Source organism: Anaerobacillus sp. 63XJN7_5_ISO-PGPR-S23-430, assembly GCF_056173695.1.
Window position 1 is genome coordinate 3,857,052 of sequence record NZ_CM149686.1, and the last position, 230,686, is coordinate 4,087,737.

General features: G+C 40.8%; 217 protein-coding genes, 5 pseudogenes and 2 riboswitches (2 of these 224 only partly in view). Of the genes and pseudogenes, 42 read left to right on the forward strand and 180 right to left on the reverse strand.

Annotated features, from left to right (window positions below; translation table 11 throughout):
• The 11 genes in view from AC0VYJ_RS19895 to AC0VYJ_RS19945 are tightly spaced (at most 60 nt apart) and all read right to left on the reverse strand, a layout consistent with a single transcriptional unit that may run on beyond the window.
• Positions 1 to 425: the 5' portion of a CatB-related O-acetyltransferase gene (locus AC0VYJ_RS19895; RefSeq protein WP_475366026.1), read on the reverse strand. 292 nt of this gene lie to the left of the window's left edge; 425 of the gene's 717 nt are visible here — the first part of the coding sequence; the start codon lies at positions 423 to 425; its stop codon lies beyond the left edge, outside the window.
• Positions 426 to 463: 38 nt separating this feature from the next.
• Positions 464 to 1,378, reverse strand: a complete 915-nt coding sequence (locus AC0VYJ_RS19900; protein ID WP_475366027.1) for a glycosyltransferase family 2 protein — start codon at positions 1,376 to 1,378, stop codon at positions 464 to 466.
• A 57-nt stretch (positions 1,379 to 1,435) separates the two neighbouring features.
• Entirely contained in the window at positions 1,436 to 2,452 is a 1,017-nt protein-coding gene (rfbB, locus tag AC0VYJ_RS19905; RefSeq protein WP_475366028.1) for a dTDP-glucose 4,6-dehydratase, read from the reverse strand.
• Complete coding sequence (gene rfbC, locus AC0VYJ_RS19910; RefSeq protein WP_475366029.1) at positions 2,449 to 3,015, reverse strand: dTDP-4-dehydrorhamnose 3,5-epimerase; 567 nt, start codon at positions 3,013 to 3,015, stop codon at positions 2,449 to 2,451. Before rfbC ends, rfbB begins: the two co-directional genes overlap by 4 nt.
• A 24-nt stretch (positions 3,016 to 3,039) precedes the next feature.
• Complete coding sequence (locus AC0VYJ_RS19915) at positions 3,040 to 3,792, reverse strand: sugar phosphate nucleotidyltransferase (protein ID WP_475366030.1); 753 nt, start codon at positions 3,790 to 3,792, stop codon at positions 3,040 to 3,042.
• A 37-nt stretch (positions 3,793 to 3,829) separates the two neighbouring features.
• The gene (locus AC0VYJ_RS19920; RefSeq protein WP_475366031.1) at positions 3,830 to 5,302 is read right to left on the reverse strand and encodes an oligosaccharide flippase family protein; all 1,473 of its coding nucleotides are present in this window, start codon (positions 5,300 to 5,302) and stop codon (positions 3,830 to 3,832) included.
• Positions 5,303 to 5,313: 11 nt separating this feature from the next.
• The gene (locus tag AC0VYJ_RS19925; RefSeq protein WP_475367529.1) at positions 5,314 to 5,973 is read right to left on the reverse strand and encodes a sugar transferase; all 660 of its coding nucleotides are present in this window, start codon (positions 5,971 to 5,973) and stop codon (positions 5,314 to 5,316) included.
• Between the two features lie 28 nt (positions 5,974 to 6,001).
• Positions 6,002 to 6,883: a UTP--glucose-1-phosphate uridylyltransferase GalU gene (gene galU, locus AC0VYJ_RS19930; protein WP_475366032.1), complete on the reverse strand. Its 882-nt coding sequence runs from the start codon at positions 6,881 to 6,883 to the stop codon at positions 6,002 to 6,004.
• A gap of 17 nt (positions 6,884 to 6,900) precedes the next feature.
• Positions 6,901 to 8,277, reverse strand: coding sequence for a sugar phosphate nucleotidyltransferase (locus AC0VYJ_RS19935; protein ID WP_475366033.1), 1,377 nt, complete (start codon positions 8,275 to 8,277; stop codon positions 6,901 to 6,903).
• A 60-nt stretch (positions 8,278 to 8,337) separates the two neighbouring features.
• The gene (locus tag AC0VYJ_RS19940; protein ID WP_475366034.1) at positions 8,338 to 9,036 is read right to left on the reverse strand and encodes a CpsD/CapB family tyrosine-protein kinase; all 699 of its coding nucleotides are present in this window, start codon (positions 9,034 to 9,036) and stop codon (positions 8,338 to 8,340) included.
• Entirely contained in the window at positions 9,020 to 9,766 is a 747-nt protein-coding gene (locus AC0VYJ_RS19945) for a YveK family protein (RefSeq protein ID WP_475366035.1), read from the reverse strand. The genes AC0VYJ_RS19940 and AC0VYJ_RS19945 overlap by 17 nt, the downstream gene beginning before the upstream one ends.
• A 472-nt stretch (positions 9,767 to 10,238) precedes the next feature.
• On the opposite strand from AC0VYJ_RS19945, the gene AC0VYJ_RS19950 reads away from it, so the two are divergent.
• Genes AC0VYJ_RS19950 through AC0VYJ_RS19960 form a run of 3 tightly spaced genes read left to right on the forward strand, consistent with a single transcriptional unit; the run spans position 10,239 to position 14,360 of the window.
• On the forward strand, positions 10,239 to 12,200 hold the full coding sequence (locus AC0VYJ_RS19950) for a dehydrogenase E1 component subunit alpha/beta (protein ID WP_475366036.1): 1,962 nt from the start codon (positions 10,239 to 10,241) through the stop codon (positions 12,198 to 12,200).
• Positions 12,193 to 13,554: a 2-oxo acid dehydrogenase subunit E2 gene (locus AC0VYJ_RS19955; protein ID WP_475366037.1), complete on the forward strand. Its 1,362-nt coding sequence runs from the start codon at positions 12,193 to 12,195 to the stop codon at positions 13,552 to 13,554. Before AC0VYJ_RS19950 ends, AC0VYJ_RS19955 begins: the two co-directional genes overlap by 8 nt.
• Positions 13,551 to 14,360 carry a 4'-phosphopantetheinyl transferase superfamily protein gene (locus tag AC0VYJ_RS19960; RefSeq protein WP_475366038.1) on the forward strand — a complete coding sequence of 270 codons (810 nt, stop codon included), beginning with the start codon at positions 13,551 to 13,553 and terminating at the stop codon, positions 14,358 to 14,360. Before AC0VYJ_RS19955 ends, AC0VYJ_RS19960 begins: the two co-directional genes overlap by 4 nt.
• A 264-nt stretch (positions 14,361 to 14,624) precedes the next feature.
• Here the strand turns inward: AC0VYJ_RS19960 and AC0VYJ_RS19965 are convergent, their stop codons facing one another.
• The 5 genes and pseudogenes from AC0VYJ_RS19965 to AC0VYJ_RS19985 all read right to left on the reverse strand — a co-directional run bounded on the left by AC0VYJ_RS19965 (position 14,625) and on the right by AC0VYJ_RS19985 (position 20,659).
• Positions 14,625 to 15,356, reverse strand: a complete 732-nt coding sequence (locus AC0VYJ_RS19965) for an exonuclease domain-containing protein (protein ID WP_475366039.1) — start codon at positions 15,354 to 15,356, stop codon at positions 14,625 to 14,627.
• Positions 15,353 to 16,333 (reverse strand): DUF294 nucleotidyltransferase-like domain-containing protein, encoded by a 981-nt coding sequence (locus AC0VYJ_RS19970; protein ID WP_475366040.1) that lies wholly within the window; start codon positions 16,331 to 16,333, stop codon positions 15,353 to 15,355. The genes AC0VYJ_RS19965 and AC0VYJ_RS19970 overlap by 4 nt, the downstream gene beginning before the upstream one ends.
• Before the next feature lie 24 nt (positions 16,334 to 16,357).
• Positions 16,358 to 17,644 carry an ammonium transporter gene (locus AC0VYJ_RS19975; RefSeq protein WP_475366041.1) on the reverse strand — a complete coding sequence of 429 codons (1,287 nt, stop codon included), beginning with the start codon at positions 17,642 to 17,644 and terminating at the stop codon, positions 16,358 to 16,360.
• Positions 17,645 to 18,271: 627 nt separating this feature from the next.
• Positions 18,272 to 18,607, reverse strand: a pseudogene (locus AC0VYJ_RS19980) (DeoR/GlpR family DNA-binding transcription regulator); the annotation flags it as partial.
• Positions 18,608 to 18,778: 171 nt separating this feature from the next.
• Entirely contained in the window at positions 18,779 to 20,659 is a 1,881-nt protein-coding gene (locus tag AC0VYJ_RS19985; RefSeq protein WP_475366042.1) for a sigma 54-interacting transcriptional regulator, read from the reverse strand.
• A 372-nt stretch (positions 20,660 to 21,031) separates the two neighbouring features.
• On the opposite strand from AC0VYJ_RS19985, the gene AC0VYJ_RS19990 reads away from it, so the two are divergent.
• From AC0VYJ_RS19990 to AC0VYJ_RS20005, 4 genes and pseudogenes are all read left to right on the forward strand, one after another.
• Positions 21,032 to 21,826, forward strand: coding sequence for an HpcH/HpaI aldolase family protein (locus AC0VYJ_RS19990; RefSeq protein ID WP_475366043.1), 795 nt, complete (start codon positions 21,032 to 21,034; stop codon positions 21,824 to 21,826).
• 21 nt (positions 21,827 to 21,847) lie between these two features.
• Entirely contained in the window at positions 21,848 to 23,155 is a 1,308-nt protein-coding gene (locus tag AC0VYJ_RS19995; RefSeq protein WP_475366044.1) for an Nramp family divalent metal transporter, read from the forward strand.
• 35 nt (positions 23,156 to 23,190) lie between these two features.
• Positions 23,191 to 24,546: a four-carbon acid sugar kinase family protein gene (locus tag AC0VYJ_RS20000; RefSeq protein ID WP_475366045.1), complete on the forward strand. Its 1,356-nt coding sequence runs from the start codon at positions 23,191 to 23,193 to the stop codon at positions 24,544 to 24,546.
• A gap of 339 nt (positions 24,547 to 24,885) precedes the next feature.
• Positions 24,886 to 25,062: pseudogene (locus tag AC0VYJ_RS20005) on the forward strand (IS5/IS1182 family transposase); the annotation flags it as partial.
• Positions 25,063 to 25,150: 88 nt separating this feature from the next.
• On the opposite strand, the gene AC0VYJ_RS20010 reads toward AC0VYJ_RS20005, so the two are convergent.
• The 5 genes from AC0VYJ_RS20010 to AC0VYJ_RS20030 all read right to left on the reverse strand — a co-directional run bounded on the left by AC0VYJ_RS20010 (position 25,151) and on the right by AC0VYJ_RS20030 (position 28,706).
• The gene (locus AC0VYJ_RS20010; protein ID WP_475366046.1) at positions 25,151 to 25,306 is read right to left on the reverse strand and encodes a hypothetical protein; all 156 of its coding nucleotides are present in this window, start codon (positions 25,304 to 25,306) and stop codon (positions 25,151 to 25,153) included.
• A gap of 278 nt (positions 25,307 to 25,584) precedes the next feature.
• Entirely contained in the window at positions 25,585 to 26,067 is a 483-nt protein-coding gene (locus AC0VYJ_RS20015; RefSeq protein WP_475366047.1) for an immunity protein YezG family protein, read from the reverse strand.
• 4 nt (positions 26,068 to 26,071) lie between these two features.
• Positions 26,072 to 27,961: a T7SS effector LXG polymorphic toxin gene (locus tag AC0VYJ_RS20020; RefSeq protein WP_475366048.1), complete on the reverse strand. Its 1,890-nt coding sequence runs from the start codon at positions 27,959 to 27,961 to the stop codon at positions 26,072 to 26,074.
• Between the two features lie 20 nt (positions 27,962 to 27,981).
• Positions 27,982 to 28,278, reverse strand: a complete 297-nt coding sequence (locus AC0VYJ_RS20025; RefSeq protein WP_475366049.1) for a YwqI/YxiC family protein — start codon at positions 28,276 to 28,278, stop codon at positions 27,982 to 27,984.
• The gene (locus AC0VYJ_RS20030) at positions 28,278 to 28,706 is read right to left on the reverse strand and encodes a hypothetical protein (protein WP_475366050.1); all 429 of its coding nucleotides are present in this window, start codon (positions 28,704 to 28,706) and stop codon (positions 28,278 to 28,280) included. Before AC0VYJ_RS20030 ends, AC0VYJ_RS20025 begins: the two co-directional genes overlap by 1 nt.
• Positions 28,707 to 28,937: 231 nt before the next feature.
• On the opposite strand from AC0VYJ_RS20030, the gene AC0VYJ_RS20035 reads away from it, so the two are divergent.
• Both AC0VYJ_RS20035 and AC0VYJ_RS20040 read left to right on the forward strand, forming a co-directional pair.
• Positions 28,938 to 29,732 (forward strand): nucleotidyltransferase domain-containing protein, encoded by a 795-nt coding sequence (locus AC0VYJ_RS20035; protein WP_475366051.1) that lies wholly within the window; start codon positions 28,938 to 28,940, stop codon positions 29,730 to 29,732.
• Positions 29,733 to 29,965: 233 nt separating this feature from the next.
• Complete coding sequence (locus AC0VYJ_RS20040; protein ID WP_475366052.1) at positions 29,966 to 30,235, forward strand: hypothetical protein; 270 nt, start codon at positions 29,966 to 29,968, stop codon at positions 30,233 to 30,235.
• Between the two features lie 104 nt (positions 30,236 to 30,339).
• Here the strand turns inward: AC0VYJ_RS20040 and AC0VYJ_RS20045 are convergent, their stop codons facing one another.
• Positions 30,340 to 31,116: a transposase gene (locus AC0VYJ_RS20045; protein WP_475366053.1), complete on the reverse strand. Its 777-nt coding sequence runs from the start codon at positions 31,114 to 31,116 to the stop codon at positions 30,340 to 30,342.
• A gap of 702 nt (positions 31,117 to 31,818) precedes the next feature.
• Between AC0VYJ_RS20045 and AC0VYJ_RS20050 the strand changes: the two genes are divergently transcribed.
• Positions 31,819 to 32,994, forward strand: coding sequence for a hypothetical protein (locus AC0VYJ_RS20050; protein ID WP_475366054.1), 1,176 nt, complete (start codon positions 31,819 to 31,821; stop codon positions 32,992 to 32,994).
• A 183-nt stretch (positions 32,995 to 33,177) separates the two neighbouring features.
• Here AC0VYJ_RS20050 and nadD read toward each other — a convergent pair whose 3' ends face one another.
• From nadD to AC0VYJ_RS20105, 11 genes are all read right to left on the reverse strand, one after another.
• Positions 33,178 to 33,801: a nicotinate (nicotinamide) nucleotide adenylyltransferase gene (gene nadD / locus AC0VYJ_RS20055; protein WP_475366055.1), complete on the reverse strand. Its 624-nt coding sequence runs from the start codon at positions 33,799 to 33,801 to the stop codon at positions 33,178 to 33,180.
• Positions 33,802 to 33,928: 127 nt separating this feature from the next.
• The gene (locus tag AC0VYJ_RS20060) at positions 33,929 to 35,383 is read right to left on the reverse strand and encodes a nicotinate phosphoribosyltransferase (RefSeq protein WP_475366056.1); all 1,455 of its coding nucleotides are present in this window, start codon (positions 35,381 to 35,383) and stop codon (positions 33,929 to 33,931) included.
• A 114-nt stretch (positions 35,384 to 35,497) separates the two neighbouring features.
• The gene (locus tag AC0VYJ_RS20065) at positions 35,498 to 36,049 is read right to left on the reverse strand and encodes a cysteine hydrolase family protein (protein ID WP_475366057.1); all 552 of its coding nucleotides are present in this window, start codon (positions 36,047 to 36,049) and stop codon (positions 35,498 to 35,500) included.
• A 60-nt stretch (positions 36,050 to 36,109) separates the two neighbouring features.
• Positions 36,110 to 36,892, reverse strand: a complete 783-nt coding sequence (locus tag AC0VYJ_RS20070) for an NUDIX domain-containing protein (protein WP_475366058.1) — start codon at positions 36,890 to 36,892, stop codon at positions 36,110 to 36,112.
• A gap of 590 nt (positions 36,893 to 37,482) precedes the next feature.
• A complete protein-coding gene (locus tag AC0VYJ_RS20075; protein ID WP_475366059.1) occupies positions 37,483 to 38,433 on the reverse strand; it encodes a DUF1672 family protein in 951 nt (316 codons plus the stop codon).
• Between the two features lie 207 nt (positions 38,434 to 38,640).
• Entirely contained in the window at positions 38,641 to 39,594 is a 954-nt protein-coding gene (locus tag AC0VYJ_RS20080; protein WP_475366060.1) for a DUF1672 family protein, read from the reverse strand.
• Between the two features lie 365 nt (positions 39,595 to 39,959).
• On the reverse strand, positions 39,960 to 41,312 hold the full coding sequence (locus AC0VYJ_RS20085) for a GntP family permease (protein ID WP_226615631.1): 1,353 nt from the start codon (positions 41,310 to 41,312) through the stop codon (positions 39,960 to 39,962).
• A gap of 34 nt (positions 41,313 to 41,346) precedes the next feature.
• Positions 41,347 to 42,495, reverse strand: coding sequence for a galactonate dehydratase (gene dgoD / locus AC0VYJ_RS20090; RefSeq protein ID WP_226615632.1), 1,149 nt, complete (start codon positions 42,493 to 42,495; stop codon positions 41,347 to 41,349).
• Complete coding sequence (locus AC0VYJ_RS20095) at positions 42,492 to 43,142, reverse strand: bifunctional 4-hydroxy-2-oxoglutarate aldolase/2-dehydro-3-deoxy-phosphogluconate aldolase (protein WP_475366061.1); 651 nt, start codon at positions 43,140 to 43,142, stop codon at positions 42,492 to 42,494. The genes dgoD and AC0VYJ_RS20095 overlap by 4 nt, the downstream gene beginning before the upstream one ends.
• Before the next feature lie 22 nt (positions 43,143 to 43,164).
• The gene (locus AC0VYJ_RS20100; protein ID WP_475366062.1) at positions 43,165 to 44,121 is read right to left on the reverse strand and encodes a sugar kinase; all 957 of its coding nucleotides are present in this window, start codon (positions 44,119 to 44,121) and stop codon (positions 43,165 to 43,167) included.
• A gap of 17 nt (positions 44,122 to 44,138) precedes the next feature.
• Positions 44,139 to 44,888, reverse strand: a complete 750-nt coding sequence (locus AC0VYJ_RS20105; RefSeq protein WP_475366063.1) for an IclR family transcriptional regulator — start codon at positions 44,886 to 44,888, stop codon at positions 44,139 to 44,141.
• Between the two features lie 339 nt (positions 44,889 to 45,227).
• Here AC0VYJ_RS20105 and AC0VYJ_RS20110 point away from each other — a divergent pair, with 339 nt between their 5' ends.
• A complete protein-coding gene (locus AC0VYJ_RS20110; protein WP_475366064.1) occupies positions 45,228 to 45,473 on the forward strand; it encodes a hypothetical protein in 246 nt (81 codons plus the stop codon).
• A gap of 270 nt (positions 45,474 to 45,743) precedes the next feature.
• Here AC0VYJ_RS20110 and AC0VYJ_RS20115 read toward each other — a convergent pair whose 3' ends face one another.
• From AC0VYJ_RS20115 to AC0VYJ_RS20145, 7 genes and pseudogenes are all read right to left on the reverse strand, one after another.
• On the reverse strand, positions 45,744 to 46,229 hold the full coding sequence (locus AC0VYJ_RS20115; RefSeq protein WP_475366065.1) for a hypothetical protein: 486 nt from the start codon (positions 46,227 to 46,229) through the stop codon (positions 45,744 to 45,746).
• A gap of 80 nt (positions 46,230 to 46,309) precedes the next feature.
• Positions 46,310 to 47,269, reverse strand: coding sequence for a hypothetical protein (locus AC0VYJ_RS20120; protein ID WP_475366066.1), 960 nt, complete (start codon positions 47,267 to 47,269; stop codon positions 46,310 to 46,312).
• 102 nt (positions 47,270 to 47,371) lie between these two features.
• Entirely contained in the window at positions 47,372 to 48,907 is a 1,536-nt protein-coding gene (locus AC0VYJ_RS20125; protein WP_475366067.1) for a YifB family Mg chelatase-like AAA ATPase, read from the reverse strand.
• A 95-nt stretch (positions 48,908 to 49,002) separates the two neighbouring features.
• On the reverse strand, positions 49,003 to 49,269 hold the full coding sequence (locus tag AC0VYJ_RS20130; protein WP_475366068.1) for a hypothetical protein: 267 nt from the start codon (positions 49,267 to 49,269) through the stop codon (positions 49,003 to 49,005).
• A gap of 138 nt (positions 49,270 to 49,407) precedes the next feature.
• Positions 49,408 to 49,764: pseudogene (locus tag AC0VYJ_RS20135) on the reverse strand (transposase); the annotation flags it as partial.
• A gap of 333 nt (positions 49,765 to 50,097) precedes the next feature.
• Positions 50,098 to 50,658 (reverse strand): DUF7686 domain-containing protein, encoded by a 561-nt coding sequence (locus AC0VYJ_RS20140; RefSeq protein ID WP_475366069.1) that lies wholly within the window; start codon positions 50,656 to 50,658, stop codon positions 50,098 to 50,100.
• Positions 50,659 to 51,822: 1,164 nt separating this feature from the next.
• Positions 51,823 to 52,005 carry a hypothetical protein gene (locus AC0VYJ_RS20145; protein ID WP_475366070.1) on the reverse strand — a complete coding sequence of 61 codons (183 nt, stop codon included), beginning with the start codon at positions 52,003 to 52,005 and terminating at the stop codon, positions 51,823 to 51,825.
• A gap of 284 nt (positions 52,006 to 52,289) precedes the next feature.
• Here AC0VYJ_RS20145 and istA (AC0VYJ_RS20150) point away from each other — a divergent pair, with 284 nt between their 5' ends.
• Together istA (AC0VYJ_RS20150) and istB (AC0VYJ_RS20155) are read left to right on the forward strand one after the other, a co-directional pair.
• Positions 52,290 to 53,789 (forward strand): IS21 family transposase, encoded by a 1,500-nt coding sequence (gene istA, locus AC0VYJ_RS20150; RefSeq protein WP_475366071.1) that lies wholly within the window; start codon positions 52,290 to 52,292, stop codon positions 53,787 to 53,789.
• Positions 53,789 to 54,508 carry an IS21-like element helper ATPase IstB gene (istB, locus tag AC0VYJ_RS20155; RefSeq protein WP_475366072.1) on the forward strand — a complete coding sequence of 240 codons (720 nt, stop codon included), beginning with the start codon at positions 53,789 to 53,791 and terminating at the stop codon, positions 54,506 to 54,508. Before istA (AC0VYJ_RS20150) ends, istB (AC0VYJ_RS20155) begins: the two co-directional genes overlap by 1 nt.
• A 637-nt stretch (positions 54,509 to 55,145) precedes the next feature.
• Here the strand turns inward: istB (AC0VYJ_RS20155) and AC0VYJ_RS20160 are convergent.
• From AC0VYJ_RS20160 to AC0VYJ_RS20180, 5 genes are all read right to left on the reverse strand, one after another.
• Complete coding sequence (locus AC0VYJ_RS20160; RefSeq protein ID WP_475366073.1) at positions 55,146 to 55,706, reverse strand: DUF7686 domain-containing protein; 561 nt, start codon at positions 55,704 to 55,706, stop codon at positions 55,146 to 55,148.
• A 1,221-nt stretch (positions 55,707 to 56,927) separates the two neighbouring features.
• Entirely contained in the window at positions 56,928 to 57,173 is a 246-nt protein-coding gene (locus AC0VYJ_RS20165; protein ID WP_475366074.1) for a hypothetical protein, read from the reverse strand.
• A gap of 241 nt (positions 57,174 to 57,414) precedes the next feature.
• Positions 57,415 to 57,618, reverse strand: a complete 204-nt coding sequence (locus AC0VYJ_RS20170; protein WP_475366075.1) for a hypothetical protein — start codon at positions 57,616 to 57,618, stop codon at positions 57,415 to 57,417.
• Between the two features lie 143 nt (positions 57,619 to 57,761).
• The gene (locus AC0VYJ_RS20175) at positions 57,762 to 59,000 is read right to left on the reverse strand and encodes a Fic family protein (RefSeq protein WP_475366076.1); all 1,239 of its coding nucleotides are present in this window, start codon (positions 58,998 to 59,000) and stop codon (positions 57,762 to 57,764) included.
• A 704-nt stretch (positions 59,001 to 59,704) separates the two neighbouring features.
• Complete coding sequence (locus tag AC0VYJ_RS20180) at positions 59,705 to 60,256, reverse strand: DUF7686 domain-containing protein (protein WP_475366077.1); 552 nt, start codon at positions 60,254 to 60,256, stop codon at positions 59,705 to 59,707.
• A gap of 596 nt (positions 60,257 to 60,852) precedes the next feature.
• Here AC0VYJ_RS20180 and istA (AC0VYJ_RS20185) point away from each other — a divergent pair.
• Positions 60,853 to 62,391 (forward strand): IS21 family transposase, encoded by a 1,539-nt coding sequence (gene istA, locus AC0VYJ_RS20185; protein WP_475365777.1) that lies wholly within the window; start codon positions 60,853 to 60,855, stop codon positions 62,389 to 62,391.
• Positions 62,388 to 63,143: an ATP-binding protein gene (locus AC0VYJ_RS20190; RefSeq protein ID WP_475366078.1), complete on the forward strand. Its 756-nt coding sequence runs from the start codon at positions 62,388 to 62,390 to the stop codon at positions 63,141 to 63,143. The genes istA (AC0VYJ_RS20185) and AC0VYJ_RS20190 overlap by 4 nt, the downstream gene beginning before the upstream one ends.
• On the opposite strand, the pseudogene istB (AC0VYJ_RS20195) reads toward AC0VYJ_RS20190, so the two are convergent.
• Both istB (AC0VYJ_RS20195) and istA (AC0VYJ_RS20200) read right to left on the reverse strand, forming a co-directional pair.
• Positions 63,107 to 63,832 (reverse strand): annotated as a pseudogene (istB, locus tag AC0VYJ_RS20195) (IS21-like element helper ATPase IstB). The gene AC0VYJ_RS20190 and the pseudogene istB (AC0VYJ_RS20195) overlap by 37 nt on opposite strands.
• The gene (istA, locus tag AC0VYJ_RS20200; RefSeq protein WP_475366079.1) at positions 63,829 to 65,244 is read right to left on the reverse strand and encodes an IS21 family transposase; all 1,416 of its coding nucleotides are present in this window, start codon (positions 65,242 to 65,244) and stop codon (positions 63,829 to 63,831) included. Before istA (AC0VYJ_RS20200) ends, istB (AC0VYJ_RS20195) begins: the two are co-directional and overlap by 4 nt.
• A gap of 172 nt (positions 65,245 to 65,416) precedes the next feature.
• Here istA (AC0VYJ_RS20200) and AC0VYJ_RS20205 point away from each other — a divergent pair.
• Both AC0VYJ_RS20205 and AC0VYJ_RS20210 read left to right on the forward strand, forming a co-directional pair.
• Positions 65,417 to 65,521: pseudogene (locus AC0VYJ_RS20205) on the forward strand (AAA family ATPase); the annotation flags it as partial.
• Between the two features lie 166 nt (positions 65,522 to 65,687).
• Positions 65,688 to 66,167: a hypothetical protein gene (locus AC0VYJ_RS20210; RefSeq protein ID WP_475366080.1), complete on the forward strand. Its 480-nt coding sequence runs from the start codon at positions 65,688 to 65,690 to the stop codon at positions 66,165 to 66,167.
• Positions 66,168 to 66,763: 596 nt separating this feature from the next.
• Here AC0VYJ_RS20210 and AC0VYJ_RS20215 read toward each other — a convergent pair.
• From AC0VYJ_RS20215 to AC0VYJ_RS20295, 17 genes are all read right to left on the reverse strand, one after another.
• Complete coding sequence (locus AC0VYJ_RS20215; protein WP_475366081.1) at positions 66,764 to 67,930, reverse strand: nucleotide sugar dehydrogenase; 1,167 nt, start codon at positions 67,928 to 67,930, stop codon at positions 66,764 to 66,766.
• A 167-nt stretch (positions 67,931 to 68,097) separates the two neighbouring features.
• The gene (locus AC0VYJ_RS20220) at positions 68,098 to 69,186 is read right to left on the reverse strand and encodes a glycosyltransferase (protein ID WP_475366082.1); all 1,089 of its coding nucleotides are present in this window, start codon (positions 69,184 to 69,186) and stop codon (positions 68,098 to 68,100) included.
• A gap of 24 nt (positions 69,187 to 69,210) precedes the next feature.
• The gene (locus AC0VYJ_RS20225) at positions 69,211 to 70,503 is read right to left on the reverse strand and encodes a flippase (protein ID WP_475366083.1); all 1,293 of its coding nucleotides are present in this window, start codon (positions 70,501 to 70,503) and stop codon (positions 69,211 to 69,213) included.
• Between the two features lie 9 nt (positions 70,504 to 70,512).
• Positions 70,513 to 71,823 (reverse strand): O-antigen ligase family protein, encoded by a 1,311-nt coding sequence (locus tag AC0VYJ_RS20230; RefSeq protein ID WP_475366084.1) that lies wholly within the window; start codon positions 71,821 to 71,823, stop codon positions 70,513 to 70,515.
• A gap of 124 nt (positions 71,824 to 71,947) precedes the next feature.
• A complete protein-coding gene (locus tag AC0VYJ_RS20235) occupies positions 71,948 to 73,156 on the reverse strand; it encodes a glycosyltransferase family 4 protein (protein ID WP_475366085.1) in 1,209 nt (402 codons plus the stop codon).
• A 40-nt stretch (positions 73,157 to 73,196) separates the two neighbouring features.
• Positions 73,197 to 74,303: a non-hydrolyzing UDP-N-acetylglucosamine 2-epimerase gene (wecB, locus tag AC0VYJ_RS20240; protein ID WP_475366086.1), complete on the reverse strand. Its 1,107-nt coding sequence runs from the start codon at positions 74,301 to 74,303 to the stop codon at positions 73,197 to 73,199.
• Positions 74,304 to 74,318: 15 nt separating this feature from the next.
• Positions 74,319 to 75,539, reverse strand: coding sequence for a nucleotide sugar dehydrogenase (locus tag AC0VYJ_RS20245; protein WP_475366087.1), 1,221 nt, complete (start codon positions 75,537 to 75,539; stop codon positions 74,319 to 74,321).
• Between the two features lie 5 nt (positions 75,540 to 75,544).
• Positions 75,545 to 77,404, reverse strand: coding sequence for a heparinase II/III domain-containing protein (locus tag AC0VYJ_RS20250; protein ID WP_475366088.1), 1,860 nt, complete (start codon positions 77,402 to 77,404; stop codon positions 75,545 to 75,547).
• A gap of 23 nt (positions 77,405 to 77,427) precedes the next feature.
• The gene (locus tag AC0VYJ_RS20255) at positions 77,428 to 78,687 is read right to left on the reverse strand and encodes a glycosyltransferase family 4 protein (protein ID WP_475366089.1); all 1,260 of its coding nucleotides are present in this window, start codon (positions 78,685 to 78,687) and stop codon (positions 77,428 to 77,430) included.
• 29 nt (positions 78,688 to 78,716) lie between these two features.
• Positions 78,717 to 79,334, reverse strand: coding sequence for an acetyltransferase (locus AC0VYJ_RS20260; protein WP_475366090.1), 618 nt, complete (start codon positions 79,332 to 79,334; stop codon positions 78,717 to 78,719).
• Between the two features lies 1 nt (position 79,335).
• Positions 79,336 to 79,974: a sugar transferase gene (locus tag AC0VYJ_RS20265; RefSeq protein ID WP_475367530.1), complete on the reverse strand. Its 639-nt coding sequence runs from the start codon at positions 79,972 to 79,974 to the stop codon at positions 79,336 to 79,338.
• A gap of 5 nt (positions 79,975 to 79,979) precedes the next feature.
• On the reverse strand, positions 79,980 to 81,089 hold the full coding sequence (locus AC0VYJ_RS20270; RefSeq protein WP_475366091.1) for a DegT/DnrJ/EryC1/StrS family aminotransferase: 1,110 nt from the start codon (positions 81,087 to 81,089) through the stop codon (positions 79,980 to 79,982).
• Positions 81,090 to 81,277: 188 nt separating this feature from the next.
• Positions 81,278 to 83,101 (reverse strand): polysaccharide biosynthesis protein, encoded by a 1,824-nt coding sequence (locus tag AC0VYJ_RS20275; protein WP_475366092.1) that lies wholly within the window; start codon positions 83,099 to 83,101, stop codon positions 81,278 to 81,280.
• Positions 83,102 to 83,254: a hypothetical protein gene (locus AC0VYJ_RS20280; RefSeq protein ID WP_475366093.1), complete on the reverse strand. Its 153-nt coding sequence runs from the start codon at positions 83,252 to 83,254 to the stop codon at positions 83,102 to 83,104.
• Positions 83,255 to 83,359: 105 nt separating this feature from the next.
• Positions 83,360 to 84,061, reverse strand: coding sequence for a CpsD/CapB family tyrosine-protein kinase (locus tag AC0VYJ_RS20285; RefSeq protein ID WP_475366094.1), 702 nt, complete (start codon positions 84,059 to 84,061; stop codon positions 83,360 to 83,362).
• Positions 84,051 to 84,791, reverse strand: a complete 741-nt coding sequence (locus tag AC0VYJ_RS20290; protein ID WP_475366095.1) for a YveK family protein — start codon at positions 84,789 to 84,791, stop codon at positions 84,051 to 84,053. The genes AC0VYJ_RS20285 and AC0VYJ_RS20290 overlap by 11 nt, the downstream gene beginning before the upstream one ends.
• A 254-nt stretch (positions 84,792 to 85,045) precedes the next feature.
• Positions 85,046 to 85,810 carry a tyrosine-protein phosphatase gene (locus AC0VYJ_RS20295; RefSeq protein ID WP_475366096.1) on the reverse strand — a complete coding sequence of 255 codons (765 nt, stop codon included), beginning with the start codon at positions 85,808 to 85,810 and terminating at the stop codon, positions 85,046 to 85,048.
• Between the two features lie 234 nt (positions 85,811 to 86,044).
• On the opposite strand from AC0VYJ_RS20295, the gene AC0VYJ_RS20300 reads away from it, so the two are divergent.
• Positions 86,045 to 86,950 (forward strand): LCP family glycopolymer transferase, encoded by a 906-nt coding sequence (locus tag AC0VYJ_RS20300; RefSeq protein ID WP_475366097.1) that lies wholly within the window; start codon positions 86,045 to 86,047, stop codon positions 86,948 to 86,950.
• A 54-nt stretch (positions 86,951 to 87,004) separates the two neighbouring features.
• Here AC0VYJ_RS20300 and AC0VYJ_RS20305 read toward each other — a convergent pair whose 3' ends face one another.
• A complete protein-coding gene (locus tag AC0VYJ_RS20305) occupies positions 87,005 to 87,169 on the reverse strand; it encodes a hypothetical protein (RefSeq protein ID WP_194218498.1) in 165 nt (54 codons plus the stop codon).
• Positions 87,170 to 87,661: 492 nt separating this feature from the next.
• Complete coding sequence (locus tag AC0VYJ_RS20310) at positions 87,662 to 89,065, reverse strand: cell wall-binding repeat-containing protein (protein ID WP_475366098.1); 1,404 nt, start codon at positions 89,063 to 89,065, stop codon at positions 87,662 to 87,664.
• 515 nt (positions 89,066 to 89,580) lie between these two features.
• Between AC0VYJ_RS20310 and AC0VYJ_RS20315 the strand changes: the two genes are divergently transcribed.
• Both AC0VYJ_RS20315 and AC0VYJ_RS20320 read left to right on the forward strand, forming a co-directional pair.
• Positions 89,581 to 90,198, forward strand: a complete 618-nt coding sequence (locus AC0VYJ_RS20315) for a cell wall hydrolase (RefSeq protein ID WP_475366099.1) — start codon at positions 89,581 to 89,583, stop codon at positions 90,196 to 90,198.
• A 236-nt stretch (positions 90,199 to 90,434) separates the two neighbouring features.
• Positions 90,435 to 90,599 (forward strand): Fur-regulated basic protein FbpA, encoded by a 165-nt coding sequence (locus AC0VYJ_RS20320; RefSeq protein WP_194218472.1) that lies wholly within the window; start codon positions 90,435 to 90,437, stop codon positions 90,597 to 90,599.
• A gap of 77 nt (positions 90,600 to 90,676) precedes the next feature.
• On the opposite strand, the gene AC0VYJ_RS20325 is transcribed toward AC0VYJ_RS20320, so the two are convergent.
• The 17 genes from AC0VYJ_RS20325 to AC0VYJ_RS20405 all read right to left on the reverse strand — a co-directional run bounded on the left by AC0VYJ_RS20325 (position 90,677) and on the right by AC0VYJ_RS20405 (position 104,644).
• On the reverse strand, positions 90,677 to 91,408 hold the full coding sequence (locus AC0VYJ_RS20325) for an ATP-binding protein (RefSeq protein WP_475366100.1): 732 nt from the start codon (positions 91,406 to 91,408) through the stop codon (positions 90,677 to 90,679).
• Positions 91,405 to 91,890 carry an ECF transporter S component gene (locus AC0VYJ_RS20330; RefSeq protein WP_475366101.1) on the reverse strand — a complete coding sequence of 162 codons (486 nt, stop codon included), beginning with the start codon at positions 91,888 to 91,890 and terminating at the stop codon, positions 91,405 to 91,407. The genes AC0VYJ_RS20325 and AC0VYJ_RS20330 overlap by 4 nt, the downstream gene beginning before the upstream one ends.
• 2 nt (positions 91,891 to 91,892) lie before the next feature.
• Positions 91,893 to 92,483 carry a cob(I)yrinic acid a,c-diamide adenosyltransferase gene (locus AC0VYJ_RS20335; protein ID WP_283153395.1) on the reverse strand — a complete coding sequence of 197 codons (591 nt, stop codon included), beginning with the start codon at positions 92,481 to 92,483 and terminating at the stop codon, positions 91,893 to 91,895.
• A 16-nt stretch (positions 92,484 to 92,499) separates the two neighbouring features.
• Positions 92,500 to 92,934 (reverse strand): bifunctional adenosylcobinamide kinase/adenosylcobinamide-phosphate guanylyltransferase, encoded by a 435-nt coding sequence (locus tag AC0VYJ_RS20340; protein ID WP_194218468.1) that lies wholly within the window; start codon positions 92,932 to 92,934, stop codon positions 92,500 to 92,502.
• A complete protein-coding gene (locus AC0VYJ_RS20345; protein ID WP_475366102.1) occupies positions 92,886 to 93,500 on the reverse strand; it encodes a histidine phosphatase family protein in 615 nt (204 codons plus the stop codon). Before AC0VYJ_RS20345 ends, AC0VYJ_RS20340 begins: the two co-directional genes overlap by 49 nt.
• Positions 93,458 to 94,249, reverse strand: a complete 792-nt coding sequence (cobS, locus tag AC0VYJ_RS20350) for an adenosylcobinamide-GDP ribazoletransferase (RefSeq protein WP_475366103.1) — start codon at positions 94,247 to 94,249, stop codon at positions 93,458 to 93,460. The genes AC0VYJ_RS20345 and cobS overlap by 43 nt, the downstream gene beginning before the upstream one ends.
• A complete protein-coding gene (locus AC0VYJ_RS20355) occupies positions 94,246 to 95,733 on the reverse strand; it encodes a cobyric acid synthase (RefSeq protein WP_475366104.1) in 1,488 nt (495 codons plus the stop codon). Before AC0VYJ_RS20355 ends, cobS begins: the two co-directional genes overlap by 4 nt.
• Positions 95,730 to 96,293: a bifunctional adenosylcobinamide kinase/adenosylcobinamide-phosphate guanylyltransferase gene (locus AC0VYJ_RS20360; RefSeq protein ID WP_475366105.1), complete on the reverse strand. Its 564-nt coding sequence runs from the start codon at positions 96,291 to 96,293 to the stop codon at positions 95,730 to 95,732. Before AC0VYJ_RS20360 ends, AC0VYJ_RS20355 begins: the two co-directional genes overlap by 4 nt.
• Complete coding sequence (gene cobD, locus AC0VYJ_RS20365) at positions 96,281 to 97,345, reverse strand: threonine-phosphate decarboxylase CobD (protein ID WP_475366106.1); 1,065 nt, start codon at positions 97,343 to 97,345, stop codon at positions 96,281 to 96,283. Before cobD ends, AC0VYJ_RS20360 begins: the two co-directional genes overlap by 13 nt.
• Positions 97,323 to 98,285: an adenosylcobinamide-phosphate synthase CbiB gene (gene cbiB, locus AC0VYJ_RS20370; RefSeq protein WP_475366107.1), complete on the reverse strand. Its 963-nt coding sequence runs from the start codon at positions 98,283 to 98,285 to the stop codon at positions 97,323 to 97,325. Before cbiB ends, cobD begins: the two co-directional genes overlap by 23 nt.
• Positions 98,282 to 99,751: an adenosylcobinamide amidohydrolase gene (locus tag AC0VYJ_RS20375; RefSeq protein WP_475366108.1), complete on the reverse strand. Its 1,470-nt coding sequence runs from the start codon at positions 99,749 to 99,751 to the stop codon at positions 98,282 to 98,284. The genes cbiB and AC0VYJ_RS20375 overlap by 4 nt, the downstream gene beginning before the upstream one ends.
• A gap of 2 nt (positions 99,752 to 99,753) precedes the next feature.
• Positions 99,754 to 100,794 carry a FecCD family ABC transporter permease gene (locus tag AC0VYJ_RS20380; protein WP_475367531.1) on the reverse strand — a complete coding sequence of 347 codons (1,041 nt, stop codon included), beginning with the start codon at positions 100,792 to 100,794 and terminating at the stop codon, positions 99,754 to 99,756.
• Positions 100,778 to 101,761, reverse strand: coding sequence for an ABC transporter substrate-binding protein (locus AC0VYJ_RS20385; protein WP_475366109.1), 984 nt, complete (start codon positions 101,759 to 101,761; stop codon positions 100,778 to 100,780). Before AC0VYJ_RS20385 ends, AC0VYJ_RS20380 begins: the two co-directional genes overlap by 17 nt.
• Before the next feature lie 138 nt (positions 101,762 to 101,899).
• Positions 101,900 to 102,084: riboswitch (cobalamin riboswitch) on the reverse strand.
• 140 nt (positions 102,085 to 102,224) lie between these two features.
• Entirely contained in the window at positions 102,225 to 102,929 is a 705-nt protein-coding gene (locus AC0VYJ_RS20390; RefSeq protein ID WP_475366110.1) for a DsbA family protein, read from the reverse strand.
• An 11-nt stretch (positions 102,930 to 102,940) separates the two neighbouring features.
• Positions 102,941 to 103,330 (reverse strand): DoxX family protein, encoded by a 390-nt coding sequence (locus tag AC0VYJ_RS20395; RefSeq protein ID WP_475366111.1) that lies wholly within the window; start codon positions 103,328 to 103,330, stop codon positions 102,941 to 102,943.
• Between the two features lie 59 nt (positions 103,331 to 103,389).
• Positions 103,390 to 104,232 (reverse strand): M56 family metallopeptidase, encoded by an 843-nt coding sequence (locus AC0VYJ_RS20400; protein ID WP_475366112.1) that lies wholly within the window; start codon positions 104,230 to 104,232, stop codon positions 103,390 to 103,392.
• Between the two features lies 1 nt (position 104,233).
• Complete coding sequence (locus AC0VYJ_RS20405) at positions 104,234 to 104,644, reverse strand: BlaI/MecI/CopY family transcriptional regulator (RefSeq protein WP_475366113.1); 411 nt, start codon at positions 104,642 to 104,644, stop codon at positions 104,234 to 104,236.
• Between the two features lie 255 nt (positions 104,645 to 104,899).
• Between AC0VYJ_RS20405 and sat the strand changes: the two genes are divergently transcribed.
• The 5 genes from sat to AC0VYJ_RS20430 all read left to right on the forward strand — a co-directional run bounded on the left by sat (position 104,900) and on the right by AC0VYJ_RS20430 (position 110,240).
• The gene (gene sat, locus AC0VYJ_RS20410; RefSeq protein ID WP_475366114.1) at positions 104,900 to 106,057 is read left to right on the forward strand and encodes a sulfate adenylyltransferase; all 1,158 of its coding nucleotides are present in this window, start codon (positions 104,900 to 104,902) and stop codon (positions 106,055 to 106,057) included.
• Positions 106,058 to 106,072: 15 nt separating this feature from the next.
• Positions 106,073 to 107,827, forward strand: a complete 1,755-nt coding sequence (locus tag AC0VYJ_RS20415) for an SLC13 family permease (protein WP_475366115.1) — start codon at positions 106,073 to 106,075, stop codon at positions 107,825 to 107,827.
• Between the two features lie 18 nt (positions 107,828 to 107,845).
• Positions 107,846 to 108,448: an adenylyl-sulfate kinase gene (gene cysC / locus AC0VYJ_RS20420; protein ID WP_475366116.1), complete on the forward strand. Its 603-nt coding sequence runs from the start codon at positions 107,846 to 107,848 to the stop codon at positions 108,446 to 108,448.
• A gap of 95 nt (positions 108,449 to 108,543) precedes the next feature.
• Positions 108,544 to 109,302, forward strand: a complete 759-nt coding sequence (locus AC0VYJ_RS20425; protein WP_475366117.1) for a sulfotransferase domain-containing protein — start codon at positions 108,544 to 108,546, stop codon at positions 109,300 to 109,302.
• A 221-nt stretch (positions 109,303 to 109,523) separates the two neighbouring features.
• A complete protein-coding gene (locus AC0VYJ_RS20430) occupies positions 109,524 to 110,240 on the forward strand; it encodes a hypothetical protein (RefSeq protein ID WP_475366118.1) in 717 nt (238 codons plus the stop codon).
• A gap of 52 nt (positions 110,241 to 110,292) precedes the next feature.
• On the opposite strand, the gene AC0VYJ_RS20435 is transcribed toward AC0VYJ_RS20430, so the two are convergent.
• From AC0VYJ_RS20435 to AC0VYJ_RS20535, 21 genes are all read right to left on the reverse strand, one after another.
• Positions 110,293 to 110,685 carry a nucleoside 2-deoxyribosyltransferase gene (locus tag AC0VYJ_RS20435; RefSeq protein WP_475366119.1) on the reverse strand — a complete coding sequence of 131 codons (393 nt, stop codon included), beginning with the start codon at positions 110,683 to 110,685 and terminating at the stop codon, positions 110,293 to 110,295.
• Between the two features lie 57 nt (positions 110,686 to 110,742).
• Positions 110,743 to 111,030 (reverse strand): hypothetical protein, encoded by a 288-nt coding sequence (locus AC0VYJ_RS20440; RefSeq protein ID WP_475366120.1) that lies wholly within the window; start codon positions 111,028 to 111,030, stop codon positions 110,743 to 110,745.
• Positions 111,031 to 111,218: 188 nt separating this feature from the next.
• Complete coding sequence (locus tag AC0VYJ_RS20445) at positions 111,219 to 112,487, reverse strand: D-serine ammonia-lyase (RefSeq protein ID WP_475366121.1); 1,269 nt, start codon at positions 112,485 to 112,487, stop codon at positions 111,219 to 111,221.
• Positions 112,488 to 112,585: 98 nt separating this feature from the next.
• Positions 112,586 to 114,400, reverse strand: coding sequence for a cell wall-binding repeat-containing protein (locus AC0VYJ_RS20450; protein ID WP_475366122.1), 1,815 nt, complete (start codon positions 114,398 to 114,400; stop codon positions 112,586 to 112,588).
• A 92-nt stretch (positions 114,401 to 114,492) separates the two neighbouring features.
• Positions 114,493 to 115,164 carry a DUF2306 domain-containing protein gene (locus AC0VYJ_RS20455; protein ID WP_475366123.1) on the reverse strand — a complete coding sequence of 224 codons (672 nt, stop codon included), beginning with the start codon at positions 115,162 to 115,164 and terminating at the stop codon, positions 114,493 to 114,495.
• A 171-nt stretch (positions 115,165 to 115,335) separates the two neighbouring features.
• The gene (locus AC0VYJ_RS20460; RefSeq protein ID WP_475366124.1) at positions 115,336 to 117,213 is read right to left on the reverse strand and encodes a C40 family peptidase; all 1,878 of its coding nucleotides are present in this window, start codon (positions 117,211 to 117,213) and stop codon (positions 115,336 to 115,338) included.
• 172 nt (positions 117,214 to 117,385) lie between these two features.
• Positions 117,386 to 120,148 (reverse strand): cell wall-binding repeat-containing protein, encoded by a 2,763-nt coding sequence (locus tag AC0VYJ_RS20465; protein ID WP_475366125.1) that lies wholly within the window; start codon positions 120,146 to 120,148, stop codon positions 117,386 to 117,388.
• A 150-nt stretch (positions 120,149 to 120,298) separates the two neighbouring features.
• Positions 120,299 to 121,927, reverse strand: a complete 1,629-nt coding sequence (locus AC0VYJ_RS20470) for a cell wall-binding repeat-containing protein (protein ID WP_475366126.1) — start codon at positions 121,925 to 121,927, stop codon at positions 120,299 to 120,301.
• Positions 121,928 to 122,068: 141 nt separating this feature from the next.
• Positions 122,069 to 124,516 carry a cell wall-binding repeat-containing protein gene (locus AC0VYJ_RS20475; RefSeq protein ID WP_475366127.1) on the reverse strand — a complete coding sequence of 816 codons (2,448 nt, stop codon included), beginning with the start codon at positions 124,514 to 124,516 and terminating at the stop codon, positions 122,069 to 122,071.
• 183 nt (positions 124,517 to 124,699) lie between these two features.
• A complete protein-coding gene (locus tag AC0VYJ_RS20480) occupies positions 124,700 to 128,530 on the reverse strand; it encodes a cell wall-binding repeat-containing protein (RefSeq protein WP_475366128.1) in 3,831 nt (1,276 codons plus the stop codon).
• A 520-nt stretch (positions 128,531 to 129,050) separates the two neighbouring features.
• Positions 129,051 to 129,929, reverse strand: coding sequence for a DNA-processing protein DprA (locus AC0VYJ_RS20485; RefSeq protein WP_475366129.1), 879 nt, complete (start codon positions 129,927 to 129,929; stop codon positions 129,051 to 129,053).
• A gap of 52 nt (positions 129,930 to 129,981) precedes the next feature.
• Positions 129,982 to 130,599 (reverse strand): transposase, encoded by a 618-nt coding sequence (locus AC0VYJ_RS20490; RefSeq protein ID WP_475366130.1) that lies wholly within the window; start codon positions 130,597 to 130,599, stop codon positions 129,982 to 129,984.
• 351 nt (positions 130,600 to 130,950) lie between these two features.
• The gene (locus AC0VYJ_RS20495; protein ID WP_475366131.1) at positions 130,951 to 136,464 is read right to left on the reverse strand and encodes an alpha amylase N-terminal ig-like domain-containing protein; all 5,514 of its coding nucleotides are present in this window, start codon (positions 136,462 to 136,464) and stop codon (positions 130,951 to 130,953) included.
• A gap of 180 nt (positions 136,465 to 136,644) precedes the next feature.
• On the reverse strand, positions 136,645 to 137,031 hold the full coding sequence (gene gloA2 / locus AC0VYJ_RS20500) for an SMU1112c/YaeR family gloxylase I-like metalloprotein (protein WP_475366132.1): 387 nt from the start codon (positions 137,029 to 137,031) through the stop codon (positions 136,645 to 136,647).
• Between the two features lie 71 nt (positions 137,032 to 137,102).
• Positions 137,103 to 137,870: an SDR family oxidoreductase gene (locus AC0VYJ_RS20505; RefSeq protein WP_475366133.1), complete on the reverse strand. Its 768-nt coding sequence runs from the start codon at positions 137,868 to 137,870 to the stop codon at positions 137,103 to 137,105.
• A 147-nt stretch (positions 137,871 to 138,017) separates the two neighbouring features.
• Positions 138,018 to 138,779, reverse strand: coding sequence for an SDR family oxidoreductase (locus AC0VYJ_RS20510; protein ID WP_475366134.1), 762 nt, complete (start codon positions 138,777 to 138,779; stop codon positions 138,018 to 138,020).
• Between the two features lie 43 nt (positions 138,780 to 138,822).
• The gene (locus tag AC0VYJ_RS20515) at positions 138,823 to 140,103 is read right to left on the reverse strand and encodes a TRAP transporter large permease (protein ID WP_430247055.1); all 1,281 of its coding nucleotides are present in this window, start codon (positions 140,101 to 140,103) and stop codon (positions 138,823 to 138,825) included.
• Complete coding sequence (locus AC0VYJ_RS20520) at positions 140,100 to 140,570, reverse strand: TRAP transporter small permease (RefSeq protein ID WP_430247056.1); 471 nt, start codon at positions 140,568 to 140,570, stop codon at positions 140,100 to 140,102. The genes AC0VYJ_RS20515 and AC0VYJ_RS20520 overlap by 4 nt, the downstream gene beginning before the upstream one ends.
• Positions 140,571 to 140,637: 67 nt before the next feature.
• The gene (locus AC0VYJ_RS20525) at positions 140,638 to 141,660 is read right to left on the reverse strand and encodes a TRAP transporter substrate-binding protein (RefSeq protein ID WP_475366135.1); all 1,023 of its coding nucleotides are present in this window, start codon (positions 141,658 to 141,660) and stop codon (positions 140,638 to 140,640) included.
• 317 nt (positions 141,661 to 141,977) lie between these two features.
• Positions 141,978 to 142,616, reverse strand: a complete 639-nt coding sequence (locus tag AC0VYJ_RS20530) for a GntR family transcriptional regulator (RefSeq protein ID WP_430247164.1) — start codon at positions 142,614 to 142,616, stop codon at positions 141,978 to 141,980.
• 153 nt (positions 142,617 to 142,769) lie between these two features.
• Complete coding sequence (locus AC0VYJ_RS20535; protein WP_475366136.1) at positions 142,770 to 143,063, reverse strand: hypothetical protein; 294 nt, start codon at positions 143,061 to 143,063, stop codon at positions 142,770 to 142,772.
• A gap of 213 nt (positions 143,064 to 143,276) precedes the next feature.
• Positions 143,277 to 143,377: riboswitch (cyclic di-GMP riboswitch) on the forward strand.
• A gap of 22 nt (positions 143,378 to 143,399) precedes the next feature.
• Between AC0VYJ_RS20535 and AC0VYJ_RS20540 the strand changes: the two genes are divergently transcribed.
• Positions 143,400 to 143,519, forward strand: a complete 120-nt coding sequence (locus tag AC0VYJ_RS20540) for an anti-repressor SinI family protein (protein WP_194218417.1) — start codon at positions 143,400 to 143,402, stop codon at positions 143,517 to 143,519.
• A 113-nt stretch (positions 143,520 to 143,632) separates the two neighbouring features.
• Entirely contained in the window at positions 143,633 to 143,968 is a 336-nt protein-coding gene (locus tag AC0VYJ_RS20545; protein ID WP_194218416.1) for a helix-turn-helix domain-containing protein, read from the forward strand.
• A 190-nt stretch (positions 143,969 to 144,158) separates the two neighbouring features.
• Here AC0VYJ_RS20545 and AC0VYJ_RS20550 read toward each other — a convergent pair whose 3' ends face one another.
• From AC0VYJ_RS20550 to AC0VYJ_RS20560, 3 genes are read right to left on the reverse strand one after another with little or no spacing between them, the layout of a single operon-like run.
• Complete coding sequence (locus AC0VYJ_RS20550) at positions 144,159 to 144,296, reverse strand: DUF5658 family protein (protein WP_475367532.1); 138 nt, start codon at positions 144,294 to 144,296, stop codon at positions 144,159 to 144,161.
• A 28-nt stretch (positions 144,297 to 144,324) separates the two neighbouring features.
• Positions 144,325 to 144,588 (reverse strand): hypothetical protein, encoded by a 264-nt coding sequence (locus tag AC0VYJ_RS20555; RefSeq protein ID WP_475366137.1) that lies wholly within the window; start codon positions 144,586 to 144,588, stop codon positions 144,325 to 144,327.
• 12 nt (positions 144,589 to 144,600) lie between these two features.
• The gene (locus tag AC0VYJ_RS20560; RefSeq protein WP_226615716.1) at positions 144,601 to 144,723 is read right to left on the reverse strand and encodes an anti-repressor SinI family protein; all 123 of its coding nucleotides are present in this window, start codon (positions 144,721 to 144,723) and stop codon (positions 144,601 to 144,603) included.
• 312 nt (positions 144,724 to 145,035) lie between these two features.
• Here AC0VYJ_RS20560 and AC0VYJ_RS20565 point away from each other — a divergent pair, with 312 nt between their 5' ends.
• On the forward strand, positions 145,036 to 145,368 hold the full coding sequence (locus AC0VYJ_RS20565; RefSeq protein WP_430245758.1) for a helix-turn-helix domain-containing protein: 333 nt from the start codon (positions 145,036 to 145,038) through the stop codon (positions 145,366 to 145,368).
• A 71-nt stretch (positions 145,369 to 145,439) separates the two neighbouring features.
• Here the strand turns inward: AC0VYJ_RS20565 and AC0VYJ_RS20570 are convergent, their stop codons facing one another.
• The 6 genes from AC0VYJ_RS20570 to AC0VYJ_RS20595 form a co-directional block, all read right to left on the reverse strand.
• Positions 145,440 to 145,613 (reverse strand): hypothetical protein, encoded by a 174-nt coding sequence (locus tag AC0VYJ_RS20570; protein ID WP_475366138.1) that lies wholly within the window; start codon positions 145,611 to 145,613, stop codon positions 145,440 to 145,442.
• Between the two features lie 221 nt (positions 145,614 to 145,834).
• Positions 145,835 to 146,257, reverse strand: a complete 423-nt coding sequence (gene fabZ, locus AC0VYJ_RS20575) for a 3-hydroxyacyl-ACP dehydratase FabZ (RefSeq protein ID WP_194218411.1) — start codon at positions 146,255 to 146,257, stop codon at positions 145,835 to 145,837.
• A gap of 18 nt (positions 146,258 to 146,275) precedes the next feature.
• Positions 146,276 to 146,560 carry a DNA-directed RNA polymerase subunit beta gene (locus AC0VYJ_RS20580; RefSeq protein ID WP_475366139.1) on the reverse strand — a complete coding sequence of 95 codons (285 nt, stop codon included), beginning with the start codon at positions 146,558 to 146,560 and terminating at the stop codon, positions 146,276 to 146,278.
• Between the two features lie 36 nt (positions 146,561 to 146,596).
• A complete protein-coding gene (gene mreB / locus AC0VYJ_RS20585; protein WP_194218409.1) occupies positions 146,597 to 147,598 on the reverse strand; it encodes a rod shape-determining protein in 1,002 nt (333 codons plus the stop codon).
• Positions 147,599 to 147,737: 139 nt separating this feature from the next.
• Complete coding sequence (gene spoIIID / locus AC0VYJ_RS20590; RefSeq protein WP_048311390.1) at positions 147,738 to 148,010, reverse strand: sporulation transcriptional regulator SpoIIID; 273 nt, start codon at positions 148,008 to 148,010, stop codon at positions 147,738 to 147,740.
• Between the two features lie 502 nt (positions 148,011 to 148,512).
• Positions 148,513 to 149,424 (reverse strand): M23 family metallopeptidase, encoded by a 912-nt coding sequence (locus AC0VYJ_RS20595; RefSeq protein WP_194218408.1) that lies wholly within the window; start codon positions 149,422 to 149,424, stop codon positions 148,513 to 148,515.
• Positions 149,425 to 149,725: 301 nt separating this feature from the next.
• Between AC0VYJ_RS20595 and AC0VYJ_RS20600 the strand changes: the two genes are divergently transcribed.
• Positions 149,726 to 151,213 (forward strand): glycosyltransferase, encoded by a 1,488-nt coding sequence (locus AC0VYJ_RS20600; RefSeq protein ID WP_475366140.1) that lies wholly within the window; start codon positions 149,726 to 149,728, stop codon positions 151,211 to 151,213.
• A gap of 53 nt (positions 151,214 to 151,266) precedes the next feature.
• On the opposite strand, the gene spoIID is transcribed toward AC0VYJ_RS20600, so the two are convergent.
• The 15 genes from spoIID to AC0VYJ_RS20675 all read right to left on the reverse strand — a co-directional run bounded on the left by spoIID (position 151,267) and on the right by AC0VYJ_RS20675 (position 165,625).
• Positions 151,267 to 152,271 carry a stage II sporulation protein D gene (spoIID, locus tag AC0VYJ_RS20605; RefSeq protein WP_430245333.1) on the reverse strand — a complete coding sequence of 335 codons (1,005 nt, stop codon included), beginning with the start codon at positions 152,269 to 152,271 and terminating at the stop codon, positions 151,267 to 151,269.
• 184 nt (positions 152,272 to 152,455) lie between these two features.
• Positions 152,456 to 153,784 (reverse strand): UDP-N-acetylglucosamine 1-carboxyvinyltransferase, encoded by a 1,329-nt coding sequence (gene murA, locus AC0VYJ_RS20610; protein ID WP_430245331.1) that lies wholly within the window; start codon positions 153,782 to 153,784, stop codon positions 152,456 to 152,458.
• Positions 153,785 to 153,813: 29 nt separating this feature from the next.
• Positions 153,814 to 154,560, reverse strand: coding sequence for a YwmB family TATA-box binding protein (locus AC0VYJ_RS20615; RefSeq protein WP_475366141.1), 747 nt, complete (start codon positions 154,558 to 154,560; stop codon positions 153,814 to 153,816).
• A gap of 371 nt (positions 154,561 to 154,931) precedes the next feature.
• Positions 154,932 to 155,165 (reverse strand): DUF1146 family protein, encoded by a 234-nt coding sequence (locus tag AC0VYJ_RS20620; RefSeq protein ID WP_098445370.1) that lies wholly within the window; start codon positions 155,163 to 155,165, stop codon positions 154,932 to 154,934.
• A gap of 205 nt (positions 155,166 to 155,370) precedes the next feature.
• Entirely contained in the window at positions 155,371 to 156,897 is a 1,527-nt protein-coding gene (gene nuoN, locus AC0VYJ_RS20625; RefSeq protein WP_475366142.1) for an NADH-quinone oxidoreductase subunit NuoN, read from the reverse strand.
• A gap of 3 nt (positions 156,898 to 156,900) precedes the next feature.
• A complete protein-coding gene (locus AC0VYJ_RS20630) occupies positions 156,901 to 158,400 on the reverse strand; it encodes a complex I subunit 4 family protein (RefSeq protein WP_475366143.1) in 1,500 nt (499 codons plus the stop codon).
• Positions 158,400 to 160,241 (reverse strand): NADH-quinone oxidoreductase subunit L, encoded by a 1,842-nt coding sequence (nuoL, locus tag AC0VYJ_RS20635; RefSeq protein ID WP_475366144.1) that lies wholly within the window; start codon positions 160,239 to 160,241, stop codon positions 158,400 to 158,402. Before nuoL ends, AC0VYJ_RS20630 begins: the two co-directional genes overlap by 1 nt.
• Before the next feature lie 16 nt (positions 160,242 to 160,257).
• Positions 160,258 to 160,572 (reverse strand): NADH-quinone oxidoreductase subunit NuoK, encoded by a 315-nt coding sequence (gene nuoK, locus AC0VYJ_RS20640; protein WP_194218400.1) that lies wholly within the window; start codon positions 160,570 to 160,572, stop codon positions 160,258 to 160,260.
• Positions 160,569 to 161,087 carry an NADH-quinone oxidoreductase subunit J gene (locus tag AC0VYJ_RS20645; protein ID WP_194218399.1) on the reverse strand — a complete coding sequence of 173 codons (519 nt, stop codon included), beginning with the start codon at positions 161,085 to 161,087 and terminating at the stop codon, positions 160,569 to 160,571. Before AC0VYJ_RS20645 ends, nuoK begins: the two co-directional genes overlap by 4 nt.
• Complete coding sequence (gene nuoI, locus AC0VYJ_RS20650) at positions 161,084 to 161,503, reverse strand: NADH-quinone oxidoreductase subunit NuoI (protein WP_194218398.1); 420 nt, start codon at positions 161,501 to 161,503, stop codon at positions 161,084 to 161,086. Before nuoI ends, AC0VYJ_RS20645 begins: the two co-directional genes overlap by 4 nt.
• Positions 161,504 to 161,522: 19 nt before the next feature.
• Positions 161,523 to 162,530, reverse strand: coding sequence for an NADH-quinone oxidoreductase subunit NuoH (gene nuoH / locus AC0VYJ_RS20655; RefSeq protein ID WP_475366145.1), 1,008 nt, complete (start codon positions 162,528 to 162,530; stop codon positions 161,523 to 161,525).
• Positions 162,530 to 163,630, reverse strand: coding sequence for an NADH-quinone oxidoreductase subunit D (locus AC0VYJ_RS20660; protein ID WP_194218396.1), 1,101 nt, complete (start codon positions 163,628 to 163,630; stop codon positions 162,530 to 162,532). Before AC0VYJ_RS20660 ends, nuoH begins: the two co-directional genes overlap by 1 nt.
• A 2-nt stretch (positions 163,631 to 163,632) precedes the next feature.
• Positions 163,633 to 164,742, reverse strand: a complete 1,110-nt coding sequence (locus AC0VYJ_RS20665) for an NADH-quinone oxidoreductase subunit C (RefSeq protein ID WP_475366146.1) — start codon at positions 164,740 to 164,742, stop codon at positions 163,633 to 163,635.
• A complete protein-coding gene (locus tag AC0VYJ_RS20670; protein WP_194218394.1) occupies positions 164,739 to 165,257 on the reverse strand; it encodes a NuoB/complex I 20 kDa subunit family protein in 519 nt (172 codons plus the stop codon). The genes AC0VYJ_RS20665 and AC0VYJ_RS20670 overlap by 4 nt, the downstream gene beginning before the upstream one ends.
• The gene (locus AC0VYJ_RS20675) at positions 165,248 to 165,625 is read right to left on the reverse strand and encodes an NADH-quinone oxidoreductase subunit A (protein ID WP_226615730.1); all 378 of its coding nucleotides are present in this window, start codon (positions 165,623 to 165,625) and stop codon (positions 165,248 to 165,250) included. The genes AC0VYJ_RS20670 and AC0VYJ_RS20675 overlap by 10 nt, the downstream gene beginning before the upstream one ends.
• 120 nt (positions 165,626 to 165,745) lie before the next feature.
• Here AC0VYJ_RS20675 and AC0VYJ_RS20680 point away from each other — a divergent pair, with 120 nt between their 5' ends.
• A complete protein-coding gene (locus tag AC0VYJ_RS20680; protein ID WP_475366147.1) occupies positions 165,746 to 166,219 on the forward strand; it encodes a YbgA family protein in 474 nt (157 codons plus the stop codon).
• Positions 166,220 to 166,322: 103 nt separating this feature from the next.
• Positions 166,323 to 166,883 carry a DUF1697 domain-containing protein gene (locus AC0VYJ_RS20685; RefSeq protein ID WP_475366148.1) on the forward strand — a complete coding sequence of 187 codons (561 nt, stop codon included), beginning with the start codon at positions 166,323 to 166,325 and terminating at the stop codon, positions 166,881 to 166,883.
• 57 nt (positions 166,884 to 166,940) lie between these two features.
• Here the strand turns inward: AC0VYJ_RS20685 and AC0VYJ_RS20690 are convergent, their stop codons facing one another.
• From AC0VYJ_RS20690 to AC0VYJ_RS20760, 15 genes are all read right to left on the reverse strand, one after another.
• Positions 166,941 to 167,342 (reverse strand): F0F1 ATP synthase subunit epsilon, encoded by a 402-nt coding sequence (locus AC0VYJ_RS20690; protein WP_194218390.1) that lies wholly within the window; start codon positions 167,340 to 167,342, stop codon positions 166,941 to 166,943.
• A 102-nt stretch (positions 167,343 to 167,444) separates the two neighbouring features.
• A complete protein-coding gene (gene atpD / locus AC0VYJ_RS20695) occupies positions 167,445 to 168,854 on the reverse strand; it encodes a F0F1 ATP synthase subunit beta (protein ID WP_194218389.1) in 1,410 nt (469 codons plus the stop codon).
• 311 nt (positions 168,855 to 169,165) lie between these two features.
• A complete protein-coding gene (locus tag AC0VYJ_RS20700) occupies positions 169,166 to 170,029 on the reverse strand; it encodes a F0F1 ATP synthase subunit gamma (protein ID WP_194218388.1) in 864 nt (287 codons plus the stop codon).
• Between the two features lie 49 nt (positions 170,030 to 170,078).
• Positions 170,079 to 171,587: a F0F1 ATP synthase subunit alpha gene (gene atpA / locus AC0VYJ_RS20705; protein ID WP_194218387.1), complete on the reverse strand. Its 1,509-nt coding sequence runs from the start codon at positions 171,585 to 171,587 to the stop codon at positions 170,079 to 170,081.
• 19 nt (positions 171,588 to 171,606) lie between these two features.
• Complete coding sequence (locus tag AC0VYJ_RS20710; protein ID WP_194218386.1) at positions 171,607 to 172,161, reverse strand: F0F1 ATP synthase subunit delta; 555 nt, start codon at positions 172,159 to 172,161, stop codon at positions 171,607 to 171,609.
• Positions 172,158 to 172,667 carry a F0F1 ATP synthase subunit B gene (gene atpF / locus AC0VYJ_RS20715; RefSeq protein WP_194218385.1) on the reverse strand — a complete coding sequence of 170 codons (510 nt, stop codon included), beginning with the start codon at positions 172,665 to 172,667 and terminating at the stop codon, positions 172,158 to 172,160. Before atpF ends, AC0VYJ_RS20710 begins: the two co-directional genes overlap by 4 nt.
• A gap of 106 nt (positions 172,668 to 172,773) precedes the next feature.
• Positions 172,774 to 172,986, reverse strand: a complete 213-nt coding sequence (atpE, locus tag AC0VYJ_RS20720) for a F0F1 ATP synthase subunit C (protein ID WP_121681967.1) — start codon at positions 172,984 to 172,986, stop codon at positions 172,774 to 172,776.
• A gap of 67 nt (positions 172,987 to 173,053) precedes the next feature.
• On the reverse strand, positions 173,054 to 173,764 hold the full coding sequence (atpB, locus tag AC0VYJ_RS20725; RefSeq protein ID WP_194218384.1) for a F0F1 ATP synthase subunit A: 711 nt from the start codon (positions 173,762 to 173,764) through the stop codon (positions 173,054 to 173,056).
• Between the two features lie 19 nt (positions 173,765 to 173,783).
• Positions 173,784 to 174,152, reverse strand: a complete 369-nt coding sequence (locus AC0VYJ_RS20730; protein ID WP_194218383.1) for an ATP synthase subunit I — start codon at positions 174,150 to 174,152, stop codon at positions 173,784 to 173,786.
• Positions 174,153 to 174,383: an AtpZ/AtpI family protein gene (locus AC0VYJ_RS20735; protein WP_475366149.1), complete on the reverse strand. Its 231-nt coding sequence runs from the start codon at positions 174,381 to 174,383 to the stop codon at positions 174,153 to 174,155.
• Positions 174,384 to 174,761: 378 nt separating this feature from the next.
• Positions 174,762 to 175,391 carry a uracil phosphoribosyltransferase gene (upp, locus tag AC0VYJ_RS20740; RefSeq protein WP_159786319.1) on the reverse strand — a complete coding sequence of 210 codons (630 nt, stop codon included), beginning with the start codon at positions 175,389 to 175,391 and terminating at the stop codon, positions 174,762 to 174,764.
• Positions 175,392 to 175,600: 209 nt separating this feature from the next.
• Positions 175,601 to 176,848 carry a serine hydroxymethyltransferase gene (gene glyA / locus AC0VYJ_RS20745; protein WP_194218381.1) on the reverse strand — a complete coding sequence of 416 codons (1,248 nt, stop codon included), beginning with the start codon at positions 176,846 to 176,848 and terminating at the stop codon, positions 175,601 to 175,603.
• Between the two features lie 137 nt (positions 176,849 to 176,985).
• The gene (locus AC0VYJ_RS20750; RefSeq protein WP_276511787.1) at positions 176,986 to 177,558 is read right to left on the reverse strand and encodes a TIGR01440 family protein; all 573 of its coding nucleotides are present in this window, start codon (positions 177,556 to 177,558) and stop codon (positions 176,986 to 176,988) included.
• Between the two features lie 14 nt (positions 177,559 to 177,572).
• Complete coding sequence (gene rpiB / locus AC0VYJ_RS20755) at positions 177,573 to 178,016, reverse strand: ribose 5-phosphate isomerase B (RefSeq protein ID WP_283153341.1); 444 nt, start codon at positions 178,014 to 178,016, stop codon at positions 177,573 to 177,575.
• A gap of 2 nt (positions 178,017 to 178,018) precedes the next feature.
• The gene (locus tag AC0VYJ_RS20760; RefSeq protein WP_242057271.1) at positions 178,019 to 178,648 is read right to left on the reverse strand and encodes a low molecular weight protein arginine phosphatase; all 630 of its coding nucleotides are present in this window, start codon (positions 178,646 to 178,648) and stop codon (positions 178,019 to 178,021) included.
• 154 nt (positions 178,649 to 178,802) lie between these two features.
• On the opposite strand from AC0VYJ_RS20760, the gene hflK reads away from it, so the two are divergent.
• Positions 178,803 to 179,768, forward strand: a complete 966-nt coding sequence (hflK, locus tag AC0VYJ_RS20765; protein WP_194218378.1) for an FtsH protease activity modulator HflK — start codon at positions 178,803 to 178,805, stop codon at positions 179,766 to 179,768.
• Positions 179,761 to 180,690 carry a protease modulator HflC gene (gene hflC / locus AC0VYJ_RS20770; protein ID WP_194218377.1) on the forward strand — a complete coding sequence of 310 codons (930 nt, stop codon included), beginning with the start codon at positions 179,761 to 179,763 and terminating at the stop codon, positions 180,688 to 180,690. Before hflK ends, hflC begins: the two co-directional genes overlap by 8 nt.
• A 110-nt stretch (positions 180,691 to 180,800) precedes the next feature.
• Here the strand turns inward: hflC and AC0VYJ_RS20775 are convergent, their stop codons facing one another.
• Entirely contained in the window at positions 180,801 to 181,358 is a 558-nt protein-coding gene (locus tag AC0VYJ_RS20775) for a manganese efflux pump MntP (protein WP_475366150.1), read from the reverse strand.
• A 143-nt stretch (positions 181,359 to 181,501) separates the two neighbouring features.
• Between AC0VYJ_RS20775 and AC0VYJ_RS20780 the strand changes: the two genes are divergently transcribed.
• Both AC0VYJ_RS20780 and AC0VYJ_RS20785 read left to right on the forward strand, forming a co-directional pair.
• Positions 181,502 to 181,768, forward strand: a complete 267-nt coding sequence (locus tag AC0VYJ_RS20780; protein ID WP_194218375.1) for a DUF2533 family protein — start codon at positions 181,502 to 181,504, stop codon at positions 181,766 to 181,768.
• 214 nt (positions 181,769 to 181,982) lie between these two features.
• The gene (locus AC0VYJ_RS20785) at positions 181,983 to 183,641 is read left to right on the forward strand and encodes an IS1182 family transposase (RefSeq protein WP_475366151.1); all 1,659 of its coding nucleotides are present in this window, start codon (positions 181,983 to 181,985) and stop codon (positions 183,639 to 183,641) included.
• Between the two features lie 25 nt (positions 183,642 to 183,666).
• Here the strand turns inward: AC0VYJ_RS20785 and AC0VYJ_RS20790 are convergent, their stop codons facing one another.
• The 5 genes from AC0VYJ_RS20790 to prfA all read right to left on the reverse strand — a co-directional run bounded on the left by AC0VYJ_RS20790 (position 183,667) and on the right by prfA (position 188,034).
• Entirely contained in the window at positions 183,667 to 184,707 is a 1,041-nt protein-coding gene (locus tag AC0VYJ_RS20790) for an L-threonylcarbamoyladenylate synthase (RefSeq protein ID WP_475367533.1), read from the reverse strand.
• A gap of 188 nt (positions 184,708 to 184,895) precedes the next feature.
• Positions 184,896 to 185,327, reverse strand: a complete 432-nt coding sequence (locus AC0VYJ_RS20795) for a GNAT family N-acetyltransferase (protein WP_226615742.1) — start codon at positions 185,325 to 185,327, stop codon at positions 184,896 to 184,898.
• Positions 185,328 to 185,411: 84 nt separating this feature from the next.
• The gene (gene spoIIR, locus AC0VYJ_RS20800) at positions 185,412 to 186,017 is read right to left on the reverse strand and encodes a stage II sporulation protein R (RefSeq protein WP_194218373.1); all 606 of its coding nucleotides are present in this window, start codon (positions 186,015 to 186,017) and stop codon (positions 185,412 to 185,414) included.
• 93 nt (positions 186,018 to 186,110) lie between these two features.
• Entirely contained in the window at positions 186,111 to 186,959 is an 849-nt protein-coding gene (prmC, locus tag AC0VYJ_RS20805) for a peptide chain release factor N(5)-glutamine methyltransferase (protein ID WP_475366152.1), read from the reverse strand.
• 4 nt (positions 186,960 to 186,963) lie between these two features.
• Entirely contained in the window at positions 186,964 to 188,034 is a 1,071-nt protein-coding gene (gene prfA / locus AC0VYJ_RS20810) for a peptide chain release factor 1 (RefSeq protein WP_194218371.1), read from the reverse strand.
• Between the two features lie 148 nt (positions 188,035 to 188,182).
• Between prfA and AC0VYJ_RS20815 the strand changes: the two genes are divergently transcribed.
• Positions 188,183 to 189,517, forward strand: a complete 1,335-nt coding sequence (locus AC0VYJ_RS20815; RefSeq protein ID WP_475366153.1) for a CoA-disulfide reductase — start codon at positions 188,183 to 188,185, stop codon at positions 189,515 to 189,517.
• Between the two features lie 32 nt (positions 189,518 to 189,549).
• Here AC0VYJ_RS20815 and AC0VYJ_RS20820 read toward each other — a convergent pair whose 3' ends face one another.
• The 9 genes from AC0VYJ_RS20820 to AC0VYJ_RS20860 all read right to left on the reverse strand — a co-directional run bounded on the left by AC0VYJ_RS20820 (position 189,550) and on the right by AC0VYJ_RS20860 (position 197,927).
• Positions 189,550 to 189,924, reverse strand: coding sequence for a hypothetical protein (locus tag AC0VYJ_RS20820; protein ID WP_475366154.1), 375 nt, complete (start codon positions 189,922 to 189,924; stop codon positions 189,550 to 189,552).
• 120 nt (positions 189,925 to 190,044) lie between these two features.
• Positions 190,045 to 190,662, reverse strand: coding sequence for a thymidine kinase (locus AC0VYJ_RS20825; RefSeq protein ID WP_194218368.1), 618 nt, complete (start codon positions 190,660 to 190,662; stop codon positions 190,045 to 190,047).
• Between the two features lie 308 nt (positions 190,663 to 190,970).
• A complete protein-coding gene (rpmE, locus tag AC0VYJ_RS20830) occupies positions 190,971 to 191,177 on the reverse strand; it encodes a 50S ribosomal protein L31 (protein WP_303532428.1) in 207 nt (68 codons plus the stop codon).
• Between the two features lie 150 nt (positions 191,178 to 191,327).
• Positions 191,328 to 192,593, reverse strand: a complete 1,266-nt coding sequence (gene rho / locus AC0VYJ_RS20835; protein WP_194218366.1) for a transcription termination factor Rho — start codon at positions 192,591 to 192,593, stop codon at positions 191,328 to 191,330.
• A gap of 504 nt (positions 192,594 to 193,097) precedes the next feature.
• Positions 193,098 to 194,066, reverse strand: a complete 969-nt coding sequence (glpX, locus tag AC0VYJ_RS20840) for a class II fructose-bisphosphatase (protein ID WP_194218365.1) — start codon at positions 194,064 to 194,066, stop codon at positions 193,098 to 193,100.
• A gap of 93 nt (positions 194,067 to 194,159) precedes the next feature.
• The gene (locus tag AC0VYJ_RS20845; RefSeq protein ID WP_194218364.1) at positions 194,160 to 195,449 is read right to left on the reverse strand and encodes a UDP-N-acetylglucosamine 1-carboxyvinyltransferase; all 1,290 of its coding nucleotides are present in this window, start codon (positions 195,447 to 195,449) and stop codon (positions 194,160 to 194,162) included.
• Between the two features lie 113 nt (positions 195,450 to 195,562).
• The gene (gene fsa / locus AC0VYJ_RS20850; RefSeq protein WP_475366155.1) at positions 195,563 to 196,216 is read right to left on the reverse strand and encodes a fructose-6-phosphate aldolase; all 654 of its coding nucleotides are present in this window, start codon (positions 196,214 to 196,216) and stop codon (positions 195,563 to 195,565) included.
• Between the two features lie 188 nt (positions 196,217 to 196,404).
• On the reverse strand, positions 196,405 to 197,268 hold the full coding sequence (gene fba, locus AC0VYJ_RS20855; protein ID WP_159786369.1) for a class II fructose-1,6-bisphosphate aldolase: 864 nt from the start codon (positions 197,266 to 197,268) through the stop codon (positions 196,405 to 196,407).
• Positions 197,269 to 197,558: 290 nt separating this feature from the next.
• Positions 197,559 to 197,927: a response regulator gene (locus AC0VYJ_RS20860; RefSeq protein WP_194218362.1), complete on the reverse strand. Its 369-nt coding sequence runs from the start codon at positions 197,925 to 197,927 to the stop codon at positions 197,559 to 197,561.
• A gap of 251 nt (positions 197,928 to 198,178) precedes the next feature.
• Between AC0VYJ_RS20860 and AC0VYJ_RS20865 the strand changes: the two genes are divergently transcribed.
• Complete coding sequence (locus AC0VYJ_RS20865; RefSeq protein ID WP_475366156.1) at positions 198,179 to 198,709, forward strand: DUF2529 family protein; 531 nt, start codon at positions 198,179 to 198,181, stop codon at positions 198,707 to 198,709.
• A gap of 55 nt (positions 198,710 to 198,764) precedes the next feature.
• Here the strand turns inward: AC0VYJ_RS20865 and AC0VYJ_RS20870 are convergent, their stop codons facing one another.
• From AC0VYJ_RS20870 to AC0VYJ_RS20915, 10 genes are all read right to left on the reverse strand, one after another.
• Positions 198,765 to 200,378: a CTP synthase gene (locus AC0VYJ_RS20870; RefSeq protein WP_194218360.1), complete on the reverse strand. Its 1,614-nt coding sequence runs from the start codon at positions 200,376 to 200,378 to the stop codon at positions 198,765 to 198,767.
• 420 nt (positions 200,379 to 200,798) lie between these two features.
• Positions 200,799 to 201,290 carry a DNA-directed RNA polymerase subunit delta gene (rpoE, locus tag AC0VYJ_RS20875; protein WP_475366157.1) on the reverse strand — a complete coding sequence of 164 codons (492 nt, stop codon included), beginning with the start codon at positions 201,288 to 201,290 and terminating at the stop codon, positions 200,799 to 200,801.
• A 296-nt stretch (positions 201,291 to 201,586) separates the two neighbouring features.
• Entirely contained in the window at positions 201,587 to 204,850 is a 3,264-nt protein-coding gene (icmF, locus tag AC0VYJ_RS20880; RefSeq protein ID WP_475366158.1) for a fused isobutyryl-CoA mutase/GTPase IcmF, read from the reverse strand.
• A 13-nt stretch (positions 204,851 to 204,863) separates the two neighbouring features.
• Positions 204,864 to 205,478, reverse strand: a complete 615-nt coding sequence (locus AC0VYJ_RS20885) for a TetR/AcrR family transcriptional regulator (RefSeq protein ID WP_430245337.1) — start codon at positions 205,476 to 205,478, stop codon at positions 204,864 to 204,866.
• Positions 205,479 to 205,495: 17 nt separating this feature from the next.
• Positions 205,496 to 206,455, reverse strand: coding sequence for a methylmalonyl Co-A mutase-associated GTPase MeaB (gene meaB, locus AC0VYJ_RS20890; RefSeq protein ID WP_475366159.1), 960 nt, complete (start codon positions 206,453 to 206,455; stop codon positions 205,496 to 205,498).
• Positions 206,456 to 206,463: 8 nt separating this feature from the next.
• Positions 206,464 to 207,606 carry an acyl-CoA dehydrogenase gene (locus AC0VYJ_RS20895; RefSeq protein ID WP_475366160.1) on the reverse strand — a complete coding sequence of 381 codons (1,143 nt, stop codon included), beginning with the start codon at positions 207,604 to 207,606 and terminating at the stop codon, positions 206,464 to 206,466.
• 256 nt (positions 207,607 to 207,862) lie between these two features.
• Entirely contained in the window at positions 207,863 to 209,005 is a 1,143-nt protein-coding gene (locus AC0VYJ_RS20900; protein ID WP_194218355.1) for an acyl-CoA dehydrogenase, read from the reverse strand.
• A 20-nt stretch (positions 209,006 to 209,025) separates the two neighbouring features.
• Positions 209,026 to 209,880, reverse strand: a complete 855-nt coding sequence (locus AC0VYJ_RS20905) for a 3-hydroxybutyryl-CoA dehydrogenase (RefSeq protein ID WP_475366161.1) — start codon at positions 209,878 to 209,880, stop codon at positions 209,026 to 209,028.
• A gap of 14 nt (positions 209,881 to 209,894) precedes the next feature.
• Positions 209,895 to 211,073 (reverse strand): acetyl-CoA C-acetyltransferase, encoded by a 1,179-nt coding sequence (locus AC0VYJ_RS20910; RefSeq protein ID WP_475366162.1) that lies wholly within the window; start codon positions 211,071 to 211,073, stop codon positions 209,895 to 209,897.
• 146 nt (positions 211,074 to 211,219) lie between these two features.
• Positions 211,220 to 213,328, reverse strand: a complete 2,109-nt coding sequence (locus tag AC0VYJ_RS20915) for a (Fe-S)-binding protein (RefSeq protein WP_283153329.1) — start codon at positions 213,326 to 213,328, stop codon at positions 211,220 to 211,222.
• Positions 213,329 to 213,569: 241 nt separating this feature from the next.
• Between AC0VYJ_RS20915 and cls the strand changes: the two genes are divergently transcribed.
• Together cls and uvsE are read left to right on the forward strand one after the other, a co-directional pair.
• On the forward strand, positions 213,570 to 214,757 hold the full coding sequence (gene cls, locus AC0VYJ_RS20920) for a cardiolipin synthase (protein ID WP_475366163.1): 1,188 nt from the start codon (positions 213,570 to 213,572) through the stop codon (positions 214,755 to 214,757).
• An 86-nt stretch (positions 214,758 to 214,843) separates the two neighbouring features.
• Positions 214,844 to 215,800 (forward strand): UV DNA damage repair endonuclease UvsE, encoded by a 957-nt coding sequence (gene uvsE / locus AC0VYJ_RS20925; protein ID WP_475366164.1) that lies wholly within the window; start codon positions 214,844 to 214,846, stop codon positions 215,798 to 215,800.
• Between the two features lie 41 nt (positions 215,801 to 215,841).
• Here uvsE and AC0VYJ_RS20930 read toward each other — a convergent pair whose 3' ends face one another.
• The 6 genes from AC0VYJ_RS20930 to bacA form a co-directional block, all read right to left on the reverse strand.
• The gene (locus tag AC0VYJ_RS20930; protein WP_194218349.1) at positions 215,842 to 216,012 is read right to left on the reverse strand and encodes a XapX domain-containing protein; all 171 of its coding nucleotides are present in this window, start codon (positions 216,010 to 216,012) and stop codon (positions 215,842 to 215,844) included.
• 158 nt (positions 216,013 to 216,170) lie between these two features.
• Positions 216,171 to 217,832: an arginine--tRNA ligase gene (argS, locus tag AC0VYJ_RS20935; protein ID WP_475366165.1), complete on the reverse strand. Its 1,662-nt coding sequence runs from the start codon at positions 217,830 to 217,832 to the stop codon at positions 216,171 to 216,173.
• The gene (locus AC0VYJ_RS20940) at positions 217,829 to 218,257 is read right to left on the reverse strand and encodes a YwiB family protein (RefSeq protein WP_194218347.1); all 429 of its coding nucleotides are present in this window, start codon (positions 218,255 to 218,257) and stop codon (positions 217,829 to 217,831) included. The genes argS and AC0VYJ_RS20940 overlap by 4 nt, the downstream gene beginning before the upstream one ends.
• 332 nt (positions 218,258 to 218,589) lie before the next feature.
• Positions 218,590 to 219,468, reverse strand: a complete 879-nt coding sequence (speB, locus tag AC0VYJ_RS20945) for an agmatinase (RefSeq protein WP_475367534.1) — start codon at positions 219,466 to 219,468, stop codon at positions 218,590 to 218,592.
• A gap of 2 nt (positions 219,469 to 219,470) precedes the next feature.
• Complete coding sequence (speE, locus tag AC0VYJ_RS20950) at positions 219,471 to 220,298, reverse strand: polyamine aminopropyltransferase (RefSeq protein ID WP_194218346.1); 828 nt, start codon at positions 220,296 to 220,298, stop codon at positions 219,471 to 219,473.
• A gap of 205 nt (positions 220,299 to 220,503) precedes the next feature.
• Positions 220,504 to 221,286: an undecaprenyl-diphosphate phosphatase gene (gene bacA / locus AC0VYJ_RS20955; RefSeq protein ID WP_475366166.1), complete on the reverse strand. Its 783-nt coding sequence runs from the start codon at positions 221,284 to 221,286 to the stop codon at positions 220,504 to 220,506.
• 209 nt (positions 221,287 to 221,495) lie between these two features.
• On the opposite strand from bacA, the gene AC0VYJ_RS20960 reads away from it, so the two are divergent.
• Entirely contained in the window at positions 221,496 to 223,553 is a 2,058-nt protein-coding gene (locus AC0VYJ_RS20960) for a transglycosylase domain-containing protein (protein WP_475366167.1), read from the forward strand.
• A gap of 38 nt (positions 223,554 to 223,591) precedes the next feature.
• Here the strand turns inward: AC0VYJ_RS20960 and AC0VYJ_RS20965 are convergent, their stop codons facing one another.
• Together AC0VYJ_RS20965 and AC0VYJ_RS20970 are read right to left on the reverse strand one after the other, a co-directional pair.
• The gene (locus AC0VYJ_RS20965) at positions 223,592 to 223,837 is read right to left on the reverse strand and encodes a DUF2164 domain-containing protein (RefSeq protein WP_475366168.1); all 246 of its coding nucleotides are present in this window, start codon (positions 223,835 to 223,837) and stop codon (positions 223,592 to 223,594) included.
• A 196-nt stretch (positions 223,838 to 224,033) separates the two neighbouring features.
• On the reverse strand, positions 224,034 to 224,561 hold the full coding sequence (locus AC0VYJ_RS20970; RefSeq protein ID WP_303532471.1) for a YwhD family protein: 528 nt from the start codon (positions 224,559 to 224,561) through the stop codon (positions 224,034 to 224,036).
• Positions 224,562 to 224,747: 186 nt separating this feature from the next.
• Here AC0VYJ_RS20970 and AC0VYJ_RS20975 point away from each other — a divergent pair, with 186 nt between their 5' ends.
• Complete coding sequence (locus tag AC0VYJ_RS20975) at positions 224,748 to 226,064, forward strand: NCS2 family permease (RefSeq protein WP_303532473.1); 1,317 nt, start codon at positions 224,748 to 224,750, stop codon at positions 226,062 to 226,064.
• 34 nt (positions 226,065 to 226,098) lie between these two features.
• On the opposite strand, the gene AC0VYJ_RS20980 is transcribed toward AC0VYJ_RS20975, so the two are convergent.
• Complete coding sequence (locus tag AC0VYJ_RS20980; protein WP_475366169.1) at positions 226,099 to 227,130, reverse strand: oxidoreductase; 1,032 nt, start codon at positions 227,128 to 227,130, stop codon at positions 226,099 to 226,101.
• A 175-nt stretch (positions 227,131 to 227,305) separates the two neighbouring features.
• Here AC0VYJ_RS20980 and AC0VYJ_RS20985 point away from each other — a divergent pair, with 175 nt between their 5' ends.
• Complete coding sequence (locus AC0VYJ_RS20985) at positions 227,306 to 227,737, forward strand: hypothetical protein (protein ID WP_194218339.1); 432 nt, start codon at positions 227,306 to 227,308, stop codon at positions 227,735 to 227,737.
• Between the two features lie 81 nt (positions 227,738 to 227,818).
• Here the strand turns inward: AC0VYJ_RS20985 and AC0VYJ_RS20990 are convergent, their stop codons facing one another.
• The 3 genes from AC0VYJ_RS20990 to AC0VYJ_RS21000 all read right to left on the reverse strand — a co-directional run.
• Positions 227,819 to 228,313 carry a YwgA family protein gene (locus AC0VYJ_RS20990; RefSeq protein WP_194218338.1) on the reverse strand — a complete coding sequence of 165 codons (495 nt, stop codon included), beginning with the start codon at positions 228,311 to 228,313 and terminating at the stop codon, positions 227,819 to 227,821.
• Positions 228,314 to 228,501: 188 nt separating this feature from the next.
• Positions 228,502 to 229,785, reverse strand: coding sequence for an HD domain-containing protein (locus AC0VYJ_RS20995; RefSeq protein ID WP_194219552.1), 1,284 nt, complete (start codon positions 229,783 to 229,785; stop codon positions 228,502 to 228,504).
• Between the two features lie 215 nt (positions 229,786 to 230,000).
• Positions 230,001 to 230,686: the 3' portion of a dicarboxylate/amino acid:cation symporter gene (locus AC0VYJ_RS21000; RefSeq protein ID WP_194218337.1), read on the reverse strand. The gene runs 547 nt beyond the window's last position; the window shows 686 of its 1,233 coding nt (coding positions 548-1,233); the start codon falls outside the window, past its right edge; it ends in the stop codon at positions 230,001 to 230,003.

Genomic DNA, 230,686 nt, shown 5'->3' on the forward strand with positions numbered 1-230,686 from the left:
GTTACATTTGCCCCAAGCCAAACATTATCTTCTATCGTCACTTGTTGAAAATCTTCATAGTAATCCTTATCCACCCAAGTTTCATTATTTAGTTGACCAAATGTTGAATAAAAGATAGGGGAAGTACTCACAAAATGGGCAGGGTGTGAACCAAGCCCCATCTGACAGCCTGGACCAATAGAACAGAATGAACCTATGCGGCTGTTCATGATGTTACAATTCCTTGATGCGTATGTGTAGTTTCCTATCGTTGTATGCGATACCCTTGAATAATCGTTGATGCCACAATTTATTCCCATTTTACTAGTAGAGGGATCGATTTCGACTCCATGCCCAATATAGACAGACGAATGACGGGATCGAAATAAAAATTGTTTCACCCAGTTTTTAGCGAAATATGGAATGAATTTCTTAATATATTTCATACCTTTTCCCCATTTCATTCGATTATTATAGCTTTAAACTATCCCGTCCTCTGAACTCGTCTTCCAATATCTCTTCTAAAGAAGTCTTGAAATGCTTGGATAATAGCCTTTCTTATTCCTATGAATTCTCTACCTTTTATATAGTAAACTGTATATTTCACGATATTTTTCATTAAGAAATAGAGTAAGAAGCAAAAATACACATGTCTCTTTGCATACCTGGACATAAACAATAAGTTGTTACGTGTACCATAGTAATTTGATAATGGAGAACGATATCCGGTCGTTGCCTGTACTTTATGGTAAACTAGCGAACCAGGAACATAGCGAAGGCGATATCCTGCTTTTTTAAGTTCGAGACTATACGCTACATCCTCGAAATAAAGAAAATAATCTTCAGGTAAATAACCTACAGCTTGAATAATATGAATAGGAACTAACAAGACACACCCAGTTAGAAAATCCTCATCTCTTGCCTGAATCATTTTTCTCTTCTCTGTTCTATGAAAAGGAGTACCAATGATCCACCTAATTCCACCGCCGCTATACCAAGTATCATCTGGACGATCATAATAATTAATATGAGAACAGCATGCCCCTACTTCAGAATCCTTTTCACATTCATTAACTAGAGGTTGAAGGAAATCCGATTCTACAATCGTGTCGTTATTTAGTAGCAAGACATAGTCAAGTTCCTTAAACTTTTCCTGAGAGAACCGAATCCCAGCATTATTTCCTCCAGCAAAACCAATATTTTCGTTAAGCTGGAGTAGCTTGAATCGTTGGTTGGCCATATAATTAGTGAGCTCTTTTACCTCTGTAGAACAATTATCAACAACTACTACTTCATAGTTTGAATAGGTCATTTTTTTCAATGACTCTAGACAACTAATTGTATCTTTTGCATTGTTATAGTTGACGATGATAATGCTTACTGCAGGCGTTTCATTCATATGATCCCCTCACAATTTTCCTTCTAGCAATCGGTATCAATTGGTTTATCGCCTTCATTACCTCATCTCCATTTGATAATGATTTTGATAATACGTAGCGTAATCTCCTGACTTGATACGTTTCCACCACTCTTTGTTTGAGAGATACCAATCAATCGTTTCTTCTAATCCTACATCAAATGTATAGGTCGGTTTCCACCCTAGTTCTGTTGAGATTTTATGCGCATCAATCGCATAGCGACGATCATGACCTGGTCGATCTTCGATATACTCAATAAGGTCCGAAGATGCCTCTAAAGTGCATACAATCTTTTGGATTAATTCAAGGTTTTCTCGTTCATTATTACCTCCGATATTGTAAATTTCTCCAGCTACGCCTTGATGCATGACAAGATCAATAGCAGAGCAATGATCTTTTACATGCAACCAGTCTCTTATATTCTTGCCATCACCATAAACCGGAAGTTTTTTCTCTTCTAGTACATTAGTGATCATCAACGGAATTAGTTTTTCTGGAAATTGGTATGGACCGTAATTATTTGAGCATCTAGTAATATTCACATCCATCTCATACGTCTTATAATAAGAGTAGACAAGTAGATCAGACGCTGCTTTCGAAGCAGAATAAGGACTATTGGGGGCTAAGGGCGTTTCTTCTGTGAAAAAACCTGACTTTCCAAGAGAACCATACACTTCATCAGTGGATACTTGTATAAATTTCGGAACTTGATATTCTTTAGCAAGATCTAGAAGAGTTTGTGTTCCAACAACGTTTGCCTTTACAAAGCAATCAGGTTGACTAATGCTTCTATCAACGTGAGACTCAGCTGCAAAATTTATTACTCTATCAAATGTATGATTGGTGAAAACAGGTTTCATCGAATCGCAATCACTTATATCACCATGGATAAATGCATACCGGCTGCTATCTTCAACGGATTTTAAGTTTTCTAGATTACCAGCATAGGTTAAGAAATCTACGTTCACGATTTCATAAGTTGGATATTTATTATGAATATAATGTATGAAATTGCTTCCAATAAACCCCGCTCCACCAGTTATGAGTATTTTCACTTTAATGCCCCCCCCTGAAATATAGGTGCCTTAATCTCTTTTAATCGAGGTAAATCTGAATCCTTTGACGAAAGTATTGGAGTTAGAGATGGCCAATCAATAGACAGGTCTGGATCATTCCATAGTACTCCCTTGTCATGTTGTGGAGAATAAGCGTTATCTACTTTATAGAGCACCTGTGTATTTGGTACAAGTGTGCAGAATCCATGTGCGAAACCTTTTGGAATTAGAAACTGTCGATGATTTTCTTCACTCAATATTACACTCGTCCACTCTCCATAAGTTCTTGACCCTTCTCTCAGATCCATAGCAACGTCATAAATCACTCCAGATAACACTCTCACTAGTTTTGTTTGAGCATAAGGAGAATCTTGATAATGAAGCCCTCTCAACACTCCAATTTCTTTAGAAAGTGAATGATTATCCTGAATAAATGTATGATTAATTCCATGCTCCTTAAAGCGCTCTAAATTATAACTCTCCATAAAGTAGCCTCGATGATCTCCTATAACTTTTGGCTCAATTATTTTCACGCCATCTAATTTAGTATCAATTACTTTCATGCTCCCACCCCCAAGAAAATATCTTTATTTCATTAACATAGCTTCTTTTTCAAACAACCTACTAAAATCCACCTCTGCAGTTAGCTGATTAGCCAGTGCATATGATTTATGAGTACCTGCATCCGTCCATTCACCCGTCAAAATATCAAACGTTAAATTACCTTTATGAATATAAGCATTGTTAACATCTGTAATTTCTAGTTCTCCTCTTTCAGAAGGAGTAAGACCTTCGATAATATCAAAAACATAAGAGTCATACATGTAGATTCCAGTAACAGCATAATTTGATTTAGGCGTTACTGGCTTCTCTTCAATAGAAAGAATGTGGTTATTTAGAAGTTCTGGTACTCCAAAACGCTTAGGATCAGCCACTTCTTTAATGAGAATCTTCGCCCCTCCACCCTGATGATCATAGTTTTTTGCGAAGCCAGAAATATCTTCAGAAAAAATATTATCACCAAGAATTACAACCATTTTTTCATTTGCAACAAACGATTTTGCAAGTCCAAGAGCTTCTGCAATTCCACCAGCATTGTCCTGAACTTTATAAGTGAAGTTGACATCGAACTCATGACCACTCCCTAGAAGGTTTACAACATCTCCCATATGGTCCCTTCCGGTAACAATAAGAATGTCATCAATATTTGCTTCTTTCAGCTTATAGATTGAATGATAGATCATTGGATACTTACCCACGGGTAATAAGTGCTTATTGGTTACCTTTGTCAAAGGATAGAGTCTTGAACCAGTTCCCCCAGCAAGAATAATTCCTTTCATCTCATCACCTCATTAATAGATTTTAAACCTTTCATTTTCACGCTTTTTCTCCTCTTTCCACAAGTAACTTGAGCCTCTTGGATTTTGAGTAAAAACGTGATAAATCAATTTCTTTACGCATTGCCGATAGTAATAAAGAAATAATCATGATCAGCATAGCGCCAACTATAAATGCGACATATCGGTGCATCGGTAATGCCATCGTTAAAAAAAAGATACATAGTCCAATCAAACCTGAGTTTACAAACGTAATAAAAATTTGTTTATATGGAAGCAAGTCTCTTTGTTTAATGTTGAAGATTCTTGAAACATCCCTTTGTTGAAGGTAAACCCCCATATAAGCTGCCAATACGGTTGCTGCTGCCACCCCCAGGTAACCAAAAAAGTAAAGAAACGCAAAGCTTAAGACGATATTCAGAACAACAGTGATTACCGTGTTCTGCAACAGAAGTTTTTGATTTCCTGAAATCTGAAGTAACGTATAGAAGACTGTAAATCTTAATGGAAACTTAAGTAGATATACAACGAAAATAAGTGAAGCCCCAAGGTAAATGTCTGAATAGATCATTTCAATAAACTGCTTATTATAATAGAGTAGAATCCAGAACAGAGGAAAGATTATCACTGCAAGAGAACGACTAGTCGAAGACCAAAGCTTCAATGCACCTTCCCGATTATGATCAACGTTATATATTCCGCTTAACCTTGGAAGCATTGCAGTAATAACAGAGACTGTAATAATCGCCATGAATGGAACTTCTTTTGCAGCAATTGAGAAGACGGCAAATGTTTCAACTGCAAAGAATAAACTAACTATCACTTTGTCTGTTGATTGCATGATTACATCAAGTGCCGTAACTGAACCAACAGATAATGTATAGTGAAACTGCCGTTTAATAATGGCTAAATCAAAGGAGAAAATGATTTTTTCTAATAATAGATAGATGGCATGTAGAAGAATTACACGAACGATTTCCATAACCCCGATCGTAACAACGATCCAATAAAGGTTGTGACTGATATAAGCTACATAAACGACTGTTAATAAATAGACCAAATAGTATAAAAGTGTAAAGATACTAAAAACCTTTACCCTTTTGCTGGAAACATAGAGGTTCTCCAGATAACTACCTAAAATCGTTGCAAAACACCATAACCCTAACCAAAACGAATACTTTCTAAGGTAACTATCACTAAAAAAGAAACCATTATGAAAAATAATAATAAATGAAAGTAATGTCAGTAACCCTAGTCCTAATAAAGTAATAAATGTATTAGATAGCACGCGAGATTTTTCTAATGCATCATTAGTTTTGTTGTAAAAATAAGTGAAAGTGGTTTGCATTTCAAATGGAACCAATGCACCAACCATGATTGAAATAAGTAGGATCTGTTGATAAACCCCCATTTCATTAATGGTTAGAATTCTTGCAAGAATCATCATAATAAATAAAGCAACTAGCGATTTCGCCATTCGATAGCTTGATAGAAGAATGGAATCTTTAAGCATACTTGCACTCCCTAATAAGCGTGATCAGACCGAAAGAATACCAAAAAGGTTTTGCAAATAATTTTCAGATCTACCATGAGTGATCTGCTTTGAATATACTGTAGATCCAGAGTAACCATTTCTTCAAAACCAAGGCTGCTTCTTCCATTTAATTGCCACAAACCGGTACAACCTGGTGTTACGATCAGTCTCACAAGGTCTCTTTCTGAATAAGCGGCTACTTCTCTTTCAAGTGGGGGTCTAGGTCCAACAAGACTCATTTCACCTTTTAGTACATTCCAGAGTTGAGGTAGTTCATCAATACTCGTCTTACGAATAAATCTTCCAATTCTTGTGATGCGCGGATCCTGTTTCATTTTAAACAGAGCACCACTGGCTTCATTTTGATCAAGAAGTTCATCTAATAATTCCTCAGCATTAGAAACCATTGAACGGAACTTATACATATGAAATTTAGTTCCGTCCTTTCCGATCCGGATTTGTTTGAATAAAACATTTCCTCTAGGATCCTCCAGTTTAATCAAGACAGCAATAATGATAAATAACAGTGATAAAACCATTAATCCTATTGTTGCAAGGACGATATCCAACAACCGTTTGTAGGTTAAATAATTTCTTCCACCTGCAGGCTGTATTGTAGATAGATCGAACTCCTTACGATGATCCTGTATTTTGCTGTCCTGCAAAAAAAGCCCTCCTTTACTTAACGGATTTTTCCCTTGCCAGAATACTCTCCATGGCTGACATAATGTTATACCGCAAGTCACGGTCTTTGAGAGCTAATTCAATTGTTGTAATAATAAAGCCCTCTTTTTCACCCACATCAAATCGCTCCCCTTCAAATTCGTATGAATGAACCTTCTGACTTTGTGTTAAACCTTGAATCGCATCGGTTAGCTGAATCTCACCTCCTGCGCCACTTTCTTGTTTCTCAAGAAAGGTAAACACTTCAGGAGTTAAAATATATCTGCCCATAATAGCCAAATTTGACGGCGGATTGTTTTGTGGCTTCTCAACTAAACTCTTTACTTCACAACCCCTTCCGTTCTTAATAGTGAACGGTTCAATAATACCGTACCTGCGAGTTTCTTCATCAGTTACTGTTTTTACACCTATAACAGACGTACCTGTTTCATAGTACTCATCAATTAACTGTTTCAAACAAGGTCTCTCTGATTGAACAATATCATCGCCTAGTAAGACGGCAAATGGTTCATTTCCAATAAATTTCCTTGCGCACCATACTGCATGACCAAGGCCTTTAGGCTCTTTTTGACGGATGTAGTGTAAATCCACTTTGGAGGAGTGTTGAACTTTCTCCAACAATTCGAACTTTCCCTTCTGAAATAAATTCTGCTCAAGTTCAAAAGCATGATCAAAATGATCCTCAATTGCTCGTTTTCCTTTACCTGTTACGATAATGATATCCTCAATACCTGAAGCAATTGCTTCTTCTACAATGTATTGAATTGTTGGTTTATCAACAATAGGAAGCATTTCTTTTGGCATGGCTTTCGTTGCTGGTAGAAAACGAGTCCCTAATCCAGCAGCTGGAATGATGGCTTTCGTTACTTTCTTCATTTTAGTCCCTCCTTCAATTAAACATTATTTATTGGCGCATATAATTCTTCGATCTCACTCCAGCTTTCCATTAAGCAAATCGAACCTTCTCCAGAAGACACCTTACCTCTTCGCACCTCAATCATTTCCAAATCAGTTAAAGCTTTCAGAGCATAAGGAGTGTTAGCTGAAATTTGAAGGACAGCTCCACTTTGAACATAGTGAACTTTCTCATTCTTAACAAATTGCCCTTGACCATTTGTTAGTGTCAAAACAATATCTATATTGGGATTAAACTGATATTTAAGATGAGCCCCGGATTTAATTACTGTTTTTCTTGTAACAACCTCCGCATCATTTGCAGTATACGAACGATCTAATTCTTTCCAGAAACCCCAAAGACGTTCTTCAAATCTTGAGTTTTCCTTAAAGTCATCTAACTGTTTTTTAATGCCTGGACTAGCATCTTTATTTGAAACGAGTATTCCATCTGGACTTGCTGCGATCACTGCATCTGGTATTCCTAATACAACTATAGGAATCTCTAGTTCATTCACGATATGGGTATTTAAAGAAACATCACATATTTTTCCTAATCCAATTTGTTTCGTTAACATCTCTTCAGTTAACGTATTCCATGTACCAAGATCTTTCCAGTAGCCATGATAAGGTATAGCAATGATGTTACTCGTTCTTTCTACTACTTCATAATCAAAGCTATTTTTAGGAAGGATATCGTATTGTTTAACTAACTCATCATACTGAATTGGAAATCCTGCTTTCTGTAAGTAGGAAATCACGAAGTTTAATTTAAATGCAAAAACGCCACAATTCCATAATCCGTTATTTTCAATAATAGTTTCCGCTAGTTTTTCTTTCGGCTTCTCAATAAACTTTTTCACCTTTATAAATCCACTAATTGGTTCATCTGAAGGTATCATGTAGCCATACTTTTCTGATGGATGCGTCGGTTTGGCTCCTATCAAAGCTAGATCAGCAGGTGTTGTTGTTATAACATTCTCCAACTGCTTAATAGTCGTGAAAAACTCATCCTCTACGTATGGATCTACCGGTAGGACTGTTACGACTTCATCTAGTTTTACTCCTTGCACTGAATACAAATAAGTGGCGGCAAGTGCTATTGCAGGAAACGTATCTCTTCTTTCAGGCTCAACCACTAGAGGGATCTTGCTCGTCAATTGCTTTTGAAGCATTTCAACCTGCGTTTTACTAGTAGCTATAACTGTCGAGGAAGATAATTTCGCTCTTTCTAATTGCGACCAAACCCTTTGTGCCATGGATTGCTTCTCTCCGTGTTCATCAGATAGTACCTTCAAAAATTGTTTAGATCTTGAATCATTTGAAAGTGGCCAAAGTCTTCTACCAGATCCACCAGAAAGTAAAATTACTTTCATAACTTCCTCTCCTTTCGTAGTTCTTATTAAAGAACGATAGCGGAATACTTGATCGCACAGTTAATTTGTATAGTAGTAGCTATTCTTGTTTTTCTTTTCTTTATTTTGATTCAATGAAACACCAAGAAATTTTGCTTCTGCATTTTCCATAAGAACTTTCGACTTTCTGGCATCATGTTTACTTGTATTACCGCTTTTCAAAACTAATAGAGACCCTTCACATAAATTTAAAAGAATTTGTGCATCTGATACCACTAGTAAAGGGGGCGTATCAAAGATAACTAAATCATATCGTTGCTTGGCATCTTCTATTAAATATTCCATCTCTTCAAATCCTAATAATTCAGAAGGATTAGGCGGTATAGGTCCACTTGTTAAGAGATCTAACCTCTGAATATCTGTTTTACGAACGCATTTTTCCAATTTGCTTTGTCCTGAGAGGATATTAGATAAACCAATGCGATTTTGTAAATGGTATATCATATGAAGGCTCGGTTTTCTCATATCTGCATCTACCAATAATATCTTCTTTCCCTGCTGTGCCATTACAATGGCAAGATTAGATGCTGTCGTCGTTTTACCATCTCCTGATTGAGAAGAAGTAACAACGATGGACTTAACTTTCTTTCTTCCCGTTGAAAACTGAATGTTTGTTCTTAACGTACGAAACCCTTCAGAAATAGGCAAATGTTTGTTATGAAAAGAAACTCTTCCAAGTGCACGACTTATCAACGTCGTATGATCAATTCTGTGACTCAATGGTCTTACCTCCTACTTTATTTTTAGATACTTTATTCTGCGTTTGCATAAGCTTTTTGGGGCTAGTATAACTGATGATACCAAGTGTAGGAACGCCGAGGATCTCTTCAATTTCTTTGTCAGTTTTAATGGAGCTATCCATATATTCTAGAAAGAAGGAAAGTACAACTGATAGAGCTAAGCCAAGTACTAATGCAATCCCTATATTCATAACAGGGTTAGGACTAATAGGATTCAAGCTAGTACTTTCTTTTGCGCTGGATAAGACGCTAACATTATTTACATTCATAATTTCATTGATCTCATTCTGAAAAACTTTTACGATATTGTCCGCAATTGCGATTGCTTTATTTCGATTATCATCTACTACGAAAATTTCTACTACTTGCGACTCTTCCGCATTAGCAACTTCAATTTGACTATTCAATTCTTGTGCCGTTAGATCCAATTTCATTGATTCTATCACTTGATTTAAAATTAGTGGACTTTTAATAATTACGTTATACGTATTAATCAGGTCTAGGTCTGTTTGTACCTGATTACCATCAAGGACTGTATCCTCATTTGATTGGTGCACAAGAATTTGAGTGGAGGCTTCATAAACTGGGGTTAAATAATAGAAAGAAATAGCAGCACTTGTAAGAGCAGATAAAACTACCAAAGCAATAATCATAATTAACCTTTTCTTTAAAACACCTAATACTTCTTTTAGATTAATTGTTTCTTCCATAACACCCTCCAATTTCACTTATTTATGTAATTTTTTACCTCTAACGTTCTTTAAAAAGCTATTAATCATATTATAACGTTTTTTATAAAGAACACAAGTGGATAAGTTCCTTTATTTAAAACTTATCGTAAGGTAATCTGACTCCACATTTAACTGTGTTAGCTTATATTGTTTATATTTCAATTGTCGGCTCAATCGAGTGAAAGGTGGTTTTGTGAGGAACCAAAATCAACAACACTCATTAACATAGCCTAATATTTAATAGCCTCTTCTCAAAAGCGGTCGTTTTCACATTCTATTCATTTATTGAAACATAATACATTTGTTCGTTATATAAGTTAATCCACCAATAAAAGAGGACAAAACGTTCTTAATAGTATACAATATTAAAATATATAAATCATTTATTAGAAACGAATGAAATTTTCTTCTTTAAAAAGAACGGTATAATTCCACTATAGGAGGGTGTTAAATGACTATCGTCAAAAGTTCGTCTCTAATTGATCACAAAACAATTATCCAAACCGGAATTTTAATAAGAGAAACGGAGCAAGCGTTGCTTGACCTCTTTTCTCAAGGTAAACTCTACGGAACTGTCCACACATGTATTGGACAAGAGTTCACTGGCATAGCAGTTGCAAGAGCTTTTCAAAAAGATGATTTTGTTTTCTCAAACCACCGTGGCCACGGACACTATCTTGCATGGACAGATGACGTTGAGGGACTGATCAGCGAAATTATGGGTAAAGAAACAGGCGTCTGTGGAGGTAGAGGCGGCAGTCAGCACCTTTGTAAGGATGGCTTTTACTCCAATGGGATACAGGGAGGCACTATTCCAGTCGCTGCAGGAATGGCGTTGGCAGAGAAACTGAAAGGTCAAAACGCAATCGGCGCTGTATTCTTAGGAGATGGTACGTTAGGAGAAGGGGCCGTTTACGAGAGTCTGAACATTGCATCCAAACACCAACTCCCCCTCCTTCTCATTGTTGAGAACAACCGCTATTCCCAATCAACATCGCAGCAGGAAACACTCGCTGGAACCATTAATGGCCGGGCCGAAGCTTTTGGTATACGTTATACTCACACATCGACATGGAACCTGGAAGAACTTATGCAAACTGTTCAGGAAGCTTCCGAACGGATTCGAAACGGGTTGGGCCCTGAAATATGCATTGTTGATACATACAGATTAATGGCCCACTCAAAAGGAGATGACGATCGTAATCCTGAAGAAATTGAAACGTACCGTGCACAGGATATATTGAGTCAGCTATATTCATCTGAAGAGGATTGGGTATCTGAAAGTATCATTAGAGCAAGGGAACGCATTCAGAAGGCAATTAATCAATCCGAAAGTGACTCATATCCTGCTTCCTTAAAAGAAGAAAGAGTAGAAACACCTGTTGTAAAATGGAAAGCCTGGCATGATGAAGGAAATAATAAGCGAATAGCCGAGCGCATCAGGGATTCATTCCAGGAAACTTTAAAGAACGATTCTACCCTCATTCATATTGGTGAAGACATTCGCTCACCTTATGGTGGTGCTTTCAAGGTAACAAAAGGGCTGTCAGACCAGCATCCGGATCGTATCTTAAATATGCCCATCTCCGAGCAGGCGATTGTTGGTATTGGGAATGGTCTTGCGTTGAGAGGAATGAGACCGTTCACTGAGATCATGTTCGGTGACTTTATGAGTTTAACCTTTGATCAAATCATTAACCATGCTGCTAAATTCCCTTACATGTTCAATGACAAAGTAACAGTACCAATCGTCATTAGAACGCCAATGGGCGGGAAGCGTGGATACGGGCCAACCCACAGCCAGAGCCTTGAAAAACATTTTCTTGGCATTCCACACGTTGAAGCGATTGCGATCCACCAGCGCTCAGCAATTGAGAACGTATATGAAAAATTAACACTTACAAACAAACCTACACTACTATTTGAATACAAAGTTCTCTATTCTAAAAAAGTAGCTCCACCAATAAAAGGCTTTACGATCGAAGAAAGTGATTGTCATTATCCCATGCTTAAAATTAGCCCCTCAAATGAAATAGCCGATGTTACTATCGTCGCGTATGGTGAAATGCTCGAAGAAGCTGAGAAAGCAGTTGAAATATTATTTGATGAACACGAGATCTTGTGCGAAATCATCACCCCTACTCAATTACACCCTTTAAATATACAACCCTTTATTGAGTCAGTTAAGAAAACAAATCATCTCATTGTCGTGGAAGAAGGGCAGATCTTCTGTGGATTTGGTAGCGAGCTTATTTCACAAATACACGAGAAATTAAACGGAACAAAATGGCGATCAAGACGAGTTGGTCCTGCAAAAGTTCCGATCCCATCCTCTCGGCCGCTTGAATCACTCGCATTACCTGATCATGCTGATATTGTAAAAGCTGTAACGGAGGTCATTACACATGCCTGAAATAAAAATGCCTGCCATCAATGTCAACGACGACACGGTTACCCTAACAACCTGGCTTGTTTCAAATGGCGACTACCTTACGAAAGGACAAGCGATATGTGAAGTTGAAACCTCTAAAACGACGGAAGAAGTGACGTGCCCTGAAACTGGAATCATACAAGGATTGATTGAACCAGGAGAAATTGAAGTGGGGAAGTTGATCGCACGAATTGGTGAGGACGAATACGTCGAAAAAACTAGTCTCATCAATGATTCTTTACCACTTAACAATAGATTACAAGACGCTGGTGAACTTCCTCGTTTCTCAAAGGCAGCTCTTTTACTTATGAAAGATAGACAAATTGATCAAGCTGTTTTTGTTGGTAGATCTCTTATAAAGAGTAAGGATGTTTTAGAACACCTCGGCGAAGTTCAATCATCTAGAACAAGCCTTAACACGATAAGACCAGCCCATCTTCCACCGTCTAAAAGGAAAGCTTTGCGGAATAATGACCATGCCGTTTCCAAATCAGAAATGTCGCTCGCTACAAATCAGCCACTAAAATTAGAAATCAGCTATCCAAGTGCTGTTAAAGTTCCAAGGCGAAAGAAAGAAGAAATTAAAGTCCTAAGCGAAGGACATCATCCCTCTCTACCTAGTGTGTTAACACAATTTGTTCAAATATCCGGTGTGAAAGACTACTTGCGTACATTAGATACCCCTGTAACACTTCTGGCTATTACAGCATACGAAGTAGCCGCTTTACTCAAAGAATATAAGGTTTTCAATGCCATGTTTACAGATCAAGGAATTGTCTACCATGAGAACATTCATGTAGGTATTGCAATGGATGGTGAACATGGTCTAAAAGTTCCTGCTATTAAAACAGCGGATACGTTGACCGTTAACCATATCATGAAAAATATCGAGCTTCATTATGAGGCTTATCTCTCAAACACATTAACGATCGATTCACTAACAAGTGCTACCTTTAATATTTCAGATCTAACTAACCTGGAAATTCCGTGGTTTATTCCGCTAATCAGTAAAAATCAATCGGCTATTCTTGGCATGGGGTACGCTGGAGATAATGGTATTGAAACACTTTCCCTAACCCTAACTTTCGATCACCGTGTTACAGAGGGGAAAACAGCTGGAGAGTTTCTTTTAAAGTTAAAAGAACGTTTGAATAAATATACGGATCTAGCAAAACAAAATAAAAATACCATTTTAAAAGAAGCAGTCCCTTGCTGTAGCAAATGTTATAAATCGATGAATGAACTCATTGAGGGGAATCGTGTCCTTTTAAAAATGGTGAATGCTCGTGGCGAAGATGAATTGATTTGCAGACTTTGTTTGGAGGGGTGGCTATGAATACAAAAAAGGAAGAAATCATGACATATATCGCAGATTTCAAGGAAGTCCCCCTAGCGTCTGTAAATAAGGAAACACCTATTAAACTGAACTCACTTTTATTCGAGAGATTCGTTGCTGGTCTTGAAAAGCAGGTCGGGATAAAATTACCGACAAGTGAACTAAAAAGAGCGGAAACAGTTGGGGAACTTCTCGTACTACTTGATAAAACCCCAAAAACTTCAGTAAGTAAAGAGGAAGAACTTTTTTCGGCAACTAACCATGTTAACAATACAAAGAACATTTCTTCTGGAATTGACATTGAAATGGTAGAGTCGTTTCGAGGAACAGTAGATGTTCAAGGGGACAGTAGCTTTAAGAGACTATTTACTCCATCTGAAATGGCTTATTGCATGTTACAAGAAGATCCCCCACAGCACTTTGCAGCAAGGTTTTGCGCTAAGGAAGCAATCAGGAAATGTGGTCGTATTTTTATTGATTTACCATATCATCAGATTGAGATTTGTCATAAAGAAAACGGGGAGCCTTATGTTAGAATCCTAGGCGAGGAATTAAAAAGTGTCTCGATTAGTTTGTCGCACACGACTGAATTTGCAGTGGCTAGTGCTATTTTGTCTCATGAACCACAATCGGAAGCAAATAAGAATTCACAAAAAACTGAAGCTACTAAACCACGTAATGAGTTGCATGATAGTCAAGAAACTATATCTAGTAAAAGTAAATTAAGTAAAAAAAATCTACTGCTTAGTGCCATTTCAGTCCTAGTTATTATTGAAGGAGCTGCCATTGGATTATTGTGGTTTTAAATTTCAACCCACCGTTAGACTGCGGTGGGTTGTTTTGTTTAGTAATACATAAGAGGGATATGGTTTTCGAATCAGCAGGCCAGGACTGCTGATTCACTTTCTTATACAAACAAAAGAAGCAGGTAACTAATCAAAGAAGTATTAGCTACCTGCTTCTTACCAGAGTCTTAAATACAGAAATCTATTAGTATTTGAGAAGGAATTACGAAAACATTCCGTGATTCTCAACAGTAGGTAACATAATGGGGATGGTGCCTGTCACCACTACCCCATCCGCGCCAACCGCTCATAAACCTCACGCAAATTCGTAAATCCCATCTCCTGAATTCTCTTCAAGTAATAACACCAAAGCTCAGCTGTCATTTTGGCATCTCCCAGGGCATGATGGCGATCTTTTACCTCAACTCCGCAATTTGTACAGCACTCTTCTAATTGAAACCCTTTTAGCTCCGGATCAGCAATTCGTATTAAAAAGGAAGTATCCACAATGCGATGATCGAAACTGGCACGCATCAAACTCCAGGTGGCTTGTTGCATGAAAGACTGTTCATGCTTCGCATGATGCGCAACTAAAGTGTGCCCTTTCATAAATTCATAAAATCGAGCGAGCACATCTGAGAGGGGCGGTGCGGAATCCAGATCTTCCGCCTTAATGCCCGTTAATTCAGTAACCTCTCCGGATGGGGCGTTACTAGACTGAACTAATGAATAAAAAGTATCTTTTTCGATGGTTTCACCGGTTACTTTCACCGCCCCAATCGACAGGATGGTGTCCCCTTTATTCGGATAAAAACCAGTTGTTTCAAGATCAAACACAACGACTCGTAATTGATTTAAGGGTACTTCTAACGTGTTTTTCATTTTTATTTCTTTTTGCATCTGTCTTAGCATGGAAATATGATGAGGATTTGATTGATCTTGAATTGATGCGTACATGCTCGTATTCACCTTACCGGACAGCTGCTTTAAATATTGAACCATTTGATTCATCTTCATTTAGAACACCCTTTTTCGATGTGCTTTGTGGTGTCGTTGTAAAGCTCAATCCCTTTTTTCATAATCTCCTTAAGCTCTTTCTTCTGTTCTCTAGGAAGGGAATCAATCGTCACATAATGAACGGCTTCATAATCTTCTTGTTTTCCATAACGAAGTCGAAACTGTAAAAGCTGCCTAAATTTATCTTCATACTGCTTCCACTCCGAGCGGCTAATGTCTGATAAAGCACCAAGTCTTGCTAAAGTAGACGTCGTCATCACGCTCTCCTTCAATGCAAGAAGCCTCACTGCGTTAACATAGGGAAATAAAGCCGTCTGTTTTAAATTGATTTCTCCAGTATGAGTACCATGCGTTTCGACGAGTATTTGTCCGAATACACCGATCCCTTTTTGAAGCCTCATCGTATTTTTCAGCATTCTTTTTAATAAGTATGGTGATTCCTCGATATTAGAGTGAATGACTTGCTTTAAATCTTCAATAAACGTATACCGACCAACTAACACTCTCGCGTCAATAAAAATCAATAAATGACGAATGGCTTCAAAACTTTCATCATCCATCCAATTTTCAAGCTGCCTTTTCCACTCTTCTATTGATTTACACCAAAGTGGATTAGACGCCATCACATTTCCATCACAGAATTCATATCCAATCGTATTGAGACCAACCGAGATTTCTTTTCCAAGCTTAAGAAAATAGTTGCTCGCCTCTTCGCTCGTAACTTCATAGACAATCCCATGATCCTGGTCACTCCATAGCGCTTGCTCAAACCGCCCGCCGCTTCCCATTAAAAAAAATGAAAAAGGAGAGGGAGGTGGCCCCCACTCTTTTTTCACTTTCTCTACTGCTAGATGCACGATTTGACTCATCAGCTGATCATGGAAATGATTCAGTGCAAAATGATCTGTCGCAACGTTCTTGATTTGTTGTTCTCTCATTTTGTTTAGATCCTCATAAGTTTCAACACCGTCATCCATATCGACAGCCCCTTTGCATCTCAATTAACCGGATTTTGAGCTTTTTCCACCTTGTTGTACTGGCTGTTCGCTCGTCTGCAAAAATTCTGGATAGCCATAGCTACCGTGTTCACTCAGATCAAGACCGATAATCTCTTCTTCTTCAGTGACACGTAATCCGTTTAGCACTTTCTTAATGATCACTAAAAGAAGAAATGAAACACCAAAGGCATAAGCCCCACTCGCACCAACACCAAGCGCTTGAACGCCTAGCTGCTCGAAGCCGCCTCCGTAGAAAAGTCCTGGTTTCCCAACAGTCGCAAGTTCTGGCGTTGCGAACAAACCGTTTGATAACGTACCCCAAACGCCTGCTACACCGTGAACAGATAAAGCAAAGATGGGGTCATCCACTTTCCGTTTTTCGAAAAATCTCATGCTGTAAAATACGATCATTCCGGCAACTAATCCAATCACAACCGCTGCCCATGTGTCGACAAAGGCACAGGAAGCTGTAATGGCAACTAATCCTGCTAATCCACCGTTTAACATCGTTGGCACATCCGCTTTTCCTGTTACGGCCCACGCCACAACCAAAGCGGCTACAGCTCCAGCACCTGCTGCTAAGTTTGTATTCATGGCAACAAATCCAAAGAATGCAGCGTCAGCAGATAACGTACTACCTGCATTAAATCCGAACCAACCTACCCATAAAACAAGCACACCAAGCGCCGTAAATACCTGATTATGTCCGGCAATGTTGTTTGGAGAACCATCTTTATTGTATTTACCAATCCGTGGTTTTAAAAGAATCGTTGCGGCAAAAGCGCCCATTGCACCTGTAAGGTGAACAACCGTTGAACCCGCAAAGTCCTGTTTCCCATGCTCAGCTAACCAGCCGCCGCCCCAAATCCAGTGGGCAATCACAGGATAAACGAGGACCGAAAATAAAACCGCAAACAGAATATAAGCTGTTAGTTTCGCACGTTCAGCAAAGCCACCAAATGCGATCGTTAATGAAATACCTGCGAACGCTAACTGGAATAAGAAGAAAACTGGCGCCGAAAGTCCTAATCCCTCAATTTCATAACCTGAATAGAAAAAGTCCGTTAAACCGAAGAGAGCATTTCCTTCACCGAAAATTAACCCATACCCAACTGCCCAAAAGACTAACGAAGCAATCCCAAATGTGAAGATCGTCTTACCAGCAATATGGCCAGCATTTTTCATTCGTGTTGACCCAGCTTCAAGTAAAATGAAGCCACCTAGCATCAAAATAACGAGTACTGCTGAGAACATCACCCAAAGACTATTCATCAAAAACATCGAATCCATTCCAACTTCCCCTTTCACTTTTCAGAACCATAATCTTATTTTTAGAAAATGTTAATTAATCTGACATTTATTATTATAAGTATTTTTGCATGAACAAAAATTGTCTACAACAATCATGTCACATTATCTCTCTGACTATATGTTGAGGGGTGGTCAGATCACGTTGAGGGAGGTTTTCTAGGATTTTGTGAATATGATTAGTAGGGTTAGTTTAAAAAGCATATTAATCAAACGTTTGTTTAATATGCCATTTACCTAGTCTGAATGGGTACGATCATCATTATCCAATTTCGATCGTTTATATTTTTAAACTTAAAAACGGTAGCACAGATCTTATGAACAATAGTTCTACCGATTAACTGAATTTATTATAAAAAAAACAGGTAAGCTAAGTAATAGCTTCCTGTTTTTTTATATGGAGATCAGTTTTAGCTTACGAGAGTTCACTAAGAACAGCCCTTTTCCCTACTTATGTAAGAGATTTTAACTCTAAAATGAACCATTAGTATCATTCAAGAACTGTGAAAAACATGGTTTTCCCTCATATTAGTCCACCGCTCTCATTTATAAAAAGTAAGAAACCCAAAGCCAATCGGCATGGGTTCAAAATGGAGGATACTGAGTAGTCTAAGTATCAACACGAATCACATTCATTGCACGTTCGGATAATTGCTGAACATAATCATTATCCAGCTTTTGATCGGAAAGAACGTGATCGATCATATCCAACTCTGCAAAACGAGCGAATGCCCGGAGACCAAACTTGCTATAATACACCATCACAAAATTAATATCCGCACTATCTAACATTTTCCTTTTAATGCGAGCTTGCTGTTCATTTGATTCACTAATTCCTCGGCTTAGATGGATACCTTTACAAGAAATGAAGGTTTTATTAACATGATAATCCTCTAGCCAAGCCTCAGCGAGTGGACCAAGATAAGACATTGATTTAGCATGTAAAGAATCACCGAGACGGTTCTACTGATTCACTCTCTATTCCTAATAGAAAACCAGTTAGCTCATCAATGAGGTGGTGATTTAACTGGTTTTTTGATTAGTATTTGCGAAAATCTGTTTATACTTTCAAGTGCCTCATGAGCACCACCCCCGTGATTTCCAATTTCCTTCATTTCAAGACAAACCTCTATCTACAGTAATTTGATATTCTTTCATTTTTCTCCAGAGTGTTGATCGACTCATACCTAGACTCTTTGCAGTTTTGCTACGGTTATATTGTGTTTTAATTAATGTTTGTAGAATGCGTTCTTTTTCATTGGTTGGATGGTCATCAAGTTTTCCAGGTGAGGTGTTGTGAAGAACTGCTTTTACATCTGACTGAGTAATATTAGGCGTGTATAGCACAGCTAATCGCTCACAAATGTTATAGAGATGTCGCACATTTCCTGGCCATGAATAATGCATTAATAATTGTTTCGCTTCTTCTGTAATTTCAATCTCAGGATAATTTTTATGGTAATAATCTTCGACCAAGAAAGGAATATCACCTTTATGTTGTTCTAAGGTAGGCAATTCAATCCTTAAAACATCCAATCTATAAAACAAATCTTCTCTAAATCGATTCTCTTTCACTAAAGTTCTTAAATCTTTGTTCGTTGCAGCGACAAGACGAATGTCTACTTTAATAACCTCATCACTTCCTACCCGCATAAATTCCCTTTCTTGTAGAACACGTAGGAGTTTGGCCTGAAGGGTTAACGGTATTTCGGCGATCTCATCTAAAAAAATAGTTCCACGATGAGCGATCTCAAAAAGTCCAGCCTTTCCATTTTTATTAGCTCCAGTAAAACTTCCAGACACGTAACCGAATAGTTCACTTTCTAGGAGCTGTTCAGGTATAGCCGCACAGTTAATTGCCACAAACGAATTGGAAAATCTGTTGCTTTCACGATGTATACTTTGAGCAAATACTTCTTTACCAGTACCACTTTCACCTATTAAAAGGATATTCGAATTCGTACGACTATATCTTTTTGCTACTTTTATAATTTGTTTCATTCTTTCTGTTTCTCCAATAATCTTTGAAAAAGTGAAACTCGCTGTATGACCTTTACTATAAATTCGTTTTCTTATACTGCCCTCTAGTAATTGTAGGTCTTGAACCGCTTGAATTGTAAATACAATATCAGATACTACTTCTTTAACTTTAATAAAGCGTTTATTGATATTTAGCATTATTTTGTTGTATTGAAAAACCTCATTTGTATACTCATTTGTATCTTGCATTAATACTTTAAACTCCGGTAAAATAGTTGTGTTTTCTATTTTTTGTTCATTAGTAGTCTTGTCGAGGTCCATTAGTTGGGCTGCTTTAGGATTCAACATTACGATTTCGTTACTCTCATTTATCACAATAACCCCATCGCTAGAACCATCAAGGATCGCCTGTAATCTTTTTGCCTTTTCTTGTTCTCTTAAAGCTGTGATAACCATTATCTTCGCCTGTGTAATTGCTTGCCACAGCGCCTCGGGACTTGATTCAATTACCATATTATCAATTTCTAAATCTTCCGCATATTTACACGTTTTAATTCCACCTAGGATAATTTCACAACCACTAGCATGAGCTTCTTTTACCAAATAACTCCCGTTCCAATTAGTACCCAGTCTATACGTTTCGATAGGTGCATCAAGTAAATCATATATATTATTTAAACCTGCTAACATGTTGCTTGCAGCAATGACACCTATTTTCCTTCTACCAAATTGCTCACTACACTTACGAATGGTGCGAAGTATATCAGAAGAAGAAACAGCGATTTCAACAATTGGGATATTCCCAGAAACTCTCCTTAAAATTTCAGCTAGTAGTCCCCGAGTAATAATAATATCTGCATGGATTTTAGCATGCTGATTTTCCTCAGCAATTACAATCTCCTCAAACTCAAATAGATATTTTTGTTGATTTGAATCTAATTCATCATGTTCTTTAAAAATAGTAGCAGCATCTTTGATAAAGTCCTTGCACGGAACAACTAAAGCAATTTTAATCACTTAATTTCCCCCTTCTAGTTCGTATAGTAGCTTTTATTATGGGGCCATGGGATAGTAACTATATTTCACTATTAAAAAACGAATGAACGCAAGAGATAGCGCTTACAAAAAACGCAGAACACCATAGGAAGATGCCCAATTAAAAGTTTTCTTAATCGTAACATAATTACCCTTCCTTTCTCGTTTAATGACACAAATTGTTGAAACAAATATGTCTCATTAAACAATATTATGAACCAATGAAGTACTAAATTTATACTTAATAAACTCACAACCCTTTTAAACTGCGCTTTTTGAATAATATATAAAATCATAAAAGTTGGCATACTTCTTGCTACTTATATAAACGAAAACAATCGAGGAGGGTTTCAAGTGCTAAAGTTAAACAATGTATTTAAAAACCGTGTAAAGGATCAGCTGTTAGGTAATAAAAAAATGTCCGCTGGGTGGCTACAAGCCTCAAGTCCCATAACTGCAGAAATTATGGCGAAATCTGGTTTTGACATTTTAGTAATTGATATGGAGCATGGACCAGGAGATATAATGTCATTGCTTCATCAGCTCCATGCATTATCAAGTTATGAAGTAACACCTTTTGTAAGAGTACCATGGAATGATTTTGTAGTAATTAAAAGAGTTCTCGATGCCGGAGCTCACGGAATATTAGTTCCCTATGTCAACTCCGTAGAAGAAGCCAAACAAGCAGTAAAGGCTTGTAAATACCCTCCCGAAGGCTTTAGAGGGATTGCGCCAAGTCCGAGGGCTGGAGGGTTTGCTATGAATGGTAAAGATTATCTTGAACACGCAAACGCACAAATCAGTTTGTTTGTTGCAATTGAAACGAAGGAAGCAGTTGATAATTTACCAGAAATCTTAAATGTAAGAGGAATTGATGGGATATTTATAGGACCAATGGATTTATCTACATCTATGGGTTACTTTGGGAATCCCCAGGCATACGAAGTTAAGGAGACAATTAGTAAAATAGAAAAGTTAGTATTACAATCAGACAAAGCCCTGGCAACGGTTGCGAGTAATATTCATCAAGCTAAGGATTTATATGAAAAAGGTTATCGTATTGTGGTTATGATGTCTGATACTACGACTCTAGGAGAACTCGCAAAAAACACAGTATCAAAATTCAATGAATTATATCCAAAACATTAAGAAAGTTATGGGGGGATAATAATGATTAACACGGAACCACAGTATAATCCTCAACCGGAAAAAGTTGAATTCAAAAAATTGACGTGGAAACAAACACTGAAGTCTCTAGGACCTGGGGTAATTTTTATGTTAACAGGGCTTGGTGCTGGAGATTTAGTAGATTCCTCGGTTGCAGGTTCACATTACGGATATGCTCTAATGTGGGTTTTAGTAATTGCTTGTATGATTAGATTTATCGTTGTCAATATTCTGACTCGTTTCGAACTTTGTAACATCGAAAAAATATCATTATTTGAAGCCTATACAAGAATTAGTAAAATCTATCCGTTCCTATTTATGACAATGGCTATTGTATTAGGGCATATGGCTATTTCAAATATGGTGAAGGGATCTGGTGAGGCACTCTATTATATTTTCAACGGTTTTGGAAGCCCTTTCTTTTGGTCAGTTATTGTGATTATCTCTTGTTTTTTCCTATTGAGAACGAACGTTTATTCTCAACTTGAGAACGTCATGAAAGTTTTATTGGCTGTTATGACCATAGCATTTATCTACCTAGCGCTTACGAGTACTCCAGATCCAAATGAATTAGCAAAAGGCGTTTTTACATTTGAAATGCCAGAGGGAACCGGTTTGTTTGGTTCGTTAGCCATAACATTATCAATGATTGGTGCAGTAGCTGGCTCAATAGTTAACTTTCTATATCCACGTTCCATCCGTGCAAAAGGTTGGAATAATTCATCATATAAGAAAATACAAAGAAATGAATTGCTTTTCACCATAATTATAATGGTTGTTATCAATCTATCTATTTGGGTGGTTGGTGCCGAAATTCTTCGTCCGCAAGGTATTGAAGTAACATCATTAAGTGACATCGCAAGGGCATTAGAAGGAGAGTTTGGACGTATAGGTGGACTTGCATTTTACCTAGGAGTTTTCGGTGCATTATATAGTACAATACTTGGCATTATCCACGGCTATAACAATGTTGCCATGGATAACCTATGGATTATAAAACCCGAAAGAAAAGAAAAGTATTCCACAACTGAGAGCGATCCTTTATACAAGTACATTGCTATATTTTTCATGTTTTCAGCATTTATTTGGTTTATACCTGGAATGCCCGGCTTCATTGAATTAACCTTAATGACCACAATTCTACAAGCAGCATGCCTTCCTGCTATAGCAATTGGATTGCTGTTTCTAGCTACAAGAAAAAAATATTTACCGACTCAATTTCTTAATAATTGGTTTGAAAATATTGTATTGATTGGAACTACAGTCCTTGCCTTATGGAGCTCATATAAAATAGTAATTGAATTATTTTGAAATCCAGAAAACAACAAAAGGTGGTAATGAATTTAATGGACAGGAAAATAATTGTCTTAGACGATGATCCAACCGGAGTTCAAACCATTCACAATCTTTCCGTATATACCTGCTGGGATATTAATTCCGTTAGGGAAGGTTTTAATGAATCTGAGGAAATGTTTTTTATTTTAACTAATTCAAGGAGTTTTTCAAAAGAAAAAACGATTAAAACACATCAAGAAATAGCTAAAAATATCGTTAAGGTTTCGAAAGAAAGTGGCAAAGAGTTTGTAATTATTTGTAGAGGAGACTCCACTCTTCGCGGCCATTATATCTTGGAGATGGATATTATCTCTGCGACTATTAGAGAGTTAACAGGACGCGAAATGGATGGACAAATCATTTGTCCAAGCTTTTTTGAGGGCGGACGTATCACGATTGACAATGTTCATTATTTAAAAGAAAATGATAAATTAGTTCCTATAGCAGAAACTGAATTTTCCAAGGATAAGACCTTTGGTTATTACCATTCGCACCTTGGATTGTATATCGAGGAAAAAACCAATGGACTATATAAAGAGAATGAGTGTATGTATATTGATCATAAAGAATTGAAAAAAGCAAACATATATCCATTAATGAATAAACTAGATTCCATATCAAATGAAAAAAAAGTAATTGTGAATGCCACTGAGTATAGTCAGTTAGAATTTTTTTGTGAATCGTTGCGACTGTCCCTTGCAAACAAGAAAAATTTCATCATCAGATCTGCAGCTTCTTTTGTTAAAGTGTTTGGAAGAATTCCTGACAAACCATTATTAACAGGTAAGGAATTACTGAATACAAACAATCAAAACGGTGGTTTAATCATCGTTGGCTCTCATGTAGACAAAACAACTAAACAACTGAAAGCACTAATGGATTCAAATCTACCAGTAACTTTTTTGGAATTTAATATTCAAAAAGTGATTAAGCAAAATGAAAAAAAGGTTATTCAAACTATATCAAATCAAGCACAGAATTTAATTCAAAAGGGGCAGAATGTAGTTATCTTTACAAGCAGAGAAGTATTTATATCGAAGGATATGGACGATGAGGACCTATTAGAAATTTCCGTTCAAATATCCAATGCCCTTAGTAGTATTGTAATGAAGCTTGAAAGCACACCTTCTTTTATTATTGCCAAGGGAGGAATTACCTCTAGTGACATAGCCAAAAAGGGCTTAAACGTAAAAAAAGCTCAAGTTCTAGGTCAAATAAAGAAAGGAGTACCAGTTTGGATCACTGGAATTGAAAGCAAATTCCCCAACTTCCCATATATCATCTTCCCTGGCAACATTGGAGAAGATTCCTACCTTAAAGACATTATCGAAGAACTCGGGAAGAGGGAGACACCTACTTCATACTAAACTATAACCTATAAATTAGACACTATGAATAACGTTCTCTCTTGAATTGCAATCTATAATATAGATAGTTGAAACCTTCAGGGGGGGTTCGAGACCACTCATAAAGGCTAAGCGAGAACACCTGGGGGACAAAGGGACAGATACATTGGCCCAGCAATTATCTAATAAAACAACTTTGCAGATTTGATCATAAACATTCTACAATTACTAAAGAATGACTGTATCGCTTCTATACTAACTCCGAGATTCCCGGTGGGACGAGGTACCTGTCCCCATAGCCGTGTAAAACAAGACTGAAGACATCACTAACGGGACGGGTGACCTGTCCCCACGTCCCTTGATGAGTTTAAAGAGAAGTATCGAAAACGAGCTTGTCAGGAATGGAAGAATGGGGAGATGAAGAACTTCCACGGATTAGGTTGTGCCAGGTGGTACAGTCGATTAAGTATGTCTAAACAAGCCAAGTTAACGGCTATAGCCGTTAACTTGAAGAGGATAGGTAAGATCCTATCCTCTAATAAAGCTAAATATGGTATTTTTTACTATTTTATTGGATATGTCCTAAGTCACTGGTTGGGAGGAAAAACCTGTCCCCATGTCCCTCCTAATACCTCGCTTTCCGGTGAGAAGAGGAATCTGTACCTGCTTCCATGTCCCTCCTATATTGGATAGCATAATGTTTAATTAGTTTAGTTGTTTCATCTTTAACGACTTTAATAGTTTGTATATCATTTGGAATAAGTTTGATCGTTTCATTCATTATCTATTCCCCATCAAAATAATATCTTTTTGATAATTTTACCATATAAATAAAAAGGCTTGTCTCAAAATAAAACATTTCATAACAACAAAAAAAGCCCACCAAGCGGATGCATCAGCTAACTCAGCGGGTTTCCTTCATTACTTCTTCAGCGTATAATATTTTGCTTGAACAGATCCAGTGGGACGAGGAACCTGTCCCCATGTCCCCCTAGGTCATTTTTTATTAACTGAACTGTTCATATTAAAGGCTACAATTCAATTTGTCCCACACTTTTTTTATTTTTCTTCAAAGGCCGCCATTCTCTTCATTAAGTCTGTATCAAATTGTTCTTTATTTTGATTTACATATTTAAACTCAAAATACTCAATCCGATCTGTAGGACCGAATTCGCTGTTATGCCAGTTAGTGTAGTCAAAATGCACATTCAATTTACCAGACGCATTTAAAATGAATGCAACTGAAAACCACGGTTCTTGATCATTGTCTATAAACACCTGCTGTACCTTAGTAGTAAGTTCAAACAATTTATGAAGTTCTTGATCATATGATTTCTCACTAACATTATATAAATCTGGTATATCATGTGAGTAAACTACTTCATTTTGACTATCAACAGGGATGAAGAAAAAATATACACCGCCCTCATTTCCCTTTACTTCTCCATTGAAATAAACCTCACTCCATTCAACTGGTATCAATTCGTTAAGATGTTGTGCAATTTGTTCATATAAGTTATTTAATTGAAGTTCAAAACTCATAATTTTAACCTCCTGATTGGTTTGATATCTCTAGCCTAACTTGTCTTTTTCCTTCAAATTTGTATTTTATTATAAATATATCTGGCCGCATAGATTTACTAGAATAAATAGGTTGAATTTTAACAGAAACTTTTTTAGGTGGTACCTCTTTTAAGGCATTGGCCCATTCTGTCTCCATATCATACCAAACTCCACCTCTTCTATTAATTTGACTATTTTGAGGTACGAGGTTATCAATATCTGGAGGACCATTAAACTGTGCTCCTATTAAATGGCCACCATCATCGTCTACTAACCTATCATTACCACCTACATTTGCTTGGGCATATTTGTTTCTATCAGCTCTCTTTAAAACAAGCTCAGAGGCTTCTACATTAACAATACGCCCAAGTTCATCAGTAGTATATTTATAATTATCGCTTGTCACATATTTAGTATTTGGCATTAATTTTTTTCTGCCATTTTCGCCTTTTATTATATGTTTTCCAAAATCTATCTCTTTGACTTCTTTAGTTAAATTACCTCTATTATTTCCCTCTGTCCCTTTATCCTTCTTCACACTACTAAGATTAAACGTTTCCCTAGCATTCTTCCCCATATCTCTCACAGTATTATGAGGAATATCTCCAACTCCCGCCAAAGCATAATCCGTTCGCAACGGAACCTTATAATCAAGGACCTTCCGCACAATCTCTTTCATATCCACTCGCGTATTCATCAGTGGACCCTGCACCACTTTTTGATAAGTCTCTTTCATGACTTTCCTTGTAACGTCCGGATGAACACTATGCTTGATGCTGTTCATCTTAGCCGTGCTGCTTTTAGGAACACTCACCTTCGCCCCAGCAACCATCGATGCCAGCCCAAAACTACTCAACCAATGCTCTTTCGAAAAATCATCTTCAGGATTTAACGCGTCTGTCACCAGATCCGCTCCACCACTCGTCAAGTAATTCACAAAATCATACGGTGAATCCATAGCTTTATCAGATCGTTCGTCCATTGCACTAACAGCACCTCTTACCCCCTCGAATAATCCTGAGGTGAGATAATTCCCAAAGTCGTAGAGAGAATCCATTTTCTTTTCGCCACGCTCTTGAAAGCCAGCCCAAAAATCAGTACCAATCTCTTTAAAACTATTAACCGATTCAATAAAAGGATTTTCATTTTCCTCCACAGCCGATTCAACTTCCTGAGAAGTTTGCTCTTTCTTCACGCTAGCCGCTTCCGCTTGACTCGCAGCAATCGCCGAATAAATATCACTCGAATGAAAAGACTCCGCATCGTAGTAGATCGATGAAACCTGATTCCCTTGACTCGAGGCATTCATTAATTCACTGCACAAAGCGGTTAGAACCTGCTCATTGCTTTCCATCATCGTGTATTTACTCGTTAGTTCTTCATCAAATTGTTCAACGCTTTCGATCGTCTTTTCTCGTTTCATCTTTGCTTCATCAAGTTGTTGATCGACTTCGTTTCGAGAAAAAACTTGCAGTGGTTGAATGTCGCTGATGCGATCGAAAATCCGTTGCAGATCTTCCTGTTGATCTGCAATCATTTCTTTAGCTCTATTCTCGCTGTTCGATAGCTCATCTTCTAAAAAAGGAAGCTCAACGGTTTCGTTTTCAAGATTTCTTGACGCAGCCTTTTCAGGAATCTCACTAAAGAAAGCAATATTTCGATCAACGAGTTGAATCCATAGATTTAACGCATCAAGTTGAGCCTGATAAAAGCCTTTGATTGCCTCGGCACCTTTGCCTTTAAGGGCTTCATCAAGTTTAACGATGCTTTGAAAAGCCTTTTGAAGGGTGATCAATTGTTCTCTTAGCGTCTCGTATTCCCTTCTTCTTGTCGACATCGTATCAAATAAGGTTGAAGCTTCATAGACTTTCACTTATAACGACTACCCCTTCTTTAAGATCTTGTAATAGCTTCATCCTGCTCTTTAAGTGAATCCACATTCGCTTTCGTATCTTCAAGGTTTTTTTGCACAACCGTCATATAATCCTTCAATAAGCTTTGGAGGTTTTGTTCACGATTAATCCAGGCATCTGTATAGTTCATTTTGTTACGCCCCAATTGACCTGCTGAAGGCTCTGGTAACGTGAGATGTTGAACGGCATTCTTTGCTTCTTCTAATTTCGTCATCACTTCTGAATAATTGAGTTTAATCTCCGTAGAAGATCCTCCGCCAGAAACGGCTTTATACATCAGAAAATCCTCCCTTTAATATGATTGATTTTCGCTGATACATCTTCCGCATAATCTTCACCTTTATGTAACAAGAATTCTGCTTCATTTGCGAGACTCCCAAGAAAGCTAAAGTGACTTTGCTGGGCTTCAAGAGTGTGAATACGTGAACCGATAACCCTTTGGTACAAATCGTACTGTTCATTTCCTATCTGAACCATAGATTGATAGGAAGCCTCCCGATCAGCATCATATTCATCAGAAAGTGGTCCTACCCATTGATCTGATAAATCAGGTCGTCGTAAATTCCGAATTTCCCCAAGTAACAAATTTTGCTCACGATTAATTTCAGCTTTAGCCTCTCGCAAACGACGTATTTGATCAGCTATTTCACTCGATTTTCCATTTATCAGTCCTTGAAGACTACTTAACTCTCCATAAATCCCCATGACTTCACCTCAATACCTTCAATATGAAATCCTCATCATAAAAGGATTTATCTCGATATCTATCTTACCATTTACCCAATTCAATTTATTTCCAATCTATTATTTTCATAAAAAATGAGCAAATAGTAGGGGTATCATGTACTGGTTAACCTTAATAATCATTTTTCAGCTCAGTAACTCCTGTAGTATGATAATACAGAAACCATAATTTAACTATGCAGGTGATTTTTTATGTATGACCACATATTAGATGTCATTAAACAAACAGAGATCGATCACGATATTAAAATCCTTTATGCTTGTGAATCGGGGAGTAGAGCGTGGGGTTTTCCTTCTAAGGATTCTGATTACGACGTTCGCTTTATCTATATTCATCGAAAAGAATGGTACTTGTCCATTGATCAAGAAAGAGATGTGATCGAAATTCCAATGAGAGATAAAGTCTCCATTCCCGTGGATGATTTAATGGATATGAGCGGGTGGGAACTGACAAAAGCTCTTAAACTATTTCGGAAGTCCAATCCCCCTCTCCTTGAGTGGCTACATTCAAATATTGTTTACTACGAATCTTTTTCAACAGCCGAGCAAATGAGAAATTTCGGCGAAAAGATCTTTTCACCTACGACTTGTTTGTACCATTACCTAAACATGGCCAAGGGGAATTTCAGAGAGTATCTTCAGGGGGATGCGGTTCGGATTAAGAAATATTTTTACGTTCTTAGACCTGTTCTTGCTGCTAGGTGGATAAAGAAGTATCAGTCGATCCCGCCAATTGGTTTTCAAGAACTATTTGAAGATGCAGCTCTGCCATTAGATCTACATGAAGAGATCACAACATTATTAAAACGTAAAATCGCTGGAGAAGAATTAAATGCTGAGCCGAGAATTGATATCATTAATTCCTTTTCACAGAAAGAGATTGAGGAATTAGAAGCCTATGCAAAAAGTTTAGATTATGAATCAGAGGATCCAACGGAACTGTTAAATGAGCTTTTCAGGAGTACGTTAGAAGAGGTGTGGGGGTAACAGAATATAGAAACAATTTACTTGTTCTACTTAGTGACTTTCTGTGAAATACAGGAAAACTGGTGAACTACTCATTACTAGAACAAATCTTTTTAAATTATATATAGACCTATGATTAACCTTTCAAATGTACCAACGAACTATTCCAGTGATGCGCATGCTAAAATAGCAAAAAGGATTTGATAGAACTGATACATATACTAACTGTTAGTCGCGATATTATAGGATGTTGCTTGATCCTTAATGCGATTTTCTCACTATTATTTTTGCTTAGTAAATCGGCAGGAAATGGACTGGTTAATTGGATTTCCTCCGGTGATTTCCAGTTTTTCAACATCTTGATTGCTCCACTATTTGCTGCAACTCACGTTGTATCAAATGAGTTATACGAAAAATATAATTGGTTTATAGCAAGAGTCATTCTTACTTTCTACATCGTTATCGTGCTTACAATAACCATTGCATGGTTTTTGGGGTTTAATTATCTTATTGAAGCTATCTAAATTTAGTAAACTAGCTAGAACGTTTCGGTAACAGTTAAAAAGAAATGACTCTACTAAAAAGAGCTATTTCCAGAAAGATGAATCGTCGGGACGGTTCTACCGAGTCACGCCCTAAAAATCAACGACTGCGAAACACCCAATATTCTTGCCATCTGCCGTTGCGATACCCCTTTGATTCGTTTTAACTCTCTTATCAACGGATCTCTTCTCTCTTTAGGGAGGCTCTTTACCTGAGCAATTTCCACTACACCAAGACTGCTTCTTATGAGGTCTCTCGCTTCATCATCGGTTAATCTTCTTCTTTCATCGTTTACATCTTCTAAACAACAATCATCAGTGATTCGTTCATTAAACTCCCTAAAATGGCCAATAGCTAAACGGCGGTCATGACCATAGAATTTCAGGATATAATCACAATCTAGCCATTTCGTTTCGGAGTAACCCCGATAATATTCCGCACAACTGCTCCATGGCCAATCATCTACACTCCTAACCATCCGCGCTTTCAGTGGATTTTGGTGGATGTAGCGCACCACGGTAAGAAGGTATTTGACTGACTCCACATTTTCACTTTTAAACCGATCTTCGAAGAGATGTCCAGATGTACGATATTTAAAATGATAGGTGTGGACAAAACTTATGGCGAGGCGTTTTAACGTAAGTGAGATTTCTTCGTTTCCTTCCTTTAATAGAAGATGGATATGATTGTTCATAAGGCACCAGGCATAGCATTTCATTTCGTACAACAGGGCGTACTTTTCAAGCGCGTTAAGAAATCGAATCCGATCATGATCATCATGAAAAATTTCCTGACGATTGGCTCCTCTAAAAATGACGTGATAAATCGATGTCTTGCTTCTTTTTCTTGCTTCTCGTGGCATAAATACTCTCCCTATTCGATTTGTCGAGGCGGAATCTCTGAATTGATTGTCAGAGCATATTGAATTTGTACACTACTCAAATTAACGGAGACGATTGAGATAGAGGTAGGTAATGCGAGGATGAGATGATTGTCAGAAGAGACGTTTGGGATGTAAATCTAGTAGATGAAAAATGAGATCAAAATTTGGAATGAAAATAAGTTAATTAGTGGTAGGTTCATACTTTTGTAAAACGGGGTTAAGAGTTGGAGGAAATGAAGTCATGGTACTTAGATAAGAGTTATTAGGGACTTAGAATTTTAATCCATTTACAAGATCACCTCCTGATTATCTGTAGTTCGTTTACATATTCTTTTTGCTTGTGAAATTCCCTTCATCTGTATGGAAATGTTTTGATAAATCTGTTTAAGCCCAGTTAATCAAACGTTTGTTTAACTAGGCCTTTTTCGCCTCTCTTCCCCCAAAAAGTCGAGTCGCTGCCTAAATACGCAAGACTCACCTTTTGTTCTATCACTCTTATTTCTAGTTTTCATCTTATATTGATTCACACGAACCGTCCCAGCGATGCGCGCTCCCGCCGATGCCACCTATGCCGCACATTCCCAGTGATTCTCATTATCTGGTTGACAATGAGAATCATTCTCTATATGCTAATGATGAAATGATAACGATTACTACATAGGAAATAGGAGGAAACAAAACGTGTTGAAACATAAGATCTTATATTTATTTCTTGCTCTAGGACTTGTTCTAGCTGCTTGCGGGCAAAATGATAATTCTACTAATGAAAGTGCTTCTGATGAAAAATCAGAACAGAATAGCACAGAAAAAGCGGATGAAGGTAATGGTGAAGAAAAAGAAGATGCTGATTTCATTTCTTCTTTTAATGAAGGGAAAGCAGAGCTTGAGAAAGCTTCTGAAGGTGAAGAAGTTAACTATCAGGCTGTGATTGATCTTTATCATAACGATTTACAACCTCTTGTTGAGCAACGAGAAGGCGAAATGGATCAACAGATCTCTTCTGCTTTAGAAGCTGGAAAATCTGGTGACCTAGATGGCGAAGTTGTGAAACAAATTTACGATAAGCTAATGCAAAAAGTTTTCTATTTAACGGTTAAGCATGAGTTTGACGAAGTGAAAGAAAACTGGGGCAATACAGAAGAAGTGAACAAAGAGATTGAAGAAGCGAAGGAATACTATGAAGTGTTAAAAGGAACGGTTGAAAAGCGTGACGCGGCATACGATGCTTCCATGGTTTCTCAAATCGACGGTGGTTTCAGTGACATGGAAGCCGCTGTTGAAAACGATGATAACCTTCAATTTGTACTCGCTACCCAAATGGTCGATAAGACGTTGATGAAGACGTTCTACCTTGCAACCGGCGCTCTACCTGAAGGATATGCAACAAAAGCAGCTAAGGAAGCAAAAGAGGATCCTGAACATGCTCGCGTGGAACAAGCAGAAGGATGGGCATTCTATCAATCAATCTCAAATTACATCATGAACCACGCTGAAGAAGACGCAGCACTGATCGAGAAGAACTTCAGTCTTGAAAACGATGTGGCAGAGATCGCCCCAGAAGCTGTTAACCATGCGTTTATTCGCGGCTTCTCAAAAGTAGCGCTTCATGAATATGAAGAAAGCGAAGAAGAATGGGGAGAAGATAAATCCACGATTACTGCTCTAGAAGGTGCTCTCTTCATCGATATGATTTCAAGCGACATTACGCGCATGGAAGGCGAAGAAGCTTACAACACTCTTTCTGACCATGCCCAGTCTTATCTGGAAGCTGTTAAATCAGATGAAAAAGAAAAGGCAATGGAAGAGCTGAAGGAAATCAAAGAAACGTTGAATATGGTTATTAATAAAGCTGAGTAAGAATCACCGGAATCACCGGGACGGTTCTACTGATTCACTTTCTATCCCTAATAGAAAACCAGTTAACTTATCAACGAGATGATGAGTTAACTGGTTTTTTGATTAGTATTTTCGGAAATCGGTTTATACTTCAAGTGAATCACGAGAACCGTCCCAGCGATGCCCCAGCGATGCCAGCGCTGATCATTTTTCCTCCTGAGTATACAAAGAATTGGCAAGAATGTAATCATAACAACCATCTGGAAGTAAATACCTCGGTGCACCACCCATAGATAGTTCGTCACGGATATAGCTAGAACTAATCTCCATAGCGATTCCTTTGTCTAGTAAGTGAAACGTACCATCGTCATTATTGCGAAGAAGTGGAGAGCTGCTGATCGCTTTTAACATATCTATACCGTCACGAGCCATGACGATAAATTTATTCTCCTTAATCAACTTTTCTGATTTACCCCATTTGCCTTCTGCAATATCAACAAGTAAGTCGGCACCCATAATAAAGTAAATTTCATCATCTGGATAAACCTTTTTGAAGTGACTCAATGTTTCATATGTGGTTAGGTGCCAACCTTCTTGATTTATTTCGTAATCACTTAAAACAAATGTATCGTTATTTTTCGTCGCTAAAGATAAAAGGTTCCAACGGTCTTCATTGCTCGTTTTTATCGTTTTATCTCGACGTTTATTTGAACAGGGTAAGAAAACAATCTTATCAAGTTTGCACCTGTTTGCAATCGTGTTTGCAGTCCACAAATGGACATTTGTAATTGGATCGAAAGAAGATCCATAGATACCGATTTTCGCCATATAAAAACCTCCTCAGAATGTTTTTACAAAAATAGAGATAATTACCGACCACGCCTCTTAACAATCCGGACCAAGGTGGGTCTTTTTTTATCTAGCAGAATAAAATCCCCAAGCTTTCACGATTCAGTTAAAGTGAAACAGTTTCTTTAATTTCTTGGATCTTGCTCATTTTGTTGTCCCAACAAGCTTGGCTTAAATCAACTGGGTACTCTTCAGGCATTTTTAGTCGTTTATATTCATCCCACAAGAGGTTTAAATTGTCCTGAACAAATGCTTGCACATCTTGAAGCGGAGGGCACTGATAGACAAGTTCACCATTTTGAAAGATGGTATGGTGTAGATCTCTCGCTTCAAAGTTAGTGACAAATTTACTGATATACGTGTGGACGGGGTGGAACATTTTTATTCGTTCTTCTTCTTGAGGTTTTTCGTGTGCTAACGCAATGTAGTCTCCTTCAGATTTTCCGTTGGATTTATTAATGATGCGATAGACTTTTTTCAAGCCTGGGGTAGAAACTTTTTCTGGATTAGCACTAATTTTAATCGTATCTGCCATCTGGCCATTTTCTTCTTCTATGGAAACGAGTTTGTATACTGCGCCGAGAGCTGGTTGATCGAAACCTGTAATTACCTTCGTGCCAACTCCCCAAATATCAATCTTAGCTCCTTGGGACTTTAGATCGGTAATCGTATATTCATCCAAATCATTTGAGGCTGCAATTTTCGTATTTTTGTATCCTGCTTCATCCAGTTTCTTTCTTGCCTCTTTTGATAGGAAAGAGAGGTCACCGCTATCAAGGCGAATGGCTTTGAAGTGAATGTTGTCCCCCTCTTCGTCCGCCACTCTAATCGCATTTGGAACACCTGACTTTAAGGTGTCATACGTATCAACTAAGAAAGTGCACTCTCGATGACTAGTTGCATACTTCTTAAATGCGGTGTATTCATCGCGATAGGCTTGAACAAGTGAGTGAGCGTGAGTTCCAGCGATCGGTATACCGAATTTCTTCCCCGCTCTTACATTGGAAGTAGCAGAGAACCCTGCGATATACGCGGCTCTTGTTCCATATATCCCAGCATCAAATTCCTGGCTTCTTCTAGATCCGAATTCCATGGCTGTCCCATCACCAATCGCTTGAACGATTCGGGAAGCTTTCGTTGCAATCAATGTGTGATAATTTACGATCGTGAGTAGAGGTGTCTCAATTAGCTGCGCTTCCAATAATGGTGCTTCAATGCGAATGATCGGTTCGTTGCCAAAAACAACTTCGCCTTCTTTCATTGATTGAATGGTTCCTGTAAAACGGACTGTGCTCAAGTAGTTAAGAAAGTCTTCTTTGTAGCCCTGATCCCGTAGATACGCCAAATCACTTTCGGAGAAGCCAAAGTCTTTTAAGTATTCAATTATTCGTTCAAGACCAGCGAAGAGGGCATAGCCACTTCCGAATGGGAGTTTCCGAAAAAATACTTCAAAAACAGCTTTTCTGTTATGGAAGTTATCTCTCCAGTAGGCTTCTGCCATATTGATTTGATAAAGGTCAGTGTGTAAAGCAAAGCTATCGTCAACATACGTCTTTGTCATAATGGATTCCTCCTAGAAATTTAAAAGTGTAAAAAGAGTTATGAACACTTATTTGATTACTCTTTTAGAAGTTTAAAGTCAGGGTACATTCAATAGGCCGTACAGAGCAGTAACTTAAATAACATCCGCTCCTAAACAAGCTTTAAAGTGACCAAGAGACCACTCGTGCCCAACTTGATTGAAGCTAGCCACTGCATCTTTGTAAACGACTATCTTAAACCCCTTATTGTAAGCATCAATTGCTGTATGGAGAACACATATATCTGTACATACCCCAACGAGATGTAATTCTGATATTTCGCGTTCTCGTAGCTTTAATTCAAGATCGGTTCCCGCAAAAGCAGAGTAACGTGTTTTGTCCATCCAATAAACGTTCTGGAGAAGACAGTTATCGTCGTATAGTCGATTCAACTCGCCATATAAGTTTCTGCCATTGCTACCAGATAAGTTGTGAGCTGGAAAGAGATCGGTTTCTGGATGACAGCGATCACCTTTATGGTGGATATCGACTGCAAAAACCACATAATCACCGTTAGCAATGAACTTTTTGGTTACGGCTAAAATATTCTCCTCAATTTGCTGAGCGGGTATACCACACGTCAACGCCCCCTTATCAGAAACAAAGTCATTCGTATAATCAATATTTATCAATGCTTTTTTACTCAAAGTGAAAACCTCCTATTTAATTAACGTTTAACATATTGTTAATTATTGAAAATAAAAAAATTAATATCTCGCTGTATAGATCGGCTTAATGATATCAGCCTCCGTATGAACAAATCGATACAACTGAGTTGGAATTTTTGATGTTCTCTGTGTTTTTTGACCCTCAACAACTTCAATGAAGGGAAGCGACTTAATTTTTCTAGCAAACCCCGCATCGCTTGAAATAGCCGAATCGTCCGTAACAGTCAAAAGGACAGATTGTAATTCAGAATAAGTAAATTGTTCTGGCAAAAATTTTCTTGCAACAGTCGTTAGAAGAAGATCCTGCTTAATAACGGTAAAAGCATCTTTGATAATTCGTCTGTGATCAAAAGCAAGGTTAAGGTTGTATACTTCGTCCATTGAAAATAATTCAACCTCCGCTGCATCGTCATCAGCTCTTCTTTGAGCGAGTTGATGAGAAGAGACAATGGCATAATGGGCATTTGAGATAATCCAACCACGAGGATCTCTACCTGGCTTATCATAAATCCCGAATTGTTTTAGATGTATTTGGGATACACCCGTTTCTTCAAATAGTTCTCGACCTGCAGCTTCAAATCCAGTTTCATCATCTTGAACGAAACCACCCGGTAGAGCCCACTTATCAGCTTCGATATTGACCTGTTTTTCGCTATTGTGTTTCGCTCGTTTAATCAACATTAGTTTCAATGTCATTGATGGTGGCTTGTATTCAGCAGTTTTTTCAGAAACAATTGTAAAAACCGCAATATCAGAAGTGTAACCATCTGGAGTACGGTAATTTTGAATATTATATTGTCTCATAGCATCTTCATTCGACATCGTTAACCTCCTTTTCAACGTTTGATTTCTATTTATTTAGATTCTCTCTTTTTTAATTAACAATTTGTTAATTATTATTATATGACAAAGAAAATTAAAAGCAAGTGTTTAACTAATTTATTTCAAAAAATTTAACTTTTGTATTACTCGTGAATTCATTTGGAGATATAGGGATTTTTCTTTGCGGCATAAATAGTTATTAGAGGTGATGATATGAAACCAAGTTCAATTGAAGATGTTTTATTAGCAAAAGAGGCGATACTTCCATACTGGCAAATAGTCCTGGAGATTATCCCAAAGAATACAGGAGAGTTCTTTTTTTAACATCAAACGATGCAAGCTTACTTTTAGTGATAATTTTATTGACCTCAATAACAGTTTGAACAGTAAAAGCATTTAAACCAGTTAGCTTATTATCAATTCGGTCCAGTATCAAATAAGAATTGCTGTTAACAGAAAGAGTATCGTCAATTTCAAGTTTACGATATGTATGAAATCCAGACAGTTCCACTAACCTTGATCACTCACATCTATGTGTAGAGAAGGCATTTAAATCACTCCAAGAGTAGTACAGTATGTAAGTTTCGCATTTATTCTTTTACAATATAATTAGGTGCACCCTTTTTTAGAGAGTTTTGCTTATTATTTTGAGCGCTTGTTTTATCAATCGTATTATCATGAAGTATAAAGCTATAGTTACCTGCTGGAATGTTATCTTTTTCAGTAATTTTATTAACAATTTCTTCAAAGACTTTTTTATCTGGATCTACATCTGGTTTATCCATATACATCTGTATTGTTATTGATGTCATTGAAGCATCTAACGATTTACTATCCAACAATCGTTGCCAATTGTCTCTACTCCAATTAGGATGTTGAATATAATTGGGAAGTAAATCCTTAAATAATCCCCCATAGACAGTTACTTTATAATAAGGTGTTAAAAAGTAACTTCCCCTTGCATTCTCATTCGCCTCTTCATTCATACCTATTACAGGATATTCTTCAGCAATATTTTCAAGAAACTTATCAAGTTCTTTAAACTCTTCTTCATAAATCCAAGCATATAAACCACTAACGATCGCCGTCTCAGCCTGTCCTTCCTGCGACCAAACACCTTCAGAATCTACCACTTTTTTATCTTTATCTATTGGAATAATCGCATACGAATAAAAATGTGGTTTACCAACTGATTCAACAAATACAGTAGCCCCATTGATTGCCCCGACAATGTTATGTACTTTAACCTCTGTTTTGTACTCATCCTTGAAGTACTTCTTTATAGCTCTCTCCACTTCATCTCGGTTTTCTTCAGCTATTTTATCTGTCTCCTCACCGTTATCAAGCGTATATTCTTCCCCTGTGTAATCTTGAACTGACACAAAATATTTATCCTCTATTCGTTCTTCTTCAGTCTTTTTGTCTGTTTTTTGTTCCTTCTCTTTTCCAGTCTCATCATTTGAATTAGGTAAAGCAGAACAACCTCCTAATAATAATGCACTACAAAGGATGCCAGTGAGTAAGAATCTTTTTTTCGTCATAAGTAGCTCCTTTTTCAGTTCTTCCTATTTCGTATTTGTAATTGTTCCTTCCCTTAATTGATTATAAATGAGATTAATGAGAGAGAGTGAGTGACCTTGTTCCCAATTAATTGAAAATATTCCATTAGAACTAATCAACATCTCTGTTAAATGATTCTATTCCATTAGGTGTAGCTAAGGTCAACCTCTCCATAGAATATTAAGACATTATTCCTTAATAATATAATTTGGTGCTTTTCTTTCTAGAGTGTTTTCTTTATTATTCTGTGCATTCGTTTTATCAATTGTATTATCGTGTAACAAAAAACTATATTTCGCCACAGGTAGCCCATCCATATCAGACAGATCACTTACCATTTCGTCGAATATCTTTTTATCTGGCTCTACATCAGTTTTTTCCATATACAACTGTATAAGGACGCTCACCATAGCCGGATTAATTGATTCCCCTTCTAGCATACTCACCCACTCTTCCTTAGAGCGATCGGGATTATTCAAATACTCATCTAATAGTTTTTCTTGCACAATACCACCATATATGACCAATTTATAATATGGGGTTGTATGATAATTTCCAGCACCATTCTGATTGGCTTCTTCAGAAATACTGACTATAGGATACTCTTTCACTTTTTCTTCTAAATAATGATCAAGCTTCTTAAATTTATCTTCATAAATCCATGCATATAAGCCACTTAGGATTGCAGCATCAATTTGTCCCTCTTGCGACCAAACACCTTCTGAATCAACCTCTGTTTTGTCTTTACTAATTGGAATAATCGCATAAGAATAAAAATGTGGCTTACCAACCGATTCAACAAATACAGTGGCACCATTGATTGCTCCTACGATGTTATGTACCTTAACCTCTGTTTTGTACTCTTCCTTAAAATACTTCTTTATTGCTCTCTCCACTTCATCTCGGTTTTCTTCAGCTATTTTATCTGTCTCTTCACCGTTATCAAGCGTATATTCTTCCCCTGTATAATCTTGAACCGATACAAAATATTTATCTTCTATTAGTTCTTCTTCAGTTTTTTTATCTCTTTTTGGTTCCTTCTCTTTTCCGGTCTCATCATTCGAATTAGTCAAAGCAGAACAACCTCCTAAAAATAATGCACTACAAAGGATGCCAGTCAGTAAGAAACGTTTTTTAGTCATAAGTAGCTCCTTTTTCAGTTCTTCCTATTACGTATTTATATTTGTTTCATCCCTTAATCGATTATAAATGAGATTAATGAGAGAGAGTGATCTGATTGCCAATTAATTGAAAACAGTACATTAGAACTAATTAACCTATCTGATAAATGATTCTATCTCACCAGAAAAAAGGTTCCTCTGACCTTTTTCATATATCTAAAATTTAATTTACAAATAATTACATACCATTAATTTAAATACCCTATTTCTCACATATAAACCAACAATATCCACGTCCTATACAAAAAACTAGGAAACCGATCAACCCTTCTCGATCAGTCTCCTAGCTTTCTATTTAATCTTATAATTGTAATCTATTATTTACCCTACACAAAAAAACTAATCACAAACACAACCCCAAACCCAATAAATCCAATCAGCGTTTCCATCACTGTCCATGTCTGGAGGGTTTGTTTCTCTGTTAAGCCAAAGAACCGATTGACTAACCAGAAACCGGAGTCGTTTACGTGAGAAAAGACCGTAGCACCACTCGCGATGGAGATAACCAATAAACCTAGCATTGGTTGAGAGACGTCCATCATGCTGATGATTGGTGACATTAAACCGGCTGCCGTAATCATGGCGACGGTTGCTGATCCTTGCGCAACACGAACGAAAGTGGAGATAAGGAAGGCTAATAGCACAATCGGTAAACTGGATGTTGCCATCATTTCGCCTAGAATATCTCCAACGCCGCTGTTAATGAGCGTTTGCTTGAAGACACCACCAGCACCTGTTACTAAAATAATGATTCCGGCTGGTTCTAGTGATTTTGTTGCAATGTTTTGCACTTCTTCCTTCGTGTACCCTCGTTTTGTTCCTAAGAAATAAAACGTGAGGAGGGTAGAAAGCGTTAAGGCAATAAAGGGATGTCCGATAAAGGTTAATAATGACCTTGTAAAACTATCTTCCGGTAAAATCTGACCAGAAACGGTATTCACTAAGATAAGAACAAGTGGAATAAGAATTAAAATAACGATAGATAAAAAGCTTGGAAGCTCTTTTTCGTTTTTAGCCTGTTCCATTTCGTTTTGTGTTACGAAGTCAGGAACTTTAACGTGAATTTTGTTCCCTATGTACTTACCAAATATAGGGCCTGCAATAATCATAGCAGGTAGACCTGCCAGTGCACCGAATAGAATGACCCATCCTAAATCTGCACCTAAAATAGAAGCAACCGAGATTGGGCCAGGCGTCGGCGGAACAAAGCTATGTGTAACAGCTAATCCTGCTAGCAACGGTATACCAAAGTAAAGCGTAGACTTTTTTGTTTTTTGAGCAAGGCTATATACGATTGGAATAAGAATCACCAGTGCGACATCCAAAAACACTGGAATGGCGACGATAAAACCGGTTAATCCAAGAGCCCACTGGACGCGGCTTTCGCCAAATTTGTTGACGAGCGTAATCGCTAGCCGTTCGGCACCACCCGAGACGCGGAGCATTTCCCCGAACATGGCACCAAGTCCAACGACAATGGCGATAAATCCAAGCGTCCCGCCCATTCCTTCTTCAATGGCCGTGATCACTTCATCTAAGTTTAGTCCTGACGCAATCCCAATGAACAAACTAGAGATTAATAATGCGACAAAGGCTTGCAGCTTGGATTTCATAACTAAAAAGAGCAATAACGCAATACCTAATACCGTCATTAAAATAAGATACGTATCTGAACCCATTTAGTTGCCTCCTTCTTTTCCGATGACTGAACGTCTACCATTCTGCAATGGACCCATCCTTGTGACGCCATACCGGATTGTGCCAATTGTGACCTTCTTTCGCCATTTTCTCGACGACTTCTTCATTGACGTCAATTCCTAAGCCAGGTCCCTGCGGAATGCTGACATAGCCGTCTTCATATTTAAAGACTTCTTTATCCGTAATATAGTCTAGTAGATCACTGCCGACGTTATAGTGAATGCCAAGGCTTTGCTCCTGAATGAAGGCATTGTGTGACGTTGCATCCACTTGCAAGCATGCCGCAAGTGCAATTGGGCCAAGCGGGCAATGAGGTGCAACCGCCACATCAAAAGCTTCTGCCATAGAAATAATTTTCTTGCATTCGGTAATGCCTCCTGCATGAGACAAGTCAGGTTGAATAATGTCTGCGTAGCCATCTGTTAGAAGCGGTTTGAAATCCCATCTTGAATACATCCGTTCACCTGTTGCGATTGGGATGTTCACATGGTTCGCGATGTCGCGTAGTGCTTCATTGTTTTCAGGTAAAACAGGCTCTTCAATAAACATCGGGCGGAACGTTTCTAATTCTTTTGCTAGGATCTTGGCCATTGGTTTATGAACGCGACCGTGAAAATCAATGCCGATTCCGATATAAGGACCGACTGTTTCTCGAATCGTGCTCACTCGTTCAAGCACTTGATCGATCTTTTCATGAGAATCAATATACTGAAGTTCTTCTGTTGCGTTCATCTTGATCGCTTTAAACCCTTTTTCAACAACGTCCTTTGCAGCTTGTCCCACGTCTGCCGGCCGATCGCCGCCAATCCATGAATATACTTTTATGGAATCTCGACAAGCTCCGCCTAGCAGATTATGTATGGAGGTGTTATGAAATTTCCCTTTTATATCCCAGAGCGCCTGGTCGATTCCAGCAATCGCACTCATCAAAATTGGTCCACCTCGGTAAAATCCAGAGCGGTACATCATGTTCCAGTGATCTTCAATTCTTTCAGGGTTTTTTCCGATCAAGTTTTCCATAAGTTCGTCAACGGCCGCTTTCACTGTTGATGCGCGCCCTTCAATGACGGGCTCTCCCCAGCCGACAATCCCTTCATCTGTTTCAATTTTTAAAAACAACCATCTTGGTGGTACTTGATAGAGTTTATAGCCAGTAATCTTCATGATAAATGCCCTCCTGTAGCTTCCTTTACGAAACTCGTAAATTGACGTGCTTTATCCGTAATCTCTTCAAGGTATTCTCCTGTTACTTCCTTTGTTTTATGGACTAGTGAACTTCCAAGTCCTACTCCAAAAGCACCAACTGATAAATAACTTTCCACGTTATCTAACGATACGCCACCGGTCGGTAGTAACCTGAGCTGTGGAAGCGGTCCATTCAAATCTTTAATATAAGATGGACCAAGCGTCGTGGCTGGGAACACTTTTACAACATCAGCTCCCGCTTCATATGCCGTCAGAATTTCTGTTGGTGTATAGGCTCCTGGTATACTGACCGCGCCATAACGGTTTGTTAGTTTAATTGTTTCGGTATTTAAAGAAGGAGAAAGAATAAACTTTGCACCAGCCATTAGTGCCGCTTGCGCTGACTCCGGATCTAAAACGGTTCCTGCGCCAACGAGCATTTCGCCACCTAATTCTTTTGAGATCTTTTCAATCGTTCGAAGTGCATGAGGTGAATTTAGTGTTACCTCAACTAAGCGAATTCCCCCATCGTACAGAGCTTTTGCAATTGCATAAGCATCTTCTTCCTCGTAGCCACGTATTATTGCAACAATTTTATGTTGTTCGATTTCATTAAGCGCTTTCATTTTTTCCTAGACCTCCACTTCATTATCGTTCTATATCCTCTCGTTGATCGGAAGACATAAACTGCTCTAACCTTGCCCGATCTGGCAACCCTTCAAAGTCACCTGGAATGGTCGTAACCATCGCTCCTACAGCACAGGCACGCTCAACCGCTTTTTCAACGGATAAGTGATCGAGAAGCCCTGATAAAAATCCTGCTGCAAATCCATCTCCGGCACCTACAGGATCCATGACATTCTTAACATGAAAACCGTCAACTTCTCCAGCCCCTTCAATCGTGTTGTAATAGGCTCCTTTCTCACCTCGTTTTACCACCACACACGAGACGTCATCCAAATTCAAAAAGGACTGGGCAATTTCTTTGTCATCAGTGGTGCCAAAAAGAAAAGCGCCTTCTGCAAGCCCGGGCAGGATGATATCGGCCCGTTTGCTAATGGTTAATAAGGTCTCCCTCGCTTCCTCTTCACTCCAGAGCTTCTTTCTCACATTTGGATCAAAGACAACTTTCGTATCGTGTTCTTTCGCGATTGATATCGCTTTCATAATAACGGTTTTACAAGACTCACTTAACGCAGGGGTAATCCCTGATATGTATAAAAATCTTGCATTCGCAATATAGTCTTCATCCAAATCATCTGCTTCAAGGTGACTGGCAGCAGAACCTTTCCTATAGTAGTGCACTCTCACTTCTCCGCCATGAATCATTTCTTTAAAAAACATACCCGTTTGGTGCTGACGGTCGAGCGTGACGTTCGATGTATCGACCCGTTCGCCTCTTACCGTTGTTAAGATCTTAGCCCCTAGTTCATCATCGCCAAGTCGACTAATCCAACCCGTCTCATGACCTAAGCGACTTAAACCAATTAACGTATTCGTTTCCGCTCCGGCCACTTTTGGACGAAATGAGTCCGCATGCCTCATGAACCCATTTGCACTTGGTGTAAGAGAGACAAGCGTCTCTCCAATTGCTACAACATCCATTTTCCCAACCTCTTTTCTTAACCTCGATAGCCTACTTTGCTTGAGATAATTCGCGCTGTTTTCTTCAACTCATTAGTCGTCGTTTCCATTCTCGCCATCATCCGCTCTTTCGGACCAGCCACGCTGATCGCCGCGATCTGCTTGTTACTACTATCAAAAACAGGTGCCGCTACGCAGAATAAGCCTTCTTCATTTTCTTCATCATCAATGCTATACCCTTGCTGCTGGTAATCCTCTAGCTGCTTCATTAGTTCATCTTTATCAGTAACCGTTTTGTCAGTAATCGGTTCCAACGTCATTCCCTCCAACAGGGAATCTCTTTCTTCTTTCGGAAGAAAGGTTAAAAACGCTTTTCCTAATCCCGTACAATATAACGGCTTTTTAAACCCTAACTGAGCTGACGTTTTGATCGAACGATTGCTATCGATCTTCGCTACATAAACCAACTCTCCACCAGATAAAACCGCCATGAACACCGTCTCTTGGACATTATTCATGAGAGAACTTAAATAAGGTAATCCAATGCTATGAATATCCAACGATTCCATAGCCGTTGTCCCTAAATGAATCAGCTTCGCTCCCAATCGATATTTCTTTAATTCATCCTGATAAAGATACCCTTCCTGATGAAGCGTCTTCATTAAATTAAACGTACTACTTTGAGGAAACGCTAACTCATCACTCACTTCCTTGACCGTTAAGCCAGATGGATAATGAGAAATAACCTCTAAGATTTCCAATACGCGTTTCGCAGATTTGACTGACATTCCAATTCCTCAATTCACATATGTGATTTTAAATCTCTATTGTGATTTATTATGAATTTAACTTATCACATGAAAGCGTTATCGTCAACTAGAATCGTAGGGACGGTTCTGCTGATTCAGCTCCACACACAAAAAGACAAGCTAACCACGTTATAGTTAGTTTATCGGGTTTCTTTTAACTAATATTTGTAGAAATCATATCAGGTAATGAATCACGAGAATCGTACTTGTGCACGCAAATCGATTCAAGGTAAAAAATCACTCTTCCAGGGTTCTATTAACTTAGCACTCAAAATAAGATGCGTTGTAGGGACAAAAATTCTTATAGGAGGTTTGTGAATGGAATCAGGTACAAATGTAGAAGCTCTCCGTACGTTTGGTTGGATATCATTTTTCGGAGGGTTCATTCTAGCAATTACGTTAATCATTGCCTTGGATCCTCACGGTTGGCTACTAGGTGTAGCTTCAATAGTTGGGGGGATTTTTCTTTCTGCTCTAATAATGGGTTTCGCTGTATTGATAGAAAATATTAGTAGAATACAGAAAACGATTGAAGAATCAAATGGAAACAACTCAATTAACTAGTCATTCTAAAACCTAGAATCAACTGGTACAGCCGAGACCAGTGATTCTACGTGTTGATTCTTAATTGTCGGAAACTGTTAGAACCTATTTACTGAAAACTGTTGATTTTTAGTTGACGTTTACAACAGTTCTACTGATTCACTTTCTTGTATAAAAACCAGTTGAGCTACTTAGCGAATATGTTAGCACAACTGCTCTTTCACAATTGGGCTTCTTGCTTTAAAACAAAAATGAATCACGGGGGATCGCTCCCGTGATTCATTTTTGTAATTATGCTTCCATATTAGTTTGTGAACTTTCAGTCTGAACTGCATTAGAATCACGATCTATTTCTTTTAATCTTTTGATCATTTTTGATAAGTAAAACGGCGCTACAAAACCACCGATTGCCCAGGAAGCAAATAATTTTACGAAAGGATAAATTAACCAACCTCTAATTCCCATAAATAAAATCCACCCATTCATAATACGAGATATGAAAGACCATCCAAACGGAATAGATGCAAAAAAATAGGTGGAAATCATAATAATACCGAATGAGTTGTATCCAAGGCTAGATAAAAAACCAACAATTAGCATAATACTACTTAAAGTTAAGCACTTAGTAATATTTTGTCTTTCAGTACTTTGTACAGTTGTAAAGCATCCTTCACACATTATAGGTGTAAAACGGTCTGTACAACTGTTACATAATGTTCTTCCACATTCGTGACAAGACGCTGAACCTGCTGTATCGGGATGATAATAACAATTCATTTGAAACCTCCTTGTCATATTAATAGAGCCAACTGCAATCTTAGAATTGTAGAATACATTAAATATGCATAAAACCTTATTCAACCCTTTGCCATATACTCCACCGTAAGATCAGCTTGATCCTCATAATGAGTTTTAATCGTTTCTGGTAAAGTTTCTGCATCACCCTCAACGTTCGTATAATAAATTAGAGAAGAACCATCTAAGTATGCTGCCCATATCTCTCCAGTTTCCTTGTACATTACTACTCCATTTAGACTCGTGGCTACTCCTCTTACAAAACCGTAGTATACAGTAGCGCCGAACCCGTCTAAGTCTTCTTCATTAGTGTAGGTACCGAACCGTTCTACAAAGCGATCATAATCTTCACCTGTGAGAGTTTTCATCGTGCTATCAATATTTTCAGGAAGCATTCCTATACTAGTAAACGTTACTGTGTTAGTTACACCACCTTTTGGATATTTTCCATTAAATGAACCGACCCCTGCTCCTTTATAACCAGAACAAGCATCGTTCTCCGTTACTTCGATATAATCATCTTTATGAACAAACGTTATTTCACAACCAACCTCATCCGGCGGATATACTGCCTTGTTCTCTGATGTATAGCTTGCAGTACCTTCAAGCATACCCGTATTACCACCATTAGTGACATTTAAGACAAAGTCAAAACCGCCCGTAACTTGCTTCATTATTTCAAGGAACTGACCACTATGAGCATCATTTTCTGACCACTCTCCGCTCCAGTCTTTTGAAGAAGTTTCAGATGTTTGATTTCCTTCTGTTGGCTTTTGATTGAGGTATTCTTCAGTCAATACCACCGGAGCCCCGTCCTTATTTTTTGTGATGGTATATTCTGCATATGGTGCCGGGGGATTATAATCTAATGCTACCCAGAAGGCTAAAGTAAACTTACTCGCTTCATTTTCCCACTCCTGATTGTGATACAAATTGTTTGGATCATTCTTATGTGTAGGGTCATATTCGCTGATTACTTGATCATACAATTCCTGGTATCCTTTTTTCACTAGATCCTTCACTTTAGGATCATCCAGGGGACGGAGGGACAGGTACATCGTCCCGCCAAACATCTCTATAAATAAATCAATTATGGACTTACGACAAATTTCCTTGCCCCTCCTTCACTTCAACCCTTTCCTCACTCTCAATCGATGTCCATTCTCCTCCCCTCTCTTCTGTAACTTCACCGCCTCCCAAATATGACCATCAGAAATCGTCTTAACCTGTTGCAGGTCAGCAATAGTACGGGCTAGTCTTAAAATTTTAATCTGTGCTCTATTGCTTAAGTTGTTCTTTAAGGATAGCTGGCGAATCATATGCTGCTGACTGTTTGATAGAAAATTGCTTTTTGTTAATTGGTCGTATGAGACTCTGCCATTGCAAAGTTGTTCTCCATAGCGATCGTACTGCCTTTCCCTTGCTGCAGTTACTCGTTTTCGAAATTCATCTGAACTTTCCTTTTCTTTTTCCTGATCTGCTTGCAAATCTACTGGTTTTAGGGAAAGGTGAATGTCAAACCGGTCACGAATCGGACCTGAGAGTCGATTATGGTAGGCGATGATTTGTTTTGGAGTACAAGTGCAATAATGGGTCGGCGAATGAAGGTAGCCACAGGGACATGGATTCATCGCCCCTATCAGAATAAATTGAGCGGGGTAACTAACGGTTGAATGCGCACGGCTAATCGTCACCTTTCCGCTTTCAAGAGGTTGCCTTAACATATCGAGCGTCTTTTTTGTGAATTCAGCTATTTCATCTAAAAAGAGGACTCCTTTATGAGCAAGGGAAACCTCACCTGGCTTGGGATTTTGTCCTCCTCCAATAATGGAAACACCAGATGCAGAATGATGGGGATTTCGGAAGGGTGGCTCGCGGGATGATGCGGGGCTGCAGGTATTTAGCTGATACAAGCTCATGACTTCAAGTCGTGCTTCTTCTGTTAAAGGGGGAAGGATAGATGGAAAGGCTTCGGCAAGCATACTTTTTCCACACCCCGGGGAGCCTGACATGAATACATGATGCTCGCCCGCTGCTGCAATTTCTAATGCTCGCTTTGCGTACGAGTGGCCAACGACTTTTGAGAAATCAACTGTGCTCTCGATGATCGATTCTTCTTGTGTAATTGGTGGACGAAATGAAAGGATTGTCTGGCCGTAAAGGTGCTGAATGACATCACTTAATGTAGAAACATAAATCAAATCTAACCCATTAAATTCCAAGTGGGGTAACGCCTCATCAAAAGGCAGATATAACCTCTTAAGACCAAGCCTCTTCGCCGCCAATATGGCAGGCAACATCCCCTCTACCGGCCGAATTCCACCATCCAGGGAAAGAGCACCAATAAATGCAAAGTCTTCTGAGAGATTCACTTGAATTTCCTTCAAGCTGAGGAGTACGCCTATTGCCATAGGCAGATCAAACAATGGCCCATTTTTCTTCTGCTCCGCGGGAGACAGATTAATAATGATTTTTTGGTCGGTAAGGGAGTGATTCATAGAGTGAAGAGCTGCAGCTACTCTCTCCTTCGATTCTTTCACAGAAGCATCGGGTAGCCCCACAATAACGATGGTTTCCATCCCATCCACTGCCTGAACCTCCACTCTCACTCGATACCCTTCCAAACCTCTTAGTCCGATACTGGTAACGTTCGAAGACAAGCCAATTCCTCCTTATGCTTATCATAGCGAATGATTTTTTGAAAAAGTGTTCTGAATAAGGATTTATAATATCATTACAAACCCATATCCATCTTTCACTTTATGCGATCAATCACGCTTTTTGAGATCCCGGTTACTCTAGAGATCTGACGGATGGAAACTCCATTGATTCTTTTCATCTTTGCTAAAACAACATTTCGCTCTTCTCGATCCATTTGCTGTAGCATGCTGTTGCTAAGAATGCCTATTGTACGAAGATAGCCCCTAACCTGGTCATCTGAAAGTTTTATAGTCTCTTTGATATCTAGGCATTGATCTTGATTTGTCTCTTGCATATAAAGGATAAAACGTCGTCGAGCCATTTTCCGATCTTCAGAGAATAAACGTAACCCCCTGTCAATATCAACAAGCTTTATGATACGTACATACTCATGGATACTCGTCCACTTACTGTCCCATACACTTCTGACCAACTTTGCCTTAAGGGGATTCTGATGAATATATCTCAACACGGTCACAAAGTAGGCATCACTCTCCACGTTCTCACTATTAAATCTTTCCTGAAATAGATGGCCACATCTTTCATACTTTAAATTGTACCAATACACATAACTCGAGCTTAGCCTCTTCATAAAAATTGCGAGGCTCTCCTCTGTCTCCTTTACCAACAGGTGGACATGATTATCCATGAAGCAGTAGGCGTATAGTTCAATGCCACTTTTTATTTTGTATCGAGCAAGGACTTCTAAAAATTTCTCCTTGTCTTCCTCATCTTCAAAAATCGTCTGACGGTTAATCCCTCTGAAGACTACATGATAGACTCCAGAGCTACTTTTCTTTCTAGCTTTTCTTGGCAGATGAACATCACCTCTTTTTCGGCTGTTATTAAGAACGAAATTAGATACAAGTTGGGAATTCTAAGAAAGGAATTAGTGAAAAGGAAAAAAGAGTTAAACAAAAATGTGGTGGATAGATACTGGGGGGTACTTCTAAAAAAGGGGAAAAGAGGTGTCTTTTGTAATCACTAAACGGAAGCACTTTTATTTATTAGACACCAATACCAAGAATCCTTCAACAAAATCAATTTTAAATTGCGATAACAATGAAAAGAAGGATGACAGCGGGAGTATGCCTGTGTCCCGCCAACACTTTTGTGGGAAAGGATAAGACTCTGTACATCTGTTATGAACCTACTCCACATCGTCTGTCTTATCAAAGAATTTCATTTGAATTTGGAATCCTTCGAAGCTTTTAACCATCTCACCTATTCGTTCCCATGTATAAGGTTGTCCATCTATTACAATCATAGGTAGCGATGGGCTCATCTCATCGTGATCAATATGTCCAACTACCTCGTCATCAATGATGGATTGATATGTTTGACCGTTAGGAAATACCCCTACCTTTGTAAACCGTTTTGATACACCACGCTTCACTTTATCTACTAATCTCTCATATAATTCAGTTTGATTGCACTCTAGCTCACCATGCACCGCAAACTCGTAGCCATATTCTATATTCTCAGTAGCCTCCAAGAATAGACCCTCTGGATGAAGCCGCTGTTGAACTGTAAACATCCTACTAGTCCCAGAGTGATCGGTCACTTCTAAATCTTCAAGTATAGGCTCTAACCTAACTCCTACTTCATCGGCAACCACATCGTTAAAACAACAATCGCATAGCCGCTCCTGCCAAACATCAGTTAAAATAATGGTAGCTTCTCTATTCCCACAACGATCACACTTTTTCATAACTATCTCCCTTAATTAGATCATACTGTTCTTACGTTTTGTATTTTCTTTATTATGACATAATTTAAATGGGAGAAGTAAATTCAATTCATCACACACTTACAATTCTATTCTAGCGTTTATAGCTGGGGGACAAGGAGTCTGTCTCTCCAACTTCACTACCTGCAAAATGAAGATTAAAGCCACTATCATTTTTGATAGTGGCTCTCTTATGGCACGACTGGATCATTTTCTTGACCTAAGTGGATCAAATAGAAGGCAGAGATGGATCCTTCTTTACGGGTTGGGACGAGGAACCTGTCCCCATGTCCCACGTAGTAGTGATAACGAGAAGAGGAAAAATGCTTTTTATTCTTATCACTATTTTCTCAATCTCCTTCGGCTAATCTTTCTAATACTAGTTATTCTGATATCCAACATTTTCATCTTGAATAGCTTTATTAAATGGACGCACCAAATAATCAATCTCTATATCACTTGTCATTGCAGAATCTATTCGTATTAAAAGGTTAATAGACATCATTTAAAACAATCACGTACAAGAAACCATGATGCTCTACGTTTAGTAGATCGACTACCTTTCTCTGTGAAACGAAAGATGTAATTGAATCTCTTTAACGGCAATATTATATCTGCTATCTCCTCTCCTCCTATAATCCATAAACACCCTCCTACTTGGCGCTTATCTATAATTTCCAATTGGTTTTTTTCAAATACGCTTCTAGCTCATTGTTACCTAAGTTGACCTGATCGAAATCTAACGTAGTCATTGAGTTTCGAGTATTCGACTTTTCTGTATCAAAGTTCTTTAGTTCACGAAGTTCATGTTGAATTTCAACTAATTTGCTTTGAACATTCTGATGTGATTGATCCACAATTTTATGTATCGTTTTGCTTAAAAAATCTTCTCCGACGAACAACCCTGGAGTTATTAAAGGGGGTTGATATTCTGGTGGTGTGAAATGAATGCCTGCATATAGTTCATAAAACCAAACCGCGAGCTCGTATACGTATCGATGCGCCGAAATTGCATTCTCAACCGTTGGGATGTCCGCTATATGAGTCGCCTTGTTCCCATTCTTTCGAATCCACTCCAATTTTGAGTAGATGGAGTCAGTTAGCACACCCTGATTATATAAATGACTTATTCTTTCTACCTGTTTACTATATAAAAAAGACCGAAATATTTTCTTGATCCATCACTTCCTTAACCAACTCTTCTGCAAAAATGCGAGATTTAATCAGAACGGTTTGAGGATCAATGTAAAGATTTTCTTCAATATACATTCCAGTTATTGCTAATTTATTATGTTTCTCTTCCATGAAAGCAAAAAGTGACTGCTTCACCTATGACTACTCCCTTACCAGTTATTTCTTCTTATTATATTATCGGATTTTATCCTCATAATTTAAATACCATTTACAATAACCTCCAATTAGTACTCCTAAATTAACTTATTCCTTTAATTTAAATGAATGTTTATGGCAATCTATTAATGTAGGGTTTGGCATTTTCTTTATGCCTTGCCCCGCGGGACAAGGCATAAAGAAAATGCCACTTGCTAACCTCCCAAAATAACTTTAAACTCCTCGTTGGACCAACAACGTTTGACAGGAGGATTATCTAGGAGATGTTAGAAGTGGCACAGATCAATTATATCAGACACGAAGCTAATCAAAAAGGTGATAGCTACGCTAGTATTGCAAATAGAATGGGAATCGATCCACGAACTGTAAAAAAGTATGCTAACCAAGAAGAGTTTGAGTATAAGCAGGTTCAAAAGCGTAAAGCTCCTGTGATGGAACATGTTAAACCCATTATCGACAAATGGATAAAAGAAGATTTAAAAAAGAAAAAGAAGTTTCATAGAACGGCGAAACGAATGTTTACTCAATTAGTGAAGTTTCATGATTTCAAAGGGTCCTATCGGACCGTTAGGGATTATGTTTCTAAACGAAAGAAAGAATTGCATGATTACATTGAAGAAGCTGCATTACCATTGGAGTCTCTACCAGGGACAGCACAAGTTGATTTTGGAACAGCGCCCTTTAGTTATCAATCTAAAGTAATCGAGTTACCCTACTTAGTCATGTCTTTTCCCTTCAGTAATACCTTTTATTTTCAAGTGTTTCCTTCTGAAAACACTGAATGCTTACTAGAAGGTTTACAGCGAATCTTTAAATACATGGGAGGCGTACCGAGAACCATACGTTTTGATAACCTGTCTCCAGCAGTGAAAAAGATATTAGCTAAAGGAGAACGAGAACTGACAGATACCTTTGACCGATTTGTAATGCATTTTGGGTTTCAATATGAATTTTGTAATCCGAGAAAAGGAAATGAAAAAGGTCATGTAGAGTCAATGGTAAAGTACGTCCGGAATAACTTTTTATTACCGGAGTGTACCATCTTAGATCTTGATCAATTCAATGCGACTCTATGGGAAATGGCAGAAGAAGATCGTGATCGAACACATTATAAAAAGAAAGTAAACCTACAGTATCTATTTAAAGAAGAAAAGCAAGAGTGGCTCATCCTTCCTGAAAAGGATTTTGAATGTGCTATCTATCAAGAATTAAAGTCGGATAAGTATGGGATGGTTCAATACGATTCTAAGGTGTATTCCACCTCTCCGAGGTTCGCAAGACAAGAGGTGAAGGTGCGAGTTACGTACAACACTGTGTCCATCCTAAACGATCAGAACGAAGTGATCGTGAAACATTCCCGACTATATGGAATCAAAAGGCAGTCAATGATTTGGCAGCCTTACCTTGACTTACTATCAAGGCGACCAAGAGCGATTAAGTACACTAGCATTTATGAACAATTCCCCCCTGAGTGGACACAATACTTAAGGTGTTGTACAGAAGAAGAGCAAAAAGAAGTACTGAAATTATTGGGAGGTCTATTGAAAAATGATGACTTCACTCTTTTACAAGAAGCTCTAGTGAACGCTTCGCAACACGGTCATCCGAGTGCAGCACAGATTAAGCATTGTTTTTATAGCTTGCTTAACCAAGATCATCAACACAAGGCTATAAATCTTCAAACTCCAGTACCTGCCATGCCAAATATTCAAAGAGGCTTATCTCATTATGATGCATTCTTCCAGTCAGAGGGTGAAGTATGATGAGGAACGAGATTGAGGAGTACGCAAAGCGATTAAAGCTCAGCTGGATCAGGGAGAATTATCATGAAATAGAAGAAAGAGATCCACAAAAATATTTACTGAGTTTGTTTGAGAAAGAAGTGCAAAATCGAGAAGAACGAAAGATCAACTTATTACTAAGTCAAGCTCAATTACCTAAAACCGGTGATCAGCCATATCAGTGGCAACATATTCAAATCCCCCAAGGGATTGACCGTGAGACCGTTTTAAAGGGTAACTTCATTCAGGAGAGAGAAAACCTTATCTTGTATGGAGGAGTGGGGACGGGGAAAACATACTTGGCCACTTTAATAAGCTTAAATGCCATACATACATTTGGCAGTAAAGTAAGGTTTTATACCGTGGCAGCATTGGTGAACAAGCTAATAGATGCCAATCAGGCTGGTACCCTGACAAAGGTCATGAAACAGATTGAAAAGCTTGATTTACTGGTGCTGGATGAATTGGGGTACATCCCTTTGAACAGGGAAGGCGCAGAGCTATTATTCCAAGTTATTTCCATGTGTTATGAAAACAAAAGCATTATTATCACTACTAATCTTCAATTCGGTCAATGGAATCACGTATTCGGGGATCCCATCCTTACTGAAGCAGTCATTGACCGACTGATTCATCATTCTCATCTATTATTATTTACGGGAGATAGTTTTAGGTATAAGGAGTCATTACAAAAACGCTAATTTGGAGGAGCAAGTGGCATGCATAATTAAATGCCATTTCATACATTTTTTACTTGCCAAATACAAAATGAAAGCAGCAGCACGACCGTTTTTATTCTTTAGCTTACAAAATACAAAGAGACCAGTAAGCTAATTAGTAAAATAGTTAGCTTACTGGTCTTTTCTAAGTATTAATTGTTGTATACGTTTGATTAAACCTGGAAGTGAATCACGAGAACCGTCCCCGTGATTCATGGAGAAATTCGTTATTAATAGTTTAATAGACATCAAGCGAATCATGTACAAAGTTTCATGATGCTTGACGTTTTGTAGGTCGACTACTCATGAAAGCAATAAGCAACTACCTTTCCAATTATTTCTTCTTTATATAATATCGGATTTAATTCTCATAAATTAAATACTATTTACAATAACATTTGATTAGTTTTCTCAAATTGACTTACCCATTTAAGAGAAATGGAAGAATCATCGGAACACTATTAAATCATATACTCACGAAATACAAAGAAACCAGATTAGATAATCAGTAAAATAGTTAGCTTACCTGGTTTCTTTGTAAGTATTAATAGTCGTATAAATTTGACAAAACTTGGAATTTAATTATAAGAATCGTCCCCGTTCGATTCGGTTTATGAACCTATCCCAAATCGTCTGTCATATCAAAAAAATTCATTTGGATTTGAGATCCTTCAAAGCTGTTAACCATCTCACCGAATTGTTCCCATGTATAAGGTTGGCCATCTATCACAACCATAGGGGAAGAAGGGCTCATCTCATCGTGATCGATACGTCCAATTATCTCGTCATCAACGATAGATTGATATTTTTGACCGTTCGGAAATTCCCCTGCTTTTATAAACCGTTTTGAAACACCACGCTTTACTTTATCCACCAGCTTTTCATATAACTCCGTTTGATTGCACTCTAGCTCACCATGCACAGCAAACTGGTATCCATATTCTATATCCTCACTAGCCTCCAAGAATATCCCATTTGGATAAAGTCGCGGTTGGACCGTAAAGATTCTTCTAGTTTTTGAATGGTCGGTCACTTCTATTTCTTCAGGCATAGACTCTAACTTAACTCCGATTTCATCAGAAACTATCTCGTTAAAACAACGATTGCAAAGATGCTCCTGTTTAACATCTGTGAAAACTATTGCAGCTTCTCTATTCTGACAACGATCACACATTTTCATAGATATCTCCTTTAATTAAGTCATACTATTCTTGCATTTCCTTTATTATGACATAATCTAAATAGAAGTATAAAGATCAACCTAATGAACACTGGAAACAAATTACTATGGTTATTGTTAAGGTCAGTAGTCTGCCTTTCTAAAAATACTACCTGCAAAGTTACTTTCATAGCCACTATCATTTAAGATAGTGGCTCACTTATGGCACGAGTGGATCATTTTATTGTCCTTGGTGGATCAGAAAGAGGACAGAGGTATGGCTTTTTCTTCTTTAGTGGGACGAGGAAGCTGTCCTCTTGTATTTGAGAATCAACGGGACAGTTCCTGCTGATTCTCACTCATAAACAAAAAAATCCAGGCAAACTAACAATATTATAATCAGTTTACCTGGGTTTCTTTTTGAATGATATTTGTGGAAATTATATTGGGAAATGAATCACGAGAACCGTCCCCGTGATTCTACCAATAGAAATATATCCAACAAATTCACCTCTCTAAAATTATAATGAACATAACGTTTTAAAAAAAAGATACTCTTCCATCTTCTTCTAGTCTAATATAATTTTCAGATATTTAGTAGTTGGATTTAATATTTTGATTTTTAATTTTAACTCGAAAATATTTAATAGTGATAAGATTTTGGATGTTCATGGCACTATAAAAATGTAGGTAACGGAAGTCCTTTTATTTGAAAATAAAAAAAAAAGCCAACGGCAAGCTGTTCGAAAAAGAGATATATTAACGGGAAGAACGAAAAATCAATCTTTTTTTATAATCGGCAACATTGACAAAGGTATCCGTCAAACCATCTGACTGGAAAGAAATACGAATGGGGGCAGACATTAATCAGGATTCTCGATTCAATGGTGACATTATTGAATCGCATTATACATGACTCCTACCAAATTATGATAAACGGGGACATTTCTAATGAAAGACATGGTATAGGGGCAGAAGCTTGATATGACTGAAGCAAGTACTCCTCCATTTAACTAAAACAGAATCACCGGGACGGTTCTACTGCTTCACTTGCTTGCAAAAAAATGATAGTGAATGATCATAACCGCTCCCTTAATTCCAACAACTTATGGTTCTTGATATTTAGAACAAAAAAATTCCGCTGTAATAGACTTGCACCTTGTTGTGGGAGTCTATTGCAGCGGAGGTCGACCCTCACACTCACAATGGCTATGGTGGAGCAATAATATGGCAATGCTAGTCCTAATTAATTGCTTTTTTCATGCTGCTATTGCAATATAGAATCACCAGAACCGTCCCCGTGATTCTGGCCCCCCCTACTATCCAATCTTCGGATTTAACTCGGCATTTTTCTAAAGTGCCTTCAAACATTGTAAAAGCAGTATCCTCAAATCCATGTTCTCCAAACTGCAAATCCAATAATTCATTTATTGCACTTGTTCCTGTGGTCTTTTGCATTACTATAAAAAGTTTTAATGTAACTACCATCAATGTCTTTTATTATTTTTTCTTCAAATCATAATCCCCACTTATTTCTAACAACATTCCATCCTCTATTAATAAATTCTGCTATATGCTGTGCTTCAAAATCAATTTGGTTAATTATTTCCTTATCATCACCAAAAGTAACCCCATTTTGACTTATATACCTATTTACTATTGGCATAATTGAATTAATAAAAGGAGATAATCCAATTATTCCAGTACCATTTTTGGTATGTATAACAAATTAAATAGCATTATTCCAAACCGTATCTTTAATTTTTTCACTTAAATAGTAAGCTGTTTTAATACTTAAATGTTTATTGATATCCTCTATTTCCTTATATCCTAGTAATTCATAATTATAAATAGCCAAAGTGGTCAAATCAGTTTTAACTCTTTTAGCTCTTGAATTAATATCCTGCAAAATTAGTATCATAGCCACTATCATGTGATAGTGGCTCACTTATGGCACTAGTGGATCATTTTCTTGTCCTAAGTGGATCAAATAAATGGCAGAGGTTAGTCTATCCCATGTCCTTCTTCACTGGTTGGAACAAGGAACCTGTTCCCATGTCCCTTGGCTCTATGGCTCTAACTGTAATCAACGAGGATCCTATCTAAAAAATCGTCAGTAACTTTATATTCTTTGGGTCTTTGTTTAACTACTCTAACATAATCTTCTTCTTCTAGTTTATTCATTATTTGATTTATTTTATATCTTGATTTACTAGTGATTTCCATTAATTTAGTTACAGGAAAGATTGCTTCATCATTAACAAAAACACTTAAATAAGTCATTATTTTTAATAATTCAGCCTCCTCTAATCTTTCAGCCCACGTATTATTATTAAATGATTCTTTAATTCGTTCGATTTTTGACAAATTTATCTCTAAATCTTCAATAATACCTTCCTGTCCAGTTGAAAGTAATTCTAGCATATCTACCAAATAAAATGTCATTTCACCTTTATTTAATGGGGAAGGTATTTCTTCAAGTGCTTTATAATACTTAGATTTGTTCTTATTAACTGCATATGAAAAAGTAATAGCAGAATATCTCTCTAAATATCTTGATAAGTAACTACACACTAATAAACGTCCTGTCCTTCCATTCCCATCATAGAAGGGATGTATATATTCATAATAATAATGAGCCACCATATAGCGATATAATTCAGAATGTTGTTCATCATCAAGATAATTTACTAAAGCATTTAGAGATTCAATAATTTTAACTTCAGAACTTACTCCTATATGTGTAGTATTTATTCCATCATTTATTTCTACATATCCCTTTCTAAATAATTCACCATCAGGTTCATCATCTGTATCTATTTCATCTGATACTAAATCATCATACAACATTCTAAAATCAGATATTTCTGTAAAAGGTTCGATTTTATCAATAAATAAATAGGTTTTCATAAGCCCTTTGAACCGTTTATGTTTTTTCTCTGATCTCATTAAATCACCTAATACATCTTTTAACTCTTTTTTTGTACTACGTATACCCTCGATTTCATTATTACTTTGTGCCTCATTAACAATTAATTTGTGGAAATAAGGCTCAATTACAAAGTTAGGAAGCTTACTGATCAGAGTAGATATTTTTGAACTATTTATTAGGACTTTGTTATTTAAAGACATTAATTTATGAGTATTAACATAAAACAAATGGTAAGTTTCATTTAGTATTTGTCCTTTTCGAAAACCTCTGATTTTTAGGGACGATAAATAGCTACCGTAACTATTTTTTCTTTTTTCAAGTTCATTTTTGTAATATTCATTGCCTTCCTTATAAAAAAGTTTTGATAATCTCTCATATTGCATAATTATCACCTCTCTTATTTTAAATTATAACCTTTTTTTAAAATTATATAACCGAATCACCTAACATTACAAATAAAATATTAACATTTTAAGTCTTCATAAAGCGCCTATTACAATAACTTAGGCTTTACCTAGACGTTGCTGGTGATCACTCGTTAACCCAAAGCGAAAAACCCGGAGGTAATCATTTGGACGATTATCTTCTGGTTTTTCTTTATGTCTAACAATGGAAATAATATCTCGTATGGTTCTTCTATATATCTTTAGTATTCATGTTTTGGAAACCAAAATTGTAAACACAATGGGACAGTAGAAAGCGGCGGAGCGGATCTGATGAAATGAAAGGACGATATTTATTCGGTGATTGCTGCGAGCAAAGCGGAAACAGGAAGCCACTGGCGTAAAGAAATAGCAAACCATACAGGAAGTTAAATCGGCTGACATATTGTTTACCGCAGAATGACAGACTATTTCCAACTACATACATAGATTAACAGTTGTATTACGTAGTAGACTTATCCTATGCAATAACAAGGTTACGTTAATATGGTGTGTTCATATGTAGAATACAGGGAATTACTATTAACTAGCAGAGGTGAACAATTCCCACGTGTATTTCATAAGTAAGCGTCAGACCCTGTAATATTTTCATCCTAACAACTATAAAGTAATAGTGGATCACTTATGTCAGTAGTGGGTCAAATTCAAGTCCTTCTTAGTGGGACGAGGAACTTGTCCCTATGTCCCTCAAAGCTTTTCACCATCTCACCGAATTGTTCCCAAGTATAAGGTTGTCCATCTATCACAACCATAGGGAAAGAAGGGCTCATCTCATCGTGATCAATACGTCCGACTACCTTATCATCAATGATCGATTGATATTTTTGACCATTCGGAAATTCTCCTACTTTAATAAACCGTTTTGAAACACCACGCTTTACTTTATCTACCAGTCTTTCATATAACTCAGTTTGATTGCACTCTAGCTCACCATGCACAGAAAACTCGTACCCATATTCTATATCCTCAGTAGCCTCCAAGAATATCCCATTCGGATAAAGTCGCGGTTGGACCGTAAAGACACTTCTAGTTCCTGAGTGATCGATAACCTCTATTTCTTCAGGTATAGACTCTAACCTAACACCTACTTCATCAGAAACCATCTCGTTAAAACAACGATTGCAAAGGTGCTCCTGATTAATATCTGTCAAAACAATTGTAGCTTCTCTATTCTGACAACGATCACATTTTTTCATAGGTATCTCCCTTAATTAAGTCATACTTTCTTACGCTCTCTTTATTATGACATAACCTAATTAGGAGTATAAAGTTCAATCCAGCGAACATTCGAAATCTTATTCTTATGTTTATAGTTGGAACAATTAATCTGTCTCTTTCAACGTCGCATCCTGCAAAATTAGTATTAGAGCCACTATCATTTGTGATAGTGGCTCACATATGGCACGAGTGGATCAAAAAGATGGCAGAAGTGGGTCTGTGATCCATGTCCTTCTTTAGTGGGACGAGGAACCTGTCCCCATGGCCTTTCAAGGTGAAATAAACAATATCACGATTAGTCTCCTGGTTTTTCCTTGTTTCAAATATGTGGAAAACTTTTAAAATCTTAAATGAATAACGAGAATAGTCTCCTCAATTCCTTCTCATCCTCCCTATTTGAATATTGCATGGTGAATGAGCCACTTATGCGCAAAATTAAACCACCGATTGCGGAAGATAGAGCCACCATTTGCGGAGTAGAGAGCCACAAAAACATATTTTCACAATATACCTCCGGTATACTTAAGGGACATGCCTATAAAGCATGACACTTGTGTAGAAGGAGGATTTTTTTATGGTTAATTATCGGAAGATTCTGGGGATGGAGTTCGATGGCATAAGCCAGAGGACGATCAGTTCCAGTACCGGCCACTCGCGAAATACAATCGCTGAAGTTGTCCAGCGGGCTAAGGAAAGAGGGTTAAGGGGGTTAGAGGATTCCATGAATAATCAGTGGCTTGGGACTTACTTGTTCCCGGAGAAACAAGCAATTGAAAAGGGATACTGCCCCGTTGATTTTGAGTGGGTTCACAAAGAACTACAAAAGAAAAATGTCACCCTGACGCTTCTGCACAACGAATATGCAAGTGCAGCTAGAGAAGATGGAAAAGTCCCATATGCCTATCGGACATTCGCTGAAAAATATGGGAACTTCGCAAAGAAGCATAAGCTGACCATGCCAATTAGAAGAAAGCCAGGCGAGATTTTAGAGGTGGACTGGGCAGGAACGACGCTTAAAATCATGGATAATTCGACCGGAGAGGTTATACCAGCGTATGTGTTCATTGCCACTCTTCCCTACAGTCAGTTGAGTTATGTAGAGGCATTTCTTGATATGAAATCAACTTCCTGGCTGCGTGCACATATTCATGCATTCGAATATTTTGGAGGCGTTACCGAGGCATTGGTACCTGATAATTTGAAGACGGGCGTGACTAAGCCCCACCGGGGCGACCCAATGATCAATGAAGCTTACCGGGAATTAGCCGATTACTACCGGGCGGTTGTGGTGCCCAGTCGCGTCAGAAAGCCGAAAGACAAAGCGAGTGTAGAAGGAACTGTCGGATACATATCAAGGCAGATCATTGCATCATTACGAAACTATCAGTGTTTTCATCTCGAGGATTTGAATGCACGAATCTTTGAAAAGCTGGAAGAAATCAATACGATGAATTTCCAAAAGCGCGAGGGTTCTAGGTTCAAAGTGTTTGAAGAAGAGGAGAAGAGCCACCTTCATCCTCTACCTCCAACACGGTTCAAGATGACGGAATGGGCAACTGCCAAAGTTCAACCGAACTACCACGTTCAAGTGGACTATAAGTTCTATTCCGTCCCCTATGAATACGTCCGCGAGGATGTCGATGTCCGAATCACTGCGGATGTAATTGAATTGTACTTTAAAGATGTGCGGATTGCATCCCATCCACGTAAACAAAAATCAGAAGATTCGTATGCCACAAATCCGGATCACATGCCAGACCACCATCGGCTTTATCTCGATCACAATCCAGAAAACAACCGTAAATGGGCGAGGACTGTCGGACCGAATACGCAACGTCTGGTTGAACATATCTTGAAAACAAATGTTGAAAAGAAAGCTTTGAATATATTGAACGGATTGAGAAGTACAGCCTCTAAAAGAACGGAATCAGAGCTTGAGGAAGCGACCAAGACCTTACTGGAGATATCCTCCCATCCCACCGTTGCCGTTCTTAAAAGCATCTTGGAGAGGCAGAAGAAAAAGCAAGCGAACAAACAGCTAGTTGGGGAACCGCAGACAGAGGACTATGGTTTTACCAGAGGCGCTACCTATTTTGGGAGGGATAAAAAATGATCAACCAAGAAACCTTACGAAAGTTAATGGACATGAAGATGAGTGGAATGGCGGACTTATATCAACTACAGAATGAAAATAAAGACTTCCAAGGCATGGATTTTGATGATCGTTTTAACCTATTGGTGGATACGGAATATGATCGCAGAAGGTCGAATAAGTTAGACCGATTGATTAAACAAGCCACATTTGATGACTCGAGCGCAGCCGTTGAACTGATCGAGTATCACGCTGACCGTAAGTTGGATAAGCAGTTAATTTTAGAGCTGGCGTCCGGCACCTATCTTCAGAAGCATCATAATATTATCCTTATGGGCGCTTCAGGCAATGGAAAGACATGGATATCAAATGCTTTCGGCATTCAGGCCTGCCGGCAGTTCTACAAGGTGAAATATATCCGATTGCCCGAATTATTGGATGAACTCGCAGTTGCCAAACATGAGGCAGATGGAAGTTTTCGCAAACTGATTAAAAAGTACAGATCGATTGATTTATTGATATTGGATGAATGGCTCCTGAGTGAGCTGTCTCAAGATCAAGTACTCCACGTTTTAGAAATTATCGACGCGAGGCTCAAGCGGACTTCTACCATCTTTTGTTCCCAGTTCTCACCCGAAGGGTGGCATTCCAAACTCGGACAAGTGTATTTTGCAATAGAAAAGTGCAGGAAAATGCAAAGAAAAGTGCAGAGGTTTGTCACCCGGAATACTTCTCTTTATTTTCTTTTAGATAATGCATTTGTTAAGCGGTAACTCTCTCCTTGATAAGAGATGATATGGGCATGGTGAATCAGCCGATCCACCAATGCAGCGGTCAATCTAGAGTCTACAAATATTCTGTTCCATTGACTGAACTCTAAATTTGACGTGATGATTAAACTCTTCTGCTCGTAGAATTCAGAGATAAGTTGGAATAGTAGCTCAGAGCCCTCTTTACTAAACGGCAGGTAGCCCATTTCATCCAGGATGATTAAATCCACCTTCTCTAATTTCTTACGAAATGTTGAGAGCTTATTCAACCTTAAGGCTTGCTCTAATTCTTCTACTAAATGAGCTACACGGTAAAAGCGGACTTCATAGCCATTTTCACAAGCCTTCCTTCCCAATCCCGTCGCTAGATGGGTTTTCCCAGTTCCAGGAGACCCTACCAATACAACGTTTTCTCCTTTCTCAATAAAACTCAAACTGCATATTTCCTCTTTAGACGTGTGAGGTGGAAACCGAATTTGTTCTGTCCATTCATAGGTATGAAGATCCTTCTTATCCAAAAACTTTGCCTTTTTTATTAATCTGATAGATTTTGTTTGTTCTCTTAACTTATGTTCCTCGTCAAATAAGTCATTAAGATATTACTCCTTATTCTCGAAGGGGATTTGATCATATATTTCTGCTATATGGGCCAAACGTAGAGTCTTGCACTTACTTCGTAACTGATCACTCATTTGCCCACCTCCTCAATTGGAGTGAGGGAATCATATTGATTCCAATCCACTTCATAAGGATTGCTATCGCCGTTTAAACGTTCTTTCTCAATCAAGTCATAAAACTCTTCATTGATTCGTTTCATATCGTAAGTAACTAACAGGGTAGAGAGGGACTCTAAACGTTTACGACGAATAAGCAGGTTGTCCGTTAGTAGAAATTCCTTTACTCTTCCAGGAAGGTAGTCGCAATATCGCGAATAGTTTAGAACCCTTGGTTTATGAATCCATGTTTTTATAATGGATTGCCACGGGAGTCCTTTTCGCTTGTTCATGTAAGGACGGAAGTCCTCCAACAGAATTTCACCGTCTGGTGAAACAACTTTATATTGATCCCAGCTAAGGATTAAGTGTAATTGACTGTAGTTATAAGCACGCGGGACATGTATAAGGGACTTGTCAATTTTCACTTCATTGTACTTATTTACCTTTGCCAAGTCTTTTTTGAATACTGGGTATGCCCTTGCGGGCATAGCTAGTAAGTACTTGGTTTCTTGCTCCCATAACTCCTGGATTAGAACTTCTTTCTCATAGTGCAGCCTTTTACGATCTTCATGCAGTTGCTCCTTCAACTTCAAGGTTAGATCTTCAAAGCTTTTCATCACTGGTGCCTTGGTGAAAAAGTTGTATCGAATATAGCCCACCTTATTTTCTACATTCCCTTTCTCATGGCCACTTCTCGGATTACAAACCTGAACTTCAAATCCAAAATGATTCTGAAATTGCATAAATTCATCTGTTAGTTTTGCTTCTTCCATTTTTGATCGGGTTTGTTTTACTGCAGGTGTTAAGTTGTCAATTCTTATTGATTTTGGCACTCCACCTGCTTGAATAAACAGCTGCTGCAATCCATACAAAAAGCATTCTTGATTCTCAGATGGCAGAGGTACGGCAAAGCCAGTGTTGCTATAGGGCATAGACATGATCAGTGCTCGAACATCTACTAAATCTCCATCTTGAACAGCTTCCATTACTCCAAAGTCCACTTGTGCCTCACCCGGAGGGTGCGTTAATCTTTCATGTCCTTTATCCTTTTCTTCTTGATGACTGCTCTTCCACTCTTTTACAAAATTGCATACTGTTCGATAGGATCCGGTAAAACCATATTTCATCAATTCGTTATGTAGCTCTTTATTTGTCCTTCTAGATTTTCGTTTTAATCGTTGATCTTCAAACAACCAATCAGCGACCATTTCTCCCCATTTTTCCTCATACATCATTCCTTTTCTAGTCTTGAGGGTTTCATTTGGTATCTGGTCCTCATCTGCATATTTTTTTGCGGTGCGCCAGTTAACCCCTAATATTTTCTGTATTTGGGAGATTGATAGACCTTTGTTGTTTCTTAAATTTTTGATACAATTAACATCAGACATTGCTAGCATCCTTCCATTACCTCCACGTATTGATTCGACACCAATTACGTTAGAGGGACTTGGGGTGACTGGCAAGTCTTTTTTTTATGCCCTTATTAAAATAAGTGCAGGACTCTGCATTTTTCTGTTGCAAAGGTCTGCACTTCTATATTGCAATAAACAACAAGCCCAGGTAGCTGATGCGATTCTTGACCGGATTGTCCATGACTCTTATAAAATACTAATCGATGGCCACATATCAATGCGTGAAAGGCATAGTTTAGTCGCTCCTCGTTGACCATATTAAAGAAGAGAGTCACTAGTGAAATTTACCCGGTGGCTCTCTTCTATGCATTCACTGGCTCCATTCTCCGCAATTGATGGCTCAAAACTTCGCACAAGTGGCTTTTTCGTTCCGCAATACTCACTATTTATGGTACAATCGGCTTTGATTACTATACGTCTTGAATATTGGAGGGATTATCCTGGGTATTTCGGAAGCGATTATACCGGTTATTAGCGCTATGCTTGGGTCAGTGCTAACTTATTGGATGCAAAGAAAAAATTTTGATAAGCAACATCAACATCAAGTTGAACTGTGGAAGATTAATGAGAATAATAAAAATAAGACTGATAAATTCAATATCTACAATAGAGTTCTGGCAACGTCTAAGCGATACCCCATTGCCCAGTGGCATCCAAATCGTTCGGGCCACCACTTCAATATACCGTTATATGAGGAGAAGATAAGACCAATATTATATGAAAGGCTCGAAATTATAGATGAGGATATATCACATCAAATTTCTAAGATTGAGATGGAAGTTGAAAGTTGTAACTGGAATGAAGATATTGATCAAAAGGAACACAATAGTTTATACGAAAAATACACTCATTTACTTAATATAGATAAAGAACAATATGATAATAAGATCTGTAGTTAACATGCAGTTGCCTTTAGAACCAGCCGGACGGTTCTACTGATTAGTTCGGTACAAATAAACCAGGTGATTTAATCAGTAGATTAGTTCACCTGGTTTTTCTTTGAAGTTGAAAAGCTTTAATTAAACTTGGAAGTGAATCAGGAGAACCGTCCCCGTGATTCCCTATTATTAGCAATACATTTCTGTTCATCTTTAATGTTCTCACCTATTATAAAGCGAATTCTAAACACTTTTACAATCCTAATCTACCTTGAACGTGGACTTATTAATTCAAGTCCTATAAATCAAAGTTTGAGAAAATCCCAATATCCTCGGCATCTGCTTCTGCAACATCCCCTCAACACCCTTCAACCTTCGTATTATCGGATCCTAATCATCGGGACAGTTCTACTAATTCATTTGTACACAAAATACAAAAAGACCAGGTGAGCTAATCAGTAGATTAGCGCCTGGTGGTTATCTTTGAGGTTGAAGAGATTTAATCAAACATTGAAGTGAATCACGAGAACCGTCCCCGTGATTCCAGGAGCCGTTTTTCAGTGGCTTCAACCTGTCCCCATGTCCCTTAAGGGAAGCTTAAAAGAGTTTCCCAGCTCCTAATCTCTACTAAACAAATCTCTTGTATATACCTTCTCCTTCACTTCTCTTAGTTCATCCGATAATCTATTAGCCACTATCACATCTGATATTTTTTTAAATTCTTCAAAGTTATTAATAACCCTCGAATTATAGAATTCTTCTTCAACAATAACTGGTTCGTAGATTATTACTTCAATCCCTTTCGCTTTAATACGCTTCATAACTCCTTGAATAGCCGATTGTCTAAAGTTATCAGAATTCATTTTCATAGTAAGTCGATAGATACCTACAATCTTCGGATTTCTTTTAATAATCATTTCCGCAATATGGTCTTTTCTTGTTCTGTTAGCATCAACGATAGATGCCATAATATTATTAGGAACATCTTCATAATTAGCTAATAGCTGCTTAGTATCTTTCGGTAAGCAATAACCACCATACCCAAAAGAAGGATTATTGTAATGATTTCCAATTCGAGGATCAAGACCGACCCCATCAATAATTTGTTTAGAATCTAGTCCTCTTACTTCGGCGTAAGAATCTAGTTCATTAAAGAAAGCCACTCTCATAGCAAGGTATGTATTTGCAAAAAGTTTGATAGCTTCAGCTTCGGTTGAATTAGTGTATAAAACATCAATCTTATCCTTTATTGCACCCTCAATTAATAAATCAGCAAAAATTTCAGCTCGATTTGATTTCTCTCCTAGAACAATTCTTGTAGGGTACAAGTTATCATGTAAAGCCTTACCTTCTCTTAAAAACTCCGGTGAAAAAATAATGTTATTAGTGTCGAATTTTTTTTTTACTTCTTCGGTGTATCCTACTGGCACTGTTGATTTAATTATCATTACAGCATCTGGGTTAATTGACAAAACATTAGCAATAACTGCTTCAACCGTTCTTGTGTTAAAATAATTTTTCTCTGGATCATAGTTAGTTGGTGTTGAGATAATCACATATTCTGCATTGTTAAATGCCTTATAATTATCTGTTGTTGCAGTTAAATTTAATTCTTTTGTTGCTAAATATTCTTCAATATCATTATCAACAATTGGAGAATTTTTGCTATTTATCATATCAACTTTTTCTTGAATAATATCAAGAGCTATAACTTCATTATGTTGAGCTAATAAAACGGCATTTGATAAACCCACATAGCCTGTTCCTGCAATTGTTATTTTCATATAAAACTCCCTCTTTAAAACCATATATTTCATAAAGTGGAGGTTAATAAATAGGTGATTTGAATGTTTAAAATACTACTTACATTTATAGTATAATAAAAAAATTTTAACCCTCACATCTACAACCTCAAATTTATAATGAAGTAGATTTCCCAAAAAAATTAAGATTATTTTATTCTGTTTAATATTTGATTTGCTAAAATATTTATTCTACCTTCTACATCTAAGGTCTCGGCATATTTACGAACATTATTTGAATAGTAGTCGTAGTTATTTCTTAATTCTAATATACCCTTTTTAAAATCATTAGTGCTTACACCCACTCCATTTTCTTTGCAAATTCTTTTCAAAGGAGGATTTTCAGTTGTTAGAATAGGTTTCCCTTCAAATAGGCTTTCGTATAATTTTCCCGAAGCGCAATTGATATTATTAACAGTATCTTGAGCAAAAGCCGAAACGCTTATGTTTGTTCTACTTAATAAAAACCTCCACTCATGGCGAGGTACAAACCCATAGTAATAAATATTCTCTATTTTTTTCTCATTTTTAATTGAATAAAAAAGATTTTTGTCAGCTTCACTTGCTGCACCTACAATGATAAGATTAAAATTCTGTCCTAGTGCACTAACTGCTTCTACAAGATCAAAAGTCATCCTTCTTTTACCTATTCCGCCGCCGTATACTATAGAGAATGTATCTTCGTTAAACAAATGTCCGTATTTATTATTACATTCAGTGAAATTGTAGCTATCATCTATTCTATGAATATTATCAAAAACTAGTGGCATTTCTTTAAGGTTAAAATGATCCTTCATTATTTCAGCTCTTTCGATATTAGCTGCAATTACGGTATTAGCATATTTCAAATACTTTTTTTCAAAATATTTCATGTGTGAAGCAATTATAGAATTTATTGAATCCATTTTAACTTTTTCTATATATAATTCGCTAGAATCATATATCACATTTATATTTTTCCTGTGTCTTTTTATCCACCTGAGGATTAGAGACGTGTAGTTATCATGTAGAATAACAACATCAGGTTTCTCCATTTTAATTGCCTTTATAGAATCCCTTATAAAAGAAAAATATTTTCTCTCTCCTTTTCCAGTTTGGATACACTTACATACACTACTATTTACAGGTTTAGAATATGAAACAAGAATTGTTTCACCAAGCTTAGTAGCGCATTCTAATATTTCTTGACTTCGGGCTTCTGTTCTAATGTCGTGATAGACTATAAACATAATTTTCATAATTGGTACTCCCTTCATTTAAATTCATTTATCTTCTTTGTATTTTTCTTTAATTTTTCTGACCTCTATAAATAAGAATATTAAATTTACAATAGCTCCGAGTAAAGCTCCTAAAGCTACACCCCAAGTAACAAAGAAGTATCCTAGTACAACATATAATAATATAGAAATTAACGACCCTCTTAAAAATGCCCTGCTGTATTCTTTTGTATGACCGCTTGCAACTAAGATCTGGGTACCCATGAAATTAGAAATAATACTTAACATCGGTAAAAACGATAAGATAATTAAAAGGTCTGCTGCCTCTAAGAAGTTCTCTCCTAGAACAATTTCTACAATAATACTCCTGAAAGCAACAATACATATGGCTATAATCCCAAATACAGGTACTATTAATTTAGAAACTTTAATGACAGAAGAATACCCACTTTTAAAAGACTCCATATATTTTTTACTATGATAAGGAAAAAAAGCCTGACCAATTGGATAAAATAAAGCAGTAATAACTTGGTTGATTTTGATTATACCTGAATAATATCCTACTTGAATGGGACTATGAAAAATACCCAAAACAAAAATTCCAGATGTAGCCATTACTTTTATGACAGCACTTGATGTAAAAATAAAATATCCATCTATTATCATTTCTTTAACGTCGACTATATTGACTCTACTGAATTTCACTTTTATTTCAGTTCTCACAATTAATAATGAAACAATCCCTATTAATAAAAAGGATAATGAATACAAAATTGCATAAAGTTCTATATCATCTGGAGACTTTATTAAACTAAATACAGAAATCAGGAAAATGATCCTAATAATTAAACTTATTAATGTCATATCTCTAACTCTTTGAAGTCCCTGAAATAACCATGTGGGCATAATTACATAACTAAACGCTAAGATAATAAATATATATAATATGCTTTGATTTTCATGTAGTTTGTCACTCAAAAAGGTTAGTATAATAATAATAGGTACTGATATTAAGAAAAAAAACAGTTTTGTTGCTAGTATTGACGAGTATATTTTTGAAAGCTTATGTGAGTCGTCCTCAGCCGTAGCAATCTTTCTCGCACCGGTTAAATTAAAACCATAATCGATAAATGTAATGAAGTATGTAAAAAATGCAAGAGCAAAAGATATTATTCCGTATCCTTCTGGAAGCAACACTCTGGTAATATACGGAAAAGTGAAGTATGGAATTATTGTGTTAGAAAAATTCAATATGAATAACCATGACATATTTCTAAACAATCTACTCCTTGACCAGTAACCCAATTTACTTTTTAAAATTTCTAATTTATTCCGCATTATTATTCCTTACCTTTTTCCTAGATTCCGCCTATCACTATTAGAAATACCGCTATACAAACCCATGTACATCCAAAAAATAATTGAAAAACTTATTTCATTTATTAAATGTGAACCACCAAATGAATTGAATAACACCGAAAGAATGGTAATATAGGCTGTTCTTCTCAGAGACTTCTCTTGTATATGTGAAAAGTTGAATAACAATACTACAAATATAGTAAAAACCAAAACAAAACCTGATATACCTAATTCACTCAATAACAGAATATACATGTTGTGAGGATCTATTAACCCGTTTAAATGATCAACATTAATAAACCTTTCAGTATAAATTCTTTCAAAAAAACGTCCCATGCCAGATCCTAATATAGGGTGATTAGCAAAAATATATAACCCTAAACTACCTGCTAACAGTCTTGCATTTACTGAACTACCTGAAGCATCAAACCCTGAAAGTATTCTTGTCAAATCATAATTCTTAAAAATAAAAATAATAATTAGAGTTAATACAGCAATGAAAGACATTTTTTTCCCCAGGTTATTACTATTACTTCTAACAAATAAAAAATAATATATGAGAATAAGAACCACGCAAAGGCTAGCTGCTCTTGATAATAAAATAAAAGTAGCTGATATACTTGCAACAATAGTAATAATTGATATTAGCCGCCATTTTTTTTCCTTAAAACTATAGAACATGTAAAGACATAGAGGTAAAGTCATACAGAAATAGTAGCTAACAGTTATGCTCGTGCCTAACATCATTGATGCTCTGTACTGAGAAAAATATCTGTAATTCACCTCATTACCTACTAATGACATAAAAAAGGCGTAATTAGTTGATAAAATAATTGCTAAAATCGCATAAATCAAACAAAGAATTATAATAAATTTTATTATAACATTATAATAATCATGCTTTAATCGAGACATATAAAAATACGTTTGGATAGGTAATATAAAAATTAACCCTGCATATATGTATTGATGTATTGATACTGAAAAAAAGCCTCCAAGTGCAATTATAAATACAATGCTAAAAATCAATATAAACAATAGTTTATTGTATATATCCAAAGAGATGCTTTTTGTTTTTTTCTCAAATAAAACTATCGACAAACTCAAGAGTGGTATAATCCAAATCTCATTCGTAGTTTTAATACCATCTATTTCCAAAGAAAACAGACTTTTTATTCTGTCAGGCGCAAATAATACATATAAAAACACAAAACATATTACAAAGATAGAATAAGAATATTTACCTTTTGTTTTCTTGCTATGATTAAGAATTATTTCTTCCTGGAAAATAGTGTTCAATCTTATCCTCCTTTCTAAACTTACAAACTGCAAAGAAAACACAAAAAAGAATGTAAAATGAGCTTTTAGAAGAAAGCATACTTTAAATAACACTTATAAATATTCAAAATGAAAATTGATGTTTTTAAATTCTCTCTAAATACTTTTTTGCAACAGTTGAATCTTTGAATTCAGACGCAGTTTTTATCGCATTTTTTGAAATCATTGATTTTTCTTCCATGGACATGCTATTTATTCCGCTACAAATTTCTTTCAATTCAATTTCATTTCCTTGCTCACATAAATAACCATTTTCTCCATGAGTTATTATTCCATCCATACCTCCTTTTTTAGAGGCAATCACTATACATCCTCTAGACATTGCTTCAATATAAACAAGACCAAAAGTTTCATTATCACTAATCATAATAAAAACTTCCGTAGTGTTCATAATATTAATAATCTCATCTCTCTTCTTATAACCTAAAAACTCAATTTGTTCGATTAGTTTTAGCTTACTTGTTAGTGCTAAAAGATTATTTTTTTCTGCACCCTCTCCAATAATTTTAAAAATAAACCCTTTTTGTTGATACACCTCGTTTAGAGCACTTATAGTTTCTTCAATATTTTTTCTTTTTATAAGTCTACCCACATATAAGTAAGAATTAGGTTCTTTATCTTTAAAATCAATTGTTTGATATATATCAGTACTAAAATATTTATCAGGTATACCTGAATAACAAATAAATGGATCTACTTTTAAATTAAAAGTCTTCTTTAATTCATTAGCTATAGCTACTGACCTAGCACCAATTACATCTATATTTTTTATATGTTTTTTCGCCCAATTTTTATATCTTTTTTGATTTACATAAACTATTCCATGAAACACCAAAGCAGTTTTAGCCTTAACTTCTTTTTTTAACATCGCCAGAAGAGGCAATTGTGGATTCTCCCAATGTCCAATTATATAATCAGGGTTAAAATTCTCTTTTTTTATTATTCTTTGTATCTCATTATATTGTGCTTTGATTTGCACTCTTGAATATTTATTTTTAGGTATCATCTTAAGCAGTGGAATTCTATAACATCTCACACCTCCTTCTTCAGTATATTTTTTATCTCCTTGATAACGATTTGGAATTACAATTCCAAACTTCGAATTAATTTTCTTTAAAAATACATCTGGTATTAAATATAATGGTTTAGGGTATCTACTAGAATTATGAATTACTATTACATTATGCCCAGCCTTTGTCCATTCATTGGCAAAATATTTAACCACAGGTGTAACACCTATATTTTTTTCATCGTCTTCTTGTGGATAAATTGAAGTAAGAACCAAGATATTCATTGTAAACACCTCTTAATTTCCAATATCTTTTTTTTATTAATTAATTTTTTAACTCCCACTCTAACTCATCTGCTATTCTTTTAGATGCAAATCCATCTCCATATGGATTACTAGCCTGGCTCATTCTTTCATATTCATCTTCATTTTCAAGTAATAATTTAAATGCTTGGTAAATAATCTCTTCATCTGTCCCAACTAACTTCAAAGTACCAGCATCAATACCTTCTGGTCTTTCCGTTGTATCACGCATAACTAATACAGGTTTTCCAAGGCTCGGTGCTTCTTCTTGAATACCACCGCTATCCGTCAATATCAAATGTGAATGTGACAGGAAATTATGAAAATCCAAAACTTCCAATGGTTCAATTATTTTTATTCTTGAACAGCTTCCTAAGACTTCTTCAGCAGCCTCTCTGACTGTTGGATTCATATGAATAGGATATATCGCCTTAATATCGGCCCTCTCATCTACAATCCGCTTAATCGCTTTGAACATATTTTTCATTGGTTCGCCTAAATTTTCTCTTCGATGTGCTGTAATCATAATGAGTTTACTACCATTTACCCATTCAAGATATTTATGAGAATACTCGTCTTTTACAGTAGTATTAAGGGCGTCAATTGCTGTATTACCAGTAACATAAATTGTGGCTGGATCTTTCCCCTCTTTTAGTAAGTTATTTTTTGACATTTCTGTTGGCGTAAAATTATACTTAGCTACAATACCTACAGCTTGCCTATTAAATTCTTCTGGATATGGAGAATAAATATTATATGTTCTTAAACCTGCTTCCACATGCCCTACCGGGATTTGAAGATAAAAACAAGCCAATGAAGTCACAAATGTTGTTGAAGTATCACCATGAACTAAGACTACATCAGGCTTTACTTTTTCCAGTACCGATTTCATTTTTTCTAATATATTAATAGTTACATCAAATAACGTTTGTTTTGCAGTCATTATTGAAAGATCATAGTCTGGTTTTACATCAAAAGCATTTAATACTTGGTCTAACATTTCTCTATGCTGACCAGTGACACAGACAACTGTATCAAGATTATCACGAGTTTTCAGCTCTTTAACTAAAGGACACATTTTTATCGCTTCAGGTCTTGTTCCAAAAACCACCATTACTTTCTTATTCATAGTTTCACCCTCATCTTATAGTTTAAATGCATCATCAATTTCAATAATATTTTTCGTATCTAGAACTAGTTTCCCCTTTAAAGACTCTATATTTTTTTTAATGTGATCATGTCCCACCATAACGACAAGAATCTCTATCTCATTTAAAAAATCCTCAAAGTTCATAAATTGATGATCTACAATTCTAGTTTTAACAAGTGGATCAAATACCTTTACTCCAAACGCAAGGTGCTCATCCATACGCTCAAGCAACTGAAGCGTTGGGCTTTCTCTTGTATCGTCTACATTTTCTTTATAAGCTAATCCATAAAGACCCACTTTTGAAATATCATTAATGCCTTTTTCTCTCATAATATCTCTTATCCTACTTAACACATGTCTTGGCATAGAGTCATTCGTTTTTCTTGCAGTCAAGATGAGGTTGGTTAAATCTGGGTAGTCACCAACTAAAAACCAGGGATCTACTGAAATGCAGTGTCCGCCTACCCCTGGACCGGGCTGTAAGATATTCACTCGTGGATGTTTATTTGCAATTCGTACAATCTCATATACATCCATGTTATCTGTCCGACAAATTTTAGCTAATTCATTTGCAAAAGCAATGTTGATATCTCTAAATGTGTTCTCAACCACTTTAGACATTTCTGCTGACCTTATATCCGTAACAACAATCTCTGCATCACAGAAATTCAAATATAAGTCTTTTACTTTTTCTCCAATTTCAACATTATCTGCACCTATAGTTCTTGAATTGTGTTTCAATTCATAAATCATGTTACCAGGAATGATTCTTTCGGGGGCATGTAATAAATGAATATCTTCACCTATAATATGACCTCGTTTTTCTATTTCAGGACGAATGTATTTATCAATGGTTCCTGGAGCAATTGTCGATTCAATGATCAACACTGCTCCTTTCTCACATACGTCTAAGACACTCTTAAGAGCTGAAATAACATATTTAGGATCAAGTCTTTTACTTTCCTTTATGTATGGAGTAGGAACTGCAAGAATATAAGTATGTGTTTTTTGATATTCTGTTGAGAACTCAATATCATTCGATCTTGCGTCTTGAAATAGTTCTTCTAATCCCTCTTCTTCAAATGTTAGTTTCCCATCTGTTAACGAGTTAACAAGATTAGTATTGTTGTCAGTACCTACTACTTTAACTCCACTCTTTGCAAACATAAGCGCGGTGGGTAACCCTATATATCCGAGACCTATAATATTAATCATTAAAACTACCTCCCAACTAATTCTACGTTAAATTTAGTGCTGCATTTCTTATCAACGATAGGAACTTTAACTGAAATACAGCTAATCTCCTCTTTTTGCATATAATATAAGCTTCTATAAGAATTCATTATTTCTATTTTTCCTTTTGTAACTATTTTAGCGATTAGTTGTCCCTTATGAGAAAGATCAAGCCCACTATCACTTACGCTCACTTTACAAGGTGTATGAAAATTAAATTCACAATAATCTCCATTGCTGCTAACATCATCTGTAATTACGTAGCCACTTTTAGATTTTTCTATTCTCCTGGTATGTTCATATCCATTCTTAGAAATCATTTTCCCTATAAAACTACCATTAGAAGCCTGATTCGTTATACCTTTAGTCCAATCATAGATTAAGAATGGACCACGCTTTTTCATTTGTTCTTTATCAGGAACTTTAACAGTGTTATGCGCTTCTGTTAATGCCATTTGCTTCCCAATCTCTGAAGCATAAGAAAAGGTACCACTATCACAAAAAACATTGACACCTCTATGCCATAAATCGACATGTAACTGATCCATTTGAGCAGGACGAGTTTTAAAGTCTTGTAAAACAGTCATCAAAAATCCTGCATTATGACGGATTGAATAAAAGCCTGAATTATTAAAAGCTGACTTCTTCTTTTCAATGGTTGAGATTGGTATATCTTTTATTTTCTTATTTCCAAACCAAACTAACTCTTCCTCATAATCTCCAGGTTTATATAAACGCTTCCCATCAACCAAAGCAAAAATAGTATTAACTATTGGTTTAAAATCTCTATAACCACAGGTTGTTACCGGAAATATCAATGCTCCGTCATTAGATCCATAATTAGGAACGTCTCCAGTTTCATCTTGCATTTGATAGATTAATTCTGCACTATTTCTTATTAGCTCTTTGCTACGATTGGATAACTCAACCTTTGTTTTCTCACTGATTTTGAAAACTGCTTCCATCAGTTGAAGTGCCAACCTTTGGTAGTTAAAGGAATACTGTATATAACCTCCATCAGAAAAGAATTGCTTTTCAATCTCCTTATTTAAAAGTTCATAGGCTTCTTTTACTTTAATGTTATCTTTACAAGCCCAGGCCCCAATTATAAGCCCCGTAATTTCTGATAAAGTGTGGTTGTTCTTAATACATTTATAAGTATAGAAAAAGTTTGATAATACTTTTTTGTAACTGCCTTCCACTAACTTTCTAATATTTTCATTATCTTTTGCTGTAGTTAAACCATAAGAATCAAATATGGAATATGCCATTAACGCATTTATCATTCTAAGCGTAGCTTCTTGTCCACATTTGTAATTAGATCCAAACGAATATTCATTTTCCTGTAGCCAGCTATCGAGTTGTTCAGAAAAAGCGTTGAAATACTTGTCATCTTTAGTAATAAGATATGCTCTTATAAAATAGAAAAAGTGAGTGAACCTCGATGCTTCCCAAATGACTTTAATATCCCCTCTTACCGGATCAAAATCTGGGATCTGATACCATTTTAAAGACCTTTCAACTTCAACTTTAGTAATCGGGTTATAATGCCATTTCATAGGATTACCATAGTCCAGCTCAATCGAAGAAAAGGCCATTATTTTACCTACTACTGCATCATTTGCCTTAGAAATAATTTCTTCTTTTTGTTGGATAGATAAATCATTCAAAAATTTTTCGATATACTCTACATCTAAATTAAAGATGTTTACTCTTTGAATATAAATTTTTTTCTCGAAGACTTTATCACTGTTTGGTATTGATCTCATCATTTTCAACTTTGCTGAATAAAGTGAGCGATTAAAAACCCATGGCAAACCATATTCAGTTACTAGTGATTTAATCATAACAATACCTCATTTTCTTTGATCTAATTAACATGCTCTATTACGTTAATCAATTTCTCAGTTAATCTCTTGAAATCAAAATCATTTGCGCCCTGTTTTGCATTTTGAGACATTTTAGTATAATCAGCTTTAGACATATGCTTGATATGTAAAATTGAACTGGCCAACTCTTCTGGTGTACTTGTTTCCAATTCAATCCCACATTTGTATTTTTCTAATATCGAATAGCCCATTTTAACGGTGGATATAATTGGTTTACCTGATGCCATATATTCAAATAGTTTATTTGAGCTATTTCCGCGGGCCCAGTTATATTGAGTATGTGAGTAATTTAGTATATTGACAGATGATTTGCTCAAAATATATGGAATCGAGCGCTTATTCACATGTCCTTTTATTTTCACATTAGTTAGATTCTCTTGAGCTACTCTGTTTTCAAGAGCTTCTCTTTGATTCCCATCCCCATAAATTAAGAATTGAATATCTGTTTTATCTCTTAAAAGCGACGCAGCATCAAGCAAGTTACCTACATTGTTAACTGGACGGATTGCTCCAACATAAACTACATTAAATTTATCTTCCATTAAATCTTTATCTTCCACCTTATTTGCATTAGAAGATACTTCAAATGATTCTAAATCTACACCATTGTTTATGTAATAAGTTTTATTTAGATTAATTTTGCCACCTTGCCTTGTATCCCATTCCTTTTCTTTTAAATAATCAGTATCTCCCTCTTTAGTGAAGATAAGAGCATCTGATTTCTTATAAATCCAGTGTTCACCTGAAGTTAAGACACGACCTACTAGACTCTTTTCTTTTGCTTTGTTAAAAGAAAAAATAGCTTCAGGCCATAAGTCGCGAATTTCGCATATACATGGAACTCCAAGTTTCTTAGCTATTTGGATCCCCGCAACCATTGTTAAAGGATGAACACTTGAGGCAAGAATTACATCTGGTTTTCCATTTAACTTAATATAATCTTTTACAACAGAAAACAAATTAAGATAAAACATCCCCATATTTTTTACTCTATCAACCCCATTACCTAAGGCAGTCGTAGTTTTGATGAAAACAAAAGGAATATTATCCAGAGTATCCGTAGTATACTTTTTATTCTCTGTATTTATAAATTCAGTTGTATTGTGGTATGTATTCGCACAAAAAATAGTCGCATCATAACCCTGTTTTATTAAGTTTTCTGCAAACCAGTAATGTCTGCCGCCGCGATTTTTGTACATATCCGTCGCATAGTGATTCCACAACCATATTTTTTTCTTCAATTCAAGCCACCTCAGTCAAAACTTACTATTTATTTCCTTCTAGCAGGAACTCCCATATATGTTCCAGTTTCAATTATGTCTTTAACTACAACAGTACCTGCCCCTACTTTACAGTCTTCCGGAATGCTTATATTATTGCTAACAACACTCCCTATTCCTAACCATGTCCCACGGCCAACCTCCACCGTCCCAGCCAACCGAACCCCCGGCGAAACATGCACAAAATCCTCAATAAAATTATCATGGTCAACCGAAGCACTTGTATTAATAATGCATCCTCTACCGATCCTAGTAGAGCAATTAATCACAACCCCAGCCATTACAACCGTACCAACACCAAACTCAACCTCTTCCCCAATCACCGCTTTGGGATGAATTAACACAGGAATACTAGCACCCATTTCCTCTATCTCACTCTGTATCTTATGACGAATTTCATTATTTCCAATACCAACCATAATATCTGAGCTATCAACATAGTTAATTACATCCTGTGATTTCCCCACAACATCAAACCCAAGTGCCGACTTACGCTGCTCATCATCATCTAAAAAAGCAATCTCTTTCCACTTTTTCATTTTCAAAGCAATATCAGCTACGACCTTCCCATGACCACTCGCCCCTATGATAATAAGACGTTCTTTCAAATCATTCCTCATCCTTTTTATTCCCTTTAAAAGGCTCCATCGTTTCAGAAGAATCCGAATTAATCCCTTCTCTAACAAAAACCTTTTTAATCGTTAAGAAAATAATCTTCCAATCTTCTACAAAGCTAACTCTCTCAACATACTTCACATCAAGATTAAACTTTTCTTCCCAGCTAATGGCGTTTCTACCATTAACCTGAGCTAATCCTGAAAGTCCCGGTCGAACTTCATGACGTCTTTTTTGTTGCTCGTTATATAATTCAAGGTAATGTATTAACAGTGGCCTCGGCCCAACAACCGACATATCACCTTTGAAAATGTTAAATAGCTCTGGTAACTCATCAAGTGAAGTCGATCTTAAAAACTTACCAAACTTAGTAAGTCTTATGTGATCTGGAAGTAACTCTCCATTACTGTCCCTTTCATCTGTCATCGTTCTAAACTTATACATCTTAAATACTTTTTCATTCATACCAGGTCTATTTTGTGTAAAAAGAACTGGACTACCTAGCTTGAACCTAACTAACAGAGCAACGACGATAAAAACAACGCTAAGAGCTATAATTGCAAGAAGAGATAAGAAGATATCCATAAGCCTTTTTATGTAATTTTGATAGATCCCATTACTAGACTTTTGCATCTTCCTCACCACAACCCCTTAACAATATCAACAACCCTCTCCAAGTCCCCATCCGTCATCTTCGTATCCGACGGTAAACAAACTCCATTCTCAAACAACCACTCACTAACATCCGTGCCAACAAAATCATACTTCTCAAAAAACGGCTGCAAATGCATCGGCTTCCAAATCGGTCTTGATTCAATATTTTCTGCTTCCAATGCTTCCATCACATCAAGTGGTCGAACACTACCATTCAACGTCATCGCACTTAACCAGTGGTTAGCATAATCCCACTCATTTGCGGGCATAAACTCTACACCTTCAAGCTCGCCAAGTTCCTTTTTATAAAACTCATAAATCGCTCGTTTCTTTTCAACTCGCTGATCTAGGACTTTAAGCTGGCCTCTACCAATTCCAGCAACAACATTACTCATTCGGTAGTTAAACCCAAGTTCACTATGCTGATAGTGTCTCGCCGTATCTCTAGATTGCGTAGCCCAGAATCTCGCTTTAGCAATTTTCTCTTCATTATTCGAAACGAGCATTCCGCCACCGGAAGTAGTGATGATTTTATTACCGTTAAAAGAAAAAATGCCATAATCACCAAATGTTCCCGTATGCTGGCCTTTGTAATAAGTACCAAGACTTTCCGCAGCATCTTCAATAAGTGTTACGTTATGTTTTTTGCAAAGTGCTACGATTTGATCCATATCTGCTGATAGTCCATAAAGATGAACAACGATAACAGCCTTAACTTCAGGATATTTCGTAAAAGCTTCTTCCAACGCTTTCGGACACATGTTCCATGTTTCTTCATTACTATCAATAAAGACCGGAGTCGCATGTTGATAAATAATTGGATTAGCTGTAGCTGAGAACGTGAGAGTTGGGCAAAAAACAATGTCGCCTTCTTCCACTCCAGCTGCTTTTAAGGCAAGGTGAATTGCTGCAGTTCCTGATGAGAGAGCAGCTGCTGATTTAGATCCTACTTTTGTAGCGAGCTCATTCTCGAATTCATTTACGTTTGTTCCAAGCGGTGCGATCCAGTTTGTTTCAAACGCTTCATTCACATATTGCAGTTCATATCCTTCATCACTCATATGAGGTGATGCGAGAAAAATCCGATCTCTCATTGTTAAGTACTTCCTTCCATGCTGTAGTCTATTACTATGTATCATTGCATTACGTTTAGTTGCTTAGTACTTAACTGAATATGTTTTCTTCAAACTAACTACTAATCCACTAAAACAGCAAAGTTAGAGGCACTGGGTGGATGACCACTCAGCACCTTAACTTTTAAAATTAGATAATTAGAGAAGGATTACTTTGCATATAACAATTCTTCTTGAGAAGTTATGCGATTATGCGCAATATCCAAAGCCCTCTCTCGAACACCCAACTTATCCATCCCCTCAAACCTACCAACAAAATCCATCACAACGCTCAAATCCGCATTAATCGACTTCCCAACATAAATCTTCGGATAAATCTGCTCGTCATGAACCTCATCTTTCCCAAGAAGCTCTTCATACAGCTTCTCCCCAGGTCGCACGCCTGCAAATTTAATCCCGATTTCATCAACGGAGTAACCGGATAATTTAATGAGGTTTTCCGCAAGATCCACAATCTTAACCGGCTCTCCCATATCAAGAACGAAAATTTCTCCGCCTTTTGCCATGGCGCCAGCTTGAATAACAAGTCTCGACGCTTCTGGGATCGTCATAAAGTAACGAACCATATCCGGATGCGTGACGGTAACTGGTCCACCCTTTTGAATTTGCTTCTTAAAGAGTGGAATAACGCTACCCCGACTTCCAAGAACGTTACCAAATCGAACCGCTACGAATCTTGTTGCACTGATCTTGTCCATTTGTTGGACGATCATTTCCGCCAGACGCTTCGTTGCCCCCATGACGCTTGTTGGGTTAACGGCTTTATCTGTTGATACCATCACGAACGTATCAACATCCGCATCACTTGCGGCTTCGGCAACATTCTTTGTCCCGATGACATTATTTTTCACCGACTCATGCGGGTTTGCTTCCATTAAAGGAACGTGCTTATGTGCTGCTGCATGATACACAACATTTGGACGGTGCGTTTTCATCACTTCGCCAAGGCGTTCACGATCCTGTACGTCCGCAATCACTGGAATGAACGTAATGGTATCACCATATGTATTGCGGAGTTCCATTTCAATTGTATAAATGCTGTTTTCACCGTGACCGAGTAGAACAACTTGATCTGGATTAAATTTCGATACCTGGCGACAGATTTCAGAACCGATTGAACCGCCAGCACCCGTTACGAGAACGGTTTTCCCAGTTAGCGTTTCTGCGATATTATCCGTATCCAATTTAATCGGCTCGCGGCCTAATAAATCTTCTACTTTTACATCACGGAAGCTGTTGATCGACAGTTTACCCGTCATTAAGTCTTCAATCATTGGAATGATTTGCGTTTTCGCTTTTGTTTTCGAGCATTCTTCATAGATACGTTTCATCTCACCTTTAGAGAGAGATGGAATCGCAATAACGATATTATCGATTTCAAGCTTTCTCACTTGTCCTTCGATATCATCCGTAGAGCCAAGTACAGGAACGCCCATGATTTCTAAGTTTTGTTTTCGGATATCATCATCGATAAAGCCAATTGGATTCAAGTCAGAATCAACACTTTGCCTTAACTGCCTAACGATCATTCGACCTGCTGAGCCAGCACCGATAACGAGAACGCGCTTTTTCTTATTCTTCGTATTCATATACGTATCTCGGAACATTCGCCATGCAAAGCGTGATCCACCGATCAGTAGCATATGAATCATCCACGTGATCGAAAGTGCTCGGAAGTAGATATCCTGTAGCATAACAAACTGTGCTACTGCTGCTAGAGCGATCGAAAATGTCACAACCCGGAAAATAACGACTAGTTCCCCGATACTCGCATACTGCCATGCTCGTTTGTATAGTTTGTAATAGTATGAAAAGAAATGATGCCCAAGTAAAAGTACAATCGAGCTAGCTATGATAGGTTTTGATGATAGAAAATCATGATAATTTAAAAGAAAGCTACTAATAAAAATCGCAAAAGCTACAATCAATGAATCTATCACGATTAACGACGATAACCGCTTTCGATATGTCATTTACTTGCACCCCACTTTTGATTTTGTTATACGCTCTTCAATGGATCTGTTCAATAACCCCTGAATTTCTAGCAGCTTCTGATCTGGTGCATCTTGCTTAATGTACCGAATGGCTTTTCGAATCGATTTAGGCAATTGATCCGTCCCCTTCATTTCACCACTCCCCCTTTTGATAAACGCTTCCGGTGACTTAAGGCGCGCATCTTAAGTCACGCTATTCTCCCAAAAAAATACTTCCCTAAAGAAGTATTTTCCTATTTATTTCTGCGCGTAATAGTAATAATAGCTACCATCTTTCATTTTCTTACGGTTAAGCACAACCCCAAGCAGCTTCCCCTTAGCTGAATCAAGTCGCTCTTTTGCTTTTACTGCCGCTTCTCGTTCGGTCGTTCCGCTACTAATGACAAGTACTGTTCCCTGAACTTTATTCGCGATAATTTGCGAATCTGCCACCGCAAGTACTGGAGGACAGTCGAAGAGTATAATGTCATAGTGCGTAAGTGCTTCTTCTATTAGTGCATCCATTGCTTTTGAACCAAGAAGTTCAGATGGATTCGGTGGAACTGGACCGCTTGTTAGCACGTCTAGATTCGGTACTTCTGTTGCAGTCGTAACATCCGTTAACTCCGCTTGACGCGTAAGCACATTTGTTAATCCTCTTGTGTTCATTACGCGGAATGTATAGTGAACTGTTGGTTTACGAAGATCCGTATCAGCAATCAAAACCTTTTTTCCTTGCTGTGCGAGCACAACACCAAGGTTCGCGATCGTTGTAGATTTCCCTTCCATTGGACCAGAAGAAGTGACCATGATCGTACGCATGTCTTCTTCAACGGAAGCGAATTGAATATTCGTTCGGATCGTTCGGTATTGCTCTGCAATTGGTGACTTAGGGTTTTGATGCGTTAAAAGACTTCTTTCTTTGTCAACTTTAATAGCTCCACGCTCTTTACGACTCAACTGCTTCACCCCTTACTGACTTTTTGCCTTTGTTCTTGGAGATGCCTGCTTCCTTGTCTTCAATGACGGCGATTGTTCCAAGTACAGGAACACCAAGTACTTTCTCGATATCTTCTTCTGATTTAATCGTGTTATCCAGGTATTCAAGTAAGAATGCTAGTCCAACACCAATCATTAATCCAACGACGAATGCGATCGCCATGTTCAAGACCGGATTTGGATTCACTGGAGAAGGTGTGCCTTCAAAGCCAGCTTTTGAAAGAATGCTAACGTTATCGACATTCATAATGTTGCTAATTTCTTTTTCAAATACGCTTGCTGTTTTATTCGCGATATCAACCGCAACCGCAGGATCAGGATCTGTAACAGATAATGAAACAACTTGAGAGTTTTGCGCATTGCTTACTGAAATTTTGTTATTAAGCTCACTTGTTGTCATATCTAAAGAGAGTTCTTCTTTTACATCGTCAAGAATCGTTGGACTTTTAATAATGACGCTATATGTATTAATAAGGTCCACGTTTGTTTTTATTTGGTTATAGTCAAATCCATTTTCGGAATCTGCTTTTTGATTTACTAGAATTTGGGTTGAAGTTTCATAAATTGGGGTAAGAAAGAAATAAGAGACAACACCGCTCGTTGCTGTAGCGAGTAGAGTAATAAGTAGAATGAGTGCAAGACGTTTTTTGAGTACTTCGAATATTTCCTTTAAACTAATCGTTTCTTCCATAAGGTGCCTCCAACGCAATCGTAATTTATTTTGGTACAGAAAGAATTACAGGTTTTACTATAACACAGAAAATCAGTAAAATTTAGGGTTTTTTTTACGTCAAAACCATTAATTCCTTAAATAGTAAGATAGATACATAGAACGGTGTCGAATAGTGTCGAAGAAAACGCTTCCTTTACAAAAATTTAACGAAATTTCTTCATAGGAAAAATCCGCTCATTTTTAAACAAGCGGATTTTCGTGTTTTTTCGCTATTAAAACAGTCCAAGAACTTTTTTCTTTTTGATTCGTTCCGGAATGTCCTTGTCGATCATCTTCCCTTTGATCATATCCTCTGGATTTTCTTGAATCATGTACCGGAAAGATGTCCCTAACTCTTTTTCAACCGTTTCATAAGCGTCCCTTAAATCAAACGGCCTCGTTGTCGTGTTATGTGAATCGGATGCGATGAAGTGGGCCAGGTTATGAGAAAGCAAATCAAGCGAGAATTTCTTAATCTTCTTTCCCATCCTCCCCGTTACACTCGATGCCGTTACCTGACTAAGCGAGCCTTCTTTAATTAAACGATAGAGCTTCGACGGATCTTCCATGATCTCGCGGTTTCGCTCGGGATGAACGATAATGGGAACGACCCCTTTTAACTGAAGATCAAATAGGAGCTTATTTGCATAGCGCGGCAAATGGCTTGATGGAAATTCAATTAGCATGTAAACCCCTGAATTGTTAACGGTAAGAAGATCCACATTAAGATCCTCTTCCATCTCTCCGTATATTCTAACTTCCTGACCAGGAAGAATCTCTAGATCGATTCCTTCTCTCACTAGTTCTTTGTTTAGTAGATTTACTTCTGACAGAATGTCTTGCAAGTTGTTATTATAGCTTCCATTCTTATGGTGAGGGCTTGCGACAATTTGGGTAATGCCCTGCGATTGTGCCTGACGTGCCATTTCAAGACTATCCTTTAACTCTTGGGCGCCATCATCGATTCCGGGTAAGATATGACAGTGGATATCAATCATTTCCCCATTCCCCTTTCTTTGCTGTAGCATGTTCTATTCATTGTTTTATAGAAACCGGCATGTTCTTTTTGAAGAACGTCTTTTTATGATGTTACCATAATCTTCAACTTTGTGCATCTCAAGCTGATCATTTTCTGGTAGGTATTTACTTTGCAAAATAGTTCGACTTATAATGAAAGATAGACTTTTAACCTTTCAATCAGACAACTACTCTATGGAAAGCTGGAATGTAAAATGAAGAAGTTCCTTATTATTGTTGGTGTCATTCTTGGTGTTCTTGTACTAGCAGGTGGTGGCTACGCCTATTATTTATATGACTCCGTCAAAGACACTGCAAGCGATATGCATGAGCCCATTAGCCGTGAAACCTCTACACTAAGAGCGGATAAAGTAGAGACGAAGGAGAAAGACCCGATCTCGATTCTCTTAATGGGGGTTGATGAACGAGAGAATGATCAGGGGCGCTCCGACACAATGATTATGATTACAGTAAACCCAAATGACAATTCAATGATCATGTTCAATATCCCACGCGATACGCGAACGGAAATTATCGGTCGCGGTACTGTTGAGAAAATGAACCACGCCTACGCATACGGTGGCGTTGAAATGGCAATGGATACAGTTGAGAATTTCCTCGATGTTCCGATTGACTATTATTTTAAAGTAAATATGGAAGCATTTGAAGATGTGGTATCCGCATTGAATGGCGTTACAGTAGACAATCCATTTGCGTTCGACTACGGTGGCTACACCTTCCCTAAAGGTGAAGTAAGCTTAAATGCAGACGAAGCTCTCGCTTTCTCTCGCATGCGCTATGAAGATCCGAAAGGTGACCTTGGACGAAACGATCGCCAGCGTGAAATCATTAAGGCCATTATCGACAAAGGCGCTAACGTTGGAAGCATTAATAAAATCGATGACCTGCTTGAAGCAGTCGGTAGCAACGTTAAGACGAACATGACGTTTAAAGAAATGAATGATATTTTTAAGAACTACAAAGGCGCTCGCAATAACATGGAAACGTTCGAAATTGATGGCAGCGGTGAGATGATTGACGGTCTCTGGTATTACATCGTATCTGATCAAGAGAAGCAGTCGATTACACAGAAGCTGAAGGACCATCTTGAAATTAGCTAGCTAATTAGTAAAAGAAAGCCTCTTCCAATTGAAATGGAAGAGGCTTTCTTTCTGCTATTCTATTTCTAGTTTTGATAGTGACATGTTCTTTGATAGGATGTCTCGAATCTGGTCTATGTAAGGCTTCGCCTCGCCTGCCTGCTTCGCTTCTCCCTCAACCTGCTGCACAAATTGCTGTAATTCATCCCACATCGGGTTTTGATTCTCTTTCCCTTTCATTCCAAATCCTCCGTTTTCTAGTAAACTATTTGGCGATTATACCACCGTTTTCAAGTAATTTCCATAGAATGATTGTTAATTATCTGTAAATTTATTTAGCGCTTCTTCTCTACATTCTATTAACCGGTATATCAATTGCTTAAACGGGGTATACTCTAGTAAGAGGGTTTAAACAAAATGAACCAAAACACGCCTGATTCTTTTTCGTAGAACGACAGATTATGATTGCGTTTTCATGTATGATAGATGAAAGTCACCCTGCCTTAACCGGATGGACTTTCAGTCAAAGGGGATGAGCATATGCATTACCAGGAAGAAGGCAATTTTGCTAAAGGAATGGTATGGGGCGTCTCATTAAGTATTCCTCTCTGGATCGCATTGTTTGGGTGGGCGAAGATTATGTTAAGCGTAGTAAGTTGATATAAAATGAAAGAAGGACAGTGCCCGGGCACTGTCCTTCTTTCATTTTACTTATATTTTGTTTATGCTCTCCTATTCTCCAAACATCTCCCAAATCTCATCCTCTACATCTTCACTAATCGCATTCGGCCCACCGAAGATCGTGAAGAAGAATGTATCTTTATCCATAAATAGTTTTTTAACTTCCTTAGGTAGCTCGTCCTTTCTCGTTAGGAGAACAGGCTCGTAGAAGTTTGCGGCAAGAACGGAGCCGGAAAGAGCATCTGCGAAGTTTTCACCCGTTGCGAGGTTAACTGCATACCCCGACGTATCGAGTTGCTTTGCCACCTGAACAGATGTATCATAGCGGTTTTCTCCTGAGATCCGCTTTGGATGTGGGAGCTTGTTGAAGACCGTGTTGCTGACAACGGCCGTTCCGCCAATAACGTATGTGTCATTGTACTTTTTTAATGCTTTTGCTGTTACAGCTGGAATTTCTTTTGTTTTTGTTAATAAAATCGGACTTCCTTGAAAAGCTGCAATGGAGGCGACAGATAACGCATCTGGGAAGTTACCTCCGTAGGTGACAAACGCTGTATCACTGAAATATGGATCGATTTCTTTCGCAATTTTGGCAGCTGTTTCGTAGCGATCTTTTCCTTCAATACGATCGAATGTGATGCCCATTTTTGTGAGGGACTTTTCCACATTTTTTGAAACAGCTGTTTGCCCACCAAGGATCGTGACGTGCTCTGTTCCAAAATAGGTTAGTGCTTCTTTCACAGAAGCAGGTAGCTCTTTCGTTCGGGTGAGAAGGATTGGCGCGCTATATTGATAAGCAAGTGGCGCTCCTGCAAGGGCGTCAGGGAAATTTTGTCCTGTCGCAAGAACCACGTGTCTGGTGTAGCCTTCTTCAAATCCTGTCTTGGCGATTTCAACCGCTGTCTCGTAGCGATCTTCCCCTGCGATCCTCATAACGATTGGATCATTGGAGTACGTGAAGGCGGAAAAATAGTAGTCTACGTTATTATTTTTATTAGCGGAATCCGTGACTCTGAAATAGTAGGTTCCAGGCTCAAGCTCCTCGATCCCTCCGTAGTAACCGTATTCGCCTTCTTCGTAATCAGGTGTGATTTTCTTCTGATTCTCATCATAAAGATCAACCCAAAGCTCCATTGTTGGCTCTTCTTCATCCGTACCTGCACCGAAAGATAAGGAGACTGGCTCGTCTGCTTCGACTTCGAATTTATAGAAATCTTGATCCTGATCGGTTAATTTACCGGTCATGACGTCATCATTTATGAAGGGATTTGCTTCTTTGAAACTATTATTTGGTTCGACTTCAGAGATGTATTCCCAGTCATCATTACCTTCGTTCATCGTCATTTTCTGCGCTTTTTTCATAAGCGCATCGTGGGTGGAGGCAGAGGCAACTGGCCCACCGATGAGGCTTCCTGCCAGGAGTGCGGTTGATACTAGTCCAAGTACTTTTTTCATTCGGATCTTTTCCCCTATCATTCTCATTTTTTAAGCAAAACGAGCATGTCCCTGCTCCTTCATCACCCTTCCATTTCTTTACACTAAGAGGATTATATAGGAGAAACGAGTGTTGCGCTATAGGCTGTTTTTGTCGAATAGGAAGTTTTTTCTTCGATTAAATATATAGCTCAGACGTGGGTCTGAGTTTTCCCTATTCATTAACCAAATAAGATCTTAAGGTCGTCCTCACCACCTTCTCCGACAGCATTCTTCCCACCAAGAACATTTATGCTGCTGTTTCATGTTTCATTTTCTAAGAAGATTTGAGCGCCTGGAGTGGACCGCTTGTCTTTTATAAAAGAGTGCAGATTGGAAAGTGATTAGGTAGAATGAACCTCTACTATTCCTTATTCTGGTTAAAACTAGATTATCGATGTTATTTTCTTTCATTTAAGTTGAGGTATTCTGTTCCATATCTTTCCTCGTTTTCCTATACTATAATGGAAGTTATCTTAATTGAGAGGGGCTTGCTAATGAAATTCTTAAATGTACTTGGTTCTCTTATCCTTGCATCATGCTTTTATTTATTCGTCTTAGAGGACAATGCATCAGCAATGATGGACACGGGATCAAGAGGATCAGAAGTTCAGCACATGCAGTCAATTTTAGAGAAGCTCGATTACTTCCATACGACGCCAACGGGCTATTATGGATCGGTTACGAAAGAGGCGGTTCGTGATTTCCAGGCGGATTTTGGACTTAGCGCAGATGGCGTAGCGGGTACGAATACGCTGAACATGCTAAGCAATCTTGAGATGATCGCACATGTTGTTCATGGTGAATCTCGTGGTGAGCTCTATGAAGGTAAGGTTGCGGTCGCCGCTGTTATCTTGAATCGCGTTCAATCCTCTTCGTTTCCAGGGAGTACATACGGGGTGATTTATCAGCAGAATGCGTTTACCGCTTTGAATGATGGCCAGTACTGGCTCACGCCTGATGCTTCTTCTTATCGCGCTGCTAAGGATGCGTACTTCGGATGGGATCCATCTGGAGGTGCAACGTATTACTACAACCCGAGTGGCGTGTCCGATGAATGGATTTATTCGCGTGATGTGATTAAGACGATTGGGCAGCATGTGTATGCGCGGTAGAGAATAATGGATTGAAAGAAGCAAAGTCCGTGTGAGATGGACTTTGCTTCTTTTTTGTATGTGAAGGGGGTCAGGCGCGCGCCTGACCCCCTTCACCCTTCACCGCACCGCCTTCATTTCACAACGCTCCTTTCCCACATTCTTTGTTAATTTCTTCACAATTTCTTAACACACAAAAGAAGCAAAACGCGTTATGCTAGAGTCAAACGTGATAGTAAAGGAAGGAGGTTGTGTTCATGGGAGTTCAACTCCGAAAAGGCATGATTGATCGTCGAACCTACCTAATTCGTAAGTTACTAAATTCACCACACAATCGAGAAGACCTTACTCAACTTCATAGCCTTACCTTAACTGAGCTTGAGAAGAAGTATGAGAGAGAAAATCGTATGAAAACATTGTGAAGAGTAGTTCAATAGATAGAAAACCGCGCATTGTCTGCCTCAGGCGGACAATGCGCGGTTTTTGTTTGTATGTGGGGTCAGGCACGTGCCTGACCCCTTTTTATTTCCACTACATGAAGAAGCCTACCCGCTCGTTCACGTAGCTGCTCCTCTACCTCTTCTCGATAAGCGACAATAAAACAAGTAGAAGGTCCTGATGATTTATGAACATCTAGCTCTACCTGTATCTTTTCAGCCGTCACTTCATCTTCAGCTAGAAGCTCATTCAACTCATACAATATTCCTTTTGATCCAACAGGTAGCACAGCTCGAACGCCTTCCTGCTCACTCACCCACTGAAAAAGATCAAGTGGTGCTATCGCATTCGGCTCGTTCATCACTTCATCTCCAACGAGCGGTTTACCGATTACGGCGAATCGGATACCGTCACTTAGCGATACTTCAGGAAGTTCGTTACGTTGCTTCCGTCCAATTACCACAACGCCAAGTGCTGATTGAAGAAGCGCCATATTTGTTTCAGAGCTTCCTGTGATCGTAAGCTTGTTCATGCCTAATTCTCTTTTTCCTCGCTCGATGCCGCTTACAAGCTCCTCCCACTTTGTGCCGCCGCAGAAGTTATGTAAAACGACAGAAAGTGGCGTTGCTCCATGCGCGATATTTTCCATTATGGCAACGCGAAAAGCGAAGTAAGAAAGCACATCATATGGCACGTTCACGATATCATGCTCTTTCTCTCCGATGCCTCCGCTGTTATCGCTTGTGATCACGAGGTATTCGTTATCGAGCGGGATGACCGTACCGTCTCTCATAAGCTCGCAAGTCCTTTTTTCTCAAAAATCGTCGCTAAGCGTGGGATAAGAGCCATTGCAAGTACGAGATTGATCGCTGACGCAACAACTAGTCCTGGCATAATCGCCATGTAAAACCCCGTGCCGAGCATAAAAAGAAACGGTAATGGAGCAACAACTCCGTTTCCTATTAAAAAGAGTCCAACAGCCGTTTTTCGTTTACTTTTCTCATAAAGCGCACCGAACAACCAAACAAGCACCGCCATTTCTGCCGCGATTAGCAGATGCATGGGACCGAGCGGAAAGCCGACAATAAGCGCAGATAGTAAATGACCGAATCCTGCGATCAGCGCACCGCTCCTGCTTCCGAGGAGAACGGCGGCTACGAGCGCTGGAAAAGCATCGAGCGCAACGCTTCCGATAACGGAAGGAATTTTAATAAGCGCGCCAACAACGGATAGTGCAATGAACATAGCGAGAAGGCTTGCGCGTTTTCCCGACATGCCTACTCTCCTTTACGTTTGCCGCCACGGAACACTTTTGCGCTTCTTGCGTACTCCACGTCTTTTACGTTCAAACGGAAGTTGATCACGCGAGCAAGGGCGAAAAAGTAATCTGATAGGCGGTTTAAGTATTTCATAGGGACGGGTGGGATGTTTTCTTCTACTTTATTTAACGTAACGACGTGGCGCTCGGCGCGACGTGTGATTGTGCGAGCGATATGAATCGTTGCGGACGGCTTGCTTCCACCTGGTAAGATGAATTTCTCAAGCGCTGGCGCTTCTTCAATAAATTCATCGATGCGTCCTTCAAGGTACGTAATCGACTCTTCCATTAGCTTCATTTCTCGTTTTGGTGAGACGTTCGCAAGGTCGCCGCCACAGTCAAAAAGCTCGTGCTGAATTTTCTCCAAATCTTCTAGAAGATCCGTGAATTTATCGGAGCCAAGCTCGCTTAACTCTACGATTGCCTGTCCGACGAAGCCGTTCGCTTCATCTACCGTGCCGTAAGCTTCTACTCGTACATCGTCTTTATCGACTCTTCCCCCGATAATGCTCGTTTTTCCCTCGTCACCTGTTCGTGTATAAATTCTCATCCCTATTCCCCCTCGATTATTTTAGCTGTTGATTGAGTCCGTACCAAATCACATCAACACGGTCCGCTATGGCCGCTAAATCCTGGTACGCCCATCCTGTTAAATCACGCCATTCACGCTCTTCTTTTTCCATTGGTACAATTCCTTTAGTAATATCCGCGCCTATGATCACGACCGTCCGCTCATGTTGCTCGCTTTCCCACGAGCGCCAGATGCCTAGTAGCGACTGCCAGATCGCCCGGCATTCTTCATGTCCCGAGTCAGCCGTAAGTCCTTTAATCCACTGTTCTACACCTTCAAGAACAACGACATCTCCGTAGAAGCGACTTACATTAAGCGGGATTTTCATTTGGTCATAAGCGGATCTCCAGCAGTGATCCTCCGTTAATCCATAGAACGTTTTCACCCATTTCGATTTGCCGTTATAGGCACCTCCTGTAACGAAGTGCATCGCATATCCCTCCTTAAATCATCTCGTTTCCATTCAAACTCAATTCCTGAACCGTGGGGAACTTTCCATTCCCAAAACGAACGCTTTTCTGGGGCATACTTGGTAAGCAAATAGCGAATAACGCCTCCATGTGTAATCACGATGCCTCTCTGATTCTGTGATTCAATGACCTGTTCGACAACCGATTTGAACCCTTCCTCAACTCGCTGACCAAATTGAGCGTAGTTCTCACCTCCGGGTGGAGAGATGGTGAATGGATCATCAATCCAGCTTCTGTATTGGATATCATGTTCAAGGTCGGCATACGTTTTTCCTTCCCATTCCCCAAACAGGATTTCCCGCAACAGCGGCACGGGAATTCTTTTCCGATTCGGAAAGAGACGTTTCGCTGTTTGCATGCATCGCTGCAAGTCGCTCGTGAAAATAAGATCATACTGATCAGCGTCGACTGTAGCAAGTTCAGCGGCTTCATTAAGCGGTGTATCTGTCCAGCCAATATAAGCCCCGCGCTTGTTATCATCCGTTATCCCATGACGAAATAATGTAATAGCCACACGCTCATCCATAAGATCACCTCCATCCCTTCAACGCTCGCGCCGAGCACATCTCCGGTTACGCCTTTAAACCAGCTAAGTATCTTTCTTCTCATCGCGATCGTAAAAAGAACTGTCATTGCACTTAACAACAGCATGCCTAGAGAAACCTCCGGTGAGAGTAGCACCATCATTCCGATGAGCATGATCCAATAAATCGGATAAATCCATAAGCTTGATCGCTGAATCGATTTCTGAAAAAAGTAAGCAAGCCCCTCTTGTTTCGAAGGTTGAATGCTTAACAGAAAATATCCCATCACACTTTTGCTAAAAAAGGGGATGGACGCAATGAGGAGATACGAGCTGAACGTCGCCATTTGAATGATTTCATAAAGAAAAAGAAACCTTGCCGAGAGAAGCACAATCACCGACAGCACGCCGAAAGCCCCTGTCCGTGGATCCTTCATAATCTCAAGACGTTTCCCTAGATCGCGATACGAGAAAAACGCATCGCTTGCATCCATCCAGCCGTCAAGATGAAGACCACCCGTTAGCGCCATCAGAAACACCCATGTAATGAACGCAATCGCTAGTGATGAAAAAGGCGTCCATTCGATGAGCCCGTAGAGAAGCGCTGCCGATAGCATACCTTGAAGCAGTCCAAGAATCGGAAACGTTTGAACCGAGCGCGTTAACGGCTCCCGCTCCATTGGAAGTTCGCGTCGCACCGGGATAACGGTGAAAAATTGCACATTAATAAGAAATCCTTGCCACAAACTCATTGGCGCTCACGCTGAAACATGATGCTTTTCATAAGCTCCCAGTTCAAGTGTGGCTTCAGCTGGTTAGCGAGATGATCGTACGTTTTCTCTTTCATACTAGTACGGTTGAGTTGCTTTTGTTGCGGTAATCCTTTCCGCGTTCGCAGACGATTCAGCCACTCGGTTCGCCATTCATCGTTATGAAAAAGATGATGCAAATACGTACCAATCACGCGACCTCCTTCACCATAGTAGCCTTCAGGCCGACCCTCGATCTGGAGAAAAGGTTTTGATGTATGAGCAAAAAGTGTTTCCCCTAGATGAATTTCATAGCCTTCGATTGGCATTGCTAAATTAGTAGCTGAATGCAGTGAACCGCTCACTCGTACAATAGTTTTTTCTTTATGAAACGACGTTTGCGCGGGAATGAGCCCCATTCCTTCAACCGTTTTCCCAGGCTCCCCTGTATCTGCGCCATAAGGATCCATCAGCGTCTCCGTTAGCATTTGATAGCCGCCGCATATGCCAACAACGCTTCCGCCACGTGCTATGTAGCTTTGTAACACGTCGTTAAAACCTCGATCCTTCAACCAATCCAAATCACGGATGGTACTTTTCGTTCCAGGAATAATGACTGCATCTGGCTCGCCAACTTCATCCGAGTGCTGCACCCAGCGAACCGTGACGTCCTCATCGTTAAACGGCTCTATATCGCTATAGTTCGAAACAAACGGTAGCTGAAGCACGACGATTTCAAGCGCGCCCTTTTTCTGTGTAAACCGATCGGTAAGCGAGAGAGAATCCTCCCCTTCCACATGATGCTCCACGTAAGGAAGGACGCCGATCATTGGTAGACCGGTTCGCTCTTCAAGCCATGTGATGCCATCTTCGAAGAGCGCTGGATCGCCACGAAATTTGTTAATGATGATGCCTTTTACCCGCTTGCGCTCGTGAGCATCCAGGAGCTCAAGCGTGCCGACGATGCTTGCAAACACGCCACCGCGATCGATATCCGCCACAAGAATGACAGGTACATCGGCCATTTCAGCCACCTTCATGTTCACGAGCTCGCGATCTTTTAAATTGACTTCAACCGGGCTGCCCGCTCCTTCCATCACAACCACATCATAGTTCTGTTGTAGATGCTCGAGCGCACGCTCAATGCTTTCTATGCCCATCTCGTAGTACGATTCTCGGTAATCTTTACCCGAGAGCGTACGGTAAGAGGTTCCGAACTGAATCACTTCCGCATGCTGATCGGATCTTGGTTTTAGGAGAATCGGATTCATCCAGACGCTCGCTTCGGTTCTAGCGGCTTCTGCCTGCGCGCCCTGTGCCCTTCCGATCTCTTTACCTTCCATTGTTACGTAAGAATTGTTCGACATGTTTTGTGATTTAAACGGAGCGACGGCATAGCCTTCGTTTGCAAGAAGACGGCAGAGGACCGTCACGATCAAGCTTTTGCCAACGTCTGATGCCGTGCCTTGAATCATGACACCCTTCATGTGATTCCGTCTCCCTTCATAACCTGCGGCAGGCCCATTTCAATCAGATAAGCTTCGTCCGCTTGGCTAACAATCCACTGATGAATCTCACCAAGCAATCGCGCATAAACGGAGACAAGTTCCCCATCTAACGGTTCATGCCCAAGTTCATTGCTAACAATGACGAGGGCTTCTGAGCTTTCGTTAAGTTTTTCGATATCAAGCTGAATTTTCTGTTTCGTCTGTTCCTGAAAGATGGCGTTTGACCAGTCTCTGTTTTGAAACAATTCATTAGATAGAAGCGTTGTCACGCAATCAAGCAAAACAACCGCGTTTGCCCCAAGGTGTGAGGTCGCGCTTCCTACATCCTTTGGACATTCGACTGTTTGCCATGGAACGATGGCTTTTTCCCTATCCTGCTGGTGACGGCGAATTCGCGCTTCCATCTCTACGTCACTTGCCTGACCGCAGGCGATGTAATGAAGCGTGCTATTTGCTGTCCGGACCGAAGCTGCTCGTTTTTCCGCAAAACGACTTTTCCCGCTCCTCACGCCACCGGTTATAAAGATTAGCTTCGCCATGATGCTAGCACCTCCATGAGTCGGTCGTTTTCATCAGATGTTCGAATCGCAAATCTGAGCCATCGCCCGTTAAGACCTGGAAAGTTCTCCGTATGCCTTGGGACGATGCCGTTTTTCATCAAGTAGTGCATGAGCGGCGCTTGATCGGTTTGATCAGGATCTTTTAGCAAATAAAAATTCACGCTCGAACGTGAGTAAATATAGCGATGCTTTTCAAAAAAGAGCTGGAGCTTCTCCCGCTCTTCCTCAATGAACTTTCGCGTTGCCGTCGTATACGCCTGTTCTTCGATACAAATCTCACCAGCCATAAGCGCCAAAGCGTTGACGCTCCAGTGTGGCTTGAGCTTTTTAACTGCGCTAATCACTTCAGAATCCGCCATCATATAACCTAGACGCAAGCCTGGAATGGCGAACATTTTCGTTAACGAGCGCAAAATGATGAGTTTCTTATTTGTCATAAGCTCGAAGGTATAGCTGGGCTCTTTTTGTAAAAAGTCAGCGAAGGCCTCATCGATGATCAGGTAGCAATCTCGCTTTTCCGCTTCAGCAATCAAGGTTCTGACTAATTCAGCATCGTACGAAACACCAGTTGGGTTATTTGGCGTGCAGAGAAAAATGGCGTCAAGGTGATTCATTTTTTCAATAAGTGGGTTTGGATCGAGACGCCACCCCTCTTCAAGCGTATGGTAAGTGATTTCGCAGCCTGCACTACGGCACGCTTCTTCATACTCTGAAAAAGCAGGCTGCACGATGCAAACTCGTTTATGAAAAAGAAAACGGCCGACGAGCGTAATCAGCTCAGCACCACCGTTCCCTACGAGAACGTGACTTACTTCCGTACTGTGCATCGCTGCAAGCTTTTTCGTTAGCGAGGCGGCGTGGGGATCAGGGTATGTTGTGACGAGGTTAAAAGCGTCTGGCCACTTTTCGATCAGCGTCTGTGGAGGGCCGAGTGGATTCAGATTTGCGCTGAAATCGAGTGTCTCCTCGGGCTGTGCGATGCTCAGCGAATCGTATAAATAGTGCGGATTAGAGCCGTGTGATGGTAGCAATGAAAAGCCCTCCGATCCATAAAATAAATAGAAAAAGAATGCTCGTGCGATTCATGATCGCAATCGCTTTTGCAATATGTATGGCGCTTAGCTTAATGATGGCGTCACCGATAAGCGCACGGTTTGAAACGATGCCTTTATATGTGTTCATCCCGCCAAGCTGCACGCCGAGAAGCGCTGCCGTTGCCGCTTCACCCCAGCCGCTGTTTGGACTCGGATGCTGTTTTGCATCGCGAAATAGAACGTGCCAGGCGCGGCTTCTTGCGGTATGCTCCGGCTTTATGGAAAGCATCATACAGCAGCCTGTGATGCGACTTGGAATCCAGTTCACAGCGTCATCAAGCTTCGCAGAGGTATAGCCAAATGCTTCGTATTTTTCGTTTCGATAGCCAACCATTGAATCACACGTGTTAATCGCTCGGTAGGCCACCGCCCCAACGCTACCGCCGATGAGCGCCCAAAATAGCGGTGCTGTAATGCCGTCGCTAGTGTTCTCAGCGACCGTTTCAACAGTGCCTCGCACGATTTCACTTTCATCGAGATGATCTGTATCACGACCAACGATCCAGGAAAGCTTGCGTCGTGCTTCTGTCATATCGCCTTGCTGAAGCGGCTTATATACGTCCAGTGCCGCCTGTCGCAAGCTTTTCTGCGAAATCGTAGTTGCGATGAGAATACCTTCAAAGAAAATCCCCACAAGCGGGTGAAGGTTGTAAGCAAGAAAAACGGTCAAACCGGTTAGAGTGATCACGACGACAAGAACGGTGAGCGTCATGAGGGCACCTTTTTGTTTGCGGTTCGCACCATAGTTCCAGCGTTTGTCGAGAAAGCTGATAAGTGAGCCAAACCACTTCACTGGATGCGGCCATTTTGGTGGATCGCCAATCAGCAGATCTAGAAAAAAAGCCAGGCTAATCGCAAGAAGGTGATACATGATCATAGCGAGAGCCTCGTACGGTACTTTTCAAGTGCCTCTGTCGTACAGTTGTAAACGCCGAGGCTAATCAATTTTCCGAGCGTTGTGATCGTGCCCGCGTATGCCTGATGCTGTCCACGCTGTGTCGCGGCGATCAGAATGCTGTCTGTAGAAGTACCTGTTGCTATGGTGCCTGTCACCGAGTCTTTTACTTGCTGGTCGTGCATGACTTTAACTTTTGATTCCGTTGCGGTCATGATGCTTTGGATGAATGCTTCATCTGTGAGCGTTCCGTTCACGAAAATCCACGTGTTGATCGTTCCAGGGAGCGGCTCGTATACGTGCTCTGCGCTTTTCGATGCATCGACGGCGTTTCCAACGCCTGCCGTTACAACGACAAACACCGAAACGCCTTCATCTTCTATTAAGCGGTAAGAGACATCCTCTAGTCGAACAGCCGTCATCATGCCAACTGTTTCTGTCGGATCGATGTCATGCTCCTCTAAAAACGTCGCCATTTCTTCTTTATGATCTGAGCAGCTGTAGCTTTTAGGGACGTGGCGGTTGACGAATGTGCGATACCAGCCAGTACCAGATCCTACAACACCCGAAGACATCGTCCGAAGCGGAAATGGTGTCGTGAGCGTGATCATGTTTTCTGACCGCTCAAGGTAGCGCTCATCAATAGTGAGATCGCGTTGATCCTCTGCCTGTTTTTCTGGTAATAAGAGCATTTGTGGCTTTGGAACGGTCGGATGCGGATGCTTTTCAATTTTTGTCCGATAAACCGATTGAATGCGCTGTTCGTTTAGGACGTCATTTGGCTTGTTGTGCATGTTGATTTTCCCATTTTCAAGAAGAAGTAGGCGGTCACAGTACAGACCTGCCAGATTCAAGTCGTGAAAAATCGAAATCACCGTTAGCCCCTGTTCGCGCGTCCATTTTTTTAAGAGATCGAGCAGTTCTTTTTGATAAGAAAGGTCGAGGTGGTTCGTCGGCTCGTCTAATAAGAGAATCTCGGGTTCCTGCGCAAGCGCCTGTGCGAGAAAGACGCGCTGACGCTCACCGCCTGAGAGTTCGTTCACGTAGTTATCCGCGAAGGCGGCGATTCCCGTTTGCTCCATTGTACGCTGTACAACCGCCTCGTCATGCTCGCTCCACATTTGAAACCATCCCGTCTGATGGGCGTAGCGTCCGAGCGAAACGGTTTCTTTAACGGTATAAGGAAAAGCCTGATCCGCATGCTGTGGAAGAACCGCGAGCACGCGCGCTAGCTGTTTCGCTGAGTAGCTTGAGAGCGGCTTATCTTTGAGCATGATTGAGCCGGACTTTGCCTTTAGAATGCCGCTAACCATTTTAAAAATAGTCGTTTTGCCGCTTCCGTTTGGTCCAACGATCCCGAGAAGCTCACCTTGATTCACATCAAACGAAATGTCATCAAGTACGTCGTGACCGGGGTATCCTCCTGTAACAGAATGTACGCTTAGCATGCTTATCCTCTTCTTTCCTTACGTCTTCGTATTAAAATAATGGCAAACACCGGGGCACCGATGAGCGATGTGATGACGCCAATCGGTAGTTCAGTTGGTGAAATGATCGTTCGTGAAATCAAATCAGCGATGATCAGAAAAGCAGCTCCAAGTAAAATGGATAGTGGCAGTAAATGCCTGTGATCCGGGCCCCATAGAAGGCGCGTTAAATGCGGAATCACAAGGCCAACGAAACCAATCGTTCCTGAAACCGCAACAGCTGCCCCTGTTAAAATCGAGCCGCCGATGAGAATCCAAAGCTTTCGTTTCGCGACGTTCACGCCGATATGCTGAGCGCGTTCTTCACCAAACGACATTGCGTTCAGCTCCCTGCTGCTAAAGAGCAGGATCCCTGAGCCGATGATGAAAAAGGGAAGAATAATTCCGATATATTCCCATCCTCGCATCGACACGCTTCCAAGGAGCCAGCCGATAATTTGACGAAGCTCCTCTCCAGTTAAAGCGATCATAAGTGACAGAAGTGAGCCAAGAAATGAGCTAAACACAATTCCTGTTAGGATGATCGTCTCCACGCGCATCGATCGCTCTATTTGTCGTGCGAAAAAGAGCACGAGAAAAATCGTGAGAATCGATGCAGCGATGCTCATAACTGGTAGGGTGAACATGCCGACAAACGGAATGGACAGGTTGAAAAACAGCACGAGTACCGCTCCAACTGATGCTCCGGATGAAACGCCGAGCACGTACGGATCCGCTAGTGGATTACGCAAAAGACCTTGAAAGGCGGCCCCTGCTATCGCAAGAGACGCCCCCACAAGACCTGCCAAAATGACGCGCGGCAAGCGAATATCCATCACAATTGTTGTAAACATTGGATCGGTTTTGCCTATGAATGGAAGGTGCAAAACTTCGCTTCCGATTAATTTTAGAATGGTAAGCACTGGAACTGAAACAGTACCGATTGAAATGCCAAGGAGCATGGCACCAATTAAGAGTGCTATCGCAATCGGATAGGCAATGAACCGTTTATTCAGCAAAAACATCCGGGTAAACCGCTTTTGCAAGTTCCTCTACTCCTTCAGTAAGACGAGGGCCAGAGCGCGTAACGAGGTCAGAGTGTACGTCAACAACCTGCTCTTCTTTGACAGCCGTTACGTCCTGCCAGCCGTCGCGGCTTAACACTTGTTCAACTGGCTTCTCTGTATAGTAGCCGTACGTTGTGATGATCACGTCAGGATTCGCTTCGATAATCGCTTCCTGATCCACCTGGTTCCAGCCTTCCTGATCGTGCGTCACGTTCTTCGCGTGAATCATCGTTAGCATGTCATCCATAAACGTATTCTTCCCTGGAGAGTAGATTTCAGGCGCAGGGGCAACTTCGACGAAGACATTTTTCTGATCTTCTTCACTAATGCTTTCTGCTTTTGCTTGAATGTCTTCAAGATCTTGCTTCATTTCATCGATCGTTGTTTCCGCTTCTTCCGTTTCACCAGTTGCTTGTCCGATCATTTCGATGGAAGCGTACACTTCATCGAAGCTTTTCGCATCGTTCACAACGAGTACGGTGATTCCAGCATCACGAAGCTGCTGTAGACCTGCTTCTGAGTTATGTGCGCTTGAGCCGTGTGCAAGTACGAGATCAGGCTTTAGAGAAATGATTTTCTCCACGTTAAATTCCATGCCGCCGATTTTTTCGATATCAGCCGTTTCTTCCGGATAGTTGGCGAAGTCAGATACGCCAACGACTTCTTCCCCTGCTCCCAGGTCGAAAAGGATCTCAGTGTTACTCGGGATTAAGGAGACAATTTTTTCAGGATCTTTTTCGATCGTAACATCCTGGTCCAATGCATCCGTTATCGTTACTGGGAAAGCGCTATCTTCTGACTGTTCAGCTTGCTCTGTATTCGCATTTCCTTCATTTGTCGCGCTGTTCTCTTCACTCGCTCCGCAACCTGCGATGATTCCTGTAACGAGAAAAAGTAAAACGAGTAGTGAATAAAGCTTTTTCATGTGTGTTTCTCCTCCTGTTTTCTGATGTCTCTAAACTAAAAAATCCCCACGCACGAGGGCATGAAGATGGTCGAATGGAAGTAACGGTGTGCCAAAGGCAGCACCTGAATCCGTTCGCACATCCCTATCCTCGTAGGCTGTTCGCGCTAGACTCAGGCAGGTCTCCTGGCTCATGGTTATCGCATGCTGCTCCTTCCCATTCGCTGTTACGAACAGTGGATTCTGCAGCAGGCGACCATTTACAGTGGCGGGACCGCGCTGGAATTGCACCAGCTTCCCTATTAAGTCTTCATTGAAAAGACACCTGAATCGATCACTATGTAATTGGTAACAGGTTTATTATACATGATTGCGGGAGTGGGGGGAACAGTTGTGTTTTGAGGGGGTCAGGCTCGCGCCTGACCCCCTTCACAAACAAAAAACCATCATTGTCCACCCACGGTGGACAATGATGGTAATTCCTTTACTCTTCCTTCGCTTCTTCTACCATTTTCTTCAGGTCATCAATTGTTTGTCCTTCAAACGGCTCGCCGTTCACAAAGAGAGCTGGTGTGCCAGTAACGTCGAGATCACGGGCTTTCGATAAGTCGTAGTCGATCGCCGCTTCTCCTTCGCCATCTTTAAAAGCTGCAAGAACCTGTTCAGCTTTTTCTTCATCAGTCACTTCTTTTAGCGTGTCTACAAGGTAATCTTCTGTGTAGATGTCCTGCTTTTCCGTGCCTTCTGTTTGCTTTTCATACATTAATGAGTGGAATTCCCAGAACACGTCATTCCCAAGCTCCTGGTACACCACTTCAGCAAATTCCGCTGAGCGATCGGAATCAACATTAATAAATGGATAGTTGATAAACGAGAATTTGATTTCCCCTGTTTGAATTAACTCTTGATCAATTTGCGGGAAAAAAGACTGTTCGAATGCTTTACAGTAAGGACATTTGTAATCTCCAAATTCAATCACTTCTACCTGCGCATTTTCATCACCGAGAAATGGTTGCTCCATCGCTTTTTCCTCTGAACCATCAGAACTCGAGCCGCTTGAAACGACGATCACGATTACGATAACTGCAGCGACAGCGGCCACTAACCAGTAGATCCATGCTTTCGATTTTTTCTGCGCATTAGCTATTGTTTGCTTGTTCGGTTGCTTTTTCTTATTCTTATTTGCCATGATTCTTCCTCCTATGATTGTTTCGAAAAGTATTTGTAATCAACGGAAATGGCTCCACCTCCGCTAATCAAAACAGCGACTGACATACCGAGAAGAGCAAGATCCAATTCATACCCTCCGATAAATCCTGTCGTTAGTTTAACCGTAAAGATCGCTCCTAGCATGACGATCATGAAAAGCAAAGAAACAATGCGTGTGCCTAGTCCTACGATCATAAGAAGACCTCCGACTAGTTCAATCGTTGCAACGACATACGCTAAACCACCCAAAATGCCAATGCTCTCGAAAAATCCAGCGGTATTTCCAATCCCTCCAGCAAATTTATCTAGGCCGTGAACCGTAAAAATAAGACCGAGAACGATTCGTAGTACGACAAGGGCAACGTTTTGTGATAAATTCATAAATTAATTCCCTCCTAATTTTAACACTACGATATGTAGTGTTTGTTTCCGAAAAAGAATTAGGGTGTCGCCACCATAAACATGATGGATAACCCTAACACAATATAAAGTGAGTAAAGTACTGTCCCAACAGGCAACGTTACGTGCACTTCTTTTTCTGGCGCAAGAATATGTTGTATGCGATCGTTCACAGACGTTTCCGCAAAAGATACAGCAAAAGCATGACGCTGTCTGTGATCGCTTTTTAATAGTTTTAATAACGCGCTACTAAGATCAAGCATATTTGCTTCTTTCATCGCAAACCGATCCGCGGCAATTTCGCGTAGCGTGTGATAGTGATTTGATACCCATTTCAAAATCGGCACGTACCAAAGCGCGTGGACGAGAAGGGTGATGATAAATTTTTTCAATGGATCACGATGCTGCTGATGAAAAGTTTCGTGATAAATCACGGCGCGCAGCTCTTCTTTGCTCAACAGGCTAACTAGTTCAGTCGAAAGAACTATTTTGGGTTTAATCATTCCATATGTAAGCGCGATAGGCTCATCGCTTCTAATCACCTGGAGTGCCTGCTTTCCTAAATCGAAATTCCGAATGACTACCTGTGTGACAGTGTCTTCACGAAGAAGCGACAGCCGTTTCGAAAAGGTGACATATCGATAAATTTGCTTCACGATCATCATCACGATTAATGAAAATGTTGAGAGAATCAGAACTTCTAATAGCATGTTCATAGATGATAAACCGATCGCGCGAAGCATATTATGGCAGGCTTCAAGTACGCTTAACATAAGCGTCCAGTTCGAATATAAATGCAGACTGTATAGTGACATTTGAACAATCATCGTGGCTACAAGAAAAAAAGACAGCATAAACAAAAATCGCGGCTGTTTTATTCTCATCTTACTTCTCCTTTAGCTGCTTGATTTTTTGCTCAAGCTTTTCGATCAAAACTGGATCCGCTTCATCGAGCGCATCAAGCATATGATTCACAGCAAGCGGACCAAATTCATCCATTAGATCCTTTGTTAATTCCTTCGATTGCGTTTGTAAAAAATCTTCTTTCGATAGAAGCGGCTTAAACATTGACGTGCGCTTTTCAACTCGTTTTACTAGAATTCCTTTATCCACGAGACGATTCATGACCGTCATAACCGTGTTAAAGTTCGTACTTTTCTCTTGATCAAGCTTCTGTTTCACATCTTTGATCGTCATTTCTGGACCTTCAAAGAGTATGTCCATAACCTTCGCTTCAAGAGAGCCGAAAAAGCGGTTTAACCCTGTTTCATTCGTTTTGAACTGATGAATTTTCATCGCTTCCACCTCACACTACACAGTGTAGTCCAAAAGGATAGTAGGGTCAAGAAGGAAAAGAGAGGATATCTTCGAATGTGTTGGAGTGTCTTTCGTGCGGAGACAGTTGTTTTTAAAGGGGGTCAGGCTCGCGCCTGACCCCCTTTAAAAACACACCCCTCATCCATTTTTCTCATTAGCCCTCTCTTCTCCTCTCCTTCTTTCATAAGCTAGTAGCAACTCTATATGTGAACAAGCAAGAAGGGAGATTTATTTATGATAGAACCACATGGCGGTCAGCTAATAAACCGCATTCCATGTGAAGAGGATCGCCTGGCGCTTCTCGAGAAGGCCACAATGTTTCCGGTCGTCACCTTAACACCATGGAATTTATCCGATTTATATATGATCGCAATCGGTGCTTTTAGTCCGTTAACGGGCTTTATGAATCAAACAGATTATACGCACGTTTTAACTAAAATGAGGCTCGCAAATGGGACAATCTGGAGCTTGCCTATTACGCTTTCTGTATCCAAAGAAACGCGTGACAAGATTTTTACTAGTCCTACTGTTTGCCTGAAGGGTGAAGACGGGGAAATCTATGGATTAATGGAAGTAGAAGATATTTATGAAACAGACAAAACAGAAGAAGCTCGACGCGTCTATGGAACGAACGACGCTGAGCATCCAGGCGTTCAAAAAACGTACGAGCAGGAAGCGTTTAACCTCGGTGGCCCAATCACGCTCCTTCAGCACCCAACAGCTCTTCAAGACCATTTTCAAACGCCGGCAGAATTAAGAGAAACATTCCAACAGCGCGGCTGGAAAACAATCGTTGGCTTTCAAACGCGCAATCCGATTCATCGCGCACATGAATACCTTCAAAAGACGGCACTTGAAACCGTTGATGGCCTTCTCATCCATCCACTCGTTGGCGAAACGAAGAAAGATGACATTCCAGCGGATATTCGGATGAAAAGCTACAGCGCTCTTTTAGAAAACTATTATCCGTCTGATCGCGTCATTCTCTCCGTATTCCCAGCCGCGATGAGGTATGCTGGCCCGCGCGAGGCGATTTTTCATAGTCTCGTTCGGAAGAACTTTGGCTGCACACATTTTATCGTCGGCCGTGATCACGCAGGTGTTGGCGATTATTACGATACGTTCGCGGCGCAGAACATTTTTCACCAATTTGCAAAAGACGAAATCGGCATTGAGATTATGGCCTTCGAGCACGCGTTTTATTGTATCAAGTGTTCGAGCATGGCTACTGCCAAAACGTGTCCACACGATGGCGAATTTCACATTCATCTAAGCGGCACAAAGGTTCGAGAGATGCTGAAAAATGGCCAAAGACCTCCGAAAGAGTTTTCTCGCCCTGAAGTGATTGAGATTTTATTAGATGAGGTGCAGCACGATCATGAAGACGAATGATGCCGCGCGCGCTGAATGATGGCATTCTATTTCGTTATGATCACGATGAGCATCATGCTTTTCTGTCTTTTCTTTGAAAAAGGACGACCTGAGGTCATTCTAGCCTCGGTTCTCGTCTTATTTCTATTCACTGGCATTATTACGCCTGAGGAAGCAACGGCCGGATTCTCGAATGAAGGGATGCTTACGATTGCCCTTCTATTCATCGTGGCTGGAAGCATTCAGCGAAGTGGCATTGTGGATCGCCTCTTTCAACGTCTCCTAAAAAGCTCGCATTCGCCAAAGAAACGCCTGACTACATTGCTATTTCCAATCTCCATCATTTCGGCATTTGTGAACAATACTCCGATCGTGATCGCTTCTACGCCAATGGTGAAAAAATGGTGCGATGAAAACAGGGTGTCTCCTTCGAAGTTTCTTATTCCGCTTTCCTACGCTACGATTCTTGGCGGCACCATTACGTTAATTGGTACGTCGACAAACCTTGTCGTTCATGGACTGCTACTCGAAAACGGCTATGCTGGTTTTTCTTTTTTTCAGCTTAGTGCGGTCGGAATCCCGATCACGCTATTCGGTCTCGCGTATTTGATCTTCTTTAGTAACAAGCTGCTTCCAGATCGACGTTCTTCATCCTTCACTGAACCTGAATTGCTCAAAAAATACACCGGTGAAGTGCTTGTTACAGAACAATTCCCCTATATCAATCGCACTGTAAAAGAAGCGCAGCTACGGAGCTTGAAGGGGTTATTTCTCGTCAGCATTATGCGTCACGAGCGTGCGATCGCGCCTGTATCAGGCGAGACGATTCTGAAGGAAGGAGACCGGCTTGTTTTTAGTGGTGACATCTCAACGATCGCTGAGATCCAGCGGATGAAGGGACTACAGCTACAGGGAAGCTCCGGCTCTTATTTTCCAGAAAATCACCAGCTTATTGAAGGGATTGTGACACCTCATTCGTCACACCTTTTCAAAAAGATAAAGGACACCAATTTCAGACACCAGCATCAAGCAGCCGTGATCGCTGTTCATCGCCAAAATCAGCGCCTGAAATCGAAAATTGGTGATATTGTCTTAAAACCAGGTGACGTTCTCTTAATGATCGCGGGTGAGCAGTTTCATAAGAAAAAGGATTTCTACGACATTACACCAATCGATCATAAGCTCGTTACGCAGCGTCAAATCAGATTAGGCTGGCTTTCGATCGGGTTGCTTGGTGTCATGATTATTCTCGTTACGATTGGCGTTCTCTCCATGCTAACTGCTATGGCCGTTACGACGCTGCTTCTCTTTTTAACAAAGGTTGTGACGCCAGGCGAAGCGCGTGATTTGATTCAATGGCACGTTCTCCTTATGATCGCTTGTTCGTTTGGTATTGGTACAGCGCTGCTGAATTCAGGTGTAGCCGCTTCGATGGCAGGTCTCCTTATCCAACTAACAGCGCCGCTCGGACTTCTTGCAACGTTGCTAAGCATTTATGTGTTAACGAATATCTTTACAGAAATGATGACAAATAGTGCTGCCGCTGTCTTTATGTTTCCCATTGCCATCGAGGTTGCCCATACGCTTGAGATTGACCTCCTCCCCATTGCGATGATTGTCGCAATTGCAGCCTCCGCAAGTTTTATGACGCCGATTGGGTATCAAACGAATTTGATCGTCTATGGCGCCGGCGGCTATCGCTTCCACGACTTTTTGAAAATTGGTTTCCCATTAACGCTGATCGTTATGGTAACGACGCTATTAATCGTTCGGTTTATTGTGATGATTTAATGAAAGGAGGACGAATAAATGAAAGAAAAACATGTCACCTGGCATGAAGGAAACGTGACAAAACAGGATCGTGAAAAAATGAAGTTGCACAAAGGCGCTGTCCTCTGGTTCACAGGACTATCCGGGTCAGGAAAATCAACGATTTCGGTTGAGCTTGAGAATGCCTTACATGCAGCAGGCGTGCATACTTACAGGCTAGATGGTGATAACGTTCGACACGGGTTGAGCGCAGACCTTGGCTTTTCTGATGCGGATCGGATTGAAAATATGCGAAGAATTGGAGAAGTGTCTCGTCTCTTTGTTGATGCTGGCCTTATGACACTTGCTGCGTTCATCTCCCCTTTTCAGCAAGAGCGAGATAAGATTCGAGGACTTTTCAGAGACAAAGAATTTATTGAAATCTATGTGAAAGCCAGTGTGGAAACGTGTGAGAACCGTGACCCTAAAGGCCTTTACGCCAAAGCACGAAAAGGTGAGATCCGTCAGTTCACAGGAATTGACGCGCCTTATGAAGCTCCGGTTTCGCCAGAGCTTACAATCGATACGGAAACGGAAACGATTGAAGAAGCTGTTCAATCGATTAAATCCTTTTTGGTGAAAAACGGGTACTTAAATGTGTAAACAGGCGGGCCCCCTGTCCACTCCTCTTACCATTCTTCTTCATAGGATAGTAAAGCAAGTCCACCACGTTTGCTTATTAAAGGAGGTTTACACGATTGACTGACACAAAGCTACCACGCTTTTTATTAAATTCGATTCCGAAAAGCGGGACGCATCTTTTAAAACAACTACTGCTCGGTGTACCTGGTATGCAAAATGATCCGTTTATTGGTATGTACGGACATTATCATTACCAAACGGCGGAAAAATTGGCCACTGCAAGAGCGTTTCCTAACCACAGCTTCTTAAATGGACATTTCCATTATTCCAAAGAGTGGGAGACATTTTTTGAAGATTTAAAGTTAAAACAAATTTTTGTACTGAGAGATCCACGTGACGTGCTCATTTCATACGCACATTTTATTCCAAAGGTGCCAGCTCACCATCTCTATGAAACGTTTATGCAGGAAGGATTTACGCACAACGATCGGATTCAATTTCTAATCGAAGGGGGCGTTCCGATCACGCCTTTTGTTGCCGTGCAACCTCATTTTGCTGAGTGGTACCGAAGTTTTAGTGAGTGGATGGGGCGTCCAAACGTTCACTCTGTTCGATTTGAAGACCTGATGTCATCAGAAGAGAACAGAAGAAAAGCCACTGGGGAGATTATTGATTTTCTTTGGGGTGATACAGCGCATAGCTACAATCGTGAAGAACTGATCACGAAAATGACGGCAAACATCAAACCACAGGAATCCGTTACGTTCCGAAAAGGAAAAATCGGCAGCTGGCGTGAAGAATTGAACGGCGAGCTTGAAGCGCTATTTATAAAGCATGCAGGGCAGTTGTTAGATGAATTGGGGTATGGGAGATAAATTTAGTTTCCCCCTCTGGTTTTCCATTTATTAGAGATGAGTTATTTTAGGGAAAATGAAACTTTCTATAAGCAAAATGTCTTTCTGTGAGAGACACTTTATTGCTTTTGTTTGTGAAGGGGGTCAGGCTCGCGCCTGACCCCCTTCTCTTTTTTCGTTTAATAGGAATCCTCCAATCGGGGTAGCATACGAGTAACTAGACCTATGAAGGAGGAACGGTCATGACCATGAAGCTCGTTACGATTGCTGCTTACTTGTATTTGCTCGCCTCTTCACTCCTCTTCTCAGGAGATATGTCGGGTACTAATGATGTACTGATTGCCCCCGCCGGCTATACATTCGCGATTTGGTTATTAATTTATTTACTTTTGCTCATTTCACTCGTTAGACAATTCACAGCGAGTGAGTGTGATCAGGTCCTCTATGTGAAAGTTTCCTATCTTTTTGCATCTAGCATGCTGTTATCAGGAACAGCTCTCCTTGTAAGTAAATCGGTTGCGCTCTTGTTTATCGCGGGTTCATTAATTACTCTGTCTATCCTTTACGCTATTATTACGAAAAATTCTGAGCGCTCTTCCTTTTTTAGCGTACCGTTCTCTTTCTATCTCGCTTGGACATCGATTGCAACGATCGTGGATGCATTCGTCGTCGCGCAAGAAAATAACGTATCGCTGATTTTTGGTATGAATGAGTTAACCTGGACGATTATCATGCTCATTATCGGTGCAGGACTTGCAGTCTACTTCAGTCTTTACAACGACGATTTGATCTATCCAATCGTGTTTTTATGGGGCTACTTTGGCATCTTTGTGAAAGATGATAAACCAGTGCAGCTGACGTACACCCTCAGTATTTTAATTATTGGACTTGGTATGTTTGTGATTTGGAAAGTAGTGCGTGAGGTGCGTGGGCGTAGAGTGAGAGCTGAGACGGTTTGATGGAGGAGGCAAGTTAAAATGGGGGACAGGTGCGAACCTGACCCCCTTTCTTTTAATAGCTATGCTGCTTTTCTAAAATGGTTTTAACGAGTTGCTCATGACTCCCTTCCACTCTCGTTACCCCGCTAGTATGGTAAAAAGTGCTCGCTTCTTTTGCGTTATGGAATCCATCTTCATTGAATAGGTAAACCGGGGTGTCTCGACCTAATGCAATCCCAAGTTCAATATGAGTTCCCTTTCCTCCTGGAAGCAGAACAATTAGGAAATCAGCTGTTCTTACTGCCTCTAATTCTGCTTCTCCGATTGAAGCAAGTTCATCGAACGTAGCGGCTTTTTCATTTTTCGTCCAATCGTATGTATGCTTGAAGCCGTGACGTTTTAATTCTGTAGCGAGTGTTTGCACGTGTTGTTTGTTTTGAAAACTCGATGCAATGTAAAAGTTCACTTTGTTTCCCTCCGCACTCATTCGGTTGTGAAACAGAAATCGGTTTCATTTGTTTTCTCAACCGGATGCTAACTGTTTTTGGATTACATTTTTCAATTTCCGTTCTTTTCGATCTTCATACATCGGTGATTTTTCAAGCTTTTTTATGTTCATTTTTCCAATTACATTTCGTACAGAAGAATTTTCTTGAATTAACTTGTTATATTGAGGGTTCTCAATAAGCTCGACGAACCAACTATATGCCATCAGTGCGGCAATATTCGCTTCGATCCGCTGCCCATCTGGAGGATCTCTCCAAAAAATAAGATCACCTGCTAATCCTAACATCTCTAAGAACAATTCCAACTCCTCGCCCCCTCAAATAAGATCATTTTACATTTTTGACCAATCTTTATATAGATACGAATTTGGAGGTCGTATTGTTTCATAAGTTGCAGGAAGTAAATAAGCTGAAGTGTCCTCAATGTGGGGACTTTTCAGCTTATTTTGGTGGTTTTGTCTTTATTGGGGGTCTGACTCGCACCTGACCCCTTTTACTCTTCTCTCCACACCTTATCCGGCACAAGGCTCCCACCTGTTGCCCATACAAGATGCGTACCACGCATACTCTTTCCATCTACCGCTGTTACTTGTGGCCCACTCATTCCTGCGAGAGCGGAAGGCTCAAGCTTAATTTGCTCGGTTTCATAAATCCAGTCGAGCATTTCTTTCATCCGCTCATCCGTGACGGTGTAAACACCATTAAGAATTGGTTGAACTACGCGTCCAACAAATCCTGATGGTCTTCCTACAGCAAGACCGTCTGCCGCAGTGATGTTGTCGATCCCAAAGTCTTGAACGGATACTTGATCGTGTAAGCCTGTCATTAAGCCGATAAGCATTGACGGGGAATGCGTCGGTTCTGCAAAGTAGCAATGCACGTGTTCTCCGAATACCTGAGAAAGCCCGAAAGCAATGCCGCCAGGGCCGCCGCCTACTCCGCATGGAAGATACACGTGAAGCGGGTTCTCAGCGTCCACCTTTACGCCGCGTTCATCGAACTGCTTTTTCAACCGAAGCGCTGCTACTGCATATCCGAGAAAGAGGTCTTTTGAATTTTCATCATCAATAAAATAACAAGTCAGCTTCTTCTCGCACTGCTTTCGGCCTTCTTCTACAGCAGCACCATAGTCTGCTTGATGCTCCACAACTTGAACGCCTTTTTCGCGAAGAAGGTCTTTCTTCCATTGCTTTGCATCACTCGACATATGGACCGTGACATTAAAGCCGAGTTTCGCTGACATGATCCCGATGCTTAAACCGAGGTTTCCTGTTGAACCGACCGCAATCGAAAAGGCTGAGAAGAACTCAGTGAACTTTTTGTAAGCTAGAATGGAATAATCGTCATCTTTCGTTAAAATCGCATGTCCGATCGCAAGTTTTTCTGCATGTTTGAGCACTTCATAAATGCCTCCACGCGCCTTAATGCTGCCGGCGATAGGGAGAATATCATCCCGTTTTAGAAGAAGATCCCCTGGAATGCTGATCTCTTCTTCTTTCTCTAGCTTCTCTTTCATCTTGGTAATATCTGAAATAGGAGATTCAATGATGCCATTCGTTTCTGGAAATACTTTGCGAAAATAAGGAGCAAAGCGTTTCATACGAGCTTCAGCATCTTGAATGTCTATCATCGAAAGCTCAGTTGTTGGAGCGATTTTTCCTTTTTGCGGATTTCTCCAATATACTTCTTTTAATTGAAGAAGATCGTTTAACAATGGATGGTCACTTTTCCACTGTTTAATTGTTTTTCCGGCTATGGTCATTGTTCCTTCACTCCTTTACTGTAGTGGGGGACAGAGAGGGGTCAGACCCCTTTACGCTATACAAAAGCCTTCTGACCGAAATCAGAAGGCAGTTAAGATTATTTTACCGTAAGTTTAGCGAGGTCGTCATCAACATGGATAACATCCGGACCGCCGAGAAGAACAAAGCGGTTTAGTTGCTGAGCATCGATTGATTTTTCCATTGATGCAGACAACTCATTTTTCTTTGAAAGAATTAACGGCGCGTCATTTTTAGCAGCAAGAACGGCTCCTGTAAGAGCATCAGCAAATCCTAAGCCATTTGCTACATAGCCTGTCTTAGCTCCATCCCCGAAGTAATTCATGATTTCTTCAGCCGTGCTGAATCGGTCATAGCCTGCAAGGCGAATGCGATCATCCGACAGTTGGTTATAAACGCTCTCGTTCACAACATCTGACCCACCTACAACAATTGTCTTGTTAATATCAGATAGCGCATCCTCAGTCGATTCCGGGAGCGAGTTTTTCTTCGTTAATAGAATTGGCATGCCTTCTTTCGCAGCATAAGGTGCTACTGCAAGAGCATCTGGAAAATCCATTCCTAATGCGACAACTGCTTCTTTGCTATCTGACTCAAGTTGTTGCGAAATAAGCTCAGCTGTTTCAAATCGATCGTCGCCACCGATTCTGTTAATTGTCATTCCCATCTTGGAAAGTTCGTTTTCAATATCTGGACTAACAGCATTATCACTTCCGAGAATGATGGCTGTTTTCGGATCGAGACGTTTTATTTCGTTTCTAAGTTCATTCGTTAGCTTATTATCTGGTGTTAGCAGAATTGGGGCATCTTCTTGATAAGCAAGGGGCGCTCCTGCTAAAGCATCTGGAAAGTCACCACCACGACTGATCACGACTGTATCTGCACCGTCTTGCCAACCATCCTTCGAGATTTCAATGGATGTGTTGTACCGGTTGCTACCTGACAGACGCTCAGTTATCGGATTCAGACTGCTTGAAGCCATGTATCCTGTTCTTCCATCAGCGAGTTGTACATGGTAGCGAACCCAATGTTCAATAGGACTGTTCTTTGTTTCATCCACATAAATTTGGCTATCTAAGACAGTTGCAATGTGTGATTCTTTAATCTTACCCTCATTCGTACCGCTTGGAGAATTCTTCATTATTTTACCTGCTACCGTTGAAACTTTATCGCCTTCTTTTAATAGTGTTCTCGAGCGAGTCAATTCTTCATCAACGGCATAATGCATTTTATTAAATTCTATAGGATCATCTTCCTTAGGGTCATAAGAAAAATCATCGCGTTCAAAGATGATCGCTTCCGTATTCAGATCTAAATAATTATGATCTTCTAAAAGAGTGAAGACCCTATCTTGATACGTATCTAGATTTCTCGTTCCGTCGTCAGCATCGCGGAAATATGGACTATTAACAGGGACAGTGCCATTGTAGGCCATAATCGCAAAATACCAGTGTTCTAGAATATCTCGATCATTTGTGTTAATCGTTGGAATAATCCCATCCACACCGTAGCTCCACTTTTCATTTAAAATATCTAAACCGGCATCGATGTTGTATCGTACATCATTTCCCAGCTGTTCAGGGTTATAGCAATCCTTTGTTTCATCACCTTCACATACGTGACTGGTTACTTGCATTAAACCAATGCCGCCATCTTTCGCATTAACGAATGGTTCCGTTTGCGCGTCATCCGACCATTGCGTCCACGCGCTCTCTTTCAGCGCCACTGCCTTCGCAATTTCTGGTGGAATATTATGTTCTAACGCACTCTCTGTTATCATCCGATTGATATCATTGTATGTAACTTTTCCTTTCCCCTCAGCACCTGCCATTAATGGCAAGGAAAGTGTCAGAATCAGCATCATTACTAGTAGACTTCTCATTTTTTTACCCATCATTTCCCCCTTATCGACTTCATACGTAAACTCATCTCTCATTCTAGCATTCACTGGTTTCTTTTCCAATTTTTATCATAAAATTAATAGATTTATCTTTTAGGAACTGAGTACTTCCGACTAAAATAAAAAATAAGCGGTACGAGTACAATCGTAGGCAAAATCCAAAGGTAAATACTCCGAAACCCTCCACCTAATAGTTGGGGAGCTCCAAACACGGTAAAAGCCGTCACGGTTGATATGGAACAGGCGATCATGCCTTGTATGTGTTCGAGCAACCAGCTATTTTTCACAGGCATTGGGCAAAGCCAATATGCTAATTGACCAAGACCTAGAAAAATACCGAGAAAGGGAAAAAATGAGATGAGCGTATTTCCTGATGTAAAACCGTAAATGGAGCAGGCGAGTCCTGATAGAAATAGTAAGCTTGCGAAAGCAAGATCACCAGGGTGACGATGCTGATCGGCTTTGCGCTTAAAGCGAAGAACGCGCAAACCATAGTATGCGGTCGATGAACTAAGAACTGCAATGAAGAGCAAGAAAATCGAAAAAGAAAAACGTTCTGGGGAAGTATCTGGTTGAATGAAAATACGAAGAAAAGCCATTCCAGCTGCTGTCACACTTACAATCGCCATCATCGCAACAAAGAACCAGCCGATTCGTATGTGCCACCTACCACCTTTTTTTAGAACAAGGGGTAGCCAAAATGTGAGAAGGGCGCTAAACCCTGCGAAAATGTGAAGGAAAAGAAAGAGTTTGAACATCGGATCGTCTCCTTTGTTTATGTGTGGGTGGGGGTCAGGTACCTCTCTGACCCCTACCCCAAGGTGATCTTATGAATAAAAAAACCAGCAAAAGCGTCCGCTATAGGAGGACACTTTTGCTGGTTTTGTCTTTAAGCGGGGTCAGGCACGTACCTGACCCCTTTTGAAAAATCAATGCGCGCGCTTCGCCCCTAAATACCTCGGTGCCCAGTAGCTTGATGTCATGTCGCTAATGGTGACGCCTGTTGAAGAGCCGGCGTGGATAAATTTATTGTTTCCGATGTAGATGCCTCCGTGTGACGCACCTGGTTTGTATGTTGTGAAATACACGATATCTCCTACGGATGGAGAGCTAACAGCTGTTGTAACGTTCCACATTTGTGCCATTGTTCTTGGCAATGAAACGCCCTGCTTGTTAAACACATAGACGAGGAATCCGCTGCAGTCAAAGCCCTGTGTTGGCGTGTTTCCACCCCACACATAAGGAACACCTATGTATACAGATGCATCTGCAATAAGGTCCATCACGCTAAAGTTGGAACTGCTGCTCCCGCTTCCGCTGTCCCCAATGCTATTCCCTTCATATCCTGTCGATTGCTTTAGCTTTTCCCATGTTGCTGGTCCGACGATACCATCAACCGTTAACTTGTTGCGTGATTGGAAGTTTCGAACAGCTCGATCTGTTCCATTTCCAAAATCGCCATCAAGCGGACCGCTATATAAACCAATCGCTTGTAATTTAGATTGAAGCTCTTTCACAAGTGATCCTGTTGAGCCTTTCTTTAACAAATCACCATAATCTTCTCCAGTTGAAGGGGATGACTCGACTTTATCTGTTAAGCCGTCAAGCGCATTCATTGTTTCCTTTGTTGCAGTGCCTGTCACCTGCAGTTTTTTTGCTTTTTGAAAGTCCTTGACCGCTTTTTCAGTGACAGGGCCAAAGTAGCCTGTCGCCTCAACGTGGAACGTTCCTGCTTTTTTAAGTTTATTTTGTAGATCCGTTACAGCACTCCCGGTTGAACCAACTTTAAGAACTGTTGACGTCTCTTGCTGACTTCTGGATTTCAAAGCATCGATCGTTTTATCATCCGCAATGCCTGTAGCCTGTAAACCTACGATACTTTGAAACTCTTTGACCGCTTTTTGCGTAATACTACCAAAGATCCCGTCTATGTTATAGGAATAGTAGCCACGATCATTCAATAGCTGCTGAAGATTTGTTACGGCACTTCCTCGAGAGCCAATGGTAAGGCCGCTCGCAGGTTTTGCTGCATCGTCGCTCTCTGACAGGGCCGATAAGGTTTTACTATCCGCTACGCCTGTTTGTGACAGTCCCTTTGCCTTTTGAAAATCTTGTACTGCTTTCTTCGTGATTTGACCAAAAATGCCATCTACATTATATGTATAATAGCCTTTTGCTTTCAGCTTTGACTGAAGATCCGTTACTGCACTCCCCCGCATCCCGATGGAAATATCGGAAGAAGAGCTTGATGATTTTGAGCTTGATGAACTTGCGTTTGCAAGGGCACTGATCGTTGTAGAATCTGCTTTCCCTGTTACGGAAAGCCCCTTTTCTTTTTGGAAATCCTGTACAGCTTTCTGTGTAATTTGACCATAAATCCCATCCACGTTGTAGGAATAGTAGCCAGCCGCTTTCAGTTTGGACTGAAGATCAGTTACTTCTTGCCCGCGGGATCCGACTTGCAAAGTGGATGAAGACGACGCAGCTGACGATTGACTTTTTGATGTTCCTCCTAGCTTCTGAAGGGTATCCGTTGTCGCTACCCCCGTAACCTTTAACCCGACAGCCTGTTGGAACTGGCTGACTGCATCCTTTGTAATTGGACCGTAGTATCCTGTTGACGTGTGGTAAGTAAAATACCCCTTCGCCTTCAATACATCCTGTAGCTCTTTGACGTCCTGATTATTCATGCCTTGCTTAAGCTCTTGATCCCCAAACGCTGCTTCTGCACCATCAGGTTGAACAAACATTACTCCAGCGACAAGCGCAGAACCAGTTATTGCTTTCTTGACCAATGAAGGTTGCATCCAGATCCTCCTCATTCCAATTAAATTGCTGCCACAAATATCGACACTCTGTCTTTACTATCGGCTATAATTCAACAAAGTTTAAGAGATATCCTGTTATTTATTACAAAAAATAAGAGATACAGGTCAAATTCCCTGTATCTCTTACTATTGGAAAGTATTTTTTGTCGCATTATTCCTGAAATAAGCGCTGTTCAACTTTTCCGTTAATAGCTGACTGACCGCCTAGCAAGTTGAAATCGTTCATACCTTTCATAGCTTCTACCGTTTCTTTTGGAAGCTCATCAGACTTCACTAGCAAAAGTGGTGCGCCATCTTTCGCCGCTAGCACAGAGCCTGCAAGGGCATCGGCAAAACCAAATCCTGTCGCCAAATAAGCTGATTTAGCTTCTGGATAAAAGGTGGTTTTCACTTTAGCTGCCGTTTCAAACCGATTGGCACCTGAGATACGCTCTGGTGACGGAAGACCTTGATACACTTTTTTTGTAATCACACTTTCACCACCGATGACAACCGTATCATCAATGTTTTTCAGCGCGAGTTTTGTTGCCGCAGGGATTTTCTCTTTATCCACTAACAAAATGGGATAGCCATTTTGCGCAGCATATGGTGCAATCGCAAGGGCATCTGGAAAATTAAGACCGTAGGCGATCACGGCTTTCTCAGGATCTCCTCCCATGCGCTTCGCAATTTTTGCTGAAGTATCATAGCGATTATCCCCGCTAATCCGCTCAACCTCTAGTCCGAGTGACTTAATTTTCTTTTCCGTTGCAGGTGAAATCGCGTTAACTCCACCCAGGATAATCGCTTTTTTCGCCCCGAGTCGGTCGATTTCATCTACCGTTTCCTTTGGAAGTTCGTTCGTTTTCGCAAGGAGAATAGGCGCTTTTAGTTGATAAGCAAGGGGCGCACCAGAGAGAGCGTCTGGGAAATCTAAACCTCTCGCAATTACGACCGTATCCGCCTTATCATACGTTTTTGCACTCACATTCGCTGCCGTATCAAAACGAGTCGCACCTTCAATTCGTTTTACTGTGTTTGCTGACGTTTTCACGGTCAATTCTGGGCCATTCGTTGTAACATAGCCTTTCTTATCCACCGCTTCTACTCGAAAGTTATAGGCTTTATTCGTAGTAAGCCCCTGAACGGTAAGCTTTCTTGTCGTTGCTTCCACTTCTTTTAACACGCGATCATTTTTATAGACAATGTAAGATTCAACGCCAGAAGCATCTGTCGCCTCTGACCAATTTAATGTCAGTCTGTCATTTTTGATAGAGCTAGCCGTAAGCTCTGCGTTCTTAGCCCATACAGGTGGAAGCTGATCGTCTCCCTGTGGCACTTTCACTGAAACCGTCATTGTATCGCTATTCGGATCAACAACTGTAACTGAAACGCCTGAACTAGCCCCTGAATACACTTTGCTATTTGGTGATGTAGAGCTATTAAAGCGACTGTAGCCATTCCCGCTATAATAATGATCGTAGTATAATCGCGTATTTGGATCTTGATCTAACTCCGGGTAACCCAATCTACTTTCATTTGCTTCTTCCACATCCACCGCTTTATGTGATTCATCTCTGTTGTTTTGACGATTTTTCAGCTGCTGCTCATCAATATGCCAGATGGCAATTCCAGGCGACGCCACCTGATCAGCTAATCCGATATCAAAGCCAGTAAACTGACGATTCTCAATTAAAAAGTACTCCGATTCATCGGTTGTTTTTAATTTCAATATGGAATAGTCGTCAGTAGTGAAATTCCCTACTTCATATGAGCCATTATTTTGCACTTCAATAGGTCGCTCTAAGCCAAGCACCATTTTGGACCATGGATCGAGATGAGTTGGATAAGCTCCTTCGTACTCATTGTTATGGGTTGTCCAAGAACCGCTCCCCATTAAACTGTGGATGCCAACACCATCTGAAGTGCCGTCCGTATCATAAAGATCCGGTAGCCCCAGATCGTGGCCCATTTCATGTGCAATAATTCCAACGGTTGCCATATGTCCGCCATGTTTCTCCCCAAACATCGTGTAGCCGCCGTTCCCTTGATAAGAGCCTACTTTTACTCCATCAAGACGAGGAGCTTCGCTTTCATAAAGGCTCGACATGTGACCCCAAACCACTTTCCCCGTATCTCCATAGCTTGCTTCACCACCGGCCACAATGGTGACAATATGTAATTCCTCTGAGGATATAGAACCGTCTTTATTTTGATCAAATTGAGCATAGTTTACTTTATCATTCGATGCCTTTAGCGCATCTTTTATGATTTGTGAGTATGTACTATCTGGATTTGTTGCCGTCTCAGGACGAGGGTGAGCATACGGTAATGTGACCCTTACGATTCCATCATTTGTTCCGCTTGATTCGGCAGCCCCTTTAAAACCGAGCTTTCCTTTTGAAACTTCATCATAATAGTGATTAAGCGTACTCCCACTAGTGCCAAAGAATCGGTTACGCCAGTCTGCATCTGAATAAGTGATTTTTGCATCGCTATATTCAACTAATAAAACAAGCGTGTCCTCCTTCGCTCCTGCACTCAATAAATCAAATGAATCATCCGTATTTGGAATCTCCTTTTGCTTTGTATTCATTCCTTCAGTCGGTTGGAGCTTCTTCACATCTTCAAGCTCTGCCGCGTCAGAAGGCTTTTTATTAATAGCAAATCTAGCTTGTGTAACTTCTAGACGTTCACCAACAATACGAGTGTAATACCAGTATTGGTCTTCCCCTATTTTAATCACAGATTCATCGTTCGCCGTCCACCAATGAAAATTCTCATTGCCGCTGAGTGACGCCTTAAATGTCTCTCCTGAAGGCTGAACGAGCTCCTGCGTTTCTTGTAACGCAGGCATGGCATTTGCCTTGCCTGCTCCCAAAATGATGAACAGACTACATAAAAGTAAACTGATTCCATAGATGCTTTTCTTCATCCTGCTCCCCCTATAGTTGACCAAAGTGTTTCAGTAGATTTTATACTCTACAAGTCTACCATTAGCGAGTAAAAAATTGCCATAATTCTGCAATTTTCGGTAACAAAAGGGACCAGCTCGTAAGCTGATCCCTCAGAAATCATTATTCGACTATTCAACTCCAATAAGCTCCCTTTCAATGGAAGGACTAACCGCTTTCGGACCTCCTAGAATCGTAAAATGATAGATGCCTAACTTTTCTTTTGCTTCAATGACCGCATCCTGCATATTATATGGATCTACTAACAAAAAACTACTGTCCCTTTTGGCAGCAAGAACACTTCCTGTTAGCGCATCTGCAAATTCAAGACCCGTTGAGACAAAAGCCTTATGCGATGGATTTAATTCTATTGCAATAATTGAAGCTGTTTCATAACGATTCTTCCCCCCGTATCGCTTTGCTTTTGGTAACTTTTCGAAAAGGCTTTCCGAAATAACAGCCGTACCGCCCACGGCAATGCTCTCAGGATATTGTTTGAGAATTTCGGCCGTATCTTCTGGAAGCTCATTCTGTTTTGCTAGCAAGATAGGATACGTATTTTCCGCTGCGTAAGAAGCAATTGCAAGAGCATCTGGAAATTTCATGCCGTTCGCAATAACAGCTTTATTTGATGGAGGAAGACTCACTGCAATCATTGCAGCTGTTTCATAGCGATCCGCTCCTGCTATTCGTTCAACTGGAATTTTCATTGTGCCTAATTCATCTTCAACATCTTTGGAAAGAGCCTGCTCTCCTCCAAGAAGAATCGCGAACTCTGGGTCGAGTCGTTCAATCTCATCCTTTACAATTTGATCAAGACCGTCAGAGTGTGTTAATAAAATAGGGGAATTTAAATCATAGGCAAGCGGAGCACCAGCTAACGCATCAGGAAAATCATCGCCTCTTGCTATCACAACTCCTTGCGCGCTTTGCTTCCACCCTTCCTGAGAAATTTTCACTGCTGTCTCATACCGATTAGCTCCAGCGATTCTATCAACATTTGTTGGCAAATTCAATTTCACTTGCTTCCAAAATTCATCGGCGATCGCCATATAACCTGCTGCCGACGGATGAACGTTTTTAGGATTTGGCAAATAGGTTGCATAATCCGTTGAAATGGCATCATAGGTAGGAACATAGTGGCTGAATGAGTCGGCCGCGATCTGCTTAATGATCCCATTCACCGTCTTTGTCAGTTCCACGAGCGGACGCTGATCAGCCTCAGGGAACGCGTAGAAACCATTGTAGTATCCCATTAAATAAACATCCGCAGACGCATTAACGCTTCTTATAATTCCCATAATAGAAGCGTAATTTTCCGATAGTTCAGTGATGATCTTTTTGACTTCTTCTGGGTCCTTCAATCGTTCCGGTTCCGAACCGAGTACTTGAAGAAAATCGTTCGCACCGATCGTAATCGTTATCATATTTTTGGAGGCGATCTTAACTTGCATGTCACGATCCATTAAAGCGTTCAACAAATCTTTAGAAGTAGCTCCAGGCACCGCAAAAGGTTTTTCGTAGCTTCCTAATAAACCTACGCGATCTAGATCCTGAGCTATGTAGTCGCCATAACTTAAACCGAGAGTATTGTTCGACATGACGCCAGCCGCGAGTGAATCACCAAGGGCAGCATAATAGACATTATTTTTTTCTTCATCGAGACTGGCAGTGGCAAACGCTTGAGACGGCATAAGCATGGTTATCACGAGAATCAATAGCAGCAGCGGACTGATTTTTCGCTTTCCCGACCTCTTCAATCAGAACCCTCCCCAAAAATAGTTCGTTATAACGAATCGTTACGTATACAATTAGCTTTCCTTTCTTCAATACCTGCTTATTCATAAAATAAATATCAAAAAAGCGCAGGAGACGTTCCCCGCGCTTTCTTAATAAATGGATTACTTTTTGAGCTGATCTAAAATGTCGTTACTTACAGCATTTTCTCCACCAAGAACGTTGAAGTCATAAGCTTCCATGTCCTCGATCGCTTCTGCTGTTTCTTTCGGAAGCATATTCGGCTTCACTAATAGCATTGCAGCATTTTGTTTCGCTGCAAGAACAGATCCTGAAAGGGCATCAGCAAAGTTCATGCCAGTGGAAACGTAAACGCGTGCTGAAGGGTTAAGATTTGTAGCAATATCAGCTGCTGTACCGAAACGATTGTCCCCTGCATAGCGATCTTCAGCATGTAGCTTCGCATCGAGCTTACCGTTAACCGCTGTTTCGCCACCAACGATGATCGATCCATCAATGCCTTTAAGCGCATTGCTAGTTGCTGATGGAATTTCATCCGCTTCTGTTAATAGAATTGGATAACCTTTCTGTGCAGCGTATGGCGCAATTGCAAGAGCATCCGGGAAGTTCATGCCGTTTGCTACAATCGCTTTATTTGGAGATCCGCCAAGACGCGCTGCAATGTTTGCAGCTGTATCGAATCGGTTGTCCCCTGCAATACGCTCAACTTCAATTCCCATACCTTCAAGCTGGAATTTCACGTAATTGCTTACCGCACTTGTGCCACCAAGGATAATGACATCTTTCGCACCAAGACGTGCAATTTCTTCTTTCGCCATTTTATTCAGTGATCCGCTTTCTGTTAAAAGAATTGGCGCATCGTATTTATAAGCAAGTGGTGCTCCTGCTAGTGCATCCGGGAAGGAATCGCCACGTGCGAGAACAACCGTATCTGCAGTTTCCCAGCCTTCTTGCGAAATTTTCACAGACGTTTCATAGCGCGTTTCACCCTGGATACGCTCAGCATCTGCTTCAACGATACGTGCTTCGTCTTTCGCTTTAACTGTTCCAATTTCATCGAGATACTCTGTAAATACTTCAAAATCTACGAAGAAAAGTTCGTTCATACGACCGTCAGCGGCAGCTTCACCCATTGCATCGTATCCGTCGCCACCTTGAGCGATATATGCGTTAGTTGCAACAGTGTAAGTCGCTTCTAGATCAATATCTTCATAGCCGTTTTCAGTTTTCACATTTACATCTAAAATTCGTTCACTAGAAGGAAGATCTTTATCAAAGGAATATCGAAGTCCTGCTACTTGAGCAAAGCGACCTTCCTGAGTTTCGACACCGCTTACCCCATGCTCCAATGAATCAATGATTTCTGCACCAGTCATATCAAGCGTGACGAGGTTGTTACCGAATGGCATCGTTGTGAGAACTTCTCCTAACGTAATTGGTCCCTCATCGATTGATTCACGGATTCCTCCGCCGTTCGTGATTGCGATTGTTGCATCAGTAAACTGCTGAGCTTTGTAAAGCATGCCGTCTGTAATTAAGTTTCCTAGATTCGTTTCACCTGTTCTAACGGATGCACGTTTTCCATTAAGATAAACGTCAGATTGACCGACTACTTCTTTCTCAATTTCCTCGAGTGGTTTCTTCAGTTCATCATAGAGAGCTTTTGCTTCTTCGTTAGGCTCGAACTTACTTTTACTACCCAAATCAAGAAGTTCATTATCCCAATCAGTTAGCACGCCTTCTTCGTTAAACGTCACTTCAAGATCACCCAAGAAATTGCTATATTCATTTGCTTGTACAACTAGAGTTGGATCTTCAAATGTATCAACTACAACCGCTTCTTCAATTGTTGTGTGGCTATGACCACCAACAACAACGTCGATGCCTTCTACTGATTTAGCTAGTTCAACTTCAACCGCTTTTCCGAGGTGAGTAAGGGCTACGATTTTGTTTACGCCTTTATCCTCGAACATTTTAATCATCTTTTCAGCTTGCTCCTGATGATTTTGGAATGAAATCGTTTCGCCAGGGCTTGATAGCTCATCTGTTGATTCAATCGTTAGACCGAACACACCCACTTCTTCGCCGTTTACATCAAGGATAACGGCTGGATAGATGGTACCATCATCACCAGTCATCGCCATTTCATTTTTATATAGAGGGCTAAGATAAGGATCTTTGCTGTAATCAATATTTGAGCTTACGATCGGGAATTTCGTTTGCTTGACGAACTCAGAGAACGTCTTTGGACCCTCATCAAATTCGTGGTTACCCGGTACCATCGCATCGTATTTCATCATGTTCATAAATTGTACGTCTGCGAGACCTTTGTATTTATTGAAAAAGAGTGTACCAGAGAAAACATCACCAGCATCTAATAAAATTGTATTGGCGCGAGCTGCACGAATTTCTTCTACAGCTGTTACTCTTTTTGGAGCATTATCTAGATGCGCATGTGTATCATTTGTATGCATAATTGTAAGATCAAAATCGCCTGCCGCCTCTACAGGTGTGGACGGTGAAGCTGCTGCAATTCCCATTGCTAATGCCGCTGTTGATAGAACGCCGAAAAGAGGTTTTTTCATATTCATGTACGTAATCCCTTCCCTTTCGAAAACTCAAATTTTGTCGGAATGTCTCCGCGATTTTCATTATATACTAGCCTACTAGGTGAATGGTCCTTTTTGTCACAATAGTTAACATATTCAAAACATTACTTTATAACTAGTTTCATAGAAAAGGAGAAGGCGGAGAATTCCCGCCTTTTTCCTACTTTAGTTGTTCTTTAATTCATTCATTACGTCGTCGCTAATAGCATTCGTGCCACCAAGGATGTGGAAGTTGTGCATGTCATTTTCGTTAATGGCTTCAGCAATTTTCTCTGGAACCTTATCTTTCTTAACGAGCAGGATCGCTGCATCTTCTTTCGCAGCAAGAACTGAACCAGCAAGCGCATCAGCAAACTTCATTCCTGTTGCTACTATAGCTGTGTCTGCATCTGGTGTTAGAGCGGTTGCGATCGTTGCTGATGTTGCATAGCGGTCATCTCCGCTAATTCGAACTGCATTGGAAAGACTGTTTACAACCTTTTCACTGATTGCACTTTTTCCACCAACGACAATTTGCTCGTCTGTTGTGTTTAATATTTTCTTAGACACAGCAGGAAGCTTGTCGTTATCCGTTAGTACGATTGGATAGCCATTTTTGGCTGCATATGACGCAACAGATAGGGCATCTGGGAAGTTAAAGGCATTCGCTAGGATCGATTTTTCAGGTGTCCCGTCAAGCTTCGCTGCAATGTTCACAGCTGTTTCGTAACGCGTTTCTCCTCCGATACGATCCACTTTTAGACCAAGACCTTTTAGTTCATATTCCGTGTATGAAGAAATCGCTGACGTACCGCCAAGGATGATCGCTTTTTTCGCGCCTAAACGTTCGATTTCTTTCTTCACAGCTGGATTTAGCTTATTCTGTTCAGTTAAAAGAATCGGTGCATCGTATTTGTACGCAAGCGGTGCTCCTGCAAGTGCATCCGGGAACTCATCGCCTCTTGCAATCACTACTGTGTCAGCACTTTCCCATCCTTTTTTCGAAATTTCTACTGCTGTTTCATAACGTGTTTCTCCTGAAGTGCGGTCAACGCTGTTGTTCATTTGAATCTTCGCAAGCATTGGATCGTGGTCACTTGCGCGGCCATCTGCTTCACTAAAATCAGAGTTAATGTTAATGCTATCAATCATCGTACGGTTTGCTAGATTGTTCGATACGAGAATATGATCGAGCACCTGCGCATTTCCTTGATAGTTGTAGGAGTAGCGTTGCTCTGTTGGAAGCTTTTTGACCATATTCGTTAGTACGTCGCCTTCAAGCGTTTGGATTGGCTTTGAGAATTCAAAGTCATTCAAGTCACCTAGAACAACAACCTTGCCATTATCCATGTTCGTCACGACGTCATTTACGAAATTGTTTAAGATGGACGCCTGTTTCACACGCTGTACTTCACTTCCTAAAACAACAGGGTGATCAGCGCCAAAGAGTGCGCCATCTCCGCCTTTTGAATTAAAATGGTTCGCTACAACAACCACTTTTTCACCATTAAATTCAAACTCAGCAGCAAGTGATTTACGGGAATCTTCAAACGCTTCATTTGTTGGATCAATGCGTCCAGGATTAAGCGTTAGTCCGTTTTCATCGACGCCAACTGAAGTTGTTGCATCACCAGATTTCTTCTCAGAGAAATTAACGCGATCAGGATTATAGATGAACCCAACGCGAATATTTCCACCAGGCTGTCCGCCATCTGTTTTATCCTCAGGTGCGATTTCAGTAAACTTGTATGTTGGGCCGCCTGCTTCTTCAATCGCTTGAATAATCGCTTCATAAGATTCGTTTGCACTTGTCGTGCCGTCATCTGTAGGACCATTGTTATCTTGTACTTCGACTAAACCAACGATGTCTGGTGTTTTCATGTTCTTTACAATCGATTCAGCAATTTTGGCTGTTTTCTCTTCCCCAACACCAGGATAGTAGTTTTCAATGTTATAAGAAGCAACAGTTAGATCGCCTTCTGATGACTCCATTTTCGTTACTTCACGTTCTGTATTACCATCAATCACGGATGGGAATGTGCCCGTTGGACGGATTTTGAAATTACTGTAATCGTAGCTCACGATTCCAGTGACGGAGCCATCGAGACGATCACCAGTCGTTACGTCAATATCAATACCATCAACGTCAATTAAGAGTCGTTCAGGGTTTGGATCTTCTGCTGAAAGCAACAGTCCGTTGGCACGAGTAAGAAGTTGATCTTTACTTGTGTTTACGTATACAGGAAGCTCATCGTATTTCACCGGCCCTGTTACGTTTGCATCCGGAATCTCAATAAGCATTCCTTCAAGACTTTCATAAAAGTCCAGTCCATCTGTTTCAGGATCAAAAGATTTCATTTCGTCATCTTCTACGATTTCAGTTGGAGGCGTGCGGTCTGTTCCGATTACGATCGCTTCTGGCAATGTGTTATCGGAAGAAGCAACTGTAATGGAAGAGGCAGTAATTTGAGTAGTGAGAAGGTCTTTCGCGTCACTATAACCACCTTCTTTATACTCTTTCACCTGACCGTCTACTTCTACTTTGTCGCCAACGTTTACGCCAGCGCCGCCGCTTTTATAAACATAGATTCCTTCTGAAGTGGCGTTGCTATCGTCGGGATTTTCTTCTTGCATGTAGAAGGCGTTATTGCCGTCTTTTGCCGTAACGATCCCAGCGATTTTCGTAACAGCCATTCCTTCATAAGGAGAAGTGTGGTCTGAACCTTGAATATCGTGAATGCTAATGCCATCAGCAGACTTTAAAACAGTGTAATCAAAAGTGGCGACTTCACTTAATTTATTGTCTTTGGCTGCTACGGCTTTAATCGTTGTATCTTCAGTTAGTTCAATTGGCGCTGTGTATTCTGTGCTTTCAGCTGTCGGTTCGCTACCATCTGTTGTGTAATGAACCGTCGCACCTTCTTCTGCTGTCGCAAGCTTCACCATCGTACCTTCAATAACAGATCCTGATGCAGGATTTGCCGTTACTGAGAAAGCTGTTTCGATAATGTCAGCTGCGCTTCGAGGTACGAGTTTGTATTCGTTAAAGTTGTAGTCAATAACACCTTTAAGAATTTCATAGGTTTTACCTACTTCAAGTAGAGACTTATTTGTTGGTTTAATGACAAATTCACCTGAAGCGTCTTCAGCAGTGAAATTACCATTGCCATCGACTGACTTAACAGTGACATCATTAAATTGGGTGAATGCAGCTTCATGCTGTTCACCGTTATCTTTGGAAAGATCAGTGGATATGAGTGACTGAGGGGACGGGATACCTTTGTCTTCCGTTGTGATGGCTACATTAGAGGCACTAGTTTGTACTTGCTGCATGCCATAATAATCTGACATGGCGCCTTCTACAGTTACTTCATCACCTGGTTGAGCCGTAATGCCTGCAGCACGCACAATAATGGCAGCAGTGTCATCCTGTATAAACAGGTTCGTTTGGCCGCCAGTTTCAAAGGATGCTGTGGCAATACCTTTTATTTTCACTTGTGTACCGTTTGCTACTTTTCTAGCATCAGTGATTGTTGAGAGTTCGATAGGTTCTGGATCTGGGTCCGGTTCTGGAGCTGTGCCGTCAGGAAATGTGTAGGCTGAAGGCTCTTTGAGTCCTGGAACACCGAAGTACGTTGCGAGGTTTCCAGTAATTTGGATCTTCTTACCTTTGTTTTCAGGATGAGCGATTAAATTAAGGTCATCTCTTAGAGATCCTTTTGGTAATTGTACCGGAATAATATTTTCTGCTTGTGTTTCATTGGCAGAATCTGCAATAGCAATATTTGTTTCTACGTTATTAGCATTTTCTAAGTTGTAAGATGGTCCGTTAGAAGTTGTTCCTACAATATACCCTTCTACTGTTGCAGAACCAGTATTATTTGCGATTGCTTCACTAACGGAAATTGTTCCTTCGGCAGAAGCAGAAAGCTGCGAAACTGGTAATGCGAAAAAGCTAAGAACCATTGAGAATATTAGCGCAAAGCTAATAAAACGACTGGTTGACCTTCGTTTCAAATTTCATCCCCCCGGATATGTAGTCGAATTTTGGTGATGATACCACCAATTGTCAGTATACAATAACTTTTGACCCAGATGTGTAAAAATAGCGTAAATTGTCTAAATTTAGATGGCGCTTTCATTTTGTGGTAGGGGTCAGGCGCGAGCCTGACCCCCTTCACATACAAAACCGCTGTTTTCGCTGCTTTTGTCCGCGTTCACGGGAGACTAATTGTTCCTAGAAAACTCTTTCTTCAATCTTTCACATTGTAAAGAAACGGTGAAATTAATATATAACGATAGATTTCATTTTTCCTTACTCTTTCATTTTCTGCTCACATACTAGTCTAAAGTACTAGTTTCCAATCACAAAGAAAAACCACCCTATCGATGGCTCGATTGGATGGTTAAGAGGCAGGTTTATCTTCTTCTTTCTTACATCTCTTCCCTGATGGATTGGATCCATCATGCTCTAGTCGGGGAGATGATCTTGAAGATCCTTGAGGGATCATTACACGTTAGTCTAGCGGGGAGTATACTAGTTTGGTGACTCAAGAGTATATGGGTTTTCTAATTCGTTTTCAAATGAATGAAAATCATTATAAGGACGTATACCTTGCTTCATTAGACAGTTTGTCCCCTGCCTAAATCGAGCATCATTGCTATTGAAAACAAGGACGTTTCTTGCTTGCTTCCGCGCAAAGTGAGCTGTCGTCATAGCACCACTTTTCACTTTAGCTTCCATAATCACGACATGACTTGACCATGCACTGATTAACGCATTTCGCTGAATAAATTGCTTTGGTGTAGGTGCTGTGCCAGGTGGATACTGCGATATGACAGCGCCTTCAATTGATATTGCTTCGAAGAGCGAGCGGTGCTCTTTCGGGTAACAAGTATCAACTCCATTTGCAACAAAAGCAATCGGTTGCCCACAATTTGCGAGGCAGGCAGTGTGAGCAGCATGATCGATTCCTTTAGCGAGACCACTAATAACAGGGATGTTCAGGCTTGAGAGTTTGGTGGATAACTCTTTCGCAGCACGTCGCGCCTGATTAGAACAAGAACGGGAACCAACTATTGCGACAGAAGGTAAGCTTGGCTTGATATGACCTTTGTAATATAAGAGAACGGGCGATTCAGGAACATTTTTTGCATAAACAGGGTAAAGCGGGTCATCTCGGGGTAATAGCCAGATCTCCTTTTGCTGAACAAGTTCGAGAATGCGCTTTGGTTTCTCAAGTGAACGGGTAGCCATTATTGCTTCGCGTGCAAGACGAGAGATTCCACGGACATTCTGAAGTTCAGAGAGAGAGGCATCATAGACTCGTTCAGGAGTTCCGAAAGCGGTCAACAGCTTTTTTTGTGTCACCGGACCCACATGCGGAATCGAACTTAGCCAGATCCAGCGCTCCATTCGTTCACTTCTCTTTCGTGATTAATTTTTATGGCAGGATTTTTTCCCATCGTTACTCTGGAAGTTTGGAGAGCACATACACTTTGCTACCTTTTCGCTCTGGCCATTGTTTAACAAGATCTGGTGGTGTTGAGGATTCACTATTCTCGACATAAAGCTGGTAAGCTTCCCGGGAAGGTTCCTGAAAAAGTGAGAGTATGTAATCCGGGAAAGCGTGTGGATTCTTGCGATCAGAAATGTACGCACGATAACTGCTCCACATATAGTCCGCTGGCTTTACTACCATACGAGCTTTAACTGGATTAAGGTGGATGTATTTACTCACGTCAATTTCATAATCAATCGAATCGAGAAGTTCAGCGAAATAGCGACCTTGAAAGACATGTCCTGTGTACTCATATTTGTCGTTGAAATATCTTGCATAGTTGGAGTTGATCACTTTCATGATTTCACCAGGGGGATGATCGAAGGTTTCGATGGAGAGATGCACATGGTTAGTCATGAGACAGTATGCGTGTAGGCGAAACGGAAAAACGAGACGAGCTTGTTCTAAAAGTAATAAGTACTTCAGACGATCAATACGCTCTTCAAAAAGTGGTCCTTTTCGATTCCCTCGACAGATAATATGGTACTTAGCACCAGGGAACCAATTGCGTTTCTTACGAGCCATTCGAATTGCTCCTTTAGTAAGGAAAATGGGGAATTTCTACCATATCGGGGTTAATAATTGTAGTATACCACCTTTCAAGAATTTGGGAATAGTTAATTGGTAAATTATTCAGAAATATTTTTTAATTCATTTAGAAGGAAAATGGAGAGGGAGGTAATAGAGGTGAATGAGGGGGTCAAGTACGTACCTGACCCCCTCATTCACCCCATACCGTTAAACCCTTATCCACTATAGATTCAATGCAATTCAAGGTTCATTTGCAACGAAAAAAGTGTCCACCTATGGCGGACACTTTTTGGTGTTTTGTCTTTTGATGGGGTCAGGCGCGAGCCTGACCCCAGTAAGCATTTCCTACTTCAATCCCTCCACCACATCATCACTAACCGCATTGACTCCACCTAAAATGGTGTACGTATCTGCTTGTAGTTCTTCAATGGCTTCAGCTGTTTCAGACGGCAATTCATCTGGCTTTACTAGAAGCATCGCTGCACCTTGTTTGGCAGCTAGAACGGAACCTGTTAACGCATCAGCAAAGTCCATGCCTGTTGCGATGAACACGTGCTGAGATGGGTTAAGTTCAGTTGCTATTGACGCCGCTGTACCAAAACGGTTTTCTCCAGCATAGCGCTTCGCATACGGTAGCTTGCTGAACGCTTTCTCACTAACCACTGCTTCACCACCAGCGACGATCGCCTGGTCGACACTGCGAAGGGCTACTTCCGTTGCTTTTGGAACAGTGTCTTGTTTCGTAAATAAAATCGGATAGCCATTTTCTGCTGCGTAAGATGCGGCAGAAAGAGCATCAGGGAAGTTCATCCCACTTGCTACGACAGCTTTATCAGGATTGCCACCAAGACTCGCCTGGATATTAGCAGCTGTTTCGAAACGATCATCTCCGTAAATTCGTTTCACTTTCAAATCGAGTCCTTCTAACTGATAAGCGATAAATTTCGGTACGGCTGATGTCCCGCCAAGAATAATCGCTTTCTTCGCACCAAGGCGCTTAATTTCGCTTATGACCGATTTCTCAAGCCCCTTTTCACGCGTTAAAAGAATAGGTGCATCTAATTTATACGCGAGTGGTGCCCCTGCTAGCGCATCTGCAAAGTTATCTCCTCGTGCAATAACAACAGTATCCGCTTCGTCCCAGCCTTCTTTTGAGATCTCAACAGCTGTATCATAGCGATTATCTCCAAATATCCTCACTGGTTCCTTCGATTCCGCTTCACCAGCATCAGATGTTACTTTCCACGTATATTTCTTCGTATTCTTTCCAATCGCTCCACCATCGTTATTGAAAATTTTAGATTTATTTTCTTCAGATGGTTCAATTGTAATTGGTATTTCATTTTCACCATTTACTAGCTTTACTTCATGTGTGAACGTCATATCTTCATTCACTTTTACTTTCTCACCATTAATTGTTAGGTTTCCTTCTTTGATCGCATTTCCTCTAAAAGTTACCGTATCGCCTTCCACAACGGCACCATTTTCAGGAGAGTTTACGACAACGGGCATATCGATCCAACGGAAAATTTCATCTTGTACAACCATTTTATTACTGCCCTGGTTAGTTACCGTCACTTTAAGATCTGTACCTTCTGCTCCGTAACCATAGAAGCTGACGTCATCATCAGACTTATCATTACGCGTATGGTCGGCAAGTCCTTCCTGATCCCATGACTCCCCTTTTGCATATTTGTACGTTAAGACCGTTCCTTCCGGGAAAGATTTTTGTAGTTCCCAATCCGGTGATACCGCTCCATTACGAGACATTTCCCATGCACTTGTACTCCACCCATTTTGATCACCAGGCATCGTTACTTTTGCGCTAAGCGGTGTATCGTCAGGGGCATGCACTTTAAATGTTACGTCTACCATCACAATATCCGGAGTTACCGTTACTTTATTAGAAGCGGTTTGATTTCCAGCTTTGTCATACGCTACGATGCGATAGGTGTACGCTTTGCCGTTCTCAACAGCGAAGTCGGTGTACGTCACTGCTTCTGCATTATCTAGAAGTTCAACCGTTTGACTATCCCGCTCAACCGCTAATAAGTAAGGGTTGTCTGCTCCTTCAAGTGCCCAGTTTAATGTTACCTGTCCAGATTCCTTTAACGGCTCTTCAAGCTTCACAGCATCTGCAGGGGCCTTCGTATCATCCTCATTTTGAGAGAACGTGACTTCTTCTGTATTCGTTGTTTTCCACGTAGCCCCACGATCAGTTGAAAAAGCTAGTCGGTAAGCGTATGTTCCTTTCTCAATTGGGCGGAATTCCGCTTTAAATCCATTAGCCTCTTCTTCCTGTCCTGTGTAAGTCGCTTTAGACTCTTGCCACTCACCGTCACGCTTCACTTGAAGTTTTCCAATTAATCCTTCTGCAAGGCCTGATTCCGTTGCGCCATCTATTTTCACACTGGCTTCGATTGCGAAAGTGTTTGATAGATCCAACACTTGATCATCAATGACTGAAACTGAAGAAATTTCGTATTTTCCTTCTTTCCACTCGATGTGCGGAATCGTTGGTTCCTTCGTTTCCACTTTTACCGATTCATTGCCATCCTCATCGATCGCCGTTACGGCAAAAAAGTAAGATTGGCCATTAGTTAATCCAACAACGGTAAGTTCCTTGTCTTCCGTTACACTCACTTCTTCATACATCGCCCCTTGTAGCGTTGAGCGATACACTTTGTATTTCGCTGCATCTCCTGTCCAAGAAAGGGTTGCGCTTCCTTCTCCAGCAGAAATTTTCAAATCGCTAGCCGCTTTTGGTCGCTCAAAATTCTGACCTTCGTCAGCTATTAGCATGCGGCCAGTCATCGCAGGAATCGTTACCGAAACCTTACCATCCTTCACCGTTACGCTGTCATCTTTCGCGAGTCCATCTGTAAATGAAATGTTGTTTTTCACAACTTCCTTCACATTTAGCTCGATCGTTTGCGCCTTAGTACCGCGGTTCACTGCAATAATTGCTGCACCGTCATCATTCGTACGAGCAAATGCATAGACATCCCCGTCTGCATGCAGAGTTGTGAGCTTCCCGTATGCAAGAAGATCTGCATTTTCAGTACGAACAGCTCCTGCAGCTTGATAGTGCTTTACTAAGTCTGCATTTTCGTCTCCCCACGGATACGTGCGACGATCATCAGGGTCTTTAGAACCCGTTACACCTGCTTCATCACCGGAATAAATCGTTGGGGCACCTGGGTAACCCATTTGCAGAACCGCAGCCAGCTTTAAGCGCTGCACGCCAAGCTCGTGATCGTAATTCGGATCAAATTCAGCTCGTTCATACGTGTCAGTTCCGCCACCAAGTACATAGATTGCACGCGGCGTATCATGAGACCCCATTAAATTCATGAGCGCATGAAACGCCTCATCAGGGTAATCCTCCTGTACTGCCATCAACTTCTCATCTGTACTTGCTGCATTCCCATTTTTCAAGAAATCAAGAATAGCACCTTCGAAACGATAGTTCATCACGGAATCATATTGATCCCCAAGGAAGTATTTTGATGCGTCATCCCAGATCTCACCTAGAATCAGCGGCTCTTCCCCATCCTTCAGCGTTGCTCCGGCACCGGCCATTTCTTCAGATTTCAATTCATCACGGAACTCACGCCAGAATTCCATATCGACTTCATTTGCGACATCAAGGCGCCATCCGGAAGCCCCATTTGTTAACCATAATTTCGATGCAGAATCTTTGTCATACATAATGTAATCAGAGAATTTCTCATTGTTTAACTCACTATCATAATCAACTGCGTCTCCTTCAACGCTTTTGATTTCAGGAAGAGAATCATATCCCCACCACGCCTGATAGTCGTAGCGTTCCTTCCCATTCTCATCCTTCACTTTTTCATTTTTGATATTAAACCAGTTATGAAAGCCATATTCGTCATTAAACGTTTGGCCTTCTTTTTCAAGCTGTTTTCGTGCTTCTACTTTCGCATCTTTTTCACTCATGTCCTCGTCATTCATTAGGTCATAAATACGAGACCAATATTCATAAGCCCCAACGACATCGTACTTACTATAGCGATCAAAGTAGATGGAGTCATCCCCAACATGATTAAATACGCCATCCATAATCAGGTGCATGTCACGTTTTTCAAGTTCATCGGTAAATGCTTTAAATTCCTCAGGTGTTCCAAACATTGGATCAATCGTTTTCCAATCCGCTGCATCATATTTATGATTTGATGCTGCCTTCGCAATTGGATTTAAATAAAGGGTATTTACACCAAGGGATTGAATATAATCAAGCTTCTTTTGAATGCCTTGGATATCCCCACCAAAGAAATCGTTACTCCATATCTTATCTCCATCATAATCTGCACTGTCCGAAAGCCTTGGATTATCGGGAAGCTCTCCCCACTCCTGGTGCTCAATTGGTTCATGACCACGTGCGGTTTCCTTTGCATCATCGTTTTCTTCATTTCCATTATTAAATCGATCAGGGAAAATTTGATACACAACAGCTTCTTTCATCCAGTCTGGCGTTTCGTATCCTGGGTCGAAGACCGTTAATTGATAAAGTTCAGCATTCGTATCAACTGCTTTTCCAGCCGCTCCTTGCTTCGTATCTTCTCCATACTCCGCTTTTGCTGAACCATCACGCACAATAAATTTATAGCCGTAAAGTCCTTTTTCTTCAGGCGTTACTTTCGCTTCCCAAAAATCTTTCCCATCATTTGTGGCTGCCTTCTCCATTGAGATCAGCTTGCTTGTACCCGTATTTTGATTCTTGATATAGAGGTCGGCTTTCGCTACATCATCTTTCTTTGCTGCTAGACGTAGCGTCACCGTCTTTCCTTCTTTCACAGCACCAAACGGAGCACGATAAGCTTCTTCCCATGAGTTATGTAGAAGACTTGCCTTATTTACTGCACCATCTGACCCTTCAGCACTATAATCTGTGCTTACTTCTTTTGAATCGGCATTGAAAAAGAACGTGACGTCTGCCTTTTCAATGACGTTCAACTTTGCATTCTCTGCTGGATAATCGTCTCCCCATTTATCGCCAAGCACCACTTTATACTCATAATTCCCTTTTGGTACGCTTGTCGTAAAGGAATAGACATTATCAAATTGATCATCAGTCAGAAGCGCTGTTGACTGATCAGGGCTCCACTCTGCTCCTGCATCAATGGCAGGCTGGATCGAGCCAACAAGTCTAGGTGATTTTTCTTCTAGCGGTGTGTAAGTAGTTGAATCTGCAATCGCATGTGTTCCATCATGATAATAAAACGTTACTTTTGTTTTCTCATCCAGTGTTAATTTAAGATTGTTTCCACCATCACCATAGCTCTCTCCCCAAGATTGATTGATCGCTATTTTATATTCATAACTCCCTGCTGGAAGTTCACCAGAGAATTCATAAAATCCTCCTCCCATGGCTTCCATCTTTGTTTCCTCAGCTGTTGGATCCCATTCCTTTGAAGCACCGAGCTCGTCCTGCAAATCGCCAACAAGGGTGACAATTCGTTCGTCTGTCACCTCCCCAATCGTAAAGGTACTATTATCGCTACCATTTGGATTTAAAGGATCTTTCATCCATTCATCTCCCACGATAAATTTGTACTGATGAAGTCCATCGGATAGATCATCTATCGTTAACTCCCAGACGTCATCTACCTTCTCGAGTGGAAGTGCCCCTTCCTGCCAATTTGTAAAATCACCTGCAACAAGGACCGATTCTTCGCTCCCATCTCCTTCATAAATAAACGTAGCTGATGATCCGTCTATGACAGGACTAACTGCTGCCGCATTCACTGCTCCAGGAATAGCTCCAGCAAGCAATTGAATCAAAAGAACGACGACGAGTGACAGTGAAAATCTCCTTCGATTACCCCTTTTCATCCTTTTCCCCCCTTGAAAATACGATTAGTGAAACCGTTTGCACAAAACCGTAAATTTTAGGAAACCGTTTGCAGTTACAAATAAAAAAATAAGCTAACTGTTCCAAATACCAGCAAACGCTTTCAAGATCTATTTTGCCACAGGATTTGGAAGTAATCAACTTATTTTTAGAAAATTTCATTATTTTTCGTACAGCTCGATCGGTAGACCATCTGGATCACTGAAAAAGGTGAAGCGCTTCATTGTAAGCTCATCCACTCTTACATCTTCAATAGAAGATACTCCTCTTTCTGTTAGATGATTAACGGTCTTATCAAGGTCTAATACTTCAAAAGCGATATGTCTTAATCCCATTGCTTCAGGGTAGCTTGGTCTCTCTGGCGCATTCGGGAATGAAAATAATTCAATTCTTGTATGATCTCCGACGGCAAGATCAAGTTTGTATGAATTTCGTTCTTCTCTGTAAGTTTCCTCGATAACCTTAAGACCGAGTGTATCTACATAGAACTCCTTTGATTTTTCGTAATCTCCGCAAATAATCGCAACATGGTGCACTTTAGTAAACATTTGCTTCACCTCAACCTAAACGATAAGCTGACAAATGAGCGTCGTCAATAAGAAAACCGAGCAGCTAGTCATTATAACAGCGATTCCGCCCCATCTACATACATCTCTGTCCCTGTTACATGACTGGATGCATCAGAAGCTAGAAAGTAAACGACGTCTGCCACCTGTTGTGGCGAACCTGGTTTTTGCTCAAGCGGATGACTTCCTTCAGGATATTCTACTGGAATTTCAATTTCTTCTACACCATCTTTTTTGTCTGTGTTTTGATCAATGTTCGTATCGATTGCCCCAGGGCAAATGGCGTTTACGCGAATGTGATATTGAGCTAGTTCAAGAGCAGCCATTTTCATAAAGGCTACCTGTCCTGCTTTTGAAGTACTATAAGCAGACATGCCAAAGTTCGAAAAAGTCCGATTGCCATTTATGGAACTAGTAATAATGATACTCCCTCCATCTTCTTTCATATAAGGGATTGTATGTTTCACCATTAGAAAAGTACTTCTTAAATTTGTTTCAATCGTCTGATCCCACTCATCAACCTTCATTTCTTCAATCGGATTCAGTGTGCCATTAATTCCTGCATTGTTAAACAGAATATCAATGCGTCCCCATTTGTTAACAACTTGCTTCAAACCATATGTAACTCGTTCTTCATCGGCCACATCCACATCAAGGACAAACGCCTCTCCCCCGTTTTTTACGATCGACTCCTTCACTTGTTCTGCTCGACTTTCCTTCAAATCAAATAAGCAAACTCGAACGCCTTCTTTTGCAAAGCGTTTAGCTGCGGCTTCTCCAATTCCAGATCCACCACCTGTTATAACGGCTACCTTCTTCATATTTAGCACTCTCCTTTTTTCTGACTATTCCCGCAATCCAACTTTTTAAGACCAATATTTATCAAGAAACGAAGATTGTTTGATCGAACAAAAAGTGTTCCGTTTATCCACTATCGATAAACGGAACACTTTTCTGCCTCTCTCATTCTATCTACCTAACCATCCTCCATCTACTGCCAATAGATGTCCATGTACATAATCAGACGCCGCGGAAGTTAAATACAAAATTGTACCTTTAAAGTCTTCTGGATCGCCCCATCTCTCGGCTGGAATACGATCTAATATTTGGGAGTTTCGGGTAGCATCTTCTAATATTGCCGTATTCATATCCGTTGCAATATAACCTGGGACTATCGCATTCACATTCACGTTATGTTTTGCCCACTCGTTTGAGAGCGCCTTCGTTAACTGAGCCACCCCACCTTTAGCGGCCGCATAAGCTGGTACGGTAACCCCCCCTTGAAATGAAAGTAAAGAAGCCAGGTTCACAATTTTCCCATGTCCTTCAGGCACCATGTATCGACCAGCTTCCTGGCACAGAAGCCATACGGCTTTTAGATTAATATTAATCACATCGTCCCAGTCTGATTCTAAAAAGTCTACAGAAGGTGACCTTCTTTGAATTCCAGCATTATTGATCAAAATATCGATTCTACCGAAATGATTGATGACATTTGGAATTGCTTTCTTCACCTGATCTTGATCTTCCAAATCGCAGGGAATAATCACACACTTTCTTCCTAGAGTTTCTATTTCATTCTTTATGTCTAATTGCTCCGGGTTTCTTTGAAGGAGAGCAATGTCTGCTCCCGCTTCCGCTAATGCTACTACCATTGATTTGCCTATCCCTCTTGTAGCTCCTGTAATAGCAGCTACCTTACCTTTTAGATTAAACAACTGTAAGCTCATTTCCATTCTCCTTTTTAGTTGACTATTCGATTTCTATTAACCACTACTCTATTAAGTTAGGTATAAAGGTAACAATTGTCGGGAAAAAGACAATAAGTAATAGCGCGACACATAGAACTCCTACAAAGGGAACTGCACTCTTCATAGCGTGGTCCAGTTTTACACCTGAAGATGAACATGCGACGAATAAACATACTCCTACTGGTGGAGTTAGCGTGCCAATCGCAATATTAATAACAATCATCACACCAAAAACAACAGGATCCATACCAGCGCTCATAGCGATCGGTAACATAATAGGGACAAACATAATCAATAAAGCAAGTCCCTCAATAAACATCCCACCGACTATGAAAATGACATTGATAACTAAAATAATAAAAATAGGGTTATCTGATATACTCAAAATAAGATTGCTTAAAATCTGCGGGAAATTATGACTTATGAGAATCCAACTGAACAAAGATGAAGCTGCAATGATAAGCAACACATTTCCAGAACTGATAATTGCTTCAACAAAAATCCCAGTCATATCTTTAAATTTTATGCTTTTATAGACGGCCAAACCCAGAATTAGCGTATAGACTACTGCGATAACACTAGACTCAGTAGGTGTGAAAATCCCGGTTAATATTCCTCCCACAATGATAATTGGTGCCATTAGAGGTAAGATTGCTTTTCTAAAACTCTTTATAAAATAAGAAATAGAAAATCTTTTCTTTTCAGAAGATCCATAGTTTTTTATCGAACAAATAAATCCGGACACTACCATAAGCAAAATACCAATTAGTAACCCTGGGATGATCCCGCCTAGAAAAAGTTTTCCAACTGAAATACTGGCTATTCCACCTAAGACAACCATTGGTATACTCGGGGGAATGATAATCCCGATCGAACCAGATGCCGCTTGTAGAGCAGCAGCAAACCTTGCAGGAAAGCCCATTTTCACCATACTTGGCGTCATAACACTGCTTAAAGCAGCCGTGTCAGCAGGTGCTGAGCCAGATATTCCACCCATCAGCATACCCGAGGAAACACTTACATAACTCATCCCACCTCTCGTCCATCCAATGATCGAGTCAGCAAAGTTTACAAGCTTTTGCGTTAATCCACTTTTATCCATAATGACACCTGTCAGCATAAAGAAAGGAATGGCTAATAACGTAAAACTATCCATTGAAATAAACATCTTTTGTGGAACGACCAATAACGGAATTGAACCTTCATACAATATTGTAAAAATGGATGCTACACCTAAAGAAATACCTACTGGAACACCGAAAATAAGGAGTAGAAAAAACGAAATAAATAAAAGCGCTATCATAAATTCTCCTTCCCTCTAACGTTTATGAGAATAATAAAGATAATCGCCAAAATGCCTGATAGGGGAATAATTGAATAAATATAACCGATTCCAATAGGCAATACCGAAGCAGTTCCTGAAAAGTTTTCAATCACAAACATAGTCCCTTGCCAGGTTAGCACACAGAAGAACGCCCCTGTGATGATGTGAATAACCACGTTCACTCCCTTAAAATACTTCTCAATCTTTTCAACAACAAATGTTATCGCGATATGTCTTTGTTTATAGATCCCCATCGTTATGCCTAAGAACATTAACCACACAAATATAAATCTTTCGAGCTCTTCCGCCCACACCATTCCGCTTGAAAAAACATATCGGAGAACGACCTGCATAAACACCAAAGTCACAAGGACTAACATTAAAATTAAAATAACTTTCCCCATAATGCTTTCTATTCGATTACCTACTGCGGCACTTTTATTCAAGCTTCTCCCCCCTGACTGTAATAATGAAATAACAGATGGGGCGCTTATGAATTCGCCCCTAGATTTGTTATTTTGTATCAATTATCTTTTGAATTAAATCTTCTCCAAATTCCTCACCGTACTCTTCGTATACAGACTGTACGGATTTCCTCCATGCATCTTTATCGGGGTCCTTCTCAATTTGTAACTCTCCAGTATCTTCAAGAAACTTGATCTCTTCCTTTTCCTTATCACGGATCAATTTTCTTTCATAATCTCCCGCTTCCTTGGCAGCCTCCAATAAAGATTCTTGAATATCGGCAGGGAGCTTATCGAATTTCTTAGGGTTCATAATGAGCAACATTGACGTATACGTGTGGCCATCAAGGACCATATAATCCTGTACTTCATACATCTTAGAACTTTTAATTGCAAATACTGGTCCTTCTTGTCCATCCACTACACCATGTTGGGAAGCCATGTATAATTCAGAAAATGGCATCGGCACAGGATTTGCCCCCAAAGCTTCTGTCGTTGAAATCAATACTGGCCATTCTGGCGTTCTAATCTTTAATCCTTTAAGGTCTTCAGGAGATTCAATAGGTCTAGCACTATTCAAAAAGTGTCTGAACCCCGATTCCCAATAACTCATGACTTTGAAGCCACCCTTTTCTTCAGCCTCTTCCGCAAGTAATTGTCCAACTTCTCCTTGCAAAACCTTATCTACGTGCTCTGCGTCTCTAAAAAGAAAGGGAAGATCGAATATAGAATATCGCGGATAATATTTTGTAACGCTACCTGAAGCAACTAGAGAAATATCCACTGTCCCCATCTTAGTGCCCTCTGCCAGCTCACCCTCATCTCCTAGCTGACTATCATGGTATACTTCTATCTCCACTTGACTATCTGTCTTTTCTGCAACTAATTCTGCAAATTTCTCAGCACCAGCATGAAATTGGGAGCTAGTAGGTTGATTGTGTCCTAACTTAAGCCTAATAGTTTCTCCATCCCCAGCTGATGTGCTGCTTTCACTCGCACCGCACCCCGTTAGACTGATCGTAAGAACGACTGTTAACAAGAAAATTGAAATACCCTTAAACTTTCTCCCCATCTTTTTCCCTCCAGGTAAATAGAATTGTATAAAACAGCAATGGTCAATTACTGTAGCTACCAAATTTCAAAAACCTTTCACTATGTAGATTAACCCTTATTGCGCAAACCTGTTAGCGCTTACAAAGTGTAGAAAATTTAATCATTGTTATACCCTTTACTTATGCAATAATAAAAGCCATTAATTATTATATATAATATATAGTGATTATATATAATAATTAATGGCATGTCTAGGGATTATATATAATATATAGTGATTATATATATAATCCCACTATTATATTAGTGATTTTTTATATGATTTCTTCTGACTTCTTATTTAACCATTTTCATAATATGTTCTCTGAAAGCTTCCTGAACTTCTTCTACATCACCTTTTTCCATTAATTTCACCAGATCTAAATGATATTTATATACTTCATCAGGACGGATTTGAACTTTAGGATTGAGCGCTGTAATATACCTCCTGATATGTCCAGTTAGCATATTCCATATTCTAGTGTAGACTTCTATTTTGGACCATTGAATAATGGTTCGGTGAAACTCCATATCTAAATCAGATTGCAATAAATATTCCGGCTTACCGAACTTCATTCGATCCACAATGTCATAAAGTTCTCCTATATCTTTTTTTCTCAAATTAGGTAAAATAATTTCTAATGCATTCGTTTCAATTTCTGCTCTCATTGAAAATATATGGTACATTTCCACCTTATCAATTTCAGTAACGAAAGCTCCTTTATACTTAACCGTGCGAATAAGCCCTTCTTCTTCTAATCCTCTTAAGGCCTCTCGAACAGGAACCTGGCTTATTCCAAACTTCTTTGCTACTTCTGTTTCCACTATTCGATCTCCAGGCTTTAGATTGTTTAAAATAATATCATCTCTTAAATTTTTTTTAACTTTATCCTTTAAGGAGACTAACGATTGTTTACTTGGTTTTCGTTCTTCCATTTTTCCCAACCCTTTTCAAATAGTATTAAAAGCTTTTACATTGTAACGAGTAAAAAATGTTTATAAATGATGTTTCAAATTATATATAATACCATTATATATAATTTGAAACATCATTATAAGAGAATTAAAAAAAGAGACCCGTTAAGGTCCCTATTGCTGGTTTTCAGTTTCATCATTCGGTTGCTTTTCAGTGTCGTCCATGTCCCCTTCATCCATGTTACCATCTTCATCTTTATCGCCTTCTTCTGAACCATCCTTATTCATTGTATCATCGTCTTCCTGATCAATCGTTCCATCGTCTTCGTTAACATTCTCTTCATCTTCTGGTGTATCTTCTTGCATTTCGGGATCTTCTACCGGTCCTTCTTCTTCATTTGCATTCGAACAAGCCGCAATACTCAGGGAAAGAAACATCGTCATCAGTAACAACATCCACTTTTTCATAGAAAAACCTCCATCGTTGTAATAGTCCTATTTTGACCATCTCAAGTGGATGTATGTATTTTCCTAACACCAAATTTAAAAAAAGCTATTTATTTACAAAAAAAGTCATATATTTTTGATATTTTTTACAAATTACAACACATTTCGTAGGTTTAATGGCCTATTATAATAGTAGGATTTTCATAAATATATGATGGATCGTACAAAGTATCCTCCAGAAAAGGGCAACCATTTTTGAAAAAAAGTGGGCGCAAAGTAAACAGATCTAAGGAAGCTTGTTGATAGAAGGCTTCTATGATGGCTGAACTACCTGGAAAGAGTTTAAGGAGGAGTTACATGGGCGTACATACGGAAGAAAATCTGGACGAGGAATGGATTAAATTAATGAAAGAAGCGAAGGAATTGGGCATCAAAATTTCTGAAATCAAAGCGTTTCTCAAAAATGAGGGAATGTAACCTGAACGAAAGCGGCGGAACGGACGCCGCTTTCGTTCTATTTACGGAACAATAACATACTGGTATAATTACATACAATCAAAGAATTTTGTCGAAGCATCGGAGGGATACACGTGATAGGTGAAGAAGTAAAGAAGTATCGTTTACGCAAAGGGTTATCTCTTTCAGAATTAGCGGAACGTGCGAATGTGGCCAAGTCATATCTGAGTTCAATTGAACGAAATATACAATCAAATCCCTCTATCCAATTCCTAGATAAAATATCTAATGTTCTTGATGTTTCGGTAGAGGTACTACTTCAGGGAGATGATCCTATTCATCAGAGTGAGTTAGACTCGGAATGGAAAAAGATCGTTAAAGAAGCAATGGAGTCTGGTATAAGTAAGGACCAGTTCAGGGAGTTTCTGGAGTTTAATAAGTGGCGTGCCAAACAGGGATCTGATCAATAAATTGTTTTTTTAAGAGCCGACATCTTCCAGTAGGCTCTTATCTATTTAGTTAACAGGATATATACCTAATAGCCGTGGATACACAATATGAAAGAATATAATGTTGAAGCCACGATTAATAAAATCCGTATTAAACCGGATTTAAAGTGATGAAATTTTAAAAGTAAGGCGATCAAAAAAAGAGACAAACCTATTTATACATTAGGATAACAAGTGGATCCATTTGAAATAGCATTCGCATTAATGGATTCACTTCTCCGATCCATCCATTTTGAACTCCACAATATGTGATAAATCCATCAAGAGCGTTAATCCATGCTAAATAAATAACAAAAAACTGCTCCTACGTTTTCCCTTTATTCATAATGAGACGATATATTTTGGTTTTGTATAATCTCCCTAAGTTCATCGTACATTTTCTGTTCATCTCGGATTATTCCTTTGATGTCTTGTTCTTTATTTTCAAGTCCGTGGATTTTCTCTAGAATAAAAGATAAATCGCACTTCCCTTTATATTCGTCATTGATGTAGAGTTTGGCGATCTGTTTATCAACCGCAATGATTTTAATCCTCTTCCCTAAAATATAAGAGACAAAAGTCCCTTCCCCTAATTTGATCACCATCATTCCTCCTTATTTTTTTGAGGAATTGATTAGAAAATCCTTCACTTCCTCCTTAGATAATCCCATTCTTCTTGCAATTGAAATAAGGGTCACCCATTCCTGATCCAATTTTTCGTCAGTATACGTTTTCATTCCCCATCCCCCTTATATAATTCAGCAATAAACGACATTAATAAAGAACGTTTTGTTCTTTATTTAGAATGTACATCTAATATAGTCTTATTTTGGAAGATTAAAAAGACTGAAAATTCTTTATATAAGACTGTTATCAGCTTATAATCTTCTATATCCTACCAAATACTCTCTCGTTCTTAAATTTTAAATATTTTGTTCAAAGAGACTTTTAGAAAATTAATATAAAAACACGACATTTGTTCTGTTTACAGAACAAATTGTTCTTGATAAAATTAACACAATAAATAATGATAAAGTCGAGGTAAAGGGATGATAGGGGAAAAAATTAAACTTTATCGGAATCGTATGGGACTGTCTTTAACTGAACTCGCTAAACGGGCAGGGGTTGCCAAGTCTTATTTAAGTTCGATTGAACGAAATCAACAGGCTAATCCTTCTATTCAATTTCTTGAAAAAATAGCGGCAGAATTAAAGGTTCCTATGGAAGTGTTCATATTAGAAGAAGATCACGAGGAGCCGGCACTCGACACGGAGTGGAAAGAATTAATCGAAGAAGCGATGCGCTCAGGTATTACAAAAAAAGATTTCGCAGACTATTTAGAGTTTAAAAAGTGGCAACTCCATCATGGCAATGATGAATAAAACAACTACTTAAAATCGAATTTCTATTGAAATATGAAACTCCTGTCCACGAAGGACAGGAGAGAAAGTTCTTATTCAGCAGAGTTCTCAGAGTTTTCGTTAGCCGTTGGCTCTTCGGTGTTGGTTCCATTGTTCATAGAGTTATTGCCGTTCTCAGAATCATTTTCACCGCTGTTACACGCTGTGATTAACATTACAGCTACTAACGAAGTTGCAATTTTGAGCATGAATTTCTTATTATTCATTTCCAAAATTCCTCCCTGAACTCGATAAGTTTTACCGCTATGTAGCGGTTGAGTAAATCATAGCAGGTAAAAAAGGGTATTTGTTAGAATTTACATAGTCTCTATGATCGTTTAACATTACATCAACATTTGAGTCATCATCGAGCCTCTACTAAAGTGAACTTCACACTCCAAAAAACCCCTATTTCCGTATAAATTACGGAAATAGGGGTTTGCTTGTCCTACTTCAATGCAAACATAATCTCGGCTTCAGCTGCAACTTCGCCGTCCACTGTTGCTGTTGCTTTACCTTTGCCGATCGGTCCTTTGATACGAATGATTTCAACTTCGAGACGAAGCTGATCTCCCGGTTTAACCTGTTTTTTAAAGCGACATTTGTCAATACCAGTAAAGAAAGCTAACTTGCCTTGATTATCTTCCTTCTTCAGCATCGCGACAGCACCTACCTGAGCAAGTGCTTCAACGATTAACACACCTGGCATAACAGGGTAATCTGGAAAATGTCCATTAAAGAACTCTTCATTCGCTGTTACGTTCTTAATACCAACTGCTCTTACTTCTTCTTCTACTTCAAGAATTCGATCAACGAGCAGAAAAGGGTAACGATGCGGGATAATCTTCTTAATGTCCTGACTATCTAACATAATTCATTCTCCTAACTGTTACTCTTCTTTTTTGACGATATCACTAATCTTTACCCATGTACTCTTCTTAAAGACGTCTGCAGGGCTTCCGTCTCCAATGACACCGTAACCGATCATCGCACCTGCTACAAGTGAAGCGACGAGCAATAGGGCAACGAGAAGAAGGCGTAGCCAGATTGGAATTAACCGAATCCTTGGCTTACGCTCTTTAATTTCTTTATTCTTATTCGTTTTTATGGCCTCTTCATTAGGAAGTTCCTTATGCTCTGAGGTCTGGTTCACCTTTTCATGGTTGTTCGCCATTATGATTACACCCTTACGAATAGTTTCCGTTCTAATTTAGACTAATTTTTTCTTTGCAATTTTGTCAATATGCTCAAGCATGAGGCCTGTCCCTTTTGCAACGCAGCTCATTGGCTCTTCGGCAATGAGTACAGGTACCATTAGCTCTTCAGCGAATAGCTGATCAATACCGTGAAGCAAAGCACCCCCGCCTGTCATGATGACACCACGGTCAATAATATCTGCTGAAAGCTCTGGAGGAGTTCTTTCAAGTACGCTCTTCGCGGCCATTACCATATGTGTAATTGGCTCCTGAAGGGCCTGCTGAATTTCATCAGATTTCACTGTGATCGTGCGTGGAAGTCCTGAAACCATATCTCGTCCACGAATATCAAGTTCTTCTTTCCGGCCGCCTGGAAATACCGTTGCTACGTTAATCTTAATTTGTTCTGCTGTCCGCTCCCCTATGAGAAGCTTATACGTTTTCTTGATGTAATCCAGGATTTCGTAATCGAACTTGTCCCCTGCCATTTTAATGGAAGAGGCGGTGACAATATCGCCCATTGAAAGAACTGCGATATCCGTCGTTCCACCGCCAATGTCCACAACCATATTACCGCTTGGCTGAAATATATCCATACCAGCGCCAATCGCTGCTACTTTTGGTTCTTCTTCAAGGAAAATTTGTTTTCCACCGCTTTTTTCAGCAGCTTCTTTAATCGCTTTCTTTTCAACAGACGTAATGTTTGTTGGCGTACAAATTAGAATACGCGGTTTAGATAGAAAGCTTTTTACATTAATTTTGTTCAAGAAATGTCTCAGCATCACTTCTGTAATATCGAAGTCTGCAATAACGCCATCTTTCAATGGACGTGTTGCAACGATGTTTCCAGGAGTCCGGCCAACCATTTGTCTTGCTTCTTCACCTACAGCAAGTGCTCTTCCAGTACCAGTGTCTAATGCCACGACAGAAGGTTCATCCAACACTATGCCTCTGCCTTTCACATAAATCAGTACGTTCGCGGTACCTAAATCAATCCCAATATCACGTGAAAACATGACTTATCCTCCCTGTATTCTTTCACTCATCTATTGTCTCAGTCCTAGTATGTTTAAACTACTTATCCATTAGTATATTGTACCACAAATAAAGAACCAGGAAGAAAGTATTTAGAAAAAAATGTCGTTTTCAGGCGTATTATTTGACAGCTTCTTCTTTTTCCGTATCCTTTCTATATTTTATTCTCGTCGCTTCGCCGCCGCGGAGATGGCGTATCGATTTATGATACTCGAGAATCCCCTTCACCTCATTGGCGAGGTCCGGATTAATTTCGGGAAGCCGTTCTGTTAAATCCTTATGAACGGTACTTTTGGACACTCCAAACTCTTTGGCGATCACCCTCACCGTTTTCTTAGTCTCCACGATGTAATTTCCAATCTTGATGGTTCGCTCTTTGATGTAATCGTGCACACCACTCGCCTCCCTAAATTGGATGTGAGAGATGCGAAATGAGACTGATAAAGTGATCATGCTACGAAGCTCTAGTCATCAGGTCGACCTACATGATGTCAGGAGTATTGCATGCAAGAATACTTCGAAGCCTTACCACAACTTCTCACCTCTGCCCCTCATTTACTAAGTTTTGTAACATTTTATTAAGGCAAAGGTGGTTATATACCAAAAAGTCAAGAGGGACAAGGGATTTTATTTAAATTTTCTTATAATGAGCGATTTTTGCCTTTTTTGTATGCTAAATCATTTCCTAAAAGAACCTCTTCTATAGAATTTCTCTTCGCATCTTTGCATGCGATTATTTACTAATTGATTTCTTTAATCCTCAAGATTCAGAGCAATTTCAATGCTTTTTTAAGCAATAAAACTGGAATTAGCATGCTATTTCCCGGGAAAGGTCGAACGATGTCATGTTGAATTGTAAACAAATAAAAAAACCCCGATTGCTCGGGGATTTCTGTTACTCTGAATCCTTTGTATCTGATTTTTGATCATCCGATTTCTGCTCATTGTTATTTTGCTCGTCGGATTTATCCTCGTCAGCACTCTTTGCATCATCTTCGGCGTCTTTCTCAGCATCCATTTCGGATTCTGTACTGTTGTCTTTGTTCTCAACATCAGTACCTTCTGAGGCTGATGGGTTGGAAACTTCATTTCCAGCTTTTTCTGGACCTTCAATTGCTGAAGAAGGTTGATTAAAAACATCAAGTGGGTTAACTGGAGTACCATCTTTACGAACTTCAAAGTGTACGTGTACACCAGCGTCTGTATCAAATGTGTTTGTTCCAGCCTTACCAAGCTTATCGCCTTGCTTCACTTTATCGCCTTCTGCCACTTCAACTGCTTCAAGCGATTCATAGACAGTAACAACCCCATCTGCATGTTCTAAATGAACTACATTTCCTAGCAGCTGGTCGTCTGATACTTTAACAACCTTTCCACTCATAGCAGCTTTAACTTCAAAGCTTGCTCCATCTTCACTAGCGTAGTCAATTCCTGCATTTTGGTAGTAGGTATTATTATAGAAAACAAGGGCTGCTTGTTGTTCTTGCGTGCTAGCTGATGTGTCATAGAATTGTTTCTGCACAAATACACCACTATCTTCGGATGCAGGTACTTTAAAGACTTCTGAATCACCAAGGACTGGAACGGACTCGTCATTAGTGTCAAAGGCACTTCTTTCTTCATCAATTCCGCTTAAATCTTTCGGGCCAGCATTTTCTTGCCCACCTTGCATCCAAAGAACGGCTGCAAGAACAATTGCTGCAAAACCAAGATAGACTGCCGGATAGATCCAGCGTTTCCTTGCTAGCTTCTGCCATTTAGAAGCGCTTTTTTCAACAGGATGAGATCGTTGTTTTTCGTCTCCCATTTGTTCATCACCTCAGCAACATTGTGGTCAGGTTGCGAGATTTATATACATGTTCCTAAAAAAATGTCTATTTATTTTTTGATAAGGGGGATGTTTTTATTCATGAATTCGGTTTTCCCAGTATTTACTTACGATTTTAGGCGTATTTTTCTATATATGCCATTATTTCTTGTTTTATATTTTGTTATCTGTTTGTAAGAATGATTACTTGAATATGAGGGTATATAACCTTTAACAACACTTTTGGCACTAAAATCCGTTTTGATTTATTCAAGACGAGAATGAAGGGGATTACTCTATTATGAATTACGTCATTACATCAACACTGCCCGAGCAATTTGGAGGCAGAACAAAGTCCCTCCTCGATCGTACTAAGAAATTAGTAGAACAGGCTGACCTGAACTATACCATTATTACAACAAATTATAATCCTTACTATGGGGACATATATGAGCAATATTATAGTGAAAACAAAGTACCGCGTTCGGTGAAAATGATGAACATCTACGACTATCTTGCCGATCGTTCTTATTCTGGTGATAGAGTCGAACAACCACTTGAGGAAGAAGGACTTACGTATCGTGAAATTAAAAAGAATAAAGCCTATCGCTATTTTGAAAACGGCGAATACGTTCTTTATAAGAGTTACGATTCGGAAGATGGATCACTTAAATTCATTGATTTTATGGATCCTTATAATCGCAAACGTGCGTGTCGAAAGGAATTTAATAAACGAGGAAAATGCCATCGGAAGATCAATTACAAACAAGGGACGACAAATAAGCTTGAAGAAATCTATTATGATGATCGCGGACATGCTTATGTTAACCAAACATACGATGGGACGAGTGACAACAAGATTATCCGTATCCATCATTTCACTGAAAAAGGCATCCTTGAATTTAAAACAGAAAAAGATTTCTTCCGCTATTGCCTGGAGCAGATGATTGAGGATTCTTCTACCATTATCAATGACGCTCGTCTTCTTGATAAACCTATGTGTGAGCTGAAAGGTAACGATCTTACGAAAATCGCAATTCTTCATAATACACACTTACAAAGTGAAGATATCAATGATATCAAATCATCTTATCAATATATTATCGACCATGCAGATGAAGTTGATCATATCGTCGCGTTAACCCAAGAGCAAAAAAACGATCTCTCTCATTTAATTTTTAACAATGAAAAGATTTGCATTATCCCGCATTCTATCGCGCCATCAACCTTAAATCTGAAGGGAGAGCGTGAAAATAAATTTGTTTTCATCGGTCGCTTAACTGATGTGAAGCAACCTGACCATTTAATCGAAGCCTTCCAATTGGCTAGAGAACAGCTGTCTACTTTCACTCTTGATATATATGGTGAAGGCCCGATGAAAGAAAAGCTCGAAGAAAAAATCAAAGAATATCAGCTTGAAAAGCACATTTTCTTAAAAGGGCTAACAGATGACCCAGAAAGCGTATTTGCTACTGCAAAAGCATCTTTCCTGCCAAGTCAGTACGAAGGGTTTGGACTCGTTATCATGGAAAGCCTAAACAATGGTTGCCCAGTTGTAGCTTATGATATTAAATACGGACCAAGAGATTTAATAAAAGACCAGGAAAACGGACTTATGGTTGAAAAAAATAATATTGAGGCTTTGTCTGAAGCAATGGTACAAGTTAAGGATAAATTATTTGGCAAGATCGAAGTAGATAAGGAGTACCGTGAGCCAGCTTTCGTAAAAAATTGGACAACACTTATCGGAAAACAAGAGAAAAAATTTAAGTTATCCTTCTTCAAATAATAGCTATTCACAAAACTTACCCAAAGATAAAAGGCCGCATTAAATGCGGCCTTTTATCTTTGGGCTGTAAAATTCGTCACGTATTTTTCCATTTCACTAATGGCAACACCTTGATAATAATATTTAACGATATCAGAGTAAGCACTGCCGTCCTCAGCCATTCCATTAGCTCCATATTGACTCATGCCTACGCCGTGCCCAAATCCTTTCGTGGAAACAGTAATCGTATCGCCGCTCCGGTCCCATGTGAAGTCAGAAGAACGAAGGCCAAGAAGGTCCCTGACTTCTCTTCCTGTAAACTGCTTCCCATTTATTGAAACTTCCGCAACTCTTTTACCTTCCGTCAAGTTTTTGATCGTTCCAATCGATTGGTCATTAGTGAGCGTGACTCCTAACTTCTTTTCGAAGTCGGCTACTGTAAACGTCGCTTTGTCTTCATACTTTGGAGAATCAACGTCCCAAGGACTTTCGACACTTCTTAAGTACGGAGCTTTATTTTCCCAATAATCTTCCGAATTCTCGGTATAGCCGTTGCTTGTTGAGAAAAAGGAAGCATAAATCGGATTCCCATCATACGTTAAAATTTGCCCTGCCGTGGCTTGAACTGCTTCTTCTATTCTTGCATATTTCTCTTCAAAGTCTTTGCCCCATGCTTTCTTAAGCTCGGCTTCATCTCTATATACCTGATCCTGAACCGTATCCGTTACAACCGCTTGATCGGGAAGGTCCGCAGGAGGGTTTGTGAGCTTTGTTACGACAAATGTTCTCGCTGTGAGAGCTTGAGCCTTTAAAGCTTCCATATTGAAATCTGTAGGCATCTCAGCAGCAACAACGCCTTTTACATAATCTTCGATCGGTATGCTCGTCGTCACAGTCTTTGCTGAACGATAGACCGGAACTTCCACTTCCACCACTTCTGCCACCTTCTTCTCAGCCATCTGATTTCCTTCACTTACTGGTTGCTTCATCTCCGTTGTTCCAAAAGGTAAAACCAGGATAGATGGAAGAAGGATTAGAATCGCTGCAAATAGAATAAGTGAACCTACCATTCGCTTCATCCGCATGCCTCCTTCTCGATTGTTTACCCCTATCATCGTATGGAGTTGGACAACCATTTAGAACAGAAATGCTAGCAGCCAAAACGTTTTTTACCAATAATCTGTCAGTCATTAAATATAGTATTTATTTTGGTTGCATACAAAAAAGGAGGCCAGTGGCCTCCTTTTTTTCTTTATTATTAGATTATGCAAATTTTGGTTTCATGTTAACTGATTGCTCTTCAGTTGTTTCTGTTGCAGGCTTTGCATCTTCATCAACTGTTACGCGTTCAACGTCAGCTCCAAGACTTGCAAGCTTTCCAGAGAAGTTCACGTAACCGCGATCCAAGTGCTTAAGCTCATCAACGCGAGTGTAGCCATCAGCTACAAGTCCTGCAAGAATCAAAGCAGCTCCAGCGCGCAAATCAGTAGCGGATACTTCTGCACCTTGAAGTGTAGAAGGCCCTTCGATAATAGCAGCGCGTCCTTCAATCTTAATGTTACCATTCATGCGGCGGAATTCTTCCACGTGCATGAACCGATTTTCAAATACTGTTTCAGTAATCACACTTGTACCCTTCGCTTGAAGTAGCAACGCCATCATCTGGGATTGCATATCCGTCGGGAATCCAGGGTGAGGCATTGTTTTTAAATCAACAGGCTTAAGCGTTTCAGGTCCAACAATACGAAGTCCCTGACCTTCTTCTGTAATTTCTACGCCCATTTCTTCCATTTTTGCAATAAGTGGACGAAGATGTTCAGATACAGCATTCTCAATTAGAACGTTACCACCAGTAATTGCAGCAGCTACCATGAATGTTCCTGCTTCAATACGGTCTGGAATGACAGCATGCTCTGCTCCAACTAGTTTCTCAACGCCTTCAATGCGGATTGTAGCAGTACCTGCACCGCGAACTTTCGCACCCATAGCGTTCAAATAATTTGCAAGACAAACGATCTCAGGCTCTTGAGCAACGTTTTCCATTACTGTCGTACCTTCAGCAAGTACAGCAGCCATCATAATGTTCTCAGTGGCGCCTACACTTGGGAAATCAAGATAAATCTTTGCTCCTTGAAGTCTTCCTTTAATACCTGCTTCAATAAAGCCGTTACCAATCGTAACTTCTGCACCCATCGCTTCAAACCCTTTAAGATGCTGATCAATTGGTCTTGAACCAATTGCGCAACCTCCAGGTAGTGCAATACGAGCATGACCCACACGGGCCAAAAGTGGTCCCATTACAAGAAACGAAGCTCGCATTTTACGAACTGCTTCAAATGGTGCCTCTGTTTCCAAAGGTTTTGTTGCGTCTACTTTAATCGTGTTGCCTTCTATTTGCGTCTCAACATTAAGATAGCTTAATACTTCACTTATCGTGTGTACATCTGAAAGGGCAGGCACATCTTTTAACGTGCTCGTGCCTTCTCCTGCTAAAATAGATGCTGTGATGACGGGCAAGACTGCATTTTTAGCTCCTTCAACTTTCACAGAGCCAGACAATCTCCTGCCACCTCGGACGATGATTTTTTCCAACGTATTCCCCTCCGCGTCCTATTTGTATATTAATATTCAGTCGTAATTATTGGTGTGCCAATTGTTGCGGTTATTCCGCCGCCTATTCCTGTATTGCGTAATGCTATTTGTATGTTCATTCTCTTGTTGTTCGTTACAAGATCTTCTTCCCACTCTTCATGGTATGCGGAAAGAGATACAAACGTCTCTTCATTGATTTCTTCTACTTTTGAAGCGGAAAAAGCTCCTAACAGCTTGTCTGCTTCATTGTACAAAACAATGTTCATTGTATCATTTTTCTCGCCTACAAAACAAGTGAAAACTGGTGATTCTTGCGGGTATAATTGTGTCTTTTGTGCCTTAAAACGTTCGTACGTTGTTCGCCATTCCTCCTGAGAAAATCCTGTTATTTCCATTTTGTAAATAAGATAAGAGCTAATGCGATTGTTTTCTGGATAAGACACGAGTGTCAGTGTTTCTTTCGTACCTAGCTTAGAATCAATTCTTGTCCCACTTACTTTTACATTTCCATCATTTTTTACCAGATCACCCCATGAAAAACCGGGTGCTCTTTCTGTAAGCTTAGACGTAATACCTTTGTACCCTAAGGACTCCTTGATGAAACTCACTTTTTCTCGTGTGTAAAGAGACCAGCCCTCAATTGAATAATTGTGGGTTAATAAAACATTCGCCATTTCGGTTACTTTTACTTCCGTGTCATCTTCAATTGAGACCGATGTACCATTTGAAAAACTCACTAAAAGTAAAATAGATAATACTCCGATTAGAAGCTTCATCTTAACCCTCTCCCCGTTCAGGTCTTCTTATCTTTCAGTGTGACCACGAGGAGGGAGTGCATACATGGAAGTTGTAGTCAGTTCCCGACAAATTCCGTACGAAGCTTCTGTATGTTAACGCTGGTGTGTTTGTTTAGCTGCTGCGCCCACAGTCCCTTAAGTCGCTTCGGCTTTCAGATTGAACGCATGTGTTCGTGCTGAATGGTTCCAGCGCTTGTCGGGTTTAAACGGGCGCATTCGCTTTTCTTTGTCTAGCTACAACCCCCAGTCCCTCGATCGCTTCACCATTCAGAATGAACACAAAGAACGTGTTCATTCTGAATGGTTCCAGCGCTTGTCGGGCCTAAACGGGGGTTTTCGCTTTTCATTTTTCAAAAGAAATATTGTAGACGGAGTGACCAGTTGTAGTAATCTAGGAAGAAACTGCTTGCGAGGGAGCCGATGCTTAGGGTTAGTAAGATCATGAGGACTTTCGCCTGTGGACTGTTCGGTTTTTTAAAGAATACATCGAACCGAACGGTTTGTAGCGCCCACCAGGTGATCATAATGAAAACCAGGTTAATGACAATCGTTAAAATCGATTGTTGCGCCAGTGCTTCTGTCATCTTCTCTACCCCCCATCTGCAAGTGCACCATTCGACAAACGTACATTTTTCCATCTAAGAGCCTATTATAAAAGATTTCCACTCAAATGAATACCCTACTTTCCCACTATAAAAGGGATTATTTCAATTCAAAATAAGTCATTTTCGTCATAATCTGGTAGGAATGCACTCATTCATGAAAAAAACAGCAGAATGATCTGCTGTTCTAAGGATTAAAAATCTCTAGAAATTGAAAATGATCATGTATAAAGGATAACGCAATGGAAGGGAAAACCCCAAGTAAAACGGTTCCAGCTGCCGTTATGGCTAGCACGGTGACGATGCCATTTGATGCCAAAACCGGCCTTTTTGTTTGGGAAGGTCGAAAGTACATTTGAATAAACAGCCCAAAATAATAAACATAGGAAAGCACTGTGCCCGCTAGCATAGCCACCACTAAAAAATATCGCTTCGGTTCGGTTCCAAGGGCACTCATGAAAATCTCGAACTTACCGATGAAACCTGCTGTGAGCGGGATACCAGCGAGAGATAGAAGATAGATGGTCATAGCAATGGTTACATACGGCGCTCGCTGAAATAGTCCTGCAAACGAAGCCACCGTGACCTCCTCATCATTTTCCGTCAAGGCATGGATGACAGCGAAAGCCCCCAGATTCATCAACAGATAAGCGGCGAGATAAAACCACACCGCATCAAAGACTAACTCAGAAAGAGCGGCTAACGGTACAAGAAGATACCCTGCGTGCGCAATGCTGGAATAAGCCAAAAGTCGTTTTGCATTCAGCTGTCTTAGTGCCATCACATTTCCTATAAGAATTGTTAGAACAGCTAATAGAACAAGATAAGGTCGAACCGATACAAGTAGCGTTTCATAGCTGATTCCCTCTGGTGTAATCACTTTTCCCGTACCAGGTGCAAAGACAAACGGTACCATTAGCAGTCTAAGTGTGATTGCAAATCCGGCTATTTTAGAAACAACACTTAGATAAGCTGTAATCGGTGTTTCGGCTCCCTGGTATACATCTGGTGCCCACATATGAAACGGAGCGGCCGTAATTTTAAAGGCTAGACCAACGAATATCATGAGAAAAGCAAAAACGGCAAGATAACGATTTTCCGTCACGACTTCGCTTCCCATTAGCGCTTGAATTTCATATATATTCGTCTCTCCAGTAAGTCCAAATAAATAGCTCATCCCAAACAGCGTAATCGCAGTCGCTATACCGCCATTAACAACATATTTAAACGCCGCTTCATTTGCGAGCTTATCTTTCTTTCGAATTCCCACTAGAACATATGAAGATAGGCTTAATAATTCTAGACCTACAAAAAGCGTAATCAGATCTGCACTCGAAGCCATCATCATACCACCTAGTAAACCCGTTAGAAGAAGGTAGTGGTACTCACCTTTCACTTCGCTTAGATCATTCGTTTTCAAGCCTAGAAGCATAACGAAACCAGTCCCAATTAGCATAAGAAGCTTAAACGCTTTCGCAAAAGAATCCAGTCGATAAGTTTGATTTAGAATCGTGACAACTCCATTATCAAACTGAAAAATAAGAAAGACAATGGCTAGTGCGATGCCGACGATTGCGAGCCAAACGAGAATAGACCTATCTCGCCTTTTATCCATAAAGAGATCGATCAACGAGAGTGCAACTGCTGTTACTAGTATAGTGAATTCTGGCATCATACTGCTCCATTGGTACGCTAGCAACGTATCGATATCCATTCGTTAACCTCCGATCCCGAGTGTACGAGCGATTTGAAGTGTGTTAGATAACACTGCAGGATAGACACCAATCCAAATAATCATACTGAGAAGAATAGCTGATGGAACAAGCTCAACGGCAGATAGATCTCTTTCCTTATCAAACGCAGGGCGTCTTTCACCAAAAGTAACCGCAAGAACGGCGCGAAGCATATAAACCGCTGTTAAAATGAGACCAATCACGCCTATGCTTCCGATTACAGGCATCGTTTCAAATAAGCCTAAAAAAGCTAGAAATTCACTGATGAAACCGCTCATTCCAGGTAATCCAAGTGATGCCAGCCCGGCTGCCAGGAAAAAACCTGCAAAAAGGGGCGTCTGACTTGCAATACCACCTAATTCTCCAAGTTTTGTCGTGTGAAAACGATCGATCAGTACACCAACAAGCAGGAACAGCAGCGCTGCAATAAGACCATGAGAAATTGTTTGGAACACTGCCCCTTGAAGACCCGCGGTATTAAATGAAGCAACGCCAAGAATGACAATTCCCATATGCGAAATCGAGGAATAGGCTAGAACAGCGCGAAGTTCTGTTTGAACTAGGGCAATAAAAGCACCGTACAGCAAATTAATGACGCCAAGAATAGCTAGAAGAACTGCCGTTTCTTTTAGCTGCTCTGGAAAGAATCCTGCTCCGAAACGTATGAGTCCATATGCGCCTATTTTAAGTAATACACCGGCGTGAATCATCACAATGGCGATTGGAGCCTCCACGTGTACTCGTACCATCCACGTATGTAGCGGTACGATTGGAAGCTTTGTACCAAATGCCAGTAACAGCAGGGCAAACAGCCACATTCTAGTGTTTCCAGATATGATTTCATAGGATTCTATCTCTTGTAAGAGGGAGGTTAGCTCACTAATATTAGTCGTTCTCGTCTCAACAAAGAGAACGATAATGACAATCAACAATAGGATCGAGCCTATCCCGTTGTAAACTAAGAAAGAGAAGGCTGCTTTTTCCCGCTCATATCCGCCCCATTTCCCTACAAGTAGAAACATCGCAACAAGAGTCATTTCAAAGAATAAGAAAAACAAAAACAAGTTTTCGCTTGAAAAAACGCCGAGAATGCCAAGTTCCAGTATCAAAAAGAGGATATAAAATCCTTTCACACCTTCTTGAATGCGAAGGGCCGCAAGTGAGGCGAGAAACGTAATCAATGAAGATAGCATTAGAAAAAGAAGCGATAGCCCTGTCACCCCAAGATCATAAGTCACTGGGTAAGGCTCGTTGGGACTAATCGCAGTCATTAACTCAAACCATTGATGTGTTTCCGCAAATTGAACGCCTGATACTGTTCGATCGTATAAGCTAAATACAAAAATCGTTAACGTTAGTGGTAGCACAGTGCCAAGAATGCCAACTGTTTTAATTGATTGATGCTGTGAGGGCATCATAGCAAGAACGATGACACCAAGTAGTGGGGAGAAAATCAAGATCGTTAGCAAGTAAGACTCATCCATTAGAAATACCCCCCAAATACCGCTATTAATAGGAGCACGACCACTAAACCAGAGAATGCTACGGTGCCGTATGTTTGAACCTGACCGGATTGAATTCTTGCTCCTACTTTTCCTAAGTGCTTTACAATTCCCGTTATGCCTTGAGCGCCTCCTTCAATAATAAAGCGATCAAAATACAACCAGAAATAACCGATCACGCGGGTTCCTTTTATAAAGGTAGCTTCGTATATTTCGTCGATATAATATTGATGCGTTAACAGCTTATGCACTTCGCTCCCTTCATCTGGAGCCATGCCTTTTCTTACATATATGAACCAGGCGAGTCCAATTCCTGCAATGGCTAACAAACTCGCACTGACCGGAATCCACGAGGGTCCTGAATGATGATTGGCTAATATCGGATAAGGACTCGTTTCTAGCCAGTCACCAAGAAACGAACCGAACCACGTTGTCTGAATATACCCTGCAACAATAGCCAAAGCCGAAAGGACAATCATTGGAATCAACATCACCCGAGAAGACTCTTTCGCTTCACTCGAACCTGTGCCAGAAAAGACGAGGAAGTAAAGGCGAAACATATAAAACGCTGTCAGAAAAGCGGTTACTAAAGCAATCGCAAATAAAATGTAGCGCCCATCCGCATAAGTCGCGACAAGTATCTCATCCTTACTAAAAAAACCTGCAAATAGCGGAAATCCAGAAATGGATAAGCAACCTATTAAGAAGAGAACTGCTGTGATAGGCAGTTTTTTTCGAAGTCCCCCCATTTTATGAATGTTTTGTTCATGGACCGCATGGATCACACTTCCTGCAGCAAGAAAGAGTAAGGCTTTAAAGAACGCATGAGTTGTCAGGTGGAAAATACCTGCTGTATAGCCCGCTGCACCAAGGGCAAGCATCATATACCCTAGTTGACTAATGGTTGAGTAGGCAAGTATGCGTTTAATGTCTTTCTGGACAAGGGCGATTGTCGCTGCAAAGATGGCGGTGAATCCACCTGTTATGGCAACGGTTGTCATAGCCGTTTCTGAACTTGCGAAGAGTGGATACATGACAGCAACTAGATAAACACCCGCAGCAACCATTGTCGCTGCATGGATTAAAGCCGAGACTGGGGTTGGACCTTCCATCGCATCAGGAAGCCATGTGTGGAGCGGGAACTGACCAGATTTTCCTATCGCCCCTACGAAAATAAGAATCGCTATTAGCGTGACCATTGAAGGGGCAATATCGCCTGCTTGAGCCGCTTCAAAAATGACATCGAGTTCAAAGCTTCCTGTTTGCCAAAAGAGAAGGAAAATCGCAATAAGCAGACCAATATCTCCAATCCTTGTGACGATAAAAGCTTTTTTTGCAGCTGCCTTTGCTTCTGGTTTATAGAAATAAAAACCTACTAGTAGAAAGGAACAAACACCAACTAGCTCCCAGAAAACATAAAGTTGAAGGAGGTTTGGTGAGAGAACGAAAGCCGTCATCGCAAAAGTGAACAGACCAAGATAACTAAAGAACGTTGCATAGCGCTCGTCATTCGCCATATAACCGATCGAATACATATGTACGAGAAAGCTGACAAGCGTGACGATCACGAGCATCAAAGCATTTAGCGGATTCACTTCAAGGCCCACCGTAATCACCACTAAATCGATGGAGAGCCAGTTGTGTTCTACGAGATAGTTCCCTTGAACGAAATGACTGTAAAGCACGAGAAGGGAACAAATAAAGGCAGCACCAGCGAGAACGGTGCCCACAACGCCGGCTTTTCGATAAAGAATCGGCCTAGTGAATAGAATGATGAGAAACGATAGAAGCGGCAACATTGGTATAAGCCAGACATAGTCCACTTTTATACCCCCTTCGCTACTTTTTGAGTGTATTCATTTCATCTACATTGACGGTAGCCCTGTTCCGATAAAGCGCCATGAGAATGGCAAGGCCGACAGCGGCTTCCGCTGCAGCGACTGTAATGGTAAAAAGAGAAAATACCTGACCCCGAATCGAAGCACCTACGCCATATTTTGCAAAAGCTACAAGATTTAAGTTCACTGCATTCAGCATTAACTCGATCGAGATGAGGACGATGACGGCGTTCCGCTTCGTTAACGCCCCGTAGAGACCGATACAAAAAAGAATCAACGCCGTTAATAGAAAAGCCGAAAGCGGGATTGAGCTCATGACTGCTCACCTTCTTTATCATCGGGATCATCTTTCTTTGCAATAATGATCGCTCCGACAAGAGCGACGAGTAGGAGCACAGATACAAGTTCAAATGGAATAACGTAATCTGTGAACAACATCATACCTATTTGCTCCGTATTATTTTCGTGCAAGCTCTCTGCTTGCGGCCCGAGAGAAACAGTACGAATGCCTTTAAAGACGATCAGAAAGAATACGGTGATCCCAGTTAAAACGAGCCCTTTCTTTGCCCAGCTTGTTTTCGATTCTTCTTCAGAATGCTTCGTGAGCATGATGCCAAATAACATGATGATCGTAATAGCGCCAGAATAAATCAGAACTTGCACAACAGCCACGAATTCTGCTGAAAGCATCACGTAAAGTCCAGCAATTCCGAGAAAAGTTAGCACTAACGCCATCATCATATGAATCACTTTCGTTAGATTAATCATCAGCAAGCCGCCAGTAATCGTCACAAGAAATAGGAAAAGAAAGACGAGCAGCTCTCCGGTCATACTTTATTTTCCTTTCGAAGGTTCGTGTCATTTTCATCGAGCCATTCTAAATTCTTAAAAAGATCATCCCGGCTATATTCGGCAAGCTCGAAATTATTCGTCATAATGATCGCTTCGGTCGGGCATACCTCTGTGCAAAGGTCGCAAAGAATGCAAATTTCGAAGTTAATATCATACGTGTCGATGATTTTTCCTTTCTTGCTTGGGTCTGGATGCTTCTTACCTGATAAGGTGATGCAGTCAGTTGGACATATGGCGACGCATTGATTACAGACAATACACTTTTCAGGATAAAACTTCTGAATGCCACGAAATCGATCTGGTAAGGCTAGTGGCTGATCCGGATAGTTATAGGTTACTTTCTCTTTCGTCATATTTTTGAGGGTGTAAGCTAAACCTTTCGCAAGTCCTCGCATGTTGGGCTTCCTCCCTTATCTAGAATGAACGAATGATTTCAATGACAACGGTCGTTAGAAAAATGTTCAATAGTGCGAGTGGCAATAGTACTTTCCAGCCAAAGGACATGAGTTGATCCGCTCTTAGTCGAGGGAATGTACCGCGAATCCAGATCATCACGAAGACGACTAGGATAAATTTCAGTGCAAACCAGACTGGTCCTGGAATAAAAGATAAGTAAGGAATCGCCTGCCAGCCACCAAGAAATAGAATCGTCGTTAGCGAAGCCATAGCGAATAAATATACGTATTCTGCAAGCATGAAGAACGCCCAGCGGAAGCCAGAATATTCAACATGATATCCGGCTACGAGCTCGGATTCCGCCTCAGGTAAATCAAACGGCGTACGGTTCAATTCAGCAACAGAAGCGATTAGAAAAATCACAAAGGCGAGCGGTTGCTTAAAAAGAAATGCCACACTCTCCTGCTCGGCAATAATCGTGTTTAAATTAAGCGAACCTGTCAGAAGCACGATGCCGATCACACTCATGACAAGTGGAATTTCGTAGGAAATCATTTGAGCCGCCGAGCGCATGCTACCAAGAAGAGCGTACTTATTGTTTGATGCCCAGCCCCCTGCCAGGATTCCGATCGTAGAAATGCCAGAAATCGCAATATAATAAAGCAAACCAACGCCAATGTTCGCAAACGAAACTCGTTCTGTTAATGGAAGGGCGGCAATCACAATAAAGGCTGGGGCAAACGCGACAACCGGTGCAATGATAAACAATGGACGATCTGCGTCTCTTGGGATGGTATCTTCTTTAAGTAAAAGCTTCAGCACATCCGCTACCGTTTGCAGTAAACCGAACCTTCCCCCTACTCTGTTTGGACCATGGCGGAGCTGCATAAAGCCCAGTACTTTTCGCTCTGCCAAAATAGCGTACGTTACAAAACCGAGTACGACCATCAACATCGCAGCACCTACGAGGAAAAATCCAAGTGTCTGCCAGTAGCTCGGTGTAGATCCAAGCATGTTGTTGATCATTACCCATCCACCTCCCCGAGCACAATATCAATGCCCCCGAGAATCGCAATCAAGTTCGAGATGTTTTGCCCTTCTAACAACTCAGGTAGTATTTGTAAGTTATAAAAGGAGGGACGGCGGAACTTTAGGCGATAAGGTTCTTTCTTTCCTTTTGATGCAATGTAGCACCCGATTTCGCCACGTGGTGATTCAATTCGAACATACGTCTCTCCTGCAGGCGGTTTAATAATCCGCGGTACTTTTGCCATAACAGGTCCTTCAGATGGGATTTGCTCTACCGCTTGTTCTACAATCTTCAACGCTTCTTCGATCTCAGCCATGCGACAATGGTAACGCGCTAGCGCATCGCCTTCCCGGAAGACTGGAACATCAAATTCAAAGCGGTTATAAAGCGAATACGGTTCGTTTTTTCTAAGGTCCCATTTCACACCGGTACACCGCAGGTTTGCCCCACTCAAGGAATACGAAAGTGCTTTTTGTTTCGAATAAGCACCTACTCCTTTGATTCTTGCCATAAAAATTTCATTCCCCGTTACAAGATCGTGATAGCCAGCAAGCTGTTCTCTCATATAAGGAACAAAAGCACGAACTTTATCAAGCCATCCATCTGGCGCATCCCACTTCACTCCGCCTACGCGCATATAATTAAAAGTAAGACGACCACCTGAAATTTCGGTTAATAGGTTAATGATGACTTCTCTCTCTCTGAATGCATATAGAAATGGGCTCATCGCACCAATATCGAGAAGGTATGTTCCGAACCAAACGAGATGACTCGCTACTCGTCCAAGCTCCATGACAATAATGCGAAGATAATCTGCCCGCTCTGGAAGCTCCATTGCCATCATCGTCTCAACGGCATGACAGAGGATGTAATTATTCGTCATCGCAGCCAAATAGTCCATCCGGTCGGTATATGGGATGATTTGCGTATATTGAAGGTTCTCCGCAATTTTTTCTGTTCCCCTGTGCAGATAACCAATAACCGGCTTAGCTTCCTTAATGATTTCTCCATCAATTTTGAGAACAATGCGAAAGACACCATGAGTGCTCGGATGCTGAGGTCCTACATTCAAAAGCATTTCCTCTGTCCGTATCATTGCTACACCTCCACATCATACGGCTCATAATCTTTTCGAAGGGGATGCCCTACCCAGTCATCAGGCATCATAATTCGTGTTAAATTGGGATGCCCTTTAAACACGATGCCTAGTAAATCAAATCCCTCACGTTCGGGCCAGTCCGCCCCTACCCAAAGGGACGTGAGGGAATCAATAATTGGTTCGTCTCGATCTATCTTCACCTTGAGCGCTACGCTCTGGCTGTTCTGATAGGAGTAAAGATGATTGTAAATTTCCATATGCGATTCAAAATCTGTTCCATGCGTTTCTGAAAGATAGTCAAAAGCGAGAAGCTCATTGTGTTTAAGAAATTGGGCGAGCTTCAAGTACGTGTGTTTTTTAGCAACGAGCGTCGGAACGTCTTTTGCAAGACGATTAATATAAGCGTCTTCTAAAAGATCGTCACCAAGATTTTGTTGAATGATGTGAAGATAGCGGTCAAGGACAGGTTGATTCGGTGAAGGGGTCTCTTCTACAGGCTCTTCGTTTTCTTCAGATGCTTTTGCTTTCACCTTTGCAGCCGCCTTCGCTTTCTCATCTGAAATATCAGACGCTCCATCCTTTTTCTGCTTTTTAAGTGCTGCAGCTTTGGCCTTTGCAGCCGCTACTGCTTTCTTTTTTACTAGATCGGCATCGGTATCCATATCCTTGCTTATTGCTTCATTCTGCTGCATTTCTTTTTGCTTCTTGAGAGCCGCCGCTTTCGCCTTTGCGGCTGCTACTGCTTTCTTTTTCGCTAGATCAGCGTCTCTATCTTCGCTGGCTGTTTCATCCTGCTTCAATTCTTTTTGCTTCTTGAGAGCTGCTGCTTTGGCTTTTGCTGCTGCGACAGCCTTCTTTTTCGCTAACGCTAGGTCGTCTGACTCTTCACTCACTGATTCATTTTTTTCCAGTTCTTTTTGCTTCTTAAGAGCAGCTGCTTTCGCCTTTGCAGCAGCCACTGCTTTTTTCTTCTGAAGCTCTAGGTCGTCTGCAGGTTTCTCAGCTTCAGCAGCCTTCTTTTGTCGTAACTCAGCGGCTTTCCGTTTTGCCTCCTCAACCGCTATCCGCTTTTCTTCTGCTAGCTCTTCAGGTGTTTTGCCATCTGTCATCGATTGGTCACCCGCTTTCCGGTTCGAGCTTCATATCGAATTTTTTCCTGTAATTTATTAATTCCATAGATAAGTGCCGCTGGATTAGGTGGACATCCAGGGATATATACGTCGACAGGTACGATTTGATCGACCCCTTTGACGACCGCGTAGGAATGAATATAAGGGCCACCAGCTGTGGCACACGAACCCATGGCGATAACCCATTTAGGTTCAGGCATTTGGTCATAGAGACGCTTTAGTACAGGAGCCATTTTCTTCGTTACGGTTCCTGATACAATCATGACATCAGACTGTCTTGGTGATGTTCGAAAAAATGTTCCAAAGCGATCAAGGTCGTAATGGGAAGCCCCTGAACCCATCATTTCAATTGCACAGCATGCGAGACCAAAAGTAAGCGGCCAAAGCGAATTACTCCTGGCCCATGCCTTTACGTTTTCAAGCGTTGCCAGGAACACATTCTGCTTCATTTCTTCATATTCTTCCGGTGTAATATTCTCTAAATTTATATCCATTTCAGCACCTTCTTTTTCCATGCGTATAGTAAGCCAATTAAGAGCATGACAATAAAGATCATCATTTCGATGAACGCAAAGAAACCAAGCTTTTGATAAGCAACCGCCCACGGATATAAGAAAACAGTTTCGACATCAAATATCACAAAAAGCAGTCCGAATAAATAATAGCGAACGTTATACTGGATCCAGCTCTGGTGAAACGGCTCTATGCCGCTTTCATAGGTTGTTTGTTTCTCCGGTGTTGGTTTTGAAGGACGAAGGAATCTTCCTGCTGTTAGGGCAACAGCTGGAAGGAGAAGGCCAAGGAAAAGAAACATCATTACGAAGAGATAACTATTTTGGTACACGTTAAGCGATTCACCCATTCAGGTCTCTCCTCTCATCGTGCTGTAAAGTTGCTAGTCTTGTATACTAATTCAACATCCCAACTCTTATTCTTGCTTTTATTTGTAAGTTTTTTTTAAATTTCGAACAGAGGTGATCATATGCCAGACAAAAGAATCAGAACGCTTACAGAGAAACTGTGGGCAAAAAACAAATATACCGTGATGGCAAAGGGATATGAACATTATCAAAAGGTGGGAGAAGCATTAAAAAACGCTCAGTCTCATGAAGAGCTAGTTGATGTTTATGATCTCATCAGTGAAAGCTTAAGTCTCCCCTATACTAAAAAGGGTATGCGGACAACACTCCAACATATGTGGGGCTATTTCAAAAAACAGGCAACAAGTCAGGAAAAAGAAGATTTTTTTATAATGTTGAATCTACGAATCACTCCATCATCGCCCCTAACCGATCAAGACATTGAAAGCATTCGTAACCATCTTGCCGTATTACTTGAAAAGTACCCATCCGATTATTTGTTACAAAGCACCTTTGTGCAAACGAGCAGGAAGTGGAATGAAGTATATGATCAAAAACAACTAAAAACAATTTCTAGAAATGATTATTCTAAATGAAATAATTGAAATTGTGGAGGATTATCGCTTTAGCACATCGTAATTAAATCATGACTAGTTTCAAATCTGAGGCATATCAAAGTGAATAAAGGGTGGGACAAGAATGACGAGCTATATTGGATTATTAAGAGGGGTTAACGTTGGTGGAAAAAACAAACTAAAGATGGCTGAGTTACGAGATGCCCTGACAAAGGAAGGCTTTCTACATGTGAAAACGTATATACAAAGTGGAAATGTCTTTTTTGATTCAGAAGAATCGGAAGAAGGTTCAAGGAGAAGAATGGAACAAATCATCAGCACCGAGTTCGGATTGAAAGTGCCTGTATTAATAAGATCTGCAACAGAGTGGCAAAGCATGATCGAGAGTTGTCCGTTTCACGAGGAACAAATTGCAAAAGCGCAAGAAAAGGCTGTTGGAGAAAGCCTTTATGTAGCTATGTTAGCGGAACCACTCCGGGCAGATGCTAAAGAAAAACTTGTTTCATATGCTTCTGAGAAAGAAGAATGTGAGCTGATCGGAAGAGACGTTTTCCTTCTGTTTCATGATAGTATTCGAAATTCAAAGCTTGCGACCTACTTAACTCGAGTCAATGAGTACGCAACAATTCGAAATTGGAAAACCATTAATAAGATAGCTGACATGCTCCCTAATAATGTAACTTAACACCTATATTTCCGCGAAAAAAAGCACCAGAGGAACGTCTCCTCTGGTGCTTTTTCCTTATTTACCTGCCAAATCCAGGCGGTTGATTGCACGCTTAAGCGCTAGCTCAGCACGCTTGAAATCAACATTATCCTGCTTCGCTTGATTTAAGCGTTCTTCTGCTCGTTCCTTCGCAGCACGTGCACGTTCCACGTCAATATCGGAAGGTAGCTCTGCAGACTCAGCAAGGATCGTTACCTGCTTTGGTCTTACTTCAACAAACCCACCGCTAACGGCCAGTACATGCGTGTCAGCTCCATTTTTGAAGCGAACTGCATTGATTGTAAGAGGGGTAACTAGTGGAATGTGTCCAGGTAAAATTCCTAGCTCACCGCTAGTTCCTTTTACGCTGACCATTTCAGCTTCCCCTTCGTATACCGGGCCGTCAGGGGTGACTACACTGACATCCAATGTATTCATTGTACCCCTCCCTGGGTGTGATCGTAATTAGAAAAGCTGGCTTATCGCCCAAATAGCCAAAAGTGGGAGCGAAGGCCCATAGGTCTCCACCCTACTTTTTATTTACGCCATTTGTTTCGCTTTCTCAACTACTTCTTCAATTGTTCCAACAAGACGGAACGCGTCCTCTGGAATATCATCGTGTTTACCATCAAGGATTTCTTTGAATCCTTTGATCGTTTCTTTAACTGGTACGTAAGAGCCTTTTTGTCCAGTAAACTGTTCAGCTACGTGGAAGTTCTGAGAAAGGAAGAACTGAATACGACGAGCGCGGGAAACAGTTAGCTTATCTTCATCAGAAAGCTCATCCATACCAAGGATAGCGATGATATCTTGAAGTTCTTTGTAGCGCTGAAGTGTTTGTTGCACTTCACGCGCAGTATTATAGTGCTCGTCCCCAACGATTTCCGGAGAAAGCGCACGGGAAGTTGAAGCAAGTGGATCCACCGCTGGGTAGATACCTTGCTCAGAAAGTTTACGTTCAAGGTTAGTTGTTGCATCAAGGTGAGCAAACGTCGTTGCCGGAGCCGGGTCAGTATAATCATCGGCTGGTACGTAGATTGCCTGAATTGAAGTAACAGAACCTTTGTTAGTTGAAGTAATACGCTCTTGAAGTTGACCCATCTCAGTAGCAAGTGTAGGCTGGTAACCTACTGCTGATGGCATACGTCCAAGCAATGCCGATACCTCTGAACCAGCTTGTGTAAAGCGGTAGATGTTATCGATAAAGAGAAGAACGTCTTGTCCTTGCTCATCACGGAAGTACTCTGCCATTGTAAGACCTGAAAGGGCAACACGCATACGTGCACCTGGTGGTTCGTTCATCTGACCGAATACCATTGCTGTTTTCTTAATAACGCCAGAATCAGTCATCTCGTAGTAAAGGTCATTACCTTCACGCGTACGTTCACCAACACCTGCGAATACCGAGATACCGCCGTGCTCTTGGGCGATGTTGTTGATCAGTTCCTGGATAAGTACCGTTTTACCTACACCGGCACCACCAAATAGACCGATCTTACCACCTTTAACGTATGGTGCAAGAAGATCTACTACTTTGATTCCTGTTTCAAGGATATCAGTAGTTGTTGAAAGTTCATCAAATACTGGTGCTAGACGATGAATCGGATCGCGGCGAACTTCGCCAAGTTCTTCATTAAGGTCAATTTTCTCACCTAGTACGTTAAATACACGTCCTAGTGTAATATCCCCAACTGGAACGGAGATTGGTGCACCTGTATCTAGAGCATCAACTCCACGTACAAGACCGTCTGTTGAACCCATTGCTACGGTACGAACAGAGTTATCGCCAAGGTGAAGCGCGACTTCAAGCGTCAATTCGATGCTCTCTTCGGCACCAGTTTGAGCGATATAGTTAACTTTAAGGGCGTTGTAGATTTCTGGAAGCTTTCCGCTCTCAAACTTAACGTCTACAACCGGACCCATAACCTGGGTAATGTATCCCTTGTTCATCCTGTTCCCTCCTAACTTGCTTTAAGCTGCCTTTGAAAGTAAGTCTTTCAAATAGCATTTATGGTTTATCGTAGTATTGTCCAGCTACACGAGCCAAATCCTCCGGCTGTTTCACCCATTCGATTGAGACATAAACCGTCTCATTCTCATGGCTTCCAACAACCTGCGGATTTAAACGGGCTCGTTCCGCTTTTCGTCTGTCCAGCTACAGTGGCCAGGCCCTCGAGTCGCTTCACCTTTTCGATTGAACACAAAGTGCGTGTTCATTCCAAAAGCCTCCAGCGCTTGTCGGGCCTAAACGGCCACTTCCGCTATTCTAACGCTGCCGCTCCACTTACAATCTCAGTAAGTTCCTGAGTGATTGAAGCCTGACGAGCACGGTTGTAAGAAAGTGTAAGATCGCCGATAAGATCGTCCGCATTGTCCGTCGCACTTCTCATCGCTGTCATACGAGATGCATGCTCGGCTGCTTTCGCATCAAGAAGCGCTCCGTAGATCAAGCTTTCGGCATATTGAGGAAGTAGTACTTCAAGAATTTCTTCTTCAGATGGCTCATACTCATAGCTTGCGAGTGATTTGCCTTCGCCCGTCTCAATATCCGTTAACGGAAGAAGTTTCTTCTCCGTTAAATCCTGCTGAATGGCACTTACATAGTGGTTGTAATAAAGATAAAGCTCATCGAAAGCTCCGTCTTCAAACATACCTACTGTTCGAGATGCAATATCCTTAATGTCTGCGAAGGCAGGCTGATCTGAAAGACCAACAATGCTTTCTACGACAGGCATTCCGCGCTTTTTAAAGAAGGAAAGTCCTACTTTACCAGCTACGATAATTGCGTACTCATCTGTAGAGTTGTGACGCTCATTAATTGTTCTATACACATGACGTAGTACCGAGCTATTGTACGCTCCAGCAAGTCCACGGTCTGATGTGATAACCACATAGCCCGTTTTCTTCACTTCACGGCTTTCTAGCATCGGATGACGTACGCCACTTGACCCATTTGCAATGCTTCCGACAACCTCTTGAATTTTCTCCATGTATGGAACGAATGACTTCGCATTCATTTCAGCACGGTTCAATTTCGCAGCGGAAACCATCTGCATCGCTTTTGTAATCTGCTTTGTTTTCTTAGTCGACGTAATTCTCGACTTAATATCGCGTAAAGATGCCACTCATTTCACCACCTTTTAAGCTGGCCACGGCGTTTCCGCCGCATCCCTCTTATTCAGATACTGCGAAGCTCTTTTTGAATTCTTCGATTGCACCGTTGAATTCTTTTTCATCAGGAAGAGCTTTTGTTTCACGAATTGTATTGAAAATGTCTTTCTTATTGTGTTCGATCCATGTCATCATTTCAGATTCAAAACGCTGAATGTCGCCAACTGGGATATCATCAAGGAATCCACGAGTTAGTGCGTAAAGAATAGCAACTTGCTTCTCAACTGCAAGTGGCTTGTTTAGTCCTTGCTTTAGAACTTCAACCGTACGAGCACCACGGTTCAGCTTCGCTTGAGTTGCTTTATCAAGGTCAGATCCGAACTGAGCGAATGCTTCTAGCTCACGGTATGATGCAAGGTCAAGACGTAGTGTACCCGCAACCTTCTTCATCGCTTTAATCTGAGCGGAACCACCTACACGGGATACAGAAAGACCGGCGTTAACCGCTGGACGTACACCCGAGAAGAAGAGATCAGATTGAAGGAAGATCTGTCCATCTGTGATGGAGATTACGTTAGTTGGGATATAAGCTGATACGTCACCAGCTTGTGTTTCGATAAACGGAAGGGCAGTTAGTGAACCTGCTCCTTTTGCATCACTAAGCTTCGCTGCACGCTCAAGAAGACGTGAGTGAAGATAGAATACATCCCCTGGATATGCTTCACGACCTGGAGGACGACGAAGTAGTAGGGAAAGTTCACGGTAAGCAGAAGCCTGCTTTGTTAAGTCATCGTATACAACAAGAACGTGCTTGCCGTTATACATGAATTCTTCACCCATTGTTACACCAGCATATGGTGCTAGGAAAAGAAGCGGAGATGGCTGAGATGCACCAGCTGTTACAACGATTGTGTAATCAAGGGCACCCTGCTTACGAAGCGTTTCAACAACGCCACGTACCGTAGATTCTTTCTGACCAATCGCAACGTAGATACAAATCATATCTTCGTCTTTTTGGTTCAAAATTGTATCGATCGCAATTGAAGTCTTACCAGTCTGACGGTCACCGATGATAAGCTCACGCTGTCCGCGTCCGATTGGAATAAGAGAGTCAATTGCTTTGATTCCTGTTTGAAGTGGCTCATGTACTGATTTACGATCCATAACCCCTGGTGCTGGGCTTTCGATCGGACGAGTTTTTGTTGTTCCAAGTGGGCCCTGTCCATCAACAGGTTGTCCAAGTGGGTTTACAACACGGCCAAGAAGCTCTTCACCGACTGGAACTTCCATGATGCGTCCAGTACGACGTACTTCATCGCCTTCACGAATTTCAGTGTATGGTCCAAGGATAATGATACCAACGTTGCTCTCCTCTAGGTTCTGAGCCATACCCATAACACCGTTTGAAAATTCAACAAGCTCTCCTGCCATCACGTTATCGAGACCGTGGGCACGAGCAATACCATCACCAATTTGGATAACGGTACCAACATCATCAACTTTAACATCAGTTTGATAATTTGCGATTTGCTGCTTGATCAGCGCACTGATTTCTTCAGCATTGATGCTCATGCATATTCACCCCTATCTTCTAGCTCTTCGCTGAAACTAATTCTCGTTCCATGCGTTTAAGTTTTCCGCTAATGCTACCGTCAAAGATGCGATTGCCAATACGTACTTTAATACCACCGATTAAAGTAGGATCGATCACATTCTCGATCAGAAGCGTTGTTTTGCCTACTCGTTTCGCAAATACTGCAGAGACCTTCATCTGCTCCTCTTCCGTTAGAGGCTTCACAGAATAAACTTTCGCTGCCGCTTTTTGCTGCTGCTCATAAGTAAATCTTTCAAATTGACTAACAAGATCAAAAACGATTGCAACACGCTTTCGTTCGATCAATGTAAGAAGCGTATTCATAACAGGTGCTGATAGAGAAGATCCAAAGCTTGTTTGGATAAGCTCTTTCTTCTGTGCTTCTGTAAATTTCGGATGTTCAAACACGTTCATTAGGTTCGGTGTTTGATGAAAAACATCCTTTACTACGACAAGCTCATTCTTGACTTGCTCGACGTTATCGTTCTCACGAGCGATGTCAAAAAGAGCACCGGCATAACGCTTTGCGATTACTTCAAGATCTCTACTCATTTCTGATCGCCTGCCTGATCAAGGTACTCATCGATCAGCTGCTTTTGAGCGCGCTCATCCAGTTCCTTCTCGACAACTTTTGAAGCGATCATAACGGATAGTGATGCAACCTGCTCACGTAGAGAGGCAACTGCACTTTCACGCTCACGCTTGATTTCAGCAGTAGCTGCTTCTTTCAAACGCTCAGACTCAATACGAGCCGCTTCGATCAATTCCTGACCTTTTTGGTCAGCCATTTGCTTTTGGTTCTCAAGCATAGCTTTTGCTTCCTGACGAACACGCTTCATTTCGTCGCGCTGCTCATTCAAGAATGCTTCCGCTTCTTTGCGGTTCTTCTCAGCCGCATCAATTTCGTTCGCAACGTGCTGCTCACGCTCTTTCATGATGCCCATAAGAGGTCCCCATGCAAACTTCTTTAATAATGCAAGAAGCACTAAAAATGCAAAAAGTTGGAAAATAATATCTCCTGCAGCAAATCCTGCTCCTAGAATTAAACTATTGAACACCGTGTTCACTCCCTTCAGAGGTCATACAAAACGAATGGCGAAGGTTTCATTTCGAAACTTTCTCCGCCATCATGAAACGATCCAAAATTACTATAAAGTTCTTAAATTATTGACCTAGTACGATGAAGGCAATAACAACACCGATGATCGGCAATGCTTCAACTAGTGCGATACCGATGAACATTGTTGTTTGAAGAGTTCCGCGAAGTTCTGGTTGACGAGCGATTCCCTCTACTGTACGTCCTACGATAAGACCGTTACCAATACCGGCACCTACTGCCGCTAAACCTACTGCAATTGCAGCTGCAATTAAACCCATGCTAAACTTCCTCCTTATAATTCATAAAATAGTTTTTTATATAATGAAAACTCATTGATACCTTTTTTTAATGGTCATCTGCCACTTTGTGTGCCATGTAAACCATCGTTAGCATTGTAAAGATAAACGCTTGAATTGTACCGACAAAGATACTGAATCCTTGCCATGCGAGCATAGGAAGAAAGGCTCCAAGCGCTCCAGCGAATGATGCTCCACCAAGTCCTGCGAGAAGTCCAAGCAGAATTTCACCGGCGTAAATGTTTCCGTAAAGACGTAGACCAAGTGTTAATGTATTGGAGAATTCCTCAATTAACTTAAACGGGAATAAGAATTTAAGAGGACTGAAAAATCCTTTTCCATATTCCTTAGGTCCTTTCATTTTCACACCGTAATAGTGTGTAAGAACCACGACCATCGTTGCTAGTGTTAGCGTGATTGTCGGATCTGCAGTTGGAGACTTCCACCAGAGTTCTGAATCGACTGCAATGGCGAATGGAAGACCAAGCATATTTGATACAAAAATGTACATGAGTAGCGTCATCCCAAGAAACAGGAAGCGCCCACCGGTTTTCCAGTCCATCGTACTTCCAATAAGTCCTTTAACAAAGTCCATCACCCACTCAATGAAGTTCTGCAATCCCGTAGGACGCATTGCTAACGAGCGAGTTGCTACAACAGCAAGGATAAATACAATAGCAGAAGCAATTGTAATCATAAGAACATTGGAAAGATTGAAAGTAAGTCCTAGAAAGTCATGTGTAGGTGCATGATGTTCCAACAGCTTTTCACCTCTCTTCCTACTTAAAGCGTATTTTGGATATTGAATCTATGAGAATGATAATGTAGGTGATCATTAACCCAATTACCACACCTAGCAAGCTGAAGTGTTCCGGATATCTTGTTGCAATTGCAACGGCTAGTCCAGCAACGGCCAGTCTCGTTAAAAAACCGAGTGACTTTGCCTTCTTACCCTCTGCAGCCGCTTCACCAAGACGATTAATCTTTCGGAACATATTGAATAGGTTGTAAATACTGAAAATAGTGCCAAGAATTAACCCGAGGAATAATGCTTTATATGAGGTAATTCCCCAACCCATCACGAAAATGGCGAGCAAATACAGGGTGAGTTGCATGTAACGGCGGAAACTTTGAGTATATTCTGTCATCTAATCTTCCCCTGTAAACTTATGTAGAAGACGAACCAATCCATAAATCCCTCCGCCCAAACCGAGCAAAAGGCCAATAATAAGAAAAAGTGGAAAGGTGTCGAATAGGCTGTCCATCCACTTGCCTAGGAACACCCCAGTAAGGATCGATCCAACTAGATAAGATAGAATGGTTGTATAGAGTGCCATCGCCTTCAAATCAAGCGCCCCTTTGCTATAAAGGTGAGTCATTGAAAAGCATATTTTGAGCAAATGAAAACCTTATCACTATACCCTTTGTAAGTCTACAATAGGGTGTACTTGATGTCAATGCGTTTAGGGGAAATGGTGTGATCAAATTCACAAATAGAAAAACACTCAAAAAACCCAGTAATACCAAGGATAGTAACGCTTACACGAGCAGAGATGTGTTATTTAGACGAAACAGGGAATCATTCCCTATTAAATACAGCGGAATTTGTCACCTTTTTTTCACATTTGTCGTCATCCGCACATTATTTCACCGATTCATTGAACCATTCTTGACCTTTCAGACACTCCTCTTAAATCGTGTTTCCTTACTTCCAATCAAAAAACCCCTTCCGTTTAGGGAAGAGGTTTTGGAATCCTTTATTTCGTTCCGTATAAGCGGTCTCCTGCATCACCAAGACCTGGAACAATGTATCCTTTTTCGTTTAGCTTCTCATCAAGACCAGCAATGTAAATATCAACGTCAGGGTGAGCTTCGTTCAGAAGTTCCACGCCTTCAGGTGCTGCGATCAGACACATCATTTTGATGTTTTTAGCTCCGCGCTTTTTAAGGGAGTTGATGGCTTCAACAGCTGAACCGCCTGTTGCAAGCATTGGGTCGATCACGATAAATTCGCGCTCTTCAATGTCAGCAGGAAGTTTCACGTAGTATTCTACAGGCTGAAGCGTTTCAGGGTCGCGATATAGCCCTACGTGTCCAACTTTTGCAGCTGGGATTAGTTTCAGAATGCCGTCTGTCATGCCAAGACCGGCTCTTAGAATTGGAACAAGTCCAAGCTTCTTACCAGAGAGAACTTTTGATTTCGCTTCTGTTACAGGTGTTTTCACCATCACTTCTTCAGTCGGAAGTTCTCTTGTAATTTCATAAGCCATAAGTGCTGCCACTTCGTCTACAAGTTCACGGAACTCCTTCGTTCCTGTTTTCTCATCACGAATGTATGTAAGCTTATGCTGAATCAACGGATGATCGAACACGTATACTTTACCCATCGTATGCACTCCCCTTTTCGTTTTGGTTTCGTTCCTAAATCTTCTTCGCAATTCTACATAAAAACACGGTTTGATTCAAGGCTTTATAAGATGATGAAATATTCACGCTCTTCCTATTAAGTTAGCAAGACTCTTTCTTGGTGTCGATTCGTCGTTTTTTCTCTATAAAAACGCCGGAAGTTCATAGGCTCCCGGCGTGTACATCTATATTAGTAGGAAATACTTTCGTACATTGGAAATTTATCCGTAAGTTCCTGAACACGTTTCTCTGCTTTTTGAAGCTCGTCTTCGTTCTCATGATGCTTCAATACGTCACCAATAATACTAGCGATTTCTTCCATCTCTGCTTCACCAAAGCCGCGTGAGGTAACAGCTGCTGTTCCAATACGGAGACCGCTCGTTACGAAAGGACTTTGTGGATCAAAAGGAATCGTATTCTTGTTTGTTGTAATCCCGATATCATCAAGTGCTTTTTCAGCTACTTTCCCTGTCATATCAAGACTCTGTAGATCTAGAAGAACAAGGTGATTATCGGTACCATTAGAAACAAGATTAATCCCCTCTTTTTCAAGTGCTGAAGCGAGTTTCTTCGCATTCGCAATCACTTTTTCGGAGTAAGTTTTAAACTCTTCAGAAAGTGCTTCACCAAATGCTACGGCTTTCGCTGCAATCACATGCATCAACGGACCGCCTTGAATTCCTGGGAAAATAGACTTATCAATTTTCTTCGCGAATTCTTCTTTACAAAGAATCATTCCTCCACGAGGTCCACGAAGGGTTTTATGTGTTGTTGTTGTAACGAAATGAGCATGTGGTACAGGGTTTGGATGATGACCTGTCGCCACAAGACCAGCGATATGAGCCATGTCGACCATAAGGTAAGCATCCACTTCATCCGCAATTTCACGGAAACGTTTGAAATCAATTTCGCGTGGATAAGCACTTGCACCTGCTACAATTAATTTCGGACGATGGGTTTTGGCTTTCTCAAGAACGTCATCATAGTCAATACGCTGTGATTCTTTATCTACACCATACTCGACGAAGTTATATTGCACGCCACTGAAATTAACAGGGCTTCCGTGTGTAAGATGGCCACCATGAGAAAGGTTCATTCCGAGAACAGTATCTCCCTGCTCAAGAATCGTGAAATAAACAGCCATGTTCGCCTGTGCCCCTGAGTGAGGTTGAACATTCACATGCTCCGCGCCAAAGAGCTGCTTCGCACGGTCTCTTGCAATATTTTCAGCGACATCGACATATTCACAGCCACCATAGTAACGACGACCGGGATAGCCTTCCGCGTACTTGTTCGTTAGTACTGATCCTTGCGCCTCCATAACGGCTTCTGATACAAAATTCTCTGATGCGATAAGTTCAATCTTGCTGCGCTGTCTACCAAGCTCGTCTTTCATTGCCTGTAAAAGTTCTTGATCCTGCTTTGCTAGGTTTTGCATTGATATCCCCTTTCCATCCCACACATATTTCCATTCGTCAACACGAACAGTTGTGATGCAATCTCGATTGCATTGTACCACAGAAGTTTGGATCCGTATATTACTTAAACGAACTAATTTATTGTTCGGTTTTGAGGCTAAAAGCAATGCTCATTTTTCCCAAGATATGAGGCGCGTTCTCCCCCAATGAGCTTCGGTCTTGAGCGAACCATTGTTAAGTGAGCTTCACCTATTGACGTGTGCCTACCTCGAACTGGTACTGCCACATGCCTGATGTGCATACCAATAAACGTATCGCCAATATCGATTCCTGCGTCCGCTGAAATAAACTCAACGAGAACTGGATCATTCATTTGAGCATAAGCATGCGTCGCCATCGAACCGCCTGCTCTCGCAGTCGGGATAGCCGCTACAATTTCATAACCCTTGTCATAAGCCGTTTCTCGCTCAACGACAAGCGCTCGATTTAAATGCTCACAACATTGAAAAGCAAGCTGAACACCTGTTTCTTTTTGAAACACATCAATACTTTCATAAATAGCCTCCGCTGCCGAAACGGTCCCAGCAGTCCCAATGCGCTGACCGATCACTTCGCTAGAGCTCATCCCAATGACGAGCAAGTGACGATCTGTCAGACGGGCATCTTTCTGAAGGTCTGAGAGCGCTTCAAGCGTATGCCGAGTAATTTGACGCGCTGTTTGTTCATCCACAGGTAACGCCCCCCTTATTCTTTTACTTCGTATTCTGTAATTTTGCCGACTCTTCTAGCATGGCGTCCTGCTTCATAGTCGGTTTCAAGCCAGACCTTGGCAATCTCCGTGGCAAGGCCAGGGCCAATGATACGTTCGCCCATCGCAAGAACATTGGAATCGTTGTGTAGTCTAGTCGCTTTCGCACTAAAAAGATCATGTACGAGCGCACATCGGATACCATTGACTTTATTTGCTGCAATCGACATTCCAATCCCTGTTCCGCAAATCAATATGCCGCGATCCGCTTCTCCTGAAGCTACTTTTTCTGCGACAGGAATCGCATAATCGGGGTAGTCCACGGAATCGTGACAATCACACCCAAGATCGATGACCTCCATACCAAGCTCCTGAATTACTTTGATGATGTCACCCTTAATGTTAACGCCCGCATGATCTGCACCTATGGCTACTTTCATTCTTACCCCTCCATGTCTTCTTGACGGATCCGTTCCATCATTTGCTCAATCGCTGTCTCAATTTCTGTATAAGTTGTTCGATACTGTTCTATTGTACCGCCAAATGGATCGGATATATCCATTGAAGGCAAACCTTGTTCAAGCGCTTGCAATTCTCCAAGATCTTTTTTCATTTCCGCTTCGAATTGATTGCGCTTCTGCTGTTCATCTTCTCCTGTAACGTTTTGAATCTCATGATGAAAAGCCGCTCGCTTCATTTCAATCTCAGCCGCTTTCTCTTGATAAGAATCGTATTTCTTCTCATCTTCTGTTGCTGCATATTCTTTTAATGTATAAACCTTATCAGCTAGCTCTGGAAAATCACGAAGTACAAGTGCTTTGTGACTACTAGTCATCGTAAGAAGGAGATCGCTCCATTCTGCTAACTGTCGATCTAGCATTTTTGCCGTATGGGCAAATGGAACATTTTTCTCTTCTAGAAGTATTTCAACCTGACGACTCGCAGGAGCACCGTTCGCTGCAAAAACACCTGCTGATTTCGCTTCAACTTCTTTGCTTTTATTTTTTAGAATCACTTCCGCCATTGGACTGCGGCATGTGTTACCTGTGCATACAAATAAAACTCTCACCATGTCCACTTCCCTTCTCCTCCTATTATGAGAGATGAAGGGGGATAAATCCACCCTCTATCGCCCAACCGTTATTGTGAAAAAATATGGGAATTACGAAACCTTTTTGTTATCTGCACGTAATACTTGTTATAAGAAAATCGAGGGGGGAAGTTAGATGTCACAAAGAAAAATTGTCATCCTGTCAGGTGCGGTTGTTCTATTTCTTATCCTGGGGGTCATTCTAGTTACAAGCTGGTATACAGTGGATGAATCAGAGCAAGCTGTCATTATGACATTTGGGAAAGTAGATGAAGAAATAAGCGAGGCTGGTCTTCATTTTAAACTGCCATGGCCGATCCAACAGGTGGATATTTTACCAAGAGAGACGTTCAGCTTAACGTTTGGATATGATGAGGAAGATGGAGAAATTGTGGATTTTCCAGAGGAAACAAAAATGGTAACTGGAGATGAAAACATCGTACTCGCCGACCTGGTTGTGCAATGGCGAATTACGAATCCTAAACAATATTTGTACTACTCTGATGAACCGAAAGAAATTCTCTATAATGCTACATCCGCTTCATTAAGAGGTGTGATCGGTAGCTCAGAAATAGACGAAGCCCTTACGTCAGGTAAAGCGGAAATCGAAGGAAATGTTCGCGATATTCTCACCCAATTAATTGATCGTTACGAAATAGGAATTTCCATTCTTGATGTGAAGCTTCAAGACGTTGAACTGCCAAATGATGAAGTACGTAAAGCGTTCACAAACGTCGTCGATGCCCGTGAACAAAAAGAAACGACAATCTACGGTGCGAAGAAATACAAAAACCAGGAGCTCAATGTTGTAGAAGGTCAAAAGGATGCTCGTATTTCGAAAGCTGAGGGTGAAAAGGCTCAGCGAATCGAGCAAGCCCGTGGTGACGTTGCTACCTTCAATGCTCTTTATAATGAATATAAAACCAATCCTGATATTACAAGACAGCGCCTTGTGTTAGAGACGTTAGAAGAAGTTCTTCCTGATACGAAAATTTACATTACCGACGAAGGTGGAGACACCGTCAAATACTTACCGATTCAGCCAGCAAAAGAAAAAACAGCTGAAACCCCAAAGCCAAAGGAGAGTGAAAAGAATGAGTGAGAACGTTTTTAATATGGATGAACACCGGCGTAAGATGAGTCCTAGAAAAATTGTAAAAACCGCAATACTTATCGTTCTCCTTCTCATTATGATTGGCGGGCTTTTCAGCACACTATTTGTTGTAAAGGAAGGCGAGTACAAGGTCATTCGTCAATTTGGTGACGTCGTTAAAATCGAAACAGAACCCGGACTAAAATTTAAAGTACCGTTCATTCAGTCAGTTACGACGCTACCAAAGTATCAAATGCTTTACGATGTCAATCCAGAGGAAATTACAACGAAAGATAAAAAGAGGATGACTGTGGATAACTACGCCGTTTGGTCTGTCAGCGATCCACAAGATATGATCACTAATGCACGAACAATTGAAAATGCCGAAGCGAAAATGGGTGAATTTATTTTCTCAGTCATCCGATCTGAGCTCGGTCAGCTTGAATATGAGGAAATCATAAACGAAGAGAAATCTAACCGTGGTAGCTTCAACGATAACGTTCGGGAGCGAGTAAATGAACTCCTCGATCGCGATGCGTACGGCATTCAGGTAACGGATGTGCGCATGAAGCGCACCGACCTCCCTGACGCAAACGAACAGTCCGTTTTCCAGCGAATGATTTCAGAGCGTGAATCCAAAGCACAGGAGTATTTATCTCAAGGTGACGCGGATTCCGATCGAATCAAGGCGGAAACAGATAAAGAGGTCGATACCATAATTGCTAAAGCAGATGCCGATGCGGAAGAAATTCGCGCAGAGGGAGAATCTGAAGCGGCTAAAATCTACAACAAAGCATTTAGTAAAGATCCTGAATTCTACGAGCTTTATCGCACGCTTGAGTCGTATAAAACGACTTTGAACGACGAAACAGTGATCATGCTCCCAGCAAACTCTCCTTATGCGAGGCTTTTACAGGGGATAACGGAGTAATTCAGCTTATCTTAAGCTTCAGGGAGGGTGTCCGCAAGTACCTTAGCCTTCCCTGGAGCTTTTTATTGGCTGAAATTTGGATTTATTGGCCAAACACACTTAACTGCACATTACAAAATCAAAAGCTTCAGCCCAAACCCAAATAGTATGCAACCGCCGAGAAGTTCGCTGTACGAGCCGATCCAGCTCTGAAATTTCCGACCCATCATTAAGCCTGACCACGTTAAGAGCATGCTAATAAGCCCAAATAATAAGATCGTGATAACCACTCTTGCACCGTAAATGCCAAGACTTAGCCCAACGGAAAAGCTATCAAGACTAACGCTTAAAGAAAAAATAAGTAAACCAAACCCCACTGGAGTGACAAATGGTTTATCGCTCGATGAAAGTGATGATAGTCCCATTTGAATACCTAGTAAAAGCAATAGACCGCCGCCGATCATTGTTGCAATCGTGCCAAAATGCTCGGAAAGCACGCGCCCGATGATCATACCGGCAAGTGGCATCCCCATATGAAATAGTCCGATCACAACGCCGATTTTGGCAATTTGGCGAAGCCGGAGCGGGATCATACCCATGCCTAGTCCAACTGAAAAAGCATCCATGCCGAGAGCAAATGCCATTATACTTAACGTTGCGAGCTCACCAATTAATGCAGTGGAAAACATTTCATCTCCTCCCGGGACGTGCTATTCAACTTTTATGCACGTCCTCTTGAAAATAGAAGGGAAAGGAGGAATAATAGGTTAAGAAGGGCTCGTTAAGGGTAATGTTCTAGTATGGAATGAGCCGAAATGGAGGAACTAATTAGATGAGCGTTCACAAAGGTATTTCAAATCAGCTTAATGAAAAAAATCGTGAAATTAAATTGTTTATTCAGTTAGATAAAGAGCGCGAAGCAGCGATTGCTCATGCTGTTGAACAATGTGAAGCGAACAAATCTTATACAACTGAACGGATCAATGAACTTTCACTTCAAATTAATGAACTTGCTAAACAAGGAAGTATCCCTACACGAACTTACGTAACAACGAAAATGGTAGAAGAGTTTGTGGAAAAGAAACGCAATAATAATTAGCCTCGATGAAAAAGAGGCTGGGACAAAACCCGGTAAATTAAAAAAAGAGTGAGGCTGGGACAAAACCCGGTAAATTAAAAAAAGAGTGGCCCGCGAACAACGTAGTTGTTCGCGGGCCACTCTTTTTATGTTTTTCATCTCATTTTAATAAGAAAATAAGGACACCATCTGATAAAATTAAAGTTACCACACAATAACCATCGGAGGTGCCCTTATGTTTAAAGAGTATAACATGAATCAAGTGATTTTACCTATGGATTTAGGAATGAAACTTCAAGAAAATGATATTGCCTATGCCGTTCACGACCTGGTCGAACAGATTCCAGATGAAGCTTTCTCACGTTTTTTACGCGATACAGGACGTCCCTCTTATCATCCACGTATGATGATGAAAGTGATTCTATGTGCGTACACGCAATCGGTTTTTTCAGGAAGAAAGATTGAAGCCCTTCTTTACGATAGCGTTCGCATGATGTGGTTGTCTCAAGGTTATGAACCGAGTTACCGTACGATCAATCGCTTCCGTGTCCATCCCGAAGCTATGGAGCTTCTTCGCGAGTGCTTCGTTCAGTTTCGATGTCATTTGGTTAAAGAAGAGGCGATTGATCAGGAAGCGATTTTTATTGATGGAACCAAAATTGAGGCGAACGCCAATAAATTTACGTTTGTTTGGCGCAAGTCTGTTGAAAGGTATAGTGCCAGTCTGATCGAAAAATCGAACCAAATGTATGATGAGTTGGTTGAAAACGAAATTATTCCTGAGATCAAGCGAGAAAATCCGGAACAACTCTCCATTGAAGAGCTTTTAAAAATCGAAGAAAAGCTGGAAGATAAGGTGGAGGAATTGAGTGAGAAGATTGACGCCAGTGAAGAGGTAAACGAGCGAAAAAAACTTCGGTCCGAGCGAAAAGGGCCGAAGCAATCCCTCAAGCAGTTGAAAGATATCGTAGGGCGCAAACAGAAATACGAGACCGACATGGCCATTTTCGAAGAACGCAACAGTTATTCGAAGACTGATCACGATGCCACTTTCATGCGCATGAAAGAAGATCACATGAAAAACGGTCAATTAAAAGCTGGTTACAATCTCCAAATTGCGACAGAAGGACAATATACGCTCGCTTACGATATCTTTCCAAACCCGACGGATACACGTACATTACGTCCCTTTCTCGACCATATCGAGAACGACTTTTTTACACTCCCTGACTATATCGTCGCCGATGCCGGTTATGGAAGCGAAGAAAATTATAAGGATGTTTTGAAGAATCGTGAGCGCAAGCCACTGATAACATACAGTACCTATCGCACCGAGAAAAAGAAGCGTTTCAAGCAGAATGAATTCAACACAGCCAACTGGGCCTACAACGAGGAAAGGGATTCGTTCATATGTCCGAACGGACAACAGTTGATGTTCCGTCACCTCTCTCATCGAACCGATCGTGGAGGTTTCACACGGGAATTCAGGGTTTATGAATGTGATGACTGTTCAGATTGTCCTCTTCGTTCGCAGTGTACCAAAGCGCAGGAAGGGAACAATCGCAAGATCTATTATAATGCCCAATGGGAAGAGCAAAAGAAAATCATTCGAGAACTGCTTTCAGAAGAAAAAACGGGAAAAATCTACGGTCAACGGAAAATTGACGTAGAACCAGTTTTTGGATTTCTGAAGGCTAATTTGGGTTTTACTCGAATGTCCGTTAGGGGCAAAGAAAAAGTCAAAAATGAATTAGGCTTTGCGCTCATGGCGGTGAACTTGAGAAAGTACACCGCCATGATTACCGACAAAGCTAAAAAGAATAGGAACAAACACGCCAAAAAAGGTCCCGTTCATCAAAAACCGATGAACGGGACCTTTTTTTCAGTAATTTAGGCTATTTATGTCCCAGCCTCTTTTACTATTCTTTCATCACACGATTGTTTGCAGCTTTTGATAGCCGGTTCATAACCGCTGCTCCTACTCCCTCATGTGTGAATATTTCGCTATAAATTTCATCCACATCGGATTCATCGAACTGCCTCAATACATCATAAAGACGATTCGCTACAGAAATAAGGTCATCTCTTGATCCACATGGAATGATGATATCTGCTTGATATAATGACTTTGATTCCTCTGTTGCCAGGATGCCTATTTTCAATCCTTCTGCTCTACGCTTGTCCACGATCGTTTGCAAATGCTTTTCTGAGCCATCCACAAGCGTAACAGGAGCTGTCGGTGCATAGTGTTTGTACTTTACACCAGGAGACTTTGGCTTTTGGCCATCATCACTTAATGCTGGATCAACCTTCACTTCGCCGACCACTTCTTCTAACTGCTCCTTCGTGACACCACCTGGACGGAGAATTGTCACGACATCTCCAGAACAGTCCACAACAGTAGACTCAAGACCAACACCAGTTGACCCTCCATCCACAATGCCAGCGATCCTTCCGCTCAAATCATGAATGACATGATCGGCTGACGTCGGACTTGGTTTGCCTGATAGATTCGCGCTTGGCGCTGCAAGAGGTAAGTTCGCAGCTTTTAATATGGCCAGTGCTACAGGGTGATTTGGCATGCGAATGGCTACCGTATCGAGTCCTGCTGTTACATTTCTAGCCACACTCTGTCCACCAGGTAAAACAATTGTTAGAGGTCCCGGCCAAAATGCATTCATCAGATCATCCGCTTGCTTCGGAATACTCGTTACTAACTTTTCCACATGTGGACGAGAGGCAACGTGCACAATAAGCGGATTATCTGCAGGTCGTCCCTTCGCTTGGAAAATTTTTGCGACGGCTTCTTCAGATAAAGCATTCCCACCAAGCCCATAGACCGTCTCAGTAGGAAAAGCAACGACTTCATTTTGTTTTAAACATTCTGCTGCTTCCGCAATTTGTGGATAACTTTTTTCGCTATCCACATTTTCATCCACATACCAAACATTTGTGTGGATACCTTCCATGTTATACACCTTCTTATATCATAAATACTAATAAGCCCGGTTATTTCGGGGAGATATGTGATCTTTCCACAGGATTCTACACGATTCGTAAAAACGCTTCCTTCGTCTTATTACGCTAATATCCACATTGTGTGGATAAGGAATGCTTATTTTGTGTATAACCTTGTTGATGAGATCCCCTACGTTAACCGTTTTCTCATAATCACTCGCTGATCTGAATGATTTGTAAATAACTCATTTGTCTTCAACGTTGTTGGGATATTTTCTACAGGAATTGTCGAGAAACCGAAAACTTGAAAGAAAAAGGATTCTTCTTTTGACGTAAGGTATAACTCGTCCAATTGGTTTTTCTTCGCCAATTGAATCACCTGATCAAAGAAACGTAGCAAACGCTCTGAGGTGGATTCGGAGCTGTTTAAGACGAGAGCTCTAAGTAAACCTGCATTACCAAACGTTTCAAGGGCAATGACACCGAATAGCTCCTTCTCTTCTGATTCTGCGATAAGGAAGGACTCAATCTTAGGTAGCCCGTCCACTTCGAGTCCAGAGCGTTTCACAAAATCCCAAACTGCGGCGACATCTTCAGTAGTTGCTTTTCTAACTAGAAACAATTGAATCTTCCTCCTTCAAATTCTTTTTTGAGCACAATACCGTTCTGTTATGGTCTTATGCTTTGAAGGAGGAAAATAGACCTTTTAACTGAAAATCCCTTTAAACCATTCAACAATCGTATCAATAATTTTGACGAGGAAGAATTCAACTTCTACTTCTTCAGATGGTTCTTCCACTACATCACTTTCAGCTTGGACGGCATCACCATTTGAGAAATCAAGAAAGCAAAGCGGTGGAAACAATACGCACCACCAGTTATCCCCAAGTCCTTCCCCAATCGTAATGAGCACAGCTTCATAATCACCTGCTGGATACACGAAGTCGCCATAAAGCTTCGTTGGAAAAGCCACTTCTCCGAACGTAACGGAAAAAGATTCACGACTACCGATCATTTCTAATTGCTTGCTTACGATGGCTTCAATCTCGGCTAGACGACTTTTAATCACATGACGAGATTCTTCAATAGAAGTTAGATCAGCAACCCATTCATTAATCGATTCATTGACTTCATCACGAATGCTGCGTTTCACGGTTTGATCTTCATTGCTATTGCTATTGGCTAAAATGCGAAGACGAATCGCTTCGTCTGGAATAACCTGTTGATTTGCTGTTACTATTCCCGAACTCTGGAGACTTGAAGCAAGAATAAAAAATGAGATTAATAGATTAATAAGTCCTCTTTGATTCATCTTGTATCCCGTCCCTTCTAGCTCTCATTCTGGCCAGAATCGAACGTTTTAAACGTAGAACTCTTCACCAGAATGCGAGTAGAATCGACAGGGTTATTTTACAACACCAAATACCATCCGTTCTTTCCCACTAATATCTTTCACAACTTCCACTTCAATGTCCTCACCAAAAGATGATTCAAGCATTGTAGCAACGGTTCTCGCCTGCTTTTCTCCTACTTCAAATCCAATTAATCCTGGAGACGAGATCAAACTAGGGAGACCTTCCGCAAGTCTTCGATAAAGCTCATATCCATCTTCTCCTCCAACGAGTGCCTGAATAGGTTCATGATCTCGAACCAACGGGTCAAGAGTTGCGTATTCTTCTTCAGAAATATACGGAGGATTTGAGACAACGATATCAAGCTTACGTCCTGCTAACGGCTGAAGTAGATCGCCATGAAGAAACGAGATTGGCGCCTTAAGCTGTCGCGCATTTTCCTTCGCAACTTCTAGAGCATCTTCAGAAATATCGACCGCAGTGACTTCTCGATTTTGAAGTTCAAGCGCTAGACTAATTGCAATTGCCCCACTTCCCGTTCCAATGTCAGCAATCGTTGCCTTTGTCGGATCAAGAAATAGCTTCTTCGCTCTTGTAAGGATGCCTTCCACAAGCTCTTCTGTTTCAGGTCTTGGAACGAGAACATGATGGTTGACCCGATACGTTCTACCATAGAACTCTTCCTTTTCGACAATGTGCTGAACAGGAATGCCGCTTGCATGCTCCTGGATTTTTGCTTCAAAACTTTCATAATCAGGCATTTCGTCTTGCATTCGAAGGAGCAATTCCGTTCTTGTTACATTTAACTCATGCTTAATCAGCCATTCAGCTGCTGACGCTTCACGTCCATGCTTCTCTAAAAAAGAAGAAGCCCATTTAAGGGCTTCGAATACAGTCTTCATAAGGTCACTCTCCAGCTTCTGCCATTAAGCGCGTTTGCTCTTCTGTAATTAGCGCATCAATGAACTCATCAAGCTTCCCTTGAAGAATCTGGTCAAGTTTCTGAATCGTTAAGTTAATTCTATGATCCGTCACGCGGTTTTGTGGGAAGTTATACGTACGGATTCGTTCAGAACGGTCGCCCGTTCCAACAGCGGATTTACGGTTATCGTCATACTCTTTCTGTGCTTCTTGTTGGAACTTATCATACACACGAGCACGAAGAACCTTCATCGCTTTTTCTTTGTTCTTAATTTGTGACTTCTCATCCTGACACGATACAACAACACCTGTTGGCGTATGGGTTAAGCGAACAGCTGACATCGTTGTATTAACACTTTGTCCACCTGGTCCACTTGAAGTAAATGTATCAACACGAATGTCTTTGTCATGGATTTCAACTTCCACTTCTTCCGCTTCAGGAAGCACGGCTACTGTGGCCGTAGACGTGTGAATACGTCCACCTGATTCTGTTGAAGGAACACGCTGCACTCGGTGTGCGCCGTTTTCATACTTCATTTTGGAATATGCGCCGGCACCGTTGATCATAAAGATAATTTCTTTATAACCACCTAGTTCTGTTGAACTATATTCGATGACTTCAGACTTCCAACCTTGCATTTCAGCAAAGCGGCTGTACATTTTGTACAAGTCACCAGCAAATAATGCGGCTTCGTCTCCACCCGCTGCTCCTCGAACTTCGATAATTACGTTCTTCTCATCGTTCGGATCTTTAGGAAGAAGTAGCACTCGTAAGCGCTCTGCATACTCTTCTTCTTGTGGTGTAAGCTCTGAAAGCTCTGCCTTCACCATTTCACGCATTTCTGCATCTTTTTCTTCCTCAAGCATCGCCTTCGCGTCTTGAATGCCTTCGAGAATTTCCTTATATTCACGATACACCTGAACGGTTTCCTCAAGGCTAGCTTGCTCTTTGGAATATTCGCGGAGTTTCGTCGTGTCATTAATGACTTCTGGATCACTCAACAACTGATTTAACTTATCATAACGTTCTTCTACAATTTCTAAACGGTCTAACAAGATCTTTCACCTCGTTTTCGTTGCATAACATTCTAATTATAGTATAGGACATTTCGCCAGTCAAAAGCAAAAATAGCTTTAACATCATTTTTTAAGGGTAAACTGAAAGTAGGCTAGACTGAACGATTAGGAAAGGGGCTGCTTATAGATGAAGTTTGTTATTATTGGCGGAGATGCGGCTGGTATGAGTGCAGCAATGCAAATTATTAGAAACGATGAGGAAGCGGAAGTTGTGACGCTCGAAAAGGGAGATATTTATTCGTATGGCCAATGCGGGCTACCTTATGTCATTAGCGGAAAAATTGAATCTACGGATAAACTGATTGCAAGATCCGTCGATACATTTCGAGAAAAGTATGGAATTGACGCACGTGTCTACCATGAGGTTACAAACGTTGATACTGAAAACAAAATTGTAAAAGGAATCAATTTAAAAACGAATGATCACTTTGAAGAAAATTACGATAAGCTCCTGATCGCTACAGGAGTAAGTCCTGTTAAACCAAACTGGGAAGGCATCGACCTTAACGGCATACATACATTAAAGACCATTCCCGATGCTGAAAAAGTGATAAAAGATCTTGATGATTCCGTACAAAATGTGGCGGTCATTGGCGGTGGATACATTGGACTTGAAATGGCCGAAACGTTCCGTGAACTCGGTAAAAATGTACGCATCATTGAGTTAGGACCGCACCTTGCCAGTATTTTTGATGACGATATGGCTAAGCTTATACACGAAGAAGCCAAGCAAAACAATGTTTCGGTTCATACAAATGAAGGCGTTCAGTCTTTCAAAGGGGATAAGCGCGTCAAAAAAATCGTGACTGACAAAGGAGAATATGATGCAGACCTTGTTCTCGTCTCAGTCGGCGTCAAACCGAATACTGGTTTCCTCAAAGAATGCGGTCTTCATACAACTTCTAACGGTGCTATTCAGGTGAACCGCTACATGCAAACAAGTAAAGAGGACGTATATGCAGCTGGAGACTGTGCAACCCATTATCATCGCATTAAAGAACGAGATGACTTTGTTCCTCTTGGCACAACGGCAAATAAGCAGGGGCGCATTGCTGGCCTTAACATGATTGGGCAACCAAATACATTTAAGGGGATTGTCGGCACTTCTGTTATTAAATTTTTCGGATTAACTCTTGGCCGCACAGGCCTTTCTACTAACGAAGCAAAAGAATTAAATTTACCATTCTCAAGCTGCTCAACCGAGGCAACTGACATTGCGGGTTACTACCCAGAAGCTCGTGAACTTTGCGTGAAAATTATTTTCCGAGATGATAACGAACGAATTATCGGTGGACAGTTTATTGGAAAGTACGGCGTTGATAAGCGAGTTGATGTGCTTGCAACGGCTCTTTACCACCAGATGACGCTTCATGACATTGAGGATCTTGATCTCGCATATGCTCCCCCTTACAATAGCGTTTGGGATCCATTGCAACAGGCAGCGCGACGCGCCCAGCACTAATAAAACAAAACAACCCTCTCGCATGAGAGGGTTTATCTTGCTCGTACATGAATTTTGTACCTCGGTACGGCTTGATAAATTTTAGCAGCGAGGTTTTTTTTCTGTTCATTTAAACTCGCTTCATTTTTATTGCTAAATTTCACATTGACCCACGCGTGATTTCCTGTAATTGAAACGACTCCAGCATCGAAACCTTCTGTCTCGACGACTTCACGAATCTTATCTTGATCGTCACTAATTGTTGGCTTATCAACACTCATATTGCGATAGGACTGAGGATTCAAGTTAATATCTGTGTTTAAATTCTGGCCTTCTCCCGCTTGTCCATCCGCCTCTGGTGGCTTTAATGGCGAACAAGCAGCTACAAGTAAAAGGAATGCAATCATCATAGTTGAAACCTTTCTCATCAGTCAGTCACCTCCTCGTTTTAAGGTGCCCAAAGATGACTGGTTAGATTCTCGTTCTCCTCTTCTATGGAAATGAAACCAGATGTTTTCGCGCATTAAAAAAAGCCCGGTTTCCCGGACTTATTTTGATATTTGCTGCTCTTTATTGTCTCGCGCCGTTGGTTTCCCTGGTACTTTGTGACAATGACGACAGCGTGGTTCATAGGATTCTGACGCACCAACAAGGATAATCGGATCCTCATAATGCGCGGGCTTCCCATCAATTAAACGCTGGGTACGGCTTGCTGGAGAACCACATACAACACAGATTGCTTGTAGCTTCGTAACTGATTCAGCAACCGTAAGAAGCTTAGGAACTTGCCCGAATGCTTCGCCGCGAAAATCCTGGTCGAGTCCTGCGACGATTACACGAACGCCTTCATCAGCAAGCTGCTGAGCCACATCTACGATTTCTTCATCAAAAAACTGTACTTCATCTACCGCAACCATATCTGTATCCTCTGAGACGCGGTCCAGGATCGCTTGTGAATGATCAACTGGGACAGCGATAACGGACATTCCATTATGAGACACAACAGATTCTTCGCTGTATCTATCATCAATTTTAGGCTTGAACACCTGGACTTTTTGCTTTGCATAAGTCGCTCGCTTCACTCGACGAATCAATTCTTCCGACTTTCCGGAAAACATACTTCCGCAAACAACCTCAATCCAGCCGCTGTGCTTCATGACATGCATTCAACCGCTTCTCCTTTCTCCAGCATAAGCATTAAAAAATGACTGATCAGCACAGTCTTTATTTTGCGTATACTTTCATCCAATTATTGATTTTAAACGTTTATAATTTCATCGGGTATGATCTCACTCATTGACTTACTCACTTGTAGGAAGAAACGAGTGAGCAAATTTATTTGCTCGAGCCGTTTCTTCCTACAAGTGCGGAGGTGAGTCAAAAATCTTCCCCTACCTTATAAAAAGTGCGTTGTTTCCACTAAGAATATTGAGTAAAAAAACAGGCAAGGAGTAAAAACTTGCCTGTTCTATCATTAACCTTTTAGGTTGTATTTTCTTCTAAACTTATCTACGCGTCCACCAGCGTCATTAAACTTCTGACGTCCAGTATAGAACGGGTGACATTCAGAGCAAACCTCTACGCTGACGCCGTCCTGTTTTGTAGATCCAGTTTCGAATTCGTTACCGCAAGCACATCTAACTTTGATGTTTTCATAACCAGGATGAATTGCTTGTTTCATGAATTTCATCTCCTTCCGCCCTGATTCCTGAGGAACCAGAGTTAAATGAAGCTAAAAGGCATTACCTTTTAGCTTCTGCACACATAGAAGTATTATAGCAGGGAGGTAGAGACAATGCAATTGATCATCCTGTGACGAAACAATCCCTAATTAGCGAGATGAACCGCTTTTTTCTTTCTCAAATAGATCGAAAAATTCTTTGTTTTCCTTTGTTTTCTTAAGGCGTTTCAAGAAATTATCAACGAATTCAAATGAGTCATCCATGCTCTTACGGATTGTCCAAAGCATTTCAAGCTGTTCTTTTGGAAGAAGTAGCTCTTCTTTACGCGTGCCAGAGCGACGAATATCAATCGCTGGGAAAACACGTCGTTCTGCAAGACGTCGATCAAGATGCAATTCCATGTTGCCTGTTCCTTTGAATTCTTCATAAATAACGTCATCCATACGAGAGCCTGTTTCCACAAGAGCTGTCGCTAAGATCGTCAAGCTTCCACCTTCTTCGATGTTTCTTGCCGCACCAAAGAATCGTTTTGGACGATGGAAAGCAGCAGGATCAATACCACCTGAAAGTGTACGTCCACTTGGAGGAATAACAAGGTTATAAGCACGAGCAAGACGTGTAATACTATCAAGAAGAATCACAACGTCTTTCTTATGCTCAACAAGACGCATAGCTCGCTCTAGCACAAGCTCAGCTACTTTTATGTGATTATCCGGTGTTTCATCAAAAGTTGAATGAACAACATCCCCATCAACAGAACGCTCGATATCCGTTACTTCCTCAGGACGCTCATCAATGAGAAGCACGATAAGTTCTGTGTCAGGATGATTCGTTGTAATGCTGTTAGCAATTTCTTTCAGCAACATTGTTTTCCCTGCTTTTGGGGGAGCTACGATTAAACCACGCTGTCCAAACCCGACAGGCGAGATCATATCAATGATACGCGTTGAAAGATTGCCTGATTTGTTCTCAAAGTTCATTCTCTTCTCAGGATACAGCGGCGTAAGCGCTGGGAAATGCACGCGTTCTTTAGAAGAATCAGGGTCTTCTCCATTTACTGCGGCTACGTGTAAGAGACCGTAGTAGCGCTCATTTTCTTTAGGGGGTCTTACTTTACCCGATACGCGATCACCGTTACGTAAATCGAATCGACGAATTTGTGAAGCGGAAATATAAATGTCTTCTGCACTAGCTGAGTAGTTAATCGGTCGTAGGAATCCAAATCCTTCAGAGGAAATAATCTCTAGAATACCTTCCATGAAAAGAAGGCCTGATTGTTCAGCCTGCGCTTTCAATATGGCAAATACAAGTTCTCGCTTATTCAACTTGCTATAATATGAGACTTTGTATAGTCTTGCCTGTTCGTATAGATCTTTTAACGTCATTTGTTCTAATTCTGATATATTTACTGCCATGTTGACACCACACTTTTTATATAATAATAGGTTTGACCCTAACGGCTGGAAAATGATATGAGTGCGCAAAGAGGTTTGCTTTCACAACGTAAGTACGTTGTATAGAGTTGACCAATTTGACGGTTGAGAAAATAAATAAAGAGAGAAAGAGTTTGTTGAGATCCTGTGAGAGGCTATCCATTCAGGCATCTCTTAAGTGAGAGTAGAGGAAGTGCACAACGAAGGTGTTGCTTAGCAATCGTTACTCTGATAATTCTCGGCTTGTTCGAGCGTCATCTTTGGCTCATGATCAACTTGCAAAAGAAAGCACGGCGAGTATAAGTACCTCTTCTCCACAGATCGAATGAGCCAGGATTAGTTTACTATCTATTTCGTTCACATTATAGTTTCGGTAACTAAACATACTAACAATAATACAGCACCTTATAGTTTTACCAGATTCCTTAGGAATATTCAACATGTAAAAACCAATGTTGCATGAGATCTCGCTTCCTTTATAGTGATTTAAGGTCGAATGACCAGATCAGGCTTCTTTTGTAAACTATGTTTTCCGTCGATGAAACGAACTGTTCCTGACTTTGCACGCATGACAACGGATTGCGTTGTACCAGAAGTTCCCTGGAACCTAACTCCCTTTAACAATTCACCATCAGTAACACCTGTCGCTGCAAAAATGGCGTCATCGCCCTTCACAAGATCTTCCATATGAAGAACGCGGGAGACGTCTTCAATTCCCATTTCTTTACACCTGTTTAATTCTTCCTCATTTTGCGGTAGCAGCTTACCCTGTATTTCTCCACCAAGGCATTTCAGTGCTACTGCAGCAAGGACACCCTCTGGTGCTCCACCAGATCCAAACAAAATATCGACGCCCGTATCATCAAACGCTGTGTTAATTGCTGCTGCTACATCTCCATCAGAAATAAGCTTAATTCTAGCTCCGGCAGAACGCACTTCTTCTATAATCTTTTCGTGGCGCTTACGGTCTAATATGACCGCCACGCAGTCTTCAATATTTTTTCCTTTTGCTTCAGCTACTGCTTTTAGATTCTCGTGTACGGAGGCATTAATATCGATTTTCCCTACTGCTTTTGGTCCAACTGCGATTTTGTCCATATACATGTCAGGAGCATGAAGAAGATTTCCGTGATCGGCTACCGCTAGAACAGCGAGGGCATTCCATGTTCCTGCCGCAACAATATTTGTTCCTTCTAAAGGATCGACAGCAACATCGACACGCGGACCATATCCAGTTCCAAGCTTTTCACCGATATAAAGCATTGGTGCTTCATCCATCTCGCCTTCCCCGATGACAACTGTTCCTTTCATCGGAACCGTATCAAAAACGTCACGCATAGCAGTCGTTGCAGCATCATCTGCTTCTTCTTTCTTGCCTCTTCCCATCCAACGCGCTGAAGCAAGCGCAGCTGCCTCGGTCACTCTAACAAGTTCCATCGATAAACTTCTTTCCATCATGCTTCCCCCTAAGTTTACACGATCTCTATTTTTTAAACGCTTACACGAAAAGATGACAGAATGGCGGTTTTCACCGCCTGTTCTGCATTCTTAAGAACTTTCCACTTCTTTAAGCTCTTCTTGATCTAATTTCTCACGCCAGACTCTCGCGCCAAGATTGCTCAGCTTTTCTACAAGTCGTTCATACCCACGATCGATGTGCTCAAGTCCTGAAACTTCCGTAACGCCTTCTGCCATTAATCCAGCAACGACAAGGGCCGCACCAGCTCTCAGATCAGAAGCACGTACCTTCGCACCTTGAAGCTTAACAGCTCCATTAATGATGGCAGAACGTCCTTCCACCTTCACATTCGCACCCATTCGGCGAAGTTCATCAATGTGCTTAAATCTTGCACCATAAATTGTATCGGTCACAATGCTACTACCCTCTGCGTTTGTTAAGAGCGATGTAAACGGCTGCTGTAAGTCTGTTGGGAAACCAGGATAGACGAGTGTCTTGAGGTCAACGCCTTTCCAGCCTTCGCGTGGTGAACGAATATAAACCTGGTCTTCATTCGTCTCTACCTTTACACCCATCTCACGCAGCTTTGCGATAAGTGACTCAAGATGTTGCGAGATGACATTATCGATGACGACTTCGTCTCCCATCGCCGCTGCCATAATCATGTAAGTGCCCGCCTCTATGCGGTCAGGTATGATCGAGTGGTAACAGCCACTTAGCTCGTCAACACCATCGATACGAATGACGTCTGTCCCTGCTCCTTTGATCTTCGCTCCCATACTAGATAACAGTGTGGCAACATCAATAATTTCTGGTTCTTTCGCTGCATTTTCAATGACTGTCCGTCCTTTTGCACGAACGGCTGCAAGCATAATATTAATCGTAGCTCCTACACTTACAACGTCAAGGTAAATACGGGCCCCTCTCAGTTCATCAGCACGAAGGTAAATCGCACCTTGCTCATTTGTTACTTTTGCACCAAGAGCTTCAAAGCCTTTAATATGCTGATCAATCGGACGCGGTCCAAGGTTACAACCGCCTGGAAGTCCGATAACCGCTTTATTAAAACGACCCAACATCGCACCCATCAAGTAATAAGAAGCACGAAGCTTCTTTACTTTTCCATTCGGCAGTGGCATGGCAATCATGTCCTGTGGATTCACAGTTAATGTATTTCCATCGAGCTCAGCTTGTCCTCCGATTTCCTCTAGTAAATCACGGAGAATTCCCACGTCAGAAATGTTCGGCAAATGATCAATTGTGACAGTGGAATCTGCTAGAATAGCCGCCGGAATTAATGCAACCGCACTATTTTTGGCGCCGCTCACTTGAACTGTACCGCTTAATCGGTGGCCTCCAGCGATCATCAACTTTTCCATAACGGTCTCCCTTCTTCGTCCGCATCTCATTCCTGTTCATGTTTCTGTCGAATTTTGATACTTCTTAAGAATAGTATGGGCAAAAACAGGAAGTTCATGCCAATTTAATAAGACTATTTATTTGCTTTCTTCGCTTCTTCCCAGTCAGAAAGGAATTGATCAATTCCTTTATCAGTTAGCGGGTGTTCTAGCATCTGAAGAACGACCTTAAGTGGCATTGTGCCAATGTCAGCGCCACGAAGAGCCGCTTCTGTTACATGCATTGGGTGACGAATGGACGCAGCAATAATTTCAGTCTCAATTCCATGTACCGCAAACAGTTCGGAGATTTCAGAGATGAGATCAAGACCATTTTGACCAATATCATCAAGACGTCCAAGGAATGGCGAAACGTAAGACGCACCAGCACGTGCTGCAAGCAAAGCCTGGTTAGCAGAGAAAACAAGCGTTACGTTTGTTTTAATTCCTGCTTCGTAGAATGCTTTGACCGCCTTCATCCCTTCACGATTCATTGGAACCTTTACGGTAATGTTTGGTGCGATTTCAGCTAGTTGTTTTCCTTCTTCAATCATTTCTTCAGCAGTTGTTGAAACAACCTCTGCACTAACAGAGCCAGTTACTAGGCTTGTAATTTCACGAAGACGATCATGGAAATTCACCTTTTCTTTCATAACAAGAGATGGATTCGTAGTTACTCCAGCTACTACTCCCATATCGTGTGCTTCTTTAATATCATTCAGGTTTGCAGAATCTATGAAAATTTTCATTATGTTCGTCCTCCTTTGATTTTAGAAAGCGGTTACGAGAAAGATTTTAACATATTTTGTTTTAAGTTAGCTGATTTGATTGTAAATAAATGAAAAATAGTCGCAAGGTAGTAGTTAGGGGATTAAAAAACGGAAATCAGAAACCGCTCATAATAGAGCGGTTTTGATGATCCGATTTTAAGAAGTTATTACGCTTTGTTAGAAGAACCAAACTCACGCATTTTGCCGATTACTGTTTCTTTAATCGCGTCACGTGCTGGTCCCATGTATTTACGAGGATCGTAAAGATCTGGCTTTTCTTCAAGTACAGAACGAACTGCTTTAGCAGAAGAAAGTTGGCTCTCAGTGTTCACGTTGATTTTAGCATGTCCAAATTTGATCGCTTTTTTAACGTCAGCAGTTGGAATACCAGTACCACCGTGAAGTACTAGAGGAACACCAGTCATTTTGCTGATTGTTTCCATGCGGTCGAATCCTAGGTTAGGCTCGCCTTTGTAAGGGCCGTGAACAGAACCAAGTGCAGGTGCGAAGCAATCTACACCAGTTTCGTTGATAAGGCGCTCACACTCTTCAGGGATTGCGTATGCAGCTTCAGCATCGTCAACGATAAGATCGTCTTCTTGTCCGCCAATGCGTCCAAGCTCAGCTTCAACAGAAACACCAACTGCATGTGCAGCTTCTACTACTTTTGTAGTTAGAGCGATGTTTTCGTCTAGTGGGTAATGAGAACCGTCGATCATAACAGAAGTGAATCCAGCGTTGATCGCTTGCATACACTTCTCGAAGCTAGAACCGTGGTCAAGGTGAATAGCAACTGGTACTGTAACCTTGTACTCTTCCATAAGCGCTTCTACAATTGTAACAATTGTTTTGAATCCGCCCATGTAACGAGCAGCACCTTCAGAAACACCAAGGATAACTGGTGATTGTTCTTCTTGTGCAGCTTGTAGGATAGCTTGAGTAAACTCAAGGTTGTTAAGGTTAAATTGGCCAACTGCGTAGCCTTCTGCTTTACCTTTTTCGAGCATTTCTTTCATAGAAACTAAAGGCATGGTAAATCCTCCTCAATATAATTTAAAATTGCCAGGATGATACCTGGAACATCTTAATAACGAATACTTGTCATTGAAGCATGCAGATGTATCCAGAAAAACTGTCTTCTTCAAGATGGCACAAACGCGATGTTTTTATGTATGCCGTCGTCCAAGAACTTCCCGCTAAACTGAATTCATTTGCTCTACAATTTCTCCAAAAACACGGTTCTATTATAGCATATCACTTTCATAAAAGAAGGGGAAAAGCTTGATTTAATGGGATTTGTTTATGTAAGCGTTACCTTTCTTTATGAAAGCGACGCTAATTCTTTTTTTACTGCTGCTCGTATCTCGTCAATGTCAAAAGGCTTCGCAAAATGGGTAATTGCTCCTAGATCCATCGCTTCGTGGATCATATCTAGTTCACCGTAGGCAGTCATAATAATGACAAGCGCCCTTGCTTCCATTTTTTTGATTCTCTTTAGAATTTCAAGTCCGTCCATTCCTGGTATTTTCATATCGAGAATGACTAAGTCGGGATCCTCACTTTTTACGATCGATAGTGCTTGAACGCCATTCGCTGCCTGGAATGTTTGATATCCTTCTTTTTGGAAGATTTCATTTAGAAGAATTCGGATTCCATATTGATCATCTACGATTAAAATTTTTTCATTCATGTGAGAGCACCTTCTTTTCAGTTAGTCTTACTGTTTATGTTCGCTTCAAATTGTTGAATCCCTTCCTGATTATACATCGAGGGCTGTAATTCGCAAGTGTCATGTAGTTTCGTTATAATAGGAACCTGCAATGAGCAAAAAAATTGTTCATCTCCTCTTTAGATATAATGAGATTTATTCATATATTTATATCAAAATACAACCAAAAATCAGTTCTCTTTTTTATAAAAACTTTGAAAGGCAGTGATAAGATGCTTAAGATTTTTACGACTCAGCTGATGGGGAAGTTTAAGATTATTCAAGATCAGCATGAGATGGTGATTGAAGATATATCCCGATTGTTCGCACAGACGATAACAGGAGGCGGGACGGTTTATTTTTTTGGCGAGCATGAGCTCCAGGGTACTGCTCTTGAAGCAGTGTACGGATCTGAGAAGCTTCCTTCAAGTGCGATTCTCCATGACCATGCCACATTAACTGAAAATGACTGCGTGATATTATTTTCACGGTTTAACGATGACAAACTAGCGGCTGAGCATGCTGAGAAATTCAAAGCAACAGGAGCTCAGGTTGTAGGCATATCAGCAACAAAGAAAGAAACTGATCCTCTGCTTGAGCAAAGCGTTCATTTTCACATTAACACCGGGCTTACTTCCGGTCTCGTGCCAAATGATGATGGGGAACGAATCGGTTACCCTTCTCTACTCACTTCTTTATACATTTATCATGCTCTTTATTTAACTACGAGGGAAATATTAGAAGAGCATGGCTACGAATTCTAATGCTACTTTCTCCTAAAAAAGCCTCTTCTCCGAACGGAGAAGAGGCTTTTTGTAATTATTTGCTGTTAGCGATAGAAGCGCCAATAAATTCTTTGAATAACGGCTGTGGACGAGTTGGACGTGATGTGAATTCAGGGTGGAATTGTGATGCAACAAACCACGGGTGATCCTTCACTTCTACGACTTCTACAAGACGGCCATCAGGGCTAGTTCCAGAGAAGATGAAGCCTGCTTCTTCCATTTCAGTACGATACTGATTGCTGAACTCATAGCGATGACGGTGACGCTCATAAATTACTTCATCGTTATAAGCTGCATATGCTTTCGTACCTTCCGTTAGCTTACATGGATAAAGACCGAGACGGAGTGTACCACCAAGATCTTCAACATCCTTCTGTTCAGGGAGAAGGTCAATGACTGGATATTTCGTTGTTGGCTTAATTTCAGCTGAATGAGCACCTTCTAGATTCAGAACGTTACGTGCAAATTCAACAGAAGCAAGCTGCATACCAAGACAGATTCCTAAGAAAGGTACTTTGCTTTCACGCGCGTACTGAATCGCAGTGATTTTACCTTCAATTCCACGATCGCCGAATCCACCTGGAACGAGGATGCCATCTACGTCAGAAAGAAGTTCCTCAACGTTTTCCTGCGTAACTGTTTCAGAATTAATCCACTTAATGTCAATGTCAGCATCAAATGCATAGCCTGCGTGCTTGAGCGACTCTACAACGGAAATATAAGCATCTTGAAGAGCGACATACTTCCCAACAAGCGCAATTTTTGTTTTGCCTGAGAGGTTTTGAACTTTCTCAACAAGCTCATTCCATTCAGTCATATCCGCTTCTTGACAGTTCAATTTCAAATGTTGACAAGTGATCTCATCAAGCTTTTGTGCTTGTAGAGCAAGAGGAACTTTATAAAGCGTATCAGCATCTTGCGCTTCAATTACCGCATGCTCATCAATATCACAGAACAAAGCGATTTTGTCTTTCATTTCTTGTGGAACTGGCTGTTCCGCACGAACAACAATAACATTTGGCTGGATACCAAGGCTGCGAAGCTCTTTCACACTATGCTGTGTTGGCTTTGTTTTCATTTCACCAGCTGCTTTAAGATAAGGAAGAAGCGTACAGTGAATGTACATAACGTTCTCCTTGCCGATGTCACTCTTGATCTGACGAATCGCTTCTAGGAATGGAAGACTCTCGATGTCTCCAACCGTTCCACCGATTTCAGTAATAACTACATCAGCGCTTGTTTCGTTACCTGCGCGGAAGATGCGCTCTTTGATTTCATTCGTAATGTGAGGAATTACCTGTACTGTTCCTCCAAGATAGTCGCCACGACGCTCTTTACGAAGAACCGTAGAGTAGACTTTACCTGTTGTTACGTTTGAATTTTTAGAAAGGTTAATGTCAATAAAGCGCTCGTAGTGTCCAAGGTCAAGATCCGTCTCAGCGCCATCATCTGTTACGAATACTTCACCGTGCTGATAAGGACTCATTGTCCCTGGGTCAACGTTAATGTATGGGTCGAACTTTTGAATCGTTACGCTCACGCCGCGATTTTTCAAAAGTCGTCCTAATGAAGCTGCTGTAATTCCTTTACCAAGCGAAGAAACAACACCGCCTGTTACAAAGATGTACTTCTTATGTTTTGCTGTCATCTTTCTGCCCCCTCATGGTTTGTATTCTGCCCTTCAAGAAAGGAAGGGGATTCATCTGAAACGAGAGATTTTATGTTTTTTAATAAAATCAATGCAGATGGTTACATTTTTCTTAACTTAATCGGAAGGTCCACTCGTACTGGCTAAATTCCAGCTTCTCAATGCATTTCATCAATGAGCTCATTAGAAGAACTTGCCCTCAGGTTCTAACAGAAGCCATCGTTCTTCTTATACTTTAGCCCTTTAAAAAGCTTAAAATCCTTAAAGTATAAAAAACAAAAAAAACAAAAGTGGCACCTGTCCCATAAATGAGGGGGCACTTTTGTTTTCATATCGTATCTATAAATTAGTTTAGTATTTTGGTGAAGCCCAAAAATGATTCTACCGATTTCACTACCGAAAGTCAAGAAGCGACAGAAATTATTTCTTTTCTTCTTCGTCGTCTTCCACGTCGTCATCATCGTCATCATCAATGTCTTCATCGTCCAAATCTTCTGTATCATCATCGAAGTCATCATCGTCAAAGTCGTCAAGATCATCTACTTCTAGATCTTCAAGATCGTCTTCATCATCTTCATCGAAACCAAGCTCATCGTCAGTTGATTTCTTGCGTTTCTTTGGTTTAATTGTCGTTGCAAGCTCTTCTTGAGATTGCTCAACAGGATACCAGCCCTTAAGGCCCCACTGGTTATCTCCAAGCGTTACGAAACGACCGTCTGTGTTCAAGTTTGTATAAACTTCTGCAAGCATGTCCTGAAGCTGAGAAGAAGTTAGACCTTTCATTTTTCCAATTTGTTCCATTAACGTATAGAAAGAAACAGGTTTTTTCTCGTCCTGCAGGATGAAATACATAATATCAATCATGGATGTTTCTTGGATGTCTTCAGCAGACAGCTGCTTTAAGCTATTCACGATATCGGCACTCCCTTTCAATTATCTCCTATGAATAATAGCTGCTAATTTGAGAAACTAGCTTATCACTATTTTTAAACGATAGCATTTATTTCAAGCTACTTGTAAATCCTAATACAAAACATACCATTCATTATAAACAAAATTACGCAATCTATGCTACGATTTTCAAACAAATCTATTGAAATAGAAGGATTTCACCTTCAAATGATGTACCTTTTCGTACGAAAAGGAGGAAGGCTACTCCTTCCTCCTACAATAATATGAACGCTTGCATTTGACAAGTTCTTAACGGTCTACATATTTCGACGGTATTTTCCACCAACTTCATAGAGTGCGGTTGTAATTTGTCCTAGACTTGCTACTTTCACCGTCTCCATTAATTCTTCGAAAATATTCCCTTTACTTAACGCTGCTTTCTTTAAGCGATTCAGCGCATCTTCTGTCGTATCCGAATGCGTTTCTTGGAACTGCTTTAAGTTTGTAATTTGCTGTTCCTTTTCTTCCTTACTCGCTCTTGCAAGCTCCATGTTCCACTCTTCTTCTGCAGGTGGATTTGGATTCTTATACGTGTTCACTCCAACGATCGGAAGCTCACCGCTATGCTTTAGCATCTCATAATGCATAGACTCTTCTTGAATTTTACCGCGCTGGTACTGTGTCTCCATTGCACCCAATACACCGCCACGCGCGTTAATCTTCTCAAATTCACTAAGAACAGCTTCCTCCACAAGGTCTGTTAATTCTTCAATAATGAATGAACCTTGTAGTGGGTTTTCATTCTTCGTCAGTCCATGCTCTTTCGTAATAATCATTTGAATTGCCATAGCTCGACGAACGGATTCCTCTGTTGGTGTTGTGACAGCTTCATCGTAAGCATTCGTATGAAGCGAGTTACAGTTGTCATGAATCGCCATTAAGCCCTGCAATGTTGTGCGTATATCATTAAAGTCCATCTCTTGCGCATGCAAAGAACGTCCTGACGTTTGCACATGATACTTTAACTTCTGGCTACGAGCATTTGCCCCGTACTTCTCTCTCATTACCGTCGCCCAAATTCTGCGCGCCACTCTTCCAATAACGGTATATTCTGGGTCAAGTCCATTACTAAAGAAGAAGGAAAGATTCGGTGCAAACTTATCGATATCCATACCGCGACTTAAATAATACTCGACATACGTAAAGCCATTCGCAAGCGTGAACGCCAGCTGTGAAATAGGATTCGCACCCGCTTCGGCAATATGGTAACCGGAAATTGACACTGAATAATAGTTGCGCACATTCTCATTGATGAAGTACTCCTGAATATCCCCCATCATCCGAAGCGCAAATTCTGTTGAGAAAATACATGTATTTTGACCCTGATCTTCTTTTAAAATGTCCGCCTGAACAGTACCACGAACCGTGCTAAGCGTGATTGCCTTAATATCAGCAAGCTCCTGCTCGTTTGCTTTACGACCTTCTTTTTCTTCAAACCCTTGAATTTGCTGCTCAATCGCCGTGTTCATAAACATTGCGAGTATGATCGGCGCAGGGCCATTAATCGTCATAGATACTGAAGTCGATGGTGCACATAAATCAAAGCCTGCATAAAGCTTTTTCATATCGTCGAGTGTACAAATACTCACGCCACTCTCGCCAACTTTTCCGTAAATATCAGGACGATAGTCAGGATCTTCTCCGTAAAGCGTCACAGAATCGAAAGCGGTGCTTAAGCGCTTCGCATCTTCGTTCTCAGAGAGGTAATGGAACCGTCGATTCGTTCGCTCAGGCGTTCCTTCGCCTGCAAATTGACGCTTCGGGTCCTCTCCTTTTCGTTTAAATGGAAAGACGCCAGCGGTATACGGGAATGAGCCCGGCACGTTCTCTTTCAATACCCAGCGCACAATTTCTCCCCAATCTTCATACTTCGGTAGAGAAACCTTTGGAATATCCAATCCTGAAAGACTCTTCGTCGTTAGTTCTGTTACAATTTCTTTCTCGCGGATAACGGAAATGAATTCTTTTCCACTATATTTCTCTTTCACTTCAGGCCAGCTTTCGATAATCTTACGCGTTTCCCCATGCATATCGTCCATGTTTTCATCTTTCATCTTAGAGAGCATTGCAATCGTCTCGTCATTGTCTCCCGCACTCTCTAGCATCTCAATCGTCCCTTGAAGCTGGAATGCTTTCCTTGCAAGCTGAACCTGCTTTTCAACGTATTCATGGTAACGACGAACGGAACCAGAGATGTCCTGTAAATATTGCTGACGCTGCGGTGGAATAATGAGATTCAGCTTTTCTACGATGTCACTTGTTTCAATGTTTGTTGCCCAGTCATTTCGACATTTACGATGAATCGTATCAACCAATGCTTTAAAAAGCGTATTCGTGCCCGGATCATTAAACTGACTTGCGATCGTGCCGTAGACAGGCATGTTATCTAGATTTTGCTCAAACAGCATGTGACTACGCTGATATTGCTTCTTCACGTCACGCAGAGCATCTTCAGAGCCTTTGCGTTCGTATTTATTAATCACAATCAAATCCGCAAAATCGATCATATCAATTTTCTCAAGCTGTGAAGGCGCACCAAATTCACTTGTCATCACATACATCGAAACATCAGAAATTTCAACGATCTCGGCATCCCCCTGGCCGATTCCGCTTGTTTCAATAATGATCAAGTCATATCCAGCCGCTTTCACAACGGTTAACGCTTCACGTATTGAAAGTGAAAGCTCAGTTTTTGATTTTCGCGTTGCGAGACTTCTCATAAACACGCGGTCATTGTGAATAGCGTTCATACGGATTCTGTCACCGAGCAGTGCGCCGCCAGTCTTTTGTTTTGTCGGATCAATGGAAAGGATCGCTACCGTCTTATCATCAAATTCATTAATGAAACGGCGTACGAGCTCATCAGTTAAGGAGCTTTTCCCAGCTCCACCAGTACCAGTAATCCCAAGAACTGGAGAGTCGGTTGCCATATTCTTAAGCTTATCAAACACTTGCTCAGCAGCGGCCGCCGTCTCTTCTGTACGTTCTCCTCCATAGCTTTCAGCAAGGGTAATGAGACTCGAAACAGCCTGCGGATCGCGCTCATGCAAGCGATCAATCTGGTTATCAATTTGTTTAAACGTCGGAAAATCACATTCCTTGATCATCATATCGATCATCCCTTGTAGACCAAGATCACTTCCATCATCAGGTGAAAAAATGTGAGAAATTCCGTAAGCATGCAGCTCTTTAATTTCCTTAGGAATAATAACGCCGCCCCCACCGCCATAAATCTTAACGTGTGAAGCGCCTTTTTCTTTTAAAAGGTCATACATATATTTAAAGTATTCCATATGACCGCCTTGATAAGACGAGATTGCAATTCCCTGCGCATCTTCCTGTATGGCAGCGTTCACGACTTCCTCAACAGAGCGGTTATGTCCGAGATGAATAACTTCTGCACCGCTCGCCTGTAGAATGCGGCGCATAATGTTAATAGATGCATCATGACCATCAAACAAACTTGAAGCGGTTACAAAACGAACATGGTTCACTGGTTTATACGTTTCGACTACACTCACTGCTGTTCCTCCTCTATCGGTTCGTAGTTTCTACAGGATTTAAAGCTTGAATCAAAAAAGCCTCCTGCATTCTTGTATACTCTTCAATGGAATAATGAGACCGAAGCGCCCAGCGCCTGAACACCCACATCTGTCCCTGCACGAGAATGTTATGAGCAGCTCCGTAAATTTCCTCTTCTGTAAGCCGAAGTTTTCCTTCTGCTACACATTCTTCAATCAATCGCTCAAAAATTTCTGCCATGCCTAGCTCTTTTTTCAATACATAAGGGAGCGTTTCCCGCGGAAGGGACTTTGCTTCCTGGTACATAACAAGCACTTCATCCTGCATATCGTCCATCACATGATAAAACGCATGAAGGGCCTGCCTTAAACGCTCGATTCCTGTTATGTCAGGCTTAAGCTGATCTTCTAGACGCTCTCTCACTTCATCATAAATGCTGTCACAAACGAGATATAACACATCTTCTTTTTTGCGAATGTATTCATACAGCGTACCAATGCTAAAGCCAGCAACACGCGCAATTTCTCGCGTTGTCGTACGATGGAACCCTTTTTCCTTAAAAAGGGAGACCGCTGCTTTAATCATTTGCTCACGTCGTTTCTGAATGAGCTTTTCATCCTTTACCATCGAAGGAACGTTTTTCTTCACCTTCCCATCCCCTTCCTCTCAAGGCTGCCCATATAATCCTGAAGCAGCTTCACAGCGGCTGAGTAAGGGTCGATGGCGCCACTTTTCACTTCATCAATCCAGCCATTATCCTCTGCTTCGCGCTCCATAAGCTGCTTCATCATTTCATCATGCACCACTTCGATCACTTCTCGTTCAAGTGAGGTTTTGCGTCTAGCATCGCGCTCACCAGACTCCTTACTGTATTCAAAATGCTCCTTCATTCGTTTCCAAACATTCTCAAGACCTAGATTTTGAACAGAGATCGCCTTCACAATCGGTGGACGCCACGGCGCATCATGCTTCACCAGATCGAGCATGCTTTCAAGCTCAGCCAGTAGCTTGGGGACACCTGGTAAATCTGCTTTATTGACGATAAAAAGATCCGCAATTTCCATAATGCCAGCTTTAAAGACTTGCACAACGTCCCCGCTACCTGGGTTCAACACTACGGCAATCGTATCCGCGATCTTCATAATATCGAGCTCTGATTGCCCAACCCCAACCGTTTCAATTAAAATGACATCGAATCCAAACGCGTCCATTAAGCGAACCGTTTCCTTCGTCGTTCGAGAAAGCCCCCCAAGGCTCCCTCGTGTTCCCATGCTTCGGATAAAGACACCAGGATCGGTAAAATGCTCCGCCATCCTGACACGATCTCCTAGAAGGGCGCCCCCGCTAAACGGACTCGTTGGATCAACGGCCACAACACCAACAGTGAGATCCTGTTTTCTAAGGTGGGTAATCAGCCTGTTAACGAGCGAACTTTTACCGGCACCGGGTGATCCGGTCATCCCAATATAGTGGGCACGCCCCGTCATCGGGTGGATATCCTTCAGTAATTCCAGTTTGTCTTCAGCATCATTTTCAACAAGACTGATCGCCTTTGCGAGCGCACGTTCATCCTGATTTGAAAGTCGTTCTGCGAGTGGATGCATAGCGCTTCTTAATCAGCCATCAGCATTCTTGAAATAACAAGACGCTGAATTTCATTTGTACCTTCATAGATTTGCGTAATTTTCGCATCACGCATATAGCGCTCAACTGGATAATCCTTCGTATATCCATAGCCACCAAAGACTTGCACTGCTTCTGTTGTTACTTCCATCGAGATATCTCCAGCGTATAGCTTAGACATCGCCGATTCCTTGCCGTAAGGAAGGCCCTGACTTTCTTTCCATGCAGCCTGGTAAGTTAATAGTCTAGCTGCTTCAATTTTCGTTGCCATATCAGCGAGTTTAAAGCCAATACCTTGATTTGCGCCGATCGGCTTGCCAAACTGCTTACGCTCCTTCGCATAAGCTGTGGCTGCATCAAGCGCGCCTTGTGCAATGCCAACAGCTTGAGCCGCAATTCCGTTACGCCCACCATCAAGCGTCTTCATCGCGATTTTAAATCCTTGTCCTTCATCGCCAAGACGATTTTCAACAGGTACACGGCAGTCTTCAAAAATGATTTCGAGCGTAGGAGAAGAACGAATGCCGAGCTTTTTCTCTTTCTTACCCATAGAGAAACCTGGCGTTCCTTTTTCAACGATAAACGCAGTAATCCCTTTATGACCCTTTTCTTTATCGGTCTGAGCAAACACGATATAAATTTCCGCTTCGCCGCCGTTTGTAATGAAAATTTTCGAGCCATTTAAGATGTAGTGATCGCCATCAAGCTTCGCCGTCGTTTTCATCCCACTCGCATCCGATCCTGACCCTGGCTCTGTGAGTCCGTAAGCTCCCATTAGCTTACCTTCTGCCATTGGACGCAAGAACTTCTGCTTCTGCTCTTCTGTACCAAATGCATTCAACGGCCAGCCTGCAAGGGAGGTATGTGCAGAAAGCGTTACACCTGTAGACGCACAAACGCGTGATAGCTCTTCCACTGCAATCACATAGCTTAAGTAATCTGAGCCAATGCCACCGTACTCTTCTGACCATGGGATGCCCGTTAAACCAAGCTCAGCCATTTGATCAAAAAGCTTTCGATCAAAGCGTTCTTCTTCATCACGCTCAGCCGCTGTTGGTTCTACTTCTTTCCTCGCAAAGTCGCGCACCATTTTCCGTAGCATTTCATGTTCTTCTGATAGTTGAAAATTCATCCTGTTTCTCTCCTTTTTGGTGGTTTGGACAATAAAAGTTGATTTTGGACAATATATCTCGAATTTGGCCAATAAAAATGAAGTTTGGCCAATATAATGGTTTTTTGGACAATAAAACGGATATACCTGGCTTTTCTGATCCAGCTGCTGTGACCAGACCCTCTGTCACTTCACCTTCCAACTCGATCACAAAGACCATGTTCGGTTTGGAAGTCTCCAGTGCCTGACGGGTCTACACGGTCACTTCCGCTTTTCTCTATTTCATCAAGTTCCGACTAATGACGATTTTCTGGATTTCGCTCGTTCCTTCGTAGATTTCGCATACTTTCGCGTCTCGGAATAGGCGTTCTACTGGGTAATCTTTCGTGTAACCGTAACCGCCATAGACTTGAACCGCTTCAATCGAGGCTTTCACGGCTGCTTTCGATGCAAAGAGCTTCGCCATCGAGACTTCCTGCATGCAAGGGATCCCGTGGTTTTTCAGGTCAGCCGCACGATAGGTTAGGAGTTTCGCTGCCTCTACTTCTGTTGCCATATCGGCAAGCTTGAAGCCGAGACCTTGATTTTGCCCGATCGGCTTACCAAACTGGTGACGCTCTTTCGCGTAAGCCGTCGCGTAATTTAGCGCCGCTTCAGCAATTCCTAGTGACTGTGCCGCGATCCCGATGCGGCCGCTCTCAAGGTTTGCCATCGCAATTTTGAATCCCTGACCTTCTTCGCCGAGACGATTCTCAACTGGCACACGGCAATCTTCGAAAATGATTTCAACCGTATTCGAGCCGTTTAGCCCCATTTTCTTTTCTTTCTTCCCAACGCTAAATCCAGGCATGTCACGTTCGATAATAAAAGCAGTTACGCCTTTGCTTCCTTTTTCCTCAGGATTTGTTCTTGCGAAGGCAACATACGTATCCGCCTCGCCGCCGTTTGTAATGAAAATCTTTGAGCCGTTCAAAATGTAGTGATCGCCATCTCGGACAGCGCGCGTTTTCATGCTGCTTGCATCTGATCCTGAACTCGGTTCCGTCAGCGCAAACGCACCAAGGTATTCTCCGGTTGCTAGCTTCGGAATGTAGCGCTTTTTCTGTTCTTCTGTACCAAACGCTAGTATCGGCAGTGTCCCAACGGATGTATGAACCGATAGAATTACGCCGACCGTGGCGCTCACTTTTGAGAGCTCATGGATTGCAATGATGTATGACGTATAATCCATTTCCGCTCCGCCATAAGCTTCTGGAATCGGAATCCCCATTAAACCAAGCTCGCCCATTCGTTTAATCACTTCGCGTGGAAAACGATCCGTCTCTTCCATTTCTTCAACGATTGGCGCGATTTCTTTTTCCGCAAAATCACGCACCATTTTCTGCATCATCTTCTGCTCTTCCGTAAATACAAGCTCCATGCTCGTTCCTCCTCGTGGTGTTAATCCTGGTATTGGTAGAAGCCTCTTCCTGTCTTACGTCCGAGCCAGCCAGCTTTTACATATTTACGTAATAGCGGACATGGGCGGTATTTATCATCGCCGAATCCTTCTTGAAGCGTTTCCATAATATAAAGACACGTATCAAGACCGATAAAATCTGCGAGAGTTAATGGTCCCATTGGATGATTCATGCCGAGCTTCATCACGCTATCGATATCCTCAGGGGATGCCACACCTTCATAAACGGTGTAGATCGCTTCGTTGATCATTGGCATCAAAATTCGGTTGGAAACAAATCCTGGGAAGTCGTTTACTTCAACCGCTGTCTTACCGAGATCCATCGCTAGCTTTTCAACGGCCTGGTAGCTTTCGTCTGTTGTTGCTAGACCGCGAATAATTTCAACAAGCTTCATGACAGGCACCGGATTCATAAAGTGCATACCAATCACTTTCTCAGGGCGCTTTGTTGATGCTGCAATTTCCGTAATTGGGAGAGAGGATGTATTCGTTGCAAGAAGCGTATGATCTTGCGCAATTTCATCCAGCCGTGCGAAAAGGTTACACTTCACTTCCATGTTCTCAACAGCTGCTTCAATGACGATGTCTACATGCTTTGCATCCTGCAGATCTGTCGTCGCTCTCAAACGTTCCATCGTTCCGCTTAGATCTTCCTGCGTAATCCGCTCTTTGGAAACTTGTTTCGAGAGGTTTTTCTCAATTCTCTCAAGTCCTTTATCAAGAAACTCCTGCTTCAAATCATTTAAATAAACTGTATAGCCAGAAGCTGCACACACCTGTGCAATTCCAGCTCCCATTTGTCCTGCACCAATCACCATAATTGTTTTTATTTCCATCATCATGCTCCCTTCTATACCTGAACCATAATAGCGTCGCCTTGACCACCGCCGCTGCAGATCGCTGCTATTCCGATGCCACCGCCGCGTCGCTTCAATTCATGAATAAGTGTTATTAAAATGCGTGCACCACTTGCTCCAATTGGATGACCAAGCGCCACTGCACCACCGTGCACATTGACCTTTTCTTCATCGAGTGAGGCAATTTTTCCGCTCGTTAGCGCTACAGCTGCGAACGCTTCATTGATTTCAAATAGATCAATTTCTTCAATTGATTTTCCTGTTTTCTTCAATAGCTCATTGATCACGAGACCCGGCGTCTTAGGAAAATCCTTTGCTTCAACAGCAATTGCTGTATGAGAAAGAATTGTGGCCATGACTTCTTTGCCTTCTTTTGAAGCACGTTCTTCAGACATAAGGACAAGCGCCCCAGCTCCATCATTTACACCTGGTGCATTCCCAGCTGTAATCGTTCCGTCGGCACCGAAGACTGGCTTTAGCTTTCCTAACTGCTCCTCTGTTGTGCCTTTTCTAGGTGCTTCATCATGTTCAACGACGAGAGGATCTCCTTTTCGCTGTGGCACGTTAACAGGGATAATTTCTTCTGCAAAAATCCCCGATTCCATCGCTTTCACAGCACGCTCCTGACTTCTTGTCGCCCAGCGATCCTGCTCTTCTCTAGAAATCTCATACTCTTCCGCTGTCGTGTTTCCATAAACGCCCATGTGACAACCATCAAACGAGCACGTTAAGCCATCATGCACCATGAGATCAACCACTTGTTTGTCGCCCATTCGCATGCCCCAGCGCGCGTCCTTCATGATGTATGGGGCGTTGCTCATCGATTCCATTCCGCCGGCAACAATGACTTCTTCATCACCAGAGCGAATGATTTGATCAGCGAGCGTCACGCTACGAAGACCTGAAGCGCATACTTTGTTAATCGTTTCCGTCTTTACTTCCCAAGGAATACCAGCGTGTCTTGCTGCCTGACGAGATGGAATTTGACCTTGACCACCTTGAAGGACAGACCCCATAATCACTTCTCCTACATCTGCCGGATCAATTCCAGCGCGAACCAAAGCTTCTTTAATCGCTGTTCCACCAAGCTTAGATGCTTCTATTGATTTAAGAGCCCCACCAAATTTTCCAAACGGCGTTCTCACACCGCTAACAATGACCGTTTTGCCCACAAAAACCTCTCCTCTCATTTTTGAAAACGCTACCATAATTGATTAAATTGCGACTGAACGCTCGCTCACCTTACCGACAAAGTAACAAAGGAAAGAGCTCATGCCGGTCGTAAAAACCAGCATAAGCTAACCCTTTGCCAAACAGTCTATTGGAGAACAGTTTCTTTTTGAACAATGGAGCGTTCTAAAATCTCGACAATATCTAGTGTTGCTACTTCTTCTTCTACTTCCTTCGCTTTCGTACCATCACTCATCATCGTTAAGCAGTAAGGACACGCACTTCCGATAACGGATGGCTTCACGCTAAGTGCCTGTTCCGTTCTCGTTACGTTAATGCGAGATCCTGTATCTTCTTCCGTCCACATCAAACCGCCGCCTGCGCCACAGCACATACCATTTTCGCGGTTGCGGTCCATCTCGATCACTTCAACGCCTGGAATACTGCGAAGAATTTCACGTGGTGGATCGTATACTTCGTTGTAACGTCCGAGATAACAGGAATCATGATACGTGATTCTCTCGTTTACTTCGTGTTTCGGCTTCAGTTTTCCTTCTTTGATCCAGTCATACAATAATTCGGTATGGTGATAAACCTCTGCTTCAAGTCCAAACTCAGGATACTCATTTTTAAGTGAGTTATAAGCATGAGGGTCGATTGTAACGATTTTTGAAATATTATGCTTTTGGAACGTTTCAATATTTTTCTGTGCAAGATCCTGGAACAAGAACTCGTTTCCTACACGTCGTGGCGTATCGCCAGAATTCTTTTCTTTGTTACCAAGAATAGCGAACGAAATGCCAGCTTCATTCATGATCTTCGCAAAGGAAGCGGCAATCTTCTGGCTACGATTATCGTAAGAGCCCATCGAGCCAACCCAGAAGAGATATTCGAATTCTTCGCCTGCTTTTTCTTTTTCTTTTACTGTTGGAACAACGATATCATCACGCATATCGCGCCAGTTCTCACGCTCTTTACGGCTAATCCCCCACGGGTTGCCCTGACGTTCGATGTTCGTAATCGCACGCTGTACATCGCTATCCATCTTCCCTTCCATTAAGACAAGGTGACGACGCATATCGATGATTTTATCAACGTGCTCGTTCTCAACTGGACATTGATCTTCACAGTTACGGCACGTTGTACAAGCCCAAATTTCTTCTTCTGTAATCACGTTACCAATTAATCCATCGCTCACAAGCCCTTCAGCTGCTGCAGCTGTTTCCTGCTGAGCACGTGATTGATAAGCAATTTGATTTCCTGCTGTGTTAGAAAATGCATATGCAGGAACCCACGGCGTTCTTGATGTAACGGCTGCGCCTTTTTCTGTCAGGTGATCACGAAGCTTAACGATCAAATCCATCGGAGAAAGGATTTTTCCTGTTGCCGTTGCTGGACACATATTCGTACAGCGTCCACATTCCACACAGGCATACAAATCAACAAGCTGCTTCTGATTGAAATCTTCAATCGTATTCACGCCGTAAGTTTCTTGACTTTCATCTTCAAAGTTAATAGATGCAAGCTGCCCTACTTTGTTTGTACGACCCAAGAAAACGTTGACTGGTCCTGCAATTAAGTGAGCGTGCTTGGATTGCGGTACATACACCATGAACGTAAGAAGCACGAGCAGGTGAATCCACCAGAAAAAGAAGAATAGCGCAATCGCTGCTGTTTCATTAATCCATGAGAATAAGAAAGCAATTCCCGAAGCAACTGGCGCACTCCAAGAATAACCAGCATCATGCCAGATAATTTCCATACCGCCTGCAAAAAGAACGGATATCATTAAAAGTCCAATGAACAATAGTACAAGTCCCGCTTTAAAACCTTTCTTTAAACGAGCGATCGCCTCAATATAGCGACGGTAGAATGCCCATACAACTGCTGTTAAAATCATTAGCGTCACGAGCTCCTGGAAAAACGTAAACGCTGGGTAAAGCGGTCCAAGAGGAAGATGTGACCCCGGTGATAAACCTTTCACAATCATATCGATTGCACCGAATTGAACGAGAAGGAAACCGTAGAACATCATCACATGGATGGTTCCACTCTTCTTATCTTTAAGTAATTTCTTTTGCCCAAACACTTTGACTACAATAGCTTCTAGTCGTTCTTTCATGGAATGATCAAATTCTGCTTTCTTTCCAAGCTTAATGTATTCATATCGAGTCTTCACAACATACCCAAACAAGAAGAACGCGTAAGCGGTTACAAGAATGAAAGCAATCCAGTTAGCGATCAATAAAACATCCATGCTGGCAAACCTCTCCTTTCGTGTCATTCCTTCTTAGCCGCTTCGTGATGCTTGAACAAAGATGCTCCCCGACAGTTCAAACAATTTATGAAAACGCTTTTAAGTCAGAATGAAAGTAATTTTCTGACTTCAGTATAACACATAAATAACTGAATGAGCATTCAGTCAGAGATTTTTTTTTACTTTTTTTAAGTTTAGGACAAACTAAGTCAACAGTAACTATTGAAAGGAGGGGAAAATCGTGGAGATCTTTTTAACAGTCCTACTCGCACTCATATTGTGGTTAATAACCGACCTTCATACAGGCAATAAGAAAAGAAAACTCGCTCCTTCCTCTTCACGTCAAAAAATGACGGGAAACCTGACTTTCATTAATGATGGAGATGATTTTTTTAGAGCACTAATAAATGATATTGATGCTGCAGTCTATCAAATTCATATGATGTTTTATATTTTTCGAGATGACGCCACGGGACATATGGTTATCGAGCATCTTTGTCAAAAAGCAACCTCTGGCGTCTCTGTCTATTTACTCGTGGACTATGGAGGTAGTCACAGCTTAAAGAAAACCACCATAAGAAAAATGACCTCCTGTGGCATCGTTTTTTCCTATTCCAGAAAAATTTCTTTCCCTCGATTTTTCACTTCCATAAATGAGCGTAATCATCGAAAAATCACTGTTATTGATGGAGAGATTGGCTATGTTGGTGGCTTTAACGTGGGAAACGAATATGTAGGGAAGGATCCTAAGTTTGGATATTGGCGAGACTATCACCTTCGCGTGACTGGCGAAGCCGTTCAAGGACTTCAAGATCAATTTTTCCTTGATTGGGAAGAGAGTCACTCCCCTATTAATAAGGATAACGTTTATATACCGCCGCTTGAAACAGGTCAGCATAAAGTCTCGTTTCATATTACGAATGGTAATAGTGTAGAGGAAGCTTTTGCCTCCTATATTGATAAAGCTACAACATCTATTATCATTGGCTCCCCCTATTACATTCCAGGACAAACTGTTCAAACAAGCCTGCTACGCGCCCTGAAATGCGGTATTAAAGTCCAGGTTATTTTGCCAATGCGTGCCGACCATCCTCTCGTAAAAGAAGCTTCATATGATTACCTCGTTGAACTGATTCGTGCCGGTGGAGAAGTTTATCAATATATGAACGGCTTCTACCACGCTAAAGTTATGATCATTGATGAGACATTGTGTGACATTGGTACAGCGAATTTTGATCAACGAAGCTTCCACATTAATGGCGAAATCAACTGTATTATTAGCACTCCTTCTCTCATCGTTGAAATCAAAGAAGCGATCCAAAAAGACATTCTTCAATGTGAACGTCTCGACTTGAAGAGGCTTCAAGATCGAACGATCGGAAACCGAGTGCTTGCTCCACTAGCAAGACTCTTCAGTCCGTTTCTTTAAAAAGTTCGATGTGCTTTCCTTTGTTTCAATTCGCTTGCACAGGGAAAGAAATGACCAGCCCTTTTTTTGAAAGGAGACCACTTATTATGAAGCTCAGATTTGGATATGTATCAAACGCACTTGCGTTGCACGAAGCTTCACCGGCGCGTACAATGACTTTTTCCACCTGGTCAAAGCTTTCTGAAGAAGAACGTTCAGAGAAGCTTCATACAATTACAGAAACGAATTTAAAGAGTACGTTACGTGCGCTACACTACAATATTGCACATGAAATTGATTTGTATCGTATGTCTTCTTCCATTGTTCCGCTTGCGACGCATCCTGAAGCAAAATGGGATTACATTACGCCTTTCCGTGACATGTTTGAAGAGATCGGTGAGCTTGTTCAAAAGCACCGCCTTCGTGTGAGCTTTCACCCGAACCAATTCACTCTTTTTACAAGTCCAAAACAACACGTAACGGACAATGCTATAGGTGACTTGGACTATCATGTTGCTATGCTAGATGCGATGGGACTAGACTCTCGCTCCATCGTTAATATACATATTGGTGGAGCTTACGGAGATAAAGAGGAAACCCTTAAGCGTTTTTACGCGAATTTTGATTCCATTCCTTCTCATCTTCGCTCGCATGTGACGCTTGAAAATGATGATAAAACATACAATGCGAAAGAAACGCTCGAGACATGTGAGCAAACAGGCGTCCCGTTTATTTTCGATTACCATCATCATCTAGCGAATCCAGGCGACGGACTACCTGAGCGCTTTTTTGAACGCGTTCATGAAACATGGAAACCAAAAGGACTTCTACCGAAATACCACCTTTCCTCTCCCAAATCTGCTAGCGCCTACCGGAGTCATGCAGATTATGTGGACAGTGAGTTTGCCATTCCATTTATAGACATGTTGAAAGAATACGGAGAAGATGCTGACATCATGATTGAAGCAAAGAAAAAAGACCTCGCAGCTCTGCAGCTTGTCGACGATCTTTCAGCGATACGTGGCGTCAAAAGACTTAGTGGAGGTTCTGTATTATGGAAATAAAAAATTATTTCGCTATCGATGCAGCTATCAAAAATCTCAATTTACAGTGACCAGAACCCTGATAACCATTCATACGCCTTAAATCCAAGGTATATCCCAACAATCCCAGCAATGCCTGCGAATGCAGGTGGAGCTGGGATGGGTAGCTTCAAAAACGCAAAAATTAACCCGACCAAAAATCCTGTTAATGTTGCAATCAAAACTGTCTTCATCACATCACCCCTTTTTTAAAGTATGACCGAATGACCGATTCATTATAAAAAATGTGAACGTGTAAGAGTTTTTAACCTACGAAATTAGTTTAAAATTAATCAACGTATCATTCGCATAAATAAAAAAATCCTATCGCTCATGCGATAGGATTTTTTTATTACATTTTCTCTGGTGCAGTTACGCCAATGATTTCAAGGGTGTTTTGAATCGTTTGACGAACGGCTTTCATAAGTTTGAAACGAGCCGCACTTTTCGCAAGATCTTCTGGATCAAGAACTCGTTCAGCATTGTAGAAGCTGTGTAGTGCTTGAGCAAGTTCAAATGAATAGTTTGTAATGCGATGCGTCATACGCTTATCCGCTGCTTCCGCAATCGCTTCAGGCAATTCACCGAGCTTCTTAAGAAGGTCCATTTCTTTCTCAGATGTAATGAGAGATAGATCCGCATCTTCTGTTAGCCCCATCTCTTCTCCCTGACGAAGAATACTGCATACGCGAGCGTGCGCATATTGCACGTAATACACAGGGTTTTCATTCGAGCGTGATACGGCAAGGTCCATATCAAAATCAAGGTGAGAATCTGAGCTGCGCATTGAGAAGAAATAGCGCATTGCATCGATACCGACTTCATCCATCAATTCACGAAGCGTAACAGCTTTACCTGTTCGCTTACTCATCTTCATTTTTTCACCATCTTTAAAGAGGTTCACCATTTGAATAATTTCCACTTCTAGCTGCTCACGCTTATAACCAAGTGCTTCGATTGCCGCTTTCATTCTTGGAATATAGCCGTGGTGGTCAGCTCCCCAAATGTTAATCAGCTTATCGAATCCACGAGAAAGTTTATCTTGGTGGTAAGCAATATCCGGAGTTAGATACGTATAAGAACCATCGCCTTTAATCAAGACGCGATCTTTGTCATCGCCGTAAGTAGTCGAGCGGAACCACGTAGCACCGTCCTGCTCAAATGTTTCACCGCGTTCATTTAGCTTCGCAAGAACATCATCGATTTTGCTTGATTGATAAAGAGAAGTCTCAGAGAACCAGACATCGAATTCAACACCAAATTCTTTCAAATCCTTCTTTAGCTTCTCAAGCTCGCGCTCAAGACCGTACTCGCGGAAGTAAGCATAGCGCTCTTTCTCATCGAGTTGAAGTAGACGGTCGCCTTCCTTCTCGACAAGATCTTTCCCGAACTGAACGATATCCTGACCTTGATAGCCATCTTCAGGCATGTCCTTTTCTTTTCCAAGTGCTTGCATGTAGCGAGCTTCAAGAGAAACCGTTAAATTATGAATCTGGTTCCCAGCGTCATTGATGTAATATTCACGCGAAACATCATAACCGGCACGATCAAGCACATTACAAAGCGTATCACCTACAGCCGCTCCTCGTGCATGACCAAGGTGCAGGCTTCCAGTCGGGTTCGCTGAAACGAACTCTACTTGGATTTTTTCATTCTTGTCTGCAGATCGGCCATAGTTGTTTCCTTTATCAAGAATCGTTGGAATGAGCTCTGTTAAATAAGCAGTATCCATAAAAAAGTTAATAAACCCAGGACCAGCGATATCAATCTGCTTAATCCCTGCTTTTGTCATATCAAGATTTGCTTTAAGATCCTTAGCAATAGCTCTCGGCGCTTTTTTCGCGATACGAGCAAGCTGCATCGCCATGTTCGTCGCATAGTCACCGTGAGCCTTGTCTTTAGGTGATTCCAAAATCACTTCCGGCATTTCACTCTCTGATGCAAGACTAGCCTTTAATACGGCCTGCTTGATTTCTTCTTTTAGCTGTTCTTTCTTTTGTTCCACACTGTTCATTGACTTGCTCCTTTCCAGCTTAGCGACAGTTCGTGTCGCTGCGTTTCATCTTCCTCGAGGTTAAGCAAATAGCGAAGCGTTAGGCGTCCTTTGTGCTTCTCCTTGTCCACCAATTGCTCAATTCGTTCCGTCCGAATTTGCATCGGCATCGATCCGAACGGTGTTTTATATAGAGATTCTGACACTTGTCCTGGCGCAAATTGCTGACGCATCGATAGCGCTCCTCTTCGAATCACGGTCACTTGCTCTTTATCTATTTTAACAGTAGTTGAAACCTTGCCAATCTCAAGGCTTTCTTCATAGCGTAAATAAAGCGCCTCTCCCTTTTCAACGAGGTTTCCCTGCACGGAATAGTTTGTAGATTCTTTTTCTTTTCCCGATTGGATACGGGAATCAATGGTTATTTCAATCGGATGATCACTCATCACTTCACGTCCTTACTAAATCATTAACTTTCTTATTATAAGAAAAGCGGAAGCGCCTTGTCCACCCCCGACCAGCTTAAGGTGGCTCTCAATGTGACGTTCTTTGTCACAATGAGAGATGACTTAAGACCTCGAGGGGGTAGGCGCTGAAGCTAGATCATCAAAAGCGGAAGCGCCTTGTCCACCCCAGCTCATTTTCTGTGTTGATTTTTAGCTCATATATGCAGTGTAAAACTAAGGTTTCACTCAAATAAGCTAAAAGTCGCGCACGGAACATACAGAGCATCCAAACAAAAAAAGACTGTATTCAAAATGAATACAGCCTCTCTGGATTATTTTTTGTGAGTCCAGCCGAGAAGCATTTCACGGATAAATTTACTAGCCGCAATCGGCGTTTGTTCGGATGGGTCATAAGCTGGTGCAACTTCAACAAGATCCGCACCAACGACGTTTATTTCAGAACCAGCAATGGCTGAGATCGCCTCAAGCAACTCTTTGGATGTGATCCCACCTGCTTCAGCTGTGCCTGTCCCAGGCGCATGAGCAGGGTCAAGAACATCGATATCAATCGTTACATACACATTGCGTCCTCTAAGCGTTGGTAGGACTTTTTTAAGTGGTTCTGCTACTTCAAATTTGTGCATGTGCATACCGGATTCTTTTGCGAATTGAAACTCTTCACGCATACCAGAACGAATGCCGAATGAGTATACGTTCTCAGCACCAATCAATCCACAAATTTTACGAACAGGTGTGGAGTGAGAAAGAGGCTCTCCTTCATACTCTTCACGCAAATCCGCGTGTGCATCGATATGGATCAACGCAAGATCATCGTATTTTTTGTGAAAAGCTTTTAGAATGGGCCACGTTACAAGGTGCTCCCCACCCATACCAAGTGGGAATTTTCCCGCTTCAAGCAAAGAATCAAGATATTCCTCAATCATATCTATGCTTCGCTGAGGATTACCGAATGGAAGTGGAATATCTCCTGCATCGAAATAACGAATTTCTTCAAGATGACGATCTGCATAAGGACTATATTCTTCAAGTCCTAATGAAGCCTCACGAATGCGTCCTGGCCCAAAGCGAGATCCGGGACGAAAGCTAACTGTCCAGTCCATTGGCATACCATAGATAACCACATTACTTTCGTCGAAGGATGGGTTACTTAGAATAAACACGTTACCTGAATAAGCTTCATCGAATTTCATGCTCATTTTACAAGGTCCTGTACGAATTTCGGAAGTGCGAAGCAAGCATTGTGAAGCTCTTTCGTATAGTACTTAGTCTCAATCTCGTGGAAGCGACTTTCAGGTACTTCAAGCGGATCATTCTTTTTAGATCCAATCGTAAACGTCCACAGGCCACTCGGGTAAGTTGGAATGTTCGCTGTGTATACGCGCGTAATCGGGAAGATTTCTCTTACATCTTTTGATACTTGCGTAATTAAGTCTGCTTTAAACCAAGGGTTGTCCGTCTGCGCAACGAAAATACCATCTTCTTTTAGTGCTTTTGAAATACCTTCATAGAAACCACGTTCAAAAAGCTTTGCAGCTGGTCCTACCGGCTCAGTGGAATCAACCATGATCACGTCATACTCGCCTTCGCTTTTCGCGATATGCATAAAGCCATCATCAACGAGGACCTCAACACGCTCGTTATCTAGCGCTCCTGCGATAGTAGGTAAGTACTTTTTCGAATACTCGATCACTTTGCCATCGATTTCAACAAGCGTTGCTTTTTCAACAGACGGATGCTTCAATACTTCACGAATAACGCCTCCATCACCGCCACCAACAACAAGAACGTGTTTCGGGTTTGGATGTGTGAAAAGGGGCACGTGTGCGACCATCTCATGGTAAACAAACTCATCCTTCTCCGTTGTCATAACCATACCGTCGAGTACGAGCATGTTACCGAATTCTTCTGTTTCAATCATATCAAGACGCTGAAAGTCCGTTTGTTCCGTATGCAGCGTCTGCTTAATTTTCGCCGTAATGCCGAAGCGTTCCGTTTGTTTCTCTGTGTACCATAATTCCATGTAAACCACTCCTCTATGTCATTGCTACACTAAGTCCGTTCCCGAACCACATAGGTCCAAACACCATTAGTATATAGCAAAAAAATGTATCTAAGCATTCTTAAAGTACAAGAAAAGTATAGTCGACTCTGTGTAAAAAGCAAGAGAATTTTATACTTTCAACTGTCGGTTCAAAAAGTTATTTAAGTGAACAACTCTATTAACACTAAAATAAAATCATCCAAACAAAAAAAGCAAGCACAAATCTGTAAATCGCAAAAGGGATGAGACGGACGCGTTCAATGAATTTAATAAATGTTACAATAGCCAAAAGCGCCACTAAAAAGGCTGTTAAAAAGCCTGTTAGGAACACAGGAATGTCGGATACAGATAAATACTGATAACTTTGCAATAAATCATACCCACTCGCAGCTACCATCATTGGTACAGCTAGAATAAATGAAAATTCAGCAGCTGTTTTATGCGTTGTTCCGAGCAAGACGCCACCTGAGATCGTTGCACCTGACCTTGAAAATCCAGGCCAGAGAGCAAGACATTGAAATACTCCAATAGAAAAAGCCTGCTTCCATGTTAATTCATCCAGGCTCCAGCTAATTGGCGCCCCCTTTTTCAAGTCAGCTATGATCATTAACACGCCACCAATCACAAGTCCGATCACAACCGTGTAAGGGGAGAAAAGATAACTTTTAATAAAGCCATGAAGAAGAAATCCTGCTACGACAGCTGGAATCATTCCAAACATAAGATGAATCAGGGTTAATCCTTTTCTCTCGCTATTTGGTGATAATAAATCCGCAAATCGATGCCGATACATCACTACCACAGCTAAAATAGAGCCAAGCTGAATCACAATCTCAAATGTTTTTGCCCGTTCACCAGTAAAACCAAGCCAATATCCCGTTAAAATCAAATGACCTGTAGATGAAACGGGCAGAAATTCCGTTATCCCTTCTACAATTCCAAGGATAATCGCAATCATCATCTCCATACTCTTCTCTCCCTGCTCTCAGTAACATTCATTATAGTTCATCCTATTCAAAAGCTGGACAAATATTTTCCCTTGTTCATCTGAAGAAACGCATTCGCCCAATCTAGCCTATCCGCGTGGGATAAAAAGGACAATTACCGAAGAGAAACGTGTTTAAGAGTTTCTAGATTGTCACATACTAGATTTAAGATGATGTGGGGGTGAACCACATGAAATGGCTCAGAACTGAGCGATTCCATTATTGGAAGCGTTGGACAATGCTTCTAAGTAGGCTAATGATGATATGTATTGTAATAATCGGGCTATCCGTTGGATCGCTCTATTTGCTAACTGTTTTCATGGGAGCTCCTGAGCTTCAAGTACCGCAAACAACGATTTATTATGATCATAAAGAAAATGTAATTAGCGAGAGTAATAAAGACGGTCAGAATCGCTACTGGGTTGACCTTGATCACATTTCTCCTCATGTCATAGATGCCACGATTGCCATTGAAGATCGGCATTTCTATGATCATATGGGCTTTGACTTCAAACGCATTGGCGGGGCTATTCTCGCTGATATAAAAGCGATGGCGAAGGTTCAAGGAGCAAGTACGATTACGCAGCAATACGCCCGTAATCTATTTTTGGAACATGATAAAACGTGGAAACGAAAAATCGCAGAAGCTTTCTATGCTTATCGACTTGAAGTTCATTATTCAAAGGAAGACATTCTAGAAGGATATTTAAATACGATTTATTATGGTCACGGCTCATACGGAATAGAATCAGCCGCAAGGACGTACTTCGGAAAAAAAGCTGAGGATCTTTCGGTTGCTGAATCTGCCATGCTCGCCGGCATTCCAAAAGGACCAGGTTATTACTCTCCCTATGCTGATGCAGAAAGAGCAGAGGAACGACAAAGCACGGTACTTCAAGCGATGGTAACTAATCATGCTCTAACCGAATCAGAAGCAAACCAGGCAGAAATGGAAAAGATGGCTCTCGAAACCTTTACAGAAGAAACTAAGCCTGAAATTGCTCCATATTTTGCACAGGAGGTTAAGAAGCAATTAAAGTCCATACTTTTACTTGATGAACGTGTTATTGAGCAAGGAGGATTACACGTTTATACAACGCTTGATGCATCAATGCAAAAAGCTGCCGAAAAATGGGTAGAATCAAGTATTGATAAAAAAAGCGACATACAAGCTGCACTCGTAGCGATGGAGCCTACATCAGGAGCTGTAAAAGTGATGATTGGTGGCCGCGATTATACAGAAAGTAAATTCAACCGAGCAACGATGGCCAAAAGGACACCAGGATCGACGTTTAAGCCGCTGCTATATTATGCCGCAATCAAAAATGGCTTTACGCCGTCTACGCTTATTCGCAGTGAACCTACAACTTTTTACTATGATAATGAACGCAAAACCTACTCACCGCATAATTATGGGGATGTTTACGCGAATGATGAAATCACACTCGCCCAGGCACTTGCCCTTTCAGATAATATAGTCGCTGTGAAAACACACATGTTTCTAGAAGAAAAAACGCTCGTGAATACAGCCAAATCATTCGGCATTACAAGTAAGCTGTCTGCTATTCCCTCATTAGCTCTCGGCACTAAGCCCGTAGGCATGATGGAAATGACGGAAGCCTATAGTATGCTTGCAAACGGTGGATATGGTGTCTCACCTTATTATATTGAAAAAGTCACGGATCGAGATGGAAAGGTCATCTACGAACACAAATCTGAATCTGAACTTGTATTGGATCCTGATGCTGCCTTTGTCACAACAAGCATGATGACGGGTGTTTTCGATGAATCCTTAAATGATTATACACGCGTAACAGGCTCAGGCGTTGATCATCTATTAACACGTCCAGCTGCTGCTAAAACAGGTTCTACTTCAACTGATAGCTGGATGGTTGGATTTACGCCTCAGTTAACAGCGGCCGTCTGGGTTGGTTATGACAAAGGAGAGAAGCTAAATCATCGAAACGATGGTTCGTATACGAAGAAAATTTGGGTGAATTTCATTGAGGATGCACTGGCGGAAGAAAAAGCGACCGATTTTGAAGAGCCTGAAAATGTTGTCGGTGTCGAAATTGATGCGCAAACAGGTTTAATCGCTACTGAAAACTGTCCTGTGAAACGCTTAACTTATTATATAGAAGGAACCGAACCAACTCACCTTTGTGAAGATCATCCCGGAACGGTCCCTAATGGAAAAGAAAATGAACAGAAAGGACTTTTGGAGCGTTTCTTCCAATGGGTCCGTTAAAAAAGACGGATGTGTACATCCGTCTTTTGATTAGCCCTTTATTTTGGATCTGCTTTCTTTAATGCTTCAAGGTCTTGCTCAATACTCATCCACTTCTGCTCTGTCATGCCAATTGCATCTGAAATACCGGCATTGTATAGAGTTGGCCCGATCTCTGCCATAACAAAATGGAGAAAATTCTCTGCTGCGAGCTCACCTATTTCTTCATCATGTTCATCATAGAAATATGATTGAATGCGCTCAATAAGCTCTTTCTTTTTCTCACGAGGGATTTGATTCCACATTTAGCTCACCCTTTCTACATATATGAGTATAACATGGAAGCGCTCACTTCATTCTCCCAGACAACCAGAACAGCCCGGGGAAGATTCCCCGGGCTGCTTTGGGTCCTAGCTATATGTGTTGCGTATACATAAGTTTACGCTCAGTTTTAAGAAACCTCAAGTAATTTTATCAATTAGTCAGAAAACGATCTGAAAGTTAGTCTTGAAGTCCTAATTTCACGTCATCACTTGAACGCTCATAGACGTCTTTATCGAACTCAATCAAATACTCACGAAGCATTTTCTTGGATTTGTCATCCATATGGTCCACGACCACTTTACCTTTCATGGATTTATCCATATTATTCACATGCTCTGGCATGCTTTTCCATGCCCGCTTCGCTTCGGCATTTAAGAAGAATTCACAGGCACCAATGCCGTAATAGAAAGGACCTTCTTCACTTCGTTGAAGGGTAACCCATACGATCCAAGCAGTATGGCCATCAGGTACTTCTTCACGCGTCTTAACGAGCTTCTTCCGTTTCTCAAGGGCACTACGTGCATGCAATGCGCCAACATCAACATAAATTTCATCCGTTGTCGGATCGATAATCACTGGAGAAACGTTATCGAGGTTGATCGTTCCTACTCCATAACCGCCGTGTCCATCTGTGGAGTCCCCACTTAAAATATTAAAACCTGTTGAAGGTTTCTTTTTTGGTTTTTGTTCTTCTTCATTTGCCATTCTTTGTACCTCCTTCATTCACAATTGTCCGCTATCATTTTATCACAATTGAACTAGTGTATTCATCCGACAGCCATTCACACTTTTATCATCAACTATTTTAGATTACCCCTTGCCAAACAGCTTTATTACGAATATTATAGTATTTGTGTTTAAAAAACGTTCGTATTTAATGGAGGTATTATCATGTTTAACTCCTTTTTCCGGTTAAAAGAAAATGGAACTAACGTTAAAACAGAATTCCTTGCAGGATTAACGACATTCCTGACAATGGTATATATTGTAATAGTTAACCCAATTATACTATCTTCAACTGGCGTGCCATTCGATACCGTCTTCATCGCCACGATTATTGCAGCTGTTGTTGGAACACTCTGGATGGGACTTTTCGCGAATTATCCAATAGCGATCGCTCCCGGTATGGGGCTGAACGCCTATTTTGCGTTCTCCGTAGTAGGTGGACAAGCAGGCGTATCCTACCAGGTTGCCTTTGGTGCCGTATTTATTGCCGGACTACTGTTCATTATTCTTTCATTAACACCGTTTCGTGAAAAGCTTATCGAAGCCATTCCTACGAATTTGAAGCTTGGTATTACAGCAGGTATCGGACTTTTCATCGCGTTTATCGGACTTCGCATGACAGGGATTATCATCGCAGATGAAGAAAACCTTGTTGGTCTAGGAAATCTTCATTCCCCTGAAGTTCTTCTAGCGCTTGTTGGCCTTATGATCACACTTATTCTAATGGCTCGAAATGTTCCAGGTGCACTCTTCTTCGGAATGATCATCACAGCTATCATTGCTATTTTTACAGGACAGCTTGAATTTAAGGAAGGCTTCATGCAAGCTCCATCTGCTCCCGAACTTTTCATCTTCGGAAGTCCACTTCAGGCCTTTAAGGATATGATTGAATACGGATTATATGCCGTTGTCTTCTCATTCCTACTCGTTACACTCTTCGATACGACAGGAACAATGGTCGGTGTGGCAGAACAGGCAGGTTTGATGAAAGGAAAGAAAATGCCGCGTGCACGTCAGGCACTTCTTGCTGACTCGATCGGAACAACTGTCGGAGCGATCTTTGGAACAAGCCCAACTAGTGCTTATCTTGAATCCTCTGCTGGTGTTGCTGCCGGCGGGCGAACTGGCTTAACATCAGTTGTCGTTTCTGTACTCTTTATCGTCTCAGCTTTCTTTGGACCACTTGTCGGTTCTCTATCTGGACTTTCCGCCATCACAGCTCCCACTCTTATCATCGTCGGAAGCTTAATGATTGGCGCCGTTGGTAAAATTGATTGGAGTGAATTTGATGAGGCGTTTCCTGCCTTCTTGATCATTCTCACAATGCCACTTACGGCAAGTATTGCTACAGGAATCGCGCTTGGGTTTATTACGTACCCCATTTTAAAGATCGTAAAAGGGAAATGGCGTGAGGTTCATCCGCTTCTTTATCTTTTCGCTGTGCTATTCTTCTATCAGCTCGCTTTCCTACCACATGCTTAACTAAAAGATCTGCCCATTCAGGGCAGATCTTTTTTCATACCCATTTCACTAATCTTTTCTCTTCACTACTCTTTAATGCAAGCTCGATCACTTTGATCACTGTAAGGGCTTCTCTTGCTGTTACAGGCGCAGTACTTTGTTCATAAATCGCTTGGTGCAGTTCTATGTAGTATGTTTGATAAGAACCAGGTATGGTTGGAATCACTCTATCGCGATTATCTTTCGTTAGTACGCCGTACTGATCGCTCTCGTCTTCTCCCCAGTGCTCATCACCTGGTAATTGTCCCTTTTTCAGCGCTTCTTCCTGAGGATCAATACCCCATTTTATAAATGATCCCTTTATTCCATGAATTTGATAGCGAGGTCCGTGTTTTTTTACGAGAGAGCCAGCGTGGAGAATCACTCTTCTTTTTCCGTAATGCAAAATTAGGTGAAAATAATCGTCTGTTATCCCTTCTTCTCTTTGAGTCAAAACATCTCCATATACGGCCTCAGGCTCGCCAAATAGAGTCAGTGCCTGGTCGATTAAATGAGAACCCAGGTCAAAGAGAATACCAGATCCCTTCTTATCCTGCTCTCGCCAACGATCATGCACCTCCTCACTGTACCGATCATAATGGGCCTCGTACGAAATGACCGTTCCAAGCTCCTCTTCTTTTATGAGCTTCTGAATCGTAAGAAAATCATTATCGTATCTTCTGTTATGATACACACTTAGCAATCTGTCATGGTTTTTAGCTATTTGAATTAACTCTTCTCCCTCTTCTACACTTACCGTGAATGGTTTCTCAAGAACAACATGTTTCCCTGCTTCAAGAGCCTGCTTCGCCATTGAGAAATGAAATTCATTCGGTGTCGTAATAATGACTAACTCTATTTCTCTATCATTTAAAAGCTCGTCTATTGAAGCGACCACTTCCATTTTTGGAAACTGCTCAATTACTTTCTTCGGATTAGAAGAAACCACTTTTGTGATGGTTAACCCCTGTACAGATTCAATCACTGGCGCATGAAAAGTCGCTCCCGAAAAACCAAATCCAACTAACCCTACCTTCACTTCTTTCATCTCGCTCACTCCATTTCAATAATGTAAGACTTTTGAACCCTTTTTTTAATTCGACAAATAAGTTCTATTTTCTCGACTTGTTTTTCCAACTTTTGATATAGAGAAACGATTATACTAATCATCAAACGGGTATTTACGTAGAGAACTCGAAGTATTTGTAAAAGGTGGTATGATTATGAAAAAATATCTTTATTCTTCCCCCGCAATTGGCTTCTCACTTGGCCTACTTGCGTCCCTTATTTATACGATTATTTTAGCAGCCGGAGGCTATCAGTATACGGGACTAGCAGGTTTCTTTTCACTACTTATTATCCTAGTCGGCTACTTTCTACTTTCGACATTCTGGCTTCCTACCCTTCTTAAAACGAGACATACAATTGCATTGATTTCAGGGATAACCTTCCATACCGTCTCTTCTTTTACGCTAGTCTTTATGATGGCAGGAACCTTGCCTAACATATCCGAACTTTTATTTCCTTATATCAGCACACTGGTATTCTCTTTTCTCCAAATGATTGCAATCATTGTTGCTGGTGTCATTCTTTCAAAAGTCGACCTTACAAAACTCTCTGAAATGAGTCAGAAGAAATTTTCGATAAAAAGTTAATTTCCGCAACAAAAGGTGCCCCTAAGGGCACCTTTTGTTTGTAGAAATATCTTATTCTATTAAACTAGATACAAATGACCATTAGCATCCTAGCTTTTCTATAAATGTATAGGCCTCAGTAATTTCATCATCAGAATAATTCTGTTTACGTTTGATGGTATGAACCTTCTCAACCACTTCTTCCTTTGAAAGGCGATCGAAGAAAAGAATGGTTGAAACAAGCTCAAGAAAACGTGAACTTTGACTATTGATTTCATCGATGCATTGATGTAATTCCGGCATTTGGAAATCATAATGACCGAGAAATTCATGACCTTCATCTGTTACCGTGTATTTATATTGGTAATAGCCACCTTTGCTTTCCTTCACCTCTGTAACAAGACCAAGGTTACAAAGCTCTTCCACTCGTAGCGTCAATTCTTCTGAATACGGTCCATAGAAATGGAATTGATACTTCTCGTTAAATGGAAACTGTAGCTTCTTACAAATGTAAATGATTTTCTGTAATTTCTTACGTCCAATGACCTCTCCGGCTTCCTTCAACACAGCTATCACTTTCGCGTGATCTTCTAGCAACCTGCACCCCTCCCATGTACTTTTTACAGGTTGTCCAAAAAGCTTTCTTATCTATTAGAAGATGCTTAAACGTTCAGTTGAAACGGGAGCTCACTCCCAAATTATACTCAACGTTTTAAACACCACTATTTAGCGATACCTGTAGCGGAAGTAATCTTCATGCCAGGATCACTTTTCTTTTTGAACAGCTAATCGATTTGAAGCAATGACTTAATACGACGAGTAGCATCTGTATTCCCTTCAAGAATGAAATCTGCAGGGAAATACAGCTTGTGGTCTGTTCGCTTCTTACCAGAAATCGCTTCAACCACATCAGATTCACGAGAAAGCTCACGCAAATCTCCACCTGGTTTCAACAAATGAATCGGCAAACGTTCTTCCTCTTCTCCAGGCCGATAGAAATCATACGGTAAATCAGAAGATGAATCAACCTCAAGATAGTAATCTGGATCAATACCTGCTTCATGAAAAGAGTCATAAAGCTCTCTCCACGCATTCATTTGCTGCATTGGGTTAAATTCAATGTACTTAAACAGTCTTCGATTCATAAATCGTTCACAGAGGTCTCTTAGGATATCATCCTCTTCCTCCTGCCAGATCTGGAAATAGAACATAACGACAGAATCATCTAGCTTAAGAAAGTCTTCTAGACGGATATCTTCTTTAAATAGTGAATAGAAGTGAATCGGATCGTGTTGAAAATGATAACCCTCTTCAAACAGTCTTTTCGCACGATGGAGAATTTTACTTAGAATCACTTCTGCACTTCGTGTCACAGGGTGGAAATAAATTTGCCAATACATTTGATAGCGGCTCATAATATAGTCTTCAACTGCATGCATACCGCTTTGTTTAATCACAATTTGATCATCACCAGGTCGCATGACGCGTAAAATTCGTTCAATATCAAATTGTCCATAGCTCACTCCAGTAAAATAGGCATCACGAAGAAGATAATCCATTCGATCGGCGTCAATTTGACTTGAAATTAAGCTAACCACAAGCTTGTTGCTATGTGTTTTGGCGATTACATCAGCCACTTCCAACGGAAAATCATCGCTTACTTTTCGAAGCACTTGATTGATTTCAGTGTCCCCAAGGATAACCATCCGAGTAAAGTCTTCATGGTCCAGGTTAAACACTTTTTCAAATGAATGTGAAAAAGGTCCATGACCTACATCATGTAACAGCGCAGCACACATACTTAATAGCCTGTTCTCTTCGTTCCAGCTATCATATTGTGAAAAAATCTCGTTAATACGCCTTACAATCTCGTATACACCGAGCGAGTGACTAAAGCGACTATGTTCTGCTCCATGAAAAGTTAGATACGTTGTTCCGAGCTGGCGAACCCTTCGCAAACGCTGAAATTCCTTAGTACCAATTAGCTCCCAGATTAAACGGTATCGGACATGAATATAGCGATGGACAGGGTCTTTAAATACTTTTTCTTCGCTTAATCGTTCGAGCATTCCGCGATAGGCTCCTTCCGTCAAAATCATTCATTCATTATATAACACCCATTCCAAAATGAAAACCTTCCCCCACTTTGTGATCAAACACATCATGAGGGAAGGCTCCTGTTGAACGGGCATATGGAAAGAATGGAACGACTAACAATAGCTATATATACGAGAAAATGTTTCCTTTTTTCATTTAAAAGGTTCGAATCTCATACTTTATGATGTTATAGAACAGTCTCTGCTTCTTTTCCTTCACGCTTCTCTTCGGATTTTGCAATATACATCGCACAAGCCGCGTCACCTGTAATATTAACAGCGGTACGTGTCATATCAAGTAGACGGTCAACTGCTAGAATCAATCCAATTGGCTCTACTGGCAATCCAACTTGCTTTAGAACCATTGCGAGCATGATAAGTCCTACACCTGGCACACCAGCTGTACCTATACTAGCGAGCGTTGCTGTGACGACAACAATGATGAGCTGTGTAAAGGTAAGATCAACCCCGGTAATTTGAGCGATAAAGATCGTAGCTACACCCTGCATAATTGCCGTTCCGTCCATGTTAATTGTTGCCCCAAGCGGTTGTACAAAACTACTCACCTGCTTAGGAATCTTCAGATTTTCTTGAGCGGTTTTCATAGATACAGGAAGCGTACCGCTACTTGAAGATGTACTGAAGGCAACAGCCATTGCGGGTGCAAAAGCTTTATAGAATTTAATTGGATTCTCTTTACAAAGGAAATAAATCGCACTACCATATGTGAAGAGAAAATGGATGAGGAGTGCGCCAAGTACTACTAGGAAATACATTCCCATTGACTGTAACGCTTCTTTACCTTGTCCACCAACAGCGGAAGCAATAAGTGCAAATGCACCATATGGCGCTGTTTCCATAATAATCTTAACAA

Coding starts and splice junctions, on each gene's coding strand:
- AC0VYJ_RS19900 (WP_475366027.1), bottom strand. CDS start 1,378: ATGAATGAAACGCCTGCAGTAAGCATTATCATCGTCAACTATAACAAT.
- rfbC (WP_475366029.1), bottom strand. CDS start 3,015: ATGAAAGTAATTGATACTAAATTAGATGGCGTGAAAATAATTGAGCCA.
- AC0VYJ_RS19915 (WP_475366030.1), bottom strand. CDS start 3,792: ATGAAAGGAATTATTCTTGCTGGGGGAACTGGTTCAAGACTCTATCCT.
- AC0VYJ_RS19920 (WP_475366031.1), bottom strand. CDS start 5,302: ATGCTTAAAGATTCCATTCTTCTATCAAGCTATCGAATGGCGAAATCG.
- galU (WP_475366032.1), bottom strand. CDS start 6,883: ATGAAGAAAGTAACGAAAGCCATCATTCCAGCTGCTGGATTAGGGACT.
- AC0VYJ_RS19935 (WP_475366033.1), bottom strand. CDS start 8,277: ATGAAAGTAATTTTACTTTCTGGTGGATCTGGTAGAAGACTTTGGCCA.
- AC0VYJ_RS19945 (WP_475366035.1), bottom strand. CDS start 9,766: ATGGAAGAAACAATTAATCTAAAAGAAGTATTAGGTGTTTTAAAGAAA.
- AC0VYJ_RS19950 (WP_475366036.1), top strand. CDS start 10,239: ATGACTATCGTCAAAAGTTCGTCTCTAATTGATCACAAAACAATTATC.
- AC0VYJ_RS19955 (WP_475366037.1), top strand. CDS start 12,193: ATGCCTGAAATAAAAATGCCTGCCATCAATGTCAACGACGACACGGTT.
- AC0VYJ_RS19960 (WP_475366038.1), top strand. CDS start 13,551: ATGAATACAAAAAAGGAAGAAATCATGACATATATCGCAGATTTCAAG.
- AC0VYJ_RS19965 (WP_475366039.1), bottom strand. CDS start 15,356: ATGAAGATGAATCAAATGGTTCAATATTTAAAGCAGCTGTCCGGTAAG.
- AC0VYJ_RS19970 (WP_475366040.1), bottom strand. CDS start 16,333: ATGGATGACGGTGTTGAAACTTATGAGGATCTAAACAAAATGAGAGAA.
- AC0VYJ_RS19975 (WP_475366041.1), bottom strand. CDS start 17,644: ATGGATTCGATGTTTTTGATGAATAGTCTTTGGGTGATGTTCTCAGCA.
- AC0VYJ_RS19995 (WP_475366044.1), top strand. CDS start 21,848: ATGATTAACACGGAACCACAGTATAATCCTCAACCGGAAAAAGTTGAA.
- AC0VYJ_RS20000 (WP_475366045.1), top strand. CDS start 23,191: ATGGACAGGAAAATAATTGTCTTAGACGATGATCCAACCGGAGTTCAA.
- AC0VYJ_RS20010 (WP_475366046.1), bottom strand. CDS start 25,306: ATGAATGAAACGATCAAACTTATTCCAAATGATATACAAACTATTAAA.
- AC0VYJ_RS20015 (WP_475366047.1), bottom strand. CDS start 26,067: ATGAGTTTTGAACTTCAATTAAATAACTTATATGAACAAATTGCACAA.
- AC0VYJ_RS20025 (WP_475366049.1), bottom strand. CDS start 28,278: ATGTATAAAGCCGTTTCTGGCGGAGGATCTTCTACGGAGATTAAACTC.
- AC0VYJ_RS20030 (WP_475366050.1), bottom strand. CDS start 28,706: ATGGGGATTTATGGAGAGTTAAGTAGTCTTCAAGGACTGATAAATGGA.
- AC0VYJ_RS20035 (WP_475366051.1), top strand. CDS start 28,938: ATGTATGACCACATATTAGATGTCATTAAACAAACAGAGATCGATCAC.
- AC0VYJ_RS20045 (WP_475366053.1), bottom strand. CDS start 31,116: ATGCCACGAGAAGCAAGAAAAAGAAGCAAGACATCGATTTATCACGTC.
- nadD (WP_475366055.1), bottom strand. CDS start 33,801: ATGGCGAAAATCGGTATCTATGGATCTTCTTTCGATCCAATTACAAAT.
- AC0VYJ_RS20060 (WP_475366056.1), bottom strand. CDS start 35,383: ATGACAAAGACGTATGTTGACGATAGCTTTGCTTTACACACTGACCTT.
- AC0VYJ_RS20070 (WP_475366058.1), bottom strand. CDS start 36,892: ATGTCGAATGAAGATGCTATGAGACAATATAATATTCAAAATTACCGT.
- AC0VYJ_RS20075 (WP_475366059.1), bottom strand. CDS start 38,433: ATGACGAAAAAAAGATTCTTACTCACTGGCATCCTTTGTAGTGCATTA.
- AC0VYJ_RS20080 (WP_475366060.1), bottom strand. CDS start 39,594: ATGACTAAAAAACGTTTCTTACTGACTGGCATCCTTTGTAGTGCATTA.
- AC0VYJ_RS20085 (WP_226615631.1), bottom strand. CDS start 41,312: ATGGGTTCAGATACGTATCTTATTTTAATGACGGTATTAGGTATTGCG.
- dgoD (WP_226615632.1), bottom strand. CDS start 42,495: ATGAAGATTACTGGCTATAAACTCTATCAAGTACCACCAAGATGGTTG.
- AC0VYJ_RS20095 (WP_475366061.1), bottom strand. CDS start 43,142: ATGAAAGCGCTTAATGAAATCGAACAACATAAAATTGTTGCAATAATA.
- AC0VYJ_RS20100 (WP_475366062.1), bottom strand. CDS start 44,121: ATGGATGTTGTAGCAATTGGAGAGACGCTTGTCTCTCTTACACCAAGT.
- AC0VYJ_RS20105 (WP_475366063.1), bottom strand. CDS start 44,888: ATGTCAGTCAAATCTGCGAAACGCGTATTGGAAATCTTAGAGGTTATT.
- AC0VYJ_RS20110 (WP_475366064.1), top strand. CDS start 45,228: ATGGAATCAGGTACAAATGTAGAAGCTCTCCGTACGTTTGGTTGGATA.
- AC0VYJ_RS20115 (WP_475366065.1), bottom strand. CDS start 46,229: ATGAATTGTTATTATCATCCCGATACAGCAGGTTCAGCGTCTTGTCAC.
- AC0VYJ_RS20130 (WP_475366068.1), bottom strand. CDS start 49,269: ATGGCTCGACGACGTTTTATCCTTTATATGCAAGAGACAAATCAAGAT.
- AC0VYJ_RS20140 (WP_475366069.1), bottom strand. CDS start 50,658: ATGAAAAAGTGTGATCGTTGTGGGAATAGAGAAGCTACCATTATTTTA.
- istA (WP_475366071.1), top strand. CDS start 52,290: ATGTTAGAAGTGGCACAGATCAATTATATCAGACACGAAGCTAATCAA.
- istB (WP_475366072.1), top strand. CDS start 53,789: ATGAGGAACGAGATTGAGGAGTACGCAAAGCGATTAAAGCTCAGCTGG.
- AC0VYJ_RS20160 (WP_475366073.1), bottom strand. CDS start 55,706: ATGAAAATGTGTGATCGTTGTCAGAATAGAGAAGCTGCAATAGTTTTC.
- AC0VYJ_RS20165 (WP_475366074.1), bottom strand. CDS start 57,173: ATGGTAGTTACATTAAAACTTTTTATAGTAATGCAAAAGACCACAGGA.
- AC0VYJ_RS20170 (WP_475366075.1), bottom strand. CDS start 57,618: ATGATAGTGGCTATGATACTAATTTTGCAGGATATTAATTCAAGAGCT.
- AC0VYJ_RS20175 (WP_475366076.1), bottom strand. CDS start 59,000: ATGCAATATGAGAGATTATCAAAACTTTTTTATAAGGAAGGCAATGAA.
- AC0VYJ_RS20180 (WP_475366077.1), bottom strand. CDS start 60,256: ATGAAAAAATGTGATCGTTGTCAGAATAGAGAAGCTACAATTGTTTTG.
- istA (WP_475365777.1), top strand. CDS start 60,853: ATGGTTAATTATCGGAAGATTCTGGGGATGGAGTTCGATGGCATAAGC.
- AC0VYJ_RS20190 (WP_475366078.1), top strand. CDS start 62,388: ATGATCAACCAAGAAACCTTACGAAAGTTAATGGACATGAAGATGAGT.
- istA (WP_475366079.1), bottom strand. CDS start 65,244: ATGTCTGATGTTAATTGTATCAAAAATTTAAGAAACAACAAAGGTCTA.
- AC0VYJ_RS20215 (WP_475366081.1), bottom strand. CDS start 67,930: ATGAAAATAACAATTGCAGGAACAGGCTATGTGGGTTTATCAAATGCC.
- AC0VYJ_RS20220 (WP_475366082.1), bottom strand. CDS start 69,186: ATGAAAATTATGTTTATAGTCTATCACGACATTAGAACAGAAGCCCGA.
- AC0VYJ_RS20225 (WP_475366083.1), bottom strand. CDS start 70,503: ATGCGGAATAAATTAGAAATTTTAAAAAGTAAATTGGGTTACTGGTCA.
- AC0VYJ_RS20235 (WP_475366085.1), bottom strand. CDS start 73,156: ATGAATATCTTGGTTCTTACTTCAATTTATCCACAAGAAGACGATGAA.
- wecB (WP_475366086.1), bottom strand. CDS start 74,303: ATGAATAAGAAAGTAATGGTGGTTTTTGGAACAAGACCTGAAGCGATA.
- AC0VYJ_RS20245 (WP_475366087.1), bottom strand. CDS start 75,539: ATGATTAATATTATAGGTCTCGGATATATAGGGTTACCCACCGCGCTT.
- AC0VYJ_RS20250 (WP_475366088.1), bottom strand. CDS start 77,404: ATGATTAAATCACTAGTAACTGAATATGGTTTGCCATGGGTTTTTAAT.
- AC0VYJ_RS20265 (WP_475367530.1), bottom strand. CDS start 79,974: ATGCAAAAGTCTAGTAATGGGATCTATCAAAATTACATAAAAAGGCTT.
- AC0VYJ_RS20270 (WP_475366091.1), bottom strand. CDS start 81,089: ATGAGAGATCGGATTTTTCTCGCATCACCTCATATGAGTGATGAAGGA.
- AC0VYJ_RS20275 (WP_475366092.1), bottom strand. CDS start 83,101: ATGACATATCGAAAGCGGTTATCGTCGTTAATCGTGATAGATTCATTG.
- AC0VYJ_RS20280 (WP_475366093.1), bottom strand. CDS start 83,254: ATGAAGGGGACGGATCAATTGCCTAAATCGATTCGAAAAGCCATTCGG.
- AC0VYJ_RS20290 (WP_475366095.1), bottom strand. CDS start 84,791: ATGGAAGAAACGATTAGTTTAAAGGAAATATTCGAAGTACTCAAAAAA.
- AC0VYJ_RS20295 (WP_475366096.1), bottom strand. CDS start 85,810: ATGATTGATATCCACTGTCATATCTTACCCGGAATCGATGATGGCGCC.
- AC0VYJ_RS20300 (WP_475366097.1), top strand. CDS start 86,045: ATGAAGAAGTTCCTTATTATTGTTGGTGTCATTCTTGGTGTTCTTGTA.
- AC0VYJ_RS20305 (WP_194218498.1), bottom strand. CDS start 87,169: ATGAAAGGGAAAGAGAATCAAAACCCGATGTGGGATGAATTACAGCAA.
- AC0VYJ_RS20310 (WP_475366098.1), bottom strand. CDS start 89,065: ATGAAAAAAGTACTTGGACTAGTATCAACCGCACTCCTGGCAGGAAGC.
- AC0VYJ_RS20315 (WP_475366099.1), top strand. CDS start 89,581: ATGAAATTCTTAAATGTACTTGGTTCTCTTATCCTTGCATCATGCTTT.
- AC0VYJ_RS20320 (WP_194218472.1), top strand. CDS start 90,435: ATGGGAGTTCAACTCCGAAAAGGCATGATTGATCGTCGAACCTACCTA.
- AC0VYJ_RS20325 (WP_475366100.1), bottom strand. CDS start 91,408: ATGAGAGACGGTACGGTCATCCCGCTCGATAACGAATACCTCGTGATC.
- AC0VYJ_RS20330 (WP_475366101.1), bottom strand. CDS start 91,890: ATGTCGGGAAAACGCGCAAGCCTTCTCGCTATGTTCATTGCACTATCC.
- AC0VYJ_RS20335 (WP_283153395.1), bottom strand. CDS start 92,483: ATGAGAATTTATACACGAACAGGTGACGAGGGAAAAACGAGCATTATC.
- AC0VYJ_RS20340 (WP_194218468.1), bottom strand. CDS start 92,934: ATGCACTTCGTTACAGGAGGTGCCTATAACGGCAAATCGAAATGGGTG.
- AC0VYJ_RS20345 (WP_475366102.1), bottom strand. CDS start 93,500: ATGGATGAGCGTGTGGCTATTACATTATTTCGTCATGGGATAACGGAT.
- cobS (WP_475366103.1), bottom strand. CDS start 94,249: ATGAGTTTGTGGCAAGGATTTCTTATTAATGTGCAATTTTTCACCGTT.
- AC0VYJ_RS20355 (WP_475366104.1), bottom strand. CDS start 95,733: ATGAAGGGTGTCATGATTCAAGGCACGGCATCAGACGTTGGCAAAAGC.
- AC0VYJ_RS20360 (WP_475366105.1), bottom strand. CDS start 96,293: ATGGCGAAGCTAATCTTTATAACCGGTGGCGTGAGGAGCGGGAAAAGT.
- cbiB (WP_475366107.1), bottom strand. CDS start 98,285: ATGATCATGTATCACCTTCTTGCGATTAGCCTGGCTTTTTTTCTAGAT.
- AC0VYJ_RS20375 (WP_475366108.1), bottom strand. CDS start 99,751: ATGCTAAGCGTACATTCTGTTACAGGAGGATACCCCGGTCACGACGTA.
- AC0VYJ_RS20380 (WP_475367531.1), bottom strand. CDS start 100,794: ATGTTTTTGCTGAATAAACGGTTCATTGCCTATCCGATTGCGATAGCA.
- AC0VYJ_RS20385 (WP_475366109.1), bottom strand. CDS start 101,761: ATGAAAAAGCTTTATTCACTACTCGTTTTACTTTTTCTCGTTACAGGA.
- AC0VYJ_RS20390 (WP_475366110.1), bottom strand. CDS start 102,929: ATGGCAAATAAGAATAAGAAAAAGCAACCGAACAAGCAAACAATAGCT.
- AC0VYJ_RS20395 (WP_475366111.1), bottom strand. CDS start 103,330: ATGAATTTATCACAAAACGTTGCCCTTGTCGTACTACGAATCGTTCTC.
- AC0VYJ_RS20400 (WP_475366112.1), bottom strand. CDS start 104,232: ATGAGAATAAAACAGCCGCGATTTTTGTTTATGCTGTCTTTTTTTCTT.
- AC0VYJ_RS20405 (WP_475366113.1), bottom strand. CDS start 104,644: ATGAAAATTCATCAGTTCAAAACGAATGAAACAGGGTTAAACCGCTTT.
- sat (WP_475366114.1), top strand. CDS start 104,900: ATGATAGAACCACATGGCGGTCAGCTAATAAACCGCATTCCATGTGAA.
- AC0VYJ_RS20415 (WP_475366115.1), top strand. CDS start 106,073: ATGATGGCATTCTATTTCGTTATGATCACGATGAGCATCATGCTTTTC.
- cysC (WP_475366116.1), top strand. CDS start 107,846: ATGAAAGAAAAACATGTCACCTGGCATGAAGGAAACGTGACAAAACAG.
- AC0VYJ_RS20430 (WP_475366118.1), top strand. CDS start 109,524: ATGACCATGAAGCTCGTTACGATTGCTGCTTACTTGTATTTGCTCGCC.
- AC0VYJ_RS20445 (WP_475366121.1), bottom strand. CDS start 112,487: ATGACCATAGCCGGAAAAACAATTAAACAGTGGAAAAGTGACCATCCA.
- AC0VYJ_RS20450 (WP_475366122.1), bottom strand. CDS start 114,400: ATGGGTAAAAAAATGAGAAGTCTACTAGTAATGATGCTGATTCTGACA.
- AC0VYJ_RS20455 (WP_475366123.1), bottom strand. CDS start 115,164: ATGTTCAAACTCTTTCTTTTCCTTCACATTTTCGCAGGGTTTAGCGCC.
- AC0VYJ_RS20460 (WP_475366124.1), bottom strand. CDS start 117,213: ATGCAACCTTCATTGGTCAAGAAAGCAATAACTGGTTCTGCGCTTGTC.
- AC0VYJ_RS20465 (WP_475366125.1), bottom strand. CDS start 120,148: ATGAAGAAAAGCATCTATGGAATCAGTTTACTTTTATGTAGTCTGTTC.
- AC0VYJ_RS20475 (WP_475366127.1), bottom strand. CDS start 124,516: ATGAATATGAAAAAACCTCTTTTCGGCGTTCTATCAACAGCGGCATTA.
- AC0VYJ_RS20485 (WP_475366129.1), bottom strand. CDS start 129,929: ATGGAGCGCTGGATCTGGCTAAGTTCGATTCCGCATGTGGGTCCGGTG.
- AC0VYJ_RS20490 (WP_475366130.1), bottom strand. CDS start 130,599: ATGGCTCGTAAGAAACGCAATTGGTTCCCTGGTGCTAAGTACCATATT.
- AC0VYJ_RS20495 (WP_475366131.1), bottom strand. CDS start 136,464: ATGAAAAGGGGTAATCGAAGGAGATTTTCACTGTCACTCGTCGTCGTT.
- gloA2 (WP_475366132.1), bottom strand. CDS start 137,031: ATGTTTACTAAAGTGCACCATGTTGCGATTATTTGCGGAGATTACGAA.
- AC0VYJ_RS20505 (WP_475366133.1), bottom strand. CDS start 137,870: ATGAAGAAGGTAGCCGTTATAACAGGTGGTGGATCTGGAATTGGAGAA.
- AC0VYJ_RS20510 (WP_475366134.1), bottom strand. CDS start 138,779: ATGAGCTTACAGTTGTTTAATCTAAAAGGTAAGGTAGCTGCTATTACA.
- AC0VYJ_RS20515 (WP_430247055.1), bottom strand. CDS start 140,103: ATGATAGCGCTTTTATTTATTTCGTTTTTTCTACTCCTTATTTTCGGT.
- AC0VYJ_RS20525 (WP_475366135.1), bottom strand. CDS start 141,660: ATGGGGAGAAAGTTTAAGGGTATTTCAATTTTCTTGTTAACAGTCGTT.
- AC0VYJ_RS20530 (WP_430247164.1), bottom strand. CDS start 142,616: ATGGAAGAACGAAAACCAAGTAAACAATCGTTAGTCTCCTTAAAGGAT.
- AC0VYJ_RS20535 (WP_475366136.1), bottom strand. CDS start 143,063: ATGAAAAAGTGGATGTTGTTACTGATGACGATGTTTCTTTCCCTGAGT.
- AC0VYJ_RS20540 (WP_194218417.1), top strand. CDS start 143,400: ATGGGCGTACATACGGAAGAAAATCTGGACGAGGAATGGATTAAATTA.
- AC0VYJ_RS20560 (WP_226615716.1), bottom strand. CDS start 144,723: ATGAAAACGTATACTGACGAAAAATTGGATCAGGAATGGGTGACCCTT.
- AC0VYJ_RS20565 (WP_430245758.1), top strand. CDS start 145,036: ATGATAGGGGAAAAAATTAAACTTTATCGGAATCGTATGGGACTGTCT.
- AC0VYJ_RS20570 (WP_475366138.1), bottom strand. CDS start 145,613: ATGAATAATAAGAAATTCATGCTCAAAATTGCAACTTCGTTAGTAGCT.
- fabZ (WP_194218411.1), bottom strand. CDS start 146,257: ATGTTAGATAGTCAGGACATTAAGAAGATTATCCCGCATCGTTACCCT.
- AC0VYJ_RS20580 (WP_475366139.1), bottom strand. CDS start 146,560: ATGGCGAACAACCATGAAAAGGTGAACCAGACCTCAGAGCATAAGGAA.
- mreB (WP_194218409.1), bottom strand. CDS start 147,598: ATGTTTTCACGTGATATTGGGATTGATTTAGGTACCGCGAACGTACTG.
- AC0VYJ_RS20595 (WP_194218408.1), bottom strand. CDS start 149,424: ATGGGAGACGAAAAACAACGATCTCATCCTGTTGAAAAAAGCGCTTCT.
- AC0VYJ_RS20600 (WP_475366140.1), top strand. CDS start 149,726: ATGAATTACGTCATTACATCAACACTGCCCGAGCAATTTGGAGGCAGA.
- spoIID (WP_430245333.1), bottom strand. CDS start 152,271: ATGAAGCGAATGGTAGGTTCACTTATTCTATTTGCAGCGATTCTAATC.
- AC0VYJ_RS20615 (WP_475366141.1), bottom strand. CDS start 154,560: ATGAAGCTTCTAATCGGAGTATTATCTATTTTACTTTTAGTGAGTTTT.
- AC0VYJ_RS20620 (WP_098445370.1), bottom strand. CDS start 155,165: ATGACAGAAGCACTGGCGCAACAATCGATTTTAACGATTGTCATTAAC.
- nuoN (WP_475366142.1), bottom strand. CDS start 156,897: ATGGATATCGATACGTTGCTAGCGTACCAATGGAGCAGTATGATGCCA.
- AC0VYJ_RS20630 (WP_475366143.1), bottom strand. CDS start 158,400: ATGGATGAGTCTTACTTGCTAACGATCTTGATTTTCTCCCCACTACTT.
- nuoK (WP_194218400.1), bottom strand. CDS start 160,572: ATGAGCTCAATCCCGCTTTCGGCTTTTCTATTAACGGCGTTGATTCTT.
- AC0VYJ_RS20645 (WP_194218399.1), bottom strand. CDS start 161,087: ATGACCGGAGAGCTGCTCGTCTTTCTTTTCCTATTTCTTGTGACGATT.
- nuoI (WP_194218398.1), bottom strand. CDS start 161,503: ATGCGAGGACTTGCGAAAGGTTTAGCTTACACCCTCAAAAATATGACG.
- nuoH (WP_475366145.1), bottom strand. CDS start 162,530: ATGATCAACAACATGCTTGGATCTACACCGAGCTACTGGCAGACACTT.
- AC0VYJ_RS20660 (WP_194218396.1), bottom strand. CDS start 163,630: ATGATACGGACAGAGGAAATGCTTTTGAATGTAGGACCTCAGCATCCG.
- AC0VYJ_RS20665 (WP_475366146.1), bottom strand. CDS start 164,742: ATGACAGATGGCAAAACACCTGAAGAGCTAGCAGAAGAAAAGCGGATA.
- AC0VYJ_RS20670 (WP_194218394.1), bottom strand. CDS start 165,257: ATGGATATAAATTTAGAGAATATTACACCGGAAGAATATGAAGAAATG.
- AC0VYJ_RS20675 (WP_226615730.1), bottom strand. CDS start 165,625: ATGGGTGAATCGCTTAACGTGTACCAAAATAGTTATCTCTTCGTAATG.
- AC0VYJ_RS20680 (WP_475366147.1), top strand. CDS start 165,746: ATGCCAGACAAAAGAATCAGAACGCTTACAGAGAAACTGTGGGCAAAA.
- AC0VYJ_RS20685 (WP_475366148.1), top strand. CDS start 166,323: ATGACGAGCTATATTGGATTATTAAGAGGGGTTAACGTTGGTGGAAAA.
- AC0VYJ_RS20690 (WP_194218390.1), bottom strand. CDS start 167,342: ATGAATACATTGGATGTCAGTGTAGTCACCCCTGACGGCCCGGTATAC.
- atpD (WP_194218389.1), bottom strand. CDS start 168,854: ATGAACAAGGGATACATTACCCAGGTTATGGGTCCGGTTGTAGACGTT.
- atpA (WP_194218387.1), bottom strand. CDS start 171,587: ATGAGCATCAATGCTGAAGAAATCAGTGCGCTGATCAAGCAGCAAATC.
- AC0VYJ_RS20710 (WP_194218386.1), bottom strand. CDS start 172,161: ATGAGTAGAGATCTTGAAGTAATCGCAAAGCGTTATGCCGGTGCTCTT.
- atpE (WP_121681967.1), bottom strand. CDS start 172,986: ATGGGTTTAATTGCAGCTGCAATTGCAGTAGGTTTAGCGGCAGTAGGT.
- AC0VYJ_RS20730 (WP_194218383.1), bottom strand. CDS start 174,152: ATGACAGAATATACTCAAAGTTTCCGCCGTTACATGCAACTCACCCTG.
- AC0VYJ_RS20735 (WP_475366149.1), bottom strand. CDS start 174,383: ATGACTCACCTTTATAGCAAAGGGGCGCTTGATTTGAAGGCGATGGCA.
- upp (WP_159786319.1), bottom strand. CDS start 175,391: ATGGGTAAAGTATACGTGTTCGATCATCCGTTGATTCAGCATAAGCTT.
- glyA (WP_194218381.1), bottom strand. CDS start 176,848: ATGCAAAACCTAGCAAAGCAGGATCAAGAACTTTTACAGGCAATGAAA.
- rpiB (WP_283153341.1), bottom strand. CDS start 178,016: ATGAAAGTAGCCATAGGTGCAGATCATGCGGGCGTTAACATTAAGGGT.
- AC0VYJ_RS20760 (WP_242057271.1), bottom strand. CDS start 178,648: ATGGTGAGAGTTTTATTTGTATGCACAGGTAACACATGCCGCAGTCCA.
- hflK (WP_194218378.1), top strand. CDS start 178,803: ATGTCACAAAGAAAAATTGTCATCCTGTCAGGTGCGGTTGTTCTATTT.
- hflC (WP_194218377.1), top strand. CDS start 179,761: ATGAGTGAGAACGTTTTTAATATGGATGAACACCGGCGTAAGATGAGT.
- AC0VYJ_RS20775 (WP_475366150.1), bottom strand. CDS start 181,358: ATGTTTTCCACTGCATTAATTGGTGAGCTCGCAACGTTAAGTATAATG.
- AC0VYJ_RS20780 (WP_194218375.1), top strand. CDS start 181,502: ATGAGCGTTCACAAAGGTATTTCAAATCAGCTTAATGAAAAAAATCGT.
- AC0VYJ_RS20785 (WP_475366151.1), top strand. CDS start 181,983: ATGTTTAAAGAGTATAACATGAATCAAGTGATTTTACCTATGGATTTA.
- spoIIR (WP_194218373.1), bottom strand. CDS start 186,017: ATGAATCAAAGAGGACTTATTAATCTATTAATCTCATTTTTTATTCTT.
- prmC (WP_475366152.1), bottom strand. CDS start 186,959: ATGAAGACTGTATTCGAAGCCCTTAAATGGGCTTCTTCTTTTTTAGAG.
- AC0VYJ_RS20815 (WP_475366153.1), top strand. CDS start 188,183: ATGAAGTTTGTTATTATTGGCGGAGATGCGGCTGGTATGAGTGCAGCA.
- AC0VYJ_RS20820 (WP_475366154.1), bottom strand. CDS start 189,924: ATGAGAAAGGTTTCAACTATGATGATTGCATTCCTTTTACTTGTAGCT.
- AC0VYJ_RS20825 (WP_194218368.1), bottom strand. CDS start 190,662: ATGCATGTCATGAAGCACAGCGGCTGGATTGAGGTTGTTTGCGGAAGT.
- rpmE (WP_303532428.1), bottom strand. CDS start 191,177: ATGAAACAAGCAATTCATCCTGGTTATGAAAACATCAAAGTTAGATGT.
- rho (WP_194218366.1), bottom strand. CDS start 192,593: ATGGCAGTAAATATATCAGAATTAGAACAAATGACGTTAAAAGATCTA.
- glpX (WP_194218365.1), bottom strand. CDS start 194,066: ATGGAAAGAAGTTTATCGATGGAACTTGTTAGAGTGACCGAGGCAGCT.
- AC0VYJ_RS20845 (WP_194218364.1), bottom strand. CDS start 195,449: ATGGAAAAGTTGATGATCGCTGGAGGCCACCGATTAAGCGGTACAGTT.
- fsa (WP_475366155.1), bottom strand. CDS start 196,216: ATGAAAATTTTCATAGATTCTGCAAACCTGAATGATATTAAAGAAGCA.
- fba (WP_159786369.1), bottom strand. CDS start 197,268: ATGCCTTTAGTTTCTATGAAAGAAATGCTCGAAAAAGGTAAAGCAGAA.
- AC0VYJ_RS20860 (WP_194218362.1), bottom strand. CDS start 197,927: ATGAATGAAAAAATTTTAATCGTAGATGATCAATATGGAATCCGAATT.
- AC0VYJ_RS20865 (WP_475366156.1), top strand. CDS start 198,179: ATGCTTAAGATTTTTACGACTCAGCTGATGGGGAAGTTTAAGATTATT.
- AC0VYJ_RS20870 (WP_194218360.1), bottom strand. CDS start 200,378: ATGACAGCAAAACATAAGAAGTACATCTTTGTAACAGGCGGTGTTGTT.
- AC0VYJ_RS20885 (WP_430245337.1), bottom strand. CDS start 205,478: ATGGTAAAGGATGAAAAGCTCATTCAGAAACGACGTGAGCAAATGATT.
- meaB (WP_475366159.1), bottom strand. CDS start 206,455: ATGCATCCACTCGCAGAACGACTTTCAAATCAGGATGAACGTGCGCTC.
- AC0VYJ_RS20895 (WP_475366160.1), bottom strand. CDS start 207,606: ATGAATTTTCAACTATCAGAAGAACATGAAATGCTACGGAAAATGGTG.
- AC0VYJ_RS20900 (WP_194218355.1), bottom strand. CDS start 209,005: ATGGAGCTTGTATTTACGGAAGAGCAGAAGATGATGCAGAAAATGGTG.
- AC0VYJ_RS20905 (WP_475366161.1), bottom strand. CDS start 209,880: ATGGAAATAAAAACAATTATGGTGATTGGTGCAGGACAAATGGGAGCT.
- AC0VYJ_RS20915 (WP_283153329.1), bottom strand. CDS start 213,328: ATGGATGTTTTATTGATCGCTAACTGGATTGCTTTCATTCTTGTAACC.
- uvsE (WP_475366164.1), top strand. CDS start 214,844: ATGAAGCTCAGATTTGGATATGTATCAAACGCACTTGCGTTGCACGAA.
- AC0VYJ_RS20930 (WP_194218349.1), bottom strand. CDS start 216,012: ATGAAGACAGTTTTGATTGCAACATTAACAGGATTTTTGGTCGGGTTA.
- argS (WP_475366165.1), bottom strand. CDS start 217,832: ATGAACAGTGTGGAACAAAAGAAAGAACAGCTAAAAGAAGAAATCAAG.
- AC0VYJ_RS20940 (WP_194218347.1), bottom strand. CDS start 218,257: ATGAGTGATCATCCGATTGAAATAACCATTGATTCCCGTATCCAATCG.
- speB (WP_475367534.1), bottom strand. CDS start 219,468: ATGAAATTCGATGAAGCTTATTCAGGTAACGTGTTTATTCTAAGTAAC.
- speE (WP_194218346.1), bottom strand. CDS start 220,298: ATGGAATTATGGTACACAGAGAAACAAACGGAACGCTTCGGCATTACG.
- bacA (WP_475366166.1), bottom strand. CDS start 221,286: ATGGAGATGATGATTGCGATTATCCTTGGAATTGTAGAAGGGATAACG.
- AC0VYJ_RS20960 (WP_475366167.1), top strand. CDS start 221,496: ATGAAATGGCTCAGAACTGAGCGATTCCATTATTGGAAGCGTTGGACA.
- AC0VYJ_RS20965 (WP_475366168.1), bottom strand. CDS start 223,837: ATGTGGAATCAAATCCCTCGTGAGAAAAAGAAAGAGCTTATTGAGCGC.
- AC0VYJ_RS20970 (WP_303532471.1), bottom strand. CDS start 224,561: ATGGCAAATGAAGAAGAACAAAAACCAAAAAAGAAACCTTCAACAGGT.
- AC0VYJ_RS20975 (WP_303532473.1), top strand. CDS start 224,748: ATGTTTAACTCCTTTTTCCGGTTAAAAGAAAATGGAACTAACGTTAAA.
- AC0VYJ_RS20980 (WP_475366169.1), bottom strand. CDS start 227,130: ATGAAAGAAGTGAAGGTAGGGTTAGTTGGATTTGGTTTTTCGGGAGCG.
- AC0VYJ_RS20985 (WP_194218339.1), top strand. CDS start 227,306: ATGAAAAAATATCTTTATTCTTCCCCCGCAATTGGCTTCTCACTTGGC.
- AC0VYJ_RS20995 (WP_194219552.1), bottom strand. CDS start 229,785: ATGCTCGAACGATTAAGCGAAGAAAAAGTATTTAAAGACCCTGTCCAT.